The organism is Labilibaculum euxinicum, assembly GCF_963678175.1.
Taxonomy (GTDB): domain Bacteria; phylum Bacteroidota; class Bacteroidia; order Bacteroidales; family Marinifilaceae; genus Labilibaculum; species Labilibaculum euxinus.
In genome coordinates, this window is the sequence record NZ_OY782756.1 from 3,460,286 (window position 1) to 3,690,971 (window position 230,686).

Here is a 230,686-nt window from a genome sequence, read left to right on the forward strand (position 1 = left end):
TTATTCATACAATTACCATTTTGATATATTCCCTTTTTTTGATCTATCAAATTTAACGATAAATTGAAGACGAAAAGCAAAAATCATATAAGAATACAACTTGTTTATTTTGGGTTTAAACACCTTTCCACCTGCATTATTGAGAGCCTCACAAAAAAGTGAGATCCTCAAATTAACATTCCGTCATGCTCTGACTATAGGCGAGCTGTAAATGTCAGGGTATGACTAGTATTTATCCGAGAAACCGGACAGCGTGGAAGACCTGTCGGCGTTTACTTATTGTAGTAACAGAGAATAAGTAAACGCTGTCGGGTGCAAGCACGCCAACAGGTTGTTTAAATTCAACAAATTCTAATTAACCATTCTTTTTTTAACCTCATCCCCCAGCCCCTTCTCCTAAAGGTGAAGGGGAGTCCAGCCATAGTCAAGCTTGGAATTCCCTCTCCTCGAGGAGAGGGTTAGGGTGAGGCGACATTAAAAAAAACACGAAGGATGGCACAAAAAGACACAATAATTTATTTCTTGTTTTTAATTACTGGTGAGAGATCACCTCATCCCCCAACCCCTTCTCCTAAAGGCGAAGGGGAGCTTATTTAATGACTAAATATTTAGCCGAAAAACCCGACAGTGTCGAAGACCTGTCGGCGTTTCCTCCTATAGTAACTGCAAATAAGTAAACCTAAGATTTTCTGTTATCTTTGATAGTGCCGAAATTAATTAACCAAATATGATCCAGAACAAAAAAATCAATATTGAAAATCAGATAAAAGAAAAAATAGAACAGCTGGAAAAGGATATCGTAATGCTAAAGGATTTAACCCAACCTGTTTCGCCGGATTGTGCCATTGGCAGAGTTAGTAGAATGGATGCAATAAACAACAAGAGTGTGAATGAGGCTGCTTTGCGTAAAAAGGAAATTCAACTATCTGCATTAAAAGAATCTCTCAAGAATATTGATTCGGATGATTTTGGGAAATGCATAAAATGTGGAATAACTATTCCCATCGGAAGAATCATGATTATGCCTGAAAGCAAGAAATGTGTAAATTGTGCTTCAAATTCATAATATTAATATCTTCATACAATATTATTCACTTGATTATAATTAACATATGGAACTAGTTACTCCTAATTTTGGCATTTCAATTTTCATGCTTATTATTTTAGTATTTGTTATTTTATTGCCCTTAATAGCTTTAATCGACATAGTAAAAAATGAATTCACCAATTCCAATAAATTAATTTGGGTCTTAGTAGTTCTGCTATTCCCATTTATCGGTACAATTCTATATTTTATAATTGGAACCAAACAAAAAATTAAATAAAATTACATGATACTATCAATCATTTTCGACATCTGGCTACTCACTAAATTAATTGGAATACTACTCCCAGTTGTTGCTGTAGTAGATATTTTTCTGAGAGATTTATTAGGAATTAACAAGCTATTCTGGGTTCTGCTTGTTGTTTTCATTCCATTTCTGGGTTCAATTATCTATTTCTACGATCGGTTTACTTACAAAGCTAAAATTTAAATATCTTTGTACTGATAGTAATAAATAACTGGTATCTTCTGGTGAAACACCCATTTTTGACTGGTTACTGTGTACTAATTACTAACATACAATTAAATAAAATGGCAAAAAGCAAAAAAAATATCGTTTACTCAACGAACCCCGATTACAACTACGAATACGATGATGAATCGGTAGAAGAAACCTTAGCTCCGAACAAACAAAAACTAAGAGTTTTGCTGGACAAAAAACAGAGAAAAGGTAAAGTTGTTACTTTAATTGAAGGTTTCGTGGGTACTTCTGATGACCTAAAAGAATTAGGCAAACTATTAAAGAGTAAATGTGGTGGCGGAGGTTCTGCTAAAGATGGAGAAATCTTAATTCAAGGCGATCACCGCGATAAAATTATGGATCTTTTAAAAGCAGAAGGTTATCAGGTTAAACGAGTTGGAGGATGATTCTAAAGATCACCAAACAAATGATCTAAAAACAAAACCGAAATCTGTAATGGATTTCGGTTTTGTTTTGTACTGTATTTTCAAATGTCTCAAGCCTATTTCAAAGTTTTCAGGCAATCTGAAATATTTTTTTCGATTCGGGCATTAACAGCTTTGGCATCTGCTTTAACAAATTTTTCTCCAATAATTTGCTCGTACAACTCGATGTAACGCTCGGAAATCTGATTTACTTTTTCTTCAGTCATTTCAGGAACCTTCTGTCCGTCTTTACCTTGAAAACCATTCTCCATTAACCATTCGCGAACAAACTCTTTCGACAATTGTTTCTGTTGCTCATTCTTAGCCAAACGCTCAGCATATCCTTCCGAATAAAAGTAACGGGATGAATCGGGAGTATGAATCTCATCAATCAGGTAGATTACACCATCTTTTTTACCGAACTCATATTTTGTATCAACCAAAATCAAGCCTTTTTCGGCAGCAATCTCAGTTCCTCTGGCAAATAAAGCCTGAGTGTATTTTTCAAGCATTTCGTAATCTTCTTTAGATACGATGCCTTGTTTTAAAATTTCTTCTTTGGAAATATCTTCATCATGACCTTCCATAGCCTTAGTTGTAGGCGTAATGATCGGTTTTTCGAATTTCTGATTTTCCTTCATTCCTTCAGGCATCGGCTCACCACAAAGTACACGTTTACCAGCTTTGTACTCTCTCCATGCGTGACCGGTTAAATATCCTCTAATTACCATCTCAACCATAAACGGTTCAGCCAAATGACCAATTGTTACCATTGGATCAGGAGTTGCGATTTTCCAGTTTGGAACGATATCGGATGTTGCATCTAAAAAGCGGGTAGCAATTTGATTCAATACCTGTCCCTTAAAAGGAATACCTTCAGGTAATACAACATCAAAAGCTGAAATACGATCAGAAACAACCATAGCAAGATACTCATCGTTAATATTATAAACGTCTCTTACCTTACCTACGTAAAGATTCTTTTGATTCGGGAAATTAAAATCTGTTTTAACAATTGCTTCTTTCATTGCTCCAAAAATTCTAATAATTTATAAAAATGGTTTAAACTATAAGCCATTAGCCGTAAACTGCCAGGCATCAGCTGATATTCGCCGCATTCTGCTACCAAAATAACAATAATGTAAAATTCAGCTTTTAATTTAGTGCGAAGATAGATAAAAGTAAAAAAGTAGAAAAGCAGTAACAGCTATTTATATGCATCTTCACCATACTTTTTACAAAACTGTTTACCGGTAACTCTTTTACTTATCTTTGCTTTCTCTCTTTTTTTCTTGCCTGTCTTCTTCAATTTCGTAGGCTGTCACAATTTCTTTCACCAGCCGGTGACGAATTATATCCGACTTATCGAATTCAACCATTGCAATTCCTTTTATATCCTTTAAAATCCGAAAGGCCTGAATCAATCCTGATTGTTGCTTTCTGGGCAAATCAATTTGCGTGATATCACCTGTAATCATAAACTTACCACTGGTTCCCATGCGGGTTAAAAACATTTTCAACTGCTTTGTTGTGGTGTTTTGTGCCTCATCTAATATTACAAATGCTTCGTTCAGGGTTCTTCCGCGCATGTAGGCCAAGGGGGCAATCTGAATGATTTCAGCTTCGAGATAATCGGCTAGTTTACGAGGCGGAATCATATCCATCAGGGCATCATAAAGCGGTTGCAAATAAGGATCAATTTTTTCTTTTAAATCTCCGGGAAGGAAACCAAGATTCTCTCCTGCCTCAACTGCTGGCCGACTCAAAATAATCTTTCTCACCTCAGAATTACGCAGGGCTTTAACAGCCAGGGCAATTGCCGTATAGGTTTTACCCGATCCGGCAGGACCAACTGCAAAAATCATATCGTTTTTTGCTGATTTTTCGACCAACTTTTTTTGGTTAGCTGTGCGGGCACGAATAATTTTCCCATTATTACCAAAGAGAATAACGCTTTTAGGATCATCAGGATTCTGTATATCCGGTGTGTTTTCCAATACAATCCGTTTTATATTGGCCAATGTAAGAACATTGTATTGATTGTAGTGCTGAATCAAAAGATTCACTTTCATTTCAAACAAATCAAGGATCTTTTCTTCGCCGCTGGCAAATATTTCATTCCCTCTTCCTACAATCTTCAATTTTGGAAACATCTCCTTTAAGACTACCAATTTTGAATTATTAATTCCATAAAATTCAAGAGGATCAATTACCCCTAAAGATATGCTCTTTTCAATCATATATTCCGTTCAATATTCATTACTTTTGAGCCTACAAATTAATTATTAATTCTGATTTGTTTAGCTGTACCAAAGAGAAATCTGAATATATTTTCGTTTAAATAAATCTTCTTTCTCTTTAAATTTAGATCCATTTATGGCAATAATAAGTTTAACTACCGATTGGCAGCACCGCGATTACTATCTGGGGGCACTTAAAGGGCGCCTCCTATCGATCTGTCCTGGAGCACAATTGGTAGATTTAAGTCACAATGTTGGCAACTACAATATATCTCAGACATCTTTTATTATAAAAAATGCCTTTGTCCATTTTCCAAAAGGAAGCATTCATATTATTGGTGTTAAATCAGAAGAGACACCGGAACATCTGCACGTTGTTGTAAAGTATCAGGATCATTATTTTATTGGTGCCGACAATGGCATTTTCAGTTTGATAATGAAAGGCGATCCTGAAGAAATTGTACGCATTGAAAATATTGAAAAGGAAGATCACTTTCATACTTTTCCGGAACTGAATGTATTCGCCAAGGCGGCTTCTCACATTATTAAATACAACAATCTCACAGAGCTGGGATCTACCCAAAAAGAATTGTACCGATTGGTTCCCATCCGCGCATTAATTCAGAAAGGAACAATTACCGGACAGATTATTTATATTGATTCGTATGGGAATGTAACCACAAATATTTCAAAAGAATTGTTTGAATCGGTGCGTCAGGAAAGAGAATTCGAAATTTTGGTGCAAAGCAATCATTACCGGATTTCCAAAATCAATCAGAACTATCACGAAACTTCCGAAGGTGATTTTCTGGCGCTCTTCAACTCATCAGGCTTACTGGAAATAGCGATAAACAAAGGCAATTTAGCCGAGTTGCTGCAACTGGATATTAACTCCGATATTAGAATCAAACTTCATGATTATTAGATTTGTAAAGCTGGAAATACTTCCACAAAACATTGATGATTTTAAAAATCTTACATCGGGTGAAAAAGATGAAATTATAGCCTTTCCAGGTTGTTCTCATCTTGAAATTTTACAGGATGTATCAAATCCATCGGTATTTTTCACGGTAAGTCACTGGTGTTCGGAGGACGATTTAAACCATTACCGAAACTCTGATTTTTTTCAGGGCAACTGGAAAAAGGTAAAACAATGGTTCGCTGCCAAACCTGAGGCATGGAGCTTATCTAAATAATTGGGACGTCTCCCTTTACTCTTACACATACATCGGGTCAGGCTTTCCACAACCACTCCCCGACTACCTAACTATCCTTAATTTGCTGCGGGTAACCTCTTCAATCCTTTACACACGTTTTCAATTCTTGAAATTAGCTGTCATCATCTCTTTGGGCCTTCAAAAAGCGAACCTTTCCTTATAGATTATCTTCAGCTTAGATGGGCTTAAATGCACCTTTAAACTTCAACTACAATCCAATCAAATTAAAAACTACATAATAGATTAAACAAATTAAAATGTTCACATAATACAAAAATTAAACATTCACCAACCCCATATAACAAAGATAATTTGCCAACAAATAAATTATTTTAAACCACCAATAATATATTTTAATAGGTCATTTACTTACATTAAAGAAACAATATGATTAAATTTAAATATCCCATAATTATTTATTTAAAAAATATTTCAATAAATTGGAAGATAAATTTCAAATTATACTAACAAACAAAAGTATTGCATTATGTTTTTTAATATTACTTCTCAATAAGCGTAAAAAAAATACAGTTTCTTTTACGCTTAATGTAGTGTAAATCTGCAACTCGAAAATGATAAAAACATGAAATAATTTAGGATGAATACACAACTCTCCAAAAGCAAAATTATATAATCTGTAACCCAATTAAATTGAACCATTATTCTTAATTCAAATGGACGAAAACTTATTTTTCCTATTAAAAGAACTACTCACAAAAAATAGCATAAAAGTTAATAATGAAGAATTAAAGCTTCAATTATTTGGTCACCCTTCGTATCCAAGTTTACATTCTTTGACCGGAGTTTTGGATCATTTTAACATCCCAAATCTTGCAATAGAAATTCCTAAAACAGAAGAAAACATTGCTCTTTTGCCCGATTACCTCATAGCTCATATCGAAAACAACGGAAGTGATAATTTTGCATTAATCAGCAAGAAAGCGGATGCTATTCAAATTACACGTGAGGGAAAAAAATCGGAGCTTGTATCCATTGACAGCTTTATTGATTTATGGACCGGAATTGTCTTAGTGATCGAAACAGATGAAAATATAAAAACAGATATCACTTCTATTTTCTCAAAAGTATTACTTGTATGTATTCCAGTCGTACTAATTATTTGCTTTTTATTCTTAAGTCAAAACCCATATGAATCATTTCATTTTGCTTTTTCCATGATTGGATTAATGATATGTATCTTTATTCTTCAACACGAAATAGGAACTTCTTCTCAGGTTTTAAATAAAATTTGTACTGGTATTAGTGATAAAGTAAGTTGCGATGATGTTATGCAATCGAAAGGATCCAATCTTTTTGGCTTTGTTAAATTAAGTGATCTTGGTATTATATATTTTCTAACCTCAGTATTATCTTCCTTGCTTTTTGTGATGAGTAAGAACAATTTCACTCCACTATTTGTAATAAGCCTTACAGCGCTGCCATTTACAATCTATTCCATCTACTATCAGTTCCAAATTGTAAAAAAATGGTGTCTCCTTTGCCTTGGTGTTATTTTGGTTTTATGGATACAATCGGCTTTGGCAACTGCAAATATCAATTCAATCTCTGAGATAATATCAGAACCAAATTCTTACTTACACTTTGCATTTGCGGCATACCTTACCACAGCTCTTTGGCTATTCATTGCTCCCAAAATAAGGCTAAAACCAGAATATTTTAAATTAAAAGTACAATTCAATAAATTCAAAAGAAACTTCGAAATATTCAACAATCTGCTTTCCAGATCGCAAGCAATAAACACCGCAATTATAAACAGCAATGAAATAGTATTTGGCACTAAAAATTCTGAATTGGAAATCGTTATAATCACAAACCCCTTATGTGGCTTTTGCAAAAATGCTCACAAATTAATTCACATAGTACTAGAGCAAGAAACAAAAGTAAAAATCATTGTTCGTTTCAATGTATCTCAAAATACCAAAGCCATTGATAATAAAATTGCAGCAAAGCTAGTTGAGATCTACCATTTAAACGGGGAAGAGATATGTTTAACAGCAATGAATGAAGCCTATTCCAGCAGAGATTCTGCCACTTGGCTAAATAAATGGGGAGAATCAGAAAACGAATACTATTCTCAAATTTTAATGGAAGAAAAGAAATGGTGTACAAACAACAATATTCCCTTTACACCTGAAATTCTTCTTAATGGCAAATCCTATCCAAAAGAGTATGATTTTGAAGAATTGCAATATTTTCTTGAAGATCTTAACGAGTTCGAAGTTTCGACGCAAACAGAACTCATAACAGACTAAAAATAATTATAAAACTGAAGTCTTGACGGTTTTAAAATGCTCAAGATACACACATTATTAAAATTTCAATATTATGAAAGATTTACAAAAATTAAACGGTGCTAAAATTCTAAGTAAAAAAGAACAGCAAACAGTTAAAGGTGGAAAAATGCAATGTTATGCAGATGGAACATGTCCTGCCGGATGGACTTGCATAAGCGGCACTTGCGAACGCTACCCCAAAGAATTATAGGGAAACAGTCCTCCTAAAATAGATTGGCAGAAAAACAATTTATTTCAGAACGACTCAAAAAGAGCAAATAAATATATTTGCTTTCCTCCTCTCGAAAATAAAATAGCCTTCAACCAAGAACTAAAGAAAAACAAACTGAAATCTTGACGGTTTAAAATGCTCAAGATACACACATTATTAAAATTTCAATATTATGAAAGATTTACAAAAATTGGCAGGTGCTAAAATTTTAAGTAAGAAAGAACAACAAACTGTTAAAGGCGGAAAATTAGGTTGCGATACAAATAACCCATGTCCAGATGGCTATAAATGTATTGGTGGTACATGTGAGCGTGAAGTGTTTTAATTCACTGTACGTATGATTGCCTCAACTTCGAAACACTTTGCCTAATTCAATAAAACCACATAAAAGCATCTCATTTTAATATTTACACCTCTACATATTATGAGGAAGTAATTATAACTGAAGTCTTGACGGTTTTAAAATGTTCAAGATACACACATTATTAAAATTTTAATATTATGAAAGATTTACAAAAATTAGCAGGTGCTAAAATTTTAAGTAAGAAAGAACAGCAAACTGTTAAAGGCGGTAAAATGCAATGTTATGCAGATGGAACATGTCCTGCCGGATGGACTTGCATAAGTGGCACTTGCGAACGCTATATTTTAGAATAAAATATTAAGGGAGGAGCCAACAAATATATTTGCTTTCCTCCTCCCTTCAATAAAATAGCCTTCAACCAAGAACTAAAGAAAAATAAACTGAAGTCTTGACGGTTTTAAAATGTTCAAGATTTACACACATTTCATGAAATTTGTGGCTTTGATAGGGACTGCGCAAGTGATGAATATTGTACTGATGGTGTTTGCGTCCCTCCTCGCTGGAAACCATAAATTAGATTAAAATATCTAGTGCTATTTTAGCTCTCTCTCTTGAGATTGTAATTGACAATCTCAAGAGAAAATTATCCGTGTTAAATAAACCAATCACCGAAACTCATTTTTTTTTCAGGGCAACTGGAAAAAGGTAAAAAAATGGTTTACCGCCAAGCCCGAGGCATGGAGCTTATACAATTAAATTAGTGGGACGTATCCCTCCTTATCCTTTCCCGCATTCCATCTCCCTATCGGGTCAGGCTTTTCGCATCCATTTGACACAACCACAATTCTTGCTGAAAAAGCTGTAGAATGGGCTTTACAAACAAGCTCCGCTGAAAAAATAAGGATAAGAGTTAACCACAGAGAGCACAGAGAAAAAAATAAATTCTTTGCGCTTTTTGTAAATTAACATTGTGTGCTTCGTGATATCCCTTTGTGTACTTTGTGGTTAATTTTCCCAACACGCCTCACTTCAAAGCAACTTCCTTCCTTTAATTGTACTGTTGCTTTCTCCATTTATAGCTAGTTGAGCTTTATTTCCCTTATCTTTGTCGACGGAAATAAATCCGTACCAATAATCAGAACAAAAATATATGTCGTTTGCATCTTTAGGACTATCTTCATCTTTGCTAAAAGCTCTGGCCGATCAAAACTACACCGAATCCTATCCAATTCAAACAGAGGCTATTCCTGCCATTCTTAAGAAAAAGGATGTGTTGGGTATTGCCAAAACAGGATCGGGAAAAACAGCCAGCTATGTCTTGCCCATATTAACCAACCTTCAGGGAGGAAGTATTTCTAAGAACAGATACATCAAGACATTGGTATTGGTGCCTACCCGCGAATTGTCCATGCAGGTTTTGGAAGTTTTTCAACAGTTTTCATCTGCCCTCGCCGATCCGATTAAATGCCTGGCCGTTCACGGTGGTGTTTCTATCAATCCGCAGATGAAGGCGATGAACAATGTAGACGTTTTGGTTGCTACTCCCGGTCGTTTATTGGAATTGGTAGATTCGAATGCAGTACACTTAACGGAAATTGAAGCCTTGGTACTGGACGAAGCTGATAAAATGCTGAATCTGGGTTTTAAAGATGAGATGAACCGCATATTTGCTTTATTGCCTAAAAAACGTCAAAATCTTTTGTTCTCGGCCACTTTAAGCGATGATGTAAACAACGTAAATCAGGTTCTTTTGAATGAACCAGTGATTATAAAAATAGAGGCTGAAGAAAATACGCTTGATTTAATCGATCAGATAGCCTACTCGGTTAGCGAAGAAAAAAAAGGACCGTTGCTTCGGTATATCATTAAGAAAAACAATTTAGAACAGGTTCTTGTTTTTGTATCATCGGCACACCGTGCTGATGCTGTTGCCTACAAACTAAGCAAAAATGGCATTCAGGCTACCAGCACTCACAGCAAGAAAAGTCAGGGAGCAAGAACTGAAAATCTGCGCAAGTTTAAAACCGGCAAGCTTCGGGTTTTGGTTGCCACCGATTTATTAACCCGAGGTATTGATATTGAATTCTTACCTTACGTGGTAAATTACGATTTGCCTCGATCTCCTAAAGATTACATTCACCGAATTGGTAGAACTGGTCGTGCAGAAGCGCCGGGAGAAGCTGTTTCTTTTGTTTCTGAAGAGGATGAACACCACTTTAAAGTGATTCAGAAAAAAATGAAAATAAGACTGAACCTCATCAAAAGTGAAGATCTTGATCTTAAGAATAATAAATAGAAGCTTGTTATAGAAAACAAGTATACCAACAACGAATTTATAAAACGCATTCACGTGAAAGACCTTTTTCTGGTAACTCCACCTTTTACTCAATTAAACACCCCTTATCCGGCAACAGCCTATTTGAAGGGATTTTTAAATGAGAAAAACCGATCTTCCTTTCAAATGGATTTGGGTATTGAAGTAATTCTGGAGATTTTTTCCAAAGAAGGTTTATCGGAAATTTTCGAAATCGCTTTTCAGAAAGAACAGATTATTTCGGAAAATGCATCAAGAATCTACGCCCTTCGAGAACATTATTTATTGGCAATAAACGATGTGGTTTCTTTTCTGCAAGGGAAAAATCAGACTCTGGCACGACAAATTTGCACTGAGAATTTTCTACCGCAAGCCTCGCGCTTCAATCAGGTGGAAGATCTGGAATGGGCTTTTGGTTTGATGGGAATGCAAGACAAAGCCAAGCATTTGGCGACTCTTTTTCTGGAAGATTTATCGGATTTTATTACCGAATGCATCGATGAGAATTTTGGTTTTAGCCGATATGCCGAACGATTGGGCCGAAGTGCATCCACCTTCGACCAATTGCAGGAGCATTTGCAGGAAGAGTTAAGTTATATTGATGAACTAAGTATTAAAATACTTGCCAGGCAAATAAACATTCAAAACCCTAAACTGGTTTGTTTTTCAGTACCTTTCCCCGGAAATTTATACAGTGCCTTTCGTTGTGCTCAGTTCATTAAAAAAGAGTATCCGGCCATTAAAATTGTAATGGGCGGCGGATTTCCAAATACCGAATTAAGAAGTCTGACCGACCCTAGAGTCTTCGATTTCGTTGACTACATTACTTTGGATGACGGCGAGCTGCCTTTGGAACTTCTGGCGAATCATGTACTGAATCCGGTTAACGAAACACCTGCATTAAAACGAACTTTTGAGCGGGTAAACGGGGAAGTGAAATACAACAATTTGTCAACCATTCAGGATTACAAACAGCATGAATTGGGTACACCCGACTACTCCGATCTTTTGCTCGACAAATACATTTCAGTAATCGAAATTGCCAACCCCATGCACAGTTTGTGGAGCGATGGACGATGGAATAAATTAACCATGGCACACGGTTGCTATTGGGGCAAATGTACCTTTTGCGATGGCTCACTGAATTACATCAAATATTTTGAACCCATTGCAGCCAAAGTGCTTGTAGACAGAATTGAGAAAATTGTGGCACAAACCGGAGAAAAAGGCTTTCATTTTGTTGATGAAGCAGCACCTCCTGCATTAATGAAAGCTCTCGCCATCGAGATCATTAAGCGCAATTTAAACATTACCTGGTGGACCAATGTCCGATTCGAAAAAAGCTTTACAAAAGATCTTTGTTTGCTGCTGAAAGCCTCCGGCTGCATTGCCGTTTCGGGCGGACTGGAAGTTGCCTCCGATCGATTGTTAAAATTGATCAATAAAGGAGTCACTCTAAAACAGGTAGCTCAGATGACCAATAATTTTACCGAAACGGGAATTATGGTTCATGCCTATTTGATGTATGGATTTCCGTCGCAAACTGTGCAGGAAACCATCGACAGTCTGGAAGTAGTTCGGCAAATATTCGAATTGGGGATTGTGCAATCGGCCTTTTGGCATCAGTTTGCACTTACAGCCCACAGTCCGGTTGGTCTGAATCCATCAGCTTACGGCATTACACCGAAGTACAATAAAATTTCATTCGCCAATAACGATATTCAATTTACCGACAAAACGGGAATCGATCACGATCTGTTTAGCTACGGATTAAAAAAATCGCTCTACAATTACATGCACGGACTGGGCTTTGAAATTCCTTTGCAGAATTGGTTCGACGATGTACCATCTGGTTTTAGAATTCCGAAAACCAGTATCAGACAGGATTTTATTCAAACCTGTCTGGAAGCTGTCGAATACAGTACTCCAAAAGATTCAGCAAAACCAATATGGCTGGGAGGCACACCGGAAATCATGACCATCACAAAATCAAAAAAAGGCAGAAGCTGGGAACTTTACAAAATGTGCTTTCATGAAAAGACAGAAAGTTTCGAAATATCGCTCGAAAAAGAAAAAGGAGATTGGTTGCTTGATGTACTGAAAAAAATATCCGTAAAGGAAGAAAACACACTTACTTTGGCGGCTTTAAAAGTAGATTTTGAGAATCATTTTGAAGATTTTGAATTATTTTGGTATTCGAAACCAATGAATCAATTACGGGAACATTCTTTTCTGATTTTATAAAAAACACAGAGTAAATAGCAAAAAGTTAATATGGAATCAAACGAAAATAATACAACCAACAGAGAGCAGGTAAATAATCCCTTGCACGGCGTTAAACTGTCTGATATATTGGAATTTTTGGTGGCTTATTATGGCTGGGAAGAATTGGGAAGCATGATTAAAATAAACTGCTTTACCAGCGATCCTTCCATTAAATCGAGCCTGAAGTTTCTGAGAAAAACACCATGGGCACGCGAAAAGGTGGAAGGTCTTTATCTGAAGTGTGTGCGAAAACACTAAACACAGAACTAATCCTAAGTTCATTAACATGCAGTATCAATGTCCTCTTTGTAACAGCAATGCGAAACTTTTTTATAAAACAGAGAATCGCATTCATTATCAATGCAACACTTGCTTTGGGATATTTGCCGATGCAAACTCAAGACCTGGTCAAGATGTTGAAAAAAAGCACTATCAGCAACACAATAACGACATTGATGACAAGGGATATCAGAAGTTCGTCTCCCCCATTACCAATTCCGTTCGCCGGGATTTTACTGCAAATCATAAAGGTCTGGATTTTGGTGCAGGCACAGGTCCTGTAATTTCCAAAGTACTGACGGATGATGGTTTTTCCATTGCACCCTACGATCCTTACTTTCACAACTACCCCGAATTACTGGAAGAACAATACGATTACATCGCGTCCTGCGAGGTGATTGAACATTTCTATAATCCGCACAAGGAATTTAGCTTTCTGAAAAAAATGCTGAAACCCAAAGGAAAGTTGTACTGCATGACCCATCTTTACAACGAAAACACCGATTTTGCGAATTGGTACTACAAAAACGATCCCACTCATGTGTTTATCTATCAGAAACAAACATTTGAATGGATTCGAAAAGAATTTGGATTTTCTGATGTTTGTATTAAAGATCGGTTAATTACATTTTCTGTCTAAATTACATCCGCTAATAAATATTACTTGTCCTATAACCGAGCACAATACCAAATTCACATGATCAAAAAAATATGAAGAATTTGCATTTTCTTATGTCTATATAAAAATAGATTAATTACCTTTTCGGAACAATTAACCCTTAGGCTATGATTTTAAAATACACAACAGGAAAACTGCCTCCCAATTTCTTTATGCTGGGTGTTATTTTATTGCTGATAGGCATACTGGCTATAATTATGTCTGAATTTGCAGGTATTGCGGCTATTCTTTTATCTATTCCATTGCTATTTATCCGCACAGGCATTTTAATTGATAATAAAGAGAAACGGATCAAAAAATACATGGGTCTGTTTGCATACAAAACAGGGAAATGGGAAAGTATCGCCCAAATTCACCACCTTCAAATTATCCGGGTACGCCAAACCACAGGAATGGCTGTTCTCTCCATCACCCGAAACGAAACCAATATTGTTTACAAACTGTTGGCCGTTTTGCCCAACGAAAATATTGAACTTTTATCAGGAGAAGGACGCTTTATTGGTGAAGCGGCAAGCGATATTTCAAGCCAATTGAATACAGAAGTTTTAGAACCTGCAAGCGGAATTATGTAAAAGTAATCTTAGGTTAAATTTCAGAATAACATTGCTTACCAGTAACCTTACGTGAAAGACACAAATTAAAATTATCCTTATCTCCACATTTCGGAAACGACCGCTGATAATGCATCGGGACTAGTGGAATTTCTTACTTTTCGCAGCCAGACCTTTCGTTCACAAAATAGATTGAATACAACAAATTAAAGAAATCATGAAGAACAAAGTCACTTTTATCCTTTTTGTCATTATAAATACTCTTGCTGCTTACGCCCAAAATAATGAGGTAAATTTGAAAATATTTGATAATCCTCCAGATACTATTCCAAAAATTTTTGCCAAAGAACTAATTTCCATTGCAGACAGATATGAATATGGTCTGGCTATTTCGCCGGATTACAATGAAATATTTTTTACTGCAACAAAACCAGGGGATGGATTAATGCTTACCCGAAAACTTGATGATGACAGCTGGTCAACTCCAAAAACAGCCAACCTAAGAGGCAATAACAGTAATGAACAAGAAGCATTCTACACCCCTGACGGGCAAAAATTATATTTTGCTTCAAATGTTAATGATACAATGCGGCTTTGGGTTTCCTTAAAAGAAAATTCCGAGTGGTCTCTACCAATATTATTAGATTCACCTGTTAATAACACACGGGTATTTTGGGCTACGTTTACAAATAATAATACAATGTATTACTCAAATCTATCCAATTTTAAAATTTACAAATCTAAGCTTGAAAACAATCAATATAAGGTAACAGAAAATGCCGGCATTCCATTTGGTATGCATCCATCAGTTTCTAAAGATGAAAGTTTTATTCTTTTTAATTTTCGGGGAGATATCTATGTTGCATTTAAGAATAACGAAAACGTATGGGGAAAACCACGAAAATTAGAAGGATTAATTAATACAACTGAATTTAGTGAAACTTGCCCATCATTGTCTCCAGATGAAAAATTCGTATTTTTTAGCAGATATAATGACTTAAATAAAAAAAGTGATATTTATTGGATTAGCTCAATCATCATTGAAAAAACAAGAAAGAAATTTATTAAATAGTTAACGCAAGCCTACCCACGTTAATCTGAACGTTCCTAAAACTAAAAATGACAACTCCCTCTTTGCAACATTCCAAATTAAGTTATTTGTCTGTTTTTGCGAATTTAAATGAATAGAAATTAAGCTTTCAGACCCCCTCAGTTTATCGGATTACGAAAAACCCTTAGTGCAATTTTTGAAGAAAACATGGCTGTAATCAAATAACCAACACCAAGTGCAATAACATAGCGGCAGAACCTTTACTCAGCACTTTTAACTTAAAAGAGATTCGCACTTTTTAAAGAAGATAAAAATTGGGCGATGGGTTGCATTAGCCCAACTTTAGCCGTAATTTTACAAAAAATTAAAAGAATCACATTTTTCACCTTATTTGCCTATCAGACTAGAAAACAATTTGGTTCAATTTTAAATATTATTATTTATCTTAGTACATGTAACTAATAACGGACAAAAAAACTAATAAATAATGGAATCACCGATAAAATATTCAGTACGATTAAGTTTCGAAGAAATTAAACTTCCACCCTTTGAGGATATTTTGGTTCTTGGAATAAATTCACCTCATGGTAAAAATGGAATCTCAAAGTCATTTGAACTTTTAATTCCAAATGGATTTGAGATTGTTGAAACAGACCATGAAAACATCGATTGCGTTTTTGTTAACAATAGAATTTTAACAAAAATGTCTAAAGATAAGATTCTTGCAATATTGATTAAAAACGTTTTTCCATTTGTGTCTCCTTCTGAAATAATTAAAGTTGATTTTAAAGTAACAATTACTTATACTACTATCGAAGATGAACTTATATGAAAGTTGAACATTTAATAAGAAAAAAATTTATTACCACTAATCCCTATTCTGGAATCAATGAAATTAAAAATCTATTGCTTAAAAACAATGCAATAGTTGTTCTGGATGAGGAGAGATTTTATGGTGTTTTAACACCTATAGACATCATACAAAGACCTAGAACACTGGCAATTGATTGCCTTACCGTTAAAACACTTGTTGATTCCGAACAATCTATTGAGAAAGTTCTATCGAGTATGAAGTTTGACAACTCGGATGTATTACCTGTTAGTAAAAATGACACATTTATAGGCTTAGTATTTAAAAATGATCTTTTTAATTATCTCACTGACTATAATGAAGAATTAGAAAACAAAATAAAAGAACGAACAATTGAATTGGAGAAAGCAATAGGAATGAAAGATTTGATGTATTCCATTATTGCTCATGATTTACGTAATCCATTTAACAGCATTATTGGTTTTGCAGATCTTTTAATCGAGAATATCAGCACTTATAATATTGATAAAATTAAACATCAAATTAAACAAATATCTTCTCAATCAAAAAAGGCTTACATACTACTTGATAACCTACTAAACTGGGCACTTTCACAAACAAATCATATTTCGTGCAATCCTGGTTTTTGTAATTTAGATCTAATAACTAAGGAAGTTATCGAACAATTAAAAATTTCTATCCAAATCAAAGATATTACTCTAAGGTGTTTCCATTCTCAAAATATTTTTGCTTACGCAGATAAAAACATGGTCGAAACAATCTTTAGAAATCTTATCTCGAATGCAATTAAATACTCAAATGAAGGAGGTGAAATTAATATTTATTCCTATTTGCAAGACAATAATTATATTGAAATAACAATTTCAGATACAGGTATCGGATTAAGCGAATCTGAAAAAAGCAATATTTTCAACATTGAACAAGTTATTTCCAAACCAGGAACAGCAGATGAAAAAGGTGTTGGTTTGGGTTTATTAATCTGCAAGGAGTTTGTAGAAATGCAGGGGGGGCAGATTTGGTTGGAAAACAAAACAGATGAAGGTTGTGAGTTTAAATTTACATTACCTGTTTATGGTGACTTACTAGTTTAAAATTCAGGATCCAATTACATAAATCATTGATAATTAAACAGACTTATCCACAGGTAATCACTGATGGAAAGAATCTCTCATACCAATGAACGTAGGGAGAAAATTAAGACAAGAACAAACCTACTTCACCTTAACAAACATTAAACTTCCAAAAATTTTAAGATTGTTGAATTGATAAGTTTTCAGTTGTCTCAAAATTACAACATCTGTGAGTAATTTGCCTTGACCTAACAAAAACTAATTCCATTTTATTTAAAGTTGCTTTTGAATTTAAATTGGTACAACTCGTGATTATTAAGTCACCAACTACCAAATGATTCGTTTAGCTGATTTTTACTCTCCCCAACATTTATTTACAATCCAAATAAATCCCAAAACTCCCAAATACTTTTGTAGATTTGATCTTCGAATATAAAATGCAGAACAAATGGATCGAAAACTAAAAGCCTTTGAGCGCTTACTAAATATTATGGATCAGCTTCGCGAAGGCTGTCCGTGGGATAAAAAGCAGACCTTTGAGAGTTTGCGCACGCTGACCATTGAAGAAACCTACGAGCTGGCCGATGCCATTTTAAAGGGTGAAAATCAGGAAATAAAGAAAGAATTGGGCGATATTCTGCTCCACATTGTGTTCTATACCAAAATAGGTTCTGAAACCAACGATTTCGACATTGCTGATGTTTGTGATGGCATCAGCGAAAAACTCATCTATCGTCATCCTCACATTTTTAGCGATACCAAAGTTGCCAATGCCAGAGAGGTAGAAGAAAACTGGGAACAACTGAAACTAAAGGAAAAAGACGGTAACAAATCGGTTTTGGAAGGTGTTCCGCAAAGTCTGCCAGCTTTGGTAAAAGCCAACCAAATTCAGGATAAGGTGCGAGGTGTAGGCTTCGACTGGGACGAAAAAGAGCAGGTTTGGGAGAAGGTGAAAGAAGAAATGATGGAATTGCAGGAAGAAATTATCAATGGCGATCAGAACAAAATGGAAGCCGAATTTGGCGATATGTTCTTCTCCTTGATTAATGCGGCACGTTTGTATGGTGTAAATCCTGAAAATGCACTGGAACGCACCAACCAGAAATTCACCCGACGATTCAATTATCTGGAAAGTAAAACCATGAAATTAGGACGAAACCTAAAAGACATGAATCTGGAAGAAATGGATGAAATTTGGGAAGAGGCCAAGCAGTTTGACAAGTAGAACTAAAGCTACAAGGGACAAGTTTCAAGGAAAAAGCAAAAAAACCTTACAGCCTCTAACAATTAAAATTAAAAAGTGCCTTAAGTTGTCATTGATTTCGACTTAAGGCACTTTCTGTTTGAACTACTTTTAACTGATTTTGCTATCTTGTGTGTTCCATAAAAATCAGAAAAATGAACATTCTTCAAATCATACCCGGTTCGGGAGGCAGTTTGAGAAGTCAACTCACTGAAATTGAACAACAAATTTAGCAAAGTCGTCAGACCTCCCTTGTGGATCATGAATCGAAGCCTTTACAAACAATTTTGAATCAATAAACTATTTTAAAATGAAAAAATTACTGATCCTGTTTTCTTTCTCAAGTCTACTGCTGTTTGCTTGCAATACCAGTGAAACAAGCAAGACCGAAGTTATTACTTTAAGCAAAACATCTGAGAGCTGGAATGGCACTCCCCTTCCAAAATATCCTAATGGCAATGCAGAAGTAACTATTTTGAAAATAACTATCCCTCCCAAAACAAAACTGGAGCTGCATAAACATCCTGAAATTAATGCAGGCGTTTTATTAAAAGGGGAATTAACTGTAATTAGTGAAACCAAGGACACGCTTCACCTTAAAGCTGGTGAATCCATTGTTGAATTAGTAAACCAATGGCATTACGGGAAAAACGAGGGCACTGTACCAGCCGAGATCATTGTTTTTTACGCGGGAATTAAAGGCACACCAATCACTATTGGTAAGCATGAGGAAGAATAAATTATGGATGTATAAAAATCGTGTGCATAGTAAAAATTAAATTGAAACATCAGATTTCACATGAAAACACCCCTTCCCCTTACAATGGGAAGATACTACTATTGACAAAATGACTAAGCGAACCGATTCTCCCTTTTTAAGGGGAGATGCCGAAGACAGAGGGGTGAATTACCTCCAGTGAAGTAATTAAAATGTCAAAACCTTATCTACACTTTCATTTCTCATCTCATCAAAAATTTTAGTTTCTTTTTGGAAGTTTTTCCATTGTTTCGAGAAATCATCGCTTAGCATATAGGCTTCGCATTCTTTAAATTGATTGGTAACCGATTGGGGAATCTGCTTTTTGGCTGCCCATTGGTAAAATTGATGAAAGGCTGCAACCACCTTTTGTTTGCTGCTTTCGGGCAGTGCTTTAGTGTTGTAATGCAAGGGGCGGTCGAGCATGTTAATGTAGAGGTCATCGGCTTCAATAATCTGCTCGAGCAGGCAAATTTGGTACAAAGCAGGCAAATTCAAAATGGAAAAAACCGAAATGGTCGGGGCAATTAAGAAGCGAATGTTTTTGTAAGTACGAATTTGCTCTCTGTTCGCCAAAAACCGCTCCCAATTGAATCCTTTTCGGATGTATTCCCCCAATTTGCCATGTGCATCAATGCTGGCCAATATTTCTACTTTCGAAAATTGTTTCCAGTAATCCAATACACTGTACTCTCCCATTTGTAAAACGGAAAAGTTGGTGTTGTAGCGCAAATGGATTTGTGTGGCTTTATTTTTCACTAGCCAATCGAGCAAAAGGTAATGTTCTTTGGTAACCAAAGGCTCGCCACCTGCAAAGTAAATTTCTTTGGCCTGCAGCAAAGCTTCACCTGTTTCTGCAATAAACGCATCAAAGTCCTGAATATTCTGCAGTAAAGCTTTCTCACCTAAATTACGTTTCATTTGTTTGGCTTCGGGAAACCATCCTGAGCTGGCGCCATGCCAGCAGGTGCGGCAGGCAAAATTACAGGCATTCGAAAAACGGATGTCAAAAGTAAATGGCAAATTTATTTCCTTCTCATGAAAATCGGCACCAAACTTTTCGTGCGTTTCCTGACGGATGCTCTTCCCTCCAGCTTCCTCTAAACGGTAACAAACAGCACAGCGGGAATCTTTTTCTCCTTTTTCAAATCTGGCTCTCAATTCGTTTATGGCATCGCCATTCCATATTTCTGAAAAAGACTGGGTATTGCAATCTCCGTAAGGAATATTGGCAACACAACAGGCTTTTACACGCCCGGCATTTCCTACATGATAATGTATCCAGGGCATCAGACAGTATGGTTTTTCTTTTGTCATTTAACAAAGATAGGAATTGAATTATGAATTAATAATTATCAAATAACACAAGCAATACAACCCTTTTTCTCTGCGCCTCTGCGGTATAATTATTTTTTCCGTTGTGCCACTTGGTGAATGCCTTCGGTTTTCTTTGTGGTTAAACTTCTTACGCTTCACCGATTATTTTACACCACAGAGACACGGAGTCCAACACAGTCTTAGGATAGGATCTCTTTTGTGAATTTGATGTTGCAAATTAATAATTATTAAATAACACAAGCAATACAACCCTTTTTCTCTGTACCTCTGTGGTATAATTATTTTAGCCTTTGTGCCACTTTGTGAATGCCTTCGGTTTTCTTTGTGGTTAAAATTCTTTACGCAAAAAAAGAGACACGATACATCGCGCCTCTTCAATTATTTATTGATCATTACCAATTGTATTAATCCGCCATTAAAACAGACAGTGCAATACAATAGAATTTTGATTTTTCGCTCTCACTTCGCGACATCACCACAACCGGTTTTGTTGTTCCCTGAATTAAACCAGCCAACTCACCACCGGCAAACAGCATTAATCCTTTGTAAAAAGAGTTGCAGGCTTCCAATGATGGAAACACCAGACAATCAGCCTCGCCCTTAATTGGTGTTGGAATTCCTTTGATCTCTACAGAAGCAGGATCGCAAGCCAAAAACACATCCAATGGTCCATCAACTATGCAATCTTTTATCTGACCCCGATCAGCCATTTTGCAAATAATGGTATCATCAATACTTGACGGAAATGCTGTATTTGGTTTCTCTGTTGCCGATATCAAGGCCACTTTTGGTTTTTCAATCCCAAACTTCCGGGCCATTTTTACCGAATAGTTCACCATAGCAATTTTCTGGTTCAGATCAGGAAAAGGCAATACTGCTGTATCCGAAACAAACAAAAGTTTGTCGTACTTAGGTAATTCCAATGCACAAACGTAGCTCATTACTGCTTTTGGCGGCAACAAACCATGCTCTTTGTTTAAGACTGCCTTCAAAAATTTATCAGTACCTACCAAACCTTTCATCACAACATCTACCTCATCGGCACGTGCCATGCGAACGGCCTCAGCAGTTGCGGCAACATCGTTGGGAATATGAACAATCGTGAATACATCAGGATTAATTCCTTCCTTTTTAGCTTTATTTCTTATTTCAGCTTCATCGCCAATCATAACAGCCTCTACAAACCCTTCTGCTATGGCCTTGGCAATTGCGCCAATGGTATTTGGATCCTGTGCATATGCAACAGCAATTTTCTTTTTCTTTCCGCTTTCGCGGAGGTATTCGACCATTTGATCGAGAGAACGTATTGGGGACATATTTTTAAGATTTGAGATTAAGATGTGAAAAAAACATCAGGAATCAAGACAAGAAGCAGCTCTTGATACCTGACGCCTGTAACTTATTTTGAAGCCACCAAAGCCGCCAAAGCGATAGAATACAATTTGGTTTTGACGCTATCGCCACGAGAAGAAAGAATTGCCGGGCATTTAGCACCAACAACCATTGCTCCCAGCTCAGCATTTGCCAATTTGGTGTTCACCTTGTAAAATACATTACCCGCTTCAATGTTTGGAAATACCATACAATCGGCATCACCGGCAACCATCGAATCTAATTTCTTAATCTCTGCAGATTCTTTATCAATAGCAACATCAATTGCCAAAGGGCCGTCAACATAAGCATTTTTAATTTGACCGCGATCGGCCATTTTCGAAATGATGGCTGCATCGACACATGCCTGCATTTTTGGCAAAACCTGTTCCGAAGCTGCTATTAAGGCAACCTTAGGTTTCTCGATACCCAAAGCACGTGCAACGGTTATAACATAGTTGGTGATGGCAATCTTCTGATCTAAATCGGGCTGAGGAATAACAGCCACATCACTTACTACCATTAATTTGTAGTAATTCGGATTCTCCATAACAGTAACATGACTTAAAACTGCTTTCGGAGGCATTAGTCCGGTTTCTTTATTTAAAATTGCCTTCATGTACTTATCTGTACTAACAAGGCCTTTCATAATCATATCACCTTCTCCGTTATTGATCAACTCCACTGCTTTTTGAGCTGCTTTCAATTCATCCGGTTCATGAATAACAGTAAACCTAGCGATGTCAAAATTGTGTTCCGCACAAGTTTTCTCAATAGTTTCCCTGTCGCCAACCAATGTCGCATCGATAATACCATGCTGTACTGCATCATTTACAGCTCCAATAGTATGAGAATCGTTTGCATAAGCAGCTACCAAACGCTTCTTTTCGCGGTTTTTAAGAACATCAATGATTTGATCTAAACGTGTAATCATTTTTAATATCTTTTTAGTGAATGTGTTTCAGGAAATTAAATCCTTATTGTTTAAGTTGTAAGGCAAAAATAGGAAATAATTACGAATTGCATTAAAAACAGACGCTAAAACCTACAAATATTATCTTTTAGAGGTATTATTATTGCAGATTGAAATTTTATTGGAACACATGAAAGAATTTCTTGGATTTCAGTTATTTTATTTTGGGAATTGAGAAAAAGAAACTTGTCCCTTTATCTTTTACACTTTCCGCCCAAATTTCACCTCCATTCAATTCTACAAATTCTTTGCAAAGCATTAGTCCAAATCCAGTACCCGATTCATTTGCAGTACCTTCGCTGGTAAACACTGTGTCAATTTTAAAGAGTTGTTCCAATTGCTTTTCCGTCATTCCAATTCCCTGATCAGAAACCTTAATCACAACAAAACCATTTGTCCGATTCAAACTTAATGTAATTGTTTGACCAGAAAATGAAAATTTAATTGCATTCGACATTAGATTCCGAATCACAGTATCTATCATCGCTTTGTCTGCTTTCACATTTACATGATCAAATTCACCTTTTACCTCAAGCCCTTTTAACAATCCCAAACTCTTATGAATACTCAGGTTCTTCTCTAAAAGAGATTTCAAATCAAACTCTTCCACATTTAATTTAAAATTTCCCTTCTGAACATTGGCCCATTCCAATAAACTTTCCAAAAGCTTAAATGTATCATCAGAACTTCTGTATATGGTCTCGATCAGCTCATTTTTTTCTTCTTCCGTCAAACTATCAGAATCCTTAATCAGAATCCTTGAAAACCCGCGAATGGCATTAAATGGATTCCTTAGATCGTGGGCAATTATCGATAGAAATTTATCTTTTGCAATATTCGCAGTCGATAAACTCTCATTTGCATTTTGCAGCTGAATTGTTCTATCAGAGACAATCTTCTCGAGTGCTAACAAATTCATTTTTGTTCTTCTTTTACTGTATTCATTCGTTAAATATATCAGAAATGATACGATTAAAATTTCTGTGAGAATAGTATACCAGCTTAAATACCAAACCTGTTTTACTACAAGCGGAATAATACGATGTTCGCTCCATGTATAATTTCCTTCATGCTTTCCGCGTATACAAATTTTATAGTCTCCTGATTTTAGGTCTGATAGTAAAATTTGATTTTTTGCCGATAACTCTTTCCAATCAAGATTCTTTTGAGAGGCATTAATTGTGCAATATTGAAATTTATTTTGTTTTTGTGGATAAATACTGGCTGCAACATCCAATAGCAACATGGAGTTAGCCCTCATCGAAACAGAATTATTTTGAAGGATAAGCTTCCCTTCGTTATCTGCTGAATATACTAATGGCATTGGAGTTGGCAGAATAGAACCTGATACGGATGCAAAAGCAATACCATTAGAAGTTCCTACCCATAAATAATTCTTCGAATCAACCAGTAAACTTCGGTTTATAAATGTTTTTGAAGGCAAGCCCTGCTCCTGTGTAAACAAGGAAATATCTGCTTTTTGCTTACGAACTACTCCTTTACTTGTTGTCAGCCATATTGAATTTTGTTTGTCAATTGCAACAGAATTAACTTCACTATTTGACATTTCTCCTAAGTCAACTCTCTCAACAAGATTTTCGGTGTATTTTAACAAACCCTCCGAAGTGCCCATATACAATGTATCCTTATTCATCTCAAGATCTATCACCCAAAAATCTTCACCTATTGCAAATGAAATTGGTTTGCTGATATTAATAATCTCATCTTTGGCAAGATCATATTTAAACAAATAAGAGTGCTTAAACTCCCCGCCTATATAAAGATTCTTCTTTGAATCTAAACAGATATCCTGCACTATGCGCTTCCCCCGAAATGAATCAAGATAACTCTTCACCTTACCTGTTGATAAATTAACCTCAAATAATTCTTTGTTGGCAACTACCCAGGCAATTTGTTCCGAAGGAATCTGAATACTGGTAACTGCCTGATTTGAAACGGCTATATCCAAAAGTAAATCTTCGCCTTTAAAAACATATAACCGACCTTGCTCAGTGCCTATTAGTTTTAAATCTCCCAAACTCTTAAAAACATGAAGCGATCCCTCAAAATTGACTGGCAGCCTTTCAATGTCTTTTTTATCATTCACCTTGAAAAGGCTCATTGTACCGGCAAAATTTACATTCCCATCATCAGATAGATCAATAGATGCAATATATTCCGAATTCGACGATTGAAATTGATATGAAAAGAATTTCTTTTCCATAAGTACTGCTCCGGAATTTGTGGATGCCCAATACTTTCCAAAATCATCCAAAAAGATATCATTAACCGTAAAATAAGGGAAGCCACCAACATTGGATACAGAATACTTATCAGCGATATCAAGCTCTGCCAGACCTTGAAACCATGTTCCAATTAATATTTTATTATCAGAAATCCTTGCGAAACACGATGCCATAATATTTTCTGTAATCACATCTTCCCTAATTACTTTGGCCTGTGAATCAAATAATATCTTAATAATACCTTCAGAGGTGCCCAGTAAAAATTCATTGGCTCCGATTTTAAAAGAAGAATGAATTATTAGATTCAGATTAAAATCTGATTCGGTAAATGTATTGTTTTGAGAATCAAAATTATAAAACCATCCCTTTTGAGAAACTACAATTAAATTTCCATTGTCGCATTCCAGAAACTGAAAAGATCTGATATAAGAAGAGGTCAGGTTTTTTTCATCCATCCTGAATTTTTCAACAGTATCTCCCTTATATCTGTAAATATGATTATAATCCGTGATCCATAAATCATTTTTCTGATCCTCAAACAAATGCTTTGGGTATTTGGGCTTAGATGGATCGGTATTGCACTCAATAAACAATTTCAGCTCTGCTTTTTCAAATGATCCTTTAATTTTATAAACAGCATCATCGGAAACAGCCAAAAGTTCACCACTCTTCCGTTTAAACAATTCTTTAAAATAGTTTGATTTCCCTTCCGGTAAAATGAGTGGTACAAAATTATCATTATGCAGGAATAATACTCCATCATCGGTGGCAAAATAGTATACACCCAAAGAATCCTGCCGGGAGGATTTAACCAATTCTTCATTGAGTTTATTCTCCTTATTGTATTGATAAAATCTAAAATTCGTTCTCTGCCCTTCTGAAGAAAATGAATTTGAGATCAACAATAAAATAAGAAAAAATTGAACTGATAAAGTAGATATTCTAATCATAGAATTCAGTTTGAGCTGTATAAATAATATTTAGCAGATGAATACTAGTATCTTAACGATAATTATGATCTTTTGTTTCAAAAAAAATATAACCTATTTATGTTTTTGTCTGATATATGGATGATAATTTTACACCTGCCTGTTTTGCAAATAAAAAAAAAGCCCTGTCTTTCGACAGAGCTTTACTATATTTATTATTCACCGAATTAATTCAATGCACTTACAATACGCTGAGTATCTGAAGCAATAACCAATTCTTCGTTTGTTGTAATAACCATGGCTTTCACCTTAGATCCTTCTTTAGAGATAATTGCATCTTTACCACGCAAACCATCATTCTTTTCTAAATCAAAATCAAGACCCAGGTAAGCAAAATCTCCGGCAATTTTCGCACGGGAAATACAATCATTTTCTCCAATTCCTCCAGTAAAGATTACCAAATCAACACCTCCCATTGATGCAGTATATGAACCTACAAAACGCTTCACGCGATAAGCAAACATATCCAAAGCCAATTGAGCTCTTTTATTTCCTCCTTCGGCAGCAAGTTCCAAATCTCTCATATCCGAAGAAATACCTGAAATTCCAGCCAATCCACTTTGCTTATTTATCAATTTGTTTGTTTCATCAATCGACAAATTTTTCTTTTCTGCAATATAAAGAAGTGCACCCAAATCAAGATTACCTGTACGGGTACCCATTAACAAACCTTCATTTGGAGTAAATCCCATCGAAGTTTCAATAGATTTTCCACCATCAATTGCACAAACAGATGCTCCGTTACCCAAATGACAGCTAACAATTTTCTTATCCTCAATGTTCCATCCCAAGATTTCACATGCTTTGTTAGCTACAAATTTATGACTGGTTCCGTGAAAACCATATTTACGTACACGAAGAGTTTCGTAACAATCATATGGCAATCCATACATGAATGCCTTTGGAGGAAGTGTTTGGTGGAAGGATGTATCAAAAACAGCAACCTGAGGAATACCGGGAAGTAATTTTTCCATAGAAAGAATTCCTTCCAAATTAGCTGGATTATGGAGTGGTGCCAATTCACAACACGACGCTATTAATTCTTTTGCCTTCGCATCAATAAGCGCACTATCTTTAAAATACTCACCACCATGAGCTACACGATGACCAGCAGCATCTATTTCTTTAATACTTGAGATAACACCATGTTCAGGGTGAACCAATGCTTTTAGTACAAGGTCGATTGCTACTCCATGATTTGGAATATCCTGAACCGACTCGAACTTCTTCTTCCCCTCTGGTTTGTGAGAAATAATGCCTTCTTTAAGATGTATTCTCTCTACAAGACCTTTAGCCAACAAAGTGGCTTCTTCACCCATACTCAATAACTGATATTTTAAGGAAGAACTACCACAATTAAAAACTAGAACGTTCATCAGAATTTTGTTTTATATTTTGTTTGATATTTGATTTATTATAATCCTGCAGCCTGATTCGCTGTTATAGCAACCAGGTTTACTATATCGCTGACAGAACAACCTCTTGACAAGTCGTTAATTGGAGCTGCCATTCCTTGTAGAATAGGGCCTACAGCCTCTGCTCCTGCCAAACGCTGAACCAATTTGTAAGCAATATTTCCAACTTCCAGAGTAGGGAAAACCAAAACATTGGCTCTTCCGGCAACTGCGCTGTTAGGAGCTTTCTGAGTGCCGATTGCTTCTACAATAGCCGCATCAGCCTGCAATTCTCCATCAATTTGAAATTCCGGTGCCATTTCTTTTGCCAAGCGAGTTGCTTCAACTACTTTATCAACCATTTCGTGTTTACCAGATCCCATAGTAGAGAAGCTTAACATGGCTACACGAGGTTCCATTTTAGCAATTGCTTTTGTGGTTTTTGCAGTTGCTACGGCAATTTCAGCCAATTCACTTGCTGTAGGATTAGGATGAACTGCACAATCTGCAAATACCATCATTCCATTATCACCAAATGTTTTATCTTTTAAAATCATTATAAAAGCACCTGATACCACAGAAATACCCGGCATTGTTTTTACAATCTGAAATGCCGGACGTAATACATCACCGGTAGCATTTAAAGCACCTGCAACTTCGCCGTCTGCATCTCCGGCTTTAATCATTAAGGTTGCTAAATACAATGGATCCTGAACCAAAACCATGGCTTTTTCCATTGTCATTCCTTTACTCTTTCTCAACTCAACTAAAATTTCAGCATAAGCCTCCATTTTGTCATGTTTTTTTGGATCAACAATTATCGCCTCACCGATATTTTTCAAATTTAAGCGAGTCGCCTCAGAAGCAATTTCGTCAGGGTTTCCAATCAGAATGATCTTAGCGATTTTTTCACTTAACAGGATGTCAGTAGCTTGTAAAGTTCTCTCCTCTGTTCCTTCAGGTAAAACAATTGTTTTACCACTTAAACGTGCATTTTCCTTAATTCTCTGCAATAAGTCCATTGATGTTCAGTATTTTAATCAGTTTTGTAATCTCGACTTTACAAAAGTATGAATAAAATGCAAACTTTAGATTCCTAAATCAAAAATATTTTAAAGTTTTTAATTAATTTTTTTAATAAATATTCATTCTCAATAAGCTGGCATTTTAAAATAAAAATGTAATTTCAGTTTTGAAGAATCTAACACTACAATTGCACCAACACTATGGAATACGAGAAACAAGATGCACTATTTGAGGAACTTAAGATAAAAATGGATGGCGAACTTTTTCGTGACATGACTACTCGTCTTATTTATGCAACGGATGCTTCTGCTTATAAGGTTCTTCCTCTGGCAGTTTGTTATCCTAAGACCGAAAATGACTTACAACACTTAATTCGGTTTGCATCTGATGAAAATTTAGCACTCGTCCCAAGAGCTGCAGGAACATCTTTGGCAGGACAGGTAGTTGGTGATGGAATTGTGGTTGATATATCGAAACACTTCACTAAAATTATTGAAGTCAACAAAGAGGAAGCATGGGTTCGCGTTCAGCCTGGCGTAATACTTGATGAACTAAACATGTATTTGAAAGATTACGGTTTGTTCTTTGGTCCGGAAACCTCAACCAGCAGTCGTTGCATGCTGGGTGGAATGCTGGGAAATAATTCCTGCGGATCGCATTCAATTATTTATGGAAGTACGCGCGATCACACTATCGAAGTAACCTGTCTGCTAAGCGATGGAAGCAAAGCTGTTTTTTCTCCTTTAAGCAATGAAGAGTTTGAACTTAAATGCAAAGAAAATAAAGGTTTGGAATCTAAATTGTATCAGCAAATAAAAAGTATACTATCATCTGATGAAAATCAGGAAGCAATTGCACAAGAATATCCTGATCCAAAAATAAAAAGAAGAAATACCGGTTATGCTATAGATATATTAGCATCCTCGTCTCCTTTCAATTCAAAGGGAAATGCGTTTAATTTCAGTCAGCTTTTAGCTGGATCAGAAGGAACATTGGCTCTCACAACAGAAATAAAATTAAGTCTGGTACCGGTTCCTCCTAAAGAGAAAGCTTTAGTTTGTGCTCATTTCGAAAATCTGGAAGAAGCAATTCAAGGCAATCTTATTGCCTTAAAATATCATCCGGGTGCAGTAGAATTAATGGATGATCAGATTCTAAAATTAACAGAGGGAAATATTACACAAGCAAAAAACCGATTCTTTTTGGAAGGAAATCCGGGTGCACTTTTAATTATTGAATTTGCCAGAGAATCAAAAAGCGAAATTGAGAAAATCGCCCGGGAAATGGAAGCTGAATTTAGAGAAAAAAAACTGGGCTATCATTTCCCTATCGTTTCAGGAGCAGACAACATGTCGCGAGTTTGGGATTTACGCAAATCAGCTCTGGGAATTTTATCGAATATGAAAGGTGATGCCAAACCAGTTTCCTTAATTGAAGATACCTCGGTAACTCCTGAAATATTATACGATTATATTGCCGAATTTAAGGATTTGATGAAAAAGCATGAGATTCAATGCGTATTTCATGCACATATTGGAACCGGAGAAATTCACATGCGTCCTGTTTTAAACTTAAAGAATGCTAAAGATCAGGAGAAATTTCATGCCATAGGTTTGGATTCTGCCAAACTGGTTAAAAAGTACAATGGTTCTTTAAGTGGAGAACACGGAGATGGCAGACTTCGCGGTGAGTTTATTTCCATTATGATTGGAGAACAAAACTATCAGCTCTTACGTGATATCAAGCATTGCTGGGATCCCAACAACATCTTTAATCCCGGCAAGATTGTAGATACACCAAAAATGAATACCCATTTGCGTTATGAACCCAATCAGAAAACGCGCGATATTCAAACTTATTTCGATTTCTCCAACGACATGGGGATTGTTCGTGCTGCAGAACGTTGCAACGGATCCGGTGATTGCAGAAACACGCATATCACCGGCAAGGGAATGTGTCCAAGCTATCAGGCCACACTGGATGAAAAGCTTACCACCAGAGCCCGCGCCAATTTATTTCGTGAATTTCTTACCGATTCAAACAAAATAAATCCATTCAACCACAAGGAATTATACGACATATTGGATTTATGCTTGTCTTGCAAGGCTTGTAAATCTGAATGTCCGTCGAGCGTTGATATGGCCAAGCTAAAAGCTGAATTTTTACAACAATATTACGATTCAAATCCGATTCCACTTAGAAGTAATCTAATTGCCAACATCACTAAAATAAATAAGCTCGGAAGTTATGTTCCCAGCCTGTTCAACTATGTGAATCAACATCCCACAATAGGCAAAATTGTAAAAAAGAATCTTGGTTTTGCTGAAGAAAGAAGCATTCCTAAGCTGCACAAAACAACACTTCGGAAATGGCATTCATCATCCAAAAAAGAATCAAATAATAAGAAGGTGTATCTATTTGCTGATGAATTTACAAACTATAACGATACTCCAATAGGTATCAAAACAATTCAACTACTTGAACATCTGAACTATCAGGTTATTATTCCAAAACACTTTGAAAGCGGCAGAACTTATTTATCGAAAGGATTGGTAAAAAAAGCCAAATACCTGGCAATAAAAAACGTGAACCTGCTTAAAAATCTAATCACAGAAGAATGTCCGCTCATTGGTATTGAACCATCAGCAATACTTACTTTTCGTGATGAGTATCCTGAGTTGGTAACTCCGGATATGATAGAAGATGCTAAAAGACTATCGAAAAACACCTTTATAATTGAAGAGTATTTGTTTCAGGAAATGAAAAACGGCAGAATTAAAAAAGAACAATTTACCACAGCAAAAAAAGAGATCAAATTTCACACGCACTGTTATCAAAAAGCTCTCGCTTCATCCTTGCCTATAAAAGAAATATTAAGCTTTCCCGAAAATTACAGCACAACAGAAATACAATCAGGCTGTTGTGGCATGGCCGGATCGTTTGGTTACGAAAAAGAGCATTACGATTTAAGTAAAAAAGTTGGTGAATTAGTGCTTCTTCCCGAGGTGCGAAAAGCACCTAAAACAACACTAATAGCAGCTTCAGGCACCTCCTGCCGTCATCAGATAAAAGATGAAACAGAACGTGAAGCCCTGCATCCGGTTGAAATATTGTTTGATGCCTTAGTTTAATAAAAAACGATCTCTATTTCAAATAATTTAAAAACTCATCTGTATCAACAACAGTTGCAAATTCTCCGTGTAAACTTGCCAATGCTGTATCGTGAATAAGCTGAGCGGAGAATTTCTCACCATTTACTCCTATTTTATCAAAAGCAGCAGTGGCATCACTAATTAAATAAGTTTCGTAACCATAGTTACCAGCCATTCGTGTGCTTGTAGAAATGCAATGATCAGTTGTCAAACCAACAATCACCAATTGGGTTATCCCTTTTTTATCAAGCAGTTTTTTTAAATCAGTACCAATAAAGGCCGAATTCACATTCTTTTTTATCACAGGTTCACCCTCAATTGGTCTGGTCAATTCCAAGAAATCGTTTCCCGGATTACCTTCAACAAAAGGCGAACTTGGTATAGTAGAACAATGTTTAATGTGAAATAAAGGCAAGTCTTTTTCACGCCAGACTTTCAAAATTTCAGCCGCATTTTCTTCTGCTTCCGGATTATTTCTTCCTCCACCCCAATGCTCAATATCCTCAAATCCTTTCTGAAGATCAATTAGCAAAAGTGCTGTTTTATTTGTGATTTTCATGATTCAATCGATAGATTTTTAATTAAAACTGACCATTCATCAATACTATTTTGCAGGTAGCATTGATTCTTCAAAAATACGCAATTCATGCTCACTTGCTTCAATAAAAACATTGATCATATCTTCTTGAAAACATGAATTCATAAAATTTTGCTCCACTATTTCAATAAATGTGTTTAGATATGAATAATATTCATCACCTGAGTAAGTTGAAATAAACTTTTGATATGGATTATTTTGAGTCATTCTTGCAATTATAAAATCACAAACTGCTCCATAAATCCAAAAACAGGGTAGTAAAGCTGCACATGCAACTTCATAAGACGATTCCAATGAATGCTTTAGTAAAAAATCGGAATAATCAGCGAAAGCTTTGGATTGACTTGTTGCTTCCTGAAGTTCGTAATACCCGAGGTATTCTTCTCTTATCAAAAGCTCTACCTGAAGACCATCATTTCGTAATTCTTCAAAAAACAATTGATCCTCTGCCATAGTCGCCCGCTTACTTAAATTCCCTAAAGCTTCTGCATCTTTTATAAGATACAATACATCCTGAGTTAAATAATGTGCAAAGCAACTTTTGGGCAGTGAACCATCTGCTAGTTCACAAACAAATCGACATGAGGTTATTTCTTGAAATGTAGGATGAACCAGTTCCCAAACTTGCTGGGTAAAAAGACCTCTTGTTTTCATTACTTCCAGTATTCGTAAAAATGATTCACAGGCCCATGCCCTTCACCAATCCGATAATCAGCCCCTGCCACAATTGCATTGTTAATGTAATTTTTAGCCAACTGTACCGCCATTTGCAAATCGAAACCACGAGCCAGAAAAGCAGCACAAGCTGATGATATTGAACACCCAGTTCCATGAGTATTTCTTGTATTTAACCGTTTGGATTTCATCGAAATACTCTCCTGATTTTCAAAATCGTAAAAAACATCAATTAAATCTTCATCGTCTAAGTGCCCCGCTTTTAGCAAAACTGAAACCTGAAATAAATTTGCTAATTCCTTAGCGCAAGGAATAAATCCCGATTGAGATTCAATCTTTCGGCCCAATAAAATTTCAGCTTCCGGAACATTTGGTGTTATCACTCTTACTCTGGGAATCAAAAATCTTTTTAGTGTATCAACCGCCTCATCCAACAATAAAACATCACCCGATGTTGCGACCATTACTGGATCCAAAACAATATTCTTTATGCCTTTGTATTGATCCAAAACGCTGCAAACAGCAAGAATTGTATTTGAAGAATGCAACATGCCAATTTTTATGGAATCAGCACCAATATCTGAAAGAACTGATTCAATTTGCTCCTGCAAAACCTGATCTGGAACAGCATGAACATTACTCACGCCCAAGGTATTTTGAACTGTAATTGCTGTTATTGCCGTTGCGGCATAACAACCGCAAGCCGAAATTGATTTAATATCAGCCTGAATTCCAGCTCCTCCTCCGGAATCACTTCCGGCTATACTTAAAACTCTATTGTATGTTTTCATACATAATTGTATTTGATTTTACAGGCCACTCCTCCATTTCATAGGCACTTATCCAAAACATCCATTCCAATTTCGAAGCCATTACAAAAGCATCAATCATTTTATTTTGATTACATATCGTAGTTCCTTTAGCCAATTCGTTGCAAATCTCAATAGCCAACTCAACCGCTTCCGAAAATTCATCTCCTCCATAAGTGTCAATCCAATTTTGGTACTGATTCTCACCAGGTATCTGATTTTCCAAAATATAATCTCCAACTTTTTTGTAGATCCAAAAACATGGCAAAATGGCTGCAACAGCCTCCTCGATCGAAGTTGCTGCCAATTGTTTATGAATATAGCAGGTATACAACAAACAAGAAGGTGAAGCTTCTACGACTTTCTTCCTGCTTTGCAAATAAAACTGATGCAATGCCTGTTCAACAGCCACCGTATCAAGAGCAAAACTCAAAAAAATCTTTCTATGCTCCGACTTATCTAATTTACAGGCAATACCTGCCAGCACTTTCCCAAATTCAGCCAAATAAATAGAATCCTGCTCCAAATAAAAATTGAATTTTTCCCGTTCAAGCGTACCACTGGTCAATTCCTTTATAAAGGATAAGTTCAATATTTGTGTGTAGATTTCCTCAATTGATTCCCAGGCTTTTGTACTCCAGTCCATTTACTCAATGTGTTCATTCATTATACTATCAATAATCTTTTTTAATTCTCTTGCTGCTTTTTCAGGATATTCCTGCGAAATTATTGCAGAAACAAGAGCAACGCCATCAGCCCCTGCCTCTATAATACTTCCCAAATTATTCTTATTGATCCCGCCAATAGCCACGCATGGATGTTTTGAAAAAGAAGCAATCTCCTTTATCCCATCAAGCCCAAGTGGTTTAGCAATATCGCTCTTTGTTTGTGTCGAAAAGACAGGCGATAAACCAATATAATCTACATCCAAATCATTTGCCTCTCTTGCCTGTTCGATACTCTCCACTGATAATCCAATGATCTTATCAAATCCTAGAATTTTTCTAGCTTCCTTATAGGGCAAATCACTCTGTCCTATATGTAAACCATCCGCATCAACAGCCAAGGCAATATCCAACCTATCATTAACAATTAACGGTACATTGTAAACTTTTAAAATGTGCTTTACCGACATTACCAACTCATAGAATTCTCTAGTCGTCGAATTCTTTTCGCGAATTTGTACCATACTCACGCCTCCTTTAATGGCAGCTTCAATAATCTCTGCAAGAGGTTTCCCATTTGCAAGGTCACTGTCAGTAACGAGATACAATTTTAGATCTTCCGTTCTCATTGTAAAGTACAAGTTGCTTTTTCAATTTCTATTTCAGATAAACTGTACAGACAATCAATAAAATGCATTTGCATACTTCCCGGTCCATTAGACTTAGATGCAGCAAATTCACCAGTAATTCCCATCACCATCATCCCAAATACTGCCGCCTGAAATGTATTGGGATTTGTTGCAGCAAATGCACCCAAAACTGCTGTAGCTGTGCATCCCATTCCAGTAACTTTGGCCATCAATTGATTCCCAAAACCAACCGATTCAACTTTTATTCCATCAGTAATAAAATCAATCTCACCGCTTATAACAACAACACAATTGTTTCCAGATGCCAAAATTTTAGCTGATTCTAAAGCAACATCCGCAGCCACAGAACTATCAACTCCTTTCGTAAGCATTGTTTGATCAACTAAAGCCATTATTTCGGAAGCATTTCCCCTTATTATATTAGGCTTGCACGTTTCAATTATTCGCAAAGCACTCGATGTTCGATAAGGCGTTGCACCTGCACCTACAGGATCGAATACAACTGGTATTTTTCTTTCCCGGGCTTTTTCACCTGCAATAATCATGGATTCGACCCATTCTTCCGATAAAGTACCCATATTAATTACCAATGCTGAAGCAATATTTACCATATCTTTCACTTCGTGCAAGGCATGTGCCATTACTGGAGAAGCACCAATAGCGAGCAGAGCATTTGCAGTCGTATTCATCACTACAAAATTAGTAATATTATGAACCAAAGGAGCTTGCTCTCTGATAGCAGATAAATTTTCAATTAATTTATTACCCATTTTCATAACCGATTAGTTTTTAATTGCACAAATAGCTACATAATCACCACAATCAAATCCGTTAATTGGTTCTTCAGCCACCAGATTGGAATTTAAGGGGTGTTTGGTTAATGTCTGAGCAAATTGAAGATTATTAAAATTGGATTTCTTCAACATATCCACCTTTTCTGCAGTAGTTCTCCAATTAGCGGCTTTCACAAACTCAATAGGATAAGGGTTTCTTGGATGAACTCCTTCCAATAATGGGTGTTCCCAAGTGCCTAACGCTTTTGCCAGATTATACAAAACTCCATAAGAACTTTCTTTAGGAACATCAATAACTACAATTTTACCATCTGGACGTAGAGCATCGTAAGATTTATTAAATGCTTTTTGCAAATCGCTAATATAACTTGGCGTACCATTAAACAAAATTGTATCGTAGTTTTCCTTACCTAACTCCATCTCCTCCGCAGTGCTTATGTCCACATTAAGTCCACGTTTCCTAGCGATATCAGCCATTCCTTCCGAAGGTTCAATTCCATTTTTTATCGAAATATTGAATTCTTTTTCAAGAATTGTTTCGAACAAGCCACTTCCACAACCAACAGAGAATATATCTCCTGCATTTTCAAGAAAATGGGCAACAAGTTTTACTTCAGAATACAATACATTTTCATTTTCGAGAAACCACGCATCATAATCTGATGCGTACTTATTAAATTTAGAACTCATTTGTTATTTTTAATTAGTCAAATAATTAGTAATAATTATCTGCAAAACAAAAGGCTGTAAAAACAGAAAACCGCCTCGTACATAACGAAACGGTTCTATCTAATTACTTAGGCAAGTTAAAATCAGACGAATCATTTCCCTACGCTACTATTATGCAGATCAGGTAAAAGGGTAAAGTCTCAGCCCAAATAAATACTCAAGCACCCCTAACGACACGACAAAGGTATTAATATTTTACAATAGAATGTATTAGAAACAAATGATTTTGACTTCTGTGTGCAGTACTTAACAAATCACCCATCCTCTCTTGAGAACGCATATTTCCTAAGTATTAAATAAGATCTCTGCGGTTGCCACAATTTCAACCCTTCCTTTAGTTGGAATCAGATCACTCCAAACCCAATTGTAATGTTCAATTACTTTCTCTGCAGATAAATGGGGCCGATCCGCCGTCGTATGCGCATCTTTAACTACGGTAATATTAAAATCCTTAATCAATGCAGATTGAATTGTGGATTCTACACAAAAATCAGTTGCACATCCCGTAATCACCAATTCGCTCACGTTTAGTTCTTTCAATTTCTCTTCAAGGTCGGATTCATAAAAAGAATCATTCGCCGTTTTATATAGAACCAAATCAGATTCAGCAATGTTTAGATCATCCAGAATTTCCCACTCTTCTGTACCAGGCACAAAACAATTCTGTTTCGAACCATTGTGCTGTATGTATACTACAGGATTCCCATATTCACGAAATCCAGCGGCCAATTGATTGATTCGCTTCACAACTCCCTTTGTGTCATAACGAGGAGTTGCGGGCGTAAACGAGCCTTTTTGCATGTCGATGATTAGAAGAGCACTGGAATTTGTCTGATTTTCTTTCATTTCAACCTGTATTAAAAAAGGATTAATTTAATTTGATAATCAGATTTATTCCTGATTCAAAAAATCACAAACTTTACTAAAAACAAGATCTAAGCTTTCTTCAATATTTACAGACTCTGCCTTATTCATTGGAAATGGATTTTCATGTGAATATGAATATGGAAAATCAAGCTCTTCTACAGTAATATTAATATCTCTGGAGGCTCCTTTCAAGGTATTTTCAATCTCGTAAGTCGGAAAAACAGAATCTCCTTTTAAGGCAATCGCATAAATCTGATTTTCGGCTTTTTTAAACAAAGCTTCTCTAAAATATCTCATATTCTTGTACTCCAACATGGTATGAAATACCTTCCCTTCCATGTGATCTTCTTCAATGTAATGATGCAGAAGATTATCTTTCTTTAAAAAACTGCTGAAATGCTCAACCAAATAAGAATACAAGGTAACATTAACTTCACTATCCAGAATAAATTTAGAAACAGGAGACAAACGATTAAATACAGCACCACTGCAAAACAAACACAATTTTGTTTCACTAAAATAATTTTTGTGGTTTGTTAACTTCAGAATTTCAGCCAAAAAACCTCCGATAGAGTATGCAAAAATATCAAAACTAAAATCCTTATCGATTAATTCATGCTTGCCGCTTTTACACTCTTCAATAAATTGAATGATATCGTAATAAGTTTGCAAACCCGACCAGATAAATCTTTGCGGCATGGAATGAAGCCGCATGCTGATGGCTACATTCGATAATGAGGAACCAATAATATTTGGAAATTGTGCTTTTCGTTTTTTACTCAATTCAAACATTGCCTTTTTATCGCTCCAATGCTTTGGTGCACGCTGCATATGAAATGCGATCGGAAAAAAGACAACTGCGCTCTGTGTTTTCTCACAAATAGCTTGTCCCCACGGCAAATATTTATCCCACGTTTTTTCATTAAAGCCATGAAAGATAAATGTTAGTTTTTCTATTTTACAATCCCCTTTTGGTTTTAATATATTATAGCTGAAGTTTTTATTTTCCTCAACAACAACATCATTCATATGCACATCATCCTGTATTTTACCAATTTCGTTCTGGGCAAACATGTTCTCGATAAGATCCAACTTATGACTTTCACAATAATAGTTGGTTTTACCTGGTAAAATATCGTGTGCTAAAGAATGAAATTGATACTCTCTAAATTCCATCCCGTCAAACTCTGACTCTCCTCCATCAAAGGCCAATTTTAATTCATGACAACGATCAATATATGACATAATAATAAACTTTAATGAATTGATATAGATTGCTGAATACAATCATGTATATTCTATTGCAAAATTCGAATTTACAAAAACACCACTGATTAACAAAAAACAATCCGGTAATTAGATATACTTCTTAATTTTTTCTGATTATTTTTACAATTGCGAAACAAAAAACCACTCCAAATCAAAATTATGTACCAGAAAGACTTTATCATGCGAATGCTTGAAATGATTGCTGATTTAATCGCTCTCCTTTTAGGTTTAATTAAAAAAGGAGACTTGTCGCAAGCTCATAAATTACTAGAGAATGCTTATCGTGATTTTCTGAAAGAAGATGCCTCATTCTTTAGAAATCTCCCAAAAGAAAAACTTACCGAAGATTTGCTTACAAAGCACAATTACACAAATAGTCATTTAAAGATATTATCGGAGCTCTTTTTTGCTGAGGCAGAATTGAATATCGCTAAAGGCGATAAAGTAAATGGCTTAAATTATTACGGAAAATCGTTATTGCTGCTGGAATTTACAGAAAAAGATTCCAATACTTTTTCGCTAAGCAACGACTCGAAAATCAGATCACTAAAAGAGAAAATTAAAATATCCATGCAGTAAAACATGAAATTTAATCAATAAGAAAAGAAAGTGTAATTTTGGATCCCGAGGAGAACTACATTGAAATAACCAAATGATTTTTAGAAGAACAACTATATTTAATTGAAAAAAGGTTGCCATACGACAACCTTTTTTTATTTGATTCGACAATTAAAATAATTAAAATTTGTAGGCACTAATCAAATGATTATTTTCATTTACAAGAACTACATTTTCAACTTCATCAATCACATAATCCGGCGTTTTATCCATCAATTCAATTTGAACATCAACTTCACCTGTTACTTTATTCACCTTATCAATAAAATGTTTAATTCCTTCAGTCTCATCCTTAACTTTAATTACTTTACTGGGTTTTGCTTAAAATATTAAATAACATGAAAGGCAGATAAATTAACTGACCTCTACATTTTTTAAGCCTCGAATTTATACAAAACACAAACAAATAATCATATAAAATGTGTTAGACTGAATATAAATTATCATATAAAATAAAGATATTTTTGACACATGCTGAAGAAGTATCTTAATCTTTGGTTATTGTATTCGTAAAAAACTACATTTGTCAGTTACCAAAGCACTATATTAATCAATGAGCTTTTCCAATAAAGATACAAAGGCCGATATAGCCTTAAAATATTTTCACAAACCACCTGGTTATTACAACTGCGCTCAGGCAATCTATAAAGCTTTTCAAGAGGAGTTTAGGATTACTAATGATGAGATAAATGAAAGCTCAAAAGATGGCAATGGAAAAGCAAAGGGCGGCAATTGCGGAGCTTACCATGCTGCTTTGGAATTACTGAAAGACAAACCTGAATTATTAGCTGAATTCACCAGACGTTTTCAAGAAAAATCAGAATATCTGACTTGTTTCGATATAAAATTCAACTACAGCATGTCCTGCAAAAATTTAGTACGCCTGGCATCCGATCTACTCGAAGAATTAACGCCTTCATCTTCCAATAACTAGTCATCCCTTAAAAAGATTCCAGAATATTGATAATCAACTGATAAACTTTTTTATTCCCTACTTAAATCTGCAAGCAAATAAGTATCTTAGTTGAAAATCTTGCAGATATGGTTGGAAAACAGGACAATACACCTCAATTAAGTATTTTTGACACACCACTGGAACGATTCATCAATTTAGAGCATGAATTGTGTATTTTATCAAGGCGAATTGACTGGGATTCAATAGAAATAGAATTCTCTGTTTATTTTTCCGAAATCGGACGTCCATCTGTTCCAATCCGAAGAATGGTAGGGTTGCTTCTGTTGAAACACATTTATAATTTAAGTGATGAGTCCATCGTTGACAGATGGATTGAAAATCCCTATTGGCAGTATTTTAGCGGGGAGAAAGTTTTTCAAACACAAAAGCCTTTTGATCCAACCGAGTTTATACATTTTAGAAACCGTATTGGGAAAGAAGGAGCAGAAATATTATTGAAAGTATCAATTCAGTTATTTGGCAAAGAAGCTCAGGAAAAAGAAGTATTAATTGACAGTACGGTACAAGAGAAGAATATCACTTACCCAACCGACGCAAAACTACACAAGCGTATAATTGAGAAAGTAAACAAGATAGCCAAACAAGAAGGAATCACATTACGCCAAACTTATACCCGAACCTTAAAGCAGTTGATGATAGACCAACGTTTTCATAATCATCCAAAAAGAAGGAAGAAAGCCAAAGCTGCATTACGAAAAATCAAGACTATTGCTGGTCGCCAGGTCAGAGATATCCAAAGACAATTCACCACATCTCAACAAAACAGATATCAGGAATTATTTATCATTCTCGATAAAGTCTTAACGCAGCAAAAAGGAAATAAGAACAAGATTTACAGTATCCATGAACCTGAGACTCGCTGTATTGCTAAAGGAAAAGAAGCAAAGAAATTTGAGTTTGGAAACAAGACTGGGTTTGTTTTGACCAAAACCACAAAAATAGTAGTTGGCGCTATTGCCTTTGAAAATAATCCTTACGATGGCCACACTCTAGAAGAACATTTAAAACAAACAGAATATTTAACAGGAAGTTGTCCAAAAATAGGGATCGTAGACAGAGGATACAGAGGGAAAAAGAAAATCAATGGTACTGAAATAATATCACCTTCTGTTCCTAAAAGAGAAACGACTCAGTATGAAAAACAAAAAGCAAGGAAACGTTTTAGATCCAGAGCTGGAATAGAACCGGTTATTGGACATATTAAGCAAGATCACAGAATGTTAAGGAATTATCTAAAAGGTCTTCCAGGTAATCAATTAAATACAATTTTTGCCGGAACTGGGTTTAATCTAAAGAAAATGCTCAATAGAATTAAAGAGCAAATCCTTTGTGTCTTTTTTAAAAAACCAAATCTTTGGATGCAATTATTTTCAAAAATCAAACTCCCAAAATATCTGGCTTTTTAAGGGATGACTAACTAATGGAACCGATCAAAGTTACCGCAGCAATAATCATTAAAAACGGGAAGGTATTTATTGCCCAACGAAGTAAGAATGACGACTTATCCGGCAAATGGGAATTCCCGGGCGGGAAAATTGAATCTGGTGAAACACCTCAGCAATGCCTTAAGAGAGAATTGTTTGAAGAATTTGGAATAGAAACAAAAATTCTTGACTATTTTGGAGAGAGCATATTTGATTATGGCAACAAGCCAATTCATTTGCTGAGCTACTTTGCAGAACATCTGTCGGGTGAATTAATCCTTCAAGTTCATCAAAATTACAAATGGATTGAACCTGGAGAATTAGATAAAATTGACTGGGCAACGGCTGATATTGAATTGGCGAAACAATTAAAACAAAGATTAACCAAGTAATAGTTCATCTACCGACTTCTTTAAAAAATCTCTTGAATGATAATCCTCATCCACAATTTCATCATTCCATACAACAATATCTAAATCGATTATACGGGGACCAAATTTTGGAAGACTTCTGTCTCTTCCCATTTTATCCTCCAATTGTTTCAAATATAAATTGAATTCCTCACGGCAGTGATGAGTTCTTAACCTCACGGCTCCGTTAATAAAATCCTGCTGATTGGTAATTCCAATCGGTGCAGTTCTAATCCATTTGGAATGTTTTTTCAGCAAATGATCTTTCGACAGAAGACATAGCATCTTCCGAATGTTTTCTGTTGGATTAATATTCGATCCTATACCTACAATACAATCGTTCATTATATATTTCTTTAGTAAAACTTCCGTTTAAGAAATACCTTCTCTGTAAGCCTCTAATTCAATTGATACAGATTCTGCAAAACGCAAAGCATGAGGTTTATCCACCTCAACTTTTACCCACTCCACTTGGGGGTTCTTCAAAATTAAATCCAATATTTGCCGGGTCAAATTCTCCAACATTTTAAATTTACCTTCCTGCACAAGCACAATCACCTTTTTGGTTATTGTTTTGTAATTGTATGAATTCTCAACATCATCATTAGCAATAGCATTGTCTACATCAGCTTTAATTGTCATATTAATCACAACATCTTGTTTGTTACGCAATTCGTCTTCATTAAAACCAATATAGGTTCTAATCAACAAATTTTTCACACGAATAATTGCCATATATCTAATTTATAAGAGTTGTTCACCTCCGTCGCAGTACAAAATCTGTCCGGTTAGGTTCTGATTTGCCAATATATAATCCAATGATTGCAAAATCGGTTCAATTCCACCGGAAATTTTCATTGGCGTTTTTTCTGCAAGCCTCTGTAAATATTCTTCTCCCTGATCCACCGGAGGAAGTGTAGCTCCGGGAGCTATACCATTCACCCTAATTTTTGGTGCGAATTCAAGTGCCGCCATTTTTGTTAAATGAGCCAGTCCAACTTTCGACAAACTGTAAGCCGCATACAAATTTGAATAGCTTGCAATTCGAGTATCCAACAGATTTATAATCAATCCATTTTCACTATTCATAGCATAATCCCTTGACAGGATAAAAGGAGCTAACAAATTCACATTCATCTGATCCTGAAACAATTTTACCGAAGTCTCTTGAATTACTCCTGAATCGAAAACAGATGCATTATTTATTAAAACGTCAATCTTCTCAAAATGTAATAAAACCTTATCAATTAACCGATCTGTGTCTTGAGCAGAATTCAAATCACTTTTAAAAATCTTGAATTTTTGTTCCGGATACTTATTCACCAAATCTGTTTGCAACGAAATTGCATCATTTTTCGACGAATTGTAGTGAATGGCAATACTAAAACCATTCTTTGCCATGTGGATGGCAATAGATTTTCCAATTCGCTTTGCAGCACCAGTTATTAAAGCAGTTTTACAGGTCATTTTTTCAGTCGTTATCATCTAAAGTTAACGAATATCTTTCCTGATAAAAAGTTTATGATAAAATTTTTTCTGATTCTGAAATTAAATTTATTCCTGTTATTAATTGCAATAAGATAAGTAGAATCTGTATTTTGCATTCAAATTGCCAATTAGTGAAAATCCTGATTAGCGAATGAAAATTGATATGACTAAAATAGAAATAGAAGAAGAACTTAAACAAATTTGTCCATCTCTTCGTCTGGGCATTATTCAATGCAGGGTAAATACGAAAGAAGAATGTCCGGATCTATGGCAGATAATTAATGAAAAAACAATAAATATTCAACAAAATCTGGCTATTTCAGGAATTGTAGATATCCCAAGTATTAATAGTTCAAAAAAAGGATATCGGGCAGTTGGAAAAGACCCCAGCAGGTATCGCTTGTCAGCAGAATCTTTGTTACGAAGAATTGTAAATGGGAAAGGATTGTACAAAATAAATAATGTGGTAGATTTATTAAATTTGGTGTCTATTACAAGTGGGTTTTCAATTGGCGGATACAATGCTGACAAAATAGAAGGTGTCGTTCGCTTTGGCATTGGAAAAACTGACGAAGCCTATGAAGGAATCGGACGAGGATCTTTAAATATAGATAAACTGCCCGTTTTCAGAGATGATCTGGGAGCATTTGGAAGTCCTACAAGCGATTCTTTACGAACCCAAATTGATGAAAATTGTCAAACCTTTCTCATGATCATTATTAGTTTTCAAGCTGATAAAGCTTTACCGGAAGCTATGGATTTAGCAATTGATCTGTTAAAAAAACATGCAGAGGCTGAAAAAATTCATTCTGCGATACTATAAAATTAATAAAGCCTGCTAAACCATTCAGCAGGCTTTACTTTTATTTGTCTGTTTGTTATCTATTACTGAAGTACAAAGTTTATCACAACGGAATAAGAAACTTTCACCGGCTTTCCTCTTTGCTTACCTGGTTGAAATTTGGGTAAATTTCGAATTACACGCAGAGCTTCCTGATCCAATGAAGGGTCAATTCCCCTAAGCAATTCTACTTTTGAAATACCACCATCTTTTCCCACTACAAAACTAACATAAACTCTTCCTGTAATATTGTTTTCCTGTGCAATAACAGGGTATCTGATACTCGAATTGATGTGTCTGTACAATTCCAAATTACCTTCAACATTGTTTTTGCAGATATCTGGCCTAAATATTGGCATTTCCTCTACAATCACGAAAATTTTCGCTTCGTCGTCAACTTCTTCCTCAACAAATACTTCTTGTGGAGCGATTTCAAATTCAGTTTCCTGATTCAAGTTTTCCTCAACGATTTCAATTTCATTTTCTAACTCGGTATTGTTTTCAACAACCGTAATTACATCTGTTAATTGAATTTTTGGTGGTAATTTGGGTTTTTCTTTAATTTCTTCCTGTCTGGTAATTGGAATGATTTCTTCATCCAATTTTAAATCAACCAAATTTCTAATTTCAACAACCTCTCTTACTCTTGTAGGCCATTCAAAAGATATTAAAGTTAATGCTAAGGCCATAACCAACCCAATTTCAAAAAACAATGATTTTCGTTTTTCCAAATCAGCATTTGGATTCTTTTTGGGAATCATAGCTAAACATTTTAAATATTAAAGTACAGTATCAGCAGTGACAATAAACTAAACATCACCAAAACATCTAATAATGTTTAGCTTAAGTCCTCATAAGAGGATGAGTTCAAAGAACGCTTTATAATTAAATATACGGATTTAAGCTGTAATAGTTGCAAACTTTCGAATACTTATGTACAATTAAAACCTATTGCAAAACAAAATTAATATAGCCTGAGAACCAAACCGATACTTTTTTATTAAATTGTTTGCCAGGTTTAAATTTTGGTAAATTCTGTACCACACGAACAACTTCTTCATCCAATAAAGGATCCACTTTACGAGTCACCTGGATATTTGATATGTTCCCTTCACTTGTAACAACAAATTTCACAAATACTTTTCCATGAATATTAGACTCCTGCGCTGCTATCGGATACCTAACCATTCTTTGCATGGTGATAAACAAATCTTTGCACCCTTCTTCATAGGTTTTATTTTTTTGTGGATTAAAGATTGGCATCTCCTCTACGCTTACAAAAGGACTCATTTCTTCTGATATTTCCTCTTCATAGGCTGGTTGTTCCAATATTTCCTCGTTAGGATCTCCAAACGAATCCTCAGGAATATATTCCTCTTCAGGATTCTCTTCAATCACCAGCAGGTCAATTAATTCTATTTTCCTGACTTTTGGCGGCTCCATTTTTTTCTCCGGTTCACGAAAAGTTACTGCTGTCAATTCTTCCATATCATCAATCGAATCAAATACAAAATCTTCCGGTTCATTCATTGGTACTTTGTATTCGAAGGCCATTAGCACAAATAAGAAACTAATTAAGAAACCAAATTGTAAGAACAGAACTCTTTTCTTCTCTAAATTATATCGGGGGTTCTTTTTCACTTGCATAATCATGAGTTTTTTGGTGAGACATTTAATGATTTTTTATGCATTCGTAAACTAAATAATTAGTTATGCGATTCAAAAAAAAGGAACTATTGCAATACAAACGAAATGTACCCGCTGAACCAAACACTTACAGGTTTGTTTCTTTGCATTCCCGGTTTAAATTTAGGAAGGCTTTGTACAACACGAATCGCTTCTTTATCCAAAGAAGGATCAACAGGTCTCATTACTTGAATCTGTTCGATATTCCCTGTTTTTGTAACAACAAATCGAACATACACCTTTCCTTCAATTCCATTTTCCTGAGCCACGATAGGATATTTGGTCATTTTCTGCATGGTTACAAACAAATCTTTTAATCCCTCATCATAGGTATTATTCTTTTTAGGATTAAATATTGGCATTTGCTCAACCCTTACAAATGGCACATCTTCAACATCTTCCTCGATATCCTCTTTTACATCTGCAATAACATAGGAATCATCTTCACTAATGTCAGAATCTTTAATCTCAAGATCAGGTACATCATCATCATCTTCTACTAAAGTCAGTTCAGTTAAAATCATCTCTTTAATTTTAGGAACTTCTTTGGGCTGAGGTTTGTCCTGCACGGTTATAGGAATAATTTCGTCCATTTCTTCAAGAACATCAAAATCTAAATCTGCCGTTTTTCCAACCGGGGTTTTATACTCAAAAGCCATTAATACAATTATAAGACTTAAAAAGAATCCGATTTGTAAAAATAAACCTCGTTTTTTTTCCAAATCATAGCGGGGGTTTTTCTTAACTTCCATAATAAAGGGTTTTTGGTTAGACAATATAAATTGGTTTGGTTTTATTCCTAAGAAGTTAGTTTTGTAACTAATTTCTTAGTTAATATACGTAAAAAAATTTATTAGTTCAAAGAAAAACGAATAGGAATTGTATATTTAACCTCAACTTTTTTTCCGTGTTGCTCGCCGGGCACCCAATTAGGCATGCTGTTAATAACACGTAAGGCTTCCTTATTTAATTCAATATTTGCTCCTTTTATTACTTTCGCCTTAGCAACACTACCGTCAGTTCTCACAACAAACTGGACAAAAACCTGACCTTCGTAGCCCTGTTCGGCAGCCAGAACAGGATATTGAATTTTTCTTGCAATATATTTTCTCAAATTGCCATTTGCCTCAGTAAACTGCGGCATTTTCTCTACTACAACATATTCTTTGCTCTTATTCATATTAGTTTTAAGAACATTTTCCAAATGATAGTCGGATGAATTCTTAATTCTTGAATACAAAGGATCCGGCGACTCAACAGGCTTATCGATTAAATTCTTTAATTGAAAATTAATAGGAACAGTATATGCAATATTCACAAATTCTCCATCTTTCTTTCCCGGATTCCATTTAGGAAGAGACGATACAACCCGTAAAGCTTCACGATCTAATAAGGGATTAACTTTTCTTGCCAAAGCAGCATTAACAACTCTGCCTTCTTTATTAATCACAAAAGAAACAAACACACGACCTTCAATTTGTTTAGTTTGAGCTAGCTTAGGATATTTAACATGTTTTGCCAGAAATTTTTGAAGGGCGATTACGCCGCCCGGAAAAACAGGCATTTCATCAGTTATGGTCTTTATTTCTTCAGGGTTGATTGTTTCTTTATATTCCAGCTTATTAATTTTGTGAGTGACTAATTGCGGTGAGAATTCATATTTTGTTTCAGAATAAAAATTTGCCGGCTCGCTTCGTAAGGAAGAAAATATATTCAAGTCCATCGGCAGTAACTCTTTAAATGAGAATTCAGTATCTAACTTTTCTTCCTCCTTAATTGTGAAAGCAAAAGCTGATAACAGAACCATAAAAATTGGTATAATAAGCAAGAGTTTTACCAATGCAATTCTTGGTGTTTTTATTCTGCCCAACATCGAGATTCTTTTTTTCAGTGTTGACTGCCCAAAATTATTGGCCAAACGGAACAAATCACCACCAGCAAATTGATTCACAATATGCATTTTGTACTCATTCGCATTCACGACTCCATTTACAACCTTATCATCGGCTAAATATTCATGAACTTCCTGAATTGATGATTTATAAAACCAGACAACAGGATTCATCCAAAAAATTACTGTGAGAATTTCAATCATCAGTAAATCGAAGGTATGAAGCTGATCGACATGCACCCTTTCGTGAGCTAATATGGATGTAAAATTGGTCTTTTGATAATCAGCCTTACTGATAAAAACAGAATTTAAAAAAGAAAAAGGAGGATAATCATCATTCATGATCACCAGCCGAAGTCCTTTTTCACGCAGAATCTTACTGCTTTTTGTCCAGGAAAATAACTGAAATAAATTTTTAAAAAATCGGATCGAAAAAAGAAATACTCCCAAAATATACACTACACCTAAGTATTGGTACCATGTAAGAGCTTTTTTTACTGTTGCCGTAACAACAACCTCTTCGAGCATATTGCTGTTTAAATACTGCTGCGAAGCTAAAACCACGGCATCTAATACATGAAATGAATTTTCTATCGTACTCTTTGGTTCGGGCTGAAAAGGTATTTCTAAAGTTGGAATTAATATTGAGGCAAGCAATGTAAGCAAAAGGAACACACGGTTAACTCTAAAAAAGGTATCCCTTTTTAGAAACAACCAATACAGGGCATAAAAAAAAGCCATGCATATTGCCGATTGCAAAAAATATAAGATTATGCCTGTAATCATTTACTATTAGCTTATCTACTTTGCTTTTTTATTTGCTCTTCAACCATTCTTTTCACCTCTTCCAATTCCGATAAACTCACTTGCTCTTCCTTAGCGAAAAATGAAACCATATCTCGATAAGAGTTCGAAAAATAATTACGAACGAAACCCTTCATAAATTTTCGGGTATATTCCTTTTTTCCCATTAATGGAAAGTACTGATGACTTTTGCCGTAAGCAATATGACTCACAAATCCTTTCTTCTCAAGGATTCGTGTAATGGTGGATATGGTATTGTAAGCAGGTTTGGGTTCTGGTATTTTCTCTATAATTTCCTTCACAAATGCATTTTCCAGATCCCATAGGATTTGCATCACTTGCTCTTCTGCCCGAGTTAATTCTTTCATTGATTTTATTTTAGAATAGTTTCTAGTCATAAATATATAACTATAAGTTTAGTTTTACAAGTACCCGAAAGTACATTATTGCCACAAAACAGCAATTCACTTTTAATCAGACACATATTTTGTGTATTTTAGCTTATTTGAAATGAATCTGCATCCAAAAGAACCGGAAATTTACTTCTGAATTCATTTAATTCATCTAAATTTAATTGCAGACTAACAATTTCTTCGGTGTAATCGGCACATTTTCCAACAAGTTGACCTTTTGCGTTAAAAAGAGCTGAATCTCCGGCATAAGAAAGTCCCAAACCATCAGATCCTATTCGATTCACTCCAACAACAAACGACTGATTTTCAATTGCCCGTGCTTTTAAAAGCGTATTCCAAACCTCTCTGCGAACTTCGGGCCAGTTGGCAACATACAGCAAAATGTCATAATCATTCTGATTACGGCTCCATACCGGAAAACGTAAATCATAACAAACTAAAGGACATATTCTCCATTTTCCCAAATTGAAGACAGCCCGCTCACTGCCACTTGAAAAATGGTGATGCTCCTCTCCCATTCTAAACAGATGACGCTTATCGTACGAACAAATAATTTTCCCGCCATCAACACAGTACAAACGGTTAAAATATTCGCCGTTTTCCTCTACAATTATACTTCCAAGAAGAACCGAATTTAACTCTCCGGCTTGATTTTTCATCCAATCAAGAGTCATTTTGGCTTTTGGCGCAATCATACTTTTATCTTCCATCATAAAACCTGACGAGAACATCTCAGGCAGAACAATTAAATCAGTCTGATTTTTTAAAGGTAAAAGCAGATTCGAAATTTTACTCAGATTCTCATCAACATTTCCCCAAACCAATTCTAATTGAACTAAACTAACTTTTAGCGTATCGGACATCTTATTCTTTTGGTTACAATCCTGTTGTGAAATTCGCCGGATATTTAGGCTTACAATTGATATACTTGCTTTTAATCTTAATCATATCCTTCTCTACATCGCCCGTAGGATAAAAAGCCTCACCACAAGTTAAGGTTTTTTCCTCGTAGTTAATTTCAGCCAGATAAATAGGAACATTTGCCTTTAGCGCGATATAATAAAAACCTTTTTTCCACTCAGCACGAAGGCTGCGGCTTCCTTCCGGTGCAATTGACAAATACAAAGACTCACGACTTGCAAATTCTTTAACCAATTCATCAGTCATGTTGCCTTTTGTTGAACGATTAACAGGAATTACTCCCCACGATTTCCAGATGTACTTAAGAGGAAACACAAACATCTCTTTTTTCATTAATACTTTTGTAGGAATATTATAAGATAAAAAAGCAAGCTTTCCCCAAACAAAATCCCAGTTGGAAGTGTGCGGAACCGCAATCACAACAGCCTTCTTAACCTGCGGTATATCTCCAATATATTTCCACCCAAACAATTGCATTAGTAACTTACTAATTTTAGCCTTCATAGTCTCCGTATTTGATCGTGATGCAAAACAATCAATTCTTTACAAACAAAACAATACCAATTCAATTTATTTTAACAGAAAAATATCTTGTGAAGCTCCATGAATCTCAATAAAAACTATTATTTTGTAAAAAATCCAAATAAGCTTTAAGACTAATTCCAACTCCATAAATCATAATCGTTTTGACTTTTATACAAAAAGATGCTCTCTTTTCAAGTAAATGGTTTTATAATTATACCATTCTAATTTTCGGTGCATTTGTTGTTGCTGCCGGATTTGTTTTTTTTATCATTCCTCATGGGATTGTACCGGGTACGGTCTATGGTTTAGGTATTGTCATTAATAAACTTACTATTGGATTATTCCCCCATGGCATTTTTGGCACATTAAATCCTGCTGATTACGATGGCTTTTTCTCAGGTATACTCTATCAATTCATGGATTATTCGAATGACTTGTTTCGAAAATACGGTGGAGGTATTCCCGTTGGATTAGCTAGTTTGGCCATAAACATTCCTTTGTGCTTTATTGGCATAAAACTATTGGGTCCCCGTTTTGGTGTTAAAACCTTTATATCATTCATTTTATGCGCATTATTTATTGATATTGTAAGCACTTGGTGGGGATTTATTCCGTTGGTAGATGATGTGCTGTTATCCTGTATTTTTGGAGGAATCTTTATTGGTTTTGGTTTAGGCCTGATAATTAAAGCAAGAGCAAGTTCTGTCGGAACAGATATTATCGCCATGATTGGTGCAAAATATACCGGACTTCCCCTTGGCCAACTAGTTATTTATGTTGATTCCCTGATTATTTTAAGTTGTTTATACATTAAAATGGATTGGCAGATTCCATTGTATTCATGGATCGTACTTTTTATTATTGGAAAAGTTACTGATATCACCTTACAGGGTTCTACTTACGAAAAAGCATTATTTATTATTTCTGATAAACATGAAGAAATCAGAGCCAAAATCACCAATGATTTCAATCTTAACGGGACTATTATAAAAGGCAATAGAACACTTGATTTAAAAGAAAAATCGATAATTTTTATTGTTGTAAACAGAAGAGAATTGTCGATGCTGCAGGATTACATCCACTCTATTGACCCAATAGCGTTTGTTTCGGTAATGGAAACCAATGAAGTTTTAGGCAAAGGCTTTAAATCGCTTACTGATCGTTTGGAATAAAATAACCCGGTAAAATTTAAGTACTTATGAAAGATTTAATAAAATTACTCAACCAGCACAAAGATCTTGCTTTAGCAACAGTTAATGATCAAGGAAGTCCTAAGGTAAGAATCTTTCGAATTATGCAATTGAATGAACAGGAATTGTTCTTTTCCACCGCAAAAAACAAAGAGGTATACCTGCAATTGAAAGAAAACCCAAAAGTCGAAATGGTGAGCTGGCACGATAGAGTTTCCATTCGTGTGGCAGGCAAAGCATTCTTCGATGTATCTGATGAAATGCAACGGAAAATATTCGAAGAGAGTAAAACCCTTCAAGAAATTTACTTATCGGTTGACAATCCGAATTTAACTTTTTTTAGAGTGAAAATAGAATGGGCCGAATTATTTGATTTGAATTCAATTCCTCCCCGAAGAGAATTTTTCGATGAAACAGACATCACCTCTACTTTGTAATTGTTACAAGTCCTTTTTATTTCTCACTTAAAAATTCCAAAGAAAGAACTTCGCCAATTCCTCTTCTGTATTTCTTTTATTTCCAAAAGCAATTGCTCGGAACAATTGGATGGCATAGGTTCATTGCCCATTTTTAAGAACAACTGAAAAAGCTCTCTGTCAGCATCCGTTACATCAGACAAATCCATCCTCGAAAAATACAGTCGCAGCTGTTCTTCTTCTTTTAATGTTGACTTGCCGGAATAGTATTTAAATAAAACTTCATTGTTTTTGAAATCTGCCATGGTACCATTTAGATCTATTCTCGCTCTAAGAACTTTTCTTACCACCGACAGAACGGATTGTACATTATTTATTCCTAAACCTACAACAACAGAGATATCATCCATGCGTAACCGAACCATAGAGCGCAAACACATTACTTCGGCTTGTAAGGGTGATAAATCCTGAGTTAGAGAACAGAAATGAGTTAAAACCGGATTGGTATCTGCTAATAAATTATTCGTATAGCCTAAAGACATTCTTTTCTCAAAACCAGAAGTTTTAAGTCTTGCCAACTTTCTTGCAATCTTAAACACATAAATCATATCGGTATGGCTAAATTTCTTTCGCTCCTTCCAACATTCCTCAATTGTTAAGCTTACCACCTCACGAGTCTCCTCCTGATTTCTCAATAAGCAATATACGTAATAGTAAATCTTATCCGCACTGGAGAAGATAAACGTATTAAAATGCGATTTATCCATTTAGTGTAGTAGTGAATCGTAGATTGTAATTAAATTATCACAATCGTGAAAGTATACTGCCAGCATTTATAAAGGTTACGGGGCTGGTCAAAAACAAATGGATGCTCATCAAAACACCCATTTGTAATGCTGTACTATTTTAAAGGAGAATCAGGCTCTTTAGCCATATGATTATAGGTTAGCTTTTCCAATAATGAAGGAAACCATTTTTTAAGCCATACGGTTAATTTCCCTTCCATAAATGTCATGATCAGTTCACGCTTTCGTTTCACTACTGCAATGGCAATTAAGCGTGCACATTCCTCGGCACTCATCATTTTACTTTCGTCACGGGGGGTTTCACCCTGCATCGATCCATCAGCTGTTAAGGCAACATTCCGAACATTTGAGGCTGTGAAACCAGGCGCGGCTACCAACACATGAACGCCGGTTTTTAGGTTTTCGACCCGTAAGGTATCCAGAAATCCTCGAATGGCATATTTTGATGCCGAATATCCCGATCGGGCAGGCAAACCAATATAGCCCGCAATTGAAATTACTCCAACAACCGATCCTTTGGATTTGGCAATGTATGGCATTGCAAATTTGGTACAATACACTGTTCCCCAAAAATTAACATCCATTAAATTTTTGATGACCGACAAATCCAAATCAGTAAAAAGAGCTCTCATCGAGATTCCTGCATTATTTATCAGTACATCTACTCCACCAAATCGATTTACAGTCTCTGTTATCAGATTTTTACAATCTTCTTCAACACTTACATCCGTTTTAACGGCTAAAACCTCATTTCCCAAAGCCAGAATACTTTCTTCCACTTCTTTTAGTTTTTCGAGATTTCTTGCGGCCAAAACAATTTTAGATCCACGGGAAGCAAATTCTAAAGCCAATGCCTTTCCTATTCCAGAAGAAGCTCCTGTAATCACAACAATTTTTTGTTTCATGAAAAAGATATATTAACAGATTATAAGAAGCAGGAAGTAATTCCTGTCATTTTTTCAACGACTACAAATTTAAAAATATTTTAATGTATTGAAATTTTTACGATCTAAAATCAAGTTTATTACTGAGAAATTCGGAATTTACTTCAAATGAACCAAACAAAAACCTACATCTTTAAACCTCAAAAAAGACCATTATCATAAGCAATTTCAAGTAAATTTAAAATTTTGAAGTTTTTTTTCGTTTTTTTTTCATTTCACTATCAAATTACGAACCAATACAATAAAGCTAACCGACCTCACCTCCTCTTGGGAAATATAGATATTTCTGCCATTTTCAGTTTGCGATTTCCATTTAATCACTCTATATTTGCATCGCTTTAAAAAACGAAGTTTATCTGATTCCTTAGCTCAGCTGGTAGAGCACATCACTTTTAATGATGGGGTCCTGGGTTCGAACCCCAGAGGGATCACAAAGACAACCAAAGTCTTCAAAAAATAAGGATGATTCCTTAGCTCAGCTGGTAGAGCACATCACTTTTAATGATGGGGTCCTGGGTTCGAACCCCAGAGGGATCACAAAGACAACCAAAGTCTTCAAAAAATAAGGATGATTCCTTAGCTCAGCTGGTAGAGCACATCACTTTTAATGATGGGGTCCTGGGTTCGAACCCCAGAGGGATCACTAAAGACAACCAAAGTCTTCAAAAAAATAAGGATGATTCCTTAGCTCAGCTGGTAGAGCACATCACTTTTAATGATGGGGTCCTGGGTTCGAACCCCAGAGGGATCACAAAGACAACCAAAGTCTTCAAAAAATAAGGATGATTCCTTAGCTCAGCTGGTAGAGCACATCACTTTTAATGATGGGGTCCTGGGTTCGAACCCCAGAGGGATCACAAAGACAACCAAAGTCTTCAAAAAATAAGGATGATTCCTTAGCTCAGCTGGTAGAGCACATCACTTTTAATGATGGGGTCCTGGGTTCGAACCCCAGAGGGATCACTTAGTCAATTTGGCTTCACAAAGGTATGATTTGTCTTCATACCTTTTTTTTTGGCATTATTGATTCCTTTTGAACCACCTACTTTTTGAATTGATCCCATAAGAGTCTTGAAGGATAGTAACTTAGGCGTATTGCTAGCGTTTTTTTGTATTCTGATTTCATTTTTTTGCCTACAATTGAGCAACCTTTTCCAGAAACGACCATCTCTAAGATAGCTCAAATCAAAAAAATAAAATATTATGGTAATCCTGACAAAATTATTAAAGCACCTGTTTGTTGCAGGTGTAATTATCTTTTTTTACGCTTGTTCAAAAGATGATAATGTAAACCCATCTCCGAATAATAACCCGGAAAACCCCTCTAAAATAGAAGATGTATTAAATGGAAACGACAGGGAGCTGATTGATCTGCTAAATAAAGTAAGGGGAAGCATCGGGAAACGAAATTATGGATCAAAAACGATTTGGAGTAGAAAGAATGACTATGGTTTGGGATTATATATCTCCGCTAATCATGTTATTGGGTTAAGTTCCTGGAGTTCGAACAATGCAGCGTATTTTGATATTACATCTGAAGACAATGGCATTTTTACTTCTTCGCAAATTCCGCCGTCAAGTGGGAAAGTGGATTTGGGCGATACATTAATCGCCGATTTTCCCTTAATCCATTTTGATATTTCTTCATCAGCTACAGATACTACTATTTTGCCTGCCGAGGATTTTTTCTTAGGTATTGTTGATAATCAAAAGATAATGTCTGATTTATTGGCACATAGCCCCGAGCTGGTTCAAACCGATGTTCCGTTGCAGATGTATGATCCAGATAATCGGACAAAAGCCGATCAAACATGGAATGTCCCAAATGCAGGAGAAAAAGCTATAGTGGTTGGTTACCCTCAGGACGTTGTTAATTACCCCAATGGAGGTGTTGCTTATGGAAATATACTGTCGAATTCGGAAGCAGAAGCAGTAATTAAAGAATTACAGGCTGCCGGAGATTCAGAAGGTGATATTCCGTACAACGAAGATGCCGAATTTTTTGTTGAAGCCCGGTCGTTAGCCGGAATGAGCGGAGGTGGGACATTCAATTCAAAAGGACAATTGTTGGGTATTGCGGTTAGGGGCAGTGATACGGCAAATGCACCTAAGATTATCCGGATCGTGAGGGCATCTTATATTCGTTCAAAAATGATCGGGTTTTATAATGGATTATCTCAAACCGATAAAGATAAATTAAGACCATTTATTAGCGGGGAAATTTGAGAATAAGTATTATTTCGTTTCGAAGAAGGCGGGACACTGATAGTTTTCAATTTGAGCCGGGAGAGCAACTCGATATTTTTAAACTTTATACCAGAACTGAAAATGAACTTATTATGGCTGAGGATGATAAACACCTAAGCTTTCGATTTTCGTTATTGCTTGAGAATATAAATTATGGTACTATAAAACAGAGGATTACATTAACAACCGGAGTTGAATTTAAAAATTTATTTGGCCGACTTTATTTTTTCCCAGTCAAGCCATTTCATCAACTTATTGTAAAAAGAACGTTGAAAAAAATGATTCGGAAGATAGAAAAGGAAAAATGATTAAAAACCATCTCCAACACTGGCAACCATTGCACATTCCTATAGTATTTCGAAAATAAAATGAGAGCTTTAAGCCTTTGTGTTTATTGCAGGCGACTATAGTTATCAAGAATACCAATACCATAAAAACACTACCCGTAACTTCTCTACTGACAATACATTACATTCTCTTTGTTGATAATATCCAACGGCATATACTGATGCAAAGGAACATCTGTTTTTAAAACAATGTTTTTGTACAAAGACTGCATGCCTAAATAGCCTTGCACTTTAGGCTTTTGATGAATCAGATAATCGATAGTTCCACTATTTAGCAATCGTAAATTTGATTGCAGTAAATCGTAACCTACAACCCGCAATTGATTTGTTTCTTTGAACTGAATCAACTGCTCGGCCAGCTTATAGGTTTTTGAATTGGGAATAAAGAGATGAACCGGATTTTCATGTTTCAAGAGTACATTCAAGAAATCATCGGCAGTAATCTGATCTTTTTCGAGGTTTACTTCATGAATATTTACATGACTGATCTGATTTTCGTCGAAATAACTTCGAAAGCCTTCTATTCTATTTTTAATGATTTGCTCTTTAATGTCCGATTCGCTGAAGGTGGTGATGTAAATCTCATAATCCGACAAGTATTTATCGTGCAGCAGGCAAGCTCCCAAAACGCCGCTTCGGTAGGAATCCTGACCAATAAAAGTAAGCTGTCCTGCATCAATTATATTTGAATCGACAAACACATATGGTTTTCCTTTTTCTCTTAATTTGCTTAATAAATCGGTTTGCTGATGAAATGCTGACGGTGCAATAATAAAACCATCTGCATCGGAATCCAATATCTGATTTAGCTGCATTGCCTGAGAACCATCGTTGGCCACAAAACAATAACCGGCTGTAAAACCCATTTGACCAAATTCTTCGCAGCCTTCTTCAATGCCCTCTTTAAGCATCAGCCAATAATTGTTTTCCTCGGGCAAGATTACCGAAATCCGATAGGTCTTATTTAGCTTTAAATGACGCGCCATTACATTGGAGGAATAATTCCCTTCTTTGGCAATTTTGAGCACTTTATCGCGGGTTGCTTCTGCCACACGTCCCCTATTGTGCAAAACTCTATCGACAGTACCAATTGATACATCTGCCTTTCGGGCTATTTCTTTTATTGTAATTCGATTCACCATCTGAAAAAAACTTCTGTTTATTATGCAAATGTAGGCACAATATACTATATTTGTCACAAAGTGTTAACGTACACGCAAAATATATCCTTTATTCGTAAAGGTTTTTTTAATAAAATATGCGGTAACGTTACCGCAAATAAATTGAATCGCAATTTCTTCACATTTATTTTTAAAAATTAAGTTATGAGACAGTTAAATAGAGAAACAGTACCATCACAAGAATTACCGATTAAAATTCTTCAATTTGGAGAAGGAAATTTTTTGAGAGCCTTTGTTGATTGGATGATTGACATCATGAATAAAGAACACAATTACAATTCGGGTGTGGCTATTGTTCAACCAATTGAATTTGGTATGACTGATCTTCTAAGAAAACAAGATAATCTATATCATCATATTTACCGCGGACTAAAAGACGGAAAAGCAATCAGCGAAACCAGACTGATCTCCTGTGTACAAAAAGCAATCAACCCATTCGAACAAAAGAAAGAATACGATGATTTGGCAATTCTGAATGAATTGGAATTGGTGATTTCGAACACAACCGAAGCTGGTATTGTTTTTAAAGCGGACGACTGTCCTAAAGATGGTGAACTTGCTGTTACCTATCCTGGAAAATTAACACAGCTTCTTTTGAGTCGATTTAATCATTTTAATGGTGATACTGCAAAAGGATTGAAATTTATTCCTGTTGAATTGATCGACAAAAATGGCGAAAAGCTTAAAAAAGCGATATTAGACTATGCCAAATTATGGGATTTATCGGAAGTGTTTACTCAATGGGTTGACAAATCCAATTATTTTGCAAATACTTTGGTAGACCGTATTGTTCCAGGATTTCCAAAAGACGAAATTGACGAAATTAAAAAATCAATCGGATTTGATGACAATTTAGTAGTATCCTCTGAAATTTTCCACTTGTGGGTAATTGAAGGATGCGAAGAAATTCAAAAAGCTTTTCCTGCTGACAAATGTGGCTTGAACGTAATTTACACAAAAGATTTATCGCCTTACCGCACCCGAAAAGTTCGTATTCTGAATGGTGCACACACATCAATGGTTCCTGTTGCTTTACTAAACGGTATTGAAACAGTTCGCGAATCGGTTGAAAGCGATAATGTAGGTGAATTTGTTCGTCACATCATTTTCAATGAAATTGCGCCAACTATAAATCTGCCAAAAGCAGAATTGGAATTGTATGCCACAGAGGTTTTGGAACGATTCATGAATCCATTCATTCATCATGAATTAAAATCAATCGCACTAAACTCAATATCAAAATACAAAGTACGCGTGTTGCCTTCGCTGCTTGACTCTTTAAAAACAAACAACAAGTTGCCCGAAGGATTGGTTTTGGCCTTTACCTATCTGATTAAACTTTATCTATCAGAATCTTTTACCATTCAAGACAATGAAGAAGTAATTGCCTTCTTCTCTGCTCTTTCAGCCTCAGCTGAAACACCGGAAGCTATCATCCGTAAAGTATTGGGCGAAGTCTCATTCTGGGATACTGATTTAAATCAAATTAACGGTTTAACAGAAATGATGACCAGTCAGTTGGAAAAATTGAATAAAGATGCAGCAATCAGCAACTTTAAATTTTAACAATCATGAATAAAGCAATCACGATAAACAGCAGCGACAATCTTGCCGTTGCTCTTACAAACCTTGCAAAAGGTGAGGTTATTTGTGTTAATGATATCAATATCACTTTACAGGAAGATATTAAGGCGAAACACAAGTTTTCGATTAATGATCTTGCTGTTGGCGATGAAATGTTTATGTACGGTTTGGTTGTAGGTACAGCAAGCAAAGCAATCAATAGCGGCGAAGCAATTACCGTAAATAATACAGAACACAAGGCAACCGAATACGATCCAAATAAAACAAGCGAGTTTCATTGGACTGCTCCAAATGTTGAGCGATTCAAAGATAAGACTTTCATGGGTTATCACCGGGCTGACGGACAAGTTGGCACAGCCAATAACTGGTTGGTTTTGCCTTTGGTATTTTGCGAAAACAGAAATGTTTTAACCCTGAAAAAAGCTTTTGAAAAAGTTTTGGGTAAGAAAAAGACCAATCCATACGAAAATTTAGTTCAGGATATGGCTGCCGGTTATCAATCCGGTGTTTCTTTCGAAGGATTGTCATTGGCAAAAGCAGAGGATCTTGATCAAAAACAAGTTTTCGATCAGATAAACATCAAATTCATCACCCATGAAGGTGGCTGTGGTGGTACTCGTGAGGACAGCGATAGCTTGTGTAGATTATTGGCTGGCTATTTAAAAAATCCGAATGTAGCCGGAGCTACGGTATTAAGTTTGGGTTGTCAGAATGCACAAATAAGCATTTTACAAGAGGCCATTAAAAACCTGGATCCAAACTTGGACAAACCGGTACTAATTTTTGATCAGCAAACAATTGGCAATGAAGCCGTAATGCTTGAGAAAGCCATTAAAGAAACCTTTAAAGGTTTGGTTGAAGCCAATAAAATTGAACGCAAACCTGCACCTCTTTCAAAACTAACCATTGGTTTGGAATGCGGTGGATCTGATGGATTTTCTGGTATCTCGGCCAATCCTGCCTTGGGACGGGTTGCTGATTTAATTACTGCCCTAGGCGGTAAGGCAATTCTATCGGAGTTTCCTGAATTATGCGGCGTAGAACAGGAATTGATGAGCAGAACCGGCAATCCTGAACATGCTGATAAATTCATAAAAATCATGCGTGCATATGCACAAGCAGCAATTGATGCAGGATCTGGTTTTGATATGAATCCTTCGCCTGGCAATATAAAAGACGGACTGATTACTGATGCGATGAAATCGGCTGGTGCTTCAAAAAAAGGAGGTTCTTCTCCTATTAATGATGTGCTGGACTATACCGAATACGTAAAACATGATGGTCTTAGTTTGCTGTGCACACCAGGTAACGATGTTGAATCGACAACCGGATTGGTTGGATCTGGTGCCAATGTAGTTTTGTTTACTACAGGTTTGGGAACCCCTACAGGTAATCCTGTTGCTCCTGTGCTAAAAGTTTCTTCGAATACTGAGCTATCTAAAAAAATGTCGGACATTATCGATATCAACGCTGGTGTTGTTATTGATGGTACTCAAACTTTAGACGAATTGGGAGAAAGCATGTTGGAGCATATTATAAAAGTTGCCAGCGGAGAAATTGAATGCAAAGCAGATCAATTGAATCAGGAAGATTTTATTCCCTGGAAAAGAGGTGTGTCTTTGTAAAATTTACCAGCTTAAATCATTTATTATAAACCCGTAATAATTTTACGATACCACAATAAAACCCGGTTGCTTATGCATTTTGCATGAACAATCGGGTTTTTCATTTACAACGACTAAACTAAATTGTATTATTTAAATGTTCGGGGCTTTACTGTTGCTTTGATGCTTTGAATCGTTCCATTTACCAACTCAAACTCCTGTTGTAATTCTTCCTCAGTTAAAGTGTTTTCTCCTTTAAATTCGAAACGTTCCCGTCCCACTCCATTAAAATAGGAGAAAACTTTACCGCTTTTTGTCTGGATTTTTAAATCGCCGACCGGCATTACAATTTCATCAAACCATAAAAAAAGAGATTGGTTTTCATATTCCGCTTTAACCACTTTAATAGAAGATGTATCTACAGGATTCCATTTTTGATCGAATGTCCATTCCGGAGTTATTTTAGCTGCAGAGCTGGAATCCATATTATTGGCGAACCATGAATAATTACCTTTTTTACGATTACAATTGTAAAAATTGTATCTGTCCCCATATAAGTAAGGTCTGCTTTTCTTTGGTTTATCCGGATAAAAAACATGAACAATCGATTTATCTCTCATTTCTGAAGGAAAAATACAATTCAAAAAATAGAACTGCGCATCGTAATGATGACGGGCTAAATAGAAACTATCTACTCCCATAAATTCACAGTTGCTCAATACGAATTTCTGATTTTTATTTGTTGTAGCCGCATGCCACACAGCTGCGGTATTCATCAACTCTTTAAAACTTGAGTTGGAAATATAACACCATCCCCGGGGACAAACAAAATCAACACCTCCTTCAAAACAGCAGTTGTCGTGATAATACATTCCTTCCTTATAATTCCATAGAGAAACAGTATCGCCGCCATTGCTGGTTACATTGCAATTTGTTATAATCGTGCGTGTTCCTGTACCATAAATGGTAAACGCATGAGGCCCCAACCTGGGTTGAGTGTTTTTTATGGTGAGATTATCTAAAATAATGTCATCAGCATGAATGTTGATAACCGCAGGGCCAATATAATCTCTGTTCTTTTGCCAATCTTCTCTTAGCTGAGCATATTGAATAATTGTACTGTCACGGCTTTCTCCGCGAATGGTCAGGTAATCCTGTTTGATTCTTATCTTCTCATTGTACACACCATTTTTTACAAAAATTACTAAACGCTGATAATTGTAAAATGGCAAATGATCAATTGCCTCTGTCAGAGAGATGTAATCTCCGGTTCCATCAGCGGCAACAACAATATCACCCTTATTGTCTGCAATAGCGCAGTTTATAAAAACTGTCAACCATGCAATGATCCAGATATATTTCATTTATTCTATTTTAAATCATTTATAAATTTGTCACTAGCTTCTATCGCACCTAAAAACAGTGTTAAGAAAATTAAGAATGCAGCCATGCGCTTCTTCGAACCATGGATGAAAAAGCCAAAAAGGATGAGGTGTATTTTCAATTGTATGTACTTCGTGATACGTTTTATTCCTATCGAGGATATGAAACAAAGAATCTCTTCCGGCATGAAAACGTGGCAAAGCACTGTTTATGTACAGAGTTGCAGGCATATTTTCATCCACGTAATTAATTGGAGATGCTTCCTCCCATAGTTTCGGATTTTCCTGGTAAGTAACTCCAAAAAACAGACTTGCAGCCGATGGCTTATTGGGATTAGTTATTTTTCGGCTTTCATTTGGGTCAGTATAGTCAACAACACCATCTACATTCACCAAGGCCTGTACTCTTGACGAGTAGTTCGAATAAACCGATTCAGGATCGTCAAACTTCTTGATTCCTGCTGTAGCAGCCATAAAACTTGCAAGCGTGGCTCCCGATGAACAACCCAATACCGCTATTTTCGTTGTGTCGATACCATATAAATCACTATTGTGTTTTAAAAACCGAATGGCCTCCTTCAAGTCATAAATAGCGGCCGGGTATATAGCTTCTATCGACAAACGATACTCAACCGAGGCTGTCACATAACCATCAGCAGCCAACTGCTGCGCCATAGGAACCAAATGCGACTTATTGCCCGATCGCCAACCACCACCATGAATCATCATAACAACTGGTCTTTTCTGCCCGCAATCTCTGTTCGGAAGAAAAACATCCATGCGCAGCTTTCTGTTTGGTCTTATCCGGTAAACTTGATTTGGTAATGATAGAAACTCACTGGAAACAATTTCTTTAACCGGTGAAGCTTGTGGAAAATCTTTCTCTATTTTTTTCCCTGCAGAATATACCGAAAACGAAGTGTCCTTAGGAAATTCATTTTGCCCCCAACCCAATATTGGGAGCAGTAAAAAAAGAAGAGTTGCTATTTTATATTTTAACATTCTTGTCATTTTCGATCAAAAATTAAAGGGCATTAAACAAATTCAGGATATCCTATCTTTAAATTCAGTGATAAGATTTCAGCATTTTGAATATTACTTTTTGCCTCCTAAATAAGAAACACCGCTGCCTGTTAGAAAATCTTCCCGAACCGGACTGAATACATCTATTAATACTCCAGGTTCCAAACAAACAGCACCATGTAACATATTTGGCTCAATATATACGCCGTCACCTACGCCAATCACTTTTTTCTCACCACCAATAGTAAACTCAAACTGACCACTTGCGCAATAGGTTGTTTGTGTGTGGAAATGCTGATGAAGAGCACCAACAGCTCCTTTCTCAAATTTCACCTTCACCATCATAATTTGATTGTCGTAACCTAAAAACTGACGGGAAACACCAGCTCCTAAATCTTCCCATTCTAATTCTTCTGTCAAAATAAACTTCTCACTATTACGTTTCATATGATTATAATTTTATGTGTTTGTCATATGGAACCTACCATGAACAAATAATCATTCCCCTTCGGTCACAATTGCCTGTCATGGACGTTTCATATCTTTTTTTTAATGATTTAATTTTATAAATACCAGTCAATAAAGTTAAACACTAATTCATGGTAAACCGATCAATATCTACAAAACCTGAATCATTTATTTTATTCTTTCTTTGAGCAAAGAAACCAATTTTACTACCAATCCATCTTCCTGTATTGGCTGTGAAAGGTAAACCAACCGACTTGTAATCCAATCCATTTTCGGAATATGAAAAATGACAAATTCCCCCCTCCTCAACTTTAACTTTCAAAAACAAATCGGAAGACACGGGCTGAAAATCACCTGCATAATTCTCCTCTGATCCTTTGCGTGCATTCAAACAAGTAATCTCATTCAAAACCAATTCTCCATTTTTATTTTCTACTACTACTGACGCATAATCCTGTCCCATTATTATCAATCCGAATCTTTCGCCATCATTTAAAAGTGACAATTTCACTTTTGCGACAGCTTCAAAAGAAACAGCCGGCCATTTCTGAAGAAACAATGAAGGTACATCCCATAAATTAACAGATCCTTCAGCAGACGACTGACAATACATTCTGAAAACACCTTTCCCTGGAAAGTTTTTTCCCCAATCGAGACCAGGATTGGCATGCCATTGCCATAACAAAGAAGGTGCATCCCCATTAAATTCATCATCCATACTTTCAGGAGAAATCATCTCTGTCTGTTTAACTGCAGGCTTACGATAAGTAATAACAGGCTCCCCTGTTCCATCGCCATTAGCATCATGACCAATCACAGGCCAATTGTCCTTCCAATTCATTGGCTGCAAATGCATAACACGTCCGTAAGCTTCCTGATCCTGAAAATGAAGGAACCAATCTTCACCACCGGCCAAACTAACCCAAGCTCCCTGATGAGGTCCGTTAATTTCTGTTTTGCCTTGACTCATAACCACCTTCGACTCATATGGTCCTGTAATATTTTTAGAACGAAGCACCAATTGCCAGCCTGTAGAAACTCCACCTGCGGGAGCAAAAATATAGTAGTATCCATTCTTTTTATAGAATTTAGGTCCCTCAACAGTTCCATTTCCATCATGACCATCGAAAACCAAAATGCCATCGTCCAACAATGCAGTTCCGTCAGGTTTCATTCGGTTAACCGCTAAAATACTTTTAATACCTGCTCTTGAACCAGCGTAGCCATGTACCAAATAGGCGTGTCCATCTTCATCCCAAAACGGGCAGGAATCTATCCATCCTTTAGCTTCCTTAATTAAGAGTGGTTCACTCCACGGACCTTCTGCTTTTTCAGATTTCAACATAAAAATTCCAAAATCGGGATCGCCGTAAAAGATATAAAATAATCCATTGTGGTAACGTAAAGATGGAGCCCATATGCCATTACCATGTTGTATTTTATTATAATGAGCTTCGGGCATTACTTTGGGTGAAGCATAAGCAATCAGCTGCCAATTTACCAAATCGCGGGAATGAAGAATGGGTAAACCTGGTGCACATCCAAAACTAGAAGCTGTCATGAAAAAATCATCCCCCACTCTAATGGCATCAGGATCGGAGTAATCTGCCTGAATAATTGGATTCGTATAGGTGCCATCCCCATTATCAGCACTTTTGAGTGTTACTTGAACTCCACTATAATCAGGAGCTGTGGTTGGCTCGGAACAAGCCGAAACCAACAAAAAAACAGCTGCAAGTACACAGATTAATTTGCTTTTCATTTTTCAATACCTTTTTAGTTTCTATTCCTTTTTATTTAATGTATACAGACCTTTCTCAGTGCTCCAAATCTGCTGAAATGATAGTTATCATAAGTATTGATGAAGCAACTTTTCCTGTCGTTGTTTATATACAGCTCTATTTTCGAGACTGATTCGATTTTAAGTAACTAATCAGAACATTCATATTCTGGATGTACTCTTTAGTTGAGATATAATATTTATCAGAAAGATCAGGATAAGTAGACGTATCTGTTTCATCACCAACACGAGTTGTTGAATACTCATCACTTTGATTCTGATTCTGACCATCCCCAATGTAAGGATGGCTAATAAAAGCATGTTTCACCAACCACCTGCCCTGCTGATCGAGAGATGCAATAATATCTTTTACCTCAGCTTCCGAAGCAATACCAGTAAATACATTACGGTTTAGGTCGTAAAATCGTTGAGGTGTATCACTTTCCTTGAAACATGCTTCCTTTAGAGGCGAATCTTTTGTCACCTTATCTAAGTCAAGCTCATTAAGCATTTTGTATTTAAACTTCAGCTCCTCAAGCTGAATACGGCACTTGCCGTAGTAATGAGCCAATAACTTTTTATCATCACTATCGACATAATACATTCCAAATTTCACATTCGCCCCTTTCCGATGCACATATATGGGCTTGTTGGTTCCTACTTCAATAAAAGTTGGATGAGAACGAGCCCCTTCTATCTGATTTTCGGGAAGTCGTGTACTGTCCAACCAACGAATTGCATCAGGAACTCGGGAAATAAATTTTTTATCTCCCGTATATTGATAAAATTTCAGTAGAAGCATTGCATTTTTGCATGTTGTAGATGGCAAAAAAGCTGCGGGCTCATAAGTTCGGGCACCTTCTGTTTCCATATTCAAATTAAGCTGCTGTCCCCAAGCTCCGCAAGCATCCTGAGAAATCAGATAAAAATCCATACCCCGGCGAATCGGTTCCAAAAACCGTTCTTCCCCCAAAGTCAGATAGCTTTGAATCAAAAAATGAACGTTTTCCCAAATTACATCGTCATTAAATGTGTAAAACGAACTATAATCAGGATGACCTTGTTTATTGAAATCATATTTTAACGGATAACGCTGTGGCCAGCCACCTGATGTATACTGACTTTTTAAGATAAAGCCAATTGCTTTGTCAAGAGAAGGTTTATAAACCGGATCTAATTTCTCGAGATAGATTCTTAGTAAAAACCTTGCTGCATCAGATGTAATATCATCGTCGAAAGTAGAATTGCCGTAATAATGCTGGAATTCTTCAAGTCTCCACCCATTTTTACCAATAGTATTATACCATTTCTTTAAAGAGCGGTCTCCGGCAAAATCGATCATATAATTCCAGCCACCTTCGTTACTTTGCCCCCAAATAATAGCTGTTGCAACTTTTTGCGCAGCTTGATAATAATATTCGTTTTTCGTGGTTCTATAAGCTTCTAAAAATAAGTGTCCAATGCTAATTGTTCCAGGATGTTGAAGCCAAATCATGGTTTTATAAGCTTCCATTTCGCCCCATCGACGAGATAAATCGGGCAAATAGTACCAAACATAGCCTCCATTTGTACTCACCTCCTCAACCATAAATTGAGTGGCTTTCAGCATCGTTTCGCAAATTTGCTCCTTTGAAATTTCAGATTGAGCTTTTAGCTTCGGAACGAAAGCTAAAAGTAAAAAAATTAACAGTTGAGTTTTAGTAGATTTCATCGTATTTACATTTGTAGCAAGCTTAGCTAATAAATCATAAAATCATCGGGGTTGAGTTGTTGTGGAACTATTCTAATTTTGTAAATCATTCCTTTAAACCAAGACCGTTTATTCAAACGAACACCAATTGAGCAGTTACCAGTCCCAATTGGTTGATAAGAAAACGACTCGGACAATTCCTTTTTTCCATTGACAAAAGTTGTCAAGCTATTAGGTCTCACAACTAAAGCGACATGATACCATTGTCCAAGCTGATGAGTAAGTTGTTCGTTAATTAAGGCTTTTTTGCTATTTCCGGAAGCCGCAAAACCATCGAAATACCAAATATCCGTAACTGCACGGATTTCCAGCAACATTCTATTACCTAAGACCTCACCAATATGAAGAATCCGCTGTTCGAAAGAAGCATTTATATCTGGGCAAAAAATCATTTCTACGGTAAATTCCTTCATCGATTTAAGAGGCATTTCCTGTAAAATAAGAGCATCACTACTTCCATTAAAGGAAACAGCTTTTCCATAAGGAGAATCAACCAGTTTTGGCTGACCAAGTATCTTTATTTGTTTTGAGTTCTGTTGCAGCAAATCAGCCACTAACCACTCTGTATGAAATTTTACTGTGGAATTTTTTTCTGAGTTTTGACCATTCCCAGAGAAGGGGAAATACATAAAAAACAAGACTAGTAATATTGGAGTAATTTTCATTTGTCTGTTTTTTTATTGGACTTAACAAAATTCATTTCAAATTCCTTTTAAAGGGAAGTAATAAATAGTGTTTATCCAATTTGAGAACTTATATTATAATCTCTATTTAAATAACAGAGATTAGCTTCATGTTTTGTTACCGTTCACCTAAATTCAGAGATGAAAATCAAAGATAATCCGTCAACGAATCGACGGATTATCCTATTTCTTATTAAGAATTTAAAGCATTCTTATTGATTAAATCCATAACCATTGCTTATTCCTGAATTCTCTAAAATTGTAGAATTCAATGGCACTAGATAGACTGGAGGATTACCCGCACTAAAGTCAGCATCACTATAACCTTTAAAAAGATCAGTTGAGTAATCTGCAGCATTAGCTACGATATCAGCACCCCAGTTTGTTTGAACATATCCATCAGCTTCAAGAGCCAATGCTTCTGCACTTCCAGGAGCGATATAATTGAACAATCCTTTGATCGCAACGTTAGTTTCCGGTCCATTAACAGTTTTGCCAATCTCAGTTGCAAAACTTTCCCAATTATCATATTGTCCTCTCCAACCCGGGAACGATACAGGATCTGTTTCGTCTACACATTGCGTAGTCAAACGATAACCATGAGTTGCTTTTGCATCAACCATTTTTGTCCAAATATACATTGGTATTTGGTTGCCATTCTCAAATTGATAATATCCATTAGCCTCTAAACCACTAATAATAGTAGTCATCAATTCTCTATTATCTACTATTGCTTTAGGTAATTTACCAGTACGAATAAGATCATAACGACGCATTCCTTCACCACCAAATTCTAATTTACGCTCTTCCAAAACAGCTTCATAAACACTACCCGCTTTTGCAATAAAACCGTTTAAATCGGCATCTGCAGGTGATGTAAATGCACGATTATGTACTTTCTCTAATTCTGTTCTCGCGGGACCATCATTGCCTAAAGCTGCCTCAACCTCAGCGAGCATCAAGATAACATCTGATACACGCATGTATGGGCAATTAATTCCCGATCTACGTGATTTCGCTACATATGGATTGCTCATACGATTTTCATCCCATTTGTTATTAGCAATACCTCCGTGCGACTTAGAACCAGGAATCCAATCGATTATTACTTCAGTACCATCTCCTTTACTTGCGGTTACTGCAACGGTAACATCACGTCTCAAATCCTTAGGATCGAAAGAACCATAATAATAATGTGCCTGGAAACGTGACTGCCCATAACTCTTACAAGGGAAAGCTTTGGAACCACCACCATTTGAAGGACGACCAAATGCATAAGGACGTTCTGTTTGTTGCCCATACTCTTCCGGAATCTCATAAATAGACTCTTTCGATAGTTGTTCACCAGTCATCATCATCTGAAATACGTATTGGAATGGATTCCCAAATTCTTGTCCTGCTCCTCCGGCAGAACGTGGATCACTTGTAATTAAATAAGCAGAACCAGAATTTTCTACACATTTAGTCAGATATGTTTTAGCAATATTGAAATAATCCTGCCAGTCAGAACGACGGGAATAAACTGCTCCATCCTTTTCAGTTCCCATAGTCTCAAATGAAATTGCACTTCCATCCAATTTTTTATAAAAATCACTTCCAAGATCAGTACGACGGGTAGCATAACCTCCGGCATAAAGACACATACGTCCGATTAATCCCTGTACATAAGTTCGGGTCATTACATCAGCATTATTTCCTCCCTCACCAACTCGGTACATATAAGGCTCTACCTTCATCAATTGGTTGATGTGATATTCATAAATTTCATCACGAGAAACAAGACCTTTGTTCTCTGTATCACTTATAGAAAGTACGTGAGGTACATCACCATAAAAGCGACACAATTCAAAATATGCAGTAGCTCTCAGTGCAACAGCTTGTCCGTATATATCCGACAATTCAGTCACTTCTCCACTACTCATCATTGCCTCAAAATCACTTGTTTCTTCAAACGCCTCAATCAAAGAGTTCGTTACTGACACAATCCCATAAAGAGCTGTCCAAGCTTTTTCACTATCCGTAAATGAAATGTCAAAACTTGAAGTTCCTCCTGGATAGAAATATTCAGGAACGTGACGTGTTTGTGATGAAAATGTTTCCGGATGATGTTCAACATCAGAACCAACAACTGCAAGATCGTAAAAAAGACCATTAGAGTGCACATATGCATTACCTCTCCATTTTTCGTATGCATTCAGTAAAGCTCCCTTTGCAGAAGTAGCTCCTGAAAATACAAATTCAGAATCTACAACCGAAGGAGAAGATGTATCTAAAAATTCTTCGCAGGAATTAAGCGATAAGGTGAATACACCAATAATTGCTATAATTAATATTTTTTTCATACCTAATTTAATTATCAAATTAACAATAATATTCCTCATGTTAGAAAGTAACATTTACTCCTAAAGTGAAAGTTTTTGCACGAGGATATGCACCCCAGTCCATATTAGTTGTTGGGAATATTTTCAAACTGCTAAAAGCGCTGCCTGCACTCTTTGGAGTTGTATTCACCTCTGGATCTACTCCTGAATAACCTGTTATTGTAAATAAATTATTACCTGTGAAGTATACACGGATTCTTTCAATTCCTATTTTTTGAGAAGCCAACTTTGGAACATTATATCCCAATGTTACTGTTTGTAAACGCAAATAAGATGCATCTTCAACAAATGTAGAATAGGTTACACCATTCTCATTGTAAGGTAGAGCATATTTAGCATTTGCATTTAATGCTTTTAATGCCGCAGGATCGGTTACAGCTGTCAAATCTCCAGAAGAATTAACGTCATAAACTTTATAAGCGTCTTTTACAAAGGCTAAACGGTTCGCACCAATACTAGCATCTTTATTTCCATAACTACTTACCAAAGCTGCAGCATTGTAAATTTTTCCTCCCAAAACCCAGTTCATATTAGCACCTAAATCAAAATTTTTATATCTCAAATTTAAGTTAATCGACCCTGTATGTTTTGGTGTTGCTTCTCCCAATTCTGTATAATCCTCAGCATCAACAGTTCCACTTTTATCTACATCTTTCAATTTAACAGCACCTGGGAAAGCATTCTGACCATCGGCAACATTAAACGGATTGGGATAACTTCCTGTAAAACCTGTATCAAAATCAGCAATTCCGTCTTTTAGTGTATAAATACCATTTGCATAGTTAAAATCATCAACCTTATAGAATCCTTCACTTACATAACCACGAATCACTCCTACTGATTTGCCTTCAACAAGTGCATAATCATACGCAGGCTTAGTCGCTGAAGAAGCCCAATTAGAAGCATATTGATATTGATCAGTGTTTTTAAGATTATCAATATTATTTTTATTGTAGTTGTAGATAAGATTTACTCCAAAATCCCAATCATCAGAACGAATAATGTCGACTCCAACAGAAAGCTCGACCCCTTTATTTGAGGTTTGTCCAAAATTTTGGTACTGGTAAGAATATCCTGTTGTATTGTCAACTGGAACAGCCATTAATAAGTCGTTAGTTGTGTTCCAATAAACTTCAGCAACCCCATAAATACGGTTGTTGAACATTCCATAGTCTATACCTAAGTTTCTGGAAACAGTTGTTTCCCATTTTAAGTCAGGATTAGGATAAAGACCTGATGGCTTGTAATAAGATCCAATACTACCGTTAATAGGATAATGAATATCACTGCTACTTCCACTTTCCCATGTTTCTTTCCATAATGAAGAGCTGATATTATCGCTGCCCGAAGCACCATAAGATACTCTTAATTTAAGGTTATCTAACCAATCCCTTGTGCTTTCCAACATAGGCTCATCAGAGATACGCCATGCTGCAGCTACTGCCGGGAAATATCCCCATCGATTGTTTGAAGCAAATTTAGATGAACCGTCAGCACGAACCGTAGCTGTAAAAAGATATCTATCTTTTAATGAGTAGTTTGCACGACCAAAGAAAGACAATGAATGTGAAGGAGTTCCAACAGTGTTTAGTGGAGTTAAAGTCTCTCCTGTTTGAATTAAACCTGTTGTTGTCTTATAATCAAAGTTTTCAGGATATCCCTTACCTTTAACTTCTAAAGTAGTAGATTTCGATTTCAAAATTTCATTACCCAACAAAAAAGATAATTTATTTGATTCTCCTAAATTAAATTCATAATTCAGAGTTGTAACTGAACGAAAACTTTCCGCGCCCTTTCTTTTTATGGTTGCAGTTTTATATCCATTGGTCAATCCATCTTCGTAGTAATTACTTTCATCATTAACTCTGGTAAATCCTACCTCACTACGAGCTTTAAGTCCTTTTATGATCTCCCATGTTAATCCAGCAAACCCACGTAAGTTTTGTGATTTTGTAATATTTGTAATATCATTAATTAACCCAATAGGATTACTACTTTCGTCGATGTTTGCATCACCATTACCAAAACTGGAAGAAACATCGGTATAATCAACACCACCTAATGGATTGTCAATTGGACGAAACCAGTAAGCTGAAGAAATTAGAGACCCTCTACCATTGGTATTGCCTTCTTTTCCACTTAATTCTGATTCTGAATAACGAAGATCAAAATCTACTTTTAAATTTTCAGCTAATTCCTGATCAATTTTGAAAGAAGCATTTGAACGCTCATAACCTGAATTAATCTTGATACCTTCATCATTTAAATATCCAACAGAAGCAAATACTTTTGTTTTTTCAGTTCCGCCAGACAAACTAATAGTATGGCTTTGAGTAAATGCAGTACGTAATGCATCATCGGTGTAGTTATGAGCCTTTACATTGGCGTAATCAGCATAATGATTACCATTGGCACTTCCTAATCCGAAATATTCAGCTATTCCACTTCCATTACTGGCGCCGTAAGCAGTAGCATAAGCCCAAGTATGATTCACATATTCCTGTGCAGATAAAGTTTCAAGTGATTTTGCTACACTTTTAACCTGTGTGTACCCGCTATAAGTTACTTGAAGCTTTCCTGCTTTACCTTTTTTTGTAGTAACCAGAATAACACCATTTGCTCCATGGGCACCATAAATTGCTGTTGAAGATGCGTCCTTTAACACATCAATAGATTCAATTTGATCTGCAGGAATTTCCGAAATAGAACTTACTGGAAAACCATCAACAACAAATAGAGGATCGTTGGATTGAGTAATAGAACCTCCTCCACGAATTTTGATAGATACGTCAGCACCAGGACGTCCATCCTGACTAACCACATTTACTCCCAACAAACGGCCTTGTAATGCCTGAGCAACATCTGGCACTGAAATAGCTGCTAAATCTTCACCTTTAACCGAAGCTACAGCCCCCGTAAGATCTTTCTTTTTAACAACCCCATAACCAATAGCCACAATTTCTTCCAATTGAGTAAATGCTTCCTGCATCACTACATTAATTTCAGATCTCCCGGATACTGATATTTCTTGTGTCTCCATTCCGATAAAAGAAACTACAAGTACATCTGATTGAGCATTTGGTAATTCTATTGAATAAATTCCATCAATACCAGTAATTGTACCAAGGCTTTGGTTGCCTTTTACCGTAACTGTTACTCCTGGCAATGGAAAATTTGTTCCATCAGTAACCTTTCCTGTTACTTTTTGTCCATAGCTATCAAGACTGCAAAACAGCAGTACAAAAAAGCCCAGCATAAAAAGTTTGCTAATTTTATTCAGATTTTTCTTCATTTAGATAAGTTTAGTAAAAAATTAGAATACACTTTAATATATTTGATTAAGATTAGAAATTTCATATTCACAACATTTCGAGCCATCAATTCCCGCTCAAATTAAATTTTAAACATCAGAACATTTTTTGCAGGTTGACTGCCACGCTCTTTATGTCAACTTCTAACGTTTGCGCCAACGGTTTAACGAACAACTTAAGGTTCGTTTTTTTCCACAATACACATACTCTTGTTTCCCAGTCTAAATATTGACATAGACAAGTGAAAATCACAGTTATTTATTCAGTTCAATTGCAGCCAAAATAAAAGGTGCAATTCCTTTAGGATCATTTACAACCCTCTTCTCACTAATATAATATTCAAAAGAACCATCTCTGTATGGATTGCCACCCAAACCGCAACCGCCACAAATATCCTTCATCGTTATTCCTCCATTTTCATCCGTACTAATAAGGTTTTTAATAATAGAATCCAATACAGAATTGGCTATATCCTGATATCCTTTATCAAGATATCCTTTGGATGCCCCTTTGGCAAACGCGTAGCAAAACATTGCAGAACCAGAACCTTCCAGATAATTCCCCTCCCTGTTACCCTGATCAAGAACCTGATACCATAACCCACTACTTTTATCGCGTACATTCAGCAAAGCTTCGCTACTATTTTGAAGAAGCGTAATAAGCTCATCCCGATCCTTATGGTTCTCAGGCAAATAATCTAAAACATCAACAATAGCCATAACATACCACCCCATAGATCTGCTCCAAAAATTAGGTGCACAACCAGTTACTTTATTACTCCATCGTTGTTCACGACTTTCGTCATAAGCGTGATATAACAAGCCTGTCTTTTCATCTAAAGTTTTTTCATAGACTAATTCAATCTGTAAGCATACCTCATCAAATAGTTCCGGAGTATTGAATTCCTTTGCATATTGAGCTAAAAATGGAGAAGCCATATATATACCATCCAACCACATTTGATTCGGATATACTTTCTTATGCCAGAAACCTCCACTTTTAGTTTTTGGATGATTTTGCATTTGCTCTACGAATGAGTAAAGTGCTTTGCGGTACTTTTCTTCGCCGGTTCTTTTGTAAAGAGTAATAATATTCTTAGCTGGATTTATTCGATCAATATTATACTCCTCTATCTTATAGCCTTTTACACTACCATCTTCCTGCACAAAATAATTCACATAATCTTCCATATAACGGGAATATTTTGAATCAATGTCTCCTAAATGATCGATCGCCTGTCCTAAAAAAGCAATATCGTATTGCCATTTTATAGCTTTAGGATTTAAATAATGAATAAGGCTATCCGATTCTCTCATCACCTCATCGGCCATTTTCACTGACCATTTTTGTACCTCTTTCGTTTGATTATTTCCTGTTGCAGATGACTTAGACTTACAACTGGTAAAAACCAATAAGATGATTATAAATGAAATGTTTTTCATAAGTGTTTTATTTTTTCACAGCAGTTTGCGCATTCTTTTCCATATCCCTCTTAATGATGTTCCCTTTTTCTGTCAAAAACGACACATCACCTTCAACCAATAAATCTACACCTGAAAGAATATTATTTATTACAAACAGATTTGTTACCGACTGATTGCCTTCAATAAAAACAGGCAATTCTGTTGGCTGAAAACAATTATTAACCAATATATCAGAACAACTATCCAACTTTATCACCGATGCATCGGCGGACAAATTATAAACGGTTAGATCGCTGATCTGTATTTTTTCCGAATGATTAAATTCAATTGCATTTCCATTACTAACAGAAAGGCGAATATTTTTCATATCAACATTAGAAGCGTAATCACCTGTGACACCTGTTTTCGCATCTATCTGAATATCGTTAAAGCTTATTTGCTCAGCCGAACGTTCTTTCAATCCATAAATAGCAATGCCTTTATTAGCATTAGTCATTCTAATATTTGACAGATACACATTCCGAATAGCCGGAGTTCGATCTGAAACCGGTTCCTCCGGTGTTTCATGATAATGCATATTAATCATCACACCTTCTCTTAACATGTTGTGCATAATAACATTTGAAACCCGAACATCTTCAACAACACCACCTCTTCCTCTCATGGTTTTAATACGGATACCTCTGTCGGTCCCCTCAAACACACAATTTGAAATGGCAACCCTACGCACACTACCAGACATTTCGCTGCCTATTACAACACCTCCATGCCCGTTAAGCATAGTACAATTTGAAATTGTAATATTTTCTGTTGGTCTGTTCGCATCACGTCCATCAGCATCACGGCCTGATTTAATTACAATACAGTCATCACCAACACTAATGTGGCTGTTACTGATTCTTACATTTCGGCATGATGAGGGATCAATTCCATCTGTATTAGGTGAGTCTCCCGGATTCAATATTGTAATTCCATCAATAATAACATTTTCTGAAAAAACAGGCATCAAAGTCCAAAAGGGTGGATTTGTAAATGTTACCCCTTCAACCCTTACATTGGTACAATTATATGGCATAAATAAAGGTGGTCGCAAAAAACTCCCCATTCCTTGCAGATATTCATTCGTTTTAAGCATCTCTGCATTTTCCTTTTTAAATATTGCTTCCCATTTGGTATTTGTTTTCTCTCCACTTCTTACGCGCGACCATAAATCCCACCATTTCTCACCATTGCCATCTATCACGCCACGCCCCTTAATTGTAACATTATTTGCATTATGAGAATAAATGCAGGATTTAAAATTCCTCACCCGAACTCCTTCCCATCTTGAATCAATCATTGGAAGGTATTCATCAAAATCATCTGAAAATTTAAGAACAGCTCCCGATCCTATATTAAGGGTTATATTACTTTTTAATTCTATTGGCCCGCTTAAATAAACTCCTGATGGAATATAAATCTCTCCACCTCCCTGTTCACTCAATTCTGCAACAATTTTATCAATAATAGGTGAACAGTTTACTAAACCCTTACTATCCGCACCTGCATCTTTCAAATCCACAACACTATTCTGCCCAAAAGTTAATTGAGAAACGAAAAGAAGAAAAACACAAAATAATTTCATACTTATTAATTTAATACTTACTAATTCAAATACAATTTATAAATAACCTGCAGTAGTTAACTTCTGCTTTTTCTTCTCTATCAGAGCAGCTAATCATTCCGCATTTACAACGTTTGCAAAATATGTTCTTTTATTTAAACTTATAGATTACAATTTATCTAAAATACGGGGTCAAATCATCAGCCTGCAACGGAGATAAATCACCTATACATTCATTATCAATCTGTTAAGAAATTGAAATCGTTGCTTAAATCTTAAAAAATGTAAAAAAACTCATTAAATTATTATATTTGCATGAATAAGAAAAAACATATGCATCAACTAAGAATCCTGATAATAATAATCCTCTCTCTTTTGCAAAGTCTTTGTGCTTTATCTCAAGACATTTATAGGTTTGAACATTTTAATTCAGAAAATGGACTTTCTCAAAATACTATATCCAGTTTACTATGCGACAGAAAAGGATTTTTATGGATTGGAACAATGAATGGTTTAAATCGTTATGATGGTTATCGATTTAAAATTTACAAGAGCAAGAAAGGAGATAGTAATGTTTTTACGAACAATAGGGTTATAGATCTATGGGAAGATGACCAAGGTTTTATATGGATGAAAACCTATGATGGGTACTATCATTACCTGAACCCTGAATTAGAATTATTTAAAACCATACCTGAATACGTTGAAATTAAAAGTACCAAAAAATCTATGGCAACTTGTTTTTTACAGTACTCTCCTGAAGAGATTTGGGTAGGTACCACAAACGAAGGTGTCCTTTATTTAAAATACAATTCCAAATTAAATAATTACACTCAATCAAAACACAGCGATAAAGGAAGATACAGCATTACAAACAAAGAAGTTCGCTTTATTGTTTCGGGTAAGGATTCTTCAGTTTGGGTGGGTACAAAAAAGGGAGTTAATCTTCTTACAAAAAAGGATCTTAATGCCGGAATATTTAATTTTCAACATCTTTTTATCAATTATTCCTTTAATTCGGCTATCGAACTAAATGATGAGATTTGGCTTGGCACCGATAATCACGGCATAATTAGGTACAACAAAAATGAATCATCGTTCAGATTTCTGGACATGTCCAACACCGCCGGCTTTAAGTCAAATCAAATTTCCAATCTATATCAGTCAAAGGATGGAATAATCTTAGCGACTTTCGTAAATAAAGGCGCATTAGCCTTTAACCCTGACTCTAATAAATGGACCAAACTAAAAATTCATGGCGATAAAATTTTGAATGTTTATTTTGATAAAAAAGACAATGCCTGGATAACAGCAACAGAATTTGGAATTACCAAAATTGAACTCAGCACACTAAAGTCAAAATATTACGAACTAACAACTAAAAACCAGAGAGTTATAACAGATCTGGAGCGACATGTATTTTATGAAGATCTGGATTCAAATTTATGGATTGGGCTGCACGGAGGAGCTTTAACATATTATAATAGTGAAAAAGACCAGTTTATTCACTATCAAAACAATCCTTCAAATCCCAATTCCATCTCGTCGAGTATTGTACACTGCATAACGGAAGATTTATCCGGGCAAATGTGGCTTGGAACCGGTCAATACAAAGGTGGTCTTGAAAAAATAATTAAACGGGATCCTGCTTTTACACAAATTCTACCAATTCCTAAATTTAATCAAATTACTGATAATGTAGTCCGTTCCATTTGTCAGGATAAAAACGGTTATATTTGGTTTGGTACCAAAGCAGGTGATTTGCATATCTACTCACCCAATTTAAAAAAACTGAGCACAATTCAGTCCTTTCACCCAACAAAAAATGATCCTTATAAGGATAATATATATAGCATTTTTATCGACCATCAGAATTATTTATGGCTGGGAACTAAAGGAAAAGGTTTATTAATAAGCCAAACTCCAATTCCAAATAATCCGGCAGAGTATACTAAAATCAAGTTCAATTCATATCTAAATAATCCAAAGGATTCTACCTCATTAGCAGGTAATAATATTTATTCGATTTCTCAGGATCAAAGGGGAAATATATGGATTGGTACATTTGGAAATGGAATCTGCAAAACCAATACCGATCATTCCAGGCCTTTAGTCTTCCAATCCTATTCAACAAGCAACAGTCAATTATCAAGCGATTTGGTAAGATGTATCTACAATGATTCTGATTCCAACCTTTGGGTCGCCACCTCGTTTGGTTTGAATCTGGTAAAAGCCAATGACCTGAAACAAAACAATATCATCTTTCAAAACTTTTATTATTCAGCCGAGAAGCCAAACAGTATTAATTACAATGATGTAGTTGAGGTTTTTGAAGATTCTAAAAAACAAGTATGGTTTGGCACTTTTGGCGGAGGTGTTAATAAACTAAGCTTACCCATTGTTGATACAATTCAATTTTCATCCGTAACATCCGAGTCAGGACTCTCAAATGATGTGATATTTGGAATCAAAGAAGACAATTCAAACCATTTGTGGTTTAGTTCTGAAAACGGATTAAGCCGCTACGACGAATCAAATAAAAGCATTCAAATCTATAATGAATCGAACGGACTGGCTTTCAATAATTTCGCAGAAAATACTTGTTATACGTTAGCCGATGGAAGAATTCTATTTGGCGGTTCAAACGGAATCGAAATTGTTCAGCCCGAGTTAATAAAACCATCTAAACAGACCAACTTTATCGAACTTACTAATTTTCAACTATTTAATAAAGATGTAATTGTTGGCGCACCAAAATCTCCATTAAAAAAGAATATCTCATATACAAACGATATAACTTTACTAAGCAGTCAATCAAGTTTCAGTATTGAATATTCGGCTCTCAACCTATCCGATCCGAAAAAAAATCAATACGCCTATTTACTGGAGAATTTTGATACTGATTGGAATTATGTTGGCAATCAAACCAAAGCAACTTATACAAACCTCGCTCCCGGGGAATATAAGTTTAAGGTGAAAAGCACAACCAGAACCGGTTTTTGGAATGAAAATGAACGTGTATTAAGAATAACCATTTCGCCGGCTTGGTGGCAAACCAAACTCGCATTTTTTGCTTATTTGTTATTCTTTATTGGTTTAATCATTTTCAGTAGATATATTATTAAACGAATGAATAAGTTTCGCAATGATTTAACCATTGAAAAAACTATTAATGAACTAAAACTAAGGTTCTTCACAAATATTTCACACGAAATACGAACTCCCCTCACACTAATTCTTGGACCTATTGAAGACCTGTTGCAGCAAGACAATCTGGATGCAGCTCCAACTAAAAAGCTGCGGATTATTCGTAAAAATGCAAAACGCATGTTGCAGCTTGTCAATCAATTACTAGACTTCAGAAAAGTTCAGAACAATAAAATGCAATTAAAAATACAGGAAGTAGACCTGAACGAATTCACAAAAGACATTTTTGAAAGTTTCATCCCCTTAGCAAATCACAAACAAATTTTTTATTCATTTCAGAATTCAAGCACACCAATTAACATTTGGGGAGACCGGTCAAAATTAGATTCAATAATTTACAATCTAATTTCAAATGCTATCAAATTTACACCAAAAGGGAAAAAAGTAATTGTTAGTGTGAAAATTAATTCATCCGAAAATAAAGCCGAAGTTTTTGTTACTGATGAAGGCCCTGGAATTCCGGAAAAGAACATCTCCGAAATATTTAATCGATACACTATACTCAGCAACCACGATTTCGCGGGTACAGGAATAGGATTGTCATTAGCTCACGAATTGGCTATTCTGCATCATGGAAGTATTGAACTGTCATCTACAGTAGGAGAAGGCAGTGTTTTTTGTTTTTCAATGCCTTTGGATAAAGAAAAATTAATGCAGTCGCCTAACACACAAGCGATAAGCGATGAATTCCAGCAACCAATTTATCATCATGTAGAAATAGAAGATGATAATAATGTTACAGAAATAAGTGCTGATAATACAAATGATCAGGTGATACTTATTGTTGAAGACAATGAGGAGATTTTGGCATATACCAAAGATTCTCTGTCTTCACTGTATTCATGTATTGTTGCAAATAACGGAAAAGAAGGGCTTCGATTGGCACAAATTCATAATCCTGATGTTATTATTACAGATATAATGATGCCGGAAATGGATGGCATTGAGATGACACGTCTGTTAAAAGAAAATTTTTCTACTTGTCACATACCCATTGTTATGATGACCGCAAAAGTAGATGTACAAGATAAAATTACTGGTTTTGAAACGGGAGCAGAAGCTTACATCACAAAACCGCTTCAAATGGCTTACTTAAAGGCTGTTCTAAAAACATTGATTACTCAAAGAAAATTGGTTATTTCAAAATACCGGGATAATAAAACCATTGATCCAAAAACATTAAAGGTTAACTCAAAAGACGAAGACTTTTTGAAACAGTTAGTTACATACATAGAGACAAATTACGCAACAGAATTAAGTGTTGACAGTCTCTCTGGCTTTTGTTGTGTAAGCCGAACTGTATTTTACAATAAAATTAAAGGTTTAACAGGACTAAGTCCTCTGGAATTTATTAGGGAAATTAAACTAAAAATTGCCATGCAGTTTTTAGAAAAAGGCTTTTCGGTTTCCGAAGTTGCCCATAAAATAGGTTATACTGATGTAAAATATTTCTCGAAACAATTTAGCTCTCAATATGGTTATCCGCCAAGTAAACTAAAGAAAATTAACAAATCCAAATCAGAAGGGACAGAATAATTCCTAATAATATTTGAATTGTAAATCGGCAAAACCAAATAATTCATAATTCAAAACAGAACTAAGATTGATTATAAACTTACTTAAAAAACTCGCCCAATTCTTTTTCCAATTGAAAGAAGGTTTGAGGTACAGCTACTGTTTTTAAGGATGGATCGATTAGAAACATGCTGGGTGTAACGTAAATATTAAACAAATTTGCAGTTGTCCCGTTTAATCCATCGGTATCGCAGGCATTTATCCAAGGGTAATCGTTTTGCGAAACCATTTCATTCCAAAAGCCAAGATTACTATCTAAGGATACGGCAACAACCTCTAACCCCATCTCATGATATTCAGGATACAAATCCTTAATGCGTTCCAACATTTCTCTGCTGTGAATACAACTCCCCGACCAAATTATCAGCAACGTTAAATCACTGTTAACATCAGATAATGATTGTATTTTGCCATCAAGGCAATGATTTAATTCTACATCGGGAACCAGCCAACCTGTGTTATTTGCATGCGAATTTCGCATTCGGTTTTGTATGATTTTATTTCCCATTACATATTCGCAGGTATTCAAAACCTTATACGCATCAACAATTAAATGATATATTTTAGGAAGCTTTTGTTCCGGGTATCGGTTCATTAAATAGTTCGCCAGATATTTTTGTGAGCTTGGATCCAGTTCTGTTAGCCAAAACAGATTACTTATCACATCATTTATCTTCGTATAATTTTCCTCTTTTATCAGATCTTCAATATAATTGGCTTTTAAGTATTTCCCAATTTTTTCATAATAGACAGGCGTAGCTTGTAATACCGAATCTGAAAAGGCGAAATAATCAAAAAAATGCTTTTGATAATAGTCATCGTAATTCTTTCCTTTTAATTTTAAATCCGGTTCCAACTCCTGTTTGGCCAGAGCCATGCGCGCCGGCCATGAATCAATATGAGATCTCCATAATTCTTTCAACAATATCTTCTTCTCTTTTTGCACCAACTTAAATTGAGCGTGCAATTCTTTATAGGAAGAATCTTTCTCATTTAAATTCACCAAGGTTTCCCTCAAAGTTCCAATTTTTTGATTCAATACATTAAATTCTGAAAGGTAATACTGGAACTGATTATTTTCATCCTTATCCGGAAAACGAAGCTCTCCAAGAACTGGCTTGCCATCCAGTGAAAAATGAAAGTCAGGATCCGAAATCAGAAAATCAATATTTCCTAATTCACCGGCAAGTCTGTAAAAACCGTAATTACCTTCCCACGAAAAAGAAAGGATTCCATTATCGCCTACTTTTGCCTGTCCCACTACAAATGAACCACCTTCATCGCCTCTCACAAGCAGAAACTGTTCCTGCTTACAATCGGGCATCTCCACAGTTAATTTAAGTTCTATTTGTCCAAATACAGTCTGTGAAATCAACAAAAATACAAATGCAAGAATTTTATTATTCATGAATCTCATGCTCCTGTTTAAATAATATAAGTACCAAAGTGAGTCATAAAGGTACATATTCTTGTTATGGATAGCCAAACCCATCCATTTAATTAACAAATTTGATTAACCATTGAATTAAAATGAATTTTTCCCGTTCTAAAATTTTATTGTAAATTTAATATCCTAAATAAAAAGATTCCTTAGCTCAGCTGGCAGAGCACATCACTTTTAATGATGGGGTCCTGGGTTCGAGCCCCAGAGGGATCACAAATAAACCGTCAAATAAGTTTGATGGTTTTTCCATTTTACAGCGATAAACAAAAGCCTGCTTTCTTTAAACATTTTGCTTATATTTAATGGAATAATTTCAATATACATGCAACGCATGATTCCCGCATTCGTCATTAGAATAGAAATCGATTAATGAGCTCATTGTACAAGAACATTCACCAGGACCTAATTGAGCTTTGCGGAAAAAATGACCCCAAAGCCCAATTCAAAATCTACAAGTTATACTACAAAGCAATGTATAACTCATCTTTACGGATAGTAAAGGATGTTGCGGAAGCTGAAGATATCATGCAGGAATCATTTCTTGCTGCATTCCGAAACATTAAAAAATACAAAGGAGAGGTTAGTTTTGGTGCATGGTTAAAAAGAATTGTTGTAAACCGTTCTTTGGATAGTTTAAAAAAGAAAAAACTGGAATTATTTCCTATCGACAATGAGCTGTATAAATTATCAGAAGAAGAAGAAGATAACCATAACATAGAATATTCAGAAGAACAAATTGCTATATTAAAAAAAGGAATAGACCTGCTACCAACAGGCTATCGAATTATCCTGAATCTGTATTTAATTGAAGGCTATGATCATGAAGAAATAGGAAGTATTCTTAACATTACCTCTTCCACTTCCCGATCACAATTCCTAAGGGCAAAGAAAAAACTGATTCAAATAATTTCGGAAAAAGAAAACCAAAAAATGCTATGAATCCTTCTCTTCTTTTTATGAACATTAATAGCTCTCAATTTTTGAGCTTAATTAATTGAAGAAGATAAAAATGAAAAGAAGGTTACATACTACAATCAATGAAAATTTGTAAGTATGAAAGACTTAGAAAAAATTTTACGAGATCATAAAGATCAATTCGATGATTATGAACCACAGGATGGTCATTTCGAAAATTTTCTTGAAAAACTAAACCATCAAAAGAAAAGAAATGTATTCGAAAGCATCCCAAACTTTTTAAAAGTGGCTGTAATAATTACTTTTGTAATCTTTTCGGGACTGGTTGGATATCAGATTCGAAATATGCAGGGCGATCATTTAGGATTGGGAGCAATATCTCCTGAATACAAGGAAGTTGAAGCATTTTACACTGCAAACATCAACAATCAGCTAGGCATGTTGAAACAACTTGGTAATTTTGATAAGAAACAACACCAAAGCATACTGAGTGAAGAATTAAAAGATATGGATGAACGATATTCACAGCTAAAAAAAGAACTTAAATTGCATCCCGATGACGATAGAATTATTCAGGCAATGATTGAATATTATCAGGTGAAAACGAGTATTTTAAATCGTATAATCGAACAATTATATCTGATTAAAAAACAAAACAGAAACAACCTGAATACAGCAGTATAATTAAGATAATATCATACAAAAAAAATACACCCTAAATAAAAAGACTATGAAGACATTAAAATTCAAATTTTCTGCTCTCTTATTTGTTGTACTTCTTGCTTTTACAACAAATGCCTTTGCATTAGATGACTTCGAGAAACAGATTAAAGAAGTGTTCTCTGTTGCAGAAGGCACAGAATTCAGCATCAATAACAAATACGGCGATGTTAACATTAAAAATTGGGATCGTGATTCCGTATCCATTAATGTTGTCATCACGTTAGAAACCTCGAGTGAAGAAAAAGCCAAATTACTCTTTAAGAGTATCGACATAAAACTCAATAAAACGGGGAATGAAATAACCGCCGTAACCGAAATGTCGCATCAATTCAAAACAGGTAACAAATTCAGTATCGATTACGAAATATTTATGCCTGCATATGTCAAGCTGGATATTTCGAATAAGTTTGGTAACATTTACATCAATACTTTGCGTGCGAAAGCAAATATTAATTTAAGCTACGGAAACCTTCAAGGCGAAAGTTTTCTTTATCCGGAAGATAAACCTGTTAGTACTATTAATCTGAGTTATGCTAAAGCAACAATAAGTGAGTGCAACAGAACCAAATTAACCCTTAAGTATTCGAAAATGAATATTGGTACAAGTAAGGCTTTAGTTGTGGTTAGCCGTTACTCAAAATTACATCTTGATAACAATGAAACCGTTCTTGCTGATAGTAAATACGATGCTTTCGATATTGTAAACACCGATACTTTTATAGTTACAATGGGACAATATTCCGATTTCAAAATTGAAAATGTAAATCGGAATTTGGAATTGAATCTTCGTTACGGAAATTGTAAAATTGAAAATGTTTCTAAAGAATTTGAATCAATTAAAGTTGACAATCAATATGTAGCCAGCAAAATTGCGATTGAAGAAGGAGCAAACTACACACTGGATGCAGAAACAAAATATTGTGGAATAAGCTATCCTGAAGATGCTCAGGTAATTCAAAAAATTGTTAATAATTCAGAAACTTCACTAAAAGTTGTTGTAGGACAGTCTGCATCACCAAAAGGAAAAGTTATCATTAACAGCCAGTACGGCAATGTGAGTCTTAAATAGTTAACCAACAAGTCATACACCATCCCTCTTTGCCAGGCAAAGAGGGATTTTTTTATTAAAAGAACCTAAAACAGTAAAAAATATACCTGGTTTTCGCCCGATATAATTCATAATATTGTAATTTTAGCCTGTAAACAACTAGAAACCCAAAAATGACTGTTGCTGAGAGAGTAAACGCTTTGCGTTCTTTATTGCATGAAAAAAATATTCATGCCTATATTATTACCAGTACCGATCCTCATATGAGTGAATACGTTCCTGACAGATGGACAACTCGTCAATGGTTATCTGGATTTACCGGCTCGGCAGGAACACTTATCATCACCCAGGAAAAAGCTGGTCTGTGGACAGATTCCAGATATTTTTTACAAGCGGAGACCCAATTAGCAGGAAGTGGAATTGAGCTTTTTAAAATGGGAACGGCGGGAACTCCTACTCAAAACGAATGGTTATCCGGCGAACTACCTATTAATCCAAATGTTGGATTTGACGGAACTTGTTTTTCTGTAGCACAAACCAGAGAATTAAAAAACAAATTAGGTGATTTGGGCATTAATATCATTGAAGAATTCGATCTGGTTAATGAAATCTGGGAAAGTCGTCCCAAATTGCCAAACCAACCAATTTTCGATCATGAAGTTTGCTATTCCGGTCAAACCAGATATAGTAAATTGCTGCAAATCCGCAAAAAAATGAAAGAATGCGAATGCAATTTTCATTTTGTGGGCAGCTTGGATGACGTAGCCTGGATTTTCAATATCAGAGGAAATGATATAGATTACAATCCCCTTGTCTTGGCCTATGCCATAATAGGAATCGAATCGGCGACTCTTTATTTGGGCGAAGATCAAATTTCCAATGATTTGATTCAAAAGTTAGCCGAAGATGAGATTTACATTGCAGATTACGGTCAGATATTTAACGATTTAGATAAAATCCCGGGATCTGCAAGTGTTCTGCTTGATGTAAACCGAACCAATTTAAATGCATTTTACTCAATAAGTGCTAATATCGTTGAAAGAGAAAACCCTTCTCAACTGCTGAAAAGTATAAAAAATGACATAGAAATAGACGGAATGAAAAATGCCATGAAGAAGGATGGCGTGGCTCTTACTCAATTCTACTATTGGCTCGAAGAAAATATTGGCAAAACTAAGATTACCGAATTTACGGTAATGGGTAAACTGAAAGAATTCAGATCTCTTCAGAAAAATTTTAAAGGAGAAAGCTTTGGAAGTATTGTTGGGTACAAAGATCATGGTGCTCATCCTCACTACTCTACCACACCCGAATCGGATGTGGAAATTAAAGCTGAAGGGCTGCTTCTTATTGATTCGGGCGCACAATATCTGAATGGTACTACAGACATAACCAGAACCATTCCGATGGGCGAACTAAACGAAGAGGAAAAAACTGATTTCACTTTGGTTTTGAAAGGAATGATTCAATTGGCAATGGCTAAATTCCCGAAAGGAACACTCGGTTGCAATTTGGATATTTTAGCTCGTCAGGCATTATGGAACAAAGGTAAAAATTACGGCCACGGAACCGGGCATGGTGTTGGATGTTTTATGAATGTTCACGAAGGTCCGCAAAGTATCCGACAGGAAATTAAAGATCAGGCCTTATTACCTGGAATGATAACTTCTGATGAACCAGGATTTTATCGCGAAGGATTCTACGGCATCAGACATGAAAATCTTATTCTATGCTGTCAGGAAGAAACAACTCAATTTGGTGAATTTCTAAACTTTGAAACGATCACTTTATGCCATTTCGAAACTAAAGGAATTATTTGCGAACTTCTCACTCCGGAAGAAAGACAATGGTTGAATAATTATCATCAGAAAGTTTACGATGTATTGTCTCCCGAACTGGATGAAAGTCATCAGAACTGGTTAAAAGAAAAAACCAAAGCGATATAAAATAAGGAACGCCTCAATTATGAGGCGTTTTTCTTTTACGAATATATAGTAACAACCAACTTTCTTCTGCCACCTCTATTTCTAAACTCGCAAAGATAAATCCCTTGCCAGGTTCCCATGTTTAACTGGTGATTCGTAATTGGAATTGTAAGTTCCGTACCAATTAACGAGGTTTTCACATGTGCAGGCATATCGTCTGAGCCTTCCAAAGTATGAGTATAGAAAGACTGGTTTTCAGGCACAATTTTGTTCATGATTGATTCAAAATCATCGCGGACCGAAGGATCAGCATTTTCATTTATACTTAAGGCAGCTGAGGTATGTTTCAGAAATAAATGAAGGATTCCTATTTTTGGCAAATTGCTTAAGTGCCCGGCAATCTCAGAATCGATAAGGTGATACCCCCTGCCATAAGCCGGTAAAGTAATTTCTAATTGTTGAATCATAAATCTGGTATTATACCAAATTAATATCAAAACCTTTAAACTATTCTTTTTTATAAAGATACTGTCGATATTAAATTGGCAACTGTAATTTAACACAAGATAGTGTATTCAGCACAATCCTCAAAAAAAGCAGATTCCTATAACCGGAGCTCTAAACGATCCAATTATAGGAACTGCCTAATAATTCTTGTACTAAACAACTAATGACGAATACGAACATTCACCTTAATAGGCTTCTGATCGAACACTTTTTTAACGCAGGCAATCATTTGTTTTTCAGATATATGATCTTCCGACTCAATTTTACGAATGCGGTCTTTAAGAATCGGCTCTTTGCTTATGTGTTTAGCAAGATGCACCTTAGTTTCGGCTGGACCAAACAGATAAATTTCTTCTGCGTCGGATAAATGATCGGTAATGTTTTCAAAATAATGTTTCAATTGATGACGTCTTTTATGTGTTATTTTGGTTGCAGGATTGATAAACTGATTGCCCATACGGGAATAAGCTTTTGTTTCTCCCTTGAAACGCAATCGTGATTCAATTTCTGATTCAATTTTATCAACTCTGGCTCCATTATCCTCAATGGTAATAATGTAGGCTTTTTCGGTATCTAACCAAACTCCAATGTTTTTTTTCATTTTCGTTTTCTTTTAATAAATAGAATTTAAACTAGTTTGAAACAGTTCGTAAAGGGCAGGAATAAGAGAAGTGTGATCTGAATTGATAGAACAAGGTTCTTACCATATTATAAAGATGAATTATCATATCACGTTTAGAATTATCAAGCGTATGTTCTTCTTATTTGATCTAATCTAAATTTACGAAATTTACAGCCTCTTGTCAAGATTAAAGATTGACCACCACCGCTATTCATACAATACTAAATCAACAACTTACAAGTATACTACTCATTAATAATCTCCTCAAAAATTACAATCAACAAATGAAAAATAAAGTTGAGACGAAACCAAACCTGCCAAAACAGGGAGGCCTGAAAACAAAAACGGGATTCATTTCTGAATCCCGTTGTATATTTAAATCTGCGTTAAGCTTTCTCTATTCAAAAAAACTACGCTCTTATCACTTATCAATAAAATGTTCTATTCTACAATCTGAAAATTATCCTGAACAAAACTAAAACAGATATCATCTACAGCATTGCAAACTGCATTATAGGCTTGTAATCTGACATTCTCCTCTCCTTCCACATTCGCAGGATCAGGCAGTTCAAACAATAAAATTTTAGGATTTCCATTGAGTACAGGAACTTTATTTTCAACTTCTTTATCGAAACACAACACAAAATCAAAAGTATTCTGATTAAGCTCATCAAGTGCTTTCGACTTATATTCAGGGATATCCATTATTGCTTCGGCCATTGCTTTTTGAGCCAATACCTGAATAGATCCTTTTTCAAGTCCTGCACTCCATACCTCTATGTGTCTTTTACCATAATAGTTAAGCCACTTTTCAGCCATTTGCGAGCGGGCTACATTTTTATCGCTTAATACCAATACTTTCTTCACCATTCAATTTTTTAATATTTTCATGACAAATTTAAAAATTTGTGCACAAATATCATAAGCTGCAGAACAGCTAGGGACTAATTCAATGCCATTTTTTTATTCTTGGCATATTCCTCTACTTCCTTAAAAACACGCATAAAATTTCCACCCCAAATTTTAGCAATTTCTTCTTCGGAATAGTTTCTCTTCAACAGTTCTTTCGTAATATTCATCATTTGACTCACATCGGCACAATCTTTTAGGCCTCCTCCACCATCAAAATCAGTACCTATTCCTACATAATCAATTCCAATTAAATTCACGATATGATCGATATGATCAACGGCATCAGCCACAGTAGGTTTATCCTTGGGATAATCAATTTGAATCTGGCGCCATTCGTTCCAAATTTTATTTTCTTCCTCTATCGATATTTTTCCTGAATTTTTGTGCCGGGCCCGTAGTTCCATCTCTTTTTTATAGCCGATAGTAGTAGTATCCGGAGCCTTAACGTAATCATCCAAAATGCACATTTGTATTACACCACCATTTTTAGCCAAAGCCTTAAGCATCTTATCCGATAAGTTTCTTGGATTATCGCACACTGCTCTTGCGCAGGAATGTGATGCGATAACCGGAGTTTTAGAAAGTTTTAAAACATCAAAAAATGAACTGTCCGAAATATGCGATACATCAATTATTATCCCCAAATCATTCATTTTGGGAACCACTTGCTCTCCAAAAGCACTCAATCCGTTAAATTCAGCTCCATTTTTGTCGGTAGATGAATCGCAAATATCATTATTGGATGTGTGGCACAAAGTAATGTAGCGAACTCCTTTTTCGAAATACCTTTCTACTTCAGAAATTTCATTTCCCAAAGGAAAACCATTCTCCATTCCAATATAGATAGCTCTTTTTCCTTCCTTCTCTAATCGATAACCATCTTCAACACTCAATGCCACCTCAGCTATATCCTGATTTTTCTGACAAACAGAATAAACGGAATCTATCAATTCATCTGCTTTGGCACGAGCTGCAAGTATATTTTCCGGAGTTCTTTCTCTTTGCGAAGTAAACGCAGCAAAAAAGATTCCATCCAAACCTCCCTCTTTCATTCTCGGAAAATCAACACAACTTCCTCCATTTACATAAGGATGAGCAACCGCAATATCAAAATCTTTTTCCAACAACTGATATGGCGTATCCACATGAGTATCAACAGTAAATGCATGATTGTGAATCTTGGCGGCTTTTTGATCCAGACTTTCGCAGGATGACAAAACTGTTATTAGGGTAATAAACAGACCTGTCCAACAAATATTTTTCATATTTTATTCAATTTTGGGTTAGATAATCTGTAAAGATAAACTCATAATCTATAAAAAAGTAGAATATTGATTTTTTTATATTTTATGGAAACTATTCCTTTATTTAGAATTGCTTTGTATCTTGGTGTTTTAGTAATTCTCAATATTTTATCTGACATCAGAACTTAACAGGCTGTATACCATTATGGTTCAATTAACATATCGATTAATTCTTTTACTTTGCTTATTGCTTCCACTACAATTAGAAGCGCAACAGAATGCTATTATTAAAGGAAAAATTACTGACAACAAACAGAACAAGATTGCTGGCGCTCATATTCAAATTGAACCAATTTCACAATATACAATCAGCGATACAAATGGAAATTACTCCATTAAGGTCCCCTCAAATAGTACATTTACCTTAAAAATATCGCACATTAGTTATCAAAATATTGAAATGAATTTCCAGTTACTGAATGAGGAAATAAAATTGTTCAATCCTATATTAATAGTAAAACAGGAACAATTAAAAGAAGTTACTGTTGATTCAAAAAAAACCATAACAGATAAAAACATTAGTATCAGTACCAAGCAACTGGAACAACTTCCTGTAACAGGAAATGGTGCTGTAGAACAAATAATTAAAACCCTGCCGGGTGTAAGTTCAAATAATGAATTAAGCTCTCAGTATTCAGTTAGAGGAGGTAATTTCGATGAAAATCTTGTATACATTAACGATGTAGAAATTTACCGTCCTAATTTGGTTCGATCAGGTCAGCAGGAAGGATTGAGTGTTATTAATCCCGATTTAGTCTCATCCATTCAGTTTTCTTCCGGAGGATATGATGCAAAATACGGAGATAAGCTTTCTTCTGTTTTGGATGTAAAATACAAAATACCAAATAAATTTGAAGCTTCTGCTGAAGCTAGTTTGCTGGGGAGTTCTTTTCACTTTGCCAACAGCAATAAAAACAACAAGCTAACCTATTTAGCTGGTATCCGATACAAAACAAATGCATATCTGCTAAATTCTTTGGACACAAAAGGGGAATACAAACCAAATTACACAGACGTTCAGGCACTGGTAAATTATCGTTTTTCCTCATCGTTCAGCATGCATTTGTGGGGAAGTTTAAGCCGAAACAATTACAATTTTAAGCCGGAAACCAGAAATACATCTTTTGGAACAATCAGTGAGGCACTGCAACTTAAAATCTATTTCGATGGCAAGGAAAAGGACAAATACGAAACTAATATTCAAGCACTCACATTAAAATTCCATCCGAACAGTAAGTCCTTGTACCGTGTTATAGCCAGCAGATACGAAACAACAGAAAAAGAAACTTTCGATATCATGGGACAATATTACCTCAGTGATTTATTTGTATCGCAAGGAGGAAGTTCATCGGAAAGCTTAGAGAATCTGGGTGTAGGAACTTTTATCGATCACACAAGAAATAAACTGAGTAAAAAAGTGAGCACAATTGATATAAAAGGTGATCACAGCAGAAACAATTTATTTATTCAATGGGGAATTGGTGGAAAACATGAAGAAGTTGATGATCAGATTAACGAATGGCAATATCAGGATTCAGCAGGTTATTCAATTCCCGTTTCAGATTCTGAAGTATCACTGGCATACATGAAAAATGCAGTTAATAAAATTAGCAGCAATCACATTACATCCTTCGCTCAGGGCACTTATGTATTTCAAAACAGCAAAGGCGAGTTTCAGATAACCGGAGGACTGAGATATCATTTTTGGGATTACAATACTGAAAGCTTCTGCTCTCCCCGGGCATCTGTCAACTACATTCCCAACTGGCAAAAAAAAGTTAAATTTCGTTTTGCCACCGGTTACTACCAGCAAACGCCATCGTACCGCGAAATGCTGACTAACAATGGTCAGATTAGCACCAATGTGAATCTGCAAAAATCAATTCATTATGTTTTAGGTCAGGAATATTACTTTAAAGCATGGAACCGCCCGTTCAAATTCTCAAGCGAATTGTACTATAAAGATCTGAAATCATTAACTCCTTATGACATTGAAAATGTTCGGATTCGATACTATGGTGACAAAAAATCGAAAGGCTATGCCACTGGTTTGGATTTAAGAATTAATGGTGAATTTGTTCCGGGAACTGAATCATGGGCAAGTTTATCAATAATGAAAACGGAAGAAGATATCATAGGTGATGAACTTGGTTATTTACCCAGACCAACAGACGAACGGGTAAATTTTTCGATGTTTTTTCAAGATTATTTACCAAACAACCCATCCTATAAAATGCATTTAAGTCTATTCTACGGAGGAAAACTACCAGTTTGGACTCCTAAAAAAGGAAAGAATGGTGAGAGCTTTAGAATGCCTAATTACAGAAGGATTGATTTGGGTTTTTCTAAAATATTGCTCGATGAGAATACCAAATACAAAACTGGTTTATTAAGACATTTTAAATCGATGTGGATAAGTCTGGAAGTTTTCAATGTTTTGGATATAAATAATACAATATCCTATTTATGGATTAACGATGTATCGGGAAATCAATATGCGATTCCTAATTACCTTACATCAAGAAAAATTAACTTGAAGCTTACCGCTAAATTCTAGCCAATAGCTTATCATCAATCAGTAATTTAGTGTAACGATAAAAACAAAGCTTAAATATGTTTCATTTTTTACATCCCGAGGTTCTTTGGGCTCTATTAGCCCTTCTACTTCCTATTATTATACATCTTTTTAATTTCAAGAGATTTAAGAAAATATATTTCAGCAATTTAAAGTTTCTTAAAAACCTGAATATTGAAAATAAGCGCCGGTCGAAAGTGAAAAAATGGTTGCTTCTCCTGCTTAGACTTCTTGCCTTGGCCTGCATTATTATTGCCTTTTCACAACCTTATATTCCCAACGAAAACAATCAAAATAAGGGATTGCAGCAAAACGAATACTTTACGATTTATATCGACAATTCATTTAGTATGAATGCCGAAACAGAAAGCGGCAATGCTTTAGAAACAGCAAAAAATAAAGCCATTGAATTAATTAACAGCTACCCCAACTATTCTAAAATTAGAATTTACAATAATAATTTTTTTCCCTTCACCTCAAATTTAAACAAACAACAGGCGATAGCCAGAGTTATGGACATAAACCCTTCGCCAATCCCCGTTTTACTTTCAGAACAAATTAAAAAGATACAAATTAATAATGCCGGTAATAATTCCCATCTCTACGTGTTCTCCGATTTTCAAAAAGTGCAAAGCGATATTGAAAACATTAAAACTGACAGTACAAATTCAATTACCTTCCTACCTCTTTCGGTACAGCGATCAAACAATTTACTAATTGATTCCTGTTGGTTTGACAAGCCTTATCATCAAATAAAACAAAGTCAGGAACTCTTTATCAGAGTTGTAAATACTTCGAATCAAAACTATCAGAAAATACCTGTTAAACTAAGTATCAACGACAGTACAAAATCCGTTTCCAGCTTTGATATTGATAGAAATTCAAAGAAAATTATCAGCCTGAAATACGTAAATCACAAATCAGGAATTTATCAGGGAATGGTTGAAATCAATGACTTTCCTATCACCTACGACAACAAATTCTATTTCTCATATTCAATTAATGATAAGATTCAAATCGTATCTATAAATCAGAATGGCCCCAACAAATATCTGAACAAATTATTTTCAGGCGCAGAAACATTAGAATTTAAAAACCATGACAAATCCAGTATTTTCAATGAAAATTTAGATAATTATCAACTGCTTATTTTGAATGAAATTCAAGAAATGGAAAGTGGTTTCAGTCGAACCATAAAAAATTACCTGTCTAACGGAGGGCATGTCCTGTTTATTCCAAGCAGTGAGCCTGATCAGTCAGTAAATGCATTGCTTGATGAAATTTCGGCTCCTCAATTAATAGAAATTGATTCAAACAAACAAAAGCTGTCAATTATTGAACTAAACTCTGAACTTTACCAAAATGTATTCAAGGAAATTAAGACTGATGCCAGACTACCGGATATTTACAAGCATTACAAATTAGGTCAGTCAAAAAATAATTTAGTAGAAAATATATGGAGAACTCAGGCCGGCGACAATCTATTACTAAAAATAAAATATGGAAACGGTTATTTCTATCAGCTTACCATGCAGTTAAACCCAGAATGGACCAATTTAATTACACATCCAATTTTCGTACCTACAGTTATTAATTTAACCCGTTACAGTAGTAACAATCATTCTTTATACTACACTTTGGGCAACAAAACACCTATAAGAATCAATTCATTTGAGCATAACTTATCCAACGAATCGTTTCATATCATCAACAAAAAGAATCAGACAGATATCATCCCCGATCAAGAAAATAACTTTGATAAGGGAACGCTTCTCTACACTCGAGAACAAATTACTAAAGCCGAAAACTATTTGATATCCAGAAATGATTCAATAATCTATTCCTGCTCTTTTAATTACTCAAGAACAGAATCAGATCCTGAATATTTCACACCAGATGAACTAAAATCACAAATAAAGTCACAATTATTACCCATTTCGCTTAATTCTCCCGAAAAAATGAAACTATCTGACATTTATAACGAACAAAGTAATGGAAAGCAATATTGGAAACATTTTGTTCTGTTTTGTATTTTACTTATTGTTTCAGAAAGTTTGTTGCATCGAATAAACTTAGCACAATAATCATAACCTTACAGTAAAATACATCGTAACAAACAAGTATAAAACACAATATCAACACACACATTGACATAATTACTAAATTAATTTAATCAGCATGAAACTTGATACTTCTACACAAATTAGGCAACTAGAAAAAATTCATCGGATTGCTGGTATTGGCTATTGGATCTACACTTATAACTCAAATGAAATGTGGTGGTCAAACATCACCTATTCTATTTTAGGCTACGATACCCCAAACTTTACACCTAACAGACAAAATTTAATTAAACACATCCATCCTGAAGATCTTGAGTTCTTTTTAGTCTCACTGCAACAAATGGCAAAGCAAACAATAGAGATTGAATTTCGATTTTTTAAAAATGGAGAACTAAGACTTGGTAAAATAACCGGAGAAGTATATAATGACAATCTGGAAGGCCTAATAGAAGAAGTTCTTTTCCAAGATATTACCGAAACTAAAATAAAAGAGTTTGAAATTGCAAAAGCCTGGAGCAAAGCTCTTGATGCCGAAAATCTAAAAAATTCTTTTTTGGAAAATATGAGCCATGAACTAAGAACTCCTTTAAACTCGATTATAGGTTTTTCTGAACTATTGGAAACAAGCAATGAAAAGGACAACGTTAGTAAATTTGCAACTGCAATAAAAACATCAGGCTTACAACTGCTGCGCATTATTGAAGACCTATTAAAAGTATCGATGCTTGAAAGTCGTGTATCAAGACCAATTAAGAGAAATTTTCATCTCAATCAAATGCTTTTGGACATAAAAGAGAACAGCCTAAACCTGCTGAAAGAAAACAACAAAGAACATATTGACCTAATTTTTAATTTTGATCTTGATTCCACAAACGATGTGATAAAGTCAGATCAGATTAAAATCAGAAGCATATTTAAAAACCTAATACACAACGCAATAAAGTTTACAGAAACAGGAAGCATTACATGTTCCTACAAAATAATAAAAGACACAATTCACTTTTCGGTTACCGATACCGGAGTTGGTATTCCTTCCAAATATGAAAATCGAGTATTTAAACGATTCAGACAAGTTGATGAATCAGGACAAAAATATTATGGCGGCACTGGTTTAGGCATGTATATTTCACGACTGGAACTGGAATTACTAGGTGGAAAGATTTGGTTTGTTTCTGAAAACAATTTAGGAACAACAATTAACTTTACAATTCCAAACATCTTAACTTCTGACAACCAGCACGAAGAAGATCACTCTCCAGAGTCTTACAACTGGGAAAACTACACCGTTATTATTGCCGAAGATCAAACCACCAATTTTAAAATCCTTGAAGCTTATCTTCAAAGAACAAACATTAATATTCTATGGGCAAAAAACGGACAAGAAGTAATTAATTCGTGCCTGCAAAATCCTGAGATAAACATTGTATTAATGGATATTAACCTGCCACAAATCAATGGATTAGAGGCCACTGCAATCATCAAAGAAAAAAGACCTAACCTAATTGTTATTGCACAAACAGCGTACGCACTTATTGGGGACAAAGAAAAATCAATTCAAGCAGGCTGTTCCGACCACTTATCAAAACCGATTAAAAAAGGAGATTTACTGGAATCAATGGCAAAATTCCTCCCATAAATCAAACAGACTGTTTTCATTGGGAGAACAGCTCTAACTCCTAATCATAAAATCAGACACATTTTAATAAATGACCTTATGATAAGAGTATTCTTTCAAATTAATTTTATTGGAAAGATTAAAAAACATCTCAAAAGTATTGGTTTATAAAAAAATAATTGCAAATTTGGCATACTGGATTGCAAGAACTCAATCCAAACAAACAAATCTTTTAAACATTGTAATTATGACAAATGCAACAACATCCATGACTGCGAAAGATTACATGGAGAAGGAATCCAAATTTGGTGCTCACAACTATCATCCACTTCCAGTAGTTCTTGAACGTGGAGAAGGTGTATATGTTTGGGATACTGACGGGAAAAGATATTTTGATTTTTTGTCTGCATATTCTGCCGTTAATCAAGGTCACTGTCATCCAAAGATTGTGAACGCTTTAATTGAACAAGCTCAAAAACTGACTCTTACCTCTCGCGCTTTTTACAGCAACAACTTAGGTAAATACGAGGAATTTGTAACTAAATATTTTGGATACGACAAGGTATTGCCAATGAATACCGGTGCCGAAGCCGACGAAACTGCACTTAAATTAGTGCGTCGCTGGGGATATGACGTAAAAGGTATTCCTGACAACGAAGCAAAAATTATTGTCTGCGACGGGAACTTCCACGGACGTACAATTACTATAATTTCTATGTCGACCGATCCGGATTCATACAAAGGTTTCGGGCCTTTTACGCCAGGTTTTGTTGTAATTCCTTACAATGACATTGAAGCTCTTGAAAAAGAATTGAAAGATCCAAATGTATGTGCATTCCTTGTTGAACCAATTCAAGGTGAAGCCGGAGTTTACGTTCCTGAGGATGGTTTCTTGAAAAAAGCATCGGATCTTTGTAAAGCAAATAATGTACTATTTGTTGCTGATGAAGTTCAAACCGGTATTGCCAGAACAGGTAAATTATTAGCGGTTGATCATGAAGGTGTTCGCCCTGATGTATTAATTCTTGGAAAAGCAATCTCAGGTGGTGTTGTGCCTGTATCTGCGGTATTGGCTGATGATGAAATCATGCTATGCATCAAACCAGGTGAGCACGGTTCTACATTTGGTGGTAACCCAATCGCCTGCGAAGTAGCAATGGCGGCATTAACCGTTGTTAAAGAAGAAAAATTAGCTGAAAATGCTGAAGCTATGGGTAAAATCTTCCGTGAAGAATTACAGGCAGTTAAATCAGACATGATTGAACTTGTTCGTGGTAAAGGATTACTTAACGCAGTTGTAATCAAACCTAAAGGTGGTAAAACAGCATGGGATGTTTGCATGCGTTTACGCGATAACGGAATGCTTGCAAAACCAACTCATGGTCATATTATCCGTTTTGCTCCTCCATTGACAATTAATGAGGAACAATTGAGAGAAGCTATTGATATCATTAAGAAAACAATGGCTGAATTCGAATAAGCAATTTGACCTATTAGTTTTCTATGCATTACTCCGATCACCGGACAAGCAGTAGTCCGATCACCGGACAAGCAGTAGTCCGATCACTGGACAAGCAGTAGTCCGATCACTGGACTAGTAGTGGTCCGATTGTTAGATTAAAAAAAGCGGGCTTTCCAAATTGGAAAGCCCGTTTCTATTTTATTGAATAATCAGTTTTGTTCGTACAACTTTATCAGGATACTGAATGGTTAAGAAATAGATACCTCCCGTCAGATTTTTTAGATCGAAAGCAATTCTATTATTGCGAAGGCCATTCTCAATATTGCGGGCAGCAACCAATTTCCCTGCCTGATCGAATATTCTCAAAATTCCATCCTGATCAGAATTTGAAATCTCGATGAAAAATTCTCCCCGACTTGGATTTGGATAAACCACTACCCCGGTTTCTGCTATTAAATCTTCGATACCAGTTGTAATGAATACCTGCTGAGATTTTTTACTATCCGGACATGCATCGTTCGAAGCCGTTAAGCTAACCACATACCCCGATCCATTTGCGTTATCCAAAACAAACGAATGGCTTGGCTCAAACTCACTGCTAATGATTCCGTCCCCAAAATCCCAAACTATATCTGTTGCATTAACACTTAAGTTTGTAAAATCAACCCGATTGTAATCAATATTGAATGTGAAATCGGCTAAAGGTGGCTCAATTGGACTCACACTTACGGAATTAGAATATTGAGTTGTAAAACCATCTTTCGAAACCATTGCTCTGTATCTGGCATTTTGTACCACTTCATCGGATATAAAAATTTCCGAATTTTCGCCGGCAACATCTTCGTAAATATCATTCAACTCATCGTACTTTTGCCACTGAATAAGGCCATCAAAACCAACAAGAGTAATACTTGAACTGGCACCATAACAAACCAATTCAGGATTTGCCCTGGCTTCGCCTGCCCTATTGACCTGCGGTTCCGGAATTGTGAACGACTGAGATAATTTTGGAATTATTCCCGTACCTTCAAACACCAAACGTGCTCCTTCCACTTCCCTTTCACTTGTTGCAGTTAGATCTGTATACTTAACCATACCATCAACAGCAATCTGAGTAAAAGTTCCTGCAAGTGACCAATCTCCATCGTCACCTTTTTTAACAGCTACAGGTGTTTCATTATCGGTAACACAATTATTTCGAAACTGATCCTGCAACTTAAGTTGTGGTTGTCTGAGCAATACCTCTCCATTTTTGAGTGGAGCGGATGGCTCTTTGACAATTACCAGATATTTCGATTTCCCGTGATGTATGGTTTGTTCAAACCGGACAGTATCATAGTTCCCGGAATAAATATACATCGAATCAACTCCTGATTTTTGAAGAATAGAAGTCACGGTTGGATCAAACGTAATTTTCCCAGGCTCAGAAATATCGTAATTCCCCTCCAAACTTCTTATTCCGTACCGGATATCAAAAATCAGCGACCGCCATGTTTTGTTATCGGTAAATTCTACATGGAAACTTTCATCAACATTAGCATCAACAGCTCCCACAATAACCGGCGGTGGTGGAATTACAATATCGAAACTATCAGAAACAACATTCGGTAATGCATCGGAAGTAAACAGCAAACGCGCTCCTTCTACCCGGTTTTCACTGGTTGCAGTCAAATTCAGATAAGTTACCAAACCTCCAACAGCAGTTATGGTTTTGGTTCCTCCTAAATCCCACAAATCAACCACATCGGCTTCCGAACCATCGGAATATTTAGAAGCTAAAATTTGAGTTGCATTGTCTTTTTCACAATTGTTTTTATACCGATCCTTCAATTGAAGTTTGGGTTGCTGTGCGAGAGTATCTCCGTTATTTTCAGGGCCAATAGGCTGGTCGATCATCACCATTTCTGTCGCTATTCCATGTCCAATTTCTTGCTCAACCAATGCATTTGCATATCCATTGGCAACAATTATGATTGTATCAGTTCTTGCAATCTGTAATATCGAATCCCTATCTGGATAGAAAGTAATACCTCCGGCTTCGATCAAGTAAGAAGTATCGACTAAAGTTTCGCCGGCAAATGATATGGCCGATATTGAATCTCTCCAACTGGCATTGTCACTTGCCTGTATTGTGAATTCATTATCCACTGTCACATTTAATGCTGCAGTCAGCTCAATAACCGGAACAGGAATCTTAAACAAAGCAGAAATTACCGTGTCTTTATCAAATGAAAACTGAAGGTAAGCTGAATCTATTGCAATTTCGCTTGTTGCAGTTAAATCAGTAAAACTAACTACACCACTTACCGATTGAGCTTGAAGAGTTCCTGATAAAGTCCAGGCTTTCTGATCATATTTAACCACATTTACCTGCGTAAGATTATCTCCGGTACAGTCATTTAGGTATTGATCACTTAATTTTAAAACAGGTTGCTGAGATAATAATTCACCATTATTTGCAGGATCTGACGGCTGAGTTGTGATCAGTAAACTATCTGCTATACCGTGATTGATCTCCTGCTGAACTGTATCGTGAGCAAACCCCCGGGACTGCACAATAATCTGAAATGATCCGCTTTTTTGCAGAAACTCTGATTCAGAAGGAATCAACTCCAACTCTCCGGCCTGACCCGCATTATAACTCGCAGCACTCAATACACTGTCGTTAACAGTCACCACATTAATACGGCTTCTCCAAACAGAATCCTCAGTAAAAGTAACTTTAAACGGATTATCAACAGTTGCACCAATTGCAGCGCTTAGAACCGGAGAACTGCTAACATCCGGAATATCAAAAGGTGCAGAGACAACTGCAGTTAAATCCGCAGCAATAAATTTCAATTCAGCACCACTTACCGGAGCCGTGCTGTATGCCGACAAATCAGTAAATGTAACAATTCCATCTGTTGCTGTTTGCTCAACGGTTCCGGCTAAATTCCAGTCTCCGCTATCATTCTTTTCAACAGCAATACTCTTTTGAATTTCGGAAGTGCATACATTGGCATATTGATCCAAAAATTGCAAAACAGGCTGCTGATCAAGAACATCACCATTGGTTAATGGAGCTAAGGGTTGCTGGGTTATCTCCATACCTGCAATTGCTCCGTGTCCAACCTCTTGTTCCACAATTACATTAGTATAACCCAAAGAATGGATTACAATACTGAATGTTCCTGCCTTCTGCAGCAATACTTCCTGTGAAATATGAAAAGTAATTGATTCCGCAGCTATCGTATAAGCAGAAGAAGGTAAGGTATCTCCCTCGTAGGTGATGGTCGTAATGCTGTTTTTCCAGGCATCGTCAATGGCAAAAAAGTTTAATGTAAAATCGGAATCAACCGTTACAAGAAATGCAGGATTAATGTTAGGAGGACTTAATAACTCAACAATATCAAAAGGCTCTGAGTTCACTGAAGCCACTCCTGCACCGGAAAATTTCAGAAAAGCTCCGGCAATGGCTGTCTCACTTGAAGCACTTAAATCGCTATAAGTGAGCACACCAGACGAAACAGTTTGAGTTAAAGTTCCTCCTAATGTCCACGCCTGTGCATCTCCATTTTCGACAGAAATCTCAAATGTACTGTTGCTTGAACAACTATTGTTGTACTGATCCCGAAGTGAAACCCTTGGCTGTGTATCTAAATTACCACCATTCACTAACGGTGCTGTTGGCTGCCTGTCAATAAAAATAGTATCCGGAATACCATGTTTAATTTCCTGATTGACTGCTGCATTTTGATATCCTCTTGAATAAACTAAAACTTCTTTCGTTCCAGTTACTTGTAATTCAGTACTTTTTGAAGGATCAAAAACAATTTTCCCAGCTTGACTTTTGTCATAAACATCAGTTGTCAGCAAGTTTCCTCCGTAAGAAATTGAATCAATTTCTCCCTGCCAAGCGGCATTTTCCGAGAAAGTAACATCAAACAATGAATCAACCGTTGCAGTTGTTGAGGCAATAAGAGGTGGAGCAATAAGAGGTGCTGGAATAATAAATGTCGCCGACTCCTGGCTTGTTAGTCCTGTGCCAGAAAAAGTGATTGTTGCATCAAATACCAGATCCGTACTTCTGGCGGTCAAATCGGTAAAATCAACAATCCCATTAGTTACCATTAACGAAGTAGTTCCCTCTACTACCCAGCTTCCTCCTGTTGCATTTGCATTGATAGTTTGTACACTGTTCGTTGTACAATCATTTAAATATTGATCTTGTATTTTAACTCCTGGTTGAGTTTGCAGTAAACCCGCATTGCTTGCAGGCTGTTGTGGTTGAGTTGTTATTGCAATAGATGTTGCTGCACCATGACCAATTGCCTGCAGAACAGAATCTTTCAGGAATGATGTAGAAGTAATAAAAATATATTCGCTGGCTGCAGTCTGCAAAACAGCCGACTCAGCTGGCTTAAATGTTATTACTCCTGCTGTTGAAGTATCGTATGCTCCGGCAGGCAACACTTGAGTTCCGTATCTAATTTCAGTAATCTGACTTCTCCAGGCCGCATTATCAGTAAAAGTAATGTCGAAATTTGAATCAACGGTAACAGCATCTGCAGCAGTTAATACCGGCGAAGCACTTAAATCAGGAATGTTAAAAGTGTTTGAATTTACCGTTGTTAATCCGGTTGTAGAAAAAGCAATAAAGGCTCCTGTAACAGCTGCATTGCTTGATGCTGTCAGATCAGTAAAACTAACTGAACCATTGGTTACTTTTTTCACCAACGTTCCTCCTAAAGTCCAAACATTTGCATCCCCTTTTGCTGCAGTTATTTCAATTGTATTTTCACTGGTACAATCATTCGCATATTGATCCCGAAGTGTTAACACTGGTTGATTAGCTAGCAATGCTCCATTCTCAACAGGAGCTGTCGGCTGCAAAACAATTACCATATCAGTAGCCACACCATGCTTTATTTGTTGTGATACACTCGCATTATCATATCCAAGTGCATAAACTATCATATCAGCTGTTCCCGAAATCTGTAAATCAGAATCTAATGCCGGATCAAAAATAATCTTCCCGGATTGAGTTTTATCATAAGCACTTGCTGCTATTAAATTCCCGTTGTACTTAATCGAATCAATGGCAAGCTGCCAAGTTGCATTTGCACCAAAACTTATTTCAAAACCTGCATCTACTGTTGCTGTTGAAGAAGCAAGCAGTGTTGGTGATGAATCCAAAGAGGGAATTGTAAACGCAGCAGATACAACATCGGTTAAAACTCCTGATGAAAAAGTAATGCTGGCTGTAGTCAGTTCAACACTACTGCTTGCGGTTAAATCTGTATAAGTAAATACTCCTGAACCGGCAGTTAATCCCCTTGTTCCTCCCAACGTCCAGGTTCCACCGCTGGTTGTTTCCGAAATAGTACTTGTATTATCTGTAGTACAAATATTTGCGTATTGATCTCGCAATTGAACTACTGGCTGGGTAGCAAGCTGACCTCCATTGCCTGAAGGACCAACTGGCTGGGTAAACATGAACAGCTCATCAGCAACCCCATGCTCAAGCACCTGACTTAAAGTATCATTAGCAAAGCCACTGGAAATAACAATGATTTCTTTTGTGCCTGCAGTTTGTAATATATTTGATTCTACAGGCTTAAAAATAATTCGAGTTGCATTGGTGGCATCATAGGCTGCTGCCGGAATAGAATTGCCATCAAATGTAATATCAGTTATACTTCCCCTCCATGTTGCATCATCTGTAAAAGTGATCTGAAATTCTCCATCAACCGTAGCATTATTTGCGGGAGAAAGAGCAGGTGAAGCATTTACAGGAATATCGAAAGTTGCAGAATTAACATCCGCAAAACCAGCAGATGAAAAAGTTAAATAAGCTCCAATAACCGGTGCATCGCTTGTAGCAGACAAATCAGTATATGTAAATGATCCTCCCACTAAAGTCTGATTGGGTGAGCCACCCAATGACCAGTTTCCAGCATCACCCTTCACTACAGATATTGCCGTTGCATTATCTGAAGTGCATGAATTAAGATATTGATCCTGACTAATAACAGCTGGTTGCTGCACCAATAAACCACCATTGCTTGTTGGTGCTGTTGGTTCAACACTTACTTTAATTGAGGTAGGTACACCATGACCGATCGTTTGTGATAAAGCTGCATTTGAGAATCCTGCAGCAATAAAAACGAAATCTTGTGTTCCTGCAGTTTGCAATACTGTTGATAAGGATGGATCAAATATTATTTGTCCACTTGTTAGTTTATTGTAAGCAGAAGCATCAATCTCTGTACCACCATAACTAATACTACTGATTTTACTTTGCCAACTGTTTTCATCAGCAAAAGTTACCGTAAATGCACCATCAACGGTCACACCTGAAGCTGCTGTTAATACAGGAGGTGAATTTAATCCCAGATCGAATGTTGCCGAAGCTACTCCTGTTAATCCAGATGCTGTAAAAGAAATATAAGCTCCTGTAACTGCAGCGTCGCTGCTAGCAGATAAATCAGTGTAGTTTAATACTCCAGACGCAACAGTGCCCATTGGAGTTCCACCTAAAGTCCAGTTAACAGGATCATTTTCACCGGCAGTAATGGAAACAGTACTATTCGAAGTACAAATGTTACTATATTGATCCTGAATAGCAACAACAGGCTGCATGGTAAATAGACTTCCATTCACACCGGACGGTACAGGTTCTGTTTGTACAACTATTTTAGTTGCTGCACCATGTCCTATATTTTGGGTTGTACTCGCAGGACTGTAGCTATCAACAAAAATTTCCAAGCTGGCAGATGCAGCAGTTTGCAGTGAAGGATCTGCCGAAGGTGTAAAAACAATTTTATTTGTTGTTGAATTTATAGAATATGCACTTGCAGAAATGGTTGTTCCATTAAATCGAATCGAATCAATACTTGATTCCCAGCTAGAGTCATCTGAATATGAAATTTCAAAAACATCATCAACAGTTGCTCCTGTAGCAGCATTAAGTGTTGGTGGAGTATTGACTGGAATATCAAAAGGAGCAGAATTGAGCGTTGGCAAGCTGCCTGATGAAAAAACTAAATATGCCCCACTAACAACCAAATTACTACTTCCCGTAAGTCCGAAAAACGAAACAGTTCCTCCTACCGCAGAAACAGTAGTGCCTGTTCCCCCCAAAGTCCAATCTCCGGAAGCATCAGCGGCTGCAATTACCTGTGTTGCACCATCACCCGTACAGTCATTACCATACTGATCCTGCAATTTAACTACAGGTTGTGTTCCCAAAACTCCGCCATTGGAAGCCGGAGCTGTTGGTTGAGTAACCATTACAATATTAGCTGCAGCACCATGCTTCATCTCCAAAGATTCAACAGCATCCGAATATCCACTGGACACAATGGTCAGATTCTTTGTTCCGGGAGTTTGCAAAAATCCTGACTGAGACGGCTTAATGGTGATTGCATCCGCACTTGTCTTATCATAAGCTCCAACAGGAAGAACATCGGTGCCATATCGAATTTCACTGATGCCGGTTCTCCATGTTGCATCATCTGTAAAAGTAATATCAAAATCAGAATCAACAGCAGCATCTGTTGGTACAGTAAGTGTTGGATAAGCATTGACTGGAATATCAAATGGATCGGAGATCAGGGAAAATCCATCCAAGGAAAAAGTGATTGCAGCTCCGGTAACAGCAACAGCGCTGCTCCCTGTTAAACCAGAAAAAATCACGACTCCCGATGATGCTGTTTGAGGCGTTGTTCCGCCCAAAACCCAACTCGCCCCACTGGCAACAACTCCCACAGAACTTGTTCCATCGCTTGTACAAGTATTACTATACTGATCCTGCAGACTTACTGCAGGCTGTGTTCCCAAAACTCCGCCATTGGAAGCCGGAGCAGTCGGCTGAGTAGTTATAACAAACTTTGTTGCAGCACCATGCTTCATCTCCAAAGATTCAACAGCATCCGAATATCCACTGGACACAATGGTCAGATTCTTTGTTCCGGGAGTTTGCAAAAATCCTGACTGAGACGGCTTAATGGTGATCGCATCTGCACTTGTTTTATCATAAGCTCCAACAGGAAGAACATCGGTGCCATATCGAATTTCACTGATGCCGGTTCTCCATGTTGCATCATCTGTAAAAGTAATATCAAAATCAGAATCAACAGCAGCATCTGTTGGCACTGAAAGTGTTGGATGAGCATTGACTGGAATATCAAATGGATCGGAGATCAGGGAAAATCCATCCAAGGAAAAAGTGATTGCAGCTCCGGTAACAGCAACAGCGCTGCTCCCTGTTAAACCAGAAAAAGTCACCACTCCCGATGATGCTGTTTGAGGCGTTGTTCCGCCTAAAACCCAACTCGCCCCACTGGCAACAACTCCCACAGAACTTGTTCCATCGCTTGTACAAGTATTGCTATACTGATCCTGCAGGCTTACTACAGGCTGTGTTCCCAAAACTCCGCCATTGGAAGCCGGAGCAGTCGGCTGAGTAGTTATAACAAACTTTGTTGCAGCACCATGCTTCATCTCCAAAGATTCAACGGCATCAGCATATCCACTGGACACAATGGTCAGATTCTTCGTACCAGGAACCTGCAAAAATCCTGACTGAGACGGCTTAATGGTGATTGCATCCGCACTTGTCTTATCATAAGCTCCAACAGGAAGAACATCGGTGCCATATCGAATTTCACTGATGCCGGTTCTCCATGTTGCATCATCTGTAAAAGTAATATCAAAATCAGAATCAACAGTAGCATCTGTTGGTACAGTAAGTGTTGGATAAGCATTGACTGGAATATCAAATGGATCGGAGATCAGGGAAAATCCATCCAAGGAAAAAGTGATTGCAGCTCCGGTAACAGCAACAGCGCTGCTCCCTGTTAAACCAGAAAAAGTCACCACTCCCGATGATGCTGTTTGAGGCGTTGTTCCGCCTAAAACCCAACTTGCCCCACTGGCAACAACTCCCACAGAACTTGTTCCATCGCTTGTACAAGTATTGCTATACTGATCCTGCAGGCTTACTACAGGCTGTGTTCCCAAAACTCCGCCATTGGAAGCCGGAGCAGTCGGCTGAGTAGTTATAACAAACTTTGTTGCAGTACCGTGCCCTATCGTTTGTGAAAACACACCATCAAAGTAGGTTCCATCTGTTACAATAGTAATATTTAAGGTTGTGTCATTTTGAAAATAAACACTTGCAGAAGGAGTAAAAACAATTTCTCCTGAAGTTGTACCTGCATCGTAAGCAGATGGATCAACAACATCATCTCCATATCGTATTTCAGAAATAAGACTTTGCCATGTACCATCATCAGTAAATAACAAAGTGAAAGAATTATCAACCGTAACTCCCGATACCGAATTTAAGACTGGCGGTGCATTTTGAGCTTGTACAATAATGACTGAGATAACCCATAGGAATCCCAAGAGTAGATATTTTTTCATAATTACAGGACTTTAGATAACTAACACATAGTTAGAACCAAAGCGCGTACCACACCCCACAACAGACTCACAATCTGACCCATACACTAAACCTGCAAATTCTCACATATCTACGATATTGGATAAAAGCTCAAACAAATAGAAAAAAGTCAGTAAATACACGACTTTTCTCCCTATTAAAAAAAGACATCCTATTGTGGATGATTTATCCGTATTCGGATAAAAAAAAGCCGAATCACTTAGATTCGACTCCCTATTTTAAATTTAATTACCCTATTCTGATACGTTAAAAGTATTTTGAAATTTAGGAATGGAATGTCTTATCTTAAAATCCCGCGAATAATTTACTAGATGAACACCCTGATTTTCGAGTCCTCCAAACGCATTTACTCTTTTAAAATGGTAATTTGATTGTAACAAATCCAATTTCAATTCATTCAAATGATCAGGAAAACTATGCCCATACCGACTTACAGCCTTGGAGAAATATCGACACAAATCAAATCCCCTAAAACTAAAATCATTCGGTTCACATTTAAATTTCTCTCTAAAATCCGAAACAAACAAATCAATTTTAGCCTCCTTATAATCAATATTGTATGGAGTTATTACACTTAGATTTAAATTGTAGAACAGCTCGGCATCCAAACTGTTAAATCGCTGCCATACAGGAAAACCCATTAAGCGAATATCAAAGCGTTGACTTAAAACATTTAAATTGGAAATAATATTTTCAACATATGGCTGTTTGGTAGAAGGTACCAAAATTACATTTTCGCATGTATCACTCAACATACGTTCAATTCCAAAAAGCCCATATTCATCAAATGAGATCTTCTTATAAGTCATGTCACCATTTTCCCAGTACTTTCCTTTTTCAAACATATTCCGTTCTATGTCTGTAACCAACTGGAATTCATTCAAATGTTCATAACGATCAGGATGAACAACAACTAAATTCCTTGTATCCAAATCGAAACAAACATAGTCGGATATTTTTCCACAAATCGACTGGATAGAAGTATTCATTTGAATCACGAACGGATTTGTTGTGAGCTCTGAATTCTTTGGCGAAAGAGGTGAAATAACAGGGATTCGTCTTTTTTGGGCAAAATCTGCCACAATCGAGAATGTATTTTGATATACCGGTCCTATCATAAAATCCAGTTCAGTATACTGCAGTCCAGCTACAATTCGTTGAACTCGTTCAGAACTTTTTTCGGTATCAAAAACATGAAGATCTACAGATAACCCCTCTTTTTGGAGAGAATCAACAGCCAAAAGAATACCTTGGTAGAAACGAATGAAATCATGCGATTTACTGTATAAAATCCGTGGATTTCTCTCCGTAATAATTTCAATAGTATCCTTATAGGAAATACTTCTGTTTATGGAATCATTCGCATCCAAATACAATGGCAAAAACAATGCTATCCGTATTTTATTCTGACTTAGTGGTTTTAAATCAACTTTAGGAACAACAGTATCTGCAACCTGATATTTTTTTGCAATTGTATCCTTTTGTTCTTCCTTCTCCGTAAAATATTCCGGAGGAACCAAATACCTGGGAATCCGAACCCAATCGCCAATCTTTAAAGATGTACTTTTCAGTTTTGGATTTAACTTTTTGAATTTTCGCAGATTCATAAAAAACCGACGGGATATAGAAGACTCTGTATCCCCTTGTTTTATCACATAATAGTAATAATTCTTATCATGTTTAGGAACAGTATTAAGTTGTGGCTTTTTAACAATCTTAGGGATTTTAACGACTGTACCCAAACGTAAATTGTCCCCCATCTCTGGATTTGAGGCCTTTATCAATGCAATATCAACAGCATATTTTTTATACAAAGAAAACAATGTGTCTCCCTTTTTTACTATATGATAAAAGAACTTCTCATCTTCCTTTTTCACTAAAACAGGAGAAAGAACAGTTTCTGAATCTACAACCGGAATTCTTAAAACCTCACCAACATTAACTGTTGCTTCCGTTTTTCGATTCACCTGCAAAATAACAGCAAGGTCAACACCATATGCCCTACTAATAGAAAACAAGGTTTGCTTTTCTTTTACAAGATGTAAAAAACAGGTTTGACCACCTACAACAACCTTATTATTAGACAACTCAACATTTGTAGTTTGAGCTTTCGTAAAATTTACTGCTCCAATAAGGAGACATATCAGAAGGATACTTCGAAAAAAATAATGCATTAATTATCTGTATTTCAAACATTTATAGTTCACTAACAATAGCTAACAAAAATACTAAAGTCCGCTTGGAAAACAAAATATCTACAATAATTGAACCGTAAAAAAGCAAAATCGAAATTCTTCGCCTGAATTTCGATTTTATCATACGTCAAAACAACAATTCCTCATTACAGCTTTTTGAATCAATTCTCTACTAAAATATGTTCGTCATATTCTATTTCAAATTTCAACTTTTGTCGTGCCTCATCATTAGCCAAAGCCAAAAAAGCTTCTCTACACTCCTTATTAACCGCACTCTCCGCCATATTCAAATAAAATTTAAATTTTGCCTTTTCTTTTTTCATAGCAATAATCAGTGCGTCCTGATAGGTTAAATCATTTCTGGTGTGATCTACATCCTCAAGACTACCAGTAATTTTCATATCCTTAATTTCATCCAGGTTCAATTCCGGTTTCGCATCCTTCATCTTCTCCAGTCGAAGCATTCTGGCTGTTTTCTCTAAAGCAATATCCCAAAAAAGGCCTTTCACATGTTTCCTGTCCATTCGACTTGCAACCTCAGAGTAAAACTCTACTTCATCCATCTCCTTATCGATTGCATAATCAATAATTTCCTCAAACGTCCTAAAAATTTTCATCCTTTATTTTTTGTTAATTTATAATCCCATACGAATCAAAAACCAATTTAAAATTGGTGCGTTTTTCTTTTCAGCTTGACCATATAAGTTACAAAATAGTAACAATCAATACAAATGAATTTTTAAGCTTAGACTTTGATTTTCCTCGTTGGATGCGTTAAAGACTTCACCATCCAAACATTTTTGCATTTCAGTTTTCATTTTATTTGTTTTTGAAATTCAAAAATAGAGAAGAACAGCCGATTATTTTTTCATCTATCTTAAAATCATCCATTCGCCCGTATGGTACTTAAATGTTGCTGGGTCATCCCCAAATAGGAAGCAATATATCCCAAATTTACCCGGCTAAACAAATCAGGATTTTCGTTGTAAAACTTTTCGTAGCGTTCTTTTGATGATAAGCTTAACCTGTCGATACGCAGGTTCTGCATTTTCAGCAATACTTCCTGATGAATGGTGCGGGACCAATTTGCAATGTCGATGTCTGTTTTGTAAAAATCGTTTAAAGCGTCAATCGGCAGGCTAAATACACACGAATCTTCAAGAAGCTCCACAAAATCGAATCCCGGGGTTCGGTGATACAATGAACTTGAAGAAAAAGTAATATCACCTTCCCGGCTAAACCAGTTGGTAATTTCTTTCCCGTCAACCAAAAAGTAAGTCCGCATACATCCCTGTTCTATAAAGTATACAAAATTGTCTTTAACCCCTGCTTTGGTCAGCAAATGATGCTTAGGCAGATGTATTTCGGTTAATAAACCTGCCAGTGCTTCAATTGAATCATCAGATACCGGATAATACCGTCTGATCCCTTTAATAATGTTTTCAATTTTATTTAGTTCCATTTATTTCATAAAATAAGCATCGGATTGTAGTCGGTTACGCGCATCGTGCCCGCCGATAATTTACATCTAATTAATTGTTGAGAAAAGGACTCCAGCCATCAAGAACAAAAAGCGGATTGGAATAGTTTTCAATCAATTCTTTATCAGTATCCAAACGTAACTGACGCGAAAAATCAGCCCGCTGAGAAAGGTCAACTGGTTTTCCATCATCGATATTGGTGCTGTTATATTCCCAGTAGTGCATATTTTTTGTTTCTCCGCCAACAGTACCCCAGCCTTTAGGCAGAATGTTTTTAAGAGAACAGTTAATGAACACGCATTCGCTGTACGGATAACCAAAACCTTTATTAACAGGAGCCCTGGCCAATGTACTTCCATTAGGATTTGTACCGGTGAAACGGCAATTCAGAAATACATTCCCATGATTGGCCTTGGTATTTCTTGTCCACATAAAAGGTCCGGGAGAATAAAAATCGCAATCTTTGAAAAATGCAGGCCCCCGTCCAAGTATCATATCACCGCCACCGTCAATTTTCACATCTTCGAAGCAGGCCGAACCATTGGTTTGTAAAGCATCGCCTGAGCCTACAATATGTACTCCTTTAACAAATATTTCATCTCCATTAATCAGTAATCCTTCTGCCTGCCCTTGCAGTAAAGTTTTAACTGTTAAATTTAACAACTGAATATTTGTACAGTTATCAATCGCAAAAGCGGCTCTTCTTGAAGGAAAAGTACCCGGCCATTCATTGGTTTTTATATTCCATGGATGGGGATTGAACACTTCATTGTTTGCATATTGAATTACTGTTTTCTCCCTGTTTTCACCTTTGATGATGATATTCGATTTATTCCTGAAATAGATCAGCTCATCATACAAACCGTTCCTGATGAAAATTTCAACTGTGTCTTTGTAATCATTGGGAATGTAATCAAGGGCTCCCTGCAAAGTAGAAAAGTCACCATTCCCTTCATCATCCACTATAATTTTTTTATACCTTAAATCAGGAGGATTCTTACTGGTGCTGAACCGCCACACATTTTTGTTATAAATCCCTTTAAAGCTTCCCTTAGCTGAAGAAACCACACTGCTGTCAATTAAAACATAGTAGTCTTTATTGTACTCCAAAAGATTATGGTGCAAAGAGATAATGGCAGTGTTTTCATGAACAATTATGGGATAAAAATGGAAAGCATCGGTAAAACCACCAATAATGGTCAACTGAAATGTATCTGCAGTTGCTAAGGCTGTGCCTGATGGAGTACCCGGCTTGGTATTGGCATTGGTAAACTTACCGGGCAAATATTGATAAGGGATGCATGTATAAGTCGCTTCCGGGTTTTTGACAGGTTTGGTTGGTCCTGCCGGGATACTCATATCAATTAGATCGACCAACGAATCGGTCTGACTTTCGAATACCCTTATTTTACCCTTGCTTCCTATGATGGGTTGGCCGGCAAATGTAATTTTAAGATGAGTATCCGGATGAATGTCTTTTTCTTGGTTTTCAGGATAAATTGTATAATTGCCGGATATTTCTGTTGACGTACAGGATGCCAACAAGGCAATGCCTGCACAGCACAAATAATTTTTTACTATTTTATATTTCTCCATTATCAGTAAGATTTATACTATTTGCTCTGCAACTAGTTCATAATAACACCCAATTACATTTTGTCCCCGAATCTACAAAACAATAATTGCGTAACAAAAAGATAATCGGGATAAAACAAAAATGCCAAAACGCTTACAAGTCTTCAACACTGTAAAGATGTGGCAAATAACCAACAGAATATTTCTGTACTCATCCGCCAGAACTTAATTGCCCGTAGTTTTTCGCCTTCCTATCAGCGATGTAAAAATTCCGATTACACACAAAACTGTAAAGCTGATTACAATCACTCTCATGCTTAGTATGAATGAATCGAGATTGCCGGCATGAATTTTAGCATCTCCCAAAAAAACATGTACCGAAAGAGCCGCAACAGCCATACTAAACATCATTCCTGTGGTTCGCATGGTAGCAACTGTCGCCGATGCCAGTCCTAAAAAACGTTTTTCTACCGAACTCATAACTGAATTTGTATTGGGTGATGAAAACATCCCAAAACCAAATCCTAAAATCAGTAAGGCAAAAACAATATAGGCATAGGGCGTTTGCTTGCTGATAAAAGTGAGCAGCAACAGCCCTGCTGCACTTATTCCCATTCCTAAAGATGCCAAAATCCGCGGGTCTTTTGTGTCCGACAATTTCCCCGAGAAGGATGCAACTACAGCCATCACTACTGGTTGTGCAATTAAAATAAAACCTGCCTCTTTTGGCGATAAACCTTTCACGTACTGCAAATACAAACTAAAAACGAATGTGATGGCAAAGGTGGCTGCATAGTTAATAAAAGCGGATAAATTGGAGAAGGCAAACAACTTGTTTTTAAAGAACAGCTGCATTTCGAAAACCGGGTTTGGGTGTTTTAACTCGTATCTGACAAAAATAAGCAAGCCTGTAATTCCCAATAAAGTGAACACGATTGCTTCCGTTTTTGGTAGATGCGAAAACCCATACATCAATCCCGAAACGGAAAACATATATATCAAAGTCCCCTTAATGTCGAATTTCGCCTTGTCTGGAACTGCCCATTCAGCCTTAATTTTTGTGAGTATAGCCAGTATAATTAACAGGACTGCTCCTGCATTAATAAAAAACAAGGAACGCCAGCCCAATGATTCTGTTAGAATGCCACCCAAAACCGGAGCAATGGATAAGCCTACGTAAACGGCCATCACATTTAATCCAATCATTTTACCTCTTTCGTGAGGTTCGAAAGCAGATATTACAATGGCCATGTTCGAGGCAAAGATACCTGCGGCACCTATCCCCTGCAACAAACGCCCCATTAGTAATGTTTCGGATGAAAAAGAAAAGGCGCAGAATAAAGTGGCTAAACCAAATAATATATTGCTGTACAGAAACATTTTTACACGTCCCCAATTGTCGCTTATTTTACCAAAAGGGACTAAAAATACCGACGAGGCCAGCAAAAAGGACATACTCACCCAACTTAAACCCACGGCCGACATCGATAATTCTTCCCCAATTCGGGGTAAAGCCACATTAACAGCAGCTCCCATTAGTGGATTCAAGAAATTGGATGCCATGGTAACAGCCAGCAGAATCGTTTTATTCAAATTTGGATTTGATTCTATCATCATTCTCTTTCTTGTGTGTGCAACAGCATAAATTTAGCTGTTTTTTGCGGAATCGGTAATTTTGTTTTTCAACCGTTTTTAGGAGGATAAAGCTCAGGAACCACTTTGTTTTTCATTTTTTGAACATTTACTACCAAATCAACATCAAAATTGATCTTATGAGATAGTGCTTATAGAATCAAGTCATACCCTGACAAGAATGGCTTGGATATAGTAAGAGCATAATAAGCTGTTATTTTAAGCATGATTTTGAAATTAAATGGGTATAAGTGCTATAAACTGCACCAAGTTTAAGAATGTTTTAAATCTCAGATCGCCTGTGCAACGATTGGATAATGATAAAAACAATTGCCGATAATGTAATCCCAAAGAAGTTGGCATCCAAACCAAAAGGCAATGTGACTTCTGTTAAAATAAGGGCCAAAGTAGTTCCTCCTCCCAAAAGCATAGCATACATTGCAGCCTTTGCCGATGGCTTTTTCAAAAATAGAAAACCCAAAACAGGAACAAACAATCCTGAAACCATAAAGGCATAAGAGTATAACATTAAATCGAGTACATTTTGCATTTTGGTAGCCAGAAAAATTGCCAGTATCCCAATCACTAATGTTGCTAATTGCGAATAGCGTATACTTTTGGTGTTTTGCTTTGAAAGCCTTAAGATATCGGTTGTGAAATTGCCTGATGCCGCCATTAAACAAGAATCGGCGGTTGACATGATTGCCGAAAAATAAGACGACATAAGCAGTCCCATCAAACCAACGGGGAAAATGTGCGTTAAGAGTAAAGGCAAGCCAATTTCCGGATCGATAACACTTCCCGGAGCATATCCAAATTCGGTAAACATGCCTTGTTCGAAGGCAACCCGGCCTAATAATCCCAGAGTAATTCCCATAAATGCCATTACAGGCCATTCGAACAAGCCAGCTATGAACCAAGCTTTTTTTGCTGTTTTCTCATCTTTCGAAGCATAGATTCTTTGATACAGAGTCATGCCAACAAACCAAATGGGAACAATTGTAATCAGCCAGTTAATAAATTGAACAAAACCAACATTGGTGAGACTTTGAAAGTTAACCGGCAAATAAATCCGAAGAGCTTCCCACCCTCCTACTTTTACAAAACCCAAAGGAATTCCAACTACAATCAGTCCAAACATGAGTATGATCCATTGAATTGTATCGGTGAAAATAACCGCCTTCAGCCCACCCAGTACGGTATAACCGATCACCACAATTCCCATTAGCAATACGGCATCGACAATGGTGATGGAAGGAAAAGTTGCTGCTGCTAATTTCGCTCCTGCCAATACCTGCGAACTGGTAAATCCGATATAACCAATCAGAGAGATTATGCCTGCTATAATGGCCACTTTACGATCGTAGAAGTGATTTAAGATTTCGGGGAAACTCAAAAAATTATGTTTCCGTGCCAGAGGATAGATAATTGGAATCAGAAAAACAGCACTAATCCATGCTCCGATTATGCCTGTAAACAGCATCCAACTACCCGAAAGACCAATTAAAAAGCCCAAACCACCTAATCCTATCGAAAATCCACCACCAACATCTGTAGCAACAACCGATAAGCCTATGTGAAAAGAAGTCATTTCCCGACCTCCTACGTAATAGTCTTCCTGCGATTTATTGCGTTTCATAAAATAGAGGCCAACACCAAGCATGCCAAGCATATAGATTACAAATATTAAAATGTCGATAATGTGCATAATTTGATTTTTTGTTACAGAAATAAATTTCGCAGCCTACGAAATCATTTTTATTGAGGGATGAAAATCTAATTTTTCAAATGGAAAGCAAACTCAGTTTGGCTAAAAACCGATTAAAATACTCAATTGAATTTTAAAGATAAAAACTTTACGGACAGATAAAAATTGAATGCAAAATCGATAGACAGAAATGTATATCTGCCCGATTTACAAAACAAGCATTGATTATCAAAAGAATTGCCAAATCTGGTCAGCGCAAAAAACCGATAAAAGTTTTGGAAGTGGAATGGATAGGAAGTCAGCAAAACGGAACAAAAAGCATTTCTCCTTCATCATCATATTTTTTTAAGCTTATTTTTCTTCGCTGATCTCCTCTTTTTCATTTAAAAAGTACGACAAACGGGCACTGGCCATACTTACATTTGTTATGCTTCAATCTAATTATATTTATTTGGAAGCTTTGTTCAGTCATTTGATGATTTGGTAAGTTCACGGACGACTTAGTAAAGTCATTTGATGACTCAGTGAAGCTCAAGAATCACTTTGCAATTTCATTTGATCACTTGGCGAAGCTCAAGAACCACTTTGCAATTTCATTTGATCACTCAGTGAAGCTCAAGAACTACTCTGTAATTTCATTTGATCACTTGGTGAAGCTCAGGGACAACTTGGTGAAGTCATTTTACCGCTTGGTGAAGTTCAGGAACGACTTAGTAAAGTCATTTTACTGCTTGGTGAAGCTCAGGGACAACTTGGTGAAATCATTTTACTGCTTGGTGAAGCTCAGGGACAACTTGGTGAAATCATTTTACTGCTTGGTGAAGCTCAGGAACCACTTTGTAATTTCATTTGATCACTTGGTGAAGCTCAGGAACCACTTTGTTTTTTCATTGGAAAAACCGTTCTCAGGAAATTCCCTTGTTCCCAATTCAAAAGCAAATCTAGAATGATTATGCATAATCGGAATTATCCCGAAATGCCCCGCTTTTAGCGGAATAATGAGCATAAAAAAAGACCTGGTTGGGTCTTTAATTATGAACGGTTGGCGGTATGAAACGTGGGGCATTTTAAAGTACCTATCTATCAAACTGCTATATGTTTTATTAAACGTTAACATGTTCAAATTTAGCACTATCCTCCAAATGACCTATATTTATTGTTGGCGTTTCGTTATTAATAATTTCTTATCTATTTTATTTCTTAATTTATTTTCGTCAGTATTAGGATATAATTCCTTCTGAAGTTCAACAATTTTTTCTTTTAGTAATTCTTCTAAACCCTTATTACCGTATGATTTAAAATTCAGATATAAATATAATTTCAGTAATGCTGTATTTTTTAAAGCAATAACACTAATGTTTTCTATGATCTTTTGAATAATATTCTTATTCTTCTTTAAATCAATATCTAAAAGCATAAAATAAAGAAGCAATAATTTGAATTCATTATTAGTTTTATCTTTTTCAAATTCCTCAATCTTTTTGTTTATTAACCTTTTCAGATTAACGTGAAGAATTGCATCTGACATCATTGATTGAGTAACAAGAGGAATGAAACTTGTAAATAAGTTTAATATTGCTTTTTCAATTTCTTGCTCAGATTTTTCTTTTTGAAATTCAAACTCATTTATTAATTCAAATCCTAAGTTTATATAAGAATTAATAATAAATTCAAAAGTATCAATCATTAATTTTTCATCATCTACAGAAGACATACTTCTAAAAACTCTTGAAAGAATAAAAAGATGCCTTTCCAGCTGAGAATGAGTATAATCTATCTCCTTTTTTTGTGGTTTTTTAATTTTCACTTCATCCTGAAATGTTTGGATTGGTTTTAGGTTATCCATCATCTCATCTTGTTCTTCAAGACTTTTGGGCATCTGCCCTTTTACATCAATATCACAAAACAACTGTGCTAATTCTTTTGCATTTCCCATCTTAGATGACAATAACTCATCATAGTTATCTCTATATTTTATATTAGTGGTGTTTAAGGCATCTTGTGTCTTATTATATATTTTACCTAAGAATTTTTTGTCACCTCTTGCCAAACCTGACAAGATTTCGAGCTCATTTGCAAATTCCAAATAAACCATATCATTATCTGGTTCTAATAAATCATCAACAAATGATTTATTTGCTTGCATATAAACAGCAGTAAAATATTCCATTACACCATTTAATCGAAATGTGTATCTTTCAGTATAAGTATTCTTCCTTAATATGCCTTTTTCTAATAAGTAATCCAGTAAATCTCTTGTGTCTGTTACAAACCTAATATTGTTTTTCTTGAATTTTTCTATAAATTCTGTTAGTTCCCCATAAGATATTGAATAATTTGTATCACTATGATTTTTCAATAATTTATGAGCAAGATTAGCAAAAAACTTTTTAAACAAATCATAATCATCTTGACCTAATGAAGCTATTTCTTCTCTACCTAATAACTTGTCGACATATAGAATTATCATTTCTATATTATCATTGATATTGATGCCTTGGTCTTTTTTGTAAATCCACAGAAAAAGAGATAATGACCAGTAATTATACGGTATATTCAATTGTGAGAATATAGATAACACCTTAGTTACTATTTTATCTTTTTCGTCGTTATCATATTCATCTAACACTTTTTCAGTTTGTGTTCTAATACTTGACCGGTTTAAAGGGTGGATAAATGCTTTACTAAATAATGAACCATTTAATTTAAATGATTGACTATAAGCTAAACTTTCCTGTGTTTCAAAAGATGTAATTGTTGTAATATTATTTCCCACCTGTTTAAGTAAGGAAGTAAGAAATTCTGTTTGTTGTATACTGTCTGGGTTATAATTATCAATTAAAAAATGAAACTTTTCGCTATCTAATAAGGCATCGGCATCGGTTTTGTTTAAAAAATAATTTTGGCGTATATAATCTATAATATCAAAATTATGGATTGTGTATGAATTTTTGAACTCAATATAAACTGGAATTGCCTTATAAATAAAATAATTATTTAGTAGTTCTAACTGGATTTTTCTTAATAAGGAAGTCTTTCCTGTTTTGTCCTTTCCGAAAATGATATGATTGTCAGATATAAGAACTTTTAATGAAATATTGTTACTTGCAATATCAGTTTTCTCAATATTTTCAAAGTAAGAATTGTCTTTAATAATCGGATCATTATAGTAATCCAAAAAATTCTTTTCTGCTCTCTCTTTTTTATTAAAAACAACAAGTGAGTTTGCGTCAATAAGAGTTTTTTCAAACAATTGTTTCGTTTGTTTATATACTTTCACTTCTCTTTCTTTTTCCTTATTCATCGGTATGTGAGAAGTGTAGTTTTGTGTTATAGAAAAAGTATTATCCGAATTTATATATCTATGTTTTCTTATTTTTACATCAAAAGTATTTAAATCAAAATCTAATAATGTTAAACCATTTTCACTACCATCTTTATTAGACATTAATGCCATTGATGAAAGTTTTAGTATTCCTGTATTTGTACTAAACAAGATACTTGGTTTATGTTTATGAAAATGTCCTGATGTTAAAATGTGAAATTGTTCATGAATAATATCTTCTATTTCAAATTGATTAAAATTTTTTAAATCTTCTATTGGATGGTGCATGACAGCAATTTTGATGTCACAATCTTTAATTTCTTTTACTGCTTTGTTTGCAATACTTTGTGGGATTAACAATTTATTCGAATGTTCTCCAATAAATGCACGCCAACTTGAATTAAATGAAACTATTCCTATTTTTTTATTATCAATATCTCTTTTAAAGACTTGGTAAAGTTTGTTTATATCATCATTCTTGTAAAATGATGATATAAATTTATAGTAGTTTTCAGATTTAACGAAACTTAATTTAAATTGCTCATCATCCTTACTGACAAAATTATCAACATCAACATTCTTTTCAAATCTATCAATATGTTCTTTTACAAGAGGCAATTCCTTATCATCTTTTGAATTATCATGATTTCCTTGTGTGAGTATAAAGTTGTCTTGTGAAATATTTAATTTAGTAAGAAGAGGTTCGATAAACTATTTTTTTACAATTTCAAAATTCTTTTCATTTTCTCCTGTCCAAACTAAATCTCCAGACAAAACAATTAAATCAATCTTTTTTTCATCATTAATTGCTTCTAGCTCTTTTGTTAAAACAGGGAGCATTCTTTCAACCCTGTCGTTATGCTTACCATAATGTAAGTCTGAAAAATGTATTATTCTCATTATTTAATTATTTTCTTTTTTTAATGAATGCCAACGTAAAAGTGTTTTATCCTTTTGTTTTTTTTAAGGTGTATTTATTTACCCATATAGGGTGGCAATTTGCACTTTTTAGGTTTTTAGCTCCTAAATCTACAAAACAATAAATCCACAACAAAAAATTATTATAGTTATTTTACATGCCATTATAAATTAAGAATATAAAAATATTGTTGTTTTTTAAAAAACCGGAAGGAATTTGTATTGTTCAGCTAAGCAATTGGCAGAGTAGTCTAAACCTTAGTTTGCATATTACTCCTATTATATTTTATGCGGCTAAAGCCTGTTTTCTAATTTTAATGCTATCAGTTGGCTAAAGCCAAACCGCAATAGATGTTTTGCTTAGTATCATTTTACTCCTGCAATCATTTTAATTTCTTGTTATCTGTTGTTTAAAAACAAAAGCAATAGATGCTCAGCTTTGCTCCTTACATCAGGAAATGCATTGTGTTTTTTTATCCATTGCAGTTTGGCTTTAGCCAACTGAATTCAAAATGTTCCAATCTTTTGCTTTAGCATCATTTTATTTCTTATAATTCAGCACATGGAATTTGTATTGGTAAACTAAGCAATTGGCAGATTAGTCCAAAGCTTAGTTTGCCTATTACTCCTATTGTATTTTATGTGGCTAAAGCCTATTTACTAATTTCTTGCTGTCAGTTGGCTAAAGCCAAACTGCAATAGATGTTTTGCTTAATATCATTTTACTTCTTCAATCATTTTAATTTCTTATTATCCCTTGCTCAAAAATAATTGCAATAAATGCTCGCCTTTGCTCCTTTCATCAGTAAGTGCTTTGTATTTTTTTTATCCATTGCAGTTTGGCTTTAGCCAACTGAATTCAAAATATGCCAATCTTTTGCTTTAGCATCATTTTATTTCTTACCATTCAGCACATGGAATTTGTATTGGTTAGCTAAGCAATTGGCAGAGTAATCCAAACCTTAGTTTGCCTATTACTCTTATAGTATTTTATGTGGCTAAAGCCTATTTATTAGTTGCCTGTTATCAGTTGGCTTAAGCCAAACTGCAATAGATGTTTTGCTAAGTATCATTTTATTTTCTTCAATCATTTTAATTCCTGGTTATCTGTTGTTTGAAAACAATTGCAATAAATGCTCAGCCTTGCTCCTTACATCAGTAAATGCTTTGTATTTTTTTATCCATTGCAGTTCGGCTTTAGCCAACTGAATTTAAAAGTTTCTCATCTTTTGCTTTAGCATCATTTTATTTCTTATAATTCAGCACATGGAATTTGTATTGGTTAGCTAAGCAATTGGCAGATTGGTCCAAACCTTATTTTGCCTATTACTCCCATTGTATTTTATGTGGCTAAAGCCTATTTACTAATTTCTTGCTGTCAGTTGGCTTAAGCCAAACTGCAACAGATGCTTTGCTAAGCATCTTTTTCATTTCTTCAATCATTTATATTTCATGCTTTAGCAGTTCGAAAACAAATACTGTAACTATGAAAAATAATATTTCATAATAACCTAATACTGTTTCGTGCATTTTGCAACAATAAAGTATTATTTTTGAAGTTTATTTTAAGTAATGAACAGGTGTAACGCCCCTGTAAAAAGTGTTACACACAAGGGCATGATTATTGATCATGGTAAGTTCTCCTGAAAAATTCAGGACAAGCCATATAACAACTAAAAAACAAATTATAAACATATGAAACGGATCACATTATTTTTTTTATGCATTGCTGCAGCAGCACTTTTCTCAACCTCTTGTTCTGAAGAAGAAACTCACCCCAGTTTTGATGAGTCATTAATTATCGGCAAATGGAAAAGCGGGACTTTGTTCGAAAGATACGACTCTGACAAATCAGGTGCTACCTGGGATACTGCCGATGATGTTAAGGAATCAGAAACTCAGAAATTTACCTGGACAATAACAAAAGATCAGCTGGAGCAGATCCACATTATCGAAAATGGCGGTAACGTTCCAAAAGTGTACACCATTACGAATTTAACGGCATCATCATTAGAGTACGAAGACGCTTACGGAAAAACAAAATCATTTAGCAAACAATAGTAAAATGCGGATAGTAAAAAAAGTAGGAATAGCTTTACTGGTACTGGTTTTTGTAGGAATAATAACTGCAACAATAGCCTTGTGGTATGTTCTTACGCCAGAAAAATTAACACCAATAGTTAATAAACAGGCAAAAAATTATTTAGCCTGCAATACGGTCATCGAAAAAGTTGAACCCACTTTTTTTAGTACCTATCCGTTTTTTGGCATAGAGCTGACAAATCTCTGTTTAACCGGAAATAACAATTCTGTGAAAACAGATACCCTGTTGTATGCTAAAAAATGCTTTGCCTCGCTAAATGTTAAGTCGTATTTATTCCACGGCGATATAAAGCTTAACCCGTTTTTGGTTGAAAATGGGTATTTGAATTTCAAAACAGACTCATCCGGGCAGTCTAATTTCGATATTTTTAAAAGCAGTTCCGATGCTGCAGAAGCTGATTCTGAGGACTCATCATTGGGTGACATCGACATCAGCAATGTAAAATTTACAAATTTTAATGCCAATTATGCAGATGAGACGACATTTAGAAAGGCTGCTGTTATCAACGGAAATGCTGCGCTCGGGTTTGTATATACCAAGGGAAAACAGTCTTTTGATTTGGATCTGCAAGTCAGCCGATTGCTGTTTACAACATCCGACTCGATGGCTCTTCGTATAGATGCCAAAAACTGCGATCTGAAAATGACTTTGAAGGCTGCGGACAAAAACCGATTCAATTCCGATGCAAAGCTTGTTTGTAAGGAATTGTCTCTTGCTATGGCTGGCGATACAATTTTAACAAATATGAAATTGGACACACATCTGCCATGTGCTGTAAACATCGCCGAAAACAGTTTTGATTTAAAAGAGGCAAAACTGATTGTGAACAATGAGCAGGAAGTAGTATGCAGCGGGATTGTAAAAATACAGTCCGATAATTCGATAGCCACCAACATAAACTACTCGACCAACGAATTGGATGTCGAAAAAATTATGGCTCTTGTTCCCAAAGCCTATTCGGCTCCGCTAAAAGATCTGATTGCCAAGGGTTATGCACAATTATCCGGATCGGTAACTGGCCTGTATTCTGACACAAGTTACCCTCTTGTAAACACAAACATAGAGTACAATAAGGGCGAAATTAACTATACAGGCTATCCAAAAGTGAAGGATATCAAATTATCGATGTCGGCGAAGGTAGATGTAAATAAAAACCAGACTTCGGATATTACTGTAAACAGCAGTTCTGCCAAAATACGAAACAGCAGCGTTTCTGTTGCAGGAAATATATCGGACATATTGGAAACGCCGCGCTACGACATCTATACGAAGGGTGATGTTAACCTGGCCGATTTTCAGTCGTTTGTACCTAAAGATCAGAATATCATTGTTCGGGGTTGGGTAAATGGAAATCTGCATACCCGGTTTTCTCAGTCTGATTTGGATCAGGAGGCATATCACCGTATCTATTTAACAGGCGATCTCAACACCCGGGATTTTGATGCCGTTTATAACGACACTACAAAGGTAAATCTCCCTTCGGCAAAAATTAAGCTTACTTTACCGAGCCAAGCCAGAGCAGATAAAAACCTTCTGTTTGCAAACATCAAAATGGATGCACAAAACTTTACAATGCACCTATCTCCTGCCATGAGCGCGGTGACTGAGAATCTTGAGCTTTCTGTCGATATCAATCATCCGGCAAAAGGAGCCCCGGCACCCATAACGTCGTGTATTTTTAAATTGGGCAGTCTTACTGCTGTGTCGGATACTTTATCGGTTAGCGCAAACAATGCAAACGGACGATTCGAATACGTTCCAGGCCGTAACGGAAAACAAGAGATTGCTCTTATCAATTCAACAATTAACAGTGATGAAATTGCAGTAGCCGGCAAAGACTCTATTTTGTTTGATGCTAAAAACCTATATGCAAAAACGAATTTGAAATACGACGACTCGCAGAATAATATCATTCTTAAATGGCAGCCCGAAATGGCAATCAGTTTCTCCGATGCAGTTTATGATTTGAGTGAACAGCTAAGGGGTAAAATTCCCAACATCTCGTTTACACTTAATCAAGACACGATGGAGATTCAAAAAGCGGCTTTAACTTTGGGCAATTCCGACTTTAGCCTTACGGGCCAGCTTACCGACATCTCCAACTATTTAAACGATCAGGCATTGCTGAAAGGAAACTTTAATTTGGTTTCTAAAAATACCGATGTATATCAGCTGATGGACATTTTTAACGGCATGGGCAGTCAGGATTCAACTCTTACCGTCAATAAAGATACTGCGCCCGAAGACGATCCGTTTATGGTGCCAAAAGGTGTCGAAATTAGATTGAACACAACAATTGCGAAAACTTTAGTAAATAATAATGTAATCGAAAACATTAAAGGAGGACTTACTGTAAAAGATGGTACTCTTATTCTCGATCAGATGGGATTCACCAGCCGGGCTGCCAACATGCAGTTAACGGCCATGTACCGTTCCGACAGAAAAAACCACCTCTTTAGCGGCATCGACTTTCACCTTTTAGATATTGATATTGCTGAATTAATTGCTCTGATTCCTTCTGTTGACACAATGATTCCTATGCTGAAATCATTCAAAGGGAAAGGTGAATTTCATTTGGCCGGAGAAACCTATCTTAAGAGCGATTATTCTTTGAAACAATCTACAATTCGTGGTGCGGCGGCTTTCCAGGGACAGGAACTAACCCTTATGGATACCGAAACTTTCGACATGATTGCCAAAAAACTACTGTTTAAGAAAAAAACAGCAAATGTGATAGACAGCCTTAGTGTTGAAATGACTCTGTTTAAAGACGAAATTGATTTGTATCCTTTCCTTATTGTAATGGACAAGTACAAAGCTGTTATTTCGGGACGTCATAATATGGATAACAGCTTTAACTATCACATATCGGTAACAGATACTCCACTACCTGTTCGATTGGGACTGAATGTAACCGGAACAATGGATAACCTGAAATACGACCTTGTGGAGTGCAAGTACAAACACTTGTACGATCCTAAAAAACAAGGTGCACTGGAGGAGCAAACTTTACGTTTGAAAAAGCTGATTTCGGAATCGCTTAAGGAGAATGTTAAGGAGATTAAATAGAGTGAACAAGTTTCAAGTAAAAAGGAGAAAGGAACAAAGAACAAGAAAACCAGCAAACAGCCAGCTGTGATCAATTCGTTGATTTTGTTGATTGTACAATGAAAAACCGGGGATTTTCCCCAAGCGGAATAGTAAAATCCTGACGGCGTAAATGCTCGTCAGGATTTTTTTTATTGTAGATATGATCCCATTTTACAAACAAATCTGAATTCTTAAATTTTTTCAGGGAGTTGTTGAATTTGGATCATGGGAAATGAATTAATTTTTAGCTGCATCGAGGCAAAAAAGTAAAGCACAGCCATGTTACGATGCATCTTTTTTAACGAAGATATAGCTGAAAAGAAACATTTTACAAGGCATGTTTTGATGTTAATTTGGTATAGAAATACAATTAGGTCCGGCAGAATACATTGATGCATTCTGCCGGACCTTGTTTCTGTGTTGCTGTATAAAATTATAAACTGTTTATTTTTATGAATTTTTCGGAACCGGTCATTGAAATACCGCAACGTTCAGAAGGTGTTTGGTCGTAGGTGTTTCCGCAGGTAGGACATATATAGTAAACATTGGGCAATTCGTTCACGGTGTTGTTATTAAGTGCGAGCAAAGCATTCCTGTACATTGTCTGATGTTTTTTCTCTACCTCGAAGGCGTAATTAAAACTTATTTGTGCCAATTGGGTTTTCGAGTTGGCCGCATCCTGCAAAAAATCAGGATACATGGTAGTCACCTCATACGATTCCCCCTCAATGGCATCCTGCAGATTCTCGCCGGTTGTTTTTACCGTAAATTCAGGTGTGATGTTTGGAACTGCTCCTCCTAATTCCACGATAACAGATTTATGATTATTGGCATGTACCTTTTCGGCCTTCGATGCAGCTGCAAACAGCAAAGCGATGTTATGATTTCCCTCCTGCTCCGCTTTTTTAGAATAAGCTGCATATTTGGCTGATGCCGTGGTTTCCCCTTTAAATGCATCCTGCAGATCTGCCATTGTTTTTGCCTTGGCTTCGTTAGGTGCTATCTGCTTTTCTTTACTTTCGGCAACTACGGGGTTTTGTAATTTTGCCTCTTTTTTGTTTCCTGTGTTACATGAACTGAGGATGCCGATCACTACGGCTAATGCTGATAAGGATAAAAGCTTTTTCATTTTTATTCTCTTTTTTGTTTTAATTAATAATATACAATGCAAATATGGCACGCATACCATTAAAGCTTCCTTTAGCCTTTCTTAAAATCAGCTTAAAAATTATCCATTAAAATGGAGATGAAATTGAGTTCCCCGGTTTATCTGACTGTCTGCCTGTATTTGTATTCCCTGAATACCGGCAAGCATTTTAACAATGTACAATCCCAATCCGGTACTTTGCACCAAAGTACTTCCGGGAACGTCTACCCGATAAAAACGATTAAAAATATGAGGCAAATGTTCCTGCGGAATGCCAGGTCCGTTGTCGCTAATCGATAAAATTCCGGTATCGGCCTGCCAGTTACAAACCAACTGCCCCTGTTTGTATCCGTATTTAACAGCATTGCTAACCAGATTCTCCATAATCATTTCAAGCAATCCAAAATCGGCTTGAACCACTGTATCCTCCGGAATATCCAATTTCAGAATCATCTGCTTGCTGTTCATCTGCAGGCGCCATCTGTTTTTAACGGCAAGCAGCATATCATACAGATTAACAGGCTTTTTAACAATTGAAAGATTTCCCGAATCCAACCGGGCTAAATAAAGCAACTGATTAATAATATGATTTATCGAATCAACTTCGTGAATTACCTGCCTCACTTTTTCCTCGTATTGCTGCGGTTCCCGGGTTTTGCGGATAAGTACTTCCAGAGTTCCTTTAATACTGGTAAGCGGCGTGCGCAGTTCGTGCGAAATATCTGCTGTAATCTGTTTCTCACGGCTGCGTCCGGTTTCAATTCGTTCCAACAGGGCATTAATAGTGGTCGTAAGATGGTAAATTTCGTCGTGATGAACCGGCAAAGGTAAACGTGGATCAATATTGTTGTAATTCATTTTTTCAGCGTAAGCAATCAACTGCTTAACAGGAGCTATACTTCGAGATGCCACCAGCGATGTTACCCCGTAAAAAAACAATAACATCAGCGGAAACGCAGCAAAAAAGGTATTCCGCAGATTGGTAAGAATTAATATGGAATCGACCTGGGAAATTCCAATATCGAGTTGTCCGATTATTTTACCACCTTCAGTTTTGATGGGAAATTGTCCCTGCCGGATCTTTTTCCCGTTAAACTCTACATTAAAAAACAGCTCCTCAGTCAGGGAATCGGCAAACTGCAACTTATCGTTCTCTAAATTCCGCGAATGAAAGATCACAGTTCCCCGGTCATCCACCATCTGTAAAAAAATGGGATCCACTTCTGCTCTATTGTGTTCCATCTCTTCCCACTCGGCATTCAGACTAAACACCAGAGAATCACCAACAGTGCTTATCTGCGAAAACAATTCCGCCCTTTCTTCCAGGATATTGCTATCGAGGTGCCGGTACGTAGTGATGTAAACCACGGCATACACCGCAGCGAATACCACCAACATGGTAATAGCTGCAGCAACGGTATTAAAAAGGGCTATGCGGTTTTTAAAATGCAGGTTCATGCTTCTTCATTTATCCGGTATCCAACTCCCCGAATGGTTTCAATAAACGATTCGCTGTTTTTATCATCGAGTTTTTTGCGGAGTGCATTGATGTACACATCAATTACCGAGGTATCATAATCGAAATGTATATCCCACACTTTCTCGATGATGCGGGTGCGCCGACTTACTTTCCCCTTGTTGCGCAGTAAAAACTCAAGCAGGGCAAATTCCTTTTGAGTCAGTTCCACATTTTCATCGGCTTTACTTACACGGTGCGAATCTACATCGAGAATGATCTCCTTGTATCGAAAGACCGAATTTTCTCCGCTTTTTCCGCGCATCAGTACCCGAATCCGCGCTAGTAATTCGTCAAAGGCAAAAGGTTTCCGAATGTAATCATTGGCCCCGGCTTCAAGCCCAAAAACAGCATCGTCGGTGGTATCACGCGCAGTAAGGAAAATAACCGGTACCACATGACTCTCTTTACGAATATTCCGGCATATTTCTATTCCGCTCATACCTGGCAGCATCCAATCAAGAATTATGGTATCATATTCTTCCAGATTATCCAGAGCTAACTGCAGACCTGTTTTTCCATTATCGGCCACATCAACAGCAAAACCCTCCTCTTCCAGCCCATCTTTAAGGAAATTGGAAATGGAGGTTTCGTCTTCGACTAATAAAATTCGCATATGTTTTGTTTAAGTATTACACATTATTCTTCATTTTCATCAAGCCGTTCTACCAAAATGGACTAATCATCCTCCTCATCGTTCTGTAAGGTATCAAAATTACCAATACCTAATTCGACACCTGCTGCATGTTTAAACACCAACTGACCGCCCAGATAACCTGTACGGGCAACACTACCGGCAGCTGCGAACAATAAAGTAAAAGCCAGAATTTTTAGCCAACGCATTTCATTTTTAATATAATAGAGAACAATTTTTACTCCCGCCGCTGCCATGGTTAACCATAGAGTAAAGGCTGCAGATTCTTCATGAGCCTCCAGTGCCCGTTGTAAAGAGCCTCCATCCATACCATCGCCGGCAGCATCGCCTGTAAGATAGGCTGCAACAGCCCCTAAACCTGCCAATACTATAATATAAAACGAAACCTGAAGATAAAATTGTTTCTTAAATATAAGTCCAATTAGTTCCGATACAAATGCCACCAATACCAAGGCAACCGGGAAATGAACAATCATTGCATGTAAATGTGTCGCTGTAAACATCGTTTCAGTTTTTAAAAGTTTATACAAATATTAGTACTTCCTCTTTTAAATTGGCTTAAGCAAAACTTAAAATCAGCTTAAAATTTCTGTTTAGAACCATACCATTGTCTGGTTAATTGGCCGGACAACGGCAGATTGCACAGTCGTCTTCCTTCCATCTGCAATGAAATCTGAACGAACTGCAAAAATTGACATTCAGCACTTTTCACACCATTCTTCACACAAAATGTCAGGCTAAGTTTTTATTTACCTGTTCGTTAAAAAAGTCTTTTAATTTGTGCTTCCCGTATTGTGGTGCCTGCATATCCATTCCCATTACTGTCATAAAAAATTCAATAGGCCCGTATGTTTTTGAGTTAGTAACTGCTCGAACAGCACAAAGAGCAAATTTTCTTATCCAATCTGAAAGATGGACGATTTTTACCGGCTTCGAATAAGCTTTCAGCGCCAATTCTGCAATTTCATTTTGTGAAAGTATATCGGGACCTCCAACATTAATTTCTTTTGTTGTCTGACTTATTGCACCCACCACTATTTTTGCTAAATCCTCACCGTGAATCGGATTTAGTTTTAGTTTCCCATTGCCAAAGAGATAAACCTTTCCTCCTTTTGCCATTTTTAAAAAATCCCCCATATCAGAGAAAAATCCGTTTGGTCTGATGATGCAAAAATCCAATCCCGAAGATTTCAAATAATCGCCTAATTTTTCTTTGGCTTCACAAATTTTTAAGTTCCTAAGCTTTTCTCCGTTTAAAACCGATATATAAATGAATTTTTTCACTCCGCTTTTTTTGGCTTCATCAATTAAGTTTGCATTTGCCTGGTAATCGACATCCATATAGGTAAGGCCATCTTTTTGACGGGTGATTCCAACAGCACTAATTACAATATCTATATCGCGGCAAATACCTTTTAGTGTTTCAGAATTAGTTATTTGAGCCTCAACTATTTTCAAATTATCATGCTCCAATTGAACTTTTGTCTTATCGCGAACAATAATACTTGTATCATATCCATCTGATACTAATTTTTTGGTTATGTATTGCCCCAAATAGCCTGTTGCTCCAGCTAATAATATTCTTTGCTTTTCCATAATTTATTTTTTTTCAAAAATATAGAATGAGCATTTTTTTGCTCTTGATGTTCGTCAAGAATTTCCTTTGGATAATACTCTTTTTTTTATCCTGCTTAACGTTTCAGGTGAAACGCCTAAAAAAGAAGCGATGTATTGCTGCGGAACACGTTGAAATAATTCCCCATTGGTCTCCAAAAGTTCAATATACCTTTCTTCTGCCGATTTTGTGACAAATGAAGCAATAATTCGTTGACAGACTATCAATTCATTTTCAGTGGCAATTCGGGCAATTAACTCAAATTTTGAAGATACTTCCAATAATTTTTCAATATTGGTTTTATCGAAAACATAAATCTCAGTTTTTTCTATTGCCTGATAATTTTCTCTTGCCGGAACATTGTATGTATAACTCTCTCCTGCACAAATAAATTGACCATCGGTGTAAAAGAAAGCAGTCCGGTCTTTCCCATCAACATTATAAAATAAACGAACACAGCCTTTGGTTACAAAGTATATTTCATTTGCTATTTTTCCTTCGCTAAAAATTATTTCGTTTTTCTCAAAATGTCTCTTTTTTACGAAAAGCAGCATGTTTTCTTTTTCATACTCACTTAACTTGGCGTAGTCTTCAATATGTCTGATTAAATATTCCATTAACTGTTCGTATCTGCTAAAATTTTGCCTAAGGGTAAATTGAATACTGCGTTGCTGATTGCACGGCACTTTTCTTTCACATTACGAAAAAAACAAAGCCGACTGCTGCCGTTGAATTTACAACTGTTTCGATTATTGTTTCGATATATTATTACGAGCTTTTTTTACTTCTCACTATTTTTACAATACGATTGTATACAATTTCCGCTAAATTCCAGTCGTATCCATCAAAGTTGGTTGTATTATTAAATTGAATGACAACTGTATCAATGTCTTTGTGGTATTTGGCAATACTCTGATAGCCAACAAGCAGACCTGTATGTTCGTACACGTAAATAGAAGAATAAATTTCCTGTTCCCCTTCATTAAACACTGAACCATCATTTAAAGCTCTTAAGAATTTACCCACATCCTCTGCTGTTGCCAGCATTAAACCTGTATATTCTGTTTTTAGATCCTCTTCAACTCCAACATAATAGCCACTCATCACATCATCTATATCCACATCATGAAGCGAACCGAAGGTATTGTTGAGTTTGAGAGGAATCAAAATTTCCTCCTTGATATATTGCTGATGACTATAACCAAGCACTTTATCAATAAGATCCTCAATCAACATATAGTTGGTATTTGAATAGCCATAATCTTCACCTGGTTCAAAGTCTGCGGGTAAGTCCAGTGCGTATTCAAGTGTTTCCTGTCTGTTTTTGGGCGGTTTTTTCCAATAATCAGGATGGTCTATAAAATTGGGAATGCCACTTCGATGCTGCACCATCATTCTCAAGGTAATTTTATCAGCATTTTCAATTCTTCCCGCAAGTTCCGGAAAGTAATCAGCGAGTGTTTTATCCAAGGACAAACGTCCGTCTTTGACTAATTTAGCAACAGCAACAGCGATGTATAGCTTGGTAATGCTGGCAATTTTGAATAATGCCTGCGGGCAGGCAGGAATTTTGTTTTTTCGGTCATGCCAGCCTGCGGCATAAAATTCCGGTGGCTTCCCGGCTTGATCTACATAAACAATCATTCCATCAAATCCATGATCAATGGCTTCATTTACTTGTTCCTGAACCGTATCAGGCAGTGGCAAAATCCAAGCCTTTACCAAAATCCATGGTACGAACCACAAAGAGGATATGCTTGCAAGAATAAATGCTATTCTGAGTATTCGTTTTATTTGTTTCTTCGCCATAATATCATATTTTTCAGAACGATGCACTTCATATCATTTATCTGTTGTTATTCGTTACTAATTCCACATAAATGACTTTTGATTTTTACAGGAGATCTTTCACTTCTTCAAGCGTAAATTCTAATTAAAGGTGATAATTAGTTTCGTCTTCTTCTGCTGTTCCAGTAATTGATGTAATGATCTTGTGAAATTAAGCCAATGGAACCGGTATAGATTCCGCCTCCCTGTGTGGCGTCGTAAACACGCACAACAATTCTGTTTGCTCCTTTTTTAATCAGATTTACAGGCAGATAATAACCTCTTAACTGCTTATAAGTATTTGAATAATGCTGCACCGTTGAAGGATCAAATTCACCGGATTGGCCAACCAACACTCCATTTACAATTACCTGATCAAGATCATCAATTTTACCCAAAACAAGAACCATTCTCTCTGCCAAAAACTTATCATTGGCATTAAAATCGAGAACGTAACAGGCATATCCATCGTAATTTTTATAGCCCTGATTCTCCCAAAATCCGGGAACAATAATATCATCCCAATTGGATGCATTTTGCAGATCTTCATGCGCATAACGCCCCGTTTTAAACTTCCATTTGCCTTGTAAATCAATATCAACGGGTATTGCATCGCGATCTACTACAACAGAGATATCACCACGAACAATGCCTCCTTCTCCTACATCATCGTAAACACGAACAGCTATTACATTATTACCTCGCAAAACGGCCGAAGGAATATTGTACATCCGGTTCGAATTGTAAGCGGTAGAATAACGGGGAGGAAAACTGCCCGATTGTCCGATTCGTATTCCATTCACAAAAACTTCATCCACATCATCAATATTTCCCAATTTAAGAAACAGACTCTGACCTTTTAGCGATGCCGAATAGCTAAAACCGGTTCTGTACCATGCAAATCCATCGTAACCATGAAATCCCTGATTCTCCCATGCCGAGGGAACATCAACCCGTTCCCAGTTGGAATCATCATAATTAGGATCTGCCCATTTCGGATTGTCTCCAATTGAGAATTCCCAACGACCGTTTAAGTCAACCACTTTCTGATAATCCTGTGCTATAATCTCATTGTTAAATACACAAACAACCATCATTACAAACAGAAACTTCATCCATTGAATTATATGCTCACCCATTCTATTCATATTTTCTTTATTTGCACTATTTACAAAGCAGTTTAGGCTATTGTACAGCCCCAAAATTATTGCAGTAATTAATCAAACCAATAATCAAAAAACTTCTCCAGATTCGATCGGTTGTTCTTGTGTTCTCTTTTTACCATTTCCTCAGCCAGTTCGATATCGGTAATCCCGATTGGCCCCCGATAAATTCCACCTGGTCCGGTATAATCTTTAACCATCACCTCTATTACGTTTACACCACTACTTTTCAGTAAGCTCTTTGGTATTTCGTAGGCCCGAAAAGTGCTGTGGTACGAATTATCATGCCAATTACTACCTCTTTTGTACCCCATCCATTTGATTCTCTCTCCATTCAGCCACACTACATCCTCATCGTCAATCACTCCCAAGATCAATGCTTTTCCTGAAGTGCTCCTATCTGATGGATAGTTGAATTCTTTAGTATATTTGGCTTTCCCGTCTAAATCATTATAACCTCGGGCTTCCCAAAATCCGGGAACAAATATTTTTCCTTTTCGATAAGTTACACACTTTAAATTTCCTTGATCAACAGAGTTTCCGCATTCAAAATCCCAGTAGCCCGTTAGGTCTATATCCATTCTCTCCTGATCTTTATCTATAAAAATACCAACTGGTCCTTGTGTGATTCCTCCATTGTGAATTCCATCATAAACCCGCACTGCAATTACGTTAGTGCCTCCTTTACGAAGCAAATTTGTTGGCACAGGATACATTCTTGGAATATTGTATGCCGTTTTCATTCTTGGCGGAAAATTACCCGATGCGCCTATTAGCTTCCCGTTCAGGTACACCTCATCCACATCATCAATATAACCCATGTATAAATAAAGGTACTCTCGGTTAAAGGCCTCCCTTATTTGAAAACTTTTACGATACCAGGCAAAACCATTGTAATCTTCATAGCCATTATCCTCCCAGCTATTGGGAACAAATACATTTTTCCAATCGGAATCATTGTAATCAGGGATGGCTCTTGCAGGGTCATCCCCAATTGAAAATTTCCAGTTCCCTTCCAGGTTCACCAAACTTTTCAGATTCTCGGATTGTATCGTACCCACTTGAAAAATCAAAAACAGAAGTAGAATACATCCTTTCAAAATTTGGCTTTTATAGATCATACTATTCATTTCTTATCTCCTCTAATTTATACAAACACTTCCGGTCTACCATCTCAGCATTTTAAATTTAACCTTAAGGGCTAATTCTTCACCAACCAGACCGGGAATCGCCTTAATTCTTGAATCCTCCATTGTTTTGCGAACGGCTTTTTTCAGTTCTTCATTAAAACCAATTACTTTACTCACCACAACCTTATTGTTTTCATTTATTGTGCAACGCAAAACTATTAATTCAGATTCTCCAGGGTCGATTACATCTGCAAAATTTGTTTGTGACACTGATTTATGGATTTTATCCAGTAAAATACTTTTCTCTTTCTCTATTTTTTGTTTATCGGGAGTTGTTGCCATTCCCAAATTTGCAGCTAACAGTAAACATACCAATGCGAAAAATGCTGTTCTTATTGTTTTCATCATCCTAATTTTTAAGTTACCAATCGTTTTAGTTTTTAAAAGAGAATGGAGTCGTACGCCCACCATTCCATCTATCTTAACTTTCTATTGGTAAAATTAGGCTGCTGAAAAATCATTTATGTCACCCCCGGGTTATAAGATGTCATCAATTGTCATCAGTTGTGTTTTAAGATGATAAAGCTATCTAATAGTTCTATTTACCGACCTTTTGCCATTACAAAACTACTCCTAAATTCTCTAAAGGGGATTTTTATTTTCAGCTTTTTATTTTCACAAAACCCGAGCTAAAGAACGCGGCAATAGGTATTTACAATTCCTATTAAATTAAGGTACGCTGTACCTTCTTTATTAATTTCATTTCTTCTACAAAGACTACGCAACTCTGTTGCTTGATTTACAAAACTTGTTCCCCTTTTACTTTTACAAACACCGAGCTAAAGCACAGTGCAATAAATATTCCTTTTGCCTTTCGACTTTTCAAGACCTTTTGACTTTTCCAGACTGTTCGACTTTCCTAAACCACCAGACGATAGCCAACACCGTGCACGGTTAGTATTATTTTTGCATGATTTGGATCCTGCTCAATCTTATGCCTTAGCTTCAATATAAAATTATCAATGGTTCGGGATGTTGGCTGATAATCCGTTCCCCAGATATGATCCAAAAGATCATCACGACTAACAATTGTATTCTTGTTGTCCCACAAATAGTTTAATATCTCAACTTCTTTGTGCGACATTTTCACTTCCTGCTGATCGACAAATCCTTCGAAAGAAGAAAAATTGATTGATAATTTTCCGATTTCAACTGAATTATTAGCTTTGCTTTCTGTCCTGTTTTCGGTACGCCTTAACACTGCACGTATTCGCGCCAACAATTCGCGCAAGCTAAATGGTTTGGTTATGTAATCATCAGCGCCAAACTCCAATCCTAAAACTTTATCGATCTCCTCGCCTCTTGCTGTCAGCAGAATTATTGGAGTCGCAATTCCTTTTTTTCGGACTTGTTTACAAATATCAAATCCAGAAATTTTTGGAAGCATTACATCCAAAAGCACCAGAGAGTATTCATTTCCTAAGATTTTATCCAGTCCAATTTCGCCATCATCGGCAACATCAACCTGATATCCCTCAAACTCCATATTATCTTTCAATCCCATTAACATGCCGGGCTCGTCTTCCACAATTAATATTGGTTTCATCTGTTTATAATTTTAAGTTTTTGTCAGATGAAACTTACCATATAATCATCTCTCTGTGTGTAGAAAGCTTTATACATGGACGTTTCATGTGTTTACAATTACAAATCTTTCATTTTTCTATCTCAGAGGAAAACTTAGCGTGAAACAAGTTCCACCCTCTTTTGAACTCTGAACCGTTATCTGCCCGTTGTGAGCATCCATTATGTGCTTTACAATGCTCAATCCGATTCCCGAGCCTTTTACCTTATTGGCCAAATCACCCGAGCTCACTCTATAGAATTTATCGAAAATCAAGGGCTGATCTTTTTTCGAAATCCCTATTCCAAAATCGATCACATTTATATAGGCAAACTCCAAGTCGGTATGGCATTTAATCTCAATCCTCCTGGTCTCGCCACAGTATTTTACAGCATTATCAATCAAGTTGATAATTGCTTCGGAAACGGCTTCTTTGTCAATAATTAGCTTTGGTAACTCATCGAAAGCTTCAAATTTAATTTCAAAGCCCTTTTTATGCAGGTGCTGTCCGTAATTTTCGAGAATTGTTTCTATTTCGTCATTAATATCCGCTTCCTTAAAATGATATTCCCGTTTACCGCTTTCAATTTTACTGAAATTGAGGATATTATTCACCATGTTCGATAAACGGTTGGCCTCGGTGTTAATCACCTTATAGTATTCCTTCTTTTTTTCTTCAGATGGCAGACGTCCCATTTCCAAGGTCTCCGAATACATATTTATCAGTGCCAACGGCGTTCTTATTTCGTGCGATACATTAGATATAAAGTCCGATTTCAATTGGGTCAGCTTCATTTGTTGTCGGATGTTCCGATAAACTAACCAGGCGCCCAACAAAAGAATCAGATCCATCACAATCAGCATAATTATATTGGTATTTGTTCTTTCTCGCACTAAATCCTCAATGGTATTTCCTTTCATCTGAATGCCCAAATCGTAAGCCGGAAACAGCCAAATCTGTCTGCGTTGCTGAATATTCTTTTCACCTTCATCGAAAACAACATTGGAATAAATTTCAGTATTCAACTTTTTATCAATCACCGAAATAAAAAACTGATCTTGCGCAATTCCCTGAATTTTAGGCCCCAGATTTTCTTTAATAAACTTCTCGGTATCAACAAGCAGTAAAAGCGTTTCCACGGATAAAGAATCAACAGTTCTTGCAAACGCAAACAGACTTTTTCCTTTCCTGTTAAAGTCCAGAACACCTATTTTCTGATAACCGCTCTTAATGTATTCTTGTAATCTTTCAATATTGCCCGCATTATTGGTAAAAGCATTTTCCAGATTCCTTTTGAGAATCGTGATGCTGTCTTCAGGAATTTTTTCTTTCGCGAAGAGTTGATGTTTTAAAGAATCGATCAGAAAAAAAGCATCTATCGAATAATTTTTAGACACCAATAATTTTATTTCTGTTTCGACACCATATTTTCCTTTATCAAGCTGATTGGCCCAACCACTGATCACATCATCGGAATACTGATTGACAGAAAACAGAATGGACTCTAACTGACTGGAATAGACAGAATCAATAACTGCCTCATTTTGATTGATGTTACTGATCTCGTATGCAGAGAAAAACAAGGAAGGCAAAACCAATATAAGGGTAAGGAGTATGCCTATTTTCAATCCAGGTTTAATCATATAATTGTTTTTTTGCATTTCAAATATAAGGAATATTACCGATTGTATTCAATATGATTAAAGCATAAAAAAAGTCACGGTTCCATACGAGCCGTGACTTTTTTTTATTGATAAGATTTTGTTAATTATTAATTATCAGCACACTTAACAACATCTATTTTCCCTTTAAAGTACTTGTCTTTTAATCTCAGCGAAACATTTACCAAGGCGATCAATACCGGCACCTCAACCAGTGGCCCAATAACTGCGGCAAATGCAACACCCGAATTGATACCAAAAACGGCAATGGCTACTGCGATGGCCAATTCAAAATTGTTACTGGCTGCTGTAAAAGATAAACTGGCTGTTTTGGCATATCCTGCTTTAAATTTCTTTCCCATAAAGAAGGAAATTACGAACATGATCACAAAATAAATGACCAAAGGAATCGCGATTCGAACCACATCAAATGGCAACTGAACAATGTATTCTCCTTTTAACGAGAACATCACAAAAATGGTAAACAGCAAGGCAAATAAGGTAAGAGGGCTTATTTTAGGTATAAATTTCTTCTGATACCAATCCTTGCCTTTTGCTTTAATTCCGAAGTATCGGGTAATCATTCCGGCGAAAAATGGAATTCCCAGATAAATCATTACGCTTTCTGCGATATCTCCCATGGAAACATCAACTACAGAACTTTGTAAGCCAAAATATCCGGGCAGCACAGTGATGAATACATAGGCATAAGCAGAGAAAAACAATACCTGAAAGATGCTGTTAAAAGCTACTAAACCGGCGGCATATTCAGGATCTCCTTTTGCCAAATCATTCCAAACAATTACCATCGCAATACATCTGGCCAAACCAATCATAATTAATCCTGTCATGTATTCCGGATAATCCTGAAGAAAAATAATAGCCAAAGCAAACATCAAAGTGGGTCCCAAGATCCAATTCTGTACTAAAGAGAGAATCAATATCTTCCGGTTTTTGAAAACATCCTTTAGTTCTTCATATTTTACTTTTGCAAGTGGTGGATACATCATGATCACCAATCCGATGGCAATTGGAACATTCGTGGTTCCAACCGATAATTTGTTCCAAAATCCAGACATGGCAGGAAAAAAATACCCCATTCCAACACCAATTGCCATCGCCGCAAATATCCATACGGTAAGGTATCTGTCTAAAAACGATAATTTTTTATTTAAAGCTCCCATGTTTTATTTTTTTTAGGATGTATTCCTCATTAAATTTTGCGAAATCCCTGCGGATTTCATCACGTACTCTTCTAAATACATTGAAAATTTCTTCTTCAGTTCCCTCGGCATAAGCCGGATCGTCGAATCCAATGTGTAACCGGGTTCCTACTGGTCCAGTAAATGCAGGACAAGCATCTTTTGCTCCACCACACACTGAGATTAAAAAATCAACTCCATCTTTCAAAAATTCATCCACCATTTTTGGGCGAAATGAGCTAATATCAACTCCAATTTCAGCCATAGCTTTCACTGCCAAAGGATGTACCCGATCTGCAATTTTAGTACCTGCCGAAACAACCTCCAATTCAGGGTTAATTTCACGTAAAATTGCTTCACCCATTTGGCTTCTGCATGAATTTCCGGTACACAAAACCAATACTTTCATATGCTTATAATTTGTTTTTTAATTGTCATATGCAACTTCCAAGTTACGCTCACTCTCCTGCGAGCAACTCTTTTATAAGGTCGTTTCATATTTCTTAATTAGATATGAGATGCGAAAGCTTAGATATGAGTGTATCTCAGTATTCTGTCTGCTCTTTTCCCATTCTGATTTATATTACTTATTTATGAACAATTCTTTTCTTCTTCAGGAGTTATTTCCTCCAAAAGATCACCAAATAATTGCTTCATTTTTTCAATCCCTTTTTTGTTCAAACAATACTTGATTTTTAAGCCTTCTACTTCTCCCTTTATTAAACCGGCATGTTTTAAGTCTTTTAAATGCTGAGAAACAGTAGTTCTGCTCAGCGGTAGAAAGTCAGAAATATCACCTGAGATACAAGTTGGTGTTGCAGCTAAAAACTGCAGAATTGCAATTCGTGCCGGATGTGACATTACTTTTGCAATTGCAGCTATTTCTTGTTGGCCTTTTTCGAATAAATCTAATTTCCTCATAGTTTTAACAAATATCAATCCTCCTTATTTCTAATGACGCAAACATACGACATAGACTTACAAATAAAAAATTAATGAAAAAAAATTAATGTTTTAATAACATTAAAAGCTGAAAAGATGCGGAATGGATCTCAACTCAAAGCGGAATGGATCTCAATTCAAAATTGAACACTTCATATTAGTGCGATATTCAATTTTAAAACAGATGACTATTTATGCCTATATCCATGTGAAAATATAAACCAATATTGTATGCTGATTTTTAAATTATGCGTTCTCTTATTTTCAAGTCAAAAACCGCATATATACTTTAATTATTATCTTTAAACAGAACTACAACCTTCAACAAGTAGCCCGGTTCTGAGTCTTTTCATTTTATAAAACTTCTGAAAAAATCAACAACTTTCAATTCATTAAAATATTATCAATTGTTTTGCTTATTTTTCCATCTACATCACCTTCTTTCACTTGTGATTTTAAACTTAATAATTCTTCTACAATTTGCTTTTTATCTATAACTGATTGTTCTTTCTTTTTAATTTCAGATGTTTTACCATCTTCCTCTTTAGAAGTTTGACCAACCAATAAAGTTTCAACAGTAACTACCATTCTATTCATTATTCGATAGAAAAGAGATGCAGAAAAACCTCCAAGCATTGCAATTAGAGGTACCGTAAAGAAACGAATATCTGAATTTTGTTGTGTCTCCAAAGTTACCAAATCAGGAAATAAAATGGCCAACATTAAACCTGCTATAAGTCCTAAAACAAAACGAATCCAATATGAACTTTCATATTTCGGATCATAATTTCCTTGAATGATGTATTTATTGGCCTGAAATAGATTGCTAAAACATGCTCCAAGCGCTGCTGCTGAAAGAAAAAAAATAATATTAAGCAACAACTCCCATCCATGATCATCTAAAATTCCCTTTAGAACAGAATCAGAATTAACACTTGGTGATAAACCTACAATAATAAAACAAGCCAAAGATAAAATTGTAGTTAACATCAAACGTCTTATTAGCCCCACAGGACCAAAAAGACGAAACAAACTCTTTTTTTGAGCTTCGCGATAAAGCAGACTAATTGCTTTTGGTTGAGCGGGATATACTTTTGCCGATAAATGATTGTGCAATTCCAAAATCTCTTTATTTTCCAGTTTAAGACTCTTGCCATTTTCTAAATTTTGGTTCATTAATTTAGTTACATCTGATGGCATTAATAATCCTTCACCCGCAAGATACTTTACCATTGCTGCACATTCTTCCAAGATAAAATTTTCGATGTTTTCAAAGTTATTTGTTTCCATTATCCCTTTAATTTTAACGGTAGATTATTTTTCTTTCAACATGTCTCAATATTCACAACACACACTTAATCATTTAATTTACAACATTCGCATAAAAAAACCATACAATTGTCAATATTCACATGTTAAAACTTACTCATCTCATTTTTTTCTAGAAACAAAGATATAGCCGCAGAACCATCGAAATAAATTACAAACTTAGAACCTCCAAAGAGAATCTGATGAATGATAAAGATCTAAAACACAGGAGCAAAAGACCTGAAAAACCTAAAGCTGTATTTGGATAAATAAAATAAGGGGTTTAATAGACTTGCAATGAAAGGATTAAATGGTGCAAGCCTTGAATTTGGCTTATGTACAACAGGCTTCTGTTTGACTAGCATTGCCGGAAAGATCAAGATTTCTTCTAAAAATAAAATTTTCGCTCATGATTTAAAGTAATTTTTGACTTGTTTAAATCATTGTAAATTTGAATTAGAAGTAGTCTGCTAAAAAAAATCTTTTTGAACTTATAAACCAAAAAGAGGATGTCCTTAATTTTGGACACCCTCTTACTCATATTTGTAATATTGCTTTAAACCATACAATGTGAATTATATGAAGTTATTATAATCTAGATACAAGAATTTCAGCAACATCCTTTACCTCAACATCAGGAAGCATGCCAACAAAACCTCTTTCTTCGAAACGACTGGCAATAACATCAATACTATCTTGTCCCACATTGTGTTCGCTCAAACGGGTTTTAATTCCAACCTGATTGAAGAATGCCTCTGTTTTATCAATTGCGAGAGCCTTTTTCTCCTCATCAGAACCTTCGGTAATGTTCCAAACCCTTTCGGCATACTGAAGCAATTTTTCACTTCTCTTTTCTTTTAATTGAGTCAGTAATCCCGGCAAAACAATAGCCAAAGTCACGGCATGATCAATACCATGAAAAGCAGTCAGCTCATGACCAATCATATGCGTTGCCCAGTCGCTTTTCACACCCATTCCAATTAAACCATTTAAAGCCATAGTAGCTGCCCACATTAAATTAGCTCTGTTCTCATAATCAGGAGTATCCGAAGCCAAGGCTTTTGGTCCTTCTTCCAACAAAGTGAGAAGTATTCCCTCTGCAAAACGATCCTGAACAGGAGAATTTACCGGATAAGTGAGATATTGCTCCATTACGTGAACATAGGCATCTACAATGCCATTAGTGACTTGTCTCTTCGGCAATGAATAAGTTGTTTCAGGGTCTAAAACTGAAAATTTTGGAAACAGCAATGGATTTCCAAATGCCTTTTTTTCCTTTGTTGCAGCTTTTGTAACAACACCTCCATTATTCATTTCGGAACCTGTTGCAGCCAAAGTTAAAACTGCACCTAACTCAACAGCCTTGGTAATTGGCGCCCGCTTAGCCAAAATATCCCATGCATCGCCTTCAAAGTAGGTTGCAGCCGCAATAAATTTTGTTCCATCCAAAACAGATCCACCACCTACTGCAAGAAGAAAATCGATCTTTTCAGATTTCACTATTTCAACAGCCTTCATTAAAGTCTCGAAATGAGGATTAGGTTCAATCCCACCAAATTCGATAATCTCATAACCTTTTAAGGCATCCACAACCTGATCGTAAACACCATTTTTCTTAATGCTGCCACCACCATAAGTCATTAAAATCTTAGCATCTTTAGAAATGTGCTTGTTTATTTCCGCAATTTTTCCTTTTCCAAAAAGAATGTTTACCGGATTGTAAAAATCAAAATTTTCCATCTTATTTTGTTGTATTAGTTAATCTATTTTTTTCCTTTAATAATTTCACCAGTTCTTTCGCCATTTCTAGGTCAGAAGCAGGGTTTTGTCCTGTGATTAATCTGCCGTCAACCACCACATATTGCTGCCAATTTGCAGCGCAAGAATAATTTGCGCCCTTTTCAACCAAGGCTGTCTCTAATAGAAAAGGCACTTTCTGATCCATTCCTATTGCTTCCTCTTCTTTATTGCTAAAAGCAGTCAGGTTTTTGCCATCAATCAAGAAAGAACCATCGGCTAACTTTACATTGAGTAATCCTGCTCCACCATGACAAACCGCACAGACAACCCCGCCTTTATCGTAGATTTCTCCTGCTATTTTTGCAATTTTTTCACAATTTGGCAAATCAAAAACAACGCCATGTCCTCCCGGAAAATAAATCGCATCATAGTCATTTGAGTCAATTTCCTCAGGAACTTTTGAAGAGTAAAATTTTTCACTTGCCATTTTATCTGCAAAAAAAGATTTCACTTTAGCGGCATCCAAATCACATTGCTTTGCAGGAACAGCTCCACCTTTAGGAGAAACAAAATCAATTTCCACTCCGTTTTTCACCAAATAAAAATACGGAACTGCAACTTCCAACACATAGCAACCAGATTCCCAACCGGAAGCATCTTTAAAATGGCTGGTTACTGCGAATAAAACTCTACTCATGGTTCTTATTTATTATTTAGACAAAGTTAAAGTCTGTTCTTCTATAAAAAAAGTTATTCTTTTTATACATTTATATAAAATAATTTATATCATATGTTGAATCTGGAATGGTACCGAACCTTTAAAGCAATCTATGAACGCGGCACCTTAACCGGCGCTGCAGAAAGTCTGCTGATTACCCAACCTGGTGTTAGTCAGCAACTATCTTCGCTGGAAGCTTATATGGGAGTTAAGCTGTTTGAGCGAAAACCACGAAGAATGCTTCCTACCCCCAATGGAATTCAATTGTATAATCAGATTGAAGAAGCAATTATTCAACTTGAAAAAACCGAAGAGAATTTTAAGAGAAAAACACTATTAAACAGGCCTAAAATAAAGGTTGGAATGTACTTGGAAGTATTCCACTATGCCTTTGCCCCAATTTTAAACCAACTTGAAATGGATGTAGAATTTCTTTTTGGTGAAACAGAAGAATTACAGGATAAATTGTTTCGAAAACAACTTGACTTACTCATCACCACAGATCAAAGTAATTATAAGGATATAAGATACGCTCCATTCTGCAAAGAAGAATTACTTCTTATCAGCAGTAAAAATTTAGATACCATTCCTTTTAATCAATTAGTATATGAAAGAAAGATGGATGAAGCCGAAAAGTGGCTCTCCGAGCAAGATTGGTATTCTTATTCCCACAAAATGGAAACCATAAAATCATTTTGGGCTGATAATTTTAAGAAACATCCTTATTTCAGACCAAGATACGTGATCCCTAATTTGAATGCTATCCTCGATGCCATTCAGCACAACAATGGATTGTGTTTATTGCCTTTTAGTATGTGTAAAGATTTAATTGAGAAAAAAGAAATTAAAGAAGTATGGCAGGGAGTAAAAACGACTTATTCCACAAAATACTTTGCCTTACAAATGCAAAGTAAAAACCTAAAGCAGGCAGAAGAAATAATTCAGATTATTACCAATAACACAAATCAGTAACAATATAAACAAGGACTATGAGAAAAATATACCATCTATCAAGTTGTTCAACTTGTAAGAGAATAATTAAAGAACTAAATCCGGATGCCGGTTTTATACTACAGGATATAAAAACAGAAAAGATAACTGAAGAACAACTAAATCTGATGGCCGGATTATCCGGCAGTTACGAGAGCTTGTTCAGCCGAAGGGCAATTAAATACAAAGAGCTCAATTTAAAAGAGAAAAATCTAAGCGAAGAAGAATACAAAAATTATATATTGAACGAGTACACATTTTTAAAAAGACCAGTTATAATTATTGGAAAGAAAATTTTTGTAGGAAACTCTAAAAAAGTAGTCGAAAGTGCTGAAAAAGAGCTGCAAAAAAAATAGAAAAGCATTTCCCTAATTTTGTAGTTCTCTTATTTAATAATAACTTAAGCGTTCTAACCAAGTATTTTTTCTTGATAAATTAGTGCTCATCAGTTATTATTCATGAAGAATTTTAATCTTAAAACTTTTAGCTATGCCTTATTTAAAAGTTCAGACAAACAAGAGCTTTTCAAGCAAAGAACAACAAATTTTCCTAAAAGAATGCTCAACTTTAATATCGATAGAATTAAGTAAACCTGAGAAATATGTAATGACTGCATTTGCACCAAAAGTTGAAATGACTCTTGGCGGAAGTGAAGAGCCTTCTCTGTTTCTGCAATTAAAAAGTATTGGCTTGCCGGATACAAAAACAAAAGATCTATCCAATAAGTTTGCTTGTTTGGCTGCCGAAAAGTTAGAGATAGCAAAAGACCGGGTTTATATTGAATTTATGGATGTTCCCAGAGGTTTCTGGGGCTGGAATGGGATCTTATTTTAGTGTAATTATTTCTTTATTAGTTAATATTTTAACAAATTGAATAATTTCAATTGGATTAATAAATAATTTTACACAACTTTACCCCGTCAAATAAAAAAAAGAAATAAATGATGGCAATTGCATTAAAATACAAGAAGCATTATAAACGCAATAAACGTTTTTGACGTTATGTGATGTGAATTGATGTGAAGCTATCGGATAAGAGATATAAGCCTGCAGAAATTCTGCAGGCTTTTTTTGAGGAAAATAAAAGAACCACAAGCTGAAAGTATTGTTTTTAGCTTAAATATCATCCATTTCCGAAAGAAATGGCAAAACTAAAATATTAATCAATGAAAGTTTTAAAATTTGGTGGTACCTCGGTAGGATCGCCCGAAAGAATTAAAAATCTTGCACAACTGGTTCAAAGTGATGAATCCAGAATCATAGTTCTGTCAGCCATGGCCGGAACAACAAATTCTCTTGTTGAGATAGCTGATCTTCTGTATAAACGGGAGATGGAACAAGCTGATGAGAAAATCACAGAGCTGGAAGCAAAATACAGAGTGCGAATTGAGGAACTATTCACAAGCAAAAATGGAAAAGACAAAGGAAATGAGCTAATCACATCTCATTTTAATTACATCCGCAATTTTGTTTACCGCAGTTTTACAGCTCTGCAGGAAAAAGCAATTCTTGCACAAGGTGAATTAATTTCGACTGCATTTTTTCATTACTATTTGACTGAAATTGGTGTTGAATCGATATTTCTTCCTGCACTTAATTTCATGCGGATTGATAAGGACGGAGAACCTGATTCATACTATATCAAAGAAAATCTGGAACGTGAACTCGCTCAATATCCTAACCATAAACTTTTTATTACTCAGGGCTTTATCTGTAGAAATACATATGGAGAAATTGACAACTTAAAGCGTGGAGGAAGCGATTATTCTGCCTCTTTAATTGGTGCTGCCCTACAATCGGACGAGGTTCAGATATGGACCGATATAGATGGTTTTCACAATAACGATCCCCGCTTTGTTGAAAATACCAGAGCTCTTAAACAATTGTCTTTTGACGAAGCTGCCGAGCTTGCTTATTTTGGTGCTAAAATTATGCACCCTTCAAGCATCATGCCATGCAAGCAATTTAGTATTCCTGTTCGTTTAAAAAACACACTGAGTCCATCGGACGAAGGAACTCTAATTACCGACGATTTAGTTGGAAAAGGAATTAAGGCAGTTGCTGCAAAAGATGGGATTACGGCAGTAAAAATTAAATCGGGAAGGATGCTGTTAGCTTATGGCTTTTTGCGTAAAGTGTTCGAGATATTCGAGATATACAAGACTCCAATTGATATGATTACAACCTCGGAGGTAGCCATTTCGCTCACAATAGATGATGATACTCATCTCTCTGAAATAGAATCGGAATTATTGAAGTTTGGTATTGTAGAGATAGATCAGGATCAATCGATAATTTGTATTGTTGGTGATTTTATATCCGAATCAGCAGGCAGTGCTAAAAAGGTACTGGAAGCACTTGAATCTATTCCATTGCGAATGATTTCCTACGGAGGCAGTAAACACAATATTTCCGTTTTGGTAGATCAGAAGAATAAAGTTGCAGCCCTTCAGGCATTAAGTAGTCATTTATTTTAGTTGTTGTTTCCACAATTTTTTTATCATGTTTAACAGCTCAAGAATCAACGAATTCTCAAACATACCTACTCCATTCTACTATTACGATATGGAGATTCTTCAAAACACTTTGGAGATTGTTAAAAGAGAGTCATCCAAATATGGATATCATATTCATTATGCAGTAAAAGCAAATGCCAATCCGAAAATTATGACCAAAATTCAGTCGTATGGATTTGGTGCCGATTGCGTAAGTGGAAATGAAATAAAGAGATCTTTGGAATCAGGATATCCACCGAATAAAATTGTATATGCCGGTGTTGGAAAATCCGATCAGGAAATTCAAACCGCACTTGATTCAGACATTTTCTGTTTCAACTGCGAATCGATTCCCGAAATGGAATTGATTAATGAAATGGCAGAAAAAGCCAATAAGATTGCAAAAATTGCAATTCGTATCAACCCAAATGTTAATGCAAATACGCATCATTACATCACAACAGGGGTTGAAGAGAATAAATTTGGTATCAGCCGATGGGAATTTGACAGTGTCCTGGAAGGTCTTGCATCCTATAAAAACATAGAGTTAATTGGCCTGCACTTTCACATTGGATCTCAAATTACCGATTTGAGTGTGTTCAAAGGCTTATGTCTTCGCATCAATGAAATTAAGCAGTGGTTTTCCGACCGGCAAATTTTTGTTGATCATATTAATGTTGGCGGTGGTTTTGGAGTGGACTACAAGCATCCTGATCAAAATCCGATCCCTGATTTTGTGACCTTTTTCGGCATTTTCGATGAGTTTCTAGATCTGGAACCAAATCAGGAACTTCATTTCGAACTGGGAAGATCAATGGTAGCACAATGCGGCAGCTTAATTTCCAAAGTTTTATACGTTAAAAATGGTGTGAAAACCAAATTTGCAATTTTAGATGCCGGCATGACTGAATTGCTGCGCCCGGCTCTTTATCAGGCTTATCACAAAATCGAAAACTTAAGTTCGAATGGTGAAACTGAAAATTATGATGTGGTTGGACCTATTTGTGAATCATCCGATTGCTTTGGTAAATTAGTCAGCTTGCCGGCTACAAAAAGAAACGATTTAATTGCAATTCGCACCGCCGGTGCTTATGGAGAAGCAATGGCATCCAGATATAATTTAAGAGATATCGCACCATCGATATTTTCGAATGAACTAAACTAAACGATAAGGGCGGTATTTTTACTAATTTTAGACCAGGCAGAAAGAATGCCGCCCTTTAGTTTTCTATATTCCCTTATTTTAAACCAAGACGTTTCAGAAGTGTTTTTGAGGGCACGATAAATACCGAGAAATTGTAAAAAACTCCTCCTCCAACGGATGAATCTATGATACTGTTCTTATTGGTCAATTTGCTTCCAGACAGACTAAATCCATGATTACTGTTGGTAACATCAAAATTAATATTGGTTCGGTAACCACATTCAAAAGAAGTCCACAACCAGTCTGCAATTCCCTTTTCTATTTCCAGTGAAAAGTTCAAATCAGCTCTTCTTAATTCCAATGTCTTAAAATCATTCAATTCGGGATCGTTAAAATGAATGCTGTAACTACCCCCCTGCAATCTTGCTTTTGCATTGATAAAACAAAGTTTTGATGGTTGATACCGCAATTTAATCCTGGCAGGAAGTAAAGCTTCAACACCCCATTTATCAGCAAAAGAATGATTGTAAACAAAAACAGGAAACAGCAATGGGTCGCCAAAAGTATAGGAATAAGCCAAACCAACACCCCATGATTTTTTAGAATTCACTTTCCACCCAATTATAGGCGACATCTCCATTTTCAGAAAAGTATATTTACTCACATCACCAATGTGTTCTTTCCAGTAATCACCTTTTAACCTGGCATTGAAACGAAACATGAAAAACATATTCCTTTTTAACTGAGCAGTAAGATAGAGACTGCCTCCAACACTCTTTAGGTTTTTATCATTCAGACTTTTATACAAAGAGTAATTATTGACTGGAATATCATCAAAATGGAATTCTTCATCACTATACTCTATACTACCTGCAATTTTCAATTTCTGATTAAGAAATATCGGAAAGTGTAACTTTGCCGTAAAAACACGATTGTAATCAATTTCAGATTTCCCGTTTCCATATACATCTGAAGACGATCGGATGTTATAATTTGTATTTGTTTGATAAGACATTTCCAGACCACGAACCGGACCCGTTCCTATTATTCCAGGATTCCAGCTGCACTTTAAAGTATCACCCATATTCTGACCGAACACTTCAATTGAAGTACTGCAAAAAAGAACCGCTAAAAACAAAATACTTTTATTCATAAAATCAGGTTTACCAGTCAGGAATAAATTAGAGCCAAGAATCGATTAAAACCAAAAGCCTAAATTCACATAGTTTGAAATACCATTTTTCTTATCAGAATACATCAACGAAAATTCTATCGGGCCAATTAAACTATTGTACGAATATGTTAATCCTATTCCTCTAATCCATTCACCCTTTGTTAATACATTATTAACATCTTCAACCAATTTACCGGCATTGGTTTTCAGAATTAAATAATTATTCCGAAATAATTCATACTGAAAATCGGCCCGGAAAACAAAAGAATTTACTGAAGCCAACTCCATACGTTCCAAACCGACAAAAGGCATTTGAATATCAAAATAATCTGTTTGATCGATTCCTCCGGTATAAGACATATAAAAATTAGGTATATTTTTACCCCATACAACCCTTCCATAAAATTTTGGATAAACCGTAAATGCAGAACTTACACTAATTGCCTTTTGAAATTTAAGATAAGCTACCGACGCTGGTCGGTTCATACCATCAAGTTTAAATCCGTTATTTGTTACTAATTTATATTCTCCATAAAGACTCATTCCCGTCTTTGGATAATAAGCCTTATCATGGGAGTCCAGATTTAAAAACGCGTAATAGGTAAAGTAATAATCTTCATCCCGGGTATCCACTAAATCAAAAGTCCTGAATTCTGAATTAATATTGTAGTATTCCAACTTGCCACCTAATCCAACAGAATATGATTCCCGAAATATAGAATGTGTATTTACATCCAATTTCAGATAGTTAAAGTCATAACTTGCAAGTTTTTTACCATCCTCAAAAGCATCTACCTGAGAATCATTAAATTCAGCTTCCACATTCAAGCCCGGCTTCAAACCATTATCAACAGTATAAGTCGTTTTAAATCTCGGATTTTCTGCTAGTTTTAAATCAAACGATAAACGGGATCCACTTTTTAGTTTATTCCGAAATGTTGTATTTAGTAATACGGCAGCATTATTATCGCTATCGTAATGAAGTCCAACATTAAATCTCTTGGTGGTTCGCTCCTTCACATTTACAATAAGAGTCTTTTCTTTCTCTCCTTTCATTTGAAAATCTACACGATCGAAGTACCGGCTGCCATACACACGATTAATCCCATCCTGTAATTTGTATAAACTAACATTACTGTTCATCTCCAAATTCAGCTTACCATACAACAACGAATAACTCACTTCATTTAACCCATTAACCTCCATATCCTTAATAAAATAAGTGGATGAATCACATGGAGGCACATATGTTTTCATTTTTTTCTTTTCCAGATTATATTTCTTCTTTAAATCGAGTAAAGTTGGAATAAATGTTTGTGCAATTGCTTCTCCTCTATGAATTAATGAATCCGCATCCTGAAAACTCCCAACCGTGTATTCATCTATTTTAGGTTTAATATAGATATCGCAGTATTTCAGATTGTCTTTAAAATTATTCAATGCCATTAATGAAACCGTCTGATTCATTATATCCAAAATAGACTTTAATTCTTTTTTGGACTTAACACCAGACTGTACATCTACTCCAATAATAATATCGGCGCCCATATTAATTAATTCCTTTACCGGAAAATTATTAATCATTCCCCCATCAGCTAATAATTTGCCATCTATCTCTACCGGAGAGAAAAAGGTTGGAATAGCCATACTGGCGCGCATAGCCAGAGGCAGATAACCCTTATCCAAAACTACAGCCTTCCCTGTTTCCAAATCAGTAGCAATACATAAAAAAGGAATGGGTAATTTATTAAAATCCGTCTGATCATGGTATTCTATCGTTAACCGTTCAAATAAATTGATCACGTTTTGCCCCCCAACAATACCACTAGGCAATTGAATTCCTTTCGGTTTAATCGGAAATGAAAGGATATATCTTTCAAAATCCTTTTTCTCATAAATAGGTACAAATTTTCGCGACACATTATCTGAGAGGAGATTTTCCCAATTCTGACTCAAGATCATTTTCTCAATATCAACAGCGGAATATCCAATTGCATAAAAACCACCTATAAGGCCTCCCATACTAGTGCCCGCGATATAGTCTATTGGTATACCTAATTCGTCAATAACCTTAAGAACACCAACATGAGCAAATCCTTTTGCACCACCACCGCTTAAAACAAGTCCTATTTTTGGACGAGCCATATTGGGCAAACTATCTGTTGCCAATTGAGCAAAATTCAAGAAACTTATTGTGGATAAAACCAGACTAAGACATAAAGATTTAAATTGCATAAATTTATTCTACTTGTATTCTATTTTAATTTTTTAAGATTATTGGCAACAAAAACTATTCATTCAGCTTCAATTCCTTAGCAACAGTAAGCACTTCATTTGGTTCTTCACCATTCTTAATTTGAACTCTTAGCGCTCTTAATCCATACACTCCTTGTAAATCTTCCAACTCCAAATGTTCAATATTGTTCTCGAAGTAGCCCTTAGCAGCCAAATACTCCAAATACCTCTGATACTCTGCCATTTCAGATTCCTGACTAAATATTACGGCTAATTTTTCAGGCTGAGTAAGGCGCTCACTGGTTCCTTTTATTACAGCCTTATCAATCCTTTTTTTAACAATCTCATAACGAATATTGTAAGCCCCATCTACATCAAATTTTTTCTCATCTTGTCTGAACCTTATTGCCAAAGGTTGGCTATGTACTAAAATTAAACCTGTGGTTTCCAGTTCAATTGGCAATGAACTTTTTAAAGCACCTGTTTTCCGGGCTAATTCAGCACTTACAATTAACTGCCACAAGCGAAGATTCTTTAAATAGATTCGATCAAATGTTTTTTGTGCTGAAATACTTTGTCCGATATAAATATTATGCTCTACGCCATCTGTACGATATTTCTCAAAATAATGAGGGAACATCTTCTGCGCTTTTTCTTGCTCTTTTTCAAGATAAGAGATAACGCAATCATTAATCATCGCCAAACTATCCTCAAAATCTTTTCTTTGCTTGTAAACTATATTTAAGTCTGGATCAATATTTTTATTGTATTCTGCAATCGCAGCAGTTAAAGCAGATCCATTCTCTTTAAAATGCGGAAAAAGGGATTCTACATCATGACGAATAAAACTAAGAACGTTCATTTCATCACCCGAAGAAAGTCCTTTTTCAATCCCATCAATAAAATAGTCGATTTTGTATATTAACTGATCGTAAACAGGCATTTTACAATCCAAAAATGCTTCTTTCAAAACTTCACGTGCCAATTGCAATTGTTCCACCAAATCATCCTGAATTGTCCGGTTTCGAATCACCGAGGAATGACGGACATCAATGGCTCCGTACAATGGATATACTTCCCGAAAAACGATTTCTTCCATTTGCACCAGATCATCCAAATCTCTTTTGGCTAACAAATTACTGGCCGCCTGCTGAAACCGCCACTCTACACTTGGATGTATTGCTGTACATTCTTCTTTAATCGTAGCCTCTATTCTATTTTTTAATTCCTCACTCGTCCGATGAACGGCGATAGAAAATACCGGAATGATATCTTTTATCACACGCAGTTTCGTGAAATTGATATCAAAAGCCTTTGTTGATCCCAATTCCATCATGCCCACCAACTCTCCCTCGTAATAAAGAGGAATAATACAAATATTTTTAATGCCCTGATTTAGCAATTCTTGTTCTACAGGCTTTAAATCAGCCTTTTGAGAAAGGTCATTAATTAAAACAGGATAACCGGATAGACCTGCCTCTTCATATATTGTTCTCCGGTATGCATCGCACGAGTATTTATTAGAATCAATGAATCCATGCCAAAAATTAGAAGGATTTTCAATACAACCTTGAGAAATCCCCAAAGCAAGTACTCCTAAATTTAAATTTGACAGAGTTAATAATGAGCGGATATTCTGTTCGAGAGCTTCAAAGTTAGCCCTGTTAATTATTGAAGATTTTTCCAGCAATTGAGATTTTAATGATGAGATTACTTCGATCTGAGTAACATCTACATATTTGAATGACATAAATCCACAAAAAGTAAAATTATCCAAAGGAATCGTCTTCATCCAAAAATCCATATTCATTGGATCGTTAATCATTTCTCTAATATCCTCCTCCGAGGCTTCCGGCGGCTTCCCGTTAGAAGTCACTTCTATACATGACTCATCATACTCCAATTTATAATACTTCACCAAACCATTCAACTTATCTGTCATACGATACAAAAACAGATAATCCATATCCAATTGAAAATTATAGTATTTGGGAAGAATCATTAGATATGCATATATTAACTTCGTAAAAGTCTGGTAACAATTATCCTGATTCTTCTGCTCTACATGTTCAATTTCAATATTCTGATCATTATAAATTTTTAAATAATTTGGAGTGAAATAAAAATTATGATCGTCGAACGGACTTGCTGCAACAGCGATATCTTTTTTGTATTGAGATGGTGTGAAAAAATACGACATTATTGTATGAATCTCATCCTCATACTTACTAACATCTTCAATATTAAAATCGGTTTTTGCTAAATCGGGATTCCTGTTAACTACATCCAAAATAATGTTTGCAAGTGAATCATTTCCGGCTCCATTTCTTTGTTCACTCTTTAATTTATTAATTAAAGGAAGAAAACTCAATGATTTCTTGAATGGAATATGATCTATATTTAATTTCAACTGATCCAACTTCATGTATTTGTTTTTAGCCATGTACTGTTAAGAACTACTAAAGTAGTTGTTTTTAAATCTACATAAAAATTAAAGCGTGCCAGATAGCTGACAATTAAAGGAATTTTAACAAAGTTACCCGATTTACCATACGAAAGTGCGGGAAGACATTCCCAAAGGATGATCGACCCGCACACAATTCAAGTAAAATTTCTTGAAATTCTATTTTTCAATGATACAATTAGAATTCAGACACGAATTCAATCGCCTTTTCTTTTGCCAATTTTTCAATCTCCGGAATATCCAGTCCCATTGCAATTCCTTCAACAGGAACAAATTTCAATTCTGATATTCCAATAAATCCCAAAACTGATTTTAAATAACGATGCGAAAAATCCATTTCACTTCCCGCCCCATTTGAATAAACTCCTCCTGATGCTTGAATGTGAACAGCCTTCTTTCCTTTCATCAATCCTTCCGGGCCATTTTCTGTATAGTGAAATGTTTTTCCTGCCTGCAATATGACATCAATATATGCTTTAAGTACAGGAGGAATAGAAAAATTCCACATCGGGTTAACAAACGCATAGGCATCAGCTTCCATAAATTGTTCCAAAAGTTGATTTAGATTTCCAATCTGCTGCATCTGCTCTTGATCCAAATCGTTTAAGCTGCCACCATTCTGCAACTTCGAAAAACCATCAAAAACCATTGCATTTAAATAGGGAACATCTGTTTTAAACAAATCAAGTTCTGTAACCTCGTGATTGGGATTTTGCTTTTTGTATTGCTCAATAAAAGCTCTTCCTACCTTTAAGCTATATGAATCCTTTTCTTCTTTTGGGTTTGCGCTAACATATAAAAATTTCTTACTCATATCTTTTACTATTAATTCAACACATTTACTATTTCTTACTCAACAAAGCTAGGAAAGCAAAACTCATTCGTAAATGGATAAAACAAAGGTATTCTTGTACTTTTTATTTTTTATACCTGCAACTAAAATTGATGAGAAAAACTATTATCTCTGCAAGGAAAAAATAAAAACCGGAAGTGAATCAAAAAGATTCTCTGAGATTTTAGATCCTAAAAATCCACCTAAGGTATTCATTAACGGATCATTCAACTGATCAGATGGATAAGACAACTGATATAACAAGATAGAATATATTCGCTCAAAGTGCAGGAAATAGATTAAAAAGAAATCTATTTCCTACTTTTACGCAATGATCTCAACACAACATATTCTGCTTTGTATATTTCTATTGTTATGGTGCTTTTTTCACAGCAGTTTAATTTCGAATCAGTTCATCAGCTATATAAAACCTAAACTTGGCAAACAATTCAGAACCTACCGGATTCTCTACAATCTATTTTCACTAATTACATTCTTACCACTGATTTGGTATTCCTATACAATAAAAAGCGAGATGATTTTTACCTGGTCAGGTAATTTTATGGTTGTACGTGTTTTTATTCTCCTAATCAGCTTTTATTTGTTTTTTGCCGGTTCCCGTACATACGATCTATCGTCCTTTACAGGCTTTCGCCAGATTCAGCAAAAAGAACATCACAAAACCATATCTGATGATGAAAATATAAATACTTCCGGAATTCTTGGTGTAATCCGCCATCCTTGGTATACTGCAACTTTCTTATTTATATGGGCAGGAAATTTAAATACCAGCTCATTGATCGTGAATGTAATTCTTAGTATTTATTTGGTTATTGGCTGTCTTTTAGAAGAAAAAAAACTAGTTTTAGAATACGGTGAACAGTACCGGATTTATCAAAAAAATGTATCAATACTGTTCCCCTGGAAATGGTTGAAAACAAAACTAAAAAGATAAGACATGGATTATCGGGACGAAGTATTTATTGCTGTGGCAGAAAACCTAAATTTCTCGAAAGCCGCTGAAGAACTGTTCATCAGCCAGCCTGCAGTTACCAAACACATTAAAGAATTGGAAAGCAAATTAAATACCGCTCTTTTCGAACGAAAAGGAAACAAAGTTTATTTAACTAAGTCCGGCAAATTGGTGTATCGCAGTCTTAAACAAATAAAACAGCAGTATCGTGATTTGGAATATGAATTGGGCAGGTTAAATGAGGCTTTTAATGGTTCTTTGCGAATTGGTGCCAGTTCCACAATTTCCCAATACCTTATTCCATCGGTAATTGCATCTTTTCATAAACGATATCCCAAAATCAAACTCGATTTATTCAACGGCAATTCTTTTGAAATGGAGCAAAAACTGCTCGATAATGAAATAGATTTGGCTCTGGTAGAAAATGAAACGTCCAATTCCAACATCAAATACATGGATTTTCTGGATGATGAAATTATTGCCGTTACAGGAACACAAAGTGTATACGCAAAACGCAAAAACATTAAACTAATCGACATTCAGGAAATACCTTTGGTACTGCGCGAAAAAGGTTCCGGAACATTGCAGGTTATTCAGAAAACACTCGCTAAGCAAAATATAGATCTGGAAAAACTAAACATTCTGATTCATTTGGGAAGTACCGAAGCAATTAAAAATTTTCTTTGTGATTTTGACGGTATTGCTCTGATATCCGAAAAGTCTGTTAAGAAGGAAATGCAGCTGAAAAGTCTTTGCAAACTAAATGTAAGTGAATTAAATATTCATCGGAAACTAAGACTGGCATCGCGTCAGGGCTCTGAGTTAAAAATCCCCGGTTTATTTATAGACCTACTTCATCACCATAACTTTTAGTTATATATAATAATAATTTACAATTTCCATAAGCTATTCATACATCGTATTTTTGTTCCTGAAATCAAAGAACAAAAACAAATGTATCAATTCTCTAAAAAAACCAGCTACTTATTCTTAATCGGCATTGCACTTTGCTTTATGCCCGGCTTTTCACCAGCTATTGCTCTAATCACCGGACTCTTCTTTTCTATGTTTGGGATTAAAACCGCCCGGTTTACCAAATACACATCTTCTGTTTTACAGGCATCCATCATTCTAATGGGTTTTGGCATGAATCTGACCCTGGTAATAGAAGCATCTAAATCAGGTTTTGGTTTTACGGCCATGTCGGTAATAACAACCATCAGTATTGGTTTGTTACTCGGTAAACTTTTTAAAGTGGAGAAAGCCACAAGCATATTAATTGCGGCAGGAACTGCTATTTGCGGTGGTAGTGCCATTGCTGCTGTTGCACCGGTTATTAATGCAAAAAACAAGCAGGTTTTGTTTGCTATGGCCGTTGTTTTTGTGCTAAACTCTGTCGCATTGATCTTATTTCCAATCATCGGACATTATTTTGAAATGAGTCAGGAAACATTTGGTTTTTGGTCGGCAATTGCGATTCACGATACCAGTTCTGTAGTGGGTGCTTCATCTGCTTATGGTGAAAAAGCTTTGGAAATTGCGACTACGGTTAAACTAACCCGAGCCCTTTGGATCATTCCTGTTTCAATTGTATTTGCAATTTTCAACAAAAACACAGAATCCGGTAAAATAAAAATACCTTGGTTCATCGGCGTGTTTGTATTGGCAATTATTACAGCTCACTTAGTTCCACAATGGCACGATGGTTTTGCAATCTTAAATTGGTTGGGCAAAAAAGGAATGATTATCGCCCTACTATTTATCGGTTCAAGTATTTCTGTTTCCGAAATCAGGGAAACCGGCAGCAATGCTTTTATCATGGGAATTCTACTTTGGATTTTCATTGGAACAACATCGTTGTATTTATTACTAACTCATGTTTAGTTATTCAGCTCAATAAATCAAATTCTGAAAAAGCACTAATTTCTAATTTTTCCAAAGAGACAAGTACAAGTAATGAATATAAAATAATTGGAATCATCCAATCAAAGATTTTTAGCAATGTCCCTTAATTTATCATGAGGGTGTCCAAAAAGCATTGTTCTATTGTCATTCTGATCCCGATGAATCGGGACGAAGAATCTTTTACTTTGAAATACAGATGTTTCGTCCCGGTAGCCATCGGGATCGCTCAACATGACAATCCATTACAAAATATTCCCTTTTGGACACCCTCTTTTAATTTATTAATGTCAGCTTATATGAAATAAACCACAACATACAATATTGCCTTCTGACATTTTGAGATTATCATAAAATTTTGTAATTTAGATGGAACTATCCAAATTGGGTACAGATCCAATGATTTTGATGATAAAAAAAATTGCTATGGAAACAGACATCACACATACAAATGAGCGGTTTAGTGAACTGAGCGAATCAAGTGAATTTTTAAATCTGATTCTAAATAACATTAGTTCGTGTATTATGCTATTGGATAAAGATCTTAAATTACGGGCTTATAACGATCCATTGCTAAGCATATTTTCCAATAAAAAAAATGAAAATTTATTATATCGAAAATGTGGTGAAGTAATAGGCTGTGCGTATCAAATAGAAGAACAGGAACTATGCGGTAATACCAGCATGTGCAGAACCTGTGAATTACGAATCTCAGCACTTAACTCTTACGCAAGTAATGAAGCTGTTTTCAACGAGAAAATTACGAAACCGTTTTTTAATTTTGAAGGTGTAAAGGTTGACAAACATTTACAGTTTTCAACACGACTGTTTCCCTATCAAAAAGAAAAATACATTATTATGATTCTGGAAGACATAACAGAATTAGTTTGTATCAAAGAAAAAATGAATCATCTCTCAGAAAATCATGCATAAAAGTAAAAACTACTCCTACCAAATAAACACAGACTAATTTCAATTGAAAAAAGGAACATCACAATGGTGTTCCTTTTTCGTATTTTGAATTGTCTAGATCAATTCAATTCCCAATAAACCACAGGCCAATTGTAGTTTCTCAAGTTGGTTCCCTTGTAAAATAAGATGATGATTTCCTAAAGGATTTTCCTTTAATTTAGTAATTGCAGACAGAGGCAGTTTTACCTCAATTTGCGTGCGGCATGCTGTTGCATATCTCGGACGATCCAAAACCTCACCTGTGGTGATAAAAGCCTTGTTTAATTCGCTGTTGAAACGAAAAACAGTAATGTCATTGTAACGGTACATTCCCTGAATCGCAGTTCCCAAACCTGTTTCAAAATGGGTTGTTACCTCATAATCCGACAATAAATTGGTTCCGATTGTACAATGAGCGAATAAAGCAGTTTCTGCAGATATTTTGGCAACGTTTGCCATCCACGGAATTGAACCGGAAAGTTCTTTGGCAAACATCATTCCCACAATACTGGCCAAATCGCCTTCGCAGCCCGCAGGTATTTGCTGATCGTTAAAAAGAGACAACGCCAGACAGGCAGTTACCGATTTCTGACGGACCAAAGGAAAACACTCAACAGTTAAGGCATCCAATTTCTCATTCTCAACGCAATCTTTCAGGATATTGTAAATTTTCGAAGCATTCAGTTTCTCCTGATGATCTGTATATTCAAATTTGTTTAAAAAATCATTGTTAATTTCAGCATCTTCGAAGCTGCAAAGGCTTTTCCAATCAATTTGTTTCAAATTGATTCCCAACCTACTCATCAAGACATTCTTCTCAACACTTGAAGCAATCAGCCAATCAGAAACATTGCCAATTAACCCCAGCTGCTTTCCCTTTAAAGCTTCAATAGCCGAAGTTACTTCTATGTACTTTGACATATACGCCTTCATTTCCTCAGGATTCGAAAGCAATACAGAGCTTATCCCTTCGCGGTTCATCCACGCCTTAATTTCCAGAGCGGCTGCATTCGAATTGTCCAATTCATTCGACAGAAGAATATAAAATCTGTTTTTTTCTGCCAATAATTTAGCGCCTTGTTCGCTCCCGCCACTCAAAATAAATAAGATATCCGCATCATCTTCAACAAATTGAATATTTGCTTCAAGATCGGGAAGCATGTCCGAACATCTTTTCTTGCCCAGTTCAATGTATTTGGCCTCAGCCTCCTTAAAAGCCAGAATTTTTACTCGTAATTGAATCATTAGAATCGTTTAAAGTTTTGATTTGTTTCAACGGAATTGAATGGCGTTCAAAAATACAAAATATATGATATTCTCAAAGATTCCGCATTCTAAAATAGCTCCGCCATACAAATTTAAGGGACCTATAATTTAAAATAAAAACATGGAAGGGCTTCTGTTTCAAAAGACAAAAAATCCCTATCTTGCGTAGCTAATTAGCATTGAAATGCACATATCAAACCAGACAAAATGAAGAATTCAGATACTAAAATAATACGTTGGGGAATATTGGGTTGCGGCAATGTAACCGAAGTTAAAAGCGGCCCGGCTTATCAAAAAACGGACGGATTCGAAATTAGGGCTGTTATGCGCCGCGATGCAGACAAAGCGCAGGATTATGCAAAAAGACATCATATTACTAAGTTCTATACCAATGCTGACGAATTAATTAATGACAATGAAATTGATGCCATATATATTGCAACACCTCCTGATTCGCACAAATATTACGCTCTAAAAGTTGCAGAAGCAGGGAAAACCTGCTGCATAGAAAAACCACTGGCTCCAAGTCATCAGGACTGTCTGGAAATCTGTGAAGCATTTAAAATAAAAAGTCTCCCCTTATTTGCAGCTTACTACCGCCGTTCCCTGCCTCGTTTTCAGCAGGTAAAAACATGGCTTGAAAATAATTCAATTGGAGAAGTAAGACATATCCGATGGCATTTGAGTAAACCGGCAAACGAAACGGATCTGTCTGGCAAATACAATTGGCGAACCGATTCGAAAATAGCACCAGGTGGCTACTTCGACGATTTAGCCAGCCATGGAATCGACTTGTTTATTTATTTGCTGGGAAATATAAAAACAGTAGCTGGCCTCAGTACTAATCAGCAAGGCCTGTATGATGCAAAAGATGCTGTGACGGCTTGTTGGCTGCACGAAAATGGCATTACGGGAACAGGAAGTTGGAATTTTGGCTGCAGTCAAAGAGAAGATCGAGTGGAAATATTTGGCAGTAAAGGCAAAATTGAATTTTCTATTTTCGACGATGCCCCACTCTTGCTGACAAACGAAAATGGCACAGAGGAACTATTCATCGAAAATCCGGAAAACATTCAGATTTATCATGTTGAAAATATGAAAGAAGATCTTTTTGGCTACAGCAAACACCCATCTACCGGTGAAACTGCAGCCCATACCAGTTGGGTTCTGGATAAAATACTTGGTAATTTGTAAGCTGTATCAGTAAGCTCTCCTAATACACCTCAACCACACGATAATATCAAAGCCTGTGAAATCTCTCTCGGATTGCAAAATTTATAATTACGGCTCGTACCCACATTTATTATTTTACTTATCATACGGTACAAGAGTGAGATAGGAGATGAAACCCTAGTTGATAACAATCAGAAAAGTGATAACCGGTAATTGGTTACCAATTTTTGCTGTCGAAAATGTTAATCGAATCTTCTCACAACCTAATCCTGATCATTCGGGGCTTTATGTGTAGGGGGAAGCCTTTAAAGATACCTGATGTTAAAAATTATTTATACATAAACCCACTTGTATTATATTAATCTTTTGAAGCGCCTGGTGTGAGAAATTTTCTACTAAGCTAATAGCTTAGTGAAACCTGCGATTGTATACTAACCGTTTATCAATCCATCAATTATGAATTTTATTTTGCAGTCTCATCATTCTTTCCTGTCTTGGAACGCGACGGACTAAAGGCTCTTTCTAAAAATTTGGTTTCGTGCTGGAATAGAGCGTTTACAGCATGTGTCTAGATGCGAAGGGATAATGTGCTAAGATTAATATTTTTTCTTATCGTTTTTTCAATATTTTTTTTTACATTTGCATCATTGTTGCAATTAAAACATATCTGCATTTATGAAAGCTGTTGATATACTAAACAGATATAATCTAAAACGAACAAGTTGCCGAGAGGGAATTATTGATGTAATAACAGCAGCAAACCAAGCTCTGTCTGAAAATGAAATCAGAGAACAATTGGTTGGTAATTACGACCGAACTACTTTTTACCGCTCTTTCAAAACACTTGAAGAGCATAAAATAATCCATAAAATTATTGTAGATAATCAATTGGTCAAGTATGCTCTGGATAATACTGTAACACAAAAAGATGAACATGCCCATTTTTATTGCAATGAATGTAATACTGTAAAATGTATGAATGATGTTCCTGTACAAAAATATCAATTACCAGATGGTTATTCTGATGTTGAAACAGAGGTTTTAATAAAAGGGATTTGTTCAAATTGTAAAAATCAAAAAAACAATTGATAAAGCTTAGAAAACATATTGCTTTCATGTTGTTTGTAATTTTCTTTTTTCCAATTACATTTCAATCGGTTCATATCGTATGGCATCATGCGCATGGTTATAAGTGCGGACACCACCTTTGTCGTGCAGAATCATCTGATAAGAATTCCCATACGAGTACTAAAAATTTATCAGAAAAAGAAAACGCATGTTCAATATGTGAATATCAATTTTTAATAAATAATTTACCTGAACTTTCTGTTATAAAATCAGAAATTCCTGTATTGGCCTTCTCTTACAATCAAGCAGCTTCAGTACAGCAATACGTCCAAGTATTCACCAATAAAACTCCAAGAGCACCACCCATTCTTGTCTCATAGAATAATTTTCTTCTAATTTTCAGGCGGTTAAACTCTCAATAAATTTTATATGAGCAAATTTTTCATGCTTTTTTTGAGCATGAGCATGTTATGTAGTTTTTTGTATGGGCAAACATTTTTTGAACTTAAAGGTATCGTTGCTGATGAAAACAATGAACCATTAACAGGTGCTTCTGTGTTTCTATTTCCTATAAAAAAAGGTACGGTTACTGATGCTAAAGGTAATTTTACCATTGATAATTTATCAAAAGGTAAGTATGAACTGGAAATCTCATTTGTTGGTTACAAAACTCTTGTTGATACTATTTCACTAACAGGAAATAGAACATACAATGTACAATTAAATGTTTCTGCACTTAGCCTGCAAGAGATCGTTGTAACCAGTAATTATTCCGAAACACGTAAAAAAGAAGAATCACTCAATATTGAAATTGTAAATGACGATTATCTGAAACAAAACCTTGGCGGTAGTCTTATGAACTCACTTGAAAGGTTGCCGGGTATAACAAGCATTGATATTGGTTCAGGACAATCGAAGCCTGTAATTCGCGGGCTTGGGTTTAACCGCGTTGTGGTGGTTGAAAACAATATCAAGCATGAAGCTCAGCAATGGGGCGCAGACCATGGGCTTGAAATTGACCAATATGCTGTTGATAATATTGAGGTGATAAAAGGCCCTGCTTCCCTTATGTATGGCTCTGATGCTATTGGTGGTATTGTAAACATAACAAACAGAAAAATGTCTGTCAATAATTCCTTTGGTGGAACAATTGATTTGTCTGGCAAAACGAATAATGATTTTCTGGGAACATCCATTTCATTATATGGTAGAAAAAAATGGTTCTATGCAGATGTGCGTGCAACCATAATTGATTACGGTGATTATAAAGTTCCTGCTGACAGTGTGGATATTTATTCATATCGGGCAGCATTGTATAAAAACCATTTGCGGAATACAGCTGGTAATGAAAAAGACATCCATTTATCTTTTGGGATTCTGCAAAAAAGGTATCAAAGCAAATTTTATGTAAGCAGTGTAAATAGTAAAAGCGGATTTTTTGCCAACGCACATGGTTTGGAACCCCGCAATGTAGATGCCGAATTACATGATAAGTCAGACAGGGATATTCATTACCCATATCAGACAGTAAACCATTTAAAGGTCACGAATTCAAGTAATTTCCAGTGGAAACAATTGAAATTTGATCTGGATTTGGGTTTTCAGCGTAATTTCAGGAAGGAATGGAGTCAATACGTTAATCATGGTTATATGCCACCAATTTTTCCTGACACATTAAATTTTAATCCCGACCTTGAACGACAATTTGAAAAATATGTGTATTCGGTGAATCTAAAGTTGTCCCATCAATGGAGTGATAAAACGCAATTTAATTTTGGAATAAACAGTGAACATCAGGACAACTGTATTGATGGCCGTGGTTTTATAATTCCGGCTTACCAGCTGATGCGAATAGGAGGTTTTGTTTTTGCAAAACATTCAATTTCAGACAAAAGTATGGTTCAATTGGGTATTCGCTATGACTATGGTCATATAATTACCGACGAATATTTTGATTGGTTTCCATCCCCGGTTGTTGAAAATGGTAGTACAAGCATGCCGTATTTGCAAAGAGCAGGAAATATTCACCGTAGTTTTTCAAACCTAACATGGTCTGTTGGGTATAATTACAATCCCGGGAAGTGGTCATATAAAGCCAATATTGGTAAAAGTTTCCGTATGCCAATTGCTAAAGAATTGGCCACAAATGGTGTCAATTACCATCATTTTAGTTACGAGGTGGGTAAGGCTGATTTATCTCCTGAAATATCATATCAACTTGATGCAGGCATAGAATACAGTTCAGAGAAATTTGCGATTGGGATAACACCATTTCTGAATTATTTTTCCAATTACATTTATTTGAACCCTAGTTCGGAACACGACAGACTTTACGGAAATGGAAACCAGGTTTATTTTTACACTCAGGCTAAGGTTTTTAGATACGGAGCAGAAATACATGCACACTACGAATTGTTGAAATCCCTGCAATTCGGCATTATCGGTGAATATGTTTATTCAGAGCAGCTTTCAGGTGAGAAGAAAGGATTTACCCTGCCTTTTTCACCACCTCCTTCCGGTATTTTCAATATCAGATATCACAGGGATAAGATAAAGTTTGTTCAACAAGCCTATATATCCTTTGATTACAGGATTACAGCAGCTCAAAATAATATTGTACCACCGGAAAAAACCACCGATGGGTATGAGGTAATCAATCTTGGATTGGGGGGAGATATTGCAGTGAAAAAGCAAAGAATAACTATTTCATTGCAGATTAAAAACCTCTTAAACACTAAGTATTTTAATCACACCAGCTATTATCGGCTGATAAATGTACCTGAACCAGGAAGAAATTTTATTGCGAATATTTCCATTCCTTTTTCAGGAAAAATAAAGAGTAAGTAAATATATTAAACAATTTAAAATTATGAATACAAAGATTAAATCAATAGCTTTTATTTTAGCAGTAATGGGGATTGTCTTTTTTAGTTCCTGTGATAATAATGATGATGAAACTGTTCAAAAACCTGTTGTCAGTAATTTAGAATTGGGAATAGGTGACAGTCATATCGGTTACATAGGTGCTGATTTGCACATCGAAGCAGAAATTGTTGCTGAAGGGAAAATAGACAAAATAACTGTCGAAATTCACCAGGAGGAAGGTAGCACCGACGAAATTGTAGTTGGATATGATGAGTTTGCCGGGCTCAAAAACACTACTTTTCATAAGCATGTTGATATTCCTGCCACAACGTTTGCCGGTACATACCATTGCCACATTACTGTAACCGACATGGATGGCAACTCGACAACGGTAGAAGAAGAAGTATCAATTGAGGCAATGGTTGATGATAAAGCTCCGGTAATAACTATTTCATCATCACCGGAAAATGGAAAAAACTTTGCTAATGGTGAAACAATTTCCATTTCAGGTTCAATTACCGATAATATTTCGTTGGCTGGTTTGGTAGTAGCTTTGGTTTATGAAACAGATAAGATTGCTGATGCTGATGTTTCAGGTGCTGCCAATACTAAGGTAATTGTAATGCTTCACACCCATGATTTTGAAGATCCAGATGAAACTGATTTCTCAGCCACTATCGAAGTGGGCGCTGCAAACGACAACAATATGACTCCTGTTGCCATTCAGGGAGATAATGCATGGAAATCCGGCAACTACTATATCCTTGTAAAAAGCAAAGATGCAATGGGAAACTGGGCATTCTCAAATCATTATCCAATAGTAATAAATCTTTAGAATCATTAGAGGGTGTCCAAAAAAGTATCATTCTATTGTCATTCTGAGCTGGCCGAAGAATCTTTCACTTTGAAAAACGGATGTTTCGACTTTGCCCAATATGACAATTCAATACAAATAATTCCTTTTTGGACACCCTCTCTAATATAAATCTGGCATGAAAAATTTAACAGCTATATTTATCCCTCTTTTTCTGCTCATTATTTTTAACTCTTGTGGGAAAGATGAAGAAATAGATAAAGAAAAACCAATAATTAATTTGACAGCTCAGGATGCATTTCCCTTAAGTTGTGATACCCTTTATTTTGGAGAATCCTTTGATCTGAAAGCTTTGTTTTCCGATAATGTTGAATTGGGTTCTTTCAGCATTGACATACACAACAACTTCGATCACCATTCGCATAGCACCGAAGTTGCGGAATGCAATCCTGACCCAATCAAAACCCCGGTTACTCCATTTTTATATATTGAAGAGTATGATATTCCCACCGGTCAGACAGAATATCAAACCAACTTGTCCATTTCAATTCCATCCGGTGATGAAAACGGGCTATTTGATGAAGGTGATTATCATTTTTTTATAAGTCTTACCGACAAAGAAGGATGGTCAAAACAAAAAGGACTAAATATCAAAATGCTACATCGTTAATCAGGGGTGTATTGGCAAAAAATAATGTGTGTGGCTGCGAAGGGATGTTTTACAGCCACACACTCCTGCTTTTGCAGGCTGGATTTTCCTTTTTCCAAATATGCAATCATGTTACTGCTGTGTTGTTTATTCCACTTAAATACAACGTAAAAGTATTTTATCCTTTTGTTTTTTAAAATTAACAAAACATTATTTAGAAGACTGATTTCAGATTCTGAGAATAATTCTAAATAAAGGATAAAATAAAATTGGACAATGCCCCCCACTGCCCCACGATTTTAGCATCTGCTTACTGCATCACCTCAATCACACTTGAGAAACACATCCAAGCATTCAACTTCAGCAAAACTTACAAAAGGAAGCTTTAAAAACCCGATAATCAGCATGTTTTTAAAGCTCACATCTTATTTTTTAGAAATCGAAATTGGTTGTGCAGCGGTTACTTTTGATAACAGCTGATTTATATAACGCTATTTTTTCAGAATTCCATTTTTTACGCTTTCGTTTATGAGTTCCTCAGCAAATCCCCAAATTGACTTAGAGCCTTTTTTTATAAGCTTCTTTTTGTCGTAAACACTTTCATATTTAACATTAAATTCAGACCACGTCCCACCATTGTTAGAGGTGTTTTGTAATAGTGGCTCAAATCTGTCCATTGCCTTGGCAAATTTGGCTTCATTGGTTTCGCCTTCTTCAAATTCCTCCCAAATCGCGATAAACTCTTGAGCTTGTTCAGTGGGCAGCATCCCAAAGATTCTTTTCGCCGCTTTCAGTTCTTCTTTTGTGTTAGAGTGATTCTTAACAGAATCATAAATAAAGATATCTCCAGCATCTATTTCAACAATATCATGGATCAAAACCATTTTTAATACTTTCAATACATCTATTTGCTCATTTGCATGCTCCGACAAAACAATAGCCATCATAGCCAGGTGCCAACTATGCTCAGCGTCATTTTCATGTCTGTCGCTATTGAATAGTTTTGTTTTTCGTTGGATGTATTTGATCTTATCAATTTCTTTAATGAATTCGACTTGCTTAAGTAGGTTATCAATTTTCATAATTATTTGATGTCTTCTATTTTGTAAACGTTAAATTGTATAAGTAGCAGCATATTTGCAGGCAAGCTTTCCTATCAAACCGCTATGCAGTTTGAGCTCTGTCGAGTATTACTTGTCATTGTGTGGGTTAATAGTATTTGTCAATACCTCCAAAGCCTGAAATAAGTTTGTTGTCCTGTGTTTTTTGAATAAAGTTTGTCAGTCGTTTGGTAAATTCTTCGGGCCGCTTTCTGGCACTATCAATGTATGCAATTCGTATTCGTTTGTAACAGTCCGAAAAATCTTTAAAGTTTTTCCAAGCTGTTTTGTCTTTTTTTATTTCATCTAAAATATCCAAAGGAAAAACATACTCTTTTGAAATAATTTCCCGAACCGTTTTAAGAAAGGAATGATGAATCAGATTTTTTTCAGCCAACCATTTCAGCCGTTCTTTATTGGGCTGTGAATAACTGCTCTTAGATTGTCTGGGAGTAAACCGCTGAATTGTGTGGTCTTTGTCAAGGGTTTTATTTGTGCTGTCAATCCAACCAAAACAGAGAGCTTCTTCAACCGCATCATTGTATTGTATGCGTTGTTCACCGGTTGACTTTTTAGCGTAGACCAACCAAACTTCATTCTCAATGTTGAAATTTTGCTGAAGCCAGTTTCTCCATTCAATCCTTGTTTTTATGTGTAGTATCTTGTCTGTTTTCAAGTTGCTGATTTATTTCATTTACAAAGTTATTCAAAATTTCACTCAATTCTTTCGGTTTACTTATCATGAGCAAATCACCCGATAAAAATGTGCGGCAGCGGGAGTCAAATTTTGAGAACGACCATTACTCTTAAATGGTTGAAGAAACGTAGTAGGGAAGTGTAAAAAAGAAAGTTGAGCCCTTGGATTCTTCACTATCTACCCAGATTTTACCACCCAACATTTCTACGTAAGCCTTTGAAATAGCTAATCCCAATCCTGCTCCTTGCCGTGCCATTTTATCGGCAATATCAGCTTGAATAAAACGTTCAAAAATGACTTCAACCTTTTCTTTTGGAATTCCTATCCCTGTATCTTTTACATAGAATTCCATTTTTTCTCCTTTTACTGCATATCCAAACTCTACCGTTCCCTTGTCGGTATATTTTAAGGCATTTTTAACCAGATTTGAAAGTATTCCATAGAACTTTTCACTATCGGTTATTGTAATAGATTTATATTCAGGCAATTCACAAACAAAGGAGAGTTTGAGTTTTTTATGATAGGCATCGAGTTTTAAAGAATCGTAAACAAATTGCAACTGATTGTTTATGTTTGTTTCGGAAAGGTGAATGTCAATTATTCCCGATTCTATTTTGGAAATGTTAATAATGTCGTTTATAATGTTGAGCATGCGCTCACCACTTTCTTCGATAATTCGAATGTACTCCTTTTGTTGCTCACCAGATAATTCCGGCTCTTTAAGCAGGCCGGCAAAGCCTAGAATACCGTTCATGGGAGTACGGATTTCATGACTCATATTGGCCAGGAAGGCTGATTTTAACCGGTCGCTTTCTTCGGCTTTTTCTTTGGCTTTTAGTAATTCAAACTCTGCTTCCTTTCGGTCAGTAATATCTAACCCAACCCCGACAATACCAGCCCGATTATCAGACATTGACATAGGATTAACTATGCTCAAATAGTGTACTCCGTTAACATTTGATTCAAAAAGAGCAGATTCACCTGAAAGCGCTTTATTTATTGCTTCTAATGTTTTGGGAAAATCTTTGTATAAATCAAAAACAGATTGCCCGACTACCTGATTGGGCAACAAGCCAATACCTTTCAGACCTGCCCCAATGGAAAGATTGAAGATGCCATCTTTGTCTATCAAATAAAATACAATAGGCAGATTTTCAACAGCAGTACTAATTAAAGCTTCGTTTTTGATTAATTCCTGTTCTGATTTTTTGCGCTGGGTAATATCTCTGCCAATTCCTAATACGCCCATAAATGTTCCATCGCTCTCGTATATCGGGGTTTTTATTGTTTCTATTATTTCCTTATGTCCATCGGCAAAAGTCAATTCTTCCTCATTTATGCTTGGTTTATTTGAAACAGCGGCTTCGTTATCCTTTTGCCTGAAAAAGTCGGCCAGTTCTTTGCCCACGAAGTCATAATCAGTTTTTCCTACAATTTCTTTTTCTGCAGCTCCATATAGCTGTTCAAATCGTTGATTGCATTGCAAATAGACGCCGTGCCGGTTTTTGACCCAAATAAGGTCGGGGAGCGTATCAATTAGTGCCCGTAAACGATTCTTACTTATTTTGAGTTCTTCTTCAGCCTGTTTAAAGTCAGTAATATCCTTTCTTATGCCAACCATACGTTTAATTCTACCTTGGTTGTCTTTTTCAATAATATGGCCTATAACCTGATACCATCGGTAACTTCCATCAGCGTGTAATATCCGGGCTTCATAAATATAACGATCTTCTTTATAAGCTAATATATCCTTTATTTTAGCCCGAACATATTCCCTGTCCTCGGGATGAATTCTGGCAAGCCAAACCCTTCGGTCCGATGGTTCGGCTACCGGCTCATATCCAAGCATCGTATAATATATGGGCGAGGCATACCAAATATCATTTTTCACATCCCAATCCCAATTTCCAATCTCTGTAGCTTCCAGAGTTACACGGAAGCGTTCCTCTCCAATATACAACGCTTCTTCAACCAATTTGCGATCCGTAAAATCAATAAGTGTTCCGCTAATGGCAGGTTTTCCTTTATAGGATATTAAATTTCCAAGAGCTTTTATCCATACTATACTTCCGTCTTTCTTTACTCCACGAAACTCATACTCCATCGATTTTGATTCTTTGGAAATTAGTTTTCTAATATTTTCTTTCACAATATTTTTATCACTTCCGAAAGCAAGAGATGCAGGGCTTATTTTTTCCACAATATCCTCGTATGAGTATCCGAAAATCTCACAGAATTTTTTATTACCGTATCTAAAACAATCATTCTGAATGATATATACTCCAACAAGCAAATGTTCTACTATTTCACGATATTTTACTTCGGAATCCAAACAGGGCTTGTCTCTTTTCTTTTTGAAAAGAAAGTGTAGGTTTCGCAATGAATTGAAATTAATCATATTTCGATTTTTTAGTTGCCTCCTATACCACTGAAGCTCAATACGTAATAAAAATAACGAAAATAGGAGAGCTTTAATTTTTTTAACAGAATGTAAAATTTATTTAAAATATCCAAATAAATATTAATTAGTTATCCCCTGATTCGCATAGTATATCATCTAATTGTAAAAACCTATCAATAGAGCAAGTGCAGGTAGTTGTTTGTTTTTATGTTTCCAGTCAAATTAGCTGCATCATATTGTTTGGTCAAATCCATTTTTGACTCTTAATGTCGAATTATTGCAACCTCTCAGCATTGGCTATAACGTCAGTTTGACTAAAAAACCAATAAAACTGCTCAATTCAATTTTAAATATAGCGGTTTTAAGGATACATAAAAATGAAAAATCCTTTTTAAGCCTTCAATAATTTAGAGTTTCTGGATTTTTAACCTAAAAAAGGAAGCTCTAAAAACATGTGAATTCACATGTTTTTAGAGCTTTAATTATATCTGTTTTGAAATATTAGTTGGTTGTGCAACGGTTACTTTTGTTAGCTTTTCGTTTTCTACTCAATAATTTCTGTTTTCAAATCCATTGCAAATAAAGATCGATTGAAAATTCTACCGAGTAAATTCTTACTCTTATCTTTTACTACCTGAATCTCAACAATGTCTACTTCTTTTATTTGAAACTTATTTAAAAAGTATTCTTGATCGTAAATTGTATAATCGTACATTCTATCACGAGCAACATAACCTTCACATACAAATCTGTCAAGACAACACAAATATCTTCCTTTATACAAAAAGACATTTTTAATTTTCTGTTCGTTTAATAAAACATCAACTAATTCCCAATCTCTGCAATTCTGAATGGAACGAATAAGGCTCTTTTTATTAATAATTTTTTCCTCGAAAATCTGTCTATTGCATTCTTCGTTGTCAATAAAGAAGTAAGTCAAAATCCAAACGTTTCGTTTATCAAGTAAGCCCATGTTTTTCCTATTAATAAGACTTGTTTTTTATTTAATGTATTAAGACTTACGCACTCATTTGAAAATGAAAGCTAACGGGCTTGCTAAGTTGCGTGGGCAATTTAAAGAACCATCCTTTCAAATCGCACGGAAGCAAGCCGCATATATTTGTTTATATTTTTAAGCAAACCAAATCTAGGTGGCTTGCTGGTGTTTCTTAATAGAACAAAGTTTTCAATTCGAGCATCACCGCCCATGAAATTTAGCTTTTGTTAGCGTTTGGCTTTTTATTCATATATGTATCCTTTATTCGTATAAATTATTTCAAAACCGTTCCGAGTGTTAAATATGTGTATGAAATTATAGGCGTTCGATTCTTTAAATTTATATCTCTTATTATTAATCCTTAAATCAAAACTGTTATCTATCAAACCACGCTTAAATTTTACTGCTGATGAAAATCCTAATGAATGATCAGTATGGAGCGTGTCTTGATATAAGTTAATATTATTGTGAATTAGTGTTACAGGAACGCCATCAAAGTTTTCATTAAAGTATACCGAAATTGAATCCTGCATCTCTTTTATTTCTCTCAGATTCCTTGTTATTCCTGAATTCAAAGAATCTATTTCTATTTCTTGAACTTGCAGACTTATATTTAAAGTGTCAGCTAACAAAATCTTAATCTGTTTTTGTCTTTCGTTATACTGACAAGAGGAACAAATCGTAAGTAAGAATATACCGATAACCAAAATATTTTTGTGCAAATGTGAATTATTCATAACCTGATATTATCCTTCAAATTCATTGAATCTAGTTTTCCAGCTTAACGCTAACGGCAAATTGTATGAGTAGTGGCAGATTGCGTGGTAATTTCCTATCAAACCGCTACGCAGTTTGAGCGGGCTAAAAACCTTGATATTTAGCACTTCACCTGCCATTACTTATACAAAATGTTGTGTGCCGTTTTTATTTTTTTAAATCTGTTTGTAAACTAAATATCCCTTACTTTTAAGGAAATCTATACATTCCTTTTCATTTATATTTTTATCTGGCTTATCTAGAGAAACATCTTCAACATAATTTAAATCAAAGTCTGGTTTTTCTTTTTTTATTCTTGAAATAAAATACCTAATTTCATCTTTAGTTGCTTTTCTAATCTTCTCTGCGTGAAACCCGTAAAGTTCATAGGTATTCTCAGAATATAGTTCTGCATTACTATTATAAATAGTTCTAAAGTGATAGTTTAAGATATATTTCCCATTTTCATCTTTAGCGAAATCTTTGACTAAATAAATGCATTTTAGATATCTAACAATGTCATATTGTTTTAAATCAATAACGTTATATTCCATCTGCTATTTATTGTGTTTTAAATGTTTCCAATTACAATCCCGATGAAGGATTTCTCCTTCAAATAGAATTTTATTCAATAGAGATAAGTATTTTAAAGATTTTGAAATACCTCCTGTGTGTTCTGGTTCTAAAGCTATGGTAAATCCGTCAATTCTTTGAAAAAGCCACTTCATAAAATCACTGTCAATTGAGAATATATCTTCAATTTCCATTTTTCTCATATAAGTGAATTTTTGCTTGTCATTCGATGTCGAATTCTCAATCGTAAAATAATCAAGGTCTATGTCTAAGTATACATTTGAAATTTTGCCGTTAACTAATTGCTCAAATAGCCTGTCTTTATTTGGAAATTTTCTAATTGCATGTTTATTCCCCTGGAAATCAATAATTTCCTCATCATCCCAGTCCGAAAAATGATTTTGTTTGCAAACTACCCAAATATCATTTAGTTGATTCAAGTACGTTGCAGCTAAAATATGGTCGTCATTTAATGAATTGAGCCTAGCCCAAGAAAAGAAAGAAATTTCAAATTTGTTATTTAAATCAAGATTCTCAAGCTCACTTTTTATTGTTTCACATGGGTATGCTAAATCCTGATGCCAGTCAAAAGTTATTAAATCTGGTACTATTTTTAAATCTTTCTTAAGATTCCATTTTAACCAATAATAGAACGCAAACCTATGCTCATTAAAAAGAGCTAATTCAATTGATTTACTTAAATTTCCCGACGGATGACCCAAAATCTGATACTCAGAATTTGCTGGAGTCGAATTACTATATTCATTTCTTGGTTTAACTTCTATCATGCTACAAAGCTCTTTTTAAATGGCACACAACGGCAGTCTGTCTAAAAACTCATCAAACTGCTCAATTAAGTGTTAAATATAGCGGTTTTAGGGATACATAAAAATTGAAAATGCTTTTATTTGGAAATAGAATTGAGCTTCTTATTTGGGCGACACTTAACTTTAACAGCAGTATTAATTCAAGAAAATAAGATAATTGCTGTATTGCCCATTCCATAAGGGTTTTCAGGCCAATAATATTGATTAAGCGGCGCAGGTTGTAGGCGGTCATTTGTAAGCCCACATCGGCACTTGCCCTTGCGATGCCTTTTTTTGTCATAATGTGATCGAAGCCCCATTGTCGTTTTATGGTTCCGTAAGGATGTTCGACTATTGCCTGCCGTCGTTTGTAATAAGTTTGATTCTGATCTGCGCGTTGTTTGTTTACCTCAATGAGATCCTGGTATTCGCTGCGTTGTATTGCCTTTCCACAGACTGCCTTGCTGCATTGGTCTTTTACACTGCAGTTTGCACAGGCTTTGGTCGTATAGCGTTTAAACTGGTAGGTTCTGGCCTGGTGCCATCTTCCGTTAGTTCTTAGTTGTTGGTTTTGCGGACAGGTATAATAATCCTCCTGCTTGTTGTATCCGAAATTGTCTACATTATATTCTGGATTCGGTGCTTGTGCTGCCACTCTGGGTATGGCTACTATGGTTTCAATACCCAATCGATCCGCGACAGCGAATTCTGAACCGGTATGGTAACCTTTATCGTAAAGAGCCGTGAATTGGTTGCTTCGTAAAATCGTTTTTGCACGCTGCAGCATATTACCCATGGCTTTGCTGTCGTTGGCATTTGTTACTTTGTAATCGATGGGGATGTTGTTTTCTGCATCAACCGTGGTTTGTATGTTATAAGCGACTTCGGTAATGTTATTACGGGTAATCATCTGACGGCTGTCAGGATCGGAAGTAGAGATTTGAGGCTGACCTGTTTGCTTGATTTGACTCTCTATATTTTGATACTCCTTTTTCCGATCAGTTTGTTTGCTGATTTCTTCTTCGATGATCTTTTTTTTATCGCCGTCACTTTCTGCCAATGCCTTTTCATACTCCGAAAGCTTGTTCTCAATATAAGCTAAATGACAGTCAATCTTTTTTTGATTGAAGTTGTTTTTCTTGCTGTTTTGTGCCCTGAGTTTGGTGCTGTCACCGGCCAGCAATTTTCCTCCAATCAAATTAAAGTGTTTGGCCAGTTGAACGGTTTGCCGGAATACTTTTTTTATTGCTTTGGGATTGTCCCGTCTAAAGTTGGAGATGGTATTGTGGTCAGGGCTTAAGCACCTGAGCAACCACATAACTTCTATGTTTCTCGCACACTCTTTCTCTAAACCCCGGGAGGAGCGGGTTCTGTTCAGATACCCATAAATGTAGAGTTTGAGTAAATCCGATGGACGGTAAGCCGGTCGTCCGTTTTCATCAAAATCAACTTTAAAACCAAAGTCATTCAAATCAAGGCTGTCAACAAACAGGTCGATCAAGCGAACTTCATTGTCTTTAGCAATTGACTGATCCAGTGAGATGGGAAAAAGATGAGTTTGTGTTCTGTCTTGTCCTTGTATAAATCTCATACCATAAGATAACAAAGTGTTGAAAACCTGCCAAATACAGCAATTATAACTTATCAACAACTTATCAAGGTTTTTAGACAGTCTGACGGGCTTGCTAAGTTTCGTGGGCGATTTAAAAGAACCGACCTTTCAAATCGCACGAAAGCAAGCCGCATAAATTTGTTTATATTTTTACGCAAACCAGTTAAAGTGGCTTGCTGGTGTTTCTTAATTGAACTAACTCTCGAGCAATTCCAACCGCCCATGAAATTTAGCTTTTGTTGTGTGCTGGGTTTTATTCATCTAATATTTCTGAATTTTTAATCCGTTCACTTATTTTAGGATTCAATTGCTTTATCAATTCTATCATTGAATTATCAAACCAACGTCCTGTGAATGGACTTAAATAAAGCTCATCAATCAATTCATTTATATCAACTTTAAACCTACGTCCTATTGAAACTTTGTAAGGAGGAACTTCACCACCCTCAGATAAAGGATAATGAAAAATAAATAATCTTAATTCCTTCTCATATTCGTAAAACTTATTTTTAGTTGTTATAACATTAAACCTATTTTCAGGTCCTTCTTTTATGAAATCAGTATAATTAACCTTTGATATAAAAATATCTTCATCGTAAGGGTCAACTCCCTTTTGAATAGCTCTTTTTAATTTCGCAACGGTTGTCTTAATTGCAACTCCAGATTTAGCACCTCCTAAATAGATTTTCCAAAGAGCATAAGATTCGTGTTGGTCTATAGTCCAACAGTTAATTAGAGTAAGCTCTTTTAAAGAATTGGTCATATAAAATCTACTTTGACTTTCAATATCAGCGTCTTTTTTAGAAAAACCTTCCTTTTTCAATTGTCTAATTAGATATTCTTGATTTCTTTTAGGAACAAGTCCTTCGTATTTATCGCTCATGCGAGCAGCATTAGTAAAAAACAGTTCTTTTGAAATCAAAAGATCTAAGAATTTATCGAGACTTAAATATCTCCATATTACTGTATTCCCATGTGGGCTTTTTTCAATTCTATTGTCTTTAACTATCATTATTTGCAGTTTACGCTCTTAACCTTGCACACAACGCTTGTGAATGTGTATGTACACTTATATTTCTTTTATCAATCTTAAAACATACACTTATCCATCTCATAGAGAGGTGTAAGTGTATATAGCTACCTGTACAGGCCAGTAAATGTACACATCCTATGTTCTTTAAATAAAATTGCAAAACAATAATTGGTTTGCTGGCCCCAACTCATCGGGGTTATTTGTTATCAACATTTTCTGAAACATAGGGAGTAAGACCTAAGTTTGTTTCGTTTTTGTTGAACTTCATTTTTCAATCGTCTGCTTGGTTGTTAAGGCCTCAAATGCATCCTAAATTAGTTTCCAACAAGAGTATTGTTCTTACTCCTCGAAACAGCAGCACTGGTTTGTAATTACTTATAGTTACTAGAAACCGAATGTACTTATCTTTTTTTAATTGTAACAGGAAATCATAAAAAATATGTTTACACTATTTTGTGTTCTGATATTTCTAGGAAAGAAAACAACGAACTAATTTTTTGAAATTGATTGATTGGTTTCGTTCAGAACCTCCGCAGAAGAGAATGCATTTTGCCGATCAGAAACGATCCATTGCATTTTAATCTGGCTCTCAGGAAACTTTCAAATGGCATTTTGCAATTTCCAAAATGCATGTTGGGAGTTTCAAAATGCATATTGGGATTTTTCTGAGACGAAAACGGGCACAATTTGGCCCATTTGGAGCGCCCAAAATGCCAAAACTAACTTCAAAAACGTCTTTTGCAAATGCAAACGGGTCATTTGCAAATTGTAAAATGTCTTTTGCAAATTGCTGCATGATACAATTTGTTCGGAAAAACACTTACACGCCATATTTTTCACAAAAACAAAATCTGCAATGAACAGACAATAAAAACAGGCGTTTCAAACCAAACAGCACACACACGATAATTAACAAAACAAATTAAACATAGCAAAACGTCATTTTTTAGCCTTTCGCTTAAAGCACATGCAACAACCTGTTTATTAAATAGCAGCAATACAAAACAAAAGGGGTGTTTTTTTGAACTTCGCCCTGTTTAGGCTTTTTTAAAACTTAACCATATATTATTTTGCTTTTTGATTTATAAAAAAACATCAAAAAAAAAGCATTTTTACAAAAAAATCTTTCCTGGCTTTAATACAGGATCCCAAACAATATGTTCAACCAATAAAAAAATCCACACAACGGACGATAGTAGTCTTCAAAGATACTTTTAAAGACCTTTTTGTTTCCTTCCGCCAGTTGTTTTAATAGTAATTCGTTTTCCATCAGGAGCCAAAAATAGAAATGGAATTTCCAAAAATGAAAGATGATTTACAAAAAACAAGTCTGCCCTTTCTGTTGCGCAACAAGAATCATAAAAACATAAAGAAACACCCCCCTTGTTTATTCCGGATATTGTTTCAATAAATACCTGTAATGATATTGGCCATCACTCTTTTCATCATCTCTCATGTTTTTTTACTTAGATTGCTTATTGAAAACATTCAATTGGCTAAAATCCTTTTACTTTATTCATAAAAAAAACACCTCCAAAATGGAGATGTTTTAAACGTATTGCCTACGTATTTGTAATCACATAAAATAAGTCTGCTTACTGAAAAAGCTCTTTCAATTTCTGATCCAATCCTTCTCCTCTCAATTTATCATCCATCACTTTGCCGGTTGATGCATCTACAAGGAAAATAGCTGGAATCATTTTCACAAAATAAAGATCGTCTATGTCATTTTTATTCAGCAAATTAGGCCAAGCCATTTTTTCTTTGTCTAAAGCTTTTAGCCAGGCGGCTCTATCTTCGTCTTTGGAAATACTGATAATTTGCAAACCTTTCGAAGCATACAATTCATACATGTGTTTTAAATTTGGTATTTCTCTTCGGCAAGGACCGCACCACGATGCCCAAAAATCAATCAGAATGTATTTTTTGCCTTCCATTAATTCTAAGGAGTTAAAAGTTTTTCCTTCCCGGTCGGCCAAGGTAAACTCCGGAGCTTGTTTACCTACAACTCTTTCCGGATAAAGTTCCTTTTTCACCAACTGCCCATAGTAAGAATTTTTAGCCGTCTCCGAAAATTGTTCATACAAAGGAATTTGTTCATCGGTAAAATAACTCATCGACTCCAGCATTACCAAAGGTCCCCACCATGAATCTTTGTTTGCCAAAATAGCCTCATTACTAGTTTTCTCTAGACTAGTAAAAAAGTCTTTTTCTGCTTGAGCAAAAGCTTTGTAATCATCTGTATTTCTTAACGAATCTGCAATAGCTTTACTTTTAGCATTTCTTACGGCGACTAATATCGCATCATGATCTTTGTAATATTTTTCGTGTAGTGCACCGAATTTACTTTTAAATGCCAATTTCTCCATATAAAGATCATTTGCATTTGAACCACTTACCTGAACATCAGAAAAATCAACAAAAGTTCTATTATTACTTTCCTGAAAAACAGCCTTTGCTTTTAAGCTGATTTCTGAATTTTCAAGCATTATTTTAAGAACCCCAAGCTGATCAGCTACTTGAAGATAATATAAACGTGGTTCTTCCAATTTACCTGAAAATTCAAATTTTCCATTACTTACAATTGCACTGGCAACAGGCTCTTCTTCATTATGCGTTGCAGCAGGCACCAATTCTAATTTTGTTCCCTCTTTCAGTCCGCTTATTTCGCCACTAAATGTGTAATCTGCGTTTTTTTGTGAACAGGCAGTAATCATTACTATGAAAATGAATACTACTAATCCTGAAATACTTTTATTCATTGTTTCAATTTTAATATAAAATTATAGCTGATTTACCAACCAGCAAATTTTGAATGTGGCTGATTAATTTTTTCTTGCTGAGCATTTAACTTTGTTTGATCTATCTGTTTGTTGTTCCTATTCGCCAGAGCTAAGGTAAAAACAGTCGTACTGACACAACATTAAGTATCTTTCAAATTCCCTAACCTCAATACTTTAAAATTCCCGGAGTGCTTAAACAGCTCTCCGGGAAAAATACTGTTTATTTAACGGGGAGTGTTTTGCACCAATGTTCCATTGCCCGGATTACTGGTAGCTCCCATTGGGAACGGCATTACCCACATGTGCGAATCAGGTGACAATTCCAAACTTTGATTGTCGAAAACTTTAGTTAAAGTTTGTGCATAATTTACATCCTTATTAAAACGTTTCATGTCCCAAAATGGGATGGCTGTCTGCACGTATTCATTTGCTTTATCTTTGCGGATGTAAGCTATTGCCTCTGCCGTTGAGGAAGCTGTTAAATCAGCATATTTATTGTCGAAAATTCTGGTTTTACGAACTGTATTTAAGCTTAGCATGGCTTCATCCAAATTGGCTTGTCCGCCTTTACGGGCCAAACACTCTGCTTTGATGTAATACATTTCCGGCGTTGTAATTCCACCGGCATTAAATTTATCCGACCGTATGCCATAATAAATGCTATCCGGAGCCTGATACTTTTTCTTCCATTTAGAGGCAAAACGGGCATCACCATCTTCAAATTGTGCCGCTCTCGACAATGTAAGTGCTGCTTTTGTTCCCGATTGTCCAGAATTTTTATAGGTACTGGAACCATATCTGAAAATGTAATTCTCAGGACTGGTCATGGTTTTGGAAGGATAACTTGTTGACCAATCGTCTTCTTTTTCTATTTGTTCTTTGTTTTCAGTGTAGTATTCCTTCCAATTGAACAATTTATTGTTTTGATCCAAAGCATTCTGTGCATACTTCAGAGCACTGTCATAGTCTTCCATCTGTAAATAAACCCTTGCCAGCATTGCATACCCACAACCTAAATCCGGATGCAGCAAAGTAGCACTCTCAATAGGTAGATTGGGAATTGCATCTGTTAAATCGGTAAGAATGAATTCGTACATTTTTGCAATGCTAATCTGCTCCGAAGGTGCTCCCATATCGGCACTTGTAATTAAGGGAACAGATAATTTAGTTGCAGCCGTTGCTTCATCGTATTGCTCTGCATAATAATTAGTCAGATGAAAATAGTTCATCGCTCTTAATACCTTGGCCTGAGCAATCAATTCCAGTTTTTCGGCATCACTTGCATCGGTTGCATCAGGAACATTATTGATAATTAAATTCCAATACGAAATGGCTGCATAGGAATAATAGTAAGTTGCTTCATCCGAATTGTTCTGAATAATACGATCCTCATTTCCCATCCAATTGTAATTGATAGAGCTTAAGGAAACGTAACTCAAATCACTTGGCCGCTTGTATACGTCATTCAACAGATTAATGGCTTGTTCCGCATCATTTAAATGATTGTATTCATTACGGACAAACGCCTCATAATCTGATAAACTTGTTGGTATTTTCTCTCCTTTGGGCAACACATCCAAGTAATTGTCGCAAGACGAGAACAACATGGCTGCCAAAAGACTAATAATTGCAATATATGATATTTTAAATTTCATAATTCTCTTGTTTTAAATGTTAAAAACTCAAATACACTCCTCCAACAAATGTGGGTTTTTCCTTAGCACCCAACATATATTCGGCTTTTTTATCAAAAGCAAAAGTCTTTAGATTTTCTACATTAAATTGTACTCTTGCACTACCCAATTTTAGTTTATTGCACCATTCTGAAGGCAGGTGATAAGCCAATGAGATGTTGTTTATCTTCACATAAGAGGCATCCAGCACATGAATATCTGAGTAATTGTATACGGATTCACGATAATAGCTGTAATCTGGAGAATTGCCATAGAACAGTAATCGTGGAACATCCGTTTTGTTTTCATCTCCTGCTTGTTTCCATCTGTTTCGAATGTCTTTACTGGTTACACTTATCATCGCAGAACCATATGGATCGGCCATATTAATTTTAGGAATGTTTGTATTACGAACTTTATGACCTCCTGCATATAGCACCAAAACTGATAAATCAAAATTCTTATAAGAAAAACCATTCATGATGGAGCCACTATACTTAGGAACTGTGGTGCCACTGAAATGAATGTTGTCCATGTTGGTGTAATCCTCAGCAGTTTTATTCCCATCAACATCGTAAATCTGAGGTTCTCCCTGATCATTCAATCCAGCCCACTTATAGGAATAAATTCCATTAAATGCATTATTCACTCTGGGAAATTCCTGCGGATAATCAAATTGCAAGACATAAAAAGGTGCTTCCACATTAATTTTGGTCACTTTATTTTTATTGTATCCCAAAAGAAAACCTGCATTCCAGGAAAAATTCTTTCCACGAACAAGATCAGCCTGAACAGCAAGTTCAAACCCCTTATTCTCCATTGATCCATTATTAAATGCAAGGGTATTGTATCCAAATCCTTCAGTTGGTGTACCTTGTTGATTGGCTAATAAATCCACACTCTTCTTTTTATAAACATCAACAGAACCTGACAGGCGGTTGTTGAGCAATGAAAAATCAGCCCCGGCATTTATTGTTGTTGTCTTTTCCCATCGTAAATCTGGGTTCGGTGGCGAAGAAATATTACCATAAACACCCCCAACTAAGGAACTGGTATAATAACTGGCTGTTAAGTAAGGCGCAGCATCTTTTGCAATGTTACCCCCAATACCATAAGAAGTTCTTAGTTTCAACATGTTCACCCACTCCACATTAAAGAAATCTTCCCTATTTACGTTCCAATTGGCTCCTACCGACCAGAGTGGTTTGTTCTGATACTTGGAGTTAGTTCCCCAAAGATTGGAACGATCCCAACGAATACTACCCGATAAGGTGTATTTATTATTGTAACTGTAGGCTGCATTCGAATAAAAAGAAACAAACCGGTTAACCAACTCTTGTTGGCTGGCCAGATCACTATTATTTAAATAAGCCCATGAATTCATCAAACCGGAAAAGCCGCCTGTCAGTAAAGGTTGGTTCAAATACTGAGAAGTCAGCATATCTGAGTCATAACCATAACGGGTTTGATCATTATATTCCAGTTTGCTGTGCCTTGTCTCCGATCCTACAATCCATGTAATTTGATGTTTCTCCTGAAAAGTTTTGTTCAGATTTAATTGTTGTCTGAAATTGTAAGAATTTGAAAAATGGTTATGATTGTAGTAAATATCTCCTTTGGGAAGATTATAGACTGCACTTCCATCCGAATTGCTCGCAAATTTATTAATGGTTGTGCGGGTTGAATAAGAATCCAGTTCATTTAGACGTTGATAACGATTTACTCCATATTCATACTGAAACATAGCATCATAGTTCAACCATGGAGTAATCTTTACATTCAATTTTGCATAGGTTCTGTTGCTGAATTCTTTCCTTTTGCCCAGTTTTCTGCTCAATTCATCCAACGGAGTTAAGTCTAAACTGTACAAACCGTAATTTGCAACATTATCGCGAACAGTCTTTTTAACCTGAGAAGCAACGCTTACAGGGGTTCCATTATCATCAACCAAACGGTCGTATGGACTTCCGGTAAAACCAGCGCTATAAGAGTCTAACAAATTGTATGTTTGCTCTGTAGCCTTCTTGTAATTGATATATACTCCAACATCAGCTTTTAGCCATGAAGCAAGTTGTAAAGAGTTTGCTATATTTAAACCAAGCTGATCGCTATTCGAATAAATATCTTCCTCTTTGTTCTTTTTGTAAGTAGCCGAAAACTTAAAATTATTTAGTTCGGTCGCTTTTCCAATACTTAAATTGTATTGCTGATAAAACAGATCACGTTTTGCATACTTGGCCACATCATCGTAGAACTGAAATCCTCTTGAAGCAAGTTCTGATAACTTCGCATTGGCATCGCTTTCTGAAATTGCACCTGAATACATATCCAACAGAACATCTACCCCTGCACTTGGCCATTTGTAATTGTTTCGACGATTGTCAGCCTCTGCCTGAGCACGAAGCAGTCCATTATTTAATTCCGGATTAGAGGCTGCCCATTCTTTTTCCAACTCAATAACATCAGCCGAATTGGTTAAATTTCCAGTATAATAATCGTAAGGTTTCCAGGTAACTGTACTGGAAAAATCAACTTGAACTTTTCCTTTTTGAGCTTTTTTGGTTACAATAACCACCACTCCATTGGCAGCTCTGGCTCCGTAAATCGAAGCTGCTGCGGCATCCTTCAAAATGGTAATGCTCTCAATATCTTCAATATTAAGGTCTGGTGTATTTTCTGTAACATTTCCATAATTATCAATGCTTGTATTCTCAACCGGAAAACCATCAATTACATACAATGGTGAAGCCATGGCATTCATGGTGGATACACCACGAATAATTCCATCGGAATACCCAGCGATCTGTCCTTCCAAAACATCAGCCAAGCTATTCAATCTTCGGGTCTCCAGACTTTTACTGGTTACTTTCGAAAATGATCCGGTTGACCGCTCTTTGGAAATGGTTTGATAACCTGTTACTACCACTTCATCCATTTGTTCTGAGTCTGCCTTAAGTGCAATATTTAGTAATGCTTGTCCATTGTAAGCAATTTCCTGTGGAAGCATTCCTACAAAAGAATATACAAAAACAACATCCTCATTATCAAATGAAATTGTATAGTTACCATCAATATCAGTTGCTGCACCAATTGTGGTTCCTTTGATAACAACAGATACTCCGGGTAAAGGAATGCCATTTTCATCGGTAACAGTACCATGTACCTCCTTCTCTTGCGCAGATTCATCAAGATTGGGTTTTGGAGGCGCTGGCATCAAAAGAATTACTTTATCTTCAATCTTGTAAGTAATTTTCGTTCCTTTCAAACATTCGTTTAGAATTTCTTCTACATGCGATCCGTAAAATTCAGCATTGTTAATTTTAACGCCTTCAATTTCATCATCCGAATAAAGAAAATCAAATTCACTGCTGTTTTTAACTTCCTGCATCATATCATAAATGTCCGCATCTTTAAACTCAACCGTAAAAGTAGTTTGCTGAGAATATACACTTGCAGAAATCTGCAAACTGGCTATTAAAATTAAAAAACCGGTGATTTTCATAATGCGAATTAATTTCCGAAGCTCTTCCCCGAGAGGAAAAACTTTGTACAAGACTAATTTTTTCATAAATTTGTTTTGGTTAGATTAAACATTGTATTCCAATGGAATACTTTATTTGATTTTAAGACAGGGGATGTTGCCGCACTCCCTGTTTTTTTTTCATTTCGGGTTTTAAGGGTTTACTTCTTTTTAATTTGAATAATATTATTTTTTATATCAAAGTTAATATTTGTTGTTTGCTGCATTTTCTCCAAAATATCATTGATATTGCCGTATCTGTCAATTCTGGCGCTAAAACGCATATTTTTCAGCTCATTACTTTGGAAGAACACTTTAATATCATACCAGCGCTCTAACCTTCTCATAATATCGTTTAAACTCTCTTTTTCGAAAACAAACTTTCCGTTTTTCCAGGCAATAAACCTGTCAACATCTACTTCTTTGATTTCAACATTTTTTGAAAAGCGATCGTAATCGGCCTGCCGGCCAGGACTCAAACCCACTGATGTGGTTTTTCCGGATAATTCTTTTGCTTTTAGGCTTACAGCACCTTCAACAAGGGTAGTTTGTATGCTTCTCTCGTCAGGATAAGCCATAATATTGAATTGTGTTCCTAAAACTTTTACCTCAACATCGTTTACATCAACAATAAAAGGTTTTCGTGCATCTTTAGCCACCTTAAAGTACACCTCCCCTGAAATTTTCACTTTTCTGGTATTTCCGATAAACCGAACAGGATAACGAATTTCAGACTTTGCATTCATCCAGACTTTTGTTCCATCGGATAGGGTTAACTGATATTCACCTCCAACCGGAGTTACTATCACATTTTCAGCAATACGTTCCGGTTCGATATCAAGAGTATTGGTCTGATAATTTAAACCCAGACTGTCTTTTTCGATTACAGAACCGTCAGTCTCTCTTATTAAATCCTTCTGCTGCTTCTCTAAATCTACAATTCTTCCATCTGAAAGATACAACTGAGCCTTTGTTTCACCTGGTTTAATTTCAATAGTTGTCTGTCCCACTCCATCAGGTTGGGTAACATCAGTTAAATACAACATGTATACTGCAAGAGCTAACGGCAAAGCCAGTATGGCTGCATAACGAAGTATTTTTGCGAAATTTATTTTCTTGCTTTTAAGCCTGAATTGAATCTTCCAATCTACCTTTTTACGGGCTTCTTCAAGATTAAAAGTCTGATACCTCTTCAAGCGGTCAAAATCAATTCCTTTTTCTCTTACCGATGAAAGGATCTCATTTTTATCTTCCTCTTTTTCGAAAAGTGTCAATTGTTTTATTTCAGCATCAGACAATTCACCGGCAAGTTGTTTTGCAAGTAGTTGAGCTAGTTTTATATGTTCCTGTGTGTTCTTCATTTCTTCTTCTTGTATAAATTAGAACACCCAACTTAAAAAAGAGGGTGAAGAATGATCAAGAAAAAGATACAAAAATTTACATCCACATGATATACATTACGATATCGAAGATATTTTGAAGTTTGGAACGGAGTGTTTTGTAGGCAATACTTTTTTGTGTTTTTACCGAATTTACAGAAATCCCCAGGTCCTCAGCAATTTCCTGATTTTTTAAACCCTGCATGCTTAATTGTAATATCTTCTTGCACTGCGGAGGAAGCTCATCAATAGAATTGGCAATAATACGACTTGTCTCTTCTTCTACCACCTGCTTCAAAAAATAGGTTTCCGATTCAACTTGATGAACCTGCTCGGCTTCATACTTTCGTTTTACCTTTTCGTGACGTATGGAATTCAAGCAAGCATTTCTAGTTGCCTGATATAAATATGCTTTAATGGCATTTAAAGAATCAAAATCATCAAATTTAGCCCACAATTTCACAAATACTTCCTGAACCAAATCCTCTCCTTCGCTCGAAACCATCAAAAACCGCTCGGAGAATAAACAAAGCCCGGCATACATTTCATTAAATAATGAATTGTAGCTTAGTGATTCATTATTATCGATAATAATAATTTTATCAGGGGTTTGGTTCATTGTGTGGTTATTTTAGCAACAAATTAATATTAATTTTTTAGTCTTTCCAAGCCCCCTTCTTCTTTTCCCATTTGCAAATACCTGTTTATGTTCTGATTTTATATACATAACACAAACATCACATATCCTAATAATTATATAAAAAAAACGAGCTTGTTTACCCGTTTTATACACAAAAAAAAAGGATCGTCTATTGGGCAGTTTTCGCTGCAATTTAAAATGTCATCTAACTGAGATATTTTACATAGGAGAACTACCTTTCTCCCTGATATCCCAAAGTATTATTTACCTCTTTAATCTCAAAAAGAATTCGAAAAAGGAGAACTAACTAAGCTTCCTTTAAAAATCAATAACAAAACCAATGGTGGGAATTGGCTTCCCATCTTCCTTTACAACCTGAACCAGATTACGAGGTTCTATTATACTTCCCATATCATTTCTTTGAAGAACGTATTTGAGGGCCTCCGGAGAATTACGCATCAACAGGTTTTGTATTTCAAAAAACAACTCCAACGAAAGTTTTTTAAAATTCCACTTTTTATCGATACGTACATCCAGTTGGCTGAATACACCCAACTTTTCTTTCCCCAGCCGACTGTAATCCAAAACAATATCCGGATAACGGGCGGTAGTTTCCTCAATATTTATTGGAACAATTGGGGTTTCGCCTGCAAATCGATAACGAGCACTTACTTCCCAGTTTTTTTTGAGTTTGTATCCTCCTGTAAAAGACACTAAATGCCGGCTGTCCCACACCGATGGTAAATACTTCCTTCGATCGAAGCCGGTAAATTCGCTGTAGAAAAAAGTATAGGAAAAGATACCATAAAAGCGATGGCTCAACTTCTGCTGAAACAAAAATTCCAAGCCGTAACTTCTCCCTTTACCAACTGATTCTACCTCTTCGTTTCCCAGCACATTAAAATCGGCTCCGTTATTCGCTAATGAAACCCGATCGCGAACTGAAACGGGATAATCTTCATAGCGTTTGTAAAACCCTTCTACACTAATATTTGAAGAAGGACCAAGAATTCGCTCGAAACCCAATACATAATGATCACTACTGGTATAATCCACATCTTTATTTAGAAACACTCCATTTTCTTTGTAACCAAGTATGGTATATGGTGGTAGTTTGTAGTATCGTCCTACACTTGCGTTGATTTTCCAGTCGTCGGCGAATTCGTAGGACAAAGCCAATCGTGGAGAGAAAGTGGCAAATAAATCATTGCCTTGAGTAAAACTATCGCCATCGGTTCTAAAACCAAAAGAAAAGTCCAGTTTCTGATCCAGAAACGATTTTGTAACATTAGCGAACAACCCGTACTTCAAAAAATCAATTTTCGTATCGTACTGAAATCCGTCAATCAAATCAACAGTTTCATTTTTGTAGTCACTTCGTTGTATATTAAAACCACCAACAAATTTCCAATCCTTAACAAAGTAGGTCAGGCCATATCGCAGCTTGGTTTCCATTTCACGAGAATCATTCCTAAAATACAGATCTGCTTGATTTATATTATCACCATATCTCGAAAAATCATTGATCAGTAAATTGTTACTGATGGTAGACTGCATAAAACCTTTTCCACTTTTAAAACGCATCTTCCAACTTGCACCAATGGTATTGGTTTGTTGTTCGATAAACGGAGTCTGATCAAGTGTCGATTGCTCATTCTCATCAATGCTTCCCGATCCCTCTACAGCAAAATCATCTATCGACCCTACTCCAATTAAATTCAGCGTATTGTATTTGTCTATTTTATGAGTGATTTTGTATTGATAATCCCAATAATCGGGACGAATGGGCAACCCAATCATTTTAAATAAAAACTGTAGGTATGACCGACGCACTGAGACGATATAGGAAGTTTTGCTCTCTTCTTTATCACCCTTAAAAAGAGGACCTTCATGCGTAAGCGCAGCCTCGCTGGCACTCAGGCGAAAGTTAGTATTGTGTTTTCTCTGATTTCCTTGGCGCTGTTCAAACTGAAGTACTCCTGAAAGCGGATTATCATATTGACTGCCAAAAGCAGATGTTGCCAAATTTACATTATCAATGAAGGAGACATTTAAAATCCCCACCGGACCACCTGAGCTGCCTTGAGTGCTAAAGTGATTGATGTTGGGAATCTCTACTCCATCCAAATAGTAAACTGATTCGTTGGGAGCTCCACCTCTAATAATTAAATCATTACGAAATCCACCCGGCGAAGGAGATATCCCCGGCAAAGACTGCGCAACACGAACAACATCGTTATTTCCTCCGGGATAAGTTGCAATTTCAACGGCACTTAAAGTCTGAGTAGAAAGCGGCGTTTCGCGGGGTCGTGTTACCTTATTTTGATTGGATACGATTACTTCGGATAAATTTTGACTTTGTTCCAAAAGGGTAAAATTATACAATTGATTTCCAACCGATTTCACCTCGATATTGTAACGGGTTTGACTATCATAACCTAAATGGCTAACTACTAAATTATAAGTATCCGGGCTTACATTAACTAGTTTATAATATCCATTTGCATCAGTAACAGCACCTTTGGTGGTATTTTCGAGATACACCGAAGCTCCAATTAAAGGAAGATCGGTTTTGTCTTTTACGTATCCGGTGATTTCAGTTGTAACTTGCGCCTGAACTGAAATGACCAATAAAAACAGGTAAAGTATAATAAGTTTCTTCATTAAATCATTGTTTGTGACATCATCTGAAATATCAAATAAAAATAACATCCCAAATAAAAAATTAATTTCATCCTTAGAAGATAAGTACTTTTATTGTTTTTCTATATTCGCCTATACCATAAAACCAGATAATGCTAAATATTTAGACGTATAATCACATACAATTCCTTACCTTAGTCGTACTATTAATTACAAAAAATTATGAACGAAACGAATGATTTGAACCTGGCGGTTCTGATTGATGCCGATAATATTCCCTATTCGAACATTAAAGGAATGCTTGATGAAATAGCCAAATTAGGCACTCCAAGTATCAAACGCATTTACGGCGACTGGACAAAACCAACTGTTGCGGGCTGGAAACCGGCCTTACTGGAACATGCCATTACTCCTATTCAGCAATACTCCTACACTACCGGGAAAAATGCTACCGATTCGGCGATGATTATTGATGCCATGGACATTTTGCACGATGGTAAAGTGGACGGCTTTTGTTTGGTATCAAGCGATAGCGATTTTACGCGGCTGGCTACAAGGCTCAGAGAATCTAGAATGCTTGTTATTGGCATTGGCGAAAAGAAAACGCCAAATCCTTTTATTGTTGCCTGTGATAAATTCATTTATATCGAAATTATTAGTGGTAAAAAAATTCGCGAGAAGAAAAAAGAAGCCACTGCAAGTCCTGCCGAAACTCAGAAATTTGATAAAATAGACAAACAGTTTCTTAACCTTCTGATCAATTCGATTGAAGACATTGCCGACGACGATGGCTGGGCTTTTCTTGCAGAACTAGGTTCTTTAATTAACAAGAAGAAACCCGATTTTGATCCTAGAAACTATGGATTTAACAAACTCACCCCTCTGCTTAAATCGATGCAGCAACAGTTCGAAATTGACGAACGGGATAGTGGCAAACGCAATATCAAACACATTTTCGTAAGAATTAGAGAGTAATAATTCTTAAAGAAGATTTGCTGCGAACTGAATCATAAGCTATTCTGAAAACGAAATAAACATTAAAAAACTCCTTTGACCAAATCAAAGGAGTTTTTTTAATCAATATTGTGCTAATGGATGTTATCATTAGTCTTAGTTACTTTTTCTCATTTTAAGCCCTTCGATTCTTTTCTTATAATAATCACTGCCACTTAATTCAAAAGCTTTGGTTACATATTTTACCGCATTGGTTAAGTCCCCTTTTGTCTCATAATATTCAGCCATCGAATCGAAGGCATTCGCACTTTCGGGATAATATTCTATGGCAAGTTCAAAGTACATTTTTGTCTTTTCGAGCTGTTCCATCTCCATATTCATATAACCTGACATATTTAAAAGTTCTTCCGGATAAGGAGGTTCAAAATATCCAAAATGGTCTTTGAGCTTCTTTTCCCTGTATTTTATTATGCTGAGAAGCTCTTCTTTTGGCGTGTCAAATGAATTTATTTTATCGGTATTTTCCATTTGATACCATTCAAAAAGCGAAATCAAACCATCCATAATGGAAGGAAAGGGAATTGTGCCATGCAAATCTCTGGGATAAAATTTCCATTCGAAAGACAGTCCGTTTTTAGCATTTTGCCTTAGCTCGTTTGAAAAGGCAATATTCGAACGGGCAAACAAAGTAAATTCTGTTGTGTCTTGCATTACATTGTCCAGAGTTATCTTTGAATTTTGCATGTGCAATTGTCCTCCTAAAGACATAAATAAAGATTTGTTTTCATATGTCTGAGTGGCAAATAATCCTTGTGCTTCTTTCAACAGTTTTTGATCGTCCCAATCCAAGCTTGGATCTATGGCTAAATAGTTGGTAAACAAATTTGGATGATGAATTAGTGCATAAATGGCAAACAAACCTCCATACGAATGACCAATTAATGTTCTAAAATTGGTTACAGGATATTTATTCTCGATAAAAGGAATAAGTTCCTTTTCAAAAAACTCGGCAAAATGATCAGCCTCTCCATTTTCATCATTAAACGGCATTCCATATTTCGTTGATATAGTTGAGGTCGTTAAATCTCTTATCCTGTTTTTAGCATTGGAAATTCCTATTAGCACCATTTCAGGTGTAAAGCCTCCACTATAATAGTTTTGCACATCACTAAGCGTAGGTAGAAATATTTCTCCGTCTAAAATAAAAACTACGGGATATTTTTGATCTTTATCAGGATTGTAACTGACAGGTAATTGTATGTAAATCGTTCTCGACTCGTTTAGTATTTGGGAATAAAGACTATCTGTAACACCAACTTGCTGCAAAAACTGTTGATTTTGATTTGCCTGAGCTTTTACAAATTGTTGAAAGAAAACAATGAATCCTATTCCCAATCCTATTTTTAATCCACTTCTCATTTTATTGTTCTTAATCATTCTTATTTTTTTTCTTAATTGAGATTAATGGCTGATGTTAATTTTTACAGCGGACTCTCTAGTCGATTTTTTGTCCGATAGTACCGGAAATTTGATGCGGGACTCTGCCCTCCGAAAACCACGATACGCTATGAAATTTACACATTATTGGCTGTAGTTCTTAATTTTTCATTTCTAAATTCCAAGCAATATACTTTTCCGTTATTTTCAATAATTGCTTCAAAAGGTTCAGGTTTTATTATTATTGAAGTAGGAAACCAAATTTCTTTTAATTTGTAATTGGGTAATAAGAAAATTCCTTCTTGAGAACCGTTGGTCCCGAATCTCTTTAAATCACCTTTCCAAAATTTTGTTCCTAACTCTGTTTTAAGTTGGTGGTTTATTTCCTGAACATCTTTAGTAGCTACACCTATTTCATTAATTCCTAAAACTTTCGAAAAATCAAATTCAGACTCGTCATTATTTTTTAAATCATATCTGACTATAAATTCGGCAACGTTTCCACTTGCATCATAGAAATAGAATGAATCAGCATTCCAACTTTTAAAATTTTCAATTTTTCTACCATCTTCTATATCTATAACCTTAGTTCTTCTTTCCATCCATTCCAGTGCTTGATTCAATTTATTGGCAGGAATTAAGAAACAATAATGATATTTGTGTTCTATTTCAGATTGTTCGAATGATAATTCACTCCAACCAATTTCTAAAGAAAAAAAATTAGAATTTTCGTCTAAAATCTTAAATCCTAAAATCTCCGAATAGAATCTCTTCTCTGATTCAAGTTTATTTGTGTAAAGTTTTAATTTCTTAAATTTCATTTTAATACTTTTTTGGTTTAAATAACTCTAACGGCAGTCTGTCTAATAAGCTCAAGCAACTCACTTAGATTCTAAATATTTCTTCACTTTTAGAGACAACTACCAAAATAAATGACCGCTTGTCATCATCTATTGAACTATGAATACTACTCAAAATCAATATTTTAAGCTTTACTATAAAAATAATTGATCTTAAAACATACACAATACATCCTCATATTAGGTGTATTGTGCAGCTTTTCTCAAATAGTCCCCCCTAATCTACCAAATCTCAATTAAAATTACTTCCTGTAAATAATTTAATATTCAAAAATACTTGTCCGGAATGGAAATGAAAATCCACGAAAGAGAAAAAGCTATGCAGAAAGTTTTTTTTATTCACATATCAACATCACAGCATCTTATGGCGAATTAAGCTCTAAATTCATCAGCAAATTTAATACTCAGTTACAGCATTCTAAAACATTTATTTTTTAATTCCAAAGAGAAGCTCATATTCTCAATTTTGTTATATTTAATCTTTCCAAACAGAAAGATTTGTGCGCTGTTGCACATACTTCTCTGTGAATAACATTCAAATGCAGGAAATAGAAAACATTGAATTATCCTTCTTAAGTTTAGATGATTATCAGGAACTTAAAAAAGCCATGATTGAGTCGTACACAAGTATGCCTAATTCATATTGGAGAGAACATCAAATCAAAACATTAATTGATAATTTCCCTGACGGTCAGGTAGTAATTAAAGTTAATAATCACATAGCAGGATGTGCTTTATCGATTATTGTTGACTATAGTAAATTTGACGACAAGCATACTTACAAAGAAATAACGGGAAACTATACTTTCTCGACGCACAATCCGGATGGAGATGTTTTGTACGGAATTGATGTTTTTATTAAACCGGAGTTTCGTGGCTTACGATTGGGCCGGCGATTGTACGATTACCGAAAAGAATTGAGTGAGCGTTTGAATCTAAAAGGAGTTGCTTTTGGCGGACGAATACCAAACTATCACAAATATGCCGATCAATTATCACCGAAAGAATACATTGAAAAGGTTAGAAGAAAAGAAATTCACGATCCTGTTTTGAATTTTCAGGTTTCGAATGATTTTCATCCGGCCAAAATTCTGAAAAACTATTTGGAAGGTGATGAAGATTCTAACGACTATGCAGTACTTCTTGAATGGGATAATATTTACTATGAGAAGAAGAACAAGAAACCCAGCACTATAAAAAAAGTGGTTCGTCTTGGTCTGATTCAATGGCAAATGCGTTCCTATAATAATTTGGATGAGTTAATGCATCAGGCCGAGTATTTTGTGGATGCTGTTTCGGGTTACCGATCGGATTTTGCCTTGTTTCCGGAATTTTTTAATGCTCCTCTCATGGCCAAAGACAATCATTTATCGGAACCTGAGGCAATAAGAAAATTGGCAGAGCATACTGAAACCATCGTTCAAAAATTTTCGGAACTGGCCATTTCTTACAACATCAATATTATTAGTGGCAGCCTGCCTGAAATTAAGGATGATCGATTGTATAATGCCGGTTATCTGTGCAAACGTGATGGAAGTGTTGAGCGTTATGAGAAACTTCACGTAACACCGGACGAGGTGAAAGTTTGGGGGATGCAAAAAGGATCGGAATTGAAAGTTTTTGATACCGATTGCGGAAAAATTGGCATCCTGATTTGTTACGATGTTGAATTCCCTGAATTGAGCCGTTTGCTTGCCGACGAAGGAATGGATATTTTGTTTGTACCCTTCTTAACGGATACACAAAACGGCTATTCCCGGGTTCGGAATTGTGCTCAGGCCAGAGCCATCGAAAATGAATGCTACGTTGCTATTGCAGGTAGTGTAGGCAACTTGCCTAAGGTACACAACATGGATATTCAATATGCTCAATCGATGGTATTTACCCCCTGCGACTTTGCTTTTCCGGCCAATGGCATTAAAGCTGAAGCAACACCGAATACAGAAATGATTCTAATTGCTGATGTAGATATCGACTTACTTCGCGAATTGAATCAGTTTGGCAGCGTACGAAATTTGCGGGACCGCAGAAATGACATATATGAATTAAAAAAGATGTAATTAAATTCGGGAGTCTTACCTGGAGTATGGCTCCCGAATTAATTTTAATCCCTTCAAAAGTCTGATAAGTACAGCCTTTACTCGAATATCCAATTAACATCAATACTTTCCTTACTATTCAATTTACGGTTCCTATTTTCGTCTATTATCAAACCACTACTGATACAGTATCCGGACTAGTCTGATTTTAATCAAAATATTCCCACAATATCTAAAAAATAAGCTTGGCGAATACCAAAAGGATTTTATTAAAAAAACAAGCTTTTTAATGCATGAAAATTACTCAGAATGGCGAATAAAAGATCATTTTTTCGTAAATTCAGAATCGATTTAAATGAACGAAATAAACTTCCATGATAGATAAACTTCTCATCACCCCATTCCAGAAATTTGTTAAAATAGAAAGTTTTAGTGGTATTCTGCTTTTTATTGCCACTCTGCTTGCACTAATTTGGGCAAACTCTCCTCTGGCTCATTTATACGATTCATTATGGCAATATAAAATTGGGATAACAACATCTGATTTCGAACTGAATAAACCAATAATACTCTGGATTAATGATGGACTAATGGCTGTTTTCTTTTTCCTGATTGGACTGGAAATTAAACGTGAACTTTTAATAGGCGAACTAAATACGGTTCGAAAAGCAAGTTTTCCATTTTTTGCAGCTTTGGGTGGAATGTTGGTTCCTGTGGCCATGTTCTTTTTACTCAATAACAATCAAAGCACATCAAATGCATGGGGAGTCCCTATGGCAACCGATATTGCATTTTCTTTAGCTATTCTTAAACTTCTTGGTAAAAGAATACCTTTGGGTTTGAAAGTATTCCTAACCGCCTTTGCCATTGTGGATGATTTGATTGCGGTATTGGTAATCGCAATATTTTATAGTGGAAATATCGAGTGGATATTATTAGGATATGCGGCCATTCCTATCCTAATATTAGTCTTTTTATCATATCGGAATATCTATTTTCCTTATTTCGTTTTTATTATGGGCGTACTTGTTTGGTATCTGTTTTTAAAATCAGGTATACATCCTACTGTTGCCGGTGTGTTAATGGCATTTACAATTCCAATCAGGCAAAAAATTGATATTAAAACGTATTCACGCAAATTAATGGGCATTGCTAAGGATATTGAAGAAACATGCGAAAAACCAATCCTCTCCGATCATCAGATTGAACAAATCGACAATTTGGAAGATTGGACCAGTCAGGTACAATCCCCATTGCAGCATTTAGAACACAAGCTGCACAACTGGGTTGCTTTTTTTATTATGCCGGTATTTGCCCTATCCAATGCAGGAATCAAATTTGGTGCAGATATAAATCTGGAAATGCCTTTGGTCATCAACATTGCACTTTGTTTAATCATTGGAAATAGTGTTGGCGTGTCCTTAATATCCTTTATCGGCATTAAACTAAAATTTGCTGAATTGCCGCAAGGAGTGAAAGCCATTCAGGTAGTAGGAATATCATTTCTGGCTGGAATAGGATTTACAATGGCAATATTTATCGCCAATCTGGCTTTTATTACCAATCCTGAATTTATCGATTCGGCTAAAATTGGTATCTTGATTGGCTCGTTTACTTCTGGAATTATTGGCTACTTGATACTAAGATTTGGCAGTCGCTATATTCAACACAAATAATTTCGGAAGCATTAATCACAAATTTTTCCAATGCGAAAAAATAATTAAACTTTTCGGCTAACTCATTACTGATAGAATAAAATGACTGCCTTTACTAATTTTCGTTTTTGCCTGATAAAAAGGATACCTTAGTTGGATGAAAAGCTGTACCTAATTAGAGTATTTCTCTTGCAAAGAAAAACAGAGATTCTTCAAACCCAAATTGTAATGGGTTGAATACAGAATAACAACAAATTACAAACACACGAAAATAAGTGATCCAAGTCGCATAGCGACTGATACATGCTTTACCTCTAATGTCAGGCATATGCGAGTACGTGAAATTAAAACGAAAAAAATAACAATATGATAGAATATTTAACCTACTCTTTATCTGTATTTACAGGCTTTTTTGCCATAATGAACCCGATTGCCAATATTCCTATTTTCTCATCATTAGTTCAAGACGCCGATGAATCAACGAAAAAAGCAATTAATAAAAAAGCAACTGTAATTGCATTTTGTATTGTATTTATATTTGTGCTGTTAGGCAAATTCATATTTGAATTATTTGGCATTACAATACCTGCCTTTAAAATAACAGGTGGTATTTTACTCTTTTATGTAGGTTTTGAAATGCTGGAATCAAAAAAATCAAATATAAAGCACCTGCAAAAAGTAAAGGTAGATGAAAACATTGCCGTATCCCCTTTGGCAATACCTATATTAGCTGGCCCGGGAACAATTGTTACAGCTATGAATTTTGTTTCCGACAACAACTATTTACATATTGGCATAGTCATTTTTATTTTTGCAATAATGTGCTTCATCACTTATTTAGCCTTCCTTTTCAGTGACTATATCGTTGAAAAGATTGGCCATAATATAATAACTGTAATCGGAAAAATAATGGGGCTTATTCTTTCAATAATGGGAATTGGAATGATCATTCAAGGGATCAAACTCGCATTCCACCTATTCAATTAATCCAATTTTAAACAATACAATCTTCTGATTTACTATGTCCATTAATATATCCAATATTTCCCGCCATCAACTTGACGGCGAAAATGCAAAACACTTCAAACAGCTGTTTCATGCACTCATCATCGGGCTTATTGTTGGACTTGTTGGCGGCTTTTTTAGAAATACACTTAGCTATATCGAAAATATCAGGGATATCTTATATCATCAGGCAGGCCAATCGGGATTCCTGAGCTGGCTTTGGCCGATTCTGTTTGCAATCATCGGAATAAGTATCGCTTTGTTTTTGGTGAAAAAATATGCACCAGAAGCCTCTGGAAGTGGAGTTCAGGAAATAGAAGGTGCACTGGATGGGCTACGTCCCATGCGTTGGAAAAGAGTACTTCCCATCAAGTTTATTGCTTCCTTATTTTCTTTAGGAAGCGGGTTGCTGCTGGGGCGCGAGGGACCTACAATTCAATTGGGAGCCAACATTGGTAAGATGGTAAAAGACACCTTAGGCATACCCGACACCGAAAACAATTCATTGATCTCTGCTGGTGCCGCAGCAGGACTTGCAAGTGCCTTTAATGCACCTTTTGCAGGAATTATTTTCGTCATCGAAGAAATGAACGGCCATTTTAAATTTAATTTTTATTCGTTAGCGACTATTATGATAGGTGCAGGCACCTCAGACTTTATTGTTAGGGTGCTGATTGGATCTAAACCTATTATACAGATGACTGTATTTCCAAGCCCAAATATATATGGATTCTGGCTGTTTATTTGCCTCGGTTTATTATGCAGTATTATTGGTCTTTTCTACAATAAACTCCTTATTATATCTTTAGATTTCTTTCAGTTCACCTCGAAACTGCCCTTTATTTATACAGGGATTTTTGTGGGGCTAAGCATAGCAGTAATTGGTATCTTTTCTCCGGATATAATAGGTGGCGGATACGATACAATTGCCAAAGTTCTCGATCATTCTTTCACCTTATCTTTTCTATTGTTTTTATTTATCGCCAGAATGCTGCTGTCCTTATTCAGTTATAGTTTTGGTATGCCTGGAGGGATTTTTTTACCTATGCTTACACTTGGTGTTATTTTAGGTATGCTGTTCGGAGTCAGCATGCAACAATTTTTTCCCCAGTTAATTTCAAATCCAGGCGTTTTTACCATAGCAGGAATGGCAGGCATTTTTGCTGCAACTGTTAGAGCTCCTTTAACAGGATTAGTACTTGCAGTAGAAATGACATCAAACTATGAATTAATTTTACCTTTAATCATTACCACAGTTACAGCATCTGTATTTACATCACTTTTGGGGAATCAGCCAATTTATACAACCCTATTAAAACGTACGTTAGCAAATGTAAAAAAGGAAGAAAAATTTGATGATATAGAGTAAAGCCTATCAAATACTCTAATCTGCGAATTGGCAAACTAAAAGAACAAACAGTAAAGCTTTTCGACTTACATCCTGTTGATCGTGAATAGTAAATGAAAAATAGAAAGCCAGCTTTAGCAATAGTTGGAATGCAATTGCAATTCCTATTTGCTGTAAAATATTTTAATGAAACAATGATCACAGGGAGAAACAATCTCATATTTTTCGAGTAATTTAGGTGTTCTTATAAATAATACAACAAACATGGAACCTATACTATTAAAAAATACAATATGCACTGAAGATATCGACCATTTGATTCTGAAAGGTGTACATGATATGGATATCAATCAGGATAAAAGAGATGAAATAGAATCGGAATCTAAAAAGCTATCCGGCACTTTTGTAAAAATAATTGATTACCATATGCATAATGGTGAAAATCCTGATGCTTCCTATTCTTTCCGAATCGCAGTTAATTTCAATAATTTCACAGAGCAATACCGACAGGCATTTGTCGAAAATTACAAAAAGGATGTTTTGATTGGCTTTGGCATAAGTGCAATTTGGATGGGTATTTTAAATGGACTGGATGCCGAGAGTGGAATTATGCCCAATCATCCGTTAAAAAGAGAAATTGCAGCCTGCCTGCGGACAATAAGTGAAATCTTAGACAATAAAGGATAAAAAACAAGTGTAAAATCGAAAGAAATAAGATGAAAGAAAGTAAAGGCACTTCTTTAATAGAGAAATTGACTCAAACTTCACAAAATTTACAGTTTAATTATTTTTGATCTTCTTGTCACAAATCATAAAAAAATCCCCGTTTGGAATTATTTTCAAACGGGGATTTCGATGTATAATAATTGAGTTTTGACTATCTGTTTTCTTGCGAGAACTTACGTCCGGCATGAAGAGCCTTAATATTCATATCTACCACTTCTTCCCCTTTTCTAGCGAAGATTTTACGAATTCCTTCCTCCAAATATTCAAATGGAACATCGATAAAAGGAGATGCCGCCCCCAACATTACAAAGTTAAAAGCACGTGCAGAACCAACTTCTTCCTTTGCGATTCTATCTGCATCAATCAACACATAATTAGGCAAAGCTTTAATGGTTGCTTCCAATTTTTCCTGCTCAGGATAATCAGTAATATTGATAAAAGGAGTTGAATTAGTTACCACATAGCCACCTTTTTTCAAGTAAGGAAGGTAACGCAATGCTTCCATTGGCTCAACTGATAAAATGATATCAGCACCACCTTTAGGAATTAAATCGGAATAAATAGGCTTATCCGAAATTCTCATGAATGACTGAACATCACCGCCACGCTGACTCATACCATGAGTTTCAGCTTGTTTCATATATAAATCGTTGTCTAGTGCAGCAGAACCTAAAGCAGCAGCAATGGATAAAATCCCTTGACCACCAACACCTGCTATAACCATATCTGTTTTCATCTGTTTGTAATTTTTTGATTAAGGTCAGATGGAACTTACCATCGATCAAATAACTATTTTTGTGTTTTTTAATAATTATTTAATGCGGGCCGTTTCATCTGTTTACATTTTTCAGGTTAATTATTTAATTAAGCTTTAGCAGCAGCTTTTGCCATGGTCGCTTTCTTAATTTTCTGATCACGTACATTCTTCTGTACACATACTCTGCGTGGAATAATTACAGAAACCCCTTTGTATTCAAACTCCTTACGGAAGATTTCCTTAATCTCATCATGTTTCTTAGGCACGGGAAGTAATACATGAATGTGCTCCTTCTCTACTCCTAAACCTTCGCAAATTGCTTCCAACTTGCCTTTAGCAGATGATTTCTGACCACCTGTCATTGAGATCGATTCATTATCAGAAATAATTACTGTAATTGGAGTCCTTTCATTAACAGCATCCAATAAACCAGTCATTCCCGAGTGCGTAAAAGTTGAATCACCAATAACGGCTACCGAAGGAATTAAACCAGCGTCAGCAGCACCTTTTGCCATAGTAATTGATGCTCCCATATCCACACAAGAGTTAATGGCATTAAAAGGAGGCAAAGCACCCAAAGTATAACAACCTATATCAGCAAACACACGACCTTCGCCATATTCTGCAATCACCTCATTCAACGCCTTGTACACATCAATATGACTACAGCCAACACACAGTGCCGGCGGACGGGCAGCAACAATACCTGGTATTTCAAGACTTTCTTCAATTTCAAATCCAAGAGCTCTGCCAACCATATCCGGAGTTAACTCACCATCACGGGAAAGAGTACCATCCAAACGGCCAATAACAGCTTCTTTTTCTAAATATCCTTTCAAAATTTCCTCAATCACAGGATAACCTTCTTCCAAAACCAATACTTTACCGCACTCGCCGGTGATCTTTTTAATCATTGTGCGTGGAATTGGGTACTGGCTGATCTTAACAACAGGATATGGACAATCTCCATCAGGATAATTTTCCATTAAGTAATTATATCCTAAACCACAAGCTATGATACCCATTGACTTATCTGCTGCATCAATATATGTATTATAAGCTGAATCTTCTGATGCGGCTTCGAATTTCTCCTGATTGCTTAACAATTTCTTATAACGCTTACGCGCGATAGCTGGAAGTAATACGAATTGGACCTTATCTTCAGGAAGTTTCAACTCATTTTGTACCATTACCTCAGCAAATCTTGCAACACCGGCACGGGAATGAGCCAAACGAGTCGTAATTCTCATTAAAACAGGAATCTCAAAAGCTTCTGACAATTCGAACCCGAAACGAGCCATATCGTATGCTTCCTGTTGGTTTGACGGCTCTAAAACCGGCATCATGGCAAACTTACCGTATACTCGGGAATCCTGCTCATTTTGAGAAGAGTGCATAGATGGATCATCTGCAACTACGATCAACATTCCTCCGTTTGCTCCTGTAATAGCAGCATTCATAAAACAATCAGCAGCTACGTTCAATCCAACGTGCTTCATACAGACCATTGCTCTTTTTCCTGCATATGACATACCAAGAGCTGATTCCATGGCTGTTTTCTCATTCGCAGCCCAATCGCTGTGAATGTTTAATTCTTTTGCTTGTTTCGAATGTTGTATGTATTCGGTAATTTCAGTAGACGGAGTTCCCGGGTACGCGTAAACTCCGGACATTCCACCATCAATTGCTCCTTGAGCAATGGCTTCAACGCCTAATAATAAAGACTTTTGCATGTTGTATTTGTTTAACTATTTTGATTAATCTATAAGTTACAACACTTAGAAAAAAAAAGTGCCTAATTATAAAATTATTGATGTACTAAAACATCAATTACATTTACTCAAAAAATAGAATAGAAAATTGATCACAAGGATCGAGGTAGGGAATGGATTTTATAGTCCGCCAAACATTTCAAGGTAACTTACCAAGTAGGCGCAAACGTAAAAATAAATTTCAAGAAAATCCATATTTTTGCTTGTGAATTGGAATTAAAACAAGTCTTGTTTTTAATATTCGGTACTAAAATACCAATATTTGGTTTAAAATCAACAAAAGAGAAACCAAAGCAGGAAGTTTAGAATTAGTTCAAATAACGAAAACGGTTGCGTAAAAATAAACTGCAAAGCTTTTATATTGATATTCAACAAAATAACAAAAACTTCTTATAAACTGGCGAGGGATACTATTTCTTAAATAAATTGGCTTTAATTCGTCCAAAAGAGTCGAATGCAAAACGATTTGCCAGAAGAATACTAAGCATTAGATTTAAAGAGCAACCAACAAATATAGCGAGCATAATTAATATCTGATATTTTATGGCGACCATAGGAGAACTTCCACCTAAAATCTGTCCTGTCATCATCCCGGGTAAGGAGATTAAACCAATTACAGACATGGTAGCTATTAATGGATTTAAACCACTTTTTATGGCCGAGCGGATAAATGGTGTCAGTGAATTCTTTCTGCTATTTCCGTTCACCAAAAGAAAATAATACAAATCCTGTTCCTTAGTTAACCTGCCAAAATAATTGCTGATACCAACAATGTTATGATTTAAAGCATTTCCCAACACCATTCCTGATATAGGAATAAAGTAACGGGCATCAAAAACATAGTCGAGATGAATAACAAAACCTAGAAAGAAAGCATCCAAAATTAGAATACTTATAAATCCTGAAATTGCAAACGGAAGGATGAAAAACCGATAGGTAAGCCCTGCCCTCTTAATTGTAGTAAAAGTACCAACCAAAATCATTACACAAACCCAAATTACATTTACCCAGGCATTGTTCCATGCAAAAATATATTCCAGATAAAAGGCGACCAAAGAAAGTTGCATCACCATCCGAATTAAAGCAATAACAGTTTCTTTAACAATTTTCACTTTAAAATAGATGAAGCCTGCAATGGGAATAACCATGAGCAAAAATCCCAAGGCCAAACTCCCTATTCCTATGTCAACGATTTCTTTCATATGATTATAATTTTAAACTTTTGCCATATGGAACTTACCATGCTGGAATAATCATCCCCCTGTGTGTCAAAATATCTTTGGCATGGACGTTTCATAACTCAATTGTTCTGTTGCAATAGTCAATCCATTTCTTGTTATGGGAAGTTGAAACTATTGTTTTGTCAGGCAAAGAATTCAATGTAGCAAAGAGAAGATCGATGGAATGATCATCAAGAGCAGAAACTGGTTCATCCAGAAGGATTATTGGCTTATCAAGACTTAAGCATGCAGCCAAAACAATTCTTTGCTTTTGTCCTCCGCTTATTTCAGCAAAACTTTTATCAAATCCACATTCCCTAACTCCCAACTGATCCTGAAATTGTTGAAATCTTTCTACTTGTTCTGCATTCATTTGAAGTAAATCAGATAGCTCATTGGCTGAATCAACAGGTAAATTACTATTTTGCGGCAACCAGATCATTTTGTTTCGAATCGCTGCAATCGTATCGCTATTCAACTCTAAACCGTCAATTTGAATATTCCCGGATTGTGGTGTAATAAATCCCATTAATACTTTTAACAATGAAGATTTACCCTTACCTGATGGTCCGCTAAAACATATTGACTCACCTGCAAAAACCTCGAAACTAAGATCTTTGCATATGAGTTGACCAGGAAAACTTAAATTGATCTTTTCACATTTTATCATATTCCCCATCTATACCATAAAGAAAATAATATTATCTCAATTGTACCCAATGCGAATCACATTTCTTTAGCCGAGATGAATGCTGTCTGATAAACAACCTTTAATAATGAGAATATTCTCACATGGTGATTTTCAACATCATTACAAATAATTTATTAAACACTCTCTATCAGACAGTTTAATCAATGCAATCGATTTAATATGCTGAGCAACATATTAAAAACCCACATTGCATTAGTGATAAATTTTTCTGAAAGATTACTTTTGCATGATAGATATATGGATATCTACATATGATGATTACAATAAAATAACTTTTAGAATATATAACAATGGCAAAATACTTAATAGTTGGTGGTGTAGCAGGAGGAGCAACAACTGCGGCTCGTTTACGCAGAATGGATGAATCGGCAGAGATAATCATGTTCGAAAGAGGCGAACATATTTCGTATGCAAATTGCGGTTTACCATACTATGTTGGTGATGTTATTACAGAGAGGGAAAATCTATTGCTGCAAACTCCGGAAAGCTTCAAAAAAAGATTAAATGTTGATGTTCGAATTAAGAACGAAGTAGTTAGAATTGACCGCGAAAATAAATTAGTAGAAATCAACGACCTCATCAACAATACAAGCTATACTGAAACATTTGACAAATTGGTTGTTTCGCCAGGTGCAGAACCGATAAAACCACCAATTCCCGGCATAAAAGACAAAGCAATTTTCACTGTTCGAAACGTAAATGATACAGACAAAATTAAAACTTACATCAACGAAAACAAGCCAAAGAAAGCTGTAGTTGTTGGAGCTGGATTTATTGGTTTGGAAATGGCTGAAAACCTTCATCACCTAGGTATGATGGTTACAATTATTGAAATGGCTGAACAAGTAATGACGCCTCTTGATTACGAAATGGCAGCTGTTGTACATCAACATTTGAAGACTAAAAATGTTGAATTTTATCTGAATGATGGCGTCAGTCAGTTCAAAAGAAATGCCGATTATCTTGAGATTCATTTGCAATCGGGCAGAAAAGTGGACGCTGATATGGTTATTCTTTCTATCGGTGTTAAACCTGAAACCAAATTAATTAAAGAGGCAGGTATTGAGTTGGCTCCCAACGGAGGTATTAAAGTAAACGAATACCTTCAAACCAGCGATCCTAATGTATATGCCTTAGGCGATGCTATCGCTTTCCCACATCCTATTACCGGCAAATACACCAATGCATATCTGGCAGGCCCTGCCAATAAGCAGGGTAGAATTTTAGCAAACAATTTGGTTCTGGGACACAAACAAACTTATAAAGGTTCAATTGCAACTGCCATAGCCAAAGTATTTGATCTCACCATTGGATCGACAGGGTTGGCCGAAAAGGTTCTTAAAAAGGAAGGCATTTCTTTTGTCTCTAATATTACTCATGGAGGATCGCATGCAGGATATTATCCCGGAGCAATGCCTACAAGTATAAAAATCACTTTCGATCCCCACAGCGGGAAATTATATGGTGCTCAAATAATTGGATATGAAGGTGTAGACAAGAGAACCGATTTAATTGCAACAGTTCTTAAAAAAGGCGGAACAATTTACGATTTACAGGAAATCGAACATGCTTATGCTCCCCCCTACTCATCGGCAAAAGACCCTGTAAATCAGGCAGGATTTACTGCAGGAAATATTATTGAAGGTTTGGTGAATATTATTCATTGGGATGAATTGAATCAATTGCATGCAGCAAATAATTTTATATTAGATGTTCGTACTCCTGATGAATTTGAACTGGGTCAAATTGAAGATGCCGTAAATATAGAAGTGGATCAAATCAGAAATCGTCTGGACGAAATACCTAGAGATAAAAAAATAATAATCTATTGCGGGGTTGGTTTACGTGGCTATTTTGCATCAAGAATCTTAATGCAAAAAGGCTTTTCGGACGTTTACAATTTAAGTGGTGGTTACAAAACCTACGAACACGCAACCTGCAAACAAAGTAACGAGGATATTTTTGAATCGAGTTATATTGCTAAAGACAGCCATATTTACCGAGGCAAACCAAAAACTGCTGAAACCGTAACTGAAGCTAAGCCGGATATAAAAACAATTGAAGTAGATGCTTGCGGCTTGCAATGTCCTGGCCCAATTATCAAACTAAAAAAAGAAATAGACAAACTTGAAAATGGCGATCGCTTATTGCAAAAAGTAACAGATCAGGGATTTATGAAAGATGTTGCATCATGGTGTAACATGACGGGAAATAAATTAATTTCTCTTGATTCTGATAAAGGAATTATATCTGCAGTTATTGAAAAGCAGAAAAAAGATGAACAATGTTCTGTTTTAAACAATGGCATAGCCAAGAATAAAACCATGGTAATTTTTTCTGATGAATTGGATCGGGCTTTGGCATCACTTGTTATTGCCAATGGAGCTGCCGCCACTGGAAATAAAGTAACCCTCTTCTTTACTTTTTGGGGATTGAATGTGATTAAAAAAGCAAACAAACCAAAAGTTCAAAAAGATTTGATGGGCAAGATGTTTAGCAAAATGATGGCAAACAGCGCAGATGATTTAAAACTGTCAAAAATGAACATGATGGGTTTAGGTTCTAAAATGATGAAAAAAAGAATGATGGCGAAAAAAGTAGACTCTCTTGAGGATTTACTAAAAACCGCTATGGAAAATGGTGTTGAAATGATTGCTTGTCAAATGTCGATGGATGTAATGGGAGTTGATAAGGATGAATTACTTGAAGGTGTTTCTATTGGAGGTGTAGCAACCTATCTTGAAGAAGCTGAAAAATCCAACATTAATCTATTCATATAAAACAGTAGTGTCACTGTAAAACAAAAGGGTTGTTTCAGTATGGAAACAACCCTTTTTTGTATCCTGAGATTTAGGAATTTCAATGACAGATTTCATTGTAAATAGCAAAAGAAATTTTTTGGATTAGTATTCCTTAAACCTCACATTTTTCCAGATAAAACTTCCTAATTTACTGGACATTGCTTCTTTAATTTTGTAATTTGAATACTCGATTAACACAAAGAAAATTCTATTCCAAAACGATCCTCACCCTCTCAAATTTCAAAAGAAAACTTATTCAATTTCCCTCAATCGAATTCTACAAACTTAAACCCGATGATGCTAATTGATTAAATTAGAAAAAACTAAGTTGGTTTCTCTCTGGAAGTAGAGAAAAACCATTAGTGAGTAGGTTGACTGAAATAGCAGAGTTTCTTATAGTCCCTTAATTTATAGAATTCTGCTATTTCTTTCAACATTGGAGAATGAGAATACATTCAATTCAAAAAAGGCGGTAAAATCAAAATACATGATTTTACCGCCTTCTATAATTATTTTATTTCTGGTAGAAATAAAGGTCTATTCATCATCCATATCATCGTCATCATCGGCAATGTTATCCACATCCTCATCATCGTCTGACATTAAAAAATCGGAATCAGAATCAGAGTATTTATCTTCATACGATTCCTTCTTACTGTCCAACAGATTTCCATCATCGTCAAAATCGTCATCATCTTCGATAAGTTCCTGAGCTTTACGAACTGACATACGAACCATGTAAATTTTATCCTCAGTCTCAAACGGCAAGGCACTTACTAATTCATTTTTATGATTTCTGAACTCAATCAAATTATCCATATATCCCTCAGGATAATACAATTTTATTTGTTCCTGTATCTCCTGGCTAAGCTTTTCATAGCTCTGGATTACTCTCGGTTTATTGCTGCTCTTCATACAATAATATGTTTATCGAAAAAATGGAAATATATTTGGCTTATTATTAATTACCAACCTAGTAGATATGCAAAAACCAAGGGTGCCACAATTGTAGCATCTGATTCAATAATGAATTTAGGCGTTTCAATACCTAACTTACCCCAAGTAATTTTCTCGTTCGGAACAGCACCCGAATATGATCCGTAACTTGTTGTAGAATCAGAAATTTGGCAGAAATAACTCCAAAAAGGAGTGTTTGTTCTTTCCATATCCTGATACAACATAGGAACTACACATATTGGGAAATCTCCTGATATACCACCACCAATCTGGAAAAATCCGATACCTTGGTCTCCTGCGGTATTGGTATAATAATCTGCCAACCAAGTCATGTATTCAATTCCAGATTTCATAGTTGACGCCTTCAATTCTCCTTTTAAGCAGTAGGATGCAAAAATATTTCCCATGGTAGAATCTTCCCAGCCAGGAACTACAATCGGAAGATTTTTCTTTGCAGCTTCCAACATCCAGCTGTTTTTAGGATCAATTTCATAATATTGCTCCAACACTCCTGAAAGTAACAGTTTATACATAAACTCGTGTGGAAAATATCTCTCGCCCTTATCTTCAGCGTCTTTCCAAATATTATAAACATGTTTCTGTAATCTTCTAAAAGCTTCCTCTTCCGGAATACATGTATCTGTTACTCTATTCAAACCTTTCTCCAGCAAAGCCCACTCGTCATGTGGTGTTAAGTCTCTGTAATTAGGCACTCTTTCGTAATGTGAATGAGCAACCAGATTCATGATATCTTCCTCAAGATTTGCTCCGGTACAAGTAATAATATGAACTTTATCCTGACGAATCATTTCTGCCAAAGACCGACCTAACTCAGCAGTACTCATAGCACCTCCAAGGGTAATCATCATCTTCTTCCCTTCCGCTAAATGCTTTTCGTAAGCAACGGCAGCATCTACCAAAGCAGCTGAGTTAAAATGTCTGTAATGTTCCAATATAAATTTAGTAACGGGTCCTTTAGTTTGCATGATTTTATAATTTATAGCAAAGCATTTTAATAATACTATCTGGCAATTAAAAATTTGAGATTTTCGTCTCTCTTGCAGTGCCAATTCTGCAATTTTATTTGTAATACAATTACTTCTTTACTTTTTGTATCCTAAAAGTTTAAACATCTCATCGGCAGATTGTTCGTTTCGGTAAACGTAATCGAAAAAATTGCCTTTTTCATCTCTGTCAATTATTACATGTTTTGGAGATGGAATCAAACAATGCTTAATGCCTCCATATCCGCTAATTGCATCCTGATAAGCTCCGGTATGGAAAAAACCAATATACAATGGCTCTTTTTCATCATTGGAATAACTCGGCAGCAAAACCTCCTGATTTAAATCTTCAGAATTGTAATAATCCGAGTGATCGCAGCTAATTCCACCAATATTTACACGTTTGTATTCATTTTTCCATTTGTTGATTGGCAATAGAATAAATTTTTCGTGAATAGACCATGCATCAGGAATGGTATTCATTAAACTATTATCAATCAAATACCAAGACTCTGTATCATTTTGTTGTTTCTGTTCCAGCACTTTAAATATGATTGCACCACTTTCTCCAACTGTATATTTACCAAATTCAGTATAGATGTTTGGCTCTGGAATTTCATCCTTAATGCAGGCATCCTTAATGTTGGAAATAATTTCATTAATCATGTATTCATATTGGTATTCGAACCCCAGATGATTACGTATCGGAAAACCACCACCTAAATTAAATGAATCAAGAGTTTCACTATCCTTCTTTAATTCGGAATAAACCTTTAATGCCTTCTGAAATTCACCCCAATAATACAAACTATCCTTAATTCCTGAATCTACAAAGAAATGAAGCATTTTAAGCTCAAACTTTGGATTATTCTTGATTCTATCGTGATAAAAATTAATGATTTCATTACTGCGAATACCCATTCTTGAAGTGTAATAGGCAGATTGAGATTCCTCATTAATAGCCATTCGCAAACCAATTTTCACTACCCGATCCTTTGCCAGTATTTCCAAACGATCCAATTCCTGTACACTATCAAAAATGATGATGCTGTTCTTGAATCCAACCTCCTGCATATCCAGGATTTTTTTCAAATATTCATCCGTTTTGTAACCATTATGAATAATAATTCTGTTGAAATCAATTTTTTTATCTCTGTAAAGATTCAAAATCAAATCGATATCAAAAGCTGAAGAAGTCTCAAGATTAACATTGTGTTTTAATGCTTCGCCAATTACATGCGCAAAGTGATTGCACTTTGTACAATAACAATACTCATAAGAACCTGCGTAATTATTTTTCTTGATTGCCTTGTTAAAAAGATTCCGGGCTTTTTTTATTTGATCTCCTATTCGGGGTAGGTAAAAGAATCTAAACGGAGTACCATGCTTTTCTATAAGATACTTCATAGAGATCCCCTGAAAAGTAAGGTAATCATCGCGTAAGTCAAAGCCTTCCTGTGGAAAATAATAGCTCTGCTCAATCAAATCAAAATAGGTGTTTTTCATTTACGTAATCATAAAATATTTTTGTTGTTATTAACTGCCTCAATTTGCAAATAAAACCATTTTTTCAATGAAATATCCACTTCATAAAAAAAAAATCACACAAGAACTTGTTTTTTTTGCATAATCTTCCAAAACCCCAACAAAATTAACCCGTTCAAGATTATTGCCCGTTCCATGACAGTCACAAAAATCATTGTATAACTTCATTCTCTGCATCTTGATCTTCGGGTTTAGTCTTTTTAAATCCTTCAACCAACGTATAAACCAGCCCCATTACACTTATAAAGCCCAACAACTTAATGTATTGTTTAAGTATCGACTTTGATTCTTCAGTCCAATCATAAGTTAGATCAGGGAAGCCATTAATAACCAAAACACTACTAACCGAGAGAAATAAAATAACTGACAGGACAACAACCACAATTGTTTTTTTATTCATTATCAACTTCTTATGTTACAAATTAAAAACTCTTCTAAGCTAAGAGTCATGTTAAATATACATGGTAATATAATAAAATATCATTCCAATCAAGACTACTTCCCTTTTTCCTTCTTTAATTGAGAAATTTCAAAAAACAAATATTGGGCAATGAATACAGAATTTCATATATTGAGATATGTAGATTTAATCTTTAACCAAATTTTACAGCACATGATAGATAAGATTAGTACTCTGGGCGGATACATCCATGAATATCAGAAGAGTGTGACTAAACCGGAAGAATTCTGGAGTCGAATTGCAGAAAGTTTTTTTTGGAAAAAAAAATGGGATAAAATATTGGATTGGAATTTTTCTGAGCCAAAAATAAATTGGTTCACTAACGGCAAAATGAATATTACTGAAAATATATTTGAGCGCCATCTTTTCACCCGGGGAAATCAACCGGCAATAATTTGGGAGCCTAATGAGCCAAATGATGAAAATCGCATACTAACCTATAATGAGCTGTTTACAGAGGTAAAGAAGTTTTCCAATGTTCTACTTCAACACGGAATTAAAAAGGGCGATCGCATTGCCTTTTATATGCCAATGATTCCAGAATTGGCAATTGCTATGTTGGCATGTGCCAGAATTGGTGCGATCCACTCCATCGTATTTGCAGGATTCTCTGCCAATTCTCTCGCTGACAGAATTATTGATGCTGAAGCTAAGATGGTTATAACTTCGGATGGTGGCTATAGGGGCAGTAAAATTATCCCTATTAAGGAAATTGTAGATGAAGCAGTATCAACTTGTCCAACGGTAGAAAAGGTGATAGTGGTTCAACGAACTAATTCAGAAATTGCTTTCGACGATAGAATAGATTTATGGTGGCACGAATGCATGGCTGGAGCAGAAGAGTATCATGAAGCCGAAACAATGGATGCTGAAGACACCTTATTCATCCTGTACACTTCGGGTTCGACCGATAAACCAAAAGGAATTGTTCACACTTGTGGTGGCTACATGGTTTACACGGCTTATACGTTTAAAAATGTTTTCCAGTACAGCGATGGTGATATCTATTTTTGTTCTGCTGATATTGGTTGGATTACCGGTCACTCTTACATTGTTTACGGTCCTTTGCTAAATGGTGCTACCACAATGATGTTCGAAGGAATACCAACTTACCCTGATGCAGGCAGATATTGGGACATTGTAAGTAAATATAACGTTTCGCAATTTTACACCGCCCCTACGGCCATTCGATCGTTGATGTCGAAGGGTCAGGAATATGTTGAAAACAAAGATCTCTCGTCACTAAAAGTTCTTGGAACAGTTGGAGAACCAATTAACGAAGAAGCCTGGCACTGGTATCACGATCATATTGGTAAAAACCGATGTCCCATTGTTGATACCTGGTGGCAGACTGAAACCGGTGGAATTGCAATCAGCCCAATTGCAGGAATCATACCAACAAAACCTTCCTTTGCAACTTTACCTCTGCCAGGCATTCAACCCATAATTGTTGATGCCGAAGGAAAAGAATTATCAGAAAAGAGCGTGGAAGGAAATTTGTGCATTAAATATCCCTGGCCCGGAATGCTTAGAACAATTTGGGGCGATCATGAACGATTTAAAAAAACCTATTTCAGCACCTACGAAAATCTATATTTTACGGGAGATGGTGTTAAACGTGATGAAGATGGCTACTATAGAATATTAGGGCGCGTTGATGATGTTATTAATGTATCGGGGCACCGAATGGGAACTGCTGAAGTAGAAAATGCAATTAATGAACATCCACTGGTAAACGAATCGGCTGTTGTTGGCTTCCCTCACGATATTAAAGGGCAAGGCATCTATGCTTTTGTTGTTTGCGGAGAGCTGTCAACCGGTGGTGTAGAAGGGATCAAAACCAGTATCCGAAAAGGCGTTACCAAAATTATTGGCCCAATCGCAAAACCAGACCGAATACAACTTGTGAGGAGCTTACCTAAAACCCGGTCGGGCAAAATCATGCGACGTATTCTTAGAAAAATTGCTGAAGGAGACTATTCCAACTTTGGCGATATTTCTACTCTTCTTGATACCTCGGTTGTTGATGAAATAATAAAGGGGGCCTTAGAAAATGTAAATAAGTAACTGGCAGAGAGCTTATCGAAATCGATAAGCTCTCTTTTTAAATAAAAAAACGAAATTAAAATAGATAAATCAGAATCAAATGAGTAATTTATGGATTGATAAATTCAGTTCTGAAACAAGATATTCTTAACACCCTATTTTAGGCGTAATCAATCGATATGAAAAAACAATTTTTAGGTCTGCGAACTACTATTTACAAAACAAATGAACTTTCAAAAGCAAAACTTTGGTACTCCAGAGCTTTTGAGACTTCTCCATATTTTGATGAGGATTTCTACGTTGGATTCAATATCGGCGGATTTGAATTAGGGCTTTTGCCTGATACAGATTCAAACGCTTCAAAAACAGATAACGTTTTATCATACTGGGGAGTTGATGATATTAACAAAACATTTTCACATTTAATAGAAGTGGGTGCTGCAGTTCACGAACAGCCTGCAAATGTTGGAGGAGAACTTTGGGTAGCAAGTGTAAAAGATCCATGGGGAAATGTTATTGGTATCATATACAATCCGGAATTTAAAGCCCAGTAATTAATGAGAATAGGAATAGCATTAGGTGGTGGCGGCGTTCGGGGCTTCGCTCATATTGGAGTATTAAAAGCACTCGAGGAAAAAGGAATCCGTCCTGATATAATTTCTGGTGTTAGTGCAGGAGCAATAGTTGGTGCCTTTATAGCCTCCGGCTATACCTATGAAAAAACGCTGAAGATTCTAAAAAACAAGAGTCTAATGGCCTACTCCAAATTGCATTATCCCAAATATGGATTGTTTGGTTTGGATGGCTTAAAAGAAGACATTCAGAAACACATTAAAATCAAGGAAATTGAAAATTTAAAAATTCCGTTATTTATTACAGTATCGAATTTAAACGATGGTAGGGTTGAATATATTAAGGAAGGAGATTTAAGCACTTATCTTTTAGCATCGGCTAGTATTCCTGTACTCTTTGCCCCTGTTCTGATTGATGGCAAAATGTATTCTGACGGAGGACTATTCGACAACCTTCCCATCTCCCCCTTATTGCAAAAATGTGATGTAATTATTGCTGTAAATGTGAGCCCTGTTCATAAAATTGAAAAGTTTGACAACCTGGTTCAGGTGGCATCCCGAACTTTTCAGTTAGGAGTTCATTCAAATATTATTCGTCACAAAGAAAAATGTTCTTTATTTATAGAGCCAACCGGCTTACGTGAATATGAAATACTAAATGGAAATCACGCTCAGGAGATTTTTGAATTGGGATACAATTACACAAAAAATTTAGAAATCGCTCCATTTGAATAAATGACAAATAGACATTGTTCCAAAACAATAATTTAATTACATTTAAGCTCCGACAAAGAAAATATTGTATTGCAAATTCAATCAAAATCACTCTCATGAATTCAAAAGCAACTCAAGCTTTAGAGGCTTTTCAATCGGGAATGAATTGTGCCCAATCGGTGCTGTTACCATATTCTACCGACTATAATTTTGACGATAATTTAGCTTACCAAATCTCAAGCGGATTTGGTGGCGGTATGGGAAGACTTCAAAAAACCTGCGGTGCTGTTACCGGTGCATTTATGGTTTTGGGAATTCATAACTGCAAAAAATACAGCAATCATCAACTCCAAACAGACAACAATCGAATTTTAATTCAGGAATTTAACCACAAATTTGTACTAGAGCACAATTCTACAAATTGTGATGAACTAATAGCATGTAATCTGAATACAGAAGAAGGACAAGCTTACGCTGAAAAAAATAAAGTGAAAGAAAAGATTTGTGAAAAATGCATCATCGATGCGATCGAAATTATAGAATCACTAATAAAATAGGCTCCGATGAAATACCAATAAAAAAGCAGGCTTTTAGCCTGCTTTTTTTATATTATTTCTGAAGATTCTATTTTAAAGAGCTTCTCCAGCACCTCTTTTAGCGAATCAAGTTCAGGATTAATGTCGAAGATATGAGATGGTTTCAGATAGCAAACCTCTTTTTCTCTTTTAAAACGTTCTTCTCCTCCTCCGGTTATATTCAACATGATGCAAGCTTTTTTATTAATATTTCCTTCCTGCACATATTTAATCAAACTAGCTACAGCAACAGCAGAAGCAGGGTGAATATCATTTCCTTCAGTCTCTTCAAATATTTTGGACGCTTCCATTGCTTCATCGTTGGTCGCTTTCAAAACATCTCCACCAGCATCCTTTATCGCATCAAACATTCCTCCAACAATTGAATAAGGAGGTTTGCGATTCGACAACACCTTAGCTACGATTTCTTCCACTTGTTTTCTCGCCAAATTATCGTCTAGCGGCAATATTTCTCTCGAATCTGCTTTCCAGGCATCATACATTGGCAAGAAAGGCGTATTCTGAGACACCATCAATTTCATTTTGTTGGAACCAAAACGGCCATCTTCAATAAAACGAAGATTAGCTTCCCATGCCGCAATTGCACCTGTTCCACTGCCAACTGCCTGAAAATAGTAATCAGGAATTTTACCAATCTCTGTTACCGCAGAAAGAACTGTAGTTCCCATTCCATCTCTTCGGGCAACATTTTTAGCTCCGCCTTCAGTAATGAAACCGTCTAACTGACAAGCCAGATTCGATAAATGAATAGCATCAAAATAATCGCTTCCCGATTTTGTTGCAATCAACCTAACATTCTCCTTAATTGGCTCATCGAACCATAGCGCATCAATATTATCCTCTGGAACACAAAGCAACAAAGGAATATTATTATCGGAACACACTCTTGCAAATGCACGTGCAGTATTTCCTGCAGATGCAACCACAAGTATCTGTCCTGTATCACTCAATCTGCCACTTACCGAAAAAGCCTCAGTTTCTTTGAATGAACAGGTCCTGAAATTTGCTCCCTTCTCAGGCCAGTACCCACTAAATGTGATATATAAATTTTCTAATCCCAAATATTTAGACAACCCTTCACTTTTATATGTTGCCGGAGCAGATGATCCTTCCAATATTCTGTGGATAGGTAACCAATCGGCGAACTTATAAATCCCCAACGAACTATCCTTAAGCTCAAGCTGCTTTTTTTGATATTTCGTTCTTATTAAACAAGCTTTTTCTTCAGCAGGAGCATCCAAAGTCCACCCTTCATCTTCAAATTTCTTTCCTGTCTGTAAAGACTCAAGAATATATTCAGTAGCTCGAAAATCTATAGCCATTCTTTTATGTTTTGATTTTGAAAGCATAAAAATAGACATTTTGAATGGCTTGGTAAACTTTTTTCAGCTATTTAGAAACATTTCCTCTAAGTTTCCCAATCAATTTACTAAGAACAGAAAGAGGTAAGAGAATATAATCAGAGATGATATTCAACAGGTTGGTAAAAAAAACAGAATGCTCAATTCCGACCTGAAATTGATTTTATTAATAAAAAACACATTTAAACAATACTGTTTTTCATTTCACTTTTTGGAACAAAAGCTTATATTTAACAATCAGAAAATTTATATCCGAATCCTGATTTTTCAAAAGAATTCGTTTTTATATTCTTTTTGAATAAAATATTAGGTAAACACATGTTTTTATGACTATTAAATGGGGAATTTTAGGTGCAGGCAGAATTGCGAAGAAATTTGCAGAAGATTTTAAAGTTGTGAACAATGGGACAATTATTGCTGTCGCATCAAGATCGCAAGACCGATCCACAGAATTTGCTCATGAATTTGAAATTCCGAAGGCATATTCTTCTTACGAAGAAATGGTGAAAAATTCAGATATTGATGTTGTGTACATTGCTACGCCTCACAATTTTCATTTGGAGCATGCCAGACTTTGTCTGAACAATGGAAAATCTGTTTTGTGCGAAAAACCGGTTACTGTAAACTCTGCAGAGTTTGAACTTCTTCAAAATCTGGCCAAAGAAAAGAATTTATTTTTCATGGAAGCGCTGTGGACCTATTACCTGCCAGCCATTATCGAAGCCATGAATTGGATTCGGGAAGGTAAAATAGGCGAAGTTAAACAAGTACAGGTAAGTTTTGGCTATGCTGGTAATATGGATGAAAAAATTCGTTTGGCAAATCCGGATTTAGCGGGTGGCGCTTTATTGGATATTGGAATATATGGTATTGCAATAGCTGAATTGGTGTTTGATGAAGAAATTGAAGACATACAGGCAATGGCTCATTTTTCTAAAACTGGAATTGATGATTACAACAGCATCCAATTAAAATATATCAATGGCGGATTGGCACAAATTTCAAGTTCTCTGGTTTCCGAACTTAAAAATGAGGCCGTAATTTGTGGTACCAAAGGACGCATAGAAATCCCTCAATTTTGGATGGCTAAAAAAGCATTTTTAATAAGTCCTGATGAAAAATTAGAGTTTATCAATAAAGAATTGCAACTTGGGTATAATCATGAAGCTTTTGCAGTAAATGAATTGCTGAAAAAAGGAGCAGTTGAAAGTTCTGTAATACCTCTATTAAAAAGTAAAAGAATATTATCAATAATGGATCAAGTAAGAGAACAAATAGGTTTAAAATATCCATTCGAAAAGTAATTGTATGAATAAAAACGACATCATATTGGGTAAAGGTATCTTAGGAATTCAATTTGGCATGCAACGTGCCGAAGTTGAAAAAATACTGGGAAACGCAGATGATGTTGGAGAATACTCCCTTTCTCCGGATGAAGTAAGTGTCACACTTTTATACATTGACAAAGGACTTAGCTTTACATTCGAATCCATTGATCAGAACAGACTCAGCTACATTTCGGTTCTGAATGAGCAATACAGTATTTTTCAATTCATTAAGGTTGGTTTAAGTAAAAAAATGCTGCTGGCTGAACTGGAACTTTTTCAACTTGGAAAACCGGAATTTGAGGACGTTGCTTCAGAGGAATTTCCAACTCATGAATTGATATTTTTCCCAAACGAAAATCTGCATCTTTGGCTTGACAACAATCAAATTTCAGAAATTCAATTTGGCCCCTTCTTTGATGATTTTAAAACAATTGTATGGGAAGATTAATAATCTTCCTTTTTTTTGCTGATCACTTCATAGAATCAAACTGAAACTGTTTTAAGGTGAAATACTTAATTCAATATCCCAGGAATTGGTTCTATTATCCCGGTCATATTTGTTGTCTGCTAAATTATTTTTTATAAATTGCGCCCATATTAAAACAAGGAGCTAAAGCTCCATCACAACTTTTATTACTTCCTAATCAAAAAAGTTTAGCCGGTTCCGGTTAACTGCAGAAAGATGGTTTTCAATTGTTAATTGATGTATTAGAGATAATCACATCACGGGTTAATTGTGTTCAATTGGCTCATTTATACATAAAAGAATGAACAAACTATCTTACGAGCACGGAAGCTCGAATTTGCCTCTTTTAGGCGAAACAATTATTGAACGACTTCGCAAAACAGTTGAATTATTTGGCGATAGAGATGCCTTAATTGTTCCTTATCAAAATTACAAAGCAACATATCTTGAATTTTGGCAACAAATTGAAGAAGTAGCAAAAGGACTACTTGCATTTGGTGTTGGAAAAGGAGATCGGGTTGGAATATGGTCACCGAACAGACACGAATGGGTAATTGTTCAATTTGCCACAGCACGAATTGGTGCTATTTTGGTAAATGTTAATCCGGCCTATAAATCAGCAGAACTTAAATTTGCCCTTCGTCAATCAGAAATTAGTCTTTTAATTATGTCGGAAGGATTTCGAAAAACCAACTACTTCGAAATTATTCAGGAAGTAAGACAATCCTGCATTCATCTAAAACAAATTGTAATTTTAGATCGTGACTGGCATGCATTAATTGAGGCAGGCAAGAGAATTTCAACATCTCAAATAGAAGAAATAGAATCTCAGCTTCAGTTTGATGATCCGATCAATATTCAATACACTTCGGGAACAACAGGTTTTCCAAAGGGAGCAACCCTAACCCATCACAACATTTTGAACAACGGCTACTTTATTGGTGAGCGTTTGCATTACAATGAAACAGACCGGGTTTGTATTCCTGTACCGTTTTATCACTGCTTTGGTATGGTATTAGGCAATTTGGCTTGTATTACTCATGGTTCCGCAATGGTAATTCCAGGTGAAGCATTTGAAGCAGAAACTGTACTAAAAACTGTTCAAGATGAGAAATGCACCTCACTTTACGGAGTGCCTTTGATGTTTATTGCGGAATTGGAACATCCTAATTTTGAAAAATACGATTTAAGCAGTTTACGTACCGGTATTATGGCGGGAGCATCCTGTCCTGAAAAAGCAATGCTTGAGGTTCAGGAAAAAATGAACATGAAAGAAGTAGCCATCTGCTATGGCATGACAGAAACCTCTCCTGTTTCCACTCAAACATTTGTTAATGATGAATTGAGTAAACGGGTAGGAACGGTTGGCCGGGTTCATCCTCATCAGGAAATTAAGATTATTGATCCGGAAACGGGAAAGATTGTTGCGCGTGGTGAAGGTGGTGAATTTTGTACCCGGGGATACTCTGTAATGCTAAAATACTGGAACAATGAAGAAGCTACCAAATCGGTTATTGATAATGCCGGATGGATGCATACAGGTGATTTGGCCAGCATGGACGAGGATGGTTACGTAACCATAACGGGTAGAATAAAAGATCTGATTATTCGCGGTGGAGAGAATATTTCTCCATTCGAAATTGAAGAATTCTTCCATTCTCACGAAAGCATTAGCGAAGTATATGTAATTGGTGTGCCCGACTACAAATACGGCGAAGTTGTAATGGCCTGGATAAAATTTAAAGAAGGAAAATCGGCTACCGAAGAAGAACTTAGAGATTATTGCAAAGGGCAAATTGCAACCTATAAAATTCCTAAGTATTTTAAATTCACAAGTGAGTTTCCAACCACGGTAACCGGTAAAATCCGTAAAGTTGAGATGAGAGATATTTCGAGTAAAGAATTGGAGTTGATTGGACGATAAAATATTCTCAATTTCAAAAAGAAACGATCCTCATGTATTCAATTACATGAGGATTTTTTATTTAAGTATCTTTCATCCTCTTTTTCAGTATGTTTGCGAGTATTCTACAACACACAAGAGATCTTAAGCTTCAGAACAAAACACATTTAAACACTAACAATCAGAATCTTACATTTCTCAAAACAAAAACACAAGCTAAAAGCATGTTTTATAACTACTTAGATATAGTACTGGTCTCTTGATCTAATTGCTAGTTTTGCGATCTGAAAAATCAGAATAAATATATATAGATGAGCAACGTAAAATTAGGTAATCCGGCTGTAGTCGGACTTGGTGGGTTTGGATTGACAACCCTTTTATTGCAGTTTCATAACATCGGATTGTGTGGATTAGGTCCTGTTGTTGCAATGGGATTTGTTTTTGGTGGACTGGCACAGCTTATGGCTGGTATGCTCGAGCACAAAAACGGCAACAATTTCGGTTTTGCAGCATTTTCCGGTTACGGTTCATTTTGGATTGGTTTAGGTGTTATCTGGCTGATGAATTTTTACGGAGTATACAAATCATCGACCACTGATGTTGGATATTACCTGGTTGCATGGACCTTATTTACTGTTATTTTATGGGTAGCATCATTCTTTATTCATGCTGCAATGGCTACCACTTTTACTACATTACTTATTGGTTTCATTCTTTTGGACTTAGGTCATTTTGGATTTCCAATTTTAGATGAGGTAGCTGGATACGAATTGATTATTTGTGCATTATGCGCCTGGTACATGATGGCTGCTATCATTATTAACGACGTTGCTGGTCGTACAATTTTGAAAGTGGGTCAGCCATGGATCAAAGCGAATTAATATTCTCTTAAATTCAACTCTTTTCGAGTAGAGTTTAACTGAACTAAAAAGAGGTAAACCGAAATCTTTCTCAAATCAGATCGGTTTGCCTCTTTTTCTTTTTCCTACTTTGTACGCCTTTGCGTCTCCCTTTGGTTAAACCATGCTACTTTAATATCTCCTTGTGCAGGCTCACATCAAACTCCTTTACGTGATCTGGTTTGCCATCATTAAAAAAATCGGTAATATATTTTTGACTGCAATGCTCGTCGAAGGTTTTCTGATCGTAAAACTTCTCTACAAAAGTAATTACATGCGGATTATCGATGCTCTGATTTAGTTCGTAACGAATGCACCCTCCCTCCTGATGTGTTGGCAATAATAAAGCATGTAAATTTTTGATTAACTGATCGGCCTCGCCCTCATTCGCAATAAATCTGGCAATACAAACCAACTGAGTTTCATTTTTTCTAATTTCCATATCTGTTTTTTATGTTTTGATTCTTTCGAAATTCAAACTTAAGGAAAATTTCAGAAACGATCATCTCTTCTGATAAGGGATTGAGGGAATAAATTGACTGATTAAAGCGACGTGATTTTGTTCTTTAAGAAGTTGCAAAAATTGCTAATAGCGGGCTATTAAATGTTTTTTCAAGGAACTTAATGGGCAAAAGAACAAGCTTAAAGCGTCAAGTTATTTCGAAAAATTTCCTAAGAACAAAAGGCCGTTGATATTGCATCAACAGCCTTTATTTTCATGATTACCCTACAATCTTTCTAAACCCGGAAAATCAATTCCATCCATTTCCGTTCCCTTTACGGTTTCTGTATTTATTTTGATAATCATTCAAACAGCCACTACCGCGTTCAGTATCCGAATTAATGATCTCATTAAAATTATCCTCACTTAAAACTGTAGGCTCATAATCTACACCATAAGTACTTAACACCCGAACAAAAGCCCGTAAATGATTTCGTGAACCTCTCTGCAAATTATCATACACCAAAAGAATATCCTCATTCTCAGTTTCAGCCATCAAATCCTCTAAATCTTTAATATCCACTTCTTCAATAAATGCACCGGCCTTTAAGGCTTCTTCCACTGATAGTTTTCCTTTTTCGCTTAATTCATCATACAAAGTTTGCAATGTCTCATTATTGTATTCCCCCGCAATTCCGGTTGCCGGATCCTCAATTCCGAACAAATCCAACAAAGTTAATACTGCAGCTGCATGAGTTGATTCCGAACGGGTAATATTGCTGAAAATCCTTACATCATACAAATCAGCAAACAGACTGTATGTATCATGAGCCAGCAACTCTTCTTCGCGCATTAGCAGCAATCCCTCCTGCTCACTTTCATCAGCAACTGTTGTATCCATACTCAATACCGTTTTTAAGTTCGCCGTAATAATATCGGTGTATCCATCGTTCGAAACTTCAACCAAGGGCAAATTTGCCAAAGCTTCCGTTCCTCCATCCTCACTGTCGCAGGCAAAAAAGCCAAAACTCAGTGCAAAAGCGATTAAAAATTTTGTCATTCTATTATTCATCTGTTTATAATTTTAAGTTTTTGTCAGATGGAACTTACCATATAATCATTTCCCTGTGTGTAGAAAGCTTTATACATGGACGTTTCATGATTTCTGAATTTTGTTTTCAATTTTAAAATATCCATTACCAGTTTCCACGACCTTGTCCACCTCTGCCTCTTCGGCCTTGTCCGCAGCCATTACCACAAGCTCTGCCTCTTCGGCCTTTTCCTGAAATATACTGTGCATTTGAGTTTCTGTTTTGCAGGTATTGCACGCGCTGTTCAGGAGTAAGCACTGCGCTTACTGCATTGGTATGTTTGCTTAGCTCTGCCTGCATTTTTTCTCTCACATTTGCTCTGTCGCTATTACTTACAGCGGCCCTTCTTTCGGCACGCAAAGCGTCCATCACTTTCAAATGATCTGCTCTCAAATCATTCAACTGCTTGTTCTGTTCAACCGTTAAATTTGAAATCTGACTGCAATCATTTGCCCTGCGTCTGTTTTGTGCAAAACTGTCGGCAGCAGGAATTGTAAACATGATTACCATCAATAGTAATCCTAAGTTTCTAACTAAATTTTGTGTTTTCATGATCTCATTTTTTAATTATTTTTTTGACATACTTCTCCCGGGATGCAATACAAATCACTTCCTAAAAAGAATATTTACAATAAAACGCTATTGATTTCTACCGCCGGGACCATTACCATGTCCCCAGCCTCTTCTTCTGCCTTTTGGTGTTTTTACATTTTCATCCTTTTGCAGCAAGCGGCTAAACAAATCATATAGTTTGGCCTGTTGCTCTTCATTCAATTCACTCTTCATATCCAAATAAAACTGAACTGTTGTCAATTTCAACTCCCTATGCATCTCGCCAATCTCACCGGCAATATTTTTCAGTTTCAAAGTATCGCAATTCTTGTTTCCCAATTGCTGCACCATCTCGCTTCGCAAAGCACTCAACCGATTCATAATCTGGTTTGCATCGTGATTGTAGTTCCTGTTTAAGGATCGGAATATCATCTTCTCCTCTTCATTCAAGCCCAATTGATCTTTCAGAAAACGAGTTCTGAATTCATCAGGCATCTCCACCTTATTTTCTTCCACAATTCTTTCCTGCTGCATGTGATACCAAAACGAACCAATCGTTGACAAATTAACTGCCAGTAAAATTAAAGCCAGCCACATCCAAATTTTATTCGCTTTATTCATGATATCCATCGTTTAAAAAGAACAATTCAATGGTTTCATTATCTATTTCGTTAAAATAGGGATCAATCAAATTCGATTGCTGAATATTTTCAGTATCCGAAGCAAAATTTGCTCCCATAAAAATGCCCGATCCAATAGCCAATACAAACAGGATACTCACAAAGGCAGGCATTAATAGTCTGATAAAAACCGGCTGATTGGCTTTTCTTTGCTCTTCCTTAAAACGGTTCATCGTTTTTGATACAAAATATGGATTCGGCTGTAAAAATTTCTCCTTCTCAATAACTCCCATAGCCGACTGAAGTAAAACCAAGCGATCGGAACATGAACTGCACTTCGACAAATGATTTTCCACCTGCAGCATTTCATCTTTCAAAAGTTCCTTTTCCAGATAAAAAATTAGTTTGCTATTTACCTCGTTGCATTTCATTTGTATTGTTTTTTATATTGGACACCACTCTTAATAAAAACTTGCGCTACCTCTTAAAATTTTTATAATACCCGATGAGTTTTTTCTGCAAATTCGATTTTGCCCTAAACAGCAGCGACTCTACCGACGATTTCGAAATCTGCATCAACTCAGCAATTTCTACATAGCTCAGTTCCTCATACTTACTCAATGTAAAAGCAATTTTCTGATTTTCGGGCAAAGAATCCAAAGCTGCATGAATTGCATTGGCATGATCTTTTTCCTCGAGAGCCTTACCGGGATTTACAAAACCTGCCTTTTCCTGAACCTCTTCCTTTTTTCCCTGAAAAAAATCTTCGATACGACTAAAAAACTTTCTCCTTTTATTGGCCCGAATTGCATTTAAACTGCGTGTAATTGTAATTCGGTACAACCAGGTTTTCAGGCTCGACTCACTTCTAAAATCAGTTATCGAATGATAAACCTGAATAAAAACATCCTGGGCAATGTCTTCAGCATCTGTCTGATTGTGAATCATCCCCATAGCCGTATTCACCACCATTGCCTGATAGGTCTCTACAAGCTGGCGAAATGCTGTTTCGTTTCCGGATTTGAGTTGTTCAACTAACTCCTTTTCAATCATGGTAAAAATACTTCGATGCTGATTATGTGAATTTAAATGCTTAGACACCCATTCGCAAATAAACTTGCGTTCTTCCCCGAAAAAAATTGAAATAAGTAAATCTAAAAACTTCGATAAGGAAGGTATTAATTTATCTTTTTAGTATGTTAAGAAAAATGATTTTCATAAATTAGCGCTTTTTTATTTTACAAATAAAAACGGAACTGTGGAATCAAACACCACTATAAAAATAGGGCGTATCCGAAAAGCCAAACGAGTAGGATCATAATATATAATTTAGCAAAATGGATTCACAGAAAGTGGACATGTTTATCATGACCTATGGAAAGTTTTTTGAAAGTCACCAGATTATCGGAGTAAGAGAAAGTTTAAAAAATGCCGATGAATCAAAATGGGCAATTGTTCAATCTATTTCATTTAAAGATCCAACAACAAGTTTAATCATTTCATTACTAGGCGGACCCTTGGGTATCGATCGTTTCTTTTTAGGAGATACAGGATTGGGAATTGGCAAATTGGTAACATGTGGTGGCTTTGGAATCTGGACCATTATTGATTGGTTTCTGATTATGGGCGCAGCAAAAGAAAAAAACATGTCGAAACTTATGCAGGCACTGGCTTAATGGCAGGAAGCAGGAATCGGCTTTATATGCTACTGATTGGTGCATGTTTAGTGGGGTATCTATGGTTATTTATCAACCTAAATAAAGAAACTTCAATATTTCCGAATGAAATAAATGTTTGTTTGTTTAAAAAAATAAGCACAATTCCCTGTCCTTCCTGCGGCTCTACAAGGTCTGTTCTATCTTTGCTTCATGGCAGGATAGAACAGGCTTTTCTTTTAAATCCTATTGGTTTTCTTCTATTTTTAATAATGACGGCAAGTCCGATTTGGATCTGTATTGATTTTCTGCTTAAAAAGGATAGCTTTTTTATTTTTTACAACAAAGCAGAGCACATCCTAAAACAAAAACTCGTTGCCATACCTCTTATGGTGTTGGTTCTCTTAAATTGGATTTGGAACATTTATAAAGACATATGATATCAACTGGTAAGTTTGCTTACGAACCAAAAGATTATGAAGCTGAAAAAGCTTCGAACAGCTATGTGATGTCGCTTGCTGCCCTGGTAGCCGGGTTACCTCTCCCTATAATAAATTTGATTGCAACTTTCTTTTTTTTTATTGCCAATAGAAAAGAAACCTACTTTGTTCGCTGGCACTGCACACAGGCATTGTTATCGCAATTCTCTTTGCTATTCATAAACAGCTTTGGCTTTTGGTGGACCGCAGCAATCCTGTTTGATTCCGAACCCATTACAAACAGATACTTTTCCTATCTGATTACTGCTTTTATTTTCAATCTGGCCGAATTTATAACTACAATATATACAGCAGTAAACACACGAAAAGGAATTCATGTATCGTGGTGGTTCTATGGTCGCTTAACCGATATACTTTGTCATCCGAAAACAGAAATACCCGAGAAATAATTTTAACCAAGCTTATTTCAGATTAAAAATATGAAACTCTTATTATTTCAGGCTATTATATCTATAAGTTTATTCTTTGGAATTTGGGGATTACTTAATAACGTCAATTGGATTTCTATTTTTAAGATAGAACGAATTCAAGAAAATACGGAAGAAAAACTGAGAGAGCTTTATTGGGAGCTTTTTAATGAATATGATGCAGAAATAAAAGACATTGAAGTTCTTGCTCCTCAGGATAGTATTCTTTCGAAAATTTGTACTTCTAATAACATTGACAGGACGCAAATTAAACTCCATATTATTAAGAGTGACGAAATATCTACCAGTAATCAAGATTCAGGAATACCTGAAAAAGGCGTAATGGAAAATCAGGAATAAAATTGAAGAAAGTATGAATTTTCAGAAATTAAGAGACTCCTGGGTTACAATTTTAGGCTTATCTCTGAAACTGTAATGCCGGATCAGAAATAAGAATCTTTTGCCGTTAAGATAGCAGTAAAAAGATTTTTATAAATTTGTTCAACCGTAGATAGATTAAAGAACAATACTACTATCATAAATTAAGTAATAATCTGTCAAGCTATTTCAGGAGAAGACACATCCCTCTGCCATAAAGTAAGTTCCCGATCCTAAAAAGTGGCTTCCCTATGTTCAAAAGCGACAATTTGTCGGAAAAAGCGTCCTCCCGATCCTAAAAAGTGAATTCCTTATGCACAAAAGTGCTTTCCCTGTCCTAAAAAGCTTTCTCCCAATGGTAAAAAGTTCCTTCCTTGGGGAAAAAAGTAAATTTTTAGTTAAAAAAATGAATTCCTAATCATAAAAAGTAAAATACCTTGGCACATTGCGTTTTTTATAGCCTGCCAATCAATTTCCACCCCTTATTAACATATCCATCTTCACATTAAAACATAACTTTAATTTCTTATGTTTTTGTTTTTTAAAATATTATACTTACTTTCAGTATCGCTTAAAAAAAACATATAGATAAACAGAACAATTGACCCTGAAATAGATATTATCATGCCAAAAAGTTTACAAAAATCCTTAGAAGAATGTAGAATACTCGTATATGGTTTATCGGGTAACGAAGCTATTAAAACAAGAATTGCGGCGATTTATCCGGAAAAGCGCATTTTGGATGGAGTAAAGCTTTACGAGAATGCGAAATCGGCTTTCGAAAGCCAATCGACAGAAAAAATTGAATCGACAGAAGCAAATCGTGAATTTAAGATTGTATACGAAAAGATCTACGGGCAATTGGTTAAGATCCGTAAAGCCGGACGTTACTTCTTTAAGAATAACGCCGAACTAAGAACTATTCTTCGTTTAAACAAGGAAATACCGGGCAACTATGCTGACTGGAAAAACCTATGTGAGGAAACTACAAATGCAGTTCTTCAGCACGTTGTAATTCAGGATAAATTAGCATTGGTTGAGTTAGGCTCTGAAAAAATTACTGAAATGGCACAGCAATTGGAAAAAATTGATGAGCTAAAAATAAAAGCGGAAAAAGAGGATGGTGAAGCTCAGGTTGCCACGGTTCGAAAACAAGAAACCTTTAACAAATTAATGGCATACTGCACCGATTTACGCGCTTGTCTGGATCTGTTTTACGAAAGATCGGAACGCCAAACCTTAGAACAGCTTGGAATATTAATTAAATAGAAACTACTACCACATATATATTTTGAATATGTATACCCCCAATTGCTTTACAGCGGTTGGGGTTTTTCACAATAAAAAAGACGCGGTAAAAAAACCGCGTCTTTCTGATATCTCATTGATTCTGTTTTCCCGAACACGAACTGTGGAGGAATGACTAAAATTTAGATTCGCAGCATCTTTTTATGATTGCGAGAGTTGTAGAATCTTTATCATACACTCCATACCATCCCTGCAATTCGTGAGGAGGATCCCCTAAATAAGTATCGCCTTTTTTCCAGAATTCTCCTGGATGTAGTGGTCTTCCTTCTCCTGAATAGGACCAAAAATTTACACCTCTCACCATTCCATTATTCCTTATGGATTCATCTACTTTGTTGAAAATAAATTCGAAAAAACGATCGCGGCAATTGGTTGTTGTGTCGGGAGAAAAAGATGAACCATCGCGGGCAATTCCAAATTCTTCGAGCACTATTGGCTTTTGAAGCTTTTTAGCTGCATCTACGTGAACATCCCAATAAGAATTTACCTTTTGAAGCATTTCAGTGTATACCGAATCGCTTTGTTCGGGACTATACCAGCCCCAATTTTGTGCCCAGATGTGCATGGTTATGTAATCGATATTCGAATCGTCGTTATCAATTAAAACATTAACCCCGGAAACCAAATCAGCCGTGTTTCCTTCGGTACCCAAACTCACCAAATGATTTGAATCAAGACTTTTGATATAGGCTGAAGTGGCACGCGTCCATTTCTGCAGTTGCTTAGGCACATCGTAACCTCGTGGTTCGTTCGCCAATTGCCAGGCCATAATCACAGCATCATCTTTATAGGCTTTTCCGGTTATCGAATTAATTCTGCCAATAATGGTTTTAATATGATTCTTCATCATCTCCTGCGCCGAGTCGTTGCTAAAAAACTGTTTGGAGTAGTCGGTGAACTGCTGCCACGAACTTGGAGGCTCCTGAGGATAGGGAACTTCCCCCATACCTGCCCAACGCAGATACTGAGGAAATCCCCCACTCCAGGTCCAGAAATTACCAAGCACCATAACCGCTTTCATCTCTCTTTTTTCCATTTCGGCAAGCAGGAAATCCAATCCTTGCCATATATCATTGTTGTACACTCCCGGAGCCGTTTGCAAGGCTGGATGGATACAGTAGCGCATAGCAGAGTCCGCTTCACTTGCAGCCAATATCCGCAAATTGGTAATCCCCAATTCCTGCATTTCATCCAGTTCCCTTACTAATCGCTGCTGATCGCCCGATTGAGGAGCTCCCAGATTCATTCCCTGCCAATAATTAGCTCCTTTAAAGTTATATTCCTTTCCGTTTAGTGTGAATCCATTGTTAGCCACTTTAACAAAGTTGGCTTCATGTTTTTGCTGACAAGCAGAAAAAACGATGAGTAAGCCGGCTAATAAAAAGAGTAGAGTCTTGTTCATAATTTTTATAAGTTTATGCACCAATACTTTTTTAGGTGCTGTAGTTTTTCTTACTCGGAAATTTGCTGCAAATGCCTTATTTGCAAATCGCTTTGCTTTGGTAAATCATTTCCTGTCAATTCTATTGTTCGTTTTTCGCCCGGCAGTAAATCAAAGTAATTATCGGAACATCTAATATCTGAATCCTTAAAACTCAGGTACAAGTCGCGAACTAATTTATCGGATGAAACTTGAATAAAGTGCCTGTCTTCTTTTTCGATCAATTGTACGTCAATCTTAGCTTCGGGCAAAAGCTGATCTTTTGGTTTGGCAAAATAGTACCTGCCGTCAGCCAGTAGCCGATCCTCTTCTCTTACTTCCATTTGCAGCACAACCAACTTTTTATCGAATTTACCAAGTAGATCAGCAAGACTGCTTTTGAAAAGTACCGAACTGGTATTGGCTTTCAAATCAACATAAATTTCCTGTTTGAACAATTGTTCTCCTTCAAAACTGATCAGATTCAGACTCAAAACACCCTTCTTCCCAACCAATAAATCTGAAACACCATAAATGGCCAGAGTATCATTTTTTGCAAAAGCAGATACCAAAACGGGTTTATATGCTTTTCGAACCATGTAATGCATGGCTTTCCATTTGTGATAATAATCGGTACTGCTCCAACTGGCAACCGGCCAGCAATCATTAATCTGCCAGTAAAGAGTTCCCATGCAATAAGGTCTGGCCCGCCGGTGTGCCTCAACAGCGGTTTTTATTCCCCTTGCCTGCAATACCTGGCTCATGTATAGAAATTCCTCAAAATCAGCGGGTACTTTGTAATCCCAACCCATGTATTCTTTAATGCGTAAATTACCTATTCCGCTTCGCTGATGAGAAGCCATCACTTCTGATTCTATGTTGTAATCTTCGGGTAAGGTGTACTTTTTCACCGTTTCGAAATCGGGGAAAGATTGAAAACCGTATTCGCTCATAAAACG

At 35.9% G+C, this 230,686-nt stretch carries 191 protein-coding genes, 7 tRNA genes and 1 riboswitch (2 of these 199 cut by a window edge); of the genes, 85 read left to right on the forward strand and 113 right to left on the reverse strand.

The genetic code is table 11. The features are described from left to right. A protein-coding gene (locus tag ACY0M5_RS13830; RefSeq protein WP_461629543.1) for a pentapeptide repeat-containing protein crosses the window boundary here: on the reverse strand, positions 1–8 show its start. Its footprint begins 1,783 nt before the window's first position; 8 of the gene's 1,791 nt are visible here — the first part of the coding sequence; its start codon is at positions 6–8; its stop codon lies off the left edge, out of view. Between the two features lie 719 nt (positions 9–727). On the opposite strand from ACY0M5_RS13830, the gene ACY0M5_RS13835 reads away from it, so the two are divergent. From ACY0M5_RS13835 to ACY0M5_RS13850, 4 genes are all read left to right on the forward strand, one after another. Beyond that, the gene (locus ACY0M5_RS13835; protein ID WP_461629544.1) at positions 728–1,066 is read left to right on the forward strand and encodes a TraR/DksA family transcriptional regulator; all 339 of its coding nucleotides are present in this window, start codon (positions 728–730) and stop codon (positions 1,064–1,066) included. A gap of 85 nt (positions 1,067–1,151) precedes the next feature. Then, positions 1,152–1,325, forward strand: a complete 174-nt coding sequence (locus tag ACY0M5_RS13840; RefSeq protein ID WP_225441454.1) for a PLDc N-terminal domain-containing protein — start codon at positions 1,152–1,154, stop codon at positions 1,323–1,325. Between the two features lie 6 nt (positions 1,326–1,331). Then, on the forward strand, positions 1,332–1,535 hold the full coding sequence (locus ACY0M5_RS13845) for a PLDc N-terminal domain-containing protein (RefSeq protein WP_124994241.1): 204 nt from the start codon (positions 1,332–1,334) through the stop codon (positions 1,533–1,535). 101 nt (positions 1,536–1,636) lie between these two features. Beyond that, entirely contained in the window at positions 1,637–1,972 is a 336-nt protein-coding gene (locus ACY0M5_RS13850; protein ID WP_124994242.1) for a translation initiation factor, read from the forward strand. A gap of 95 nt (positions 1,973–2,067) precedes the next feature. On the opposite strand, the gene ACY0M5_RS13855 is transcribed toward ACY0M5_RS13850, so the two are convergent. Both ACY0M5_RS13855 and ACY0M5_RS13860 read right to left on the reverse strand, forming a co-directional pair. Continuing rightward, positions 2,068–3,018, reverse strand: coding sequence for a phosphoribosylaminoimidazolesuccinocarboxamide synthase (locus ACY0M5_RS13855; protein WP_461629545.1), 951 nt, complete (start codon positions 3,016–3,018; stop codon positions 2,068–2,070). Positions 3,019–3,252: 234 nt separating this feature from the next. Continuing rightward, a complete protein-coding gene (locus ACY0M5_RS13860; protein ID WP_461629546.1) occupies positions 3,253–4,230 on the reverse strand; it encodes a PhoH family protein in 978 nt (325 codons plus the stop codon). A 136-nt stretch (positions 4,231–4,366) separates the two neighbouring features. Here ACY0M5_RS13860 and ACY0M5_RS13865 point away from each other — a divergent pair, with 136 nt between their 5' ends. From ACY0M5_RS13865 to ACY0M5_RS13940, 16 genes are all read left to right on the forward strand, one after another. Continuing rightward, the gene (locus ACY0M5_RS13865) at positions 4,367–5,155 is read left to right on the forward strand and encodes an SAM hydrolase/SAM-dependent halogenase family protein (protein ID WP_461629547.1); all 789 of its coding nucleotides are present in this window, start codon (positions 4,367–4,369) and stop codon (positions 5,153–5,155) included. Beyond that, the gene (locus ACY0M5_RS13870) at positions 5,145–5,426 is read left to right on the forward strand and encodes a putative quinol monooxygenase (RefSeq protein WP_461629548.1); all 282 of its coding nucleotides are present in this window, start codon (positions 5,145–5,147) and stop codon (positions 5,424–5,426) included. The genes ACY0M5_RS13865 and ACY0M5_RS13870 overlap by 11 nt, the downstream gene beginning before the upstream one ends. 695 nt (positions 5,427–6,121) lie before the next feature. Then, positions 6,122–7,720, forward strand: coding sequence for a vitamin K epoxide reductase family protein (locus ACY0M5_RS13875; RefSeq protein WP_461629549.1), 1,599 nt, complete (start codon positions 6,122–6,124; stop codon positions 7,718–7,720). A gap of 73 nt (positions 7,721–7,793) precedes the next feature. After that, positions 7,794–7,952, forward strand: coding sequence for a hypothetical protein (locus ACY0M5_RS13880; RefSeq protein WP_156197092.1), 159 nt, complete (start codon positions 7,794–7,796; stop codon positions 7,950–7,952). 193 nt (positions 7,953–8,145) lie between these two features. Continuing rightward, positions 8,146–8,298 (forward strand): hypothetical protein, encoded by a 153-nt coding sequence (locus tag ACY0M5_RS13885; protein WP_156197093.1) that lies wholly within the window; start codon positions 8,146–8,148, stop codon positions 8,296–8,298. A gap of 176 nt (positions 8,299–8,474) precedes the next feature. After that, the gene (locus tag ACY0M5_RS13890; RefSeq protein WP_461629550.1) at positions 8,475–8,630 is read left to right on the forward strand and encodes a hypothetical protein; all 156 of its coding nucleotides are present in this window, start codon (positions 8,475–8,477) and stop codon (positions 8,628–8,630) included. A 797-nt stretch (positions 8,631–9,427) separates the two neighbouring features. Then, entirely contained in the window at positions 9,428–10,573 is a 1,146-nt protein-coding gene (locus ACY0M5_RS13895; RefSeq protein WP_461629551.1) for a DEAD/DEAH box helicase, read from the forward strand. 54 nt (positions 10,574–10,627) lie between these two features. Further along, positions 10,628–12,835, forward strand: a complete 2,208-nt coding sequence (locus ACY0M5_RS13900; RefSeq protein ID WP_461629552.1) for a B12-binding domain-containing radical SAM protein — start codon at positions 10,628–10,630, stop codon at positions 12,833–12,835. 30 nt (positions 12,836–12,865) lie between these two features. Next, a complete protein-coding gene (locus tag ACY0M5_RS13905; protein ID WP_101308658.1) occupies positions 12,866–13,114 on the forward strand; it encodes a VF530 family protein in 249 nt (82 codons plus the stop codon). Between the two features lie 28 nt (positions 13,115–13,142). Beyond that, positions 13,143–13,775: a class I SAM-dependent methyltransferase gene (locus ACY0M5_RS13910; protein WP_461629553.1), complete on the forward strand. Its 633-nt coding sequence runs from the start codon at positions 13,143–13,145 to the stop codon at positions 13,773–13,775. Positions 13,776–13,921: 146 nt separating this feature from the next. Continuing rightward, the gene (locus ACY0M5_RS13915) at positions 13,922–14,386 is read left to right on the forward strand and encodes a hypothetical protein (RefSeq protein ID WP_461629554.1); all 465 of its coding nucleotides are present in this window, start codon (positions 13,922–13,924) and stop codon (positions 14,384–14,386) included. Positions 14,387–14,582: 196 nt separating this feature from the next. Beyond that, complete coding sequence (locus ACY0M5_RS13920) at positions 14,583–15,437, forward strand: TolB family protein (protein WP_461629555.1); 855 nt, start codon at positions 14,583–14,585, stop codon at positions 15,435–15,437. A gap of 466 nt (positions 15,438–15,903) precedes the next feature. Then, entirely contained in the window at positions 15,904–16,248 is a 345-nt protein-coding gene (locus ACY0M5_RS13925; protein WP_191991646.1) for a hypothetical protein, read from the forward strand. Next, positions 16,245–17,339 carry an ATP-binding protein gene (locus ACY0M5_RS13930; protein WP_461629556.1) on the forward strand — a complete coding sequence of 365 codons (1,095 nt, stop codon included), beginning with the start codon at positions 16,245–16,247 and terminating at the stop codon, positions 17,337–17,339. The genes ACY0M5_RS13925 and ACY0M5_RS13930 overlap by 4 nt, the downstream gene beginning before the upstream one ends. A 427-nt stretch (positions 17,340–17,766) precedes the next feature. Then, on the forward strand, positions 17,767–18,543 hold the full coding sequence (gene mazG, locus ACY0M5_RS13935; RefSeq protein ID WP_461629557.1) for a nucleoside triphosphate pyrophosphohydrolase: 777 nt from the start codon (positions 17,767–17,769) through the stop codon (positions 18,541–18,543). 328 nt (positions 18,544–18,871) lie between these two features. Then, positions 18,872–19,300: a cupin domain-containing protein gene (locus tag ACY0M5_RS13940; RefSeq protein WP_461629558.1), complete on the forward strand. Its 429-nt coding sequence runs from the start codon at positions 18,872–18,874 to the stop codon at positions 19,298–19,300. Between the two features lie 186 nt (positions 19,301–19,486). On the opposite strand, the gene ACY0M5_RS13945 is transcribed toward ACY0M5_RS13940, so the two are convergent. The 6 genes from ACY0M5_RS13945 to pta all read right to left on the reverse strand — a co-directional run bounded on the left by ACY0M5_RS13945 (position 19,487) and on the right by pta (position 28,651). Beyond that, positions 19,487–20,635 (reverse strand): twitch domain-containing radical SAM protein, encoded by a 1,149-nt coding sequence (locus ACY0M5_RS13945; RefSeq protein WP_461629559.1) that lies wholly within the window; start codon positions 20,633–20,635, stop codon positions 19,487–19,489. Positions 20,636–21,060: 425 nt separating this feature from the next. After that, positions 21,061–21,972, reverse strand: a complete 912-nt coding sequence (locus ACY0M5_RS13950; protein WP_461629560.1) for a phosphate acyltransferase — start codon at positions 21,970–21,972, stop codon at positions 21,061–21,063. A gap of 83 nt (positions 21,973–22,055) precedes the next feature. Continuing rightward, on the reverse strand, positions 22,056–22,961 hold the full coding sequence (locus ACY0M5_RS13955; RefSeq protein ID WP_124994261.1) for a bifunctional enoyl-CoA hydratase/phosphate acetyltransferase: 906 nt from the start codon (positions 22,959–22,961) through the stop codon (positions 22,056–22,058). 193 nt (positions 22,962–23,154) lie between these two features. Next, complete coding sequence (locus tag ACY0M5_RS13960) at positions 23,155–26,196, reverse strand: sensor histidine kinase (RefSeq protein ID WP_461629561.1); 3,042 nt, start codon at positions 26,194–26,196, stop codon at positions 23,155–23,157. Positions 26,197–26,402: 206 nt separating this feature from the next. Further along, positions 26,403–27,611, reverse strand: a complete 1,209-nt coding sequence (locus ACY0M5_RS13965; protein WP_124994263.1) for an acetate/propionate family kinase — start codon at positions 27,609–27,611, stop codon at positions 26,403–26,405. Between the two features lie 38 nt (positions 27,612–27,649). After that, positions 27,650–28,651 carry a phosphate acetyltransferase gene (gene pta, locus ACY0M5_RS13970; RefSeq protein WP_156197153.1) on the reverse strand — a complete coding sequence of 334 codons (1,002 nt, stop codon included), beginning with the start codon at positions 28,649–28,651 and terminating at the stop codon, positions 27,650–27,652. A 204-nt stretch (positions 28,652–28,855) separates the two neighbouring features. Here pta and ACY0M5_RS13975 point away from each other — a divergent pair, with 204 nt between their 5' ends. Next, positions 28,856–31,786 (forward strand): FAD-binding and (Fe-S)-binding domain-containing protein, encoded by a 2,931-nt coding sequence (locus ACY0M5_RS13975; protein ID WP_461629562.1) that lies wholly within the window; start codon positions 28,856–28,858, stop codon positions 31,784–31,786. 13 nt (positions 31,787–31,799) lie between these two features. Here the strand turns inward: ACY0M5_RS13975 and ACY0M5_RS13980 are convergent, their stop codons facing one another. The 9 genes from ACY0M5_RS13980 to ACY0M5_RS14020 all read right to left on the reverse strand — a co-directional run bounded on the left by ACY0M5_RS13980 (position 31,800) and on the right by ACY0M5_RS14020 (position 38,839). Beyond that, complete coding sequence (locus tag ACY0M5_RS13980; protein ID WP_461629563.1) at positions 31,800–32,366, reverse strand: cysteine hydrolase family protein; 567 nt, start codon at positions 32,364–32,366, stop codon at positions 31,800–31,802. 45 nt (positions 32,367–32,411) lie between these two features. Beyond that, positions 32,412–33,059: a TenA family protein gene (locus ACY0M5_RS13985; protein WP_124994267.1), complete on the reverse strand. Its 648-nt coding sequence runs from the start codon at positions 33,057–33,059 to the stop codon at positions 32,412–32,414. Next, entirely contained in the window at positions 33,059–33,871 is an 813-nt protein-coding gene (gene thiD / locus ACY0M5_RS13990) for a bifunctional hydroxymethylpyrimidine kinase/phosphomethylpyrimidine kinase (protein ID WP_461629564.1), read from the reverse strand. Before thiD ends, ACY0M5_RS13985 begins: the two co-directional genes overlap by 1 nt. Then, positions 33,855–34,535 carry a thiaminase II gene (gene tenA, locus ACY0M5_RS13995; RefSeq protein ID WP_461629565.1) on the reverse strand — a complete coding sequence of 227 codons (681 nt, stop codon included), beginning with the start codon at positions 34,533–34,535 and terminating at the stop codon, positions 33,855–33,857. The genes thiD and tenA overlap by 17 nt, the downstream gene beginning before the upstream one ends. Continuing rightward, positions 34,536–35,183 (reverse strand): thiamine phosphate synthase, encoded by a 648-nt coding sequence (gene thiE, locus ACY0M5_RS14000; RefSeq protein WP_461629566.1) that lies wholly within the window; start codon positions 35,181–35,183, stop codon positions 34,536–34,538. Continuing rightward, positions 35,180–35,974, reverse strand: coding sequence for a hydroxyethylthiazole kinase (gene thiM, locus ACY0M5_RS14005; protein WP_461629567.1), 795 nt, complete (start codon positions 35,972–35,974; stop codon positions 35,180–35,182). Before thiM ends, thiE begins: the two co-directional genes overlap by 4 nt. Positions 35,975–35,986: 12 nt before the next feature. Next, the gene (locus ACY0M5_RS14010) at positions 35,987–36,688 is read right to left on the reverse strand and encodes a class I SAM-dependent DNA methyltransferase (protein ID WP_124994272.1); all 702 of its coding nucleotides are present in this window, start codon (positions 36,686–36,688) and stop codon (positions 35,987–35,989) included. 119 nt (positions 36,689–36,807) lie between these two features. After that, a riboswitch (TPP riboswitch) is annotated at positions 36,808–36,906 on the reverse strand. 106 nt (positions 36,907–37,012) lie between these two features. Continuing rightward, positions 37,013–37,573, reverse strand: a complete 561-nt coding sequence (locus ACY0M5_RS14015; protein WP_461629568.1) for a cysteine hydrolase family protein — start codon at positions 37,571–37,573, stop codon at positions 37,013–37,015. 45 nt (positions 37,574–37,618) lie between these two features. Beyond that, positions 37,619–38,839 carry a DUF6051 family protein gene (locus ACY0M5_RS14020; RefSeq protein WP_461629569.1) on the reverse strand — a complete coding sequence of 407 codons (1,221 nt, stop codon included), beginning with the start codon at positions 38,837–38,839 and terminating at the stop codon, positions 37,619–37,621. Positions 38,840–39,022: 183 nt separating this feature from the next. Here ACY0M5_RS14020 and ACY0M5_RS14025 point away from each other — a divergent pair, with 183 nt between their 5' ends. Further along, complete coding sequence (locus tag ACY0M5_RS14025) at positions 39,023–39,442, forward strand: hypothetical protein (protein WP_461629570.1); 420 nt, start codon at positions 39,023–39,025, stop codon at positions 39,440–39,442. 159 nt (positions 39,443–39,601) lie between these two features. Here ACY0M5_RS14025 and ACY0M5_RS14030 read toward each other — a convergent pair whose 3' ends face one another. After that, on the reverse strand, positions 39,602–39,736 hold the full coding sequence (locus ACY0M5_RS14030) for a hypothetical protein (RefSeq protein WP_461629571.1): 135 nt from the start codon (positions 39,734–39,736) through the stop codon (positions 39,602–39,604). Between the two features lie 298 nt (positions 39,737–40,034). Here ACY0M5_RS14030 and ACY0M5_RS14035 point away from each other — a divergent pair, with 298 nt between their 5' ends. The 3 genes from ACY0M5_RS14035 (at position 40,035) to ACY0M5_RS14045 (ending at position 42,273) form a co-directional block, all read left to right on the forward strand. Next, positions 40,035–40,415, forward strand: coding sequence for a C-GCAxxG-C-C family (seleno)protein (locus tag ACY0M5_RS14035; RefSeq protein ID WP_156197143.1), 381 nt, complete (start codon positions 40,035–40,037; stop codon positions 40,413–40,415). 107 nt (positions 40,416–40,522) lie between these two features. Then, complete coding sequence (locus ACY0M5_RS14040; protein ID WP_461629572.1) at positions 40,523–41,863, forward strand: IS5 family transposase; 1,341 nt, start codon at positions 40,523–40,525, stop codon at positions 41,861–41,863. Between the two features lie 14 nt (positions 41,864–41,877). Then, positions 41,878–42,273 (forward strand): (deoxy)nucleoside triphosphate pyrophosphohydrolase, encoded by a 396-nt coding sequence (locus tag ACY0M5_RS14045; RefSeq protein WP_461629573.1) that lies wholly within the window; start codon positions 41,878–41,880, stop codon positions 42,271–42,273. On the opposite strand, the gene folK is transcribed toward ACY0M5_RS14045, so the two are convergent. The 3 genes from folK to ACY0M5_RS14060 are packed head-to-tail and all read right to left on the reverse strand — an operon-like array spanning position 42,262 to position 43,758. Beyond that, complete coding sequence (gene folK / locus ACY0M5_RS14050) at positions 42,262–42,636, reverse strand: 2-amino-4-hydroxy-6-hydroxymethyldihydropteridine diphosphokinase (RefSeq protein WP_191991647.1); 375 nt, start codon at positions 42,634–42,636, stop codon at positions 42,262–42,264. The two genes, ACY0M5_RS14045 and folK, sit on opposite strands and share 12 nt — an antisense overlap. 27 nt (positions 42,637–42,663) lie before the next feature. After that, positions 42,664–43,026 carry a dihydroneopterin triphosphate 2'-epimerase gene (folX, locus tag ACY0M5_RS14055; protein ID WP_461629574.1) on the reverse strand — a complete coding sequence of 121 codons (363 nt, stop codon included), beginning with the start codon at positions 43,024–43,026 and terminating at the stop codon, positions 42,664–42,666. Between the two features lie 9 nt (positions 43,027–43,035). After that, positions 43,036–43,758 carry an SDR family NAD(P)-dependent oxidoreductase gene (locus tag ACY0M5_RS14060; protein WP_124994281.1) on the reverse strand — a complete coding sequence of 241 codons (723 nt, stop codon included), beginning with the start codon at positions 43,756–43,758 and terminating at the stop codon, positions 43,036–43,038. A gap of 184 nt (positions 43,759–43,942) precedes the next feature. Between ACY0M5_RS14060 and ACY0M5_RS14065 the strand changes: the two genes are divergently transcribed. Next, the gene (locus ACY0M5_RS14065) at positions 43,943–44,602 is read left to right on the forward strand and encodes a B3/B4 domain-containing protein (protein WP_461629575.1); all 660 of its coding nucleotides are present in this window, start codon (positions 43,943–43,945) and stop codon (positions 44,600–44,602) included. 62 nt (positions 44,603–44,664) lie between these two features. Here ACY0M5_RS14065 and ACY0M5_RS14070 read toward each other — a convergent pair whose 3' ends face one another. The 7 genes from ACY0M5_RS14070 to ACY0M5_RS14100 form a co-directional block, all read right to left on the reverse strand. Continuing rightward, the gene (locus ACY0M5_RS14070; RefSeq protein WP_124994282.1) at positions 44,665–45,381 is read right to left on the reverse strand and encodes an energy transducer TonB; all 717 of its coding nucleotides are present in this window, start codon (positions 45,379–45,381) and stop codon (positions 44,665–44,667) included. A gap of 187 nt (positions 45,382–45,568) precedes the next feature. Further along, positions 45,569–46,267 carry an energy transducer TonB gene (locus tag ACY0M5_RS14075; protein WP_461629576.1) on the reverse strand — a complete coding sequence of 233 codons (699 nt, stop codon included), beginning with the start codon at positions 46,265–46,267 and terminating at the stop codon, positions 45,569–45,571. 86 nt (positions 46,268–46,353) lie between these two features. Continuing rightward, complete coding sequence (locus ACY0M5_RS14080; RefSeq protein WP_461629577.1) at positions 46,354–47,058, reverse strand: energy transducer TonB; 705 nt, start codon at positions 47,056–47,058, stop codon at positions 46,354–46,356. A 101-nt stretch (positions 47,059–47,159) separates the two neighbouring features. Continuing rightward, positions 47,160–48,938, reverse strand: coding sequence for a TonB family protein (locus ACY0M5_RS14085; RefSeq protein ID WP_461629578.1), 1,779 nt, complete (start codon positions 48,936–48,938; stop codon positions 47,160–47,162). 56 nt (positions 48,939–48,994) lie between these two features. Beyond that, positions 48,995–49,369, reverse strand: coding sequence for a BlaI/MecI/CopY family transcriptional regulator (locus ACY0M5_RS14090; protein WP_101262091.1), 375 nt, complete (start codon positions 49,367–49,369; stop codon positions 48,995–48,997). Positions 49,370–49,497: 128 nt separating this feature from the next. Further along, entirely contained in the window at positions 49,498–50,277 is a 780-nt protein-coding gene (locus tag ACY0M5_RS14095) for an amidohydrolase (protein WP_461629579.1), read from the reverse strand. A gap of 13 nt (positions 50,278–50,290) precedes the next feature. Next, positions 50,291–50,839 (reverse strand): 1-acyl-sn-glycerol-3-phosphate acyltransferase, encoded by a 549-nt coding sequence (locus ACY0M5_RS14100; protein WP_124994287.1) that lies wholly within the window; start codon positions 50,837–50,839, stop codon positions 50,291–50,293. Between the two features lie 182 nt (positions 50,840–51,021). Between ACY0M5_RS14100 and ACY0M5_RS14105 the strand changes: the two genes are divergently transcribed. After that, positions 51,022–52,032 (forward strand): YitT family protein, encoded by a 1,011-nt coding sequence (locus ACY0M5_RS14105; RefSeq protein WP_461629580.1) that lies wholly within the window; start codon positions 51,022–51,024, stop codon positions 52,030–52,032. A gap of 26 nt (positions 52,033–52,058) precedes the next feature. Then, on the forward strand, positions 52,059–52,487 hold the full coding sequence (locus ACY0M5_RS14110; RefSeq protein WP_156197136.1) for a pyridoxamine 5'-phosphate oxidase family protein: 429 nt from the start codon (positions 52,059–52,061) through the stop codon (positions 52,485–52,487). Between the two features lie 23 nt (positions 52,488–52,510). Here the strand turns inward: ACY0M5_RS14110 and ACY0M5_RS14115 are convergent, their stop codons facing one another. Then, positions 52,511–53,233, reverse strand: a complete 723-nt coding sequence (locus ACY0M5_RS14115) for an RNA polymerase sigma factor (RefSeq protein ID WP_461629581.1) — start codon at positions 53,231–53,233, stop codon at positions 52,511–52,513. A gap of 134 nt (positions 53,234–53,367) precedes the next feature. Continuing rightward, positions 53,368–54,177 carry an SDR family oxidoreductase gene (locus ACY0M5_RS14120; protein WP_124994291.1) on the reverse strand — a complete coding sequence of 270 codons (810 nt, stop codon included), beginning with the start codon at positions 54,175–54,177 and terminating at the stop codon, positions 53,368–53,370. Positions 54,178–54,574: 397 nt separating this feature from the next. On the opposite strand from ACY0M5_RS14120, the gene ACY0M5_RS14125 reads away from it, so the two are divergent. From ACY0M5_RS14125 to ACY0M5_RS14160, 8 genes are all read left to right on the forward strand, one after another. After that, positions 54,575–54,647, forward strand: a tRNA-Lys gene (locus ACY0M5_RS14125). 33 nt (positions 54,648–54,680) lie between these two features. Beyond that, positions 54,681–54,753, forward strand: a tRNA-Lys gene (locus ACY0M5_RS14130). Positions 54,754–54,786: 33 nt separating this feature from the next. Then, positions 54,787–54,859 (forward strand) — tRNA-Lys (locus tag ACY0M5_RS14135). 35 nt (positions 54,860–54,894) lie between these two features. After that, positions 54,895–54,967: transfer RNA gene (locus ACY0M5_RS14140), tRNA-Lys, on the forward strand. Positions 54,968–55,000: 33 nt separating this feature from the next. Beyond that, positions 55,001–55,073, forward strand: a tRNA-Lys gene (locus ACY0M5_RS14145). 33 nt (positions 55,074–55,106) lie between these two features. After that, positions 55,107–55,179, forward strand: a tRNA-Lys gene (locus ACY0M5_RS14150). 240 nt (positions 55,180–55,419) lie between these two features. Continuing rightward, entirely contained in the window at positions 55,420–56,442 is a 1,023-nt protein-coding gene (locus ACY0M5_RS14155; protein ID WP_124994423.1) for a serine protease family protein, read from the forward strand. Next, positions 56,439–56,771, forward strand: a complete 333-nt coding sequence (locus ACY0M5_RS14160) for a DUF2867 domain-containing protein (protein ID WP_461629582.1) — start codon at positions 56,439–56,441, stop codon at positions 56,769–56,771. Before ACY0M5_RS14155 ends, ACY0M5_RS14160 begins: the two co-directional genes overlap by 4 nt. A gap of 146 nt (positions 56,772–56,917) precedes the next feature. Here the strand turns inward: ACY0M5_RS14160 and ACY0M5_RS14165 are convergent, their stop codons facing one another. Then, entirely contained in the window at positions 56,918–57,952 is a 1,035-nt protein-coding gene (locus tag ACY0M5_RS14165) for a LacI family DNA-binding transcriptional regulator (RefSeq protein WP_124994426.1), read from the reverse strand. 183 nt (positions 57,953–58,135) lie between these two features. Between ACY0M5_RS14165 and ACY0M5_RS14170 the strand changes: the two genes are divergently transcribed. Both ACY0M5_RS14170 and ACY0M5_RS14175 read left to right on the forward strand, forming a co-directional pair. Further along, complete coding sequence (locus ACY0M5_RS14170) at positions 58,136–59,557, forward strand: tagaturonate reductase (protein WP_461629583.1); 1,422 nt, start codon at positions 58,136–58,138, stop codon at positions 59,555–59,557. Between the two features lie 5 nt (positions 59,558–59,562). After that, positions 59,563–61,200: a UxaA family hydrolase gene (locus ACY0M5_RS14175; RefSeq protein ID WP_461629584.1), complete on the forward strand. Its 1,638-nt coding sequence runs from the start codon at positions 59,563–59,565 to the stop codon at positions 61,198–61,200. Between the two features lie 128 nt (positions 61,201–61,328). Here the strand turns inward: ACY0M5_RS14175 and ACY0M5_RS14180 are convergent, their stop codons facing one another. The 10 genes from ACY0M5_RS14180 to ACY0M5_RS14225 all read right to left on the reverse strand — a co-directional run bounded on the left by ACY0M5_RS14180 (position 61,329) and on the right by ACY0M5_RS14225 (position 77,005). After that, positions 61,329–62,543, reverse strand: a complete 1,215-nt coding sequence (locus ACY0M5_RS14180; protein ID WP_461629585.1) for a pectinesterase family protein — start codon at positions 62,541–62,543, stop codon at positions 61,329–61,331. Positions 62,544–62,576: 33 nt separating this feature from the next. After that, a complete protein-coding gene (locus ACY0M5_RS14185) occupies positions 62,577–63,563 on the reverse strand; it encodes an alpha/beta hydrolase fold domain-containing protein (protein ID WP_461629586.1) in 987 nt (328 codons plus the stop codon). Between the two features lie 93 nt (positions 63,564–63,656). Further along, positions 63,657–64,031 carry a cupin domain-containing protein gene (locus ACY0M5_RS14190; RefSeq protein WP_461629587.1) on the reverse strand — a complete coding sequence of 125 codons (375 nt, stop codon included), beginning with the start codon at positions 64,029–64,031 and terminating at the stop codon, positions 63,657–63,659. A 145-nt stretch (positions 64,032–64,176) separates the two neighbouring features. Continuing rightward, complete coding sequence (locus ACY0M5_RS14195; RefSeq protein WP_461629588.1) at positions 64,177–65,814, reverse strand: glycoside hydrolase family 43 protein; 1,638 nt, start codon at positions 65,812–65,814, stop codon at positions 64,177–64,179. Positions 65,815–65,950: 136 nt separating this feature from the next. Further along, the gene (locus ACY0M5_RS14200; protein ID WP_461629589.1) at positions 65,951–67,543 is read right to left on the reverse strand and encodes a pectate lyase; all 1,593 of its coding nucleotides are present in this window, start codon (positions 67,541–67,543) and stop codon (positions 65,951–65,953) included. A gap of 26 nt (positions 67,544–67,569) precedes the next feature. Next, a complete protein-coding gene (locus ACY0M5_RS14205) occupies positions 67,570–68,247 on the reverse strand; it encodes a LamG-like jellyroll fold domain-containing protein (protein WP_461629590.1) in 678 nt (225 codons plus the stop codon). 230 nt (positions 68,248–68,477) lie between these two features. Continuing rightward, a complete protein-coding gene (locus tag ACY0M5_RS14210) occupies positions 68,478–70,607 on the reverse strand; it encodes a RagB/SusD family nutrient uptake outer membrane protein (protein ID WP_461629591.1) in 2,130 nt (709 codons plus the stop codon). 40 nt (positions 70,608–70,647) lie between these two features. After that, positions 70,648–73,938, reverse strand: coding sequence for a SusC/RagA family TonB-linked outer membrane protein (locus tag ACY0M5_RS14215; RefSeq protein WP_461629592.1), 3,291 nt, complete (start codon positions 73,936–73,938; stop codon positions 70,648–70,650). 273 nt (positions 73,939–74,211) lie between these two features. Next, positions 74,212–75,399, reverse strand: a complete 1,188-nt coding sequence (locus ACY0M5_RS14220; protein WP_461629593.1) for a glycoside hydrolase family 88/105 protein — start codon at positions 75,397–75,399, stop codon at positions 74,212–74,214. A 7-nt stretch (positions 75,400–75,406) separates the two neighbouring features. Then, positions 75,407–77,005, reverse strand: a complete 1,599-nt coding sequence (locus ACY0M5_RS14225) for a glycoside hydrolase family 28 protein (RefSeq protein ID WP_461629594.1) — start codon at positions 77,003–77,005, stop codon at positions 75,407–75,409. 294 nt (positions 77,006–77,299) lie between these two features. Here ACY0M5_RS14225 and ACY0M5_RS14230 point away from each other — a divergent pair, with 294 nt between their 5' ends. Continuing rightward, the gene (locus ACY0M5_RS14230) at positions 77,300–81,727 is read left to right on the forward strand and encodes a hybrid sensor histidine kinase/response regulator transcription factor (RefSeq protein ID WP_461629595.1); all 4,428 of its coding nucleotides are present in this window, start codon (positions 77,300–77,302) and stop codon (positions 81,725–81,727) included. Between the two features lie 79 nt (positions 81,728–81,806). Here ACY0M5_RS14230 and ACY0M5_RS14235 read toward each other — a convergent pair whose 3' ends face one another. Further along, positions 81,807–83,174 (reverse strand): peroxiredoxin family protein, encoded by a 1,368-nt coding sequence (locus ACY0M5_RS14235; protein ID WP_461629596.1) that lies wholly within the window; start codon positions 83,172–83,174, stop codon positions 81,807–81,809. A 176-nt stretch (positions 83,175–83,350) separates the two neighbouring features. Between ACY0M5_RS14235 and ACY0M5_RS14240 the strand changes: the two genes are divergently transcribed. From ACY0M5_RS14240 to ACY0M5_RS14260, 5 genes are all read left to right on the forward strand, one after another. Further along, positions 83,351–83,423: transfer RNA gene (locus tag ACY0M5_RS14240), tRNA-Lys, on the forward strand. A 156-nt stretch (positions 83,424–83,579) separates the two neighbouring features. Then, positions 83,580–84,149, forward strand: a complete 570-nt coding sequence (locus ACY0M5_RS14245) for an RNA polymerase sigma factor (protein WP_461629597.1) — start codon at positions 83,580–83,582, stop codon at positions 84,147–84,149. Between the two features lie 114 nt (positions 84,150–84,263). Then, positions 84,264–84,809, forward strand: a complete 546-nt coding sequence (locus ACY0M5_RS14250) for a hypothetical protein (protein ID WP_124994442.1) — start codon at positions 84,264–84,266, stop codon at positions 84,807–84,809. 46 nt (positions 84,810–84,855) lie between these two features. After that, positions 84,856–85,917: a hypothetical protein gene (locus tag ACY0M5_RS14255; RefSeq protein ID WP_461629598.1), complete on the forward strand. Its 1,062-nt coding sequence runs from the start codon at positions 84,856–84,858 to the stop codon at positions 85,915–85,917. 152 nt (positions 85,918–86,069) lie between these two features. Continuing rightward, positions 86,070–87,842, forward strand: coding sequence for an aminopeptidase P family protein (locus tag ACY0M5_RS14260; RefSeq protein ID WP_461629599.1), 1,773 nt, complete (start codon positions 86,070–86,072; stop codon positions 87,840–87,842). A gap of 35 nt (positions 87,843–87,877) precedes the next feature. On the opposite strand, the gene ACY0M5_RS14265 is transcribed toward ACY0M5_RS14260, so the two are convergent. The 4 genes from ACY0M5_RS14265 to ACY0M5_RS14280 form a co-directional block, all read right to left on the reverse strand. After that, positions 87,878–88,288 carry a secondary thiamine-phosphate synthase enzyme YjbQ gene (locus ACY0M5_RS14265; RefSeq protein ID WP_461629600.1) on the reverse strand — a complete coding sequence of 137 codons (411 nt, stop codon included), beginning with the start codon at positions 88,286–88,288 and terminating at the stop codon, positions 87,878–87,880. Positions 88,289–88,488: 200 nt separating this feature from the next. After that, positions 88,489–88,929 (reverse strand): hypothetical protein, encoded by a 441-nt coding sequence (locus tag ACY0M5_RS14270; protein WP_124994446.1) that lies wholly within the window; start codon positions 88,927–88,929, stop codon positions 88,489–88,491. Positions 88,930–89,391: 462 nt separating this feature from the next. Continuing rightward, positions 89,392–89,820, reverse strand: coding sequence for an arsenate reductase/protein-tyrosine-phosphatase family protein (locus ACY0M5_RS14275; protein ID WP_124994447.1), 429 nt, complete (start codon positions 89,818–89,820; stop codon positions 89,392–89,394). A gap of 74 nt (positions 89,821–89,894) precedes the next feature. Continuing rightward, a complete protein-coding gene (locus tag ACY0M5_RS14280; protein WP_461629601.1) occupies positions 89,895–91,127 on the reverse strand; it encodes a dipeptidase in 1,233 nt (410 codons plus the stop codon). A gap of 184 nt (positions 91,128–91,311) precedes the next feature. On the opposite strand from ACY0M5_RS14280, the gene ACY0M5_RS14285 reads away from it, so the two are divergent. From ACY0M5_RS14285 to rocD, 4 genes are all read left to right on the forward strand, one after another. Then, entirely contained in the window at positions 91,312–93,723 is a 2,412-nt protein-coding gene (locus ACY0M5_RS14285) for a TonB-dependent receptor (protein WP_461629602.1), read from the forward strand. 56 nt (positions 93,724–93,779) lie between these two features. Beyond that, positions 93,780–95,825, forward strand: coding sequence for a vWA domain-containing protein (locus ACY0M5_RS14290; RefSeq protein ID WP_461629603.1), 2,046 nt, complete (start codon positions 93,780–93,782; stop codon positions 95,823–95,825). Positions 95,826–95,919: 94 nt separating this feature from the next. Further along, on the forward strand, positions 95,920–97,440 hold the full coding sequence (locus ACY0M5_RS14295; protein WP_124994451.1) for a PAS domain-containing hybrid sensor histidine kinase/response regulator: 1,521 nt from the start codon (positions 95,920–95,922) through the stop codon (positions 97,438–97,440). Between the two features lie 109 nt (positions 97,441–97,549). Further along, on the forward strand, positions 97,550–98,899 hold the full coding sequence (gene rocD / locus ACY0M5_RS14300; protein ID WP_306599147.1) for an ornithine--oxo-acid transaminase: 1,350 nt from the start codon (positions 97,550–97,552) through the stop codon (positions 98,897–98,899). Between the two features lie 180 nt (positions 98,900–99,079). Here the strand turns inward: rocD and ACY0M5_RS14305 are convergent, their stop codons facing one another. From ACY0M5_RS14305 to ACY0M5_RS14345, 9 genes are all read right to left on the reverse strand, one after another. Then, positions 99,080–108,292, reverse strand: coding sequence for a hemoblobin-interacting domain-containing protein (locus ACY0M5_RS14305; RefSeq protein ID WP_461629604.1), 9,213 nt, complete (start codon positions 108,290–108,292; stop codon positions 99,080–99,082). Positions 108,293–108,565: 273 nt separating this feature from the next. Next, a complete protein-coding gene (locus ACY0M5_RS14310; RefSeq protein WP_461629605.1) occupies positions 108,566–110,506 on the reverse strand; it encodes a PBP1 and LysM peptidoglycan-binding domain-containing protein in 1,941 nt (646 codons plus the stop codon). 182 nt (positions 110,507–110,688) lie between these two features. Next, on the reverse strand, positions 110,689–111,144 hold the full coding sequence (locus tag ACY0M5_RS14315) for a ferritin-like domain-containing protein (protein ID WP_156196651.1): 456 nt from the start codon (positions 111,142–111,144) through the stop codon (positions 110,689–110,691). A 266-nt stretch (positions 111,145–111,410) separates the two neighbouring features. Continuing rightward, complete coding sequence (locus ACY0M5_RS14320; protein WP_461629606.1) at positions 111,411–111,989, reverse strand: Crp/Fnr family transcriptional regulator; 579 nt, start codon at positions 111,987–111,989, stop codon at positions 111,411–111,413. Between the two features lie 70 nt (positions 111,990–112,059). Continuing rightward, positions 112,060–113,604, reverse strand: a complete 1,545-nt coding sequence (locus ACY0M5_RS14325) for a pectinesterase family protein (RefSeq protein WP_461629607.1) — start codon at positions 113,602–113,604, stop codon at positions 112,060–112,062. Between the two features lie 204 nt (positions 113,605–113,808). Continuing rightward, on the reverse strand, positions 113,809–115,200 hold the full coding sequence (locus ACY0M5_RS14330) for an MFS transporter (RefSeq protein WP_461629608.1): 1,392 nt from the start codon (positions 115,198–115,200) through the stop codon (positions 113,809–113,811). A 298-nt stretch (positions 115,201–115,498) separates the two neighbouring features. After that, positions 115,499–116,923 carry a sodium:solute symporter family protein gene (locus ACY0M5_RS14335; protein ID WP_461629609.1) on the reverse strand — a complete coding sequence of 475 codons (1,425 nt, stop codon included), beginning with the start codon at positions 116,921–116,923 and terminating at the stop codon, positions 115,499–115,501. Positions 116,924–118,076: 1,153 nt separating this feature from the next. Continuing rightward, the gene (locus ACY0M5_RS14340) at positions 118,077–120,866 is read right to left on the reverse strand and encodes an NACHT domain-containing protein (protein WP_461629610.1); all 2,790 of its coding nucleotides are present in this window, start codon (positions 120,864–120,866) and stop codon (positions 118,077–118,079) included. Positions 120,867–120,959: 93 nt separating this feature from the next. Next, positions 120,960–121,148, reverse strand: a complete 189-nt coding sequence (locus tag ACY0M5_RS14345; RefSeq protein WP_461629611.1) for a metallophosphoesterase — start codon at positions 121,146–121,148, stop codon at positions 120,960–120,962. 1,713 nt (positions 121,149–122,861) lie between these two features. Between ACY0M5_RS14345 and ACY0M5_RS14350 the strand changes: the two genes are divergently transcribed. Then, the gene (locus tag ACY0M5_RS14350) at positions 122,862–123,227 is read left to right on the forward strand and encodes a hypothetical protein (RefSeq protein ID WP_461629612.1); all 366 of its coding nucleotides are present in this window, start codon (positions 122,862–122,864) and stop codon (positions 123,225–123,227) included. 4 nt (positions 123,228–123,231) lie between these two features. Beyond that, the gene (locus tag ACY0M5_RS14355) at positions 123,232–126,339 is read left to right on the forward strand and encodes a hypothetical protein (RefSeq protein WP_461629613.1); all 3,108 of its coding nucleotides are present in this window, start codon (positions 123,232–123,234) and stop codon (positions 126,337–126,339) included. Between the two features lie 454 nt (positions 126,340–126,793). On the opposite strand, the gene ACY0M5_RS14360 is transcribed toward ACY0M5_RS14355, so the two are convergent. From ACY0M5_RS14360 to ACY0M5_RS14445, 18 genes are all read right to left on the reverse strand, one after another. Next, positions 126,794–127,489, reverse strand: a complete 696-nt coding sequence (locus ACY0M5_RS14360; protein ID WP_461629614.1) for a rubrerythrin family protein — start codon at positions 127,487–127,489, stop codon at positions 126,794–126,796. A 99-nt stretch (positions 127,490–127,588) separates the two neighbouring features. Next, positions 127,589–128,965 carry a sensor histidine kinase gene (locus ACY0M5_RS14365; RefSeq protein ID WP_461629615.1) on the reverse strand — a complete coding sequence of 459 codons (1,377 nt, stop codon included), beginning with the start codon at positions 128,963–128,965 and terminating at the stop codon, positions 127,589–127,591. Further along, positions 128,962–129,639, reverse strand: coding sequence for a response regulator transcription factor (locus tag ACY0M5_RS14370; RefSeq protein ID WP_124994458.1), 678 nt, complete (start codon positions 129,637–129,639; stop codon positions 128,962–128,964). The genes ACY0M5_RS14365 and ACY0M5_RS14370 overlap by 4 nt, the downstream gene beginning before the upstream one ends. A gap of 62 nt (positions 129,640–129,701) precedes the next feature. Further along, positions 129,702–130,181 (reverse strand): DUF2231 domain-containing protein, encoded by a 480-nt coding sequence (locus ACY0M5_RS14375; protein ID WP_101311337.1) that lies wholly within the window; start codon positions 130,179–130,181, stop codon positions 129,702–129,704. Between the two features lie 229 nt (positions 130,182–130,410). Then, on the reverse strand, positions 130,411–131,274 hold the full coding sequence (locus ACY0M5_RS14380; RefSeq protein WP_461629616.1) for an SDR family oxidoreductase: 864 nt from the start codon (positions 131,272–131,274) through the stop codon (positions 130,411–130,413). A 54-nt stretch (positions 131,275–131,328) separates the two neighbouring features. Then, positions 131,329–131,910, reverse strand: a complete 582-nt coding sequence (locus ACY0M5_RS14385) for a Crp/Fnr family transcriptional regulator (RefSeq protein ID WP_124994460.1) — start codon at positions 131,908–131,910, stop codon at positions 131,329–131,331. A 151-nt stretch (positions 131,911–132,061) separates the two neighbouring features. After that, a complete protein-coding gene (locus tag ACY0M5_RS14390; protein ID WP_124994461.1) occupies positions 132,062–133,102 on the reverse strand; it encodes a serine hydrolase domain-containing protein in 1,041 nt (346 codons plus the stop codon). Positions 133,103–133,239: 137 nt separating this feature from the next. Further along, positions 133,240–134,268: a beta galactosidase jelly roll domain-containing protein gene (locus ACY0M5_RS14395; protein WP_461629617.1), complete on the reverse strand. Its 1,029-nt coding sequence runs from the start codon at positions 134,266–134,268 to the stop codon at positions 133,240–133,242. A 68-nt stretch (positions 134,269–134,336) separates the two neighbouring features. Beyond that, positions 134,337–135,404 carry a beta galactosidase jelly roll domain-containing protein gene (locus ACY0M5_RS14400; protein WP_461629618.1) on the reverse strand — a complete coding sequence of 356 codons (1,068 nt, stop codon included), beginning with the start codon at positions 135,402–135,404 and terminating at the stop codon, positions 134,337–134,339. A 45-nt stretch (positions 135,405–135,449) separates the two neighbouring features. Next, positions 135,450–135,818: a hypothetical protein gene (locus tag ACY0M5_RS14405; protein ID WP_156196634.1), complete on the reverse strand. Its 369-nt coding sequence runs from the start codon at positions 135,816–135,818 to the stop codon at positions 135,450–135,452. Between the two features lie 514 nt (positions 135,819–136,332). Beyond that, complete coding sequence (locus ACY0M5_RS14410; protein ID WP_461629619.1) at positions 136,333–137,019, reverse strand: response regulator transcription factor; 687 nt, start codon at positions 137,017–137,019, stop codon at positions 136,333–136,335. Positions 137,020–137,136: 117 nt separating this feature from the next. Then, positions 137,137–138,681 carry a sensor histidine kinase gene (locus ACY0M5_RS14415; RefSeq protein ID WP_156196633.1) on the reverse strand — a complete coding sequence of 515 codons (1,545 nt, stop codon included), beginning with the start codon at positions 138,679–138,681 and terminating at the stop codon, positions 137,137–137,139. A 128-nt stretch (positions 138,682–138,809) separates the two neighbouring features. Then, the gene (gene arsB / locus ACY0M5_RS14420; RefSeq protein ID WP_461629620.1) at positions 138,810–139,883 is read right to left on the reverse strand and encodes an ACR3 family arsenite efflux transporter; all 1,074 of its coding nucleotides are present in this window, start codon (positions 139,881–139,883) and stop codon (positions 138,810–138,812) included. Further along, the gene (locus ACY0M5_RS14425) at positions 139,867–140,310 is read right to left on the reverse strand and encodes an arsenate reductase ArsC (RefSeq protein WP_124994468.1); all 444 of its coding nucleotides are present in this window, start codon (positions 140,308–140,310) and stop codon (positions 139,867–139,869) included. The genes arsB and ACY0M5_RS14425 overlap by 17 nt, the downstream gene beginning before the upstream one ends. A gap of 182 nt (positions 140,311–140,492) precedes the next feature. Beyond that, on the reverse strand, positions 140,493–140,822 hold the full coding sequence (locus ACY0M5_RS14430) for an ArsR/SmtB family transcription factor (RefSeq protein WP_124994469.1): 330 nt from the start codon (positions 140,820–140,822) through the stop codon (positions 140,493–140,495). A 405-nt stretch (positions 140,823–141,227) separates the two neighbouring features. Beyond that, positions 141,228–142,133 carry a hypothetical protein gene (locus ACY0M5_RS14435; RefSeq protein ID WP_461629621.1) on the reverse strand — a complete coding sequence of 302 codons (906 nt, stop codon included), beginning with the start codon at positions 142,131–142,133 and terminating at the stop codon, positions 141,228–141,230. Between the two features lie 606 nt (positions 142,134–142,739). Continuing rightward, positions 142,740–143,891: an iron-containing alcohol dehydrogenase gene (locus ACY0M5_RS14440; protein ID WP_156196631.1), complete on the reverse strand. Its 1,152-nt coding sequence runs from the start codon at positions 143,889–143,891 to the stop codon at positions 142,740–142,742. Between the two features lies 1 nt (position 143,892). After that, positions 143,893–144,588, reverse strand: coding sequence for a type 1 glutamine amidotransferase domain-containing protein (locus tag ACY0M5_RS14445; RefSeq protein WP_124994472.1), 696 nt, complete (start codon positions 144,586–144,588; stop codon positions 143,893–143,895). 93 nt (positions 144,589–144,681) lie between these two features. Here ACY0M5_RS14445 and ACY0M5_RS14450 point away from each other — a divergent pair, with 93 nt between their 5' ends. The 5 genes from ACY0M5_RS14450 (at position 144,682) to lysA (ending at position 149,259) form a co-directional block, all read left to right on the forward strand. Then, complete coding sequence (locus ACY0M5_RS14450) at positions 144,682–145,581, forward strand: LysR family transcriptional regulator (protein WP_461629622.1); 900 nt, start codon at positions 144,682–144,684, stop codon at positions 145,579–145,581. A gap of 17 nt (positions 145,582–145,598) precedes the next feature. Beyond that, positions 145,599–145,955, forward strand: coding sequence for an arsenate reductase family protein (locus ACY0M5_RS14455; protein ID WP_124994474.1), 357 nt, complete (start codon positions 145,599–145,601; stop codon positions 145,953–145,955). Positions 145,956–146,088: 133 nt separating this feature from the next. After that, positions 146,089–146,433: a phenylpyruvate tautomerase MIF-related protein gene (locus ACY0M5_RS14460; protein WP_124994475.1), complete on the forward strand. Its 345-nt coding sequence runs from the start codon at positions 146,089–146,091 to the stop codon at positions 146,431–146,433. Between the two features lie 332 nt (positions 146,434–146,765). After that, positions 146,766–148,076, forward strand: a complete 1,311-nt coding sequence (locus ACY0M5_RS14465; RefSeq protein ID WP_124994476.1) for an aspartate kinase — start codon at positions 146,766–146,768, stop codon at positions 148,074–148,076. Between the two features lie 25 nt (positions 148,077–148,101). Next, on the forward strand, positions 148,102–149,259 hold the full coding sequence (gene lysA / locus ACY0M5_RS14470; RefSeq protein ID WP_461629623.1) for a diaminopimelate decarboxylase: 1,158 nt from the start codon (positions 148,102–148,104) through the stop codon (positions 149,257–149,259). A gap of 73 nt (positions 149,260–149,332) precedes the next feature. On the opposite strand, the gene ACY0M5_RS14475 is transcribed toward lysA, so the two are convergent. The 4 genes from ACY0M5_RS14475 to ACY0M5_RS14490 form a co-directional block, all read right to left on the reverse strand. After that, positions 149,333–150,391 (reverse strand): DUF6268 family outer membrane beta-barrel protein, encoded by a 1,059-nt coding sequence (locus tag ACY0M5_RS14475; RefSeq protein WP_124994478.1) that lies wholly within the window; start codon positions 150,389–150,391, stop codon positions 149,333–149,335. Between the two features lie 45 nt (positions 150,392–150,436). Next, positions 150,437–152,596: a patatin-like phospholipase family protein gene (locus tag ACY0M5_RS14480; RefSeq protein ID WP_461629624.1), complete on the reverse strand. Its 2,160-nt coding sequence runs from the start codon at positions 152,594–152,596 to the stop codon at positions 150,437–150,439. 106 nt (positions 152,597–152,702) lie between these two features. Next, entirely contained in the window at positions 152,703–155,090 is a 2,388-nt protein-coding gene (locus ACY0M5_RS14485) for a GAF domain-containing protein (RefSeq protein WP_124994480.1), read from the reverse strand. A 199-nt stretch (positions 155,091–155,289) separates the two neighbouring features. Continuing rightward, positions 155,290–155,925, reverse strand: a complete 636-nt coding sequence (locus ACY0M5_RS14490; RefSeq protein WP_124994481.1) for an FMN-dependent NADH-azoreductase — start codon at positions 155,923–155,925, stop codon at positions 155,290–155,292. A gap of 73 nt (positions 155,926–155,998) precedes the next feature. Between ACY0M5_RS14490 and ACY0M5_RS14495 the strand changes: the two genes are divergently transcribed. The 5 genes from ACY0M5_RS14495 (at position 155,999) to ACY0M5_RS14515 (ending at position 159,751) form a co-directional block, all read left to right on the forward strand. After that, positions 155,999–156,178: a hypothetical protein gene (locus ACY0M5_RS14495; RefSeq protein ID WP_461629625.1), complete on the forward strand. Its 180-nt coding sequence runs from the start codon at positions 155,999–156,001 to the stop codon at positions 156,176–156,178. A gap of 96 nt (positions 156,179–156,274) precedes the next feature. Beyond that, positions 156,275–156,898 carry a methyltransferase family protein gene (locus tag ACY0M5_RS14500; RefSeq protein WP_461629626.1) on the forward strand — a complete coding sequence of 208 codons (624 nt, stop codon included), beginning with the start codon at positions 156,275–156,277 and terminating at the stop codon, positions 156,896–156,898. Positions 156,899–156,901: 3 nt separating this feature from the next. Continuing rightward, positions 156,902–157,789 carry a LysR substrate-binding domain-containing protein gene (locus tag ACY0M5_RS14505; RefSeq protein WP_124994483.1) on the forward strand — a complete coding sequence of 296 codons (888 nt, stop codon included), beginning with the start codon at positions 156,902–156,904 and terminating at the stop codon, positions 157,787–157,789. Between the two features lie 81 nt (positions 157,790–157,870). Next, on the forward strand, positions 157,871–158,800 hold the full coding sequence (locus ACY0M5_RS14510; protein ID WP_124994484.1) for a YeiH family protein: 930 nt from the start codon (positions 157,871–157,873) through the stop codon (positions 158,798–158,800). A gap of 387 nt (positions 158,801–159,187) precedes the next feature. After that, positions 159,188–159,751: a nitrogen regulation protein NR(II) gene (locus ACY0M5_RS14515; RefSeq protein ID WP_461629627.1), complete on the forward strand. Its 564-nt coding sequence runs from the start codon at positions 159,188–159,190 to the stop codon at positions 159,749–159,751. 93 nt (positions 159,752–159,844) lie between these two features. On the opposite strand, the gene ACY0M5_RS14520 is transcribed toward ACY0M5_RS14515, so the two are convergent. Then, positions 159,845–161,014, reverse strand: coding sequence for a hypothetical protein (locus tag ACY0M5_RS14520; protein WP_461629628.1), 1,170 nt, complete (start codon positions 161,012–161,014; stop codon positions 159,845–159,847). Between the two features lie 228 nt (positions 161,015–161,242). Between ACY0M5_RS14520 and ACY0M5_RS14525 the strand changes: the two genes are divergently transcribed. From ACY0M5_RS14525 to ACY0M5_RS14545, 5 genes are all read left to right on the forward strand, one after another. Continuing rightward, positions 161,243–162,229: a Gfo/Idh/MocA family protein gene (locus ACY0M5_RS14525; protein WP_461629629.1), complete on the forward strand. Its 987-nt coding sequence runs from the start codon at positions 161,243–161,245 to the stop codon at positions 162,227–162,229. Positions 162,230–162,883: 654 nt separating this feature from the next. Then, entirely contained in the window at positions 162,884–163,297 is a 414-nt protein-coding gene (locus ACY0M5_RS14530) for a Fur family transcriptional regulator (RefSeq protein WP_320019160.1), read from the forward strand. 408 nt (positions 163,298–163,705) lie between these two features. After that, positions 163,706–166,123 carry a TonB-dependent receptor gene (locus ACY0M5_RS14535; protein ID WP_461629630.1) on the forward strand — a complete coding sequence of 806 codons (2,418 nt, stop codon included), beginning with the start codon at positions 163,706–163,708 and terminating at the stop codon, positions 166,121–166,123. 22 nt (positions 166,124–166,145) lie between these two features. After that, positions 166,146–166,976 carry a DUF4625 domain-containing protein gene (locus ACY0M5_RS14540; RefSeq protein ID WP_461629631.1) on the forward strand — a complete coding sequence of 277 codons (831 nt, stop codon included), beginning with the start codon at positions 166,146–166,148 and terminating at the stop codon, positions 166,974–166,976. 157 nt (positions 166,977–167,133) lie between these two features. After that, complete coding sequence (locus ACY0M5_RS14545; protein WP_461629632.1) at positions 167,134–167,625, forward strand: DUF4625 domain-containing protein; 492 nt, start codon at positions 167,134–167,136, stop codon at positions 167,623–167,625. A gap of 470 nt (positions 167,626–168,095) precedes the next feature. On the opposite strand, the gene ACY0M5_RS14550 is transcribed toward ACY0M5_RS14545, so the two are convergent. The 15 genes from ACY0M5_RS14550 to ACY0M5_RS14620 all read right to left on the reverse strand — a co-directional run bounded on the left by ACY0M5_RS14550 (position 168,096) and on the right by ACY0M5_RS14620 (position 190,238). Continuing rightward, positions 168,096–168,686 (reverse strand): HD domain-containing protein, encoded by a 591-nt coding sequence (locus tag ACY0M5_RS14550; RefSeq protein ID WP_124994492.1) that lies wholly within the window; start codon positions 168,684–168,686, stop codon positions 168,096–168,098. A gap of 127 nt (positions 168,687–168,813) precedes the next feature. Then, a complete protein-coding gene (locus ACY0M5_RS14555; protein WP_461629633.1) occupies positions 168,814–169,380 on the reverse strand; it encodes a YdeI/OmpD-associated family protein in 567 nt (188 codons plus the stop codon). Positions 169,381–169,510: 130 nt separating this feature from the next. Continuing rightward, entirely contained in the window at positions 169,511–171,799 is a 2,289-nt protein-coding gene (locus ACY0M5_RS14560; protein WP_461629634.1) for a PAS domain-containing sensor histidine kinase, read from the reverse strand. Between the two features lie 547 nt (positions 171,800–172,346). After that, positions 172,347–172,775, reverse strand: coding sequence for a hypothetical protein (locus ACY0M5_RS14565; RefSeq protein ID WP_461629635.1), 429 nt, complete (start codon positions 172,773–172,775; stop codon positions 172,347–172,349). Between the two features lie 266 nt (positions 172,776–173,041). Further along, complete coding sequence (locus tag ACY0M5_RS14570) at positions 173,042–173,536, reverse strand: hypothetical protein (protein WP_461629636.1); 495 nt, start codon at positions 173,534–173,536, stop codon at positions 173,042–173,044. 195 nt (positions 173,537–173,731) lie between these two features. Next, the gene (locus ACY0M5_RS14575; protein ID WP_461629637.1) at positions 173,732–174,109 is read right to left on the reverse strand and encodes a hypothetical protein; all 378 of its coding nucleotides are present in this window, start codon (positions 174,107–174,109) and stop codon (positions 173,732–173,734) included. Between the two features lie 3 nt (positions 174,110–174,112). Next, positions 174,113–174,916: a hypothetical protein gene (locus ACY0M5_RS14580; protein WP_461629638.1), complete on the reverse strand. Its 804-nt coding sequence runs from the start codon at positions 174,914–174,916 to the stop codon at positions 174,113–174,115. Between the two features lie 61 nt (positions 174,917–174,977). Next, the gene (locus tag ACY0M5_RS14585) at positions 174,978–176,525 is read right to left on the reverse strand and encodes an IS1182 family transposase (protein ID WP_461629368.1); all 1,548 of its coding nucleotides are present in this window, start codon (positions 176,523–176,525) and stop codon (positions 174,978–174,980) included. A 274-nt stretch (positions 176,526–176,799) separates the two neighbouring features. Beyond that, the gene (locus ACY0M5_RS14590; RefSeq protein WP_461629639.1) at positions 176,800–177,558 is read right to left on the reverse strand and encodes a hypothetical protein; all 759 of its coding nucleotides are present in this window, start codon (positions 177,556–177,558) and stop codon (positions 176,800–176,802) included. A gap of 1,616 nt (positions 177,559–179,174) precedes the next feature. Further along, a complete protein-coding gene (locus ACY0M5_RS14595) occupies positions 179,175–180,341 on the reverse strand; it encodes a redoxin domain-containing protein (protein ID WP_461629640.1) in 1,167 nt (388 codons plus the stop codon). 245 nt (positions 180,342–180,586) lie between these two features. Continuing rightward, positions 180,587–182,017 (reverse strand): RagB/SusD family nutrient uptake outer membrane protein, encoded by a 1,431-nt coding sequence (locus tag ACY0M5_RS14600; protein ID WP_461629641.1) that lies wholly within the window; start codon positions 182,015–182,017, stop codon positions 180,587–180,589. A gap of 19 nt (positions 182,018–182,036) precedes the next feature. Continuing rightward, positions 182,037–185,603: a SusC/RagA family TonB-linked outer membrane protein gene (locus tag ACY0M5_RS14605; protein ID WP_461629642.1), complete on the reverse strand. Its 3,567-nt coding sequence runs from the start codon at positions 185,601–185,603 to the stop codon at positions 182,037–182,039. A 113-nt stretch (positions 185,604–185,716) separates the two neighbouring features. After that, on the reverse strand, positions 185,717–186,916 hold the full coding sequence (locus ACY0M5_RS14610; protein WP_461629643.1) for a FecR family protein: 1,200 nt from the start codon (positions 186,914–186,916) through the stop codon (positions 185,717–185,719). 76 nt (positions 186,917–186,992) lie between these two features. After that, positions 186,993–187,553 (reverse strand): RNA polymerase sigma-70 factor, encoded by a 561-nt coding sequence (locus ACY0M5_RS14615; protein ID WP_124992872.1) that lies wholly within the window; start codon positions 187,551–187,553, stop codon positions 186,993–186,995. A gap of 339 nt (positions 187,554–187,892) precedes the next feature. Further along, a complete protein-coding gene (locus ACY0M5_RS14620; protein WP_461629644.1) occupies positions 187,893–190,238 on the reverse strand; it encodes a TonB-dependent receptor in 2,346 nt (781 codons plus the stop codon). 201 nt (positions 190,239–190,439) lie between these two features. Here ACY0M5_RS14620 and ACY0M5_RS14625 point away from each other — a divergent pair, with 201 nt between their 5' ends. After that, complete coding sequence (locus tag ACY0M5_RS14625; RefSeq protein ID WP_124992870.1) at positions 190,440–191,192, forward strand: NYN domain-containing protein; 753 nt, start codon at positions 190,440–190,442, stop codon at positions 191,190–191,192. Positions 191,193–191,327: 135 nt separating this feature from the next. Here the strand turns inward: ACY0M5_RS14625 and ACY0M5_RS14630 are convergent, their stop codons facing one another. Next, positions 191,328–192,608, reverse strand: a complete 1,281-nt coding sequence (locus ACY0M5_RS14630; RefSeq protein WP_461629645.1) for an alpha/beta hydrolase-fold protein — start codon at positions 192,606–192,608, stop codon at positions 191,328–191,330. A 137-nt stretch (positions 192,609–192,745) separates the two neighbouring features. After that, positions 192,746–193,429: a VOC family protein gene (locus ACY0M5_RS14635; RefSeq protein ID WP_461629646.1), complete on the reverse strand. Its 684-nt coding sequence runs from the start codon at positions 193,427–193,429 to the stop codon at positions 192,746–192,748. A 578-nt stretch (positions 193,430–194,007) separates the two neighbouring features. Here ACY0M5_RS14635 and ACY0M5_RS14640 point away from each other — a divergent pair. The 5 genes from ACY0M5_RS14640 (at position 194,008) to ACY0M5_RS14660 (ending at position 200,202) form a co-directional block, all read left to right on the forward strand. Then, complete coding sequence (locus tag ACY0M5_RS14640; protein ID WP_124992868.1) at positions 194,008–195,528, forward strand: carbon-nitrogen hydrolase family protein; 1,521 nt, start codon at positions 194,008–194,010, stop codon at positions 195,526–195,528. 353 nt (positions 195,529–195,881) lie between these two features. Next, positions 195,882–197,183 (forward strand): Na+/H+ antiporter NhaA, encoded by a 1,302-nt coding sequence (gene nhaA, locus ACY0M5_RS14645; RefSeq protein ID WP_124992867.1) that lies wholly within the window; start codon positions 195,882–195,884, stop codon positions 197,181–197,183. Between the two features lie 345 nt (positions 197,184–197,528). Continuing rightward, entirely contained in the window at positions 197,529–198,149 is a 621-nt protein-coding gene (locus ACY0M5_RS14650) for a MarC family protein (RefSeq protein WP_156196696.1), read from the forward strand. A 34-nt stretch (positions 198,150–198,183) separates the two neighbouring features. Next, positions 198,184–199,536 (forward strand): H(+)/Cl(-) exchange transporter ClcA, encoded by a 1,353-nt coding sequence (gene clcA / locus ACY0M5_RS14655; RefSeq protein ID WP_461629647.1) that lies wholly within the window; start codon positions 198,184–198,186, stop codon positions 199,534–199,536. A gap of 243 nt (positions 199,537–199,779) precedes the next feature. Continuing rightward, complete coding sequence (locus tag ACY0M5_RS14660; RefSeq protein ID WP_461629648.1) at positions 199,780–200,202, forward strand: hypothetical protein; 423 nt, start codon at positions 199,780–199,782, stop codon at positions 200,200–200,202. 190 nt (positions 200,203–200,392) lie between these two features. Here ACY0M5_RS14660 and ACY0M5_RS14665 read toward each other — a convergent pair whose 3' ends face one another. From ACY0M5_RS14665 to ACY0M5_RS14680, 4 genes are all read right to left on the reverse strand, one after another. After that, positions 200,393–200,977 (reverse strand): indolepyruvate oxidoreductase subunit beta, encoded by a 585-nt coding sequence (locus tag ACY0M5_RS14665; RefSeq protein ID WP_101307825.1) that lies wholly within the window; start codon positions 200,975–200,977, stop codon positions 200,393–200,395. Between the two features lie 128 nt (positions 200,978–201,105). Next, positions 201,106–202,731 (reverse strand): thiamine pyrophosphate-dependent enzyme, encoded by a 1,626-nt coding sequence (locus ACY0M5_RS14670; RefSeq protein WP_461629649.1) that lies wholly within the window; start codon positions 202,729–202,731, stop codon positions 201,106–201,108. 449 nt (positions 202,732–203,180) lie between these two features. Beyond that, positions 203,181–203,972, reverse strand: coding sequence for an ABC transporter permease (locus ACY0M5_RS14675; RefSeq protein ID WP_461629650.1), 792 nt, complete (start codon positions 203,970–203,972; stop codon positions 203,181–203,183). 91 nt (positions 203,973–204,063) lie between these two features. Further along, positions 204,064–204,660 (reverse strand): ATP-binding cassette domain-containing protein, encoded by a 597-nt coding sequence (locus ACY0M5_RS14680; protein WP_160463458.1) that lies wholly within the window; start codon positions 204,658–204,660, stop codon positions 204,064–204,066. Positions 204,661–204,992: 332 nt separating this feature from the next. On the opposite strand from ACY0M5_RS14680, the gene ACY0M5_RS14685 reads away from it, so the two are divergent. Then, positions 204,993–207,482, forward strand: a complete 2,490-nt coding sequence (locus tag ACY0M5_RS14685; protein WP_461629651.1) for a CoA-disulfide reductase — start codon at positions 204,993–204,995, stop codon at positions 207,480–207,482. Between the two features lie 558 nt (positions 207,483–208,040). Here the strand turns inward: ACY0M5_RS14685 and ACY0M5_RS14690 are convergent. From ACY0M5_RS14690 to ACY0M5_RS14705, 4 genes are all read right to left on the reverse strand, one after another. Further along, a complete protein-coding gene (locus ACY0M5_RS14690) occupies positions 208,041–208,418 on the reverse strand; it encodes a hypothetical protein (protein WP_124992859.1) in 378 nt (125 codons plus the stop codon). Positions 208,419–208,468: 50 nt separating this feature from the next. Continuing rightward, positions 208,469–209,446, reverse strand: coding sequence for a deoxyhypusine synthase family protein (locus ACY0M5_RS14695; protein WP_101307831.1), 978 nt, complete (start codon positions 209,444–209,446; stop codon positions 208,469–208,471). 117 nt (positions 209,447–209,563) lie between these two features. Then, positions 209,564–210,970 carry a type III PLP-dependent enzyme domain-containing protein gene (locus ACY0M5_RS14700; protein WP_101307832.1) on the reverse strand — a complete coding sequence of 469 codons (1,407 nt, stop codon included), beginning with the start codon at positions 210,968–210,970 and terminating at the stop codon, positions 209,564–209,566. Positions 210,971–211,160: 190 nt separating this feature from the next. Continuing rightward, positions 211,161–211,409 (reverse strand): hypothetical protein, encoded by a 249-nt coding sequence (locus ACY0M5_RS14705; RefSeq protein WP_461629652.1) that lies wholly within the window; start codon positions 211,407–211,409, stop codon positions 211,161–211,163. A 213-nt stretch (positions 211,410–211,622) separates the two neighbouring features. On the opposite strand from ACY0M5_RS14705, the gene acs reads away from it, so the two are divergent. The 4 genes from acs to ACY0M5_RS14725 all read left to right on the forward strand — a co-directional run bounded on the left by acs (position 211,623) and on the right by ACY0M5_RS14725 (position 215,358). Further along, positions 211,623–213,536, forward strand: a complete 1,914-nt coding sequence (gene acs / locus ACY0M5_RS14710; RefSeq protein WP_461629653.1) for an acetate--CoA ligase — start codon at positions 211,623–211,625, stop codon at positions 213,534–213,536. 158 nt (positions 213,537–213,694) lie between these two features. Then, positions 213,695–214,069, forward strand: a complete 375-nt coding sequence (locus tag ACY0M5_RS14715) for a VOC family protein (RefSeq protein WP_124992856.1) — start codon at positions 213,695–213,697, stop codon at positions 214,067–214,069. A gap of 3 nt (positions 214,070–214,072) precedes the next feature. Further along, the gene (locus ACY0M5_RS14720) at positions 214,073–214,822 is read left to right on the forward strand and encodes a patatin-like phospholipase family protein (RefSeq protein WP_461629654.1); all 750 of its coding nucleotides are present in this window, start codon (positions 214,073–214,075) and stop codon (positions 214,820–214,822) included. A gap of 95 nt (positions 214,823–214,917) precedes the next feature. Further along, entirely contained in the window at positions 214,918–215,358 is a 441-nt protein-coding gene (locus ACY0M5_RS14725; RefSeq protein WP_124992854.1) for a C-GCAxxG-C-C family protein, read from the forward strand. A gap of 47 nt (positions 215,359–215,405) precedes the next feature. On the opposite strand, the gene ACY0M5_RS14730 is transcribed toward ACY0M5_RS14725, so the two are convergent. Next, positions 215,406–216,719: a cysteate synthase gene (locus ACY0M5_RS14730; protein ID WP_461629655.1), complete on the reverse strand. Its 1,314-nt coding sequence runs from the start codon at positions 216,717–216,719 to the stop codon at positions 215,406–215,408. Positions 216,720–217,084: 365 nt separating this feature from the next. Between ACY0M5_RS14730 and ACY0M5_RS14735 the strand changes: the two genes are divergently transcribed. From ACY0M5_RS14735 to ACY0M5_RS14750, 4 genes are all read left to right on the forward strand, one after another. Beyond that, positions 217,085–218,062 carry a Gfo/Idh/MocA family protein gene (locus ACY0M5_RS14735; protein WP_461629656.1) on the forward strand — a complete coding sequence of 326 codons (978 nt, stop codon included), beginning with the start codon at positions 217,085–217,087 and terminating at the stop codon, positions 218,060–218,062. A gap of 4 nt (positions 218,063–218,066) precedes the next feature. After that, the gene (locus ACY0M5_RS14740; RefSeq protein WP_124992851.1) at positions 218,067–218,534 is read left to right on the forward strand and encodes a hypothetical protein; all 468 of its coding nucleotides are present in this window, start codon (positions 218,067–218,069) and stop codon (positions 218,532–218,534) included. Positions 218,535–218,853: 319 nt separating this feature from the next. Then, entirely contained in the window at positions 218,854–220,476 is a 1,623-nt protein-coding gene (locus ACY0M5_RS14745) for an AMP-binding protein (protein WP_124992850.1), read from the forward strand. A 290-nt stretch (positions 220,477–220,766) separates the two neighbouring features. Next, the gene (locus ACY0M5_RS14750; protein ID WP_124992849.1) at positions 220,767–221,336 is read left to right on the forward strand and encodes an acetate uptake transporter; all 570 of its coding nucleotides are present in this window, start codon (positions 220,767–220,769) and stop codon (positions 221,334–221,336) included. Positions 221,337–221,481: 145 nt separating this feature from the next. Here ACY0M5_RS14750 and ACY0M5_RS14755 read toward each other — a convergent pair whose 3' ends face one another. From ACY0M5_RS14755 to ACY0M5_RS14780, 6 genes are all read right to left on the reverse strand, one after another. Next, positions 221,482–221,796, reverse strand: a complete 315-nt coding sequence (locus ACY0M5_RS14755) for a putative quinol monooxygenase (protein WP_101307842.1) — start codon at positions 221,794–221,796, stop codon at positions 221,482–221,484. A gap of 310 nt (positions 221,797–222,106) precedes the next feature. Further along, positions 222,107–222,868: a DUF2202 domain-containing protein gene (locus tag ACY0M5_RS14760; RefSeq protein ID WP_461629657.1), complete on the reverse strand. Its 762-nt coding sequence runs from the start codon at positions 222,866–222,868 to the stop codon at positions 222,107–222,109. Positions 222,869–222,992: 124 nt separating this feature from the next. Then, a complete protein-coding gene (locus ACY0M5_RS14765) occupies positions 222,993–223,439 on the reverse strand; it encodes a Spy/CpxP family protein refolding chaperone (protein WP_124992847.1) in 447 nt (148 codons plus the stop codon). An 87-nt stretch (positions 223,440–223,526) separates the two neighbouring features. Continuing rightward, positions 223,527–224,060, reverse strand: a complete 534-nt coding sequence (locus ACY0M5_RS14770; RefSeq protein WP_160463457.1) for a periplasmic heavy metal sensor — start codon at positions 224,058–224,060, stop codon at positions 223,527–223,529. Further along, the gene (locus ACY0M5_RS14775) at positions 224,053–224,490 is read right to left on the reverse strand and encodes an anti-sigma factor family protein (RefSeq protein ID WP_461629658.1); all 438 of its coding nucleotides are present in this window, start codon (positions 224,488–224,490) and stop codon (positions 224,053–224,055) included. Before ACY0M5_RS14775 ends, ACY0M5_RS14770 begins: the two co-directional genes overlap by 8 nt. Positions 224,491–224,536: 46 nt before the next feature. Further along, positions 224,537–225,112 (reverse strand): RNA polymerase sigma factor, encoded by a 576-nt coding sequence (locus tag ACY0M5_RS14780; RefSeq protein ID WP_461629659.1) that lies wholly within the window; start codon positions 225,110–225,112, stop codon positions 224,537–224,539. A 284-nt stretch (positions 225,113–225,396) separates the two neighbouring features. Between ACY0M5_RS14780 and ACY0M5_RS14785 the strand changes: the two genes are divergently transcribed. The 5 genes from ACY0M5_RS14785 to ACY0M5_RS14805 all read left to right on the forward strand — a co-directional run bounded on the left by ACY0M5_RS14785 (position 225,397) and on the right by ACY0M5_RS14805 (position 228,268). Further along, the gene (locus ACY0M5_RS14785; RefSeq protein ID WP_461629660.1) at positions 225,397–225,735 is read left to right on the forward strand and encodes a TM2 domain-containing protein; all 339 of its coding nucleotides are present in this window, start codon (positions 225,397–225,399) and stop codon (positions 225,733–225,735) included. 26 nt (positions 225,736–225,761) lie between these two features. Then, positions 225,762–226,154 (forward strand): DUF2752 domain-containing protein, encoded by a 393-nt coding sequence (locus ACY0M5_RS14790; RefSeq protein WP_461631696.1) that lies wholly within the window; start codon positions 225,762–225,764, stop codon positions 226,152–226,154. Further along, on the forward strand, positions 226,151–226,603 hold the full coding sequence (locus ACY0M5_RS14795) for a hypothetical protein (RefSeq protein ID WP_461629661.1): 453 nt from the start codon (positions 226,151–226,153) through the stop codon (positions 226,601–226,603). Before ACY0M5_RS14790 ends, ACY0M5_RS14795 begins: the two co-directional genes overlap by 4 nt. Positions 226,604–226,633: 30 nt before the next feature. After that, the gene (locus tag ACY0M5_RS14800; protein WP_461629662.1) at positions 226,634–226,981 is read left to right on the forward strand and encodes a hypothetical protein; all 348 of its coding nucleotides are present in this window, start codon (positions 226,634–226,636) and stop codon (positions 226,979–226,981) included. 642 nt (positions 226,982–227,623) lie between these two features. Further along, positions 227,624–228,268, forward strand: a complete 645-nt coding sequence (locus ACY0M5_RS14805; RefSeq protein WP_461629663.1) for a PQLLE family protein — start codon at positions 227,624–227,626, stop codon at positions 228,266–228,268. 154 nt (positions 228,269–228,422) lie between these two features. Here ACY0M5_RS14805 and ACY0M5_RS14810 read toward each other — a convergent pair whose 3' ends face one another. After that, a complete protein-coding gene (locus ACY0M5_RS14810; protein WP_461629664.1) occupies positions 228,423–229,709 on the reverse strand; it encodes a glycoside hydrolase 5 family protein in 1,287 nt (428 codons plus the stop codon). A 50-nt stretch (positions 229,710–229,759) separates the two neighbouring features. After that, positions 229,760–230,686, reverse strand: partial view of a beta-mannosidase gene (locus tag ACY0M5_RS14815; protein ID WP_461629665.1) — the 3' end only. Its footprint extends 1,674 nt past the window's final position; only the last 927 of its 2,601 coding nucleotides appear in the window; its start codon lies beyond the right edge, outside the window; the stop codon is at positions 229,760–229,762.

Excerpts from the sequence above, each read along its gene's own strand:
- ACY0M5_RS13860 (WP_461629546.1), bottom strand. The coding sequence starts at position 4,230 with ATGATTGAAAAGAGCATATCTTTAGGGGTAATTGATCCTCTTGAATTT.
- ACY0M5_RS14475 (WP_124994478.1), bottom strand. The coding sequence starts at position 150,391 with ATGAATAAAAGTATTTTGTTTTTAGCGGTTCTTTTTTGCAGTACTTCA.
- ACY0M5_RS13965 (WP_124994263.1), bottom strand. The coding sequence starts at position 27,611 with ATGAACGTTCTAGTTTTTAATTGTGGTAGTTCTTCCTTAAAATATCAG.
- ACY0M5_RS14625 (WP_124992870.1), top strand. The coding sequence starts at position 190,440 with ATGAACGAAACGAATGATTTGAACCTGGCGGTTCTGATTGATGCCGAT.
- ACY0M5_RS14410 (WP_461629619.1), bottom strand. The coding sequence starts at position 137,019 with ATGAAACCAATATTAATTGTGGAAGACGAGCCCGGCATGTTAATGGGA.
- ACY0M5_RS14205 (WP_461629590.1), bottom strand. The coding sequence starts at position 68,247 with ATGAAAATTACTCCAATATTACTAGTCTTGTTTTTTATGTATTTCCCC.
- ACY0M5_RS14090 (WP_101262091.1), bottom strand. The coding sequence starts at position 49,369 with ATGAAAGAATTAACTCGGGCAGAAGAGCAAGTGATGCAAATCCTATGG.
- ACY0M5_RS14225 (WP_461629594.1), bottom strand. The coding sequence starts at position 77,005 with ATGAAATTATTTTGTGTTTTTCTTCTTTTCGTTTCTCAATTAACTTTT.
- arsB (WP_461629620.1), bottom strand. The coding sequence starts at position 139,883 with ATGGGAGCTTTAAATAAAAAATTATCGTTTTTAGACAGATACCTTACC.
- folK (WP_191991647.1), bottom strand. The coding sequence starts at position 42,636 with ATGAACGATTGTATTGTAGGTATAGGATCGAATATTAATCCAACAGAA.
- ACY0M5_RS14095 (WP_461629579.1), bottom strand. The coding sequence starts at position 50,277 with ATGTCCGATACGCTAAAAGTTAGTTTAGTTCAATTAGAATTGGTTTGG.
- ACY0M5_RS14195 (WP_461629588.1), bottom strand. The coding sequence starts at position 65,814 with ATGAAAAGCAAATTAATCTGTGTACTTGCAGCTGTTTTTTTGTTGGTT.
- ACY0M5_RS14685 (WP_461629651.1), top strand. The coding sequence starts at position 204,993 with ATGGCAAAATACTTAATAGTTGGTGGTGTAGCAGGAGGAGCAACAACT.
- ACY0M5_RS14485 (WP_124994480.1), bottom strand. The coding sequence starts at position 155,090 with ATGGCTAAAAACAAATACATGAAGTTGGATCAGTTGAAATTAAATATA.
- ACY0M5_RS13870 (WP_461629548.1), top strand. The coding sequence starts at position 5,145 with ATGATTATTAGATTTGTAAAGCTGGAAATACTTCCACAAAACATTGAT.
- ACY0M5_RS13895 (WP_461629551.1), top strand. The coding sequence starts at position 9,428 with ATGTCGTTTGCATCTTTAGGACTATCTTCATCTTTGCTAAAAGCTCTG.
- ACY0M5_RS13880 (WP_156197092.1), top strand. The coding sequence starts at position 7,794 with ATGAAAGATTTACAAAAATTAAACGGTGCTAAAATTCTAAGTAAAAAA.
- ACY0M5_RS14345 (WP_461629611.1), bottom strand. The coding sequence starts at position 121,148 with ATGAGAATAATACATTTTTCAGACTTACATTATGGTAAGCATAACGAC.
- ACY0M5_RS14800 (WP_461629662.1), top strand. The coding sequence starts at position 226,634 with ATGAAACTCTTATTATTTCAGGCTATTATATCTATAAGTTTATTCTTT.
- ACY0M5_RS14010 (WP_124994272.1), bottom strand. The coding sequence starts at position 36,688 with ATGAGTTCTAAATTTAATAAGTACGCATCAGATTATGATGCGTGGTTT.
- ACY0M5_RS14770 (WP_160463457.1), bottom strand. The coding sequence starts at position 224,060 with ATGAATAAAGCGAATAAAATTTGGATGTGGCTGGCTTTAATTTTACTG.
- ACY0M5_RS14725 (WP_124992854.1), top strand. The coding sequence starts at position 214,918 with ATGAATTCAAAAGCAACTCAAGCTTTAGAGGCTTTTCAATCGGGAATG.
- ACY0M5_RS13955 (WP_124994261.1), bottom strand. The coding sequence starts at position 22,961 with ATGATTACACGTTTAGATCAAATCATTGATGTTCTTAAAAACCGCGAA.
- ACY0M5_RS14795 (WP_461629661.1), top strand. The coding sequence starts at position 226,151 with ATGATATCAACTGGTAAGTTTGCTTACGAACCAAAAGATTATGAAGCT.
- ACY0M5_RS14260 (WP_461629599.1), top strand. The coding sequence starts at position 86,070 with ATGACTGTTGCTGAGAGAGTAAACGCTTTGCGTTCTTTATTGCATGAA.
- ACY0M5_RS14180 (WP_461629585.1), bottom strand. The coding sequence starts at position 62,543 with ATGAAATATATCTGGATCATTGCATGGTTGACAGTTTTTATAAACTGC.
- folX (WP_461629574.1), bottom strand. The coding sequence starts at position 43,026 with ATGGCAATTATTCGTGTGAAAAATTTGTTGATTAGAACCTATATTGGT.
- ACY0M5_RS14760 (WP_461629657.1), bottom strand. The coding sequence starts at position 222,868 with ATGAATAATAGAATGACAAAATTTTTAATCGCTTTTGCACTGAGTTTT.
- ACY0M5_RS14325 (WP_461629607.1), bottom strand. The coding sequence starts at position 113,604 with ATGGAGAAATATAAAATAGTAAAAAATTATTTGTGCTGTGCAGGCATT.
- tenA (WP_461629565.1), bottom strand. The coding sequence starts at position 34,535 with ATGGACTGGAGTACAAAAGCCTGGGAATCAATTGAGGAAATCTACACA.
- ACY0M5_RS14165 (WP_124994426.1), bottom strand. The coding sequence starts at position 57,952 with ATGGTGAATCGAATTACAATAAAAGAAATAGCCCGAAAGGCAGATGTA.
- ACY0M5_RS14775 (WP_461629658.1), bottom strand. The coding sequence starts at position 224,490 with ATGAAATGCAACGAGGTAAATAGCAAACTAATTTTTTATCTGGAAAAG.
- ACY0M5_RS14755 (WP_101307842.1), bottom strand. The coding sequence starts at position 221,796 with ATGGAAATTAGAAAAAATGAAACTCAGTTGGTTTGTATTGCCAGATTT.
- ACY0M5_RS14705 (WP_461629652.1), bottom strand. The coding sequence starts at position 211,409 with ATGAATAAAAAAACAATTGTGGTTGTTGTCCTGTCAGTTATTTTATTT.
- ACY0M5_RS14460 (WP_124994475.1), top strand. The coding sequence starts at position 146,089 with ATGCCTTATTTAAAAGTTCAGACAAACAAGAGCTTTTCAAGCAAAGAA.
- ACY0M5_RS14070 (WP_124994282.1), bottom strand. The coding sequence starts at position 45,381 with ATGATTCCCAAAAAGAATCCAAATGCTGATTTGGAAAAACGAAAATCA.
- ACY0M5_RS14220 (WP_461629593.1), bottom strand. The coding sequence starts at position 75,399 with ATGAAAAACATTTCATTTATAATCATCTTATTGGTTTTTACCAGTTGT.
- ACY0M5_RS14200 (WP_461629589.1), bottom strand. The coding sequence starts at position 67,543 with ATGAAATCTACTAAAACTCAACTGTTAATTTTTTTACTTTTAGCTTTC.
- ACY0M5_RS14680 (WP_160463458.1), bottom strand. The coding sequence starts at position 204,660 with ATGATAAAATGTGAAAAGATCAATTTAAGTTTTCCTGGTCAACTCATA.
- ACY0M5_RS14695 (WP_101307831.1), bottom strand. The coding sequence starts at position 209,446 with ATGCAAACTAAAGGACCCGTTACTAAATTTATATTGGAACATTACAGA.
- ACY0M5_RS13855 (WP_461629545.1), bottom strand. The coding sequence starts at position 3,018 with ATGAAAGAAGCAATTGTTAAAACAGATTTTAATTTCCCGAATCAAAAG.
- ACY0M5_RS14585 (WP_461629368.1), bottom strand. The coding sequence starts at position 176,525 with ATGAGATTTATACAAGGACAAGACAGAACACAAACTCATCTTTTTCCC.
- ACY0M5_RS14080 (WP_461629577.1), bottom strand. The coding sequence starts at position 47,058 with ATGGAAGTTAAGAAAAACCCCCGCTATGATTTGGAAAAAAAACGAGGT.
- ACY0M5_RS14490 (WP_124994481.1), bottom strand. The coding sequence starts at position 155,925 with ATGAGTAAGAAATTTTTATATGTTAGCGCAAACCCAAAAGAAGAAAAG.
- ACY0M5_RS14590 (WP_461629639.1), bottom strand. The coding sequence starts at position 177,558 with ATGATAGTTAAAGACAATAGAATTGAAAAAAGCCCACATGGGAATACA.
- ACY0M5_RS14520 (WP_461629628.1), bottom strand. The coding sequence starts at position 161,014 with ATGATTCAATTACGAGTAAAAATTCTGGCTTTTAAGGAGGCTGAGGCC.
- ACY0M5_RS14085 (WP_461629578.1), bottom strand. The coding sequence starts at position 48,938 with ATGGCTTTTTTTTATGCCCTGTATTGGTTGTTTCTAAAAAGGGATACC.
- ACY0M5_RS14450 (WP_461629622.1), top strand. The coding sequence starts at position 144,682 with ATGTTGAATCTGGAATGGTACCGAACCTTTAAAGCAATCTATGAACGC.
- ACY0M5_RS14660 (WP_461629648.1), top strand. The coding sequence starts at position 199,780 with ATGGAACCTATACTATTAAAAAATACAATATGCACTGAAGATATCGAC.
- ACY0M5_RS14670 (WP_461629649.1), bottom strand. The coding sequence starts at position 202,731 with ATGCAAAAGTCTTTATTATTAGGCGTTGAAGCCATTGCTCAAGGAGCA.
- acs (WP_461629653.1), top strand. The coding sequence starts at position 211,623 with ATGATAGATAAGATTAGTACTCTGGGCGGATACATCCATGAATATCAG.
- ACY0M5_RS14295 (WP_124994451.1), top strand. The coding sequence starts at position 95,920 with ATGAAACTTGATACTTCTACACAAATTAGGCAACTAGAAAAAATTCAT.
- ACY0M5_RS14275 (WP_124994447.1), bottom strand. The coding sequence starts at position 89,820 with ATGGTGAAGAAAGTATTGGTATTAAGCGATAAAAATGTAGCCCGCTCG.
- ACY0M5_RS14400 (WP_461629618.1), bottom strand. The coding sequence starts at position 135,404 with ATGATCTATAAAAGCCAAATTTTGAAAGGATGTATTCTACTTCTGTTT.
- ACY0M5_RS13915 (WP_461629554.1), top strand. The coding sequence starts at position 13,922 with ATGATTTTAAAATACACAACAGGAAAACTGCCTCCCAATTTCTTTATG.
- ACY0M5_RS14515 (WP_461629627.1), top strand. The coding sequence starts at position 159,188 with ATGGAACTATCCAAATTGGGTACAGATCCAATGATTTTGATGATAAAA.
- ACY0M5_RS14115 (WP_461629581.1), bottom strand. The coding sequence starts at position 53,233 with ATGGATAAATCGCATTTTAATACGTTTATCTTCTCCAGTGCGGATAAG.
- mazG (WP_461629557.1), top strand. The coding sequence starts at position 17,767 with ATGGATCGAAAACTAAAAGCCTTTGAGCGCTTACTAAATATTATGGAT.
- ACY0M5_RS14350 (WP_461629612.1), top strand. The coding sequence starts at position 122,862 with ATGAAACGGATCACATTATTTTTTTTATGCATTGCTGCAGCAGCACTT.
- ACY0M5_RS14060 (WP_124994281.1), bottom strand. The coding sequence starts at position 43,758 with ATGACCTGTAAAACTGCTTTAATAACTGGTGCTGCAAAGCGAATTGGA.
- ACY0M5_RS14015 (WP_461629568.1), bottom strand. The coding sequence starts at position 37,573 with ATGAAAGAAAATCAGACAAATTCCAGTGCTCTTCTAATCATCGACATG.
- ACY0M5_RS14310 (WP_461629605.1), bottom strand. The coding sequence starts at position 110,506 with ATGCATTATTTTTTTCGAAGTATCCTTCTGATATGTCTCCTTATTGGA.
- ACY0M5_RS14390 (WP_124994461.1), bottom strand. The coding sequence starts at position 133,102 with ATGGCGAAGAAACAAATAAAACGAATACTCAGAATAGCATTTATTCTT.
- ACY0M5_RS14395 (WP_461629617.1), bottom strand. The coding sequence starts at position 134,268 with ATGAATAGAATGGGTGAGCATATAATTCAATGGATGAAGTTTCTGTTT.
- ACY0M5_RS14375 (WP_101311337.1), bottom strand. The coding sequence starts at position 130,181 with ATGTTTACAGCGACACATTTACATGCAATGATTGTTCATTTCCCGGTT.
- thiE (WP_461629566.1), bottom strand. The coding sequence starts at position 35,183 with ATGAGAACGGAAGATCTAAAATTGTATCTCGTTACTGACAGTGACCTT.
- ACY0M5_RS14385 (WP_124994460.1), bottom strand. The coding sequence starts at position 131,910 with ATGGAATATTTAATCAGACATATTGAAGACTACGCCAAGTTAAGTGAG.
- ACY0M5_RS14155 (WP_124994423.1), top strand. The coding sequence starts at position 55,420 with ATGGTAATCCTGACAAAATTATTAAAGCACCTGTTTGTTGCAGGTGTA.
- ACY0M5_RS14465 (WP_124994476.1), top strand. The coding sequence starts at position 146,766 with ATGAAAGTTTTAAAATTTGGTGGTACCTCGGTAGGATCGCCCGAAAGA.
- ACY0M5_RS13905 (WP_101308658.1), top strand. The coding sequence starts at position 12,866 with ATGGAATCAAACGAAAATAATACAACCAACAGAGAGCAGGTAAATAAT.
- ACY0M5_RS14505 (WP_124994483.1), top strand. The coding sequence starts at position 156,902 with ATGGATTATCGGGACGAAGTATTTATTGCTGTGGCAGAAAACCTAAAT.
- ACY0M5_RS14620 (WP_461629644.1), bottom strand. The coding sequence starts at position 190,238 with ATGAAGAAACTTATTATACTTTACCTGTTTTTATTGGTCATTTCAGTT.
- ACY0M5_RS14630 (WP_461629645.1), bottom strand. The coding sequence starts at position 192,608 with ATGATTAAGAACAATAAAATGAGAAGTGGATTAAAAATAGGATTGGGA.
- ACY0M5_RS14810 (WP_461629664.1), bottom strand. The coding sequence starts at position 229,709 with ATGAACAAGACTCTACTCTTTTTATTAGCCGGCTTACTCATCGTTTTT.
- ACY0M5_RS14100 (WP_124994287.1), bottom strand. The coding sequence starts at position 50,839 with ATGAAGGCTAAAATTAGTAAGTTACTAATGCAATTGTTTGGGTGGAAA.
- ACY0M5_RS14805 (WP_461629663.1), top strand. The coding sequence starts at position 227,624 with ATGCCAAAAAGTTTACAAAAATCCTTAGAAGAATGTAGAATACTCGTA.
- ACY0M5_RS14380 (WP_461629616.1), bottom strand. The coding sequence starts at position 131,274 with ATGGAAAAGCAAAGAATATTATTAGCTGGAGCAACAGGCTATTTGGGG.
- ACY0M5_RS14570 (WP_461629636.1), bottom strand. The coding sequence starts at position 173,536 with ATGAATAATTCACATTTGCACAAAAATATTTTGGTTATCGGTATATTC.
- ACY0M5_RS14675 (WP_461629650.1), bottom strand. The coding sequence starts at position 203,972 with ATGAAAGAAATCGTTGACATAGGAATAGGGAGTTTGGCCTTGGGATTT.
- ACY0M5_RS13940 (WP_461629558.1), top strand. The coding sequence starts at position 18,872 with ATGAAAAAATTACTGATCCTGTTTTCTTTCTCAAGTCTACTGCTGTTT.
- ACY0M5_RS14605 (WP_461629642.1), bottom strand. The coding sequence starts at position 185,603 with ATGAAAAAATTAGTCTTGTACAAAGTTTTTCCTCTCGGGGAAGAGCTT.
- ACY0M5_RS14735 (WP_461629656.1), top strand. The coding sequence starts at position 217,085 with ATGACTATTAAATGGGGAATTTTAGGTGCAGGCAGAATTGCGAAGAAA.
- thiD (WP_461629564.1), bottom strand. The coding sequence starts at position 33,871 with ATGAAAACATACAATAGAGTTTTAAGTATAGCCGGAAGTGATTCCGGA.
- ACY0M5_RS14565 (WP_461629635.1), bottom strand. The coding sequence starts at position 172,775 with ATGGGCTTACTTGATAAACGAAACGTTTGGATTTTGACTTACTTCTTT.
- ACY0M5_RS14650 (WP_156196696.1), top strand. The coding sequence starts at position 197,529 with ATGATAGAATATTTAACCTACTCTTTATCTGTATTTACAGGCTTTTTT.
- ACY0M5_RS13885 (WP_156197093.1), top strand. The coding sequence starts at position 8,146 with ATGAAAGATTTACAAAAATTGGCAGGTGCTAAAATTTTAAGTAAGAAA.
- ACY0M5_RS13850 (WP_124994242.1), top strand. The coding sequence starts at position 1,637 with ATGGCAAAAAGCAAAAAAAATATCGTTTACTCAACGAACCCCGATTAC.
- ACY0M5_RS14500 (WP_461629626.1), top strand. The coding sequence starts at position 156,275 with ATGATCTCAACACAACATATTCTGCTTTGTATATTTCTATTGTTATGG.
- ACY0M5_RS13920 (WP_461629555.1), top strand. The coding sequence starts at position 14,583 with ATGAAGAACAAAGTCACTTTTATCCTTTTTGTCATTATAAATACTCTT.
- ACY0M5_RS14320 (WP_461629606.1), bottom strand. The coding sequence starts at position 111,989 with ATGGAACTAAATAAAATTGAAAACATTATTAAAGGGATCAGACGGTAT.
- ACY0M5_RS14370 (WP_124994458.1), bottom strand. The coding sequence starts at position 129,639 with ATGCGAATTTTATTAGTCGAAGACGAAACCTCCATTTCCAATTTCCTT.
- ACY0M5_RS14020 (WP_461629569.1), bottom strand. The coding sequence starts at position 38,839 with ATGTCATATATTGATCGTTGTCATGAATTAAAATTGGCCTTTGATGGA.
- ACY0M5_RS14025 (WP_461629570.1), top strand. The coding sequence starts at position 39,023 with ATGTACCAGAAAGACTTTATCATGCGAATGCTTGAAATGATTGCTGAT.
- ACY0M5_RS14075 (WP_461629576.1), bottom strand. The coding sequence starts at position 46,267 with ATGCAAGTGAAAAAGAACCCCCGATATAATTTAGAGAAGAAAAGAGTT.
- ACY0M5_RS14445 (WP_124994472.1), bottom strand. The coding sequence starts at position 144,588 with ATGAGTAGAGTTTTATTCGCAGTAACCAGCCATTTTAAAGATGCTTCC.
- lysA (WP_461629623.1), top strand. The coding sequence starts at position 148,102 with ATGTTTAACAGCTCAAGAATCAACGAATTCTCAAACATACCTACTCCA.
- ACY0M5_RS14575 (WP_461629637.1), bottom strand. The coding sequence starts at position 174,109 with ATGGAATATAACGTTATTGATTTAAAACAATATGACATTGTTAGATAT.
- ACY0M5_RS14785 (WP_461629660.1), top strand. The coding sequence starts at position 225,397 with ATGGATTCACAGAAAGTGGACATGTTTATCATGACCTATGGAAAGTTT.
- ACY0M5_RS14440 (WP_156196631.1), bottom strand. The coding sequence starts at position 143,891 with ATGGAAAATTTTGATTTTTACAATCCGGTAAACATTCTTTTTGGAAAA.
- ACY0M5_RS14765 (WP_124992847.1), bottom strand. The coding sequence starts at position 223,439 with ATGAAAACACAAAATTTAGTTAGAAACTTAGGATTACTATTGATGGTA.
- nhaA (WP_124992867.1), top strand. The coding sequence starts at position 195,882 with ATGATAGATAAACTTCTCATCACCCCATTCCAGAAATTTGTTAAAATA.
- ACY0M5_RS14215 (WP_461629592.1), bottom strand. The coding sequence starts at position 73,938 with ATGAAGAAAAATCTGAATAAAATTAGCAAACTTTTTATGCTGGGCTTT.
- ACY0M5_RS13925 (WP_191991646.1), top strand. The coding sequence starts at position 15,904 with ATGGAATCACCGATAAAATATTCAGTACGATTAAGTTTCGAAGAAATT.
- ACY0M5_RS14715 (WP_124992856.1), top strand. The coding sequence starts at position 213,695 with ATGAAAAAACAATTTTTAGGTCTGCGAACTACTATTTACAAAACAAAT.
- ACY0M5_RS13865 (WP_461629547.1), top strand. The coding sequence starts at position 4,367 with ATGGCAATAATAAGTTTAACTACCGATTGGCAGCACCGCGATTACTAT.
- ACY0M5_RS14305 (WP_461629604.1), bottom strand. The coding sequence starts at position 108,292 with ATGAAAAAATATCTACTCTTGGGATTCCTATGGGTTATCTCAGTCATT.
- ACY0M5_RS14495 (WP_461629625.1), top strand. The coding sequence starts at position 155,999 with ATGGATAAAACAAAGGTATTCTTGTACTTTTTATTTTTTATACCTGCA.
- ACY0M5_RS14360 (WP_461629614.1), bottom strand. The coding sequence starts at position 127,489 with ATGAAAAAGCTTTTATCCTTATCAGCATTAGCCGTAGTGATCGGCATC.
- ACY0M5_RS14415 (WP_156196633.1), bottom strand. The coding sequence starts at position 138,681 with ATGATTAAACCTGGATTGAAAATAGGCATACTCCTTACCCTTATATTG.
- ACY0M5_RS14745 (WP_124992850.1), top strand. The coding sequence starts at position 218,854 with ATGAACAAACTATCTTACGAGCACGGAAGCTCGAATTTGCCTCTTTTA.
- ACY0M5_RS14425 (WP_124994468.1), bottom strand. The coding sequence starts at position 140,310 with ATGAAAGTATTGGTTTTGTGTACCGGAAATTCATGCAGAAGCCAAATG.
- ACY0M5_RS14525 (WP_461629629.1), top strand. The coding sequence starts at position 161,243 with ATGAAGAATTCAGATACTAAAATAATACGTTGGGGAATATTGGGTTGC.
- ACY0M5_RS14640 (WP_124992868.1), top strand. The coding sequence starts at position 194,008 with ATGCAGGAAATAGAAAACATTGAATTATCCTTCTTAAGTTTAGATGAT.
- ACY0M5_RS14580 (WP_461629638.1), bottom strand. The coding sequence starts at position 174,916 with ATGATAGAAGTTAAACCAAGAAATGAATATAGTAATTCGACTCCAGCA.
- ACY0M5_RS14405 (WP_156196634.1), bottom strand. The coding sequence starts at position 135,818 with ATGAAAACAATAAGAACAGCATTTTTCGCATTGGTATGTTTACTGTTA.
- ACY0M5_RS14110 (WP_156197136.1), top strand. The coding sequence starts at position 52,059 with ATGAAAGATTTAATAAAATTACTCAACCAGCACAAAGATCTTGCTTTA.
- ACY0M5_RS14455 (WP_124994474.1), top strand. The coding sequence starts at position 145,599 with ATGAGAAAAATATACCATCTATCAAGTTGTTCAACTTGTAAGAGAATA.
- ACY0M5_RS14540 (WP_461629631.1), top strand. The coding sequence starts at position 166,146 with ATGAATACAAAGATTAAATCAATAGCTTTTATTTTAGCAGTAATGGGG.
- ACY0M5_RS14235 (WP_461629596.1), bottom strand. The coding sequence starts at position 83,174 with ATGAATAATAAAATTCTTGCATTTGTATTTTTGTTGATTTCACAGACT.
- ACY0M5_RS14230 (WP_461629595.1), top strand. The coding sequence starts at position 77,300 with ATGAATAAGAAAAAACATATGCATCAACTAAGAATCCTGATAATAATA.
- ACY0M5_RS14120 (WP_124994291.1), bottom strand. The coding sequence starts at position 54,177 with ATGAAACAAAAAATTGTTGTGATTACAGGAGCTTCTTCTGGAATAGGA.
- ACY0M5_RS13975 (WP_461629562.1), top strand. The coding sequence starts at position 28,856 with ATGGAATACGAGAAACAAGATGCACTATTTGAGGAACTTAAGATAAAA.
- ACY0M5_RS14280 (WP_461629601.1), bottom strand. The coding sequence starts at position 91,127 with ATGAAAAATATTTGTTGGACAGGTCTGTTTATTACCCTAATAACAGTT.
- ACY0M5_RS14035 (WP_156197143.1), top strand. The coding sequence starts at position 40,035 with ATGAGCTTTTCCAATAAAGATACAAAGGCCGATATAGCCTTAAAATAT.
- ACY0M5_RS14210 (WP_461629591.1), bottom strand. The coding sequence starts at position 70,607 with ATGAAAAAAATATTAATTATAGCAATTATTGGTGTATTCACCTTATCG.
- ACY0M5_RS13910 (WP_461629553.1), top strand. The coding sequence starts at position 13,143 with ATGCAGTATCAATGTCCTCTTTGTAACAGCAATGCGAAACTTTTTTAT.
- ACY0M5_RS13890 (WP_461629550.1), top strand. The coding sequence starts at position 8,475 with ATGAAAGATTTACAAAAATTAGCAGGTGCTAAAATTTTAAGTAAGAAA.
- ACY0M5_RS14335 (WP_461629609.1), bottom strand. The coding sequence starts at position 116,923 with ATGCACATTATCGACATTTTAATATTTGTAATCTATATGCTTGGCATG.
- ACY0M5_RS14065 (WP_461629575.1), top strand. The coding sequence starts at position 43,943 with ATGACTAAAATAGAAATAGAAGAAGAACTTAAACAAATTTGTCCATCT.
- ACY0M5_RS14040 (WP_461629572.1), top strand. The coding sequence starts at position 40,523 with ATGGTTGGAAAACAGGACAATACACCTCAATTAAGTATTTTTGACACA.
- ACY0M5_RS14330 (WP_461629608.1), bottom strand. The coding sequence starts at position 115,200 with ATGATGATAGAATCAAATCCAAATTTGAATAAAACGATTCTGCTGGCT.
- ACY0M5_RS14610 (WP_461629643.1), bottom strand. The coding sequence starts at position 186,916 with ATGAAGAACACACAGGAACATATAAAACTAGCTCAACTACTTGCAAAA.
- ACY0M5_RS14285 (WP_461629602.1), top strand. The coding sequence starts at position 91,312 with ATGGTTCAATTAACATATCGATTAATTCTTTTACTTTGCTTATTGCTT.
- ACY0M5_RS14045 (WP_461629573.1), top strand. The coding sequence starts at position 41,878 with ATGGAACCGATCAAAGTTACCGCAGCAATAATCATTAAAAACGGGAAG.
- ACY0M5_RS14365 (WP_461629615.1), bottom strand. The coding sequence starts at position 128,965 with ATGAACCTGCATTTTAAAAACCGCATAGCCCTTTTTAATACCGTTGCT.
- ACY0M5_RS13835 (WP_461629544.1), top strand. The coding sequence starts at position 728 with ATGATCCAGAACAAAAAAATCAATATTGAAAATCAGATAAAAGAAAAA.
- ACY0M5_RS14430 (WP_124994469.1), bottom strand. The coding sequence starts at position 140,822 with ATGAGGAAATTAGATTTATTCGAAAAAGGCCAACAAGAAATAGCTGCA.
- ACY0M5_RS13840 (WP_225441454.1), top strand. The coding sequence starts at position 1,152 with ATGCTTATTATTTTAGTATTTGTTATTTTATTGCCCTTAATAGCTTTA.
- ACY0M5_RS14255 (WP_461629598.1), top strand. The coding sequence starts at position 84,856 with ATGAAGACATTAAAATTCAAATTTTCTGCTCTCTTATTTGTTGTACTT.
- ACY0M5_RS14265 (WP_461629600.1), bottom strand. The coding sequence starts at position 88,288 with ATGATTCAACAATTAGAAATTACTTTACCGGCTTATGGCAGGGGGTAT.
- ACY0M5_RS13985 (WP_124994267.1), bottom strand. The coding sequence starts at position 33,059 with ATGAAAACAAGAGGTCTTTTTACCCAGCAAGTTTGGGAACTGGTTCAT.
- ACY0M5_RS14530 (WP_320019160.1), top strand. The coding sequence starts at position 162,884 with ATGAAAGCTGTTGATATACTAAACAGATATAATCTAAAACGAACAAGT.
- ACY0M5_RS14250 (WP_124994442.1), top strand. The coding sequence starts at position 84,264 with ATGAAAGACTTAGAAAAAATTTTACGAGATCATAAAGATCAATTCGAT.
- ACY0M5_RS14550 (WP_124994492.1), bottom strand. The coding sequence starts at position 168,686 with ATGAAAATTGATAACCTACTTAAGCAAGTCGAATTCATTAAAGAAATT.
- ACY0M5_RS14780 (WP_461629659.1), bottom strand. The coding sequence starts at position 225,112 with ATGATTGAAAAGGAGTTAGTTGAACAACTCAAATCCGGAAACGAAACA.
- ACY0M5_RS14170 (WP_461629583.1), top strand. The coding sequence starts at position 58,136 with ATGAGACAGTTAAATAGAGAAACAGTACCATCACAAGAATTACCGATT.
- ACY0M5_RS14595 (WP_461629640.1), bottom strand. The coding sequence starts at position 180,341 with ATGAATAAAAGTATTTCAGGATTAGTAGTATTCATTTTCATAGTAATG.
- thiM (WP_461629567.1), bottom strand. The coding sequence starts at position 35,974 with ATGGGTAATAAATTAATTGAAAATTTATCTGCTATCAGAGAGCAAGCT.
- ACY0M5_RS13960 (WP_461629561.1), bottom strand. The coding sequence starts at position 26,196 with ATGATTAGAATATCTACTTTATCAGTTCAATTTTTTCTTATTTTATTG.
- ACY0M5_RS14730 (WP_461629655.1), bottom strand. The coding sequence starts at position 216,719 with ATGGCTATAGATTTTCGAGCTACTGAATATATTCTTGAGTCTTTACAG.
- ACY0M5_RS14600 (WP_461629641.1), bottom strand. The coding sequence starts at position 182,017 with ATGAAATTTAAAATATCATATATTGCAATTATTAGTCTTTTGGCAGCC.
- ACY0M5_RS14290 (WP_461629603.1), top strand. The coding sequence starts at position 93,780 with ATGTTTCATTTTTTACATCCCGAGGTTCTTTGGGCTCTATTAGCCCTT.
- ACY0M5_RS14510 (WP_124994484.1), top strand. The coding sequence starts at position 157,871 with ATGTATCAATTCTCTAAAAAAACCAGCTACTTATTCTTAATCGGCATT.
- ACY0M5_RS13930 (WP_461629556.1), top strand. The coding sequence starts at position 16,245 with ATGAAAGTTGAACATTTAATAAGAAAAAAATTTATTACCACTAATCCC.
- ACY0M5_RS14560 (WP_461629634.1), bottom strand. The coding sequence starts at position 171,799 with ATGATTAATTTCAATTCATTGCGAAACCTACACTTTCTTTTCAAAAAG.
- ACY0M5_RS14665 (WP_101307825.1), bottom strand. The coding sequence starts at position 200,977 with ATGAAAACAGATATGGTTATAGCAGGTGTTGGTGGTCAAGGGATTTTA.
- ACY0M5_RS14435 (WP_461629621.1), bottom strand. The coding sequence starts at position 142,133 with ATGGAAACAAATAACTTTGAAAACATCGAAAATTTTATCTTGGAAGAA.
- ACY0M5_RS13875 (WP_461629549.1), top strand. The coding sequence starts at position 6,122 with ATGGACGAAAACTTATTTTTCCTATTAAAAGAACTACTCACAAAAAAT.
- ACY0M5_RS13845 (WP_124994241.1), top strand. The coding sequence starts at position 1,332 with ATGATACTATCAATCATTTTCGACATCTGGCTACTCACTAAATTAATT.
- pta (WP_156197153.1), bottom strand. The coding sequence starts at position 28,651 with ATGGACTTATTGCAGAGAATTAAGGAAAATGCACGTTTAAGTGGTAAA.
- ACY0M5_RS14190 (WP_461629587.1), bottom strand. The coding sequence starts at position 64,031 with ATGAAACGTAATAGTGAGAAGTTTATTTTGACAGAAGAATTAGAATGG.
- ACY0M5_RS14355 (WP_461629613.1), top strand. The coding sequence starts at position 123,232 with ATGCGGATAGTAAAAAAAGTAGGAATAGCTTTACTGGTACTGGTTTTT.
- ACY0M5_RS14750 (WP_124992849.1), top strand. The coding sequence starts at position 220,767 with ATGAGCAACGTAAAATTAGGTAATCCGGCTGTAGTCGGACTTGGTGGG.
- ACY0M5_RS14545 (WP_461629632.1), top strand. The coding sequence starts at position 167,134 with ATGAAAAATTTAACAGCTATATTTATCCCTCTTTTTCTGCTCATTATT.
- ACY0M5_RS14185 (WP_461629586.1), bottom strand. The coding sequence starts at position 63,563 with ATGTTAAAATATAAAATAGCAACTCTTCTTTTTTTACTGCTCCCAATA.
- ACY0M5_RS13980 (WP_461629563.1), bottom strand. The coding sequence starts at position 32,366 with ATGAAAATCACAAATAAAACAGCACTTTTGCTAATTGATCTTCAGAAA.
- ACY0M5_RS14790 (WP_461631696.1), top strand. The coding sequence starts at position 225,762 with ATGCTACTGATTGGTGCATGTTTAGTGGGGTATCTATGGTTATTTATC.
- ACY0M5_RS14175 (WP_461629584.1), top strand. The coding sequence starts at position 59,563 with ATGAATAAAGCAATCACGATAAACAGCAGCGACAATCTTGCCGTTGCT.
- ACY0M5_RS13945 (WP_461629559.1), bottom strand. The coding sequence starts at position 20,635 with ATGACAAAAGAAAAACCATACTGTCTGATGCCCTGGATACATTATCAT.
- ACY0M5_RS13950 (WP_461629560.1), bottom strand. The coding sequence starts at position 21,972 with ATGTCCCCAATACGTTCTCTCGATCAAATGGTCGAATACCTCCGCGAA.
- ACY0M5_RS14635 (WP_461629646.1), bottom strand. The coding sequence starts at position 193,429 with ATGAAATTTAAGAAATTAAAACTTTACACAAATAAACTTGAATCAGAG.
- ACY0M5_RS14245 (WP_461629597.1), top strand. The coding sequence starts at position 83,580 with ATGAGCTCATTGTACAAGAACATTCACCAGGACCTAATTGAGCTTTGC.
- ACY0M5_RS14615 (WP_124992872.1), bottom strand. The coding sequence starts at position 187,553 with ATGAACCAAACCCCTGATAAAATTATTATTATCGATAATAATGAATCA.
- ACY0M5_RS14535 (WP_461629630.1), top strand. The coding sequence starts at position 163,706 with ATGAGCAAATTTTTCATGCTTTTTTTGAGCATGAGCATGTTATGTAGT.
- ACY0M5_RS14720 (WP_461629654.1), top strand. The coding sequence starts at position 214,073 with ATGAGAATAGGAATAGCATTAGGTGGTGGCGGCGTTCGGGGCTTCGCT.
- clcA (WP_461629647.1), top strand. The coding sequence starts at position 198,184 with ATGTCCATTAATATATCCAATATTTCCCGCCATCAACTTGACGGCGAA.
- ACY0M5_RS14740 (WP_124992851.1), top strand. The coding sequence starts at position 218,067 with ATGAATAAAAACGACATCATATTGGGTAAAGGTATCTTAGGAATTCAA.
- ACY0M5_RS14700 (WP_101307832.1), bottom strand. The coding sequence starts at position 210,970 with ATGAAAAACACCTATTTTGATTTGATTGAGCAGAGCTATTATTTTCCA.
- ACY0M5_RS14315 (WP_156196651.1), bottom strand. The coding sequence starts at position 111,144 with ATGAAAATTTTTAGGACGTTTGAGGAAATTATTGATTATGCAATCGAT.
- ACY0M5_RS14690 (WP_124992859.1), bottom strand. The coding sequence starts at position 208,418 with ATGAAGAGCAGCAATAAACCGAGAGTAATCCAGAGCTATGAAAAGCTT.
- ACY0M5_RS14270 (WP_124994446.1), bottom strand. The coding sequence starts at position 88,929 with ATGAAAAAAAACATTGGAGTTTGGTTAGATACCGAAAAAGCCTACATT.